Here is a 227108-nt window from a genome sequence, read left to right on the forward strand (position 1 = left end):
GAGTTTGCAATCGGCCAGAAAGCCTCGCCCCAGTTGCTGGAGCAGGCCCGTACGCGTGCCGGTGCGCAGAATGCACGCATTCTCAAGCCCAACGATATGATCACGCTGGAGTATCGCTCCGACCGCTTGAACCTGAACACCGATAACAACCTGGTGATCACTCGGGTCAATTGCGGCTGATTGCCCTGCGGCTTTTGCATCGCCCATAAAAAACCCCGTCACATGGACGGGGTTTTTTTAGCTCAGCGGGGAATTACTCGCCGCGAACCTGTGCAGCTTGCATACCCTTTTGGCCTTTCTCAGCCACGAAGGAAACGGTCTGGCCTTCTTTCAGGCTTTTGAAACCGTCGCTTTCGATAGCTTTGAAGTGTACGAACAGGTCGTCACCGCCACCTTGAGGAGTGATGAAGCCGAAGCCTTTTTCATCGTTGAACCATTTAACGGTGCCGGTTTGGCGATTAGACATGGTGTATCTCCAAGAAACATATATTTTCAGTAGTGCTGTGCTGCTCAGGCCAACTGGGCACACTGGGCTATCATAGTCGAAATGTTCGACTTGGGAGCCCCCCCAAGGCATTGTTTGCTAATCAATCGCGTTGCGTTTGATCCCTGGGCCGGCTGAAAGCCCCGATCTACGGGGCTTTGCGGTGAAATATCAGCTGTTAAAAAAAGCCGTAAAACCTGCATATTTTGTGCGAAATAGCAGTTTTGAGGCCGTTTTTTCAGTGAAATGGCCGTCTGATCAGTGGTCAATCTTACTTTTTCTTCACGACTTTGCAGGACGAAATAGCCGCGACTGCTTTGTTTTTAAGCTCCGGGCTGGCGTTCTGGTTGGTCATGAGTTCCTTGATCTCGGCAGAGCTCAATTCGGCATTGATCTTGTCGGCGCCACATTCGCAGTGGGCTTTGGCAGTCTTGACGTCTACGTTCTGACTGGCGGCGGCACTGCAGTCGCTCACGAAGCTGTCACGGGCACCAGCTGGCCAGTTGGACGGGGCTGCGGCCTGTGCACCGAGGGAAAGGAGGCTCAGGGTAGCGGCGACAGCGAGGGTAGAGGTGAAACGCATCATGGGATGCTCCTTTGGGTCGAGGACGAACGGCGATTCTCAGTGGGTTTGAGGCCCGGCGTACAGCTCAAGTTCACTTTTGCAGCTATAAAGCCTTGAAATGCTGTTTACACAAAGCTTCGCCGGCGCGACGACCGTTCATCTGTGCTAGCATCCTCGCCTGGCTATTTCCCGGCGCGCCATTTGCCGCCTTGCCAGGTCCATTTTGTTCACTCCAGTCACTCTGGTTCGATTATCGGTTGGCCGAAAGGCTCCTGCCGCTGTAAGGCAGGCGTTCTTCATTGAACGGCCTGGTGTTGGATCTTGTACTGGCTCATCCCAACCCACGTGACCTTTGGTAGGGGTCACCACTAGGAGAGGAGGCGCCATGCCAACTATTACTCTTCCCGATGGCAGTCAACGTTCATTCGATCATGCGGTTTCCGTCGCCGAGGTCGCCGCATCCATTGGTGCCGGCCTGGCTAAGGCCACCGTGGCCGGTAAGGTCGACGGCAAGCTGGTTGACGCCAGCGACCTGATCACCAGCGACGCCAGCCTGCAAATCATCACGCCCAAGGACCAAGAGGGGCTGGAGATCATTCGCCACTCTTGTGCACACCTGATTGGTCATGCGGTGAAGCAGCTGTATCCGACCGCCAAGATGGTGATTGGCCCGGTTATCGAAGAAGGCTTCTATTACGATATCGCCTACGAGCGTCCCTTCACCCCGGACGACCTGGCGGCCATTGAGCAGCGCATGCACGCGCTGATCGAAAAAGACTATGACGTCATCAAGAAGGTCACCCCGCGTGCCGAAGTGATCGACGTGTTCACCGCGCGTGGCGAGGACTACAAGCTGCGCCTGGTCGAAGACATGCCGGACGAGCAGGCCATGGGCCTGTACTACCACGAAGAATACGTCGACATGTGCCGCGGCCCGCACGTACCGAATACGCGCTTCCTGAAATCGTTCAAGCTGACCAAGTTGTCCGGTGCCTACTGGCGCGGCGATGCGAAGAACGAACAGCTGCAACGGATCTACGGCACGGCCTGGGCTGACAAGAAGCAGCTGGCCGCCTATATCCAGCGCATCGAAGAAGCTGAAAAGCGCGACCATCGCAAGATCGGCAAGCGCCTGAACCTGTTCCACCTCCAGGAAGAAGCGCCAGGCATGGTGTTCTGGCACCCGAACGGCTGGACCCTGTACCAGGTGCTCGAGCAGTACATGCGCAAGGTTCAGCGCGAAAACGGTTACCTGGAGATCAAGACCCCGCAGGTCGTTGATCGCAGCCTGTGGGAGAAATCCGGGCACTGGGCCAACTACGCCGACAACATGTTCACCACCCAGTCGGAAAACCGCGACTACGCCATCAAGCCAATGAACTGCCCATGCCACGTGCAGGTGTTCAACCAGGGCCTGAAGAGCTACCGCGAGTTGCCGATGCGCCTGGCCGAGTTCGGTGCCTGCCACCGTAACGAGCCATCGGGTGCACTGCACGGCATCATGCGCGTGCGTGGCTTCACCCAGGACGATGCCCACATCTTCTGCACCGAAGAGCAGATGCAGGCCGAATCCGCCGCGTTCATCAAGCTGACCATGGACGTCTACCGCGATTTCGGCTTTACCGAAGTCGAGATGAAACTGTCCACTCGTCCGGAAAAACGCGTCGGTTCCGACGAGCTGTGGGACCGCGCCGAAGCGGCACTGGCCGCAGCGCTGGACAGTGCGGGGCTTGCGTACGACCTGCAACCGGGCGAGGGCGCGTTCTACGGTCCGAAGATCGAGTTCTCGCTGAAAGATTGCCTTGGCCGCGTCTGGCAGTGTGGTACCCTGCAGCTCGATTTTAACCTGCCGATCCGTCTGGGAGCCGAATACGTCTCCGAAGACAACAGCCGTAAGCACCCGGTTATGCTGCACCGGGCGATCCTCGGCTCGTTCGAGCGGTTCGTCGGCATCCTGATCGAGCACTACGAGGGCGCGTTCCCTGCGTGGCTGGCTCCGACCCAGGCAGTGATCATGAATATCACTGATAAACAGGCAGATTTTGCCGCTGAAGTTGAAAAAACTCTCAATGAAAGCGGATTTCGTGCCAAGTCCGACTTGAGAAATGAAAAGATCGGCTTTAAAATCCGCGAGCATACTTTGCTCAAGGTTCCCTATCTTTTGGTTATCGGAGATCGGGAAGTCGAGATGCAGACTGTCGCTGTGCGTACTCGTGAAGGTGCTGACCTGGGCTCGATGCCCGTCGCCCAGTTCGCTGAGTTCCTCGCGCAAGCGGTTTCCCGGCGTGGTCGCCCAGATTCGGAGTAATTACTATTAAGCGTGAAATGAGACAAGATAAACGAGCTGCACCGAAAGCCCCGATCAACGAGAATATCTCGGCACGCGAGGTTCGGTTAATTGGGGCTGAGGGTGAGCAGCTTGGGATTGTGTCAATTGAAGACGCGCTTCTTAAGGCTGAAGAAGCCAAGCTCGATTTGGTGGAAATTTCCGCCGATGCTGTACCGCCTGTCTGCAAGCTGATGGACTACGGCAAATCGATCTTCGAGAAGAAGAAGCAGATTGCCGCAGCCAAGAAAAACCAGAAGCAGATCCAGGTTAAAGAAATCAAGTTTCGTCCAGGGACGGAGGAAGGGGATTACCAGGTAAAACTGCGCAACCTGGTACGTTTCCTGAGTGATGGGGACAGGGCCAAGGTATCCTTGCGATTCCGCGGCCGTGAGATGGCCCACCAGGAGCTGGGGATGGAACTCCTCAAGCGGGTTGAAGCTGACCTGCTCGAGTACGGTTCGGTCGAACAGCATCCTAAGATGGAAGGACGCCAGCTGATCATGGTCATCGCCCCGAAAAAGAAGAAGTAATCAACAGGGCACGGCAGGCCTTCTGATTATGTTTATCAACTGAATGCGGAGTATCCGAACATGCCAAAGATGAAGACTAAAAGTGGTGCTGCTAAGCGGTTTCTGAAAACTGCTAACGGTATCAAGCACAAGCACGCTTTCAAGAGCCACATTCTGACCAAAATGTCGACCAAGCGTAAGCGTCAACTGCGCGGTAGCAGCTTGCTGCATCCGTCTGACGTGGCAAAAGTCGAGCGCATGCTGCGCCTTCGTTAATTTTTGGATCAAGAATAGAGGAAGTAACTCATGGCTCGTGTAAAGCGTGGCGTCATTGCCCGTAAACGTCACAAAAAAATTCTGAAACTTGCTAAAGGCTACTATGGCGCACGCTCACGCGTATTCCGTGTTGCCAAGCAAGCGGTAATCAAGGCAGGCCAATACGCCTACCGTGACCGTCGTCAGAAAAAACGTCAGTTCCGCGCTCTGTGGATCGCTCGTATCAACGCTGGTGCACGTGTTAACGGTCTGTCCTACAGCCGTTTCATCGCTGGCCTGAAAAAAGCGTCCATCGAGATCGACCGTAAGGTTCTGGCTGATCTGGCAGTGAACGAAAAAGCGGCGTTTGCTGCGATTGTCGAGAAAGCTAAAGCCACCTTGGCTTAAGTACCCCCGACAGTCACCCTGGGCTGCTCCTGTAGCCCAAGGTGTTAAACGTCATAAATAGGGGAAGAGCCTTCAAGCTCTTCCCCTATTTTGTATCTGGAGTCTGTACATGGAAAACCTGGACGCGCTCGTCGCCCAAGCCCTCGAGGCTGTGCAAAGCGCTGAAGATGTAAACGCCCTGGAGCAAATCCGGGTTCACTACCTTGGCAAGAAGGGTGAATTGACTCAGGTGATGAAGACCCTGGGGAATTTGCCAGCTGAAGAGCGCCCGCAAGTCGGTGCGCTGATCAACGTCGCCAAGGAGCGTGTCACAGAGGTTCTCAATGCGCGCAAGGCGTCGCTCGAGGGGGCCGATCTTGCGGCCAAGCTCGCCGCCGAGTCCATTGATGTTACCTTGCCTGGCCGTGGCCAGGCCTCGGGCGGTCTGCATCCGATCACCCGGACTCTGGAACGTATCGAACAGTTCTTCACTCACATCGGCTACGGCATTGCCGAAGGCCCTGAGGTCGAAGACGACTATCACAACTTCGAGGCGCTCAACATCCCAGGCCATCACCCGGCCCGGTCGATGCACGACACCTTCTATTTCAACGCAAACATGTTGTTGCGCACCCATACCTCGCCGGTACAGGTCCGCACCATGGAAGCGAACAAGCCGCCGATCCGCATCGTCTGCCCAGGCCGTGTGTACCGCAGCGACTCGGATATCACCCACTCGCCGATGTTCCACCAGGTCGAAGGCCTGCTGGTGGATCGCGACATCAACTTCGCCGACCTCAAGGGCACCATCGAAGAATTCCTGCGGGTGTTCTTCGAGAAGGAGCTGGCGGTGCGTTTCCGTCCCTCGTTCTTCCCTTTCACCGAACCATCGGCTGAAGTCGACATGGAATGCGTGATGTGCAGCGGCAAAGGCTGCCGCGTCTGCAAGCAGACCGGTTGGCTGGAAGTTATGGGTTGCGGCATGGTCCACCCCAACGTGCTGCGCATGTCCGGGATTGATCCGGAAGAGTTTTCGGGCTTTGCCTTCGGCATGGGCGTTGAGCGTCTGGCCATGCTGCGTTACGGCGTGAACGACTTGCGTCTGTTCTTCGACAACGACTTGCGGTTCCTTGCGCAATTTCGCTAGTCGTAACGAATCTTTAGGAGAGCAGGATGAAATTCAGTGAACAATGGCTGCGTGGCTGGGTAAGCCCGCAGGTAAGTCGCGACGAGCTGGTTGCGCGTCTGTCGATGGCCGGTCTTGAGGTCGATAGCGTTACGCCGGCCGCCGGTGTTTTCAGCGGTGTAGTGGTGGGCGAGGTGTTGAGCACCGAGCAGCATCCCGATGCCGACAAGTTGCGTGTGTGCCAGGTCAGTAATGGCGCGGAAACCTTCCAGGTCGTGTGCGGAGCGCCTAACGTGCGTCCGGGCCTGAAGATCCCGTTCGCCATGATCGGTGCCCAACTGCCGGGCGACTTCAAGATCAAGAAGGCCAAGCTGCGTGGTGTTGAGTCCAACGGCATGCTGTGTTCCCAGGACGAGTTGCAGGTGGGAGAGGGCAACGATGGCCTGATGGAACTGCCGGCCGACGCGCCAGTGGGTCAGGACATTCGTGTCTATCTGGAACTGGAAGACGCCAGCATCGAGGTCGACCTGACCCCGAACCGCGGCGATTGCCTGTCCCTGGCGGGCCTGGCCCGTGAAGTGGGCGCGCTGTACAACACGCCTGTCGCCCGTCCAGTCGTCGCTGCCGTGCCGGCAGTGCACGACGAAGTACGCTCGATTGACGTGCTGGCGCCAAATGCCTGCCCGCGTTACCTGGGGCGTGTGATCCGTAACGTCGACCTGTCCAAGCCAACCCCGCTGTGGATGGTGGAACGTTTGCGTCGCGCAGACGTGCGCAGTATCGACGCCGTTGTCGACATCACCAACTACGTAATGTTGGAGCTGGGCCAGCCGCTGCACGCTTTTGATCTCGCCGAAATCAACGGCGGCATCCGCGTGCGCATGGCCGAAGAAGGCGAGAAGCTGGTGCTCCTGGATGGTCAGGAAGTCAGCCTGCGTGCCGATACCCTGGTCATCGCTGACCACTCCCGCGCCTTGGCGATTGCCGGCGTAATGGGTGGCGAGCACAGCGGCGTGTCCGCGACCACCCGTGACGTGTTCCTTGAAAGCGCATTCTTCGACCAGATCGCTATTGCTGGCAAGGCGCGTTCCTACGGCCTGCACACCGATGCGTCGCACCGCTACGAGCGTGGCGTGGACTGGAAGCTTGCCCGTGAAGCCATGGAGCGCGCCACTGGCCTGCTGCTGGACATCACTGGCGGCGAAGCCGGCCCGATCACCGAAACCGTCAACGAACAGTACCTGCCGTCGATTGCGCCGATCACCCTGCGCGCCAAAAGCGTCGAGCAAATGCTTGGCCTGGTGATCGAGCCGACTGAAATCGAGCAACTGCTGTCGGCCCTCGGCCTGGGCATTTCCTCGAGTGGGGAAGGGCAGTGGCAGGTTGAAGTACCAAGTCATCGCTTCGATATCAGCCTGGAAGTCGACCTGATCGAAGAGCTGGCGCGCCTGTACGGCTACAACCGCCTGCCGGTTCGTTACCCGCAAGCGCGCCTGGCGCCACAGCCGAAGGCCGAGGCGCGTGCGGCCCTGCCAGAGTTGCGTCGTCTGTTGGTAGCCCGCGGCTATCAGGAAGCTGTGACTTACAGCTTCATCGACCCAAAGCAGTTCGAGCTGTTTAACCCAGGTGTTGAGCCGCTGTTGCTGGCCAACCCGATCTCCAACGATATGGCCGCCATGCGTTCGTCGCTGTGGCCGGGTCTGGTGAAAGCGCTTTCCCACAACTTGAACCGCCAGCAAGACCGCGTGCGTCTGTTCGAAAGCGGCCTGCGTTTTGTGGGTCAGCTCGATGGTCTTAAACAGGAACCGATGCTGGCCGGCGTCGTCTGCGGTAGCCGCCTGCCGGAAGGCTGGGCGCAGGGCCGCGAGGTCGTAGACTTCTTCGACGTCAAGGCTGACGTGGAAGCGGTACTGGGCTTTGCCGGTGCGCTGGATGCCTTCACCTTTGTGCCGGGCAGCCACCCAGCATTGCATCCGGGCCAGACTGCGCGTATCGAGCGCGAAGGTCGTTTGGTGGGCTTTGTTGGTGCTATTCATCCGGAACTGTCGAAAACCCTGGGGCTGGATCGCCCAGTCTTCGTTTTTGAGCTGGTCCTGGCTGAAGTTGCCACGGGCAAGATGCCTAAATTCAGCGAGTTGTCGCGCTTCCCTGAAGTGCGCCGTGACCTGGCCCTGATCGCCGACCGTGACGTCGCCGCCACTGCCGTCCTGGACGTAATCCGTGAAAATGCAGGGGAATGGCTGACAGACCTCAGGCTATTTGACGTCTATCAGGGTAAAGGCATTGATCCGCATAGAAAAAGCCTTGCAGTTGGCTTGACCTGGCAGCATCCATCGCGCACTCTTAATGACGATGAGGTGAATACCACGACACAAAATATCCTCACCTCGCTCGAACAAAGGTTAAACGCCACGTTAAGGAAGTGACGTATGGGGGCTTTGACGAAAGCTGAGATGGCGGAACGTCTGTACGAAGAGCTGGGTCTGAACAAACGCGAGGCCAAGGAATTGGTCGAGCTGTTTTTTGAAGAGATCCGCCACGCTCTGGAAGACAACGAACAGGTCAAGTTGTCCGGTTTCGGCAATTTTGACCTGCGGGACAAACGCCAGCGGCCTGGCCGCAATCCAAAAACGGGAGAAGAAATCCCGATCACGGCTCGCCGTGTGGTCACCTTTCGTCCAGGGCAGAAGTTAAAGGCCCGAGTTGAGGCTTATGCTGGAACCAAGTCATAACGACGAGCTACCCGTCATCCCAGGCAAACGCTACTTCACCATTGGTGAAGTCAGCGAGCTATGTGCGGTAAAACCACACGTGCTGCGCTATTGGGAGCAGGAGTTTCCTCAACTCAACCCCGTCAAACGCACCGGGAACCGTCGGTATTATCAGCGCCAGGATGTGCTGATGATCCGACAGATCCGCGCGTTGCTGTACGACCAGGGGTTCACCATCAGCGGCGCACGCCAGCGTATGTCCGGTGATGAAGCCAAAGACGACACCACCCAGTACAAGCAACTGATCCGCCAGATGATCTCCGAACTGGAAGATGTGCTGGTGGTACTGAAGAAATGATTCAAGCTTTAAAAATACTTCCACATTTCAAAAGCTTGCGGTATATTCCGATTCGCTTCGTTAAGAAGCGAACCCAGTAACACGCCTAGTCGGGGCGTAGCGCAGTCCGGTAGCGCACTAGCATGGGGTGCTAGGGGTCGAGTGTTCGAATCACTCCGTCCCGACCATTATTCCTGAGTAAAATCAGACACTTAAGCCGATCAGATAGATCGGCTTTTTTGTGCCTGAGCAAAAACCGCGCAATACTTGCGTAAAACTACCCGGTCTTGAACGAGCAATACCATAATTAAGCTGAGCAGGGATTGCCCAGGCTTCATTGAGAAACTGAATAGCATTCATCCCCGGTTCGGAGGATACGTTGATGCTTGATTTAGACGAAAACGATCAATGAAATAGAGACGCCCAGCCCAGCGCTGGGCTTCTTGTATCTGGCGAATCAGTGCTCTCCTACAACGACACTCACACGCGATCTATCCGACAGGAGTAGCAACCTCGTTTTGCGTTATGAGCGTGGATATAGCTGACTTCCGGGTTAGCGAACAACCTAGCTATTCCCTCCTCAACAGTTGCCCCTTCGACCACATCAGCATCAATCATCATTCCGCTCTCACTGTAAGCGCGCAGTGACAGGAGGCGAATTCGAACGGATTCGGGCACATGATCGATGGCGCTGTATTGCTGACTGGCACCCTCACGTATGAATATAGCGTGTGAGGCACGGTAAGGCGTGTGGGCGGGCTGACAGAGATGGTTCAGCAAAAGTACGTTCTGGCCTATCTCGGCCTCCTTCATTTCGATGCGATCAGGGAATCCTGGCCTGGTGTCCACGCGGTAGCGCTTGATGTTAAGTGAGTCCAGCTCGGGGTCAGATAGCCCAAATAGCGCCTTGAATGGCTCTGGAGAAAGGCCGGAAATACGAAAAGTCATGTGCGGCTCCTGTCGTTTGTGTCTGCGCATAAGACAGGCACCCTCGCAGGCTCGCTATCCGTTTCTTGCCTTCAAATTCCCTAGGAGATAACCGCTGGATTGATTGTAGGAGTGCTTAAGCAAAGCAGCTACCAACCCTACGCCCCAACACAGCCTTCCGATCCTCCGTTCGTCCAATGCCCGGCACTCGCTGCTACAGGCCTACTCCAATGGTTTAAGTGCGTATTTGTCGTGCTTTTACAGCGGAGAGACAGCATGGAAATCAACGAGAACGCCCCAGGCAATATTTCACAGCAGGCAGTAACGCGTGGCACGGACAATGAGACCGGTCATGATCCAAAGCGCGATGAGGATCATATCCCGCTGCCACCGGATGACGAGGCACCCCTCGAGGAAGATATGTCGGACGTGGACGCTGCCGATTCAGTAGCCAGTGAGCATCCTGACAACTGAGCATTCAGATCAACGGACCCGGCCAAGCGCCGGGTTTGCATTTATATGCCAGCGCAAAATAATTACGCTATTGTCGGCATGAGGCTCTTTTCCGAAAGGCCGAAAAGTTAAAGCAACCCAACTGCGGAGACTGATATGCGTGCCGAAGATATTCTCGCCGACGACACAAACGAAGCAACATTTGAAGGAGTGACCGTACGTAAGGGGACGGTGGGTGCCTTTTTGGCAAACGTACGGGTTTGGAGTGATTCGGACGCGAGCATGGATGATCAACTGCTGGCTGAGCGAGAGATTATTCAATCTTTACCCGCTCTTAAGGCGATCGGGCTCCTCGATGTGTTTGAGCCTAAGGATTCCCGGTTGCGTGAGTTGATCGCCAAGGCGGGTGCGCCTGAATAGCAACGTCGCGCAACTTGCCTGGGTACAGATGAAAGGTTTGGCACCACTGGCTTTTGGAAGGGCAGGTTTGCGATGATCGACACATCTGAGTCGGGTGGCAGGAAAGTAGCTAATGGAGCTTCCACCAAAGCGTCGGACGGTCACTCGCACTACGGTGCGTAATGCATGGCTGCAGAATTTGCAGTGGGTAGATGACTATGGTTTTTGTGAATATGTCCGAGAGGCCATCGAGGACGATCATGAAGATTTGCGAATTTGCTGGTGCTGTGGCGTCACGGGTTACCAAGAAGTAGCGCACATAATTGCGCATTCCCTGGGCGGTACACATTTGCCGTTCAATTGCTTTCTCTTGTGCGCTGAGTGCCATCTCAACTCCCCCGATTGTAGTATCGCCAAATACTTTGTGGCATTTACCAATGAGAATGCGGGCAGATTCAGTCGTGCCTTGGCCGAAACATTCAAGAAAATTAACCTGAGGGTCATCGAGTTCTGCCAACAGGAACCTGAGCAGGCAAAGGGGTTAGTTGAATCTATGCAGGCAGCGAATCTCGACTTTAGTAGCCGGGCAACCACCCACGGCGCTAACTATTCGATCAGTACCAAGATGGCGCGTCTCGAGATGGTTCTGGACGAGGCCATTGATCGAGCACGTCTCGGTCCTGCTGAAACATAACTGACTTGAACCGCATGACCCGCTTAGGCGGCCTTTTAATGTTGCGCCAGGCATGCCGCATTGCGCGAAGCGCAACCAGCTTGGCTGTGGCTGCCATGCTAAAGCCCTCTAAACACCAGAAGTTGCTGGAAAAAAATTGCCGCATCACCTGGCATGACGCTGTGAGCGAACCGTTGCGCCTCTGATCACATCCGTGCGAATGGCCGACGGTTGCCCACCGTTGTTGCGTGCATAGCTGCATAACATGATCGGCAGCTCTGCTATGTCAATGAAAATGCCATCCATGGCCAGGGTGTAGCGATCGTCGTCAATATCGCCACAGATGGTGCTGATCGCTGCATTCACGCTGTAGTAGTAATGCTGGCTGAAACCGTTGTACTGGGTTTCCCAGGCGACGTGATAGCGGTGCTTGAGCTGCGGTGCCGGTGCCGGGTTGGTCAGGAATACCGAATGGGTGAACGCATTGCGCAGCAGCGCTTCGGTCAGCGGCTGCTCGGCCTTTTGCACCCCGAGTATGCACAGCACATGCGGCCCCAGCTCTGGGCCGATGGGCTGATTGATGTAGGCTTCATTAGAGGCGGCAGCCACTTGGTAACCGTGCGTGCGTGCGCAATCGCTGATGTCATTCACGGCTTTGAATCGGTAGAACGGTTCCTGGATTGAAAACCTCAGGTTCCAAGTCGGACGAATAATTTTGTCGGCGGCGTCACGTTGTAAATGCACATAGGGTTTCAGGTTCCACGGTTCGTCCAGCGTGATTTCAACGGCCTTGAGCTGGCAGGTCGGGGTGTCGTTACGGAAAACGCCGTCTACAAAGCAGTAGTACAAGTCGTTGGCGGGGTAGCTGTAGTTGAATTTGGCAGCTTCGCACGCCGAGTTGTTCTGGCAGCTATTGAGAATGTCCTTCTGAATGGCAGACGCGACTTTGCTGATGATGCTGGTGATTTCATTGGAGTTACGGTCCAGCATCGGACTGCCGGAGCTGCCTGGACGCAGGCCGTTGCAGCGGTTGCGCAAGGCGCTGGGGAACACGCCGGGGTGCTCGGCAAAACTGTTGAGGGTCGACTCTACGCAGGCACTCATGCGCAGGCCTTTTTTCAGGAATCCGGTCGGCGCTCCCACGTTGATCACGTCTCGATCCGACGTCTGCCGTTGGGAGGCCAGCTTGAGTGGCATGATCGCGCCGGCCACCAGCACGCCCAGTGATGTATCCAGTTCGAGCACGGCCAGGTCAGTGCCCGCCATGCTGCTCCAATGCGCTGTCTTGACGGCATAGGTGACACGCTGTTCTGGCGTGTCATGAAAGTAATTGAAGGTGACATCAGCGGTAAACGCCTGGCGCACGCGCGCTGTACCGTAGCTGTAGAACACACAATGCCCGGCGGTCAGCACATAAGCCGGGCCGACGGCCTTACCCTGGCGGTTGCGCGTGTCGAGCAGAACGGCATTGCAGGTCTGGCCTAAGGCGTTTTTCAGTGAGCCGATGCCGGTCCATTGCGGGTACCGTTGGTTTTTATTTTCAAGTGCCACGGAAGGCGACTGTTCAGTAAGTCCTTCGGCCAAATCTCTGGCGTGGCTGGGCCAGACAGTGCCGAGCAACAGGAGGTACAGGAGGACGCAGGCGGTGTGGGTAAGTGACATAAGGGCCTCGACAAGTAAGTCATTGATTGGCTGAAACTAACCAATCAGGCCTAGGCAGGAGGCATACAAGACTATTGCGTAACCTTTGGTGCGAGTGCGGATTGAAGTTGAAAGCCGATCACGTCGGGTCCATCAGCGACCGGGCGTTCGTCCTGGCGCCTTGGCAGCCATCATCACGGTGTCGATCAGTGCTGACGTAATGGCGTGGTATGTCGAAAATCCAGTAGAGCGGGCGCTGACCGTCACGACGCTGTTTCCGACCATGATCCTCGGTGGAACAACGGCATTTACAATGTATGGTCCCTCGTTGATGAAAAAAGCCAAGAACGATGCGCTCGCATTCATTGGCTCTGATGGTGAGGTCCGCGGCGCGCAGTTTGAGCAGGCTTCTCGCTACTATCGCTCGACCTACAACTCGCCGCTAATGTCTGACATGCAGTTGGCGCGAGCGATCGTCGTGGCGTACTGAGTACAACCTTTCACGTCCTCTTCACATTCATGTGTTTATGGTTACTCCAGCTCCTGGTGAAAACCTCTTAGCCCGTGCCCCATCGCGGGCTTTTCTTTGTCTGCGATTTCAGGGGCTGGGTACTACAGGCAAAAGGGGATGATTACGTTGCCACAGCCGACATCAGCAGCTTGCGAATTTCCCCGGTAATTGCACTTTTGGTGCCTTGCTCCAAGATCCCCACTCGGCGCACCGCCAGGTCTCCCGGCAATGGCAGTACACGCAGGCTTGGGTCTTTGTGCCAGTCGAAATTTTTCAGCAGCGGCACAATAGCAACTCCGACTTGCTGGCGTACCAGGTCTGCGATGCCGATGATCGAGTTCAGCTCAAGGATTTCCAGCGGTTCGACCGATTCACTCTTGATGATCGACTGCACCTTGCGGCCCACGGCGGTGGAACGGTCATAGCGAATGAACGGCTGGGTCCTGAGCAGTTCCACAGCGTCATTGATGCCTGCGGTTTGCGCAGTATTGGCGAGCATGACGATGGGCTCGTTGTAGAGTAGGGTCCAGCTCAATCCATCGAAGTTCTGCCGCGCGGTCTCGATCAGCAATGCCGCGTCGAGCTTGGCAGCGTGTACCAGGTTGACCACTTCGTCGGAGCGGGCGGTCATCAGGTTGACCGATATGCGCGGGTGCAGCTTTTTCAGTTGCACCAGGCAATTGGCGAGCAGGCCCATGCCGGAGGTAATGCCGCCGATGGACACTTCACCTTCCATGGCCATGCCATCGGGCGCCTCTGCAATCATTTGCTCGTAGTCCGCCAACAGGCGCTTGGCCTTGGGCAGCAACAACACGCCATCGCGGCTCAGCTTGATCTGCCGCTGACTACGGTCGAACAGCGGTCGGCGCATCTCTTCTTCGAGGGCGCGCATTTGCTGGCCGACGGCGGCGTTGGTGAGGGCCACACGGTCGGCGGCGGCGGCAAAACTGCCGTACTCGGCGACGGCGATAAACGTCTTGAAGAAACGAATGTTGCTCATGGGTAGGCCCGCGCTCATGGGTACGCCGGCATAGTAAAGCTTTTGTTTACTCTGGTTAAAGTTAAATTAGTTTTTCTTTTTATAGTGCTCGACCAATACTCAAGTCCGAACTGACTCGGCGAACTTTCCAAATGAGCAATCCAGATATCAGCCCTGAAAGCGCAGCATTACGTGCGGAAAAAAACGTGTATCACCTCGGCGCCACCACCGTGTACTCCCACTATGAGGACAGCCGGTTTGCCTACACCCTTTACGTGCCTGAAAGCATCGAGGACCGCACCCGGCCGGTAGACCTGGTGGTTTCGCTGCACGGCTCGACCCGCGCAATGGAGATTTATCGCAATGGTTTCGCGGAATTTGGCCGCTGGAACGATTGTGTGATCCTGTCGCCGCTGTTCCCGGTCGGCGTGTTGGGCGACGGCAATGGTGATGGCTACAAGCAGATGGTCGAAGGCGATATCCGTTACGACCAAGTGTTGCTCGACATGATCGCCAGCGTTGGCAAGCGCTACGGTCGCAGCTTCGATACCTTTGCACTGTTCGGCTATTCCGGTGGTGGGCAATTCACCCATCGCTTCTGCTACCTGCATCCCGAAAAACTCTGGGCGGCGTCCATCGGCGCACCGGGTTCGGTGACCCTGCTCGATGCCAATCAGGACTGGTGGGTCGGCGTGCGGGACTTTGCCACACGCTTTGGCAAACCGTTGAACCTGCCAGCTTTGCGGCGATTGCCCGTGCATATGGTGGTAGGGGATTCAGACCTCGAAACCTGGGAAATTACCCACCGTGAAGGCGGCAAGCACTACATGGCCGGTGCCAACGCTGCCGGGCGTACGCGACCGGAACGTCTGGCTACCTTGAAGGCCAGCTTCGAGGCCGCTGGTGTGCAGGTGCACTTTGACCTGCTGCCCAACGTCGCGCACCAGGGCATCAAGGCCATGCCGGCGGCCCAGGATTTTTTCGCCAAGGTGTTGCGCCACAAGCGCAGCCTGGGCTGATTCACCGCTGCACGCTGCACTCAGAACAGACCGTATAACAATAACCAAGGATTCACTCATTCTGATGCCGGTCCTGCCTTGGCCCACGCCAACGGCCGGAACATTCCTTCAAGGAGTCTTTCTCCCGTGAACAATTACGTAAAGACGGCACTGGCCGTCGCGCTATCGGCGTGCACGTTTTCCATGGCCGTCGCCCAAGACAAGGTCATCAGCGTTGGCCTCAACGGTGATATCCGCAGTACCGACCCGGGCGTCAACCGTGATGACAATACCGATGCGGTAATGATGCATATCGTCGAAGGCCTTGTGGCGTACCGCGAAGACACCAGCGTCGCGCCGATGCTCGCCAGTGCGGTCGCCGTGTCGCCGGATGGCCTGCGCTACACCTTTACCCTGCGCGACGGCGTGCACTTCCAGAATGGCCAGTTGCTGACCGCCAAGGACGTGCAATGGACTTGGCAGCGTTACCTCGACCCCAAGACCCAGTGGCGTTGCCTGGCGGAGTTCGATGGGCGCGGTGCGGCCAAGATCGTCGATGTCGCCGCCCCCGACGCAAACACCGTGGTGTTCACCCTGGACCAGGCCAACGGCTTGTTCCTCGCCGCCATGGCTCGCCCGGATTGTGCCGGCAGCGGCATCCTGCACCCGGACTCCCTGGCTGCCGATGGCAGTTGGCGCGCACCGATTGGCACCGGGCCGTTCACCCTGGGCAAATGGCAGAAGGGCCAGTACGTCGAGCTGGAGCGTTTCAAGGACTACAGCTCACGGGCCGAGGCCACGGCGGACGGCTACACCGGCAACAAGCAGGCGTTTGTCGACAAGGTGCGGTTTGAAGTGATCCCCGATTCCGCCTCGGCCAAGGCCGCGTTGCTGTCGGGTGGCGTGGACCTGCTGCCGGATGTCACGGCGATGGACGCTGCGCAACTCAAGCAGGTGAAGAATCTGCAGGTCCAGGTCAGCCCGATCATGACCATCAGCGGCCTGCTTTTCCAGACCCGCGACCCGTTGCTCAAGGATGTGCGCATCCGCCGTGCGGTGGCGTTATCCCTGGATTACTCGCAGATGGTCGCGGCGTTGTCCGACGGCTTGTCGATGGTCAACAACTCAATCATTCCCACTGCAAGTCCGTACTACGACAGCACCGCGCACCAGGGTTATACCTACAACCTCGACGAGGCCCGGCGCCTGTTGAAGGAGGCCGGCTACCGCGGTGAAAAAATCCGCATGCTGGTCAACAAACGCTACCCGCAGATGTTCGACATGGGTTTGCTCAGCCAGGCCATGACCCAGGCGGCAGGGCTGAACATCGAGATGGAAACCCTGGAGTGGGGCACACAGTTGGAGCGTTACCAGACCGGTAGCTACCAGATGATGTCGTTCTCCTATTCGGGACGTTTCGATGCGGCGCAAAGCTACGAATCGGTGATCGGCGACAAGGACAAGGAACCGCGCAAAGTCTGGGACAACCCCGAGGCCCTGGCGATCCTGCGTGAGGCCCAGCGCGAAGTGGATCCCGCCAAGCGCCGGCCCCTGTTCGACCAACTGCACACGCTGATGCTCAAGGATGTACCGATGGTGGTCATCTACAACGGCACTGCCATCGGCGCCATGGGTAAGCGTGTCGAGGGTTATCGTTCCTGGCCTGTTGCCAAGCCGCGCCTGTGGGGCGTGAAGCTGGCCGACACTTCCAAGTAAGGCGTAGCGCTATGTTTCGATTCATCTCACACAGGCTCGGCATGGCGGTGCCGACCCTGTTGCTGATCTCGGTGATTGTGTTTGCCTTGATCCGCCTGATTCCCGGCGACCCGGCCTTGCTGATGCTCGGCGACATGGCCGACCCGCAAAGCCTGGCCGATATGCGCAGCAGCCTGGGGCTGGACCACTCGGTGGTGACCCAGTACCTGATCTGGATAAAGTCGGTGCTCAGTGGCGACCTCGGGGTGTCCATCAGCAGCCGCCAGCCGGTTTTGGATTTGCTGGTGGAACGCTTCAGCGTCAGCGCCACGGTGGTGCTGGTGGCGGTGCTGTTGGCAACCCTGCTGGCGGTGCCGGTGGGTCTGCTCGCGGCCTGGAAGCAAAACAGCGCGATGGACCTGGGCCTGGTGGTGACGGCGACGCTGTTGCTGTCGGTGCCGAGCTTCTGGTTGGGCTTGTTGCTGCTCTACGTGTTCGGTATCCAGCTGGGCTGGCTGCCGGTGATCGGCTACGTCGGCTTTGGCAGCGACCCGATGAAAGCGCTGACTTATGTGGTACTGCCAATCGTGACCCTGACCCTGGTTGAGTTCGGCGCCATCGCCCGAATGGCACGGGCCAGCACCATTGAAGTGTTGCGCCTGGAATATATCGCCCATGCCCGGGCCAAGGGCTTGTCGGAGGGCGCGGTGCTGTGGAAACACGCCCTGCGCAATGCCTTCGCACCGACCTGGACCCTGATCGGCCTGATCCTCGGCAACCTGCTCGGCGGCATTGCGGTGCTGGAAACCGTGTTCACCTTGCCCGGTATCGGCCGGCTGATGGTCGACGCGATCTTCTCCCGCGACTACCCGGTGTTGCAGGGCTGTCTGTTGCTGATCACCTGCATCTATGTGTTGGTCAACCTGTTGGTGGATCTGCTGTATCCGCTGTTCGATCCAAGGGTGAAGCTATGAACTTGAATACGCCTGCCTTGCCCGGCGTAGCGGCGATCCCGCCGCGTCGACGCCGACGCTACCCGCCGCTGAATGCGCTGATTGGCGGCGGCTTGCTCGCAGCCCTGGTGTTATTGGCCTTGCTCGGCGTGGTGTGGACGCCATACGACCCGCTCAAGCTCGACCTGCTCTCGCGCCTGCACGCACCGAATGCCGTGCACTGGCTGGGCACCGATGAATTTGGCCGGGATGTGTTCAGCCGCTTGATCATCGGTGCGCGCACCAGCCTGTGGATCAGCCTGCTGTCGGTGAGTGTGGCGGTGGTCTGCGGCACGCTGATCGGCATGCTCGCCGGTTACCTGCGCGGCTGGACCGACCGCATCCTGATGATGCTCAACGATGCGCTGCTCGCGTTCCCCGGCATCCTCATGGCCCTGGGCATCATGGCGATTGTCGGGGCCAGCCAGTACGGCATCGTGCTCGCCCTGGGCATTGCCTACACGCCTTCGGTGGTGCGGGTGGTGCGCGGCAGTGTGCTGTCATTGCGTGAGCTGGAGTTTATCGAGGCCTCGCGGGTGATCGGCAACTCCGAGCTGTACACCATGTTCCGCCACATCACGCCCAACTGTCTCGCGCCGCTGTGTGTGCTGGCCACCAGCATGTTCGGCTGGGCGTTGCTCTCGGAGAGCGCGCTGAGCTTCCTCGGCCTTGGCGTGCCACCACCGGCCGCGACCTGGGGCAGCATGCTCTCGGCGAGCCGCACCTATATCTCGAACGCGCCGTGGCTGGGGATCTTCCCGGGCATCTTTATCAGCCTGACGTTGCTTGCTATCAATCTGTTCGGCGATGCCTTGCGTGATCGTCTCGACCCGCGCATGAGGAAATGAGCATGAGCGTACCCGCGCCTTTGTTGGCCGTTGAAAATCTACAGATTCGCGTCGGCGTGGACGGTCCGCTGGCCGTCGATGACTTCAGCTTCACCATGGCCCCCGGCGAGATCGTCGCACTGGTGGGCGAGTCGGGCAGCGGCAAGACCATGGCCGCGCGCGCTGCCATTGGCTTGCTGCCAGCACCGATGCAGGTGTGCGGTGGGCGCATCATCTTTCAGGGCCAGGCCCTGGACAGCAGCAATGCCAAGGCCATGCGTGAAGTGCGTGGCGCACGGATCGGCATGGTGTTCCAGGAGCCGATGGTCTCGCTCAACCCCGCGCTGACCATCGGCCGGCAGATGAGCGAGGCACTCAAACTGCATACCACGCTGGATGCGGCGACGATCCATGAGCGCTGCATCGCCATGCTGCAACGCATCGGCATCAAGGACGCCGAAAAGTGCCTGGCGTCCTACCCGCACCAATTCTCCGGTGGCATGCGCCAACGCATCATGCTGGCCTCGGTGATGCTGCTGCGCCCGGCGCTGCTGATTGCCGACGAACCCACCACGGCCCTGGATTGCCTGGCGCAACTGGATGTGATCGAGTTGATGCTGGAACTGACTCGCGAGCAGGGCACCGCGATTCTGTTTATCAGCCACGACCTGTCCCTGGTGGCGCGTTATGCCCACAAAGTGGTGGTGATGCGCTCGGGCAAGGCAGTAGAGCAGGGCCGTATCGAAGACATCCTCTTTGCGCCCAAGGCCGAATACACCCGGCAATTGCTCGAAGCGCTGCCCCGGCGCGGGGAGCTGGTGCCAGTGCCGGCGGCCGACAGCGCGTTGTTGCAGGTCCGGGATGTGTGTATCGAACACCCGGGGCCGCGCAGCTTCTGGGGGCGCAGCGTGCCCAAGCGCGTGGTGCACTCGGTGAGCCTGAGTATCGCGCCGGGCGAGACCCTGGCCCTGGTTGGTGGCAGCGGTTCGGGCAAGACCACCCTCGGGCGTGCGGTCGTCGGCTTGGTCAACCCCTGTGCCGGGGCGATCCTGTTCCAAGGCGTGGATATCCTCAAAGCCGCCAACCGGGTACATCGCCTGCAATGCCAGATGATCTTCCAGGACCCGTATTCGTCCCTCGACCCGCGCATGACTGTCGGCCAGATCCTCGCCGAACCGCTGCGCCATGAACCCGCCCTGACGGCCGCGCAAAAGCGCCAGCGGGTCACCGACACCCTGGTCGACGTGGGCCTGCCCGAACAGTATCGCGAGCGTTTTGCCCATCAACTCTCCGGTGGTCAGCGCCAGCGCGTGGCGATTGGCCGGGCGTTGGTGCGCCGGCCCAAGCTGGTAATTGCCGATGAGCCGATTTCGGCACTGGACATGACCATCCAGAAGCAGATCCTCGAACTGTTCGAGCGCTTGCAACGCCAATACGGCTTTGCCTGCCTGTTCATTTCCCACGATCTCTCAGCGGTGGAACGCATCGCCCACCGTGTGGCGGTGATGAACCAGGGCGAGGTGGTCGAAATGGGCGCGCGTGACGCGATTTTCGACGCCCCACAACACCCTTACACCCGTCGGCTACTCGCCGCGGCCAGCCCCTTGGAGAAACGTGCGGACGGCAGCTATCGCCTCCGTGCCAGTGTGATTTAGGTACTGCTGCACCCCAGGCCACGGCATTAAACCCAGCCCTTCGCAAATCGACGATTTGCGAAGCGGGCGAAGCCATGGCCGAAGAAAACAAAAACAACCCCACTCAACCTGTCTGCCAGGAACCTACACATGAATAACCGCATCAACAAAGTTGTCGCTAGTGCCAGCGTCATGAGCGCCGGTTTCATGCCCTTGTTTGCCCAGGCCGACTTCGTCGCCGACAGCAAAGCGGCGCTGGAGTTGAAGAACTACTACTTCAACCGCGACTACCGCGAGTCCAGCGGGCAGAACAAACGTGCCGAATGGGCGCAGGGTTTTATCCTCAAACTCGAGTCGGGCTTTACCGGCGGTACCGTGGGTTTTGGCCTGGACGCGGTGGGTATGTTGGGCATCAAGCTCGATTCGAGCCCGGACAACTCCGGCACCGGGCTGCTGGCACGCTCCAGCATGGCCGAGCCAGGCTCCCCCAGCTACGCCCGCCGCGCCCATGACAACTACTCAAAACTGGGCCTCACCGGCAAAGCGCGCCTGGCCAAAAGCGAGTTGCGCGTGGGTTACATGGTGCCTGACCTGCCGACGCTGCAGCCGAACCTGAGCCGCCTGTTCCCGCAGAGTTTCAGCGGTACCGCAGTGACCTCCAAGGACATCGACAAGCTGACCCTGACCGCTGGCCAACTGGACCAGGTCAAGCAGCGCGACTCAACCCACTACGAGGATATGGGGCTTACCAGCCAGTACGGCGCCTACAAAAGCAGCGCCAAGAGCGATGAGTTCCGCTACGCCGGCGGCGAGTACGCACTCACGCCGACGACCTTTGTGACCTACCAGTTCGCGCAACTGGAAAGCCTGTACCAACAGCATTACCTGGGCTTGAAAAACAGCTTTAAGTTGGGCCCGGGCACGTTCAAGACCGATATCCGCTATTTCAGCGCCAGTGAAGACGCTGCAGGCCTGGCCGGCAAGGTGGATAACCGGGCGTTGAGTACGCGCATCGGCTATGGCCTCTACGGCCACAACCTCAGCGGCGGTTACCAGGAACAGTACGGCTCGACGCCGTTCACCTATGTGGACGGCACCAACACCTACCTGTTCACCGAGTATCAACTGGCCAACTTCTCCCAAACCGGCGAGCGCGTGTGGCATGCCCGCTATGACTATGACTTCGCCTCGCTGGGCATTCCGGGCCTGCTGTTCTCGACGCGTTATGCCAAGGGCGACAACGCCAAGGTCATCGGCTTCAACGGCGAAGGACGCGAGTGGGAGAGGGACTTGAGCCTCGGCTATGTGGTGCAGAGCGGCACGTTCAAGGATGTCTCGCTGCGTTGGCAGAACGCCAGCGCGACGAGCAACTTCGCCCGTGACACCAACGAAAACAGAGTGATCCTGGGCTACACCGTGGCGCTCTGGTAGCGGTAATGGCGTGCAGCAGGAACAGCCTGTTGCACGCCCAAGCAGTGGAAAGAGGGGATAGATCAGATGACGAGTTTGCTGTTGCGGCGGGCACTGCCCAGTCAACAACGCGTATCGGCGCGTGGCGTAAGTGATTTCATCGAAGCGGTGAACGCTGCGGACCTGGAGTTGCACAGCTTCATGCTGTACCGCGATGGCGCGGTGGTAGCCGAAGCGTTTTGGGCGCCTTATTGCGCCGAACGCCTGCATGTCCAGCATTCGGCGACAAAAAGCTGGGTGTCCATGGCCGTCGGGCTGTTGGTGGATGACGGCGTGCTGTCGCTGGACGCCAAGGTGGTGGATTTTTTTGCCGCCGATTGCCCGGCATCCATCAGCGCCAACCTGGCGGCCATGACCGTGCGGGATTTGCTGACCATGCGCACCGGCCATCGCCAGGGCATTTCTGGTGGCGCCTGGCGCGGGCGCAGTGACAGTTGGGTGCGGTTATTCCTCAATGAGCCGGTCGAAGACCCGCCAGGGCACCGGTTTATCTATAGCAGTGCGTCGAGCTTCATGCTCTCGGCGATTGTCAGCGTAGTCAGTGGCCAGACGGCGTTCGAGCTGTGCAACGCACGTATCTTCCAACCCATGGGCATGGGCCCCATCGAGTGGGACCTGGCTCCTGGCGGTTTCAACACCGGTGGCAATGGCCTCAGTTGCCGCACCGAAGACTTGCTCAAATTCGGCGTGTTGCACTTGCAACACGGCAATTGGCAGGGGCAGCAATTGCTGTCCCGAGAATGGGTGGCCGAAGCGACCCGTGGGCACGTCGATGATGTATGGATGGGCGCCTTCGATGGCAAGCGCTACCTGAGTCGCGACGAGTCGAGCGGCGCGGCTGTCACGCGCCGCGAAGGCTACGGCTACCAGTGGTGGATGACCCTGCACGGTGGGTATTACGCCTCCGGCGTGTTTGGCCAGCAGTGCATTGTGCTACCGCGCCATAACGCGGTGATTGCGTTTACCGCGGGACTCGCCCTGGGCGAGCGGCGCTTGCACAGCCTGCTCTGGGAGCATCTTTTGCCGGCGCTGGACGTACCCAGTGAAGGCTCGGCGGATGCCGCGCTGGCGGCGCTGCTGGTCCATCAACAACGGCCAGTCATGTCTGGCGCCGCGAGCTCGCCGCGCCAGGCTGAATTCAGCACTACGTTTGCCATGCAGGCCAACGAAGACCAGGTCAGCGAAGTGCGCCTGGAGTTCGGGCCTGAGTATTGTGACTTTTACCTCACCGACCCCCGTGGCACCCATTGCATCCGTGCCGGGTTGAGCGCCGGCATCGAAACCCAGACCAGCATGACCGGCCACTATCTGCATCACCAATACCAGCCGGAACTCACCCCCGTGGTGGCGCAGGCGCGCTGGACCGAAGACCGGGTGTTGAGCATGACCTGGCAGTTTGTCGAGACGGCGTTTTGTGATCGGGTCACCTGCCGTATCGAACACGGCACCTTGTACGTGGACCGCAGCGTCAACGTAAACGCAGGCCCGTTGCAGCGCCCGACGCTGGCCGGCCATCCAATCATCGCTTTGCAGGAGTCGCCATGAACGATTTTTCCAACCCTTCTGTTTCCGCGCGCGGCGCGTTCTGGGCGCCATTTACCCCGATGCGCCAGTTCCAGCAACAACCGATGATGTTCGCCAGCGCCGACGGTATGCACTACACCACCACCGATGGGCGCCGCGTACTCGACGCAATGGCGGGGCTGTGGTGCGTGAACGCCGGGCATGGCCAGCCGAAAATAGTTGAAGCCATTCGCGAAGCGGCGGGGCGCCTGGACTTTGTCTCGTCGTTCAAGATGAGCCATCCCCAGGCCCTGGAAATGGCCGAGCGCCTGATCGACATCAGCCCCGCCGGTATGGAGCAGGTGTTCTTCACCAACTCCGGATCTGAAGCGGTGGATACTGCGTTGAAGATCGCGCGGGCGTATCACCAGGCGCGTGGTGATTGCCGTCGGACCAAATTTATCGGGCGTGCCAAAGGCTACCATGGCATGGGCTTCGGTGGGCTGTCGGTATCCGGTATCGGTCGCCAGAAACGTGACTTTGGCCCGCTGCTGGGGGAGGTCTCGCACCTGCCATTGCCCTATGACGCGAGCATGCGTTTCAGCGTTGGGCAGCCGCAGCAGGGCGCCAGTTACGCTGATGCGCTGACACAACTGCTGGATATCCAGGACCCGAGCACTGTGGCCGCGGTAATTGTCGAGCCGGTGACCGGCTCCGGCGGGGTTTATGCGCCGCCCCAAGGCTATTTGCAACGCTTGCGCGAGATTTGCACACGGCACGGCGTGCTGTTGATTTTCGACGAGGTAATCACCGGTTTTGGCCGCGTCGGCGCGCCCTTTGCCGCGCAAGCCTTCGGCGTGCTGCCGGACCTGATCACCACCGCCAAGGGCCTGACCAACGGCGCCGTGCCCATGGGCGGCGTGCTGGTCAGTGGCGCGGTGTATGAAGCGTTCATGGCCGGGCCGCAGAATGTCATCGAACTGATGCACGGCTACACCTATTCCGCGCATCCACTGGCGTGTGCGGCTGGGTTGGCGACCCTGGAGGTGCATCGTGAATTGGGCATCAACCAGCACGTCAACGCGGTGAGTGGGCTGTGGCAGTCGACCGCACTCGCGCTGCAAGGCATCGGCGCGGTGCTGGACGTACGCGCGATCGGTTTGCTCTGCGCGGTGGAGCTCGAGCCGCGCCCAGGTTTCCCCGGCGCGCGTGGCAGCGAGGTTGCGCAGTGGTGCTTCGACAACGGCGTGCTGGTGCGCGGCTCGGGTGACACCATTGTGATTTCGCCGCCGCTGGTCATCAGCCCGCAGGAGATCGCCCAGGTGTTTGAAACCCTGGCGAATGCCCTGAAACACGTCGCCTGAAGGGAGTCCAAGGTATGTCGGATCTGTTTGAGTTCTACATTGACGGTGCCTGGGTCAAGCCTCACGGCACGGCCATTGAGCCGGTGGTAAATCCGTCCACCGAGCAGGTGGTTGCGCGCATCACCCTTGGCGACAGCCACGATGTGGACCGCGCAGTCGGCGCGGCCAGGCAAGCGTTTGCCGGGTTCGCAGCAAGTACGCTTGAGGCGCGTGTCGACCTGCTGCAACGCATTATCCAGGCCTACAAACTCCACAGCGAAGCGCTGGTCGAAGCGGTTCACCTGGAAATGGGCGCGCCGCTGTCTTTGGCCCGCAGTGCACATGTGCCGGCAGGCCTGGGCCATCTGGTGCAGGCGCTGGAAGTGCTACGCGATTACCGCTTCGAACGCCGCATGGGCCAGACGCTAGTGGCGCGTGAGCCTATCGGCGTGTGCGCCCTGATTACCCCTTGGAACTGGCCACTCAATCAACTCACCTGCAAGCTCGCACCCGCCCTGGCGGTGGGCTGCACCGTCGTACTCAAGCCAAGTGAGTGTGCGCCGTTGTCGGCGCATATCGTCGCGCAAATCCTGCATGAGGCCGGGGTGCCGAAGGGGGTGTTCAACCTGGTCAACGGTAATGGGCCGGTGGTTGGCGCTGCGCTGGCCAGCCATGCCGAGGTGGATATGGTGTCGTTTACCGGCTCGACCCGCGCCGGCATCGCAGTGGCCAAGGCGGCGGCCGATACAGTCAAGCGTGTGTCCCAGGAGCTGGGCGGCAAATCCGCGAATATTCTGCTCGACGACGCCTATCTGCCTAGCGCGGTGCGTCACGGGTTACAGGCGTGCATCCGTAACAGCGGCCAGTCGTGCAATGCGCCGACGCGCTTGCTAGTACCGCGCGCGCAGCAACAGGCTGTGATTGATATCATCCGGGAAGTGCTGGCGCAGGTATGTTTCGACGACAGTCAGCCGACCTGCGCCATCGGCCCTGTGGCGAACGCCCTGCAATTTGAACGGGTTCAGGCCATGATCGTTCAGGCCATCGCCGAGGGTTCGCGATTGATCGCCGGAGGACTGGGACGACCACGGGGGATTGAGCGCGGGTACTACGTGCAACCTACGGTATTTGCCGACGTCACCCCGGACATGCTCGTGGCGCGGGAAGAAATCTTCGGCCCGGTCCTGGCGATCATACCGTACGACAGCGAAGCCGAGGCGATAGCCATCGCGAACGACAGCCCTTATGGCTTGTCAGGCTACGTCACCTCGGCCAGTCTTGAACGCAGCCGTAGGGTTGCGCGGCAATTGCGCACCGGCATGGTCCATCTCAACGGCGCCCGGGCCGACCAGGCAGCGCCGTTTGGAGGCTACAAGCAGTCGGGTAATGGGCGGGAGTGGGGCGAGTTGGGGTTTGAAGAATACCTGGAGAACAAGTCATTGTTTGGGTATTAACGGTTTCAGAGGTACGCGACGGTGCGGCAAATAGATTAACCGCCCCTTTGCTCGCTAGTTGGCGCTAACACGCGAACAAAGCCGACCGCTTCGGTTGGTCGTTAAAGATCCTCGGACCGGCGTATTTCGCTACCATCACTGGGCGGTCGGTTTGATCTTCAGCGCCTTCTTCGCCGACAACCTGGTGTTGTCCGTACTCTTCCTGAGCGTCGCCGCCTCCGGGATTCTCAGCCTGATGCCGATTTTCTGGACCCTGCCGGGGACCTTGTTGTCGGGCGTAGCGGCTGCAGCCGGTATCGGCATGATCAACGCCATCGGCAACCTGTCGGGGCAACATCAACAATGGCACCTATGTGTTGGCCCTGTGTCTGTTCGTCAGTGGCGGGCTGATCCTGGCCATTCCCGTGTCCATGCTCGGCAGGGCGCCGAAAGCGGCAACCACCTCAGTGGCGCTGGAAACCGCATAGACATGCGCCAAGGAAATTTCCCACATCCAACCCCGATACCCGGTTGTTAGGCTCCAACTCTTTGACCTACTTCAAGGAGTTTCCTGATGACAAAACGTCTCGCCGCCGAGTTCTTCGGCACATTCTGGTTGGTGCTGGGTGGTTGCGGCAGTGCCGTGTTGGCTGCCGCATTTCCTGAGTTGGGCATTGGTTTTGTAGGCGTGGCATTGGCATTTGGCTTGACGGTATTAACCATGGCCTACGCCGTCGGCCATATTTGCGGCGGGCATTTCAATCCGGCGGTCACCTTGGGTTTGCTCGCCGCTGGGCGTATTGATGGCAAGGATGTGGTGCCCTATATCCTCACTCAGGTTCTGGGCGCGATTGCTGCGGCCGGGGTGTTGTACCTGATTGCCAGCGGCAAGGCCGGGTTTGATGTAACGGCGGGGTTTGCCACCAATGGTTATGGCGAGCATTCACCCGGGGGCTTCTCGTTGCTGTCGGTAGCGGTCACCGAGTGTGTGCTCACGGCGTTTTTCCTGCTGATCATCCTGGGCGTCACCGATAAACAGGCGCCGGCGGGTTTTGCGCCGCTGGCCATCGGGTTTGCCCTGGTCTTGATTCACCTGATCAGTATTCCTGTAAGCAACACGTCGGTTAACCCGGCGCGCAGTACGGGTGTGGCGCTGTTCCAGGGCGATTGGGCGATGGCCCAGTTGTGGGTGTTCTGGGTGATGCCTTTGCTTGGCGCAGTGGCTGGTGGCCTCGTGCACCGTTTTGTCTTGGCGACAAAACAATAGTCGCTAACTCCAACATCCTGGTGGGCTGCCAGGCCGCCATCGGGAGCAAGTCGAATCGTCGCACCGCCCCTCCCACAGGGGCCTGCGATGCACCTGAAGTTGTGTAGATACCCATCCGCTGATGGGCCAAGCCAGCAGGCCCGACACGATCTTCTTGCATTGCCGGTTAATTGAACGGGAAAGTGCCTGAATTAATAAAAAGTATGGCTAATTGCAACTAGTGGCTATTGGCTTCTTACGCTCTATATCAGTGCATTTGGCAATGTTTTGTATTTAATTCCCCCGTAATCCGGAACTAGCGCTATAACTTCCAGTCGATACCCCCGGCTAACTCCCGTATGGGCTGTGGCGAACTAATGGCATTGTTCGGTAGTTCCAAATAGCCATACTTTTCGCAATCTTAGATATTCCCAGATGATGTCGTCAGCCCTCATTGATGCTTGCAAGCTGCCTATCCCGCACACCGACCAGGTGTGCGCGTGGCTGATGCAGCATGCCGGGCTCAAATCCCTCGACCTGGAGCGCGCCCAGCGCTTATCCACTGACCCCCGCGACCTGCTGGGGTTATTGACGCGCCTGGGCTTGGTCTCCGAGGTCGAGCTGGCGCGTGCCTGGGCCGATCTGCTGGATGCGCCCTTGCTGCTGGCCGACGCCGCGCCGCCGCTGCTTGACCCGCTGCCGGTCTTGACCGAGCGTTTTATGCGGCACTACCAAGTGGTGCCCATGGGCTGGAGCGAAGGTGGCCTGCGCGTACTGGCCGCTAACCCGGCGCAGCTGTATCCGTTCCAGGCCCTGGCCTATGCCTGTCAGGTGCCGGTGTGGCTGGCCGTCGGCCCGCGCAATGAAGTCGACACACTGATCGAGCGCTATTACGGCCAGGGCCGTTCCGCCATGGGCACCCTGATCGAGAACCTCGACGAGCAGGACGGCGCCCTTGAAGATATCGAGCACCTCAAGGACATGGCGTCCGAAGCGCCGGTGATTCGCCTGGTCAACCTGATCTTGCAACGTGCGGTGGAACAGCGCGCTTCGGACATCCATATCGAGCCCTTCGAAAACCAGTTCAAGGTGCGCTATCGCATCGACGGCGTGCTGCACGAGGCCGAAGCGCCGCCCGCCAGTTCATCGGCGGCGGTGATCTCGCGGGTGAAAATCATGGCGCGCCTGGACATTGCCGAACGGCGCCTGCCCCAGGACGGGCGCATCATGCTGCGCATCCAGGGCAAGGAACTGGACCTGCGCGTGTCCACGGTGCCTACCAGTTTTGGCGAGTCGGTGGTGATGCGCCTGTTGGATCGGCAAACCGTGCAGTTCGACTTCCCCAGCCTGGGCTTTGACGGCCAGCGCCTGGCGGCCTTCCTCGACCTGCTCGAACGGCCCCACGGCATCCTGCTGGTGACCGGGCCCACCGGTTCTGGCAAAACCACCACGCTCTACACCGCCTTGTCGCGGCTCAACACCAGCGAACGCAAGATCATCACCGTGGAAGACCCGGTGGAATACCAACTCGAAGGGATCAACCAGATCCAGGTCAAGCCGGCCATCGGCCTGGACTTTGCCGGAGTGCTGCGCGCCATCGTGCGCCAAGACCCGGATGTGATCATGATCGGCGAAATCCGCGACCTGGAAACCTGCCGCATCGCCGTGCAGTCCTCCCTCACTGGGCATCTGGTCCTTTCAACCCTGCACACCAACAGCGCTGCTGCGAGCATCACGCGTTTGCTCGACATGGGCGTAGAGAGTTACCTGATTGCCTCCACCGTCAGCGGCATCCTCGCCCAGCGCCTGGTGCGGCGCCTGGACCCGGCCACGCGGGTAGCCTTCGAAGCGCCGCCGGCATTGATCCAGGAACATGGCCTGGATCGATTGACCGAGCAGCGCCCGATCCTGCTCTACCGCGGCGATTACCACGGTCGTAGCGCGCTCACCGAATTGCTGGTGATGAACGACGAATTGCGCAGCCTGCTGATGCGCCACGCCGACGCCGCCACCCTTGAGCAGGCGGCGCGCCGCGGCGGTTTGCGCACCTTGTATGAAGACGGTTTGCGCCAGGCACTCGCCGGCGTCACGTCCCTGGAAGAAGTACTGCGCGTGACCCGTGGAGAGGGCGTGTGAGCCTGTTCAAATTCCGCGCCCTGGACAGCCAGGGCGTTGCCCAGAGTGGTACGCTGCACGCCGCTGACCAGGCCGCCGCCGTCGCCGCCCTGCACAAACGTGGCTGGTTGCTGCTGCACATCGAAACGGCGGGCAGCCCCTTGTTGCATAAAACACGTGGAACATTGAAGGGCGCTGCGCTGGTGAGTTTCACCCAGCAGCTGGCCACGTTGCTCGGCGCCGGCCAGCCCCTTGAGCGCTCGCTGGGCCTGCTGCTCAAGCAACCCGGCCAACCCCAGGTGCGTGCGCTGATCGAGCGCATTCGCGAGCAGGTCAAGGCCGGCAAGCCGCTGTCGGTCGCGTTGGAGGAAGAGGGCGGTACGTTTTCCCCGTTGTACCTGAGCATGGTGCGCGCCGGTGAAGCCGGTGGAGCGCTGGAAGCGACCCTGCGCCAGCTCAGCGATTATCTGGAACGCAGCCAGTTACTGCGTGGCGAGGTGATCAACGCACTGATCTACCCGGCGTTCCTGGTGGTCGGCGTACTGGGTTCGCTGGCGCTGTTGCTGGCGTATGTGGTGCCGCAATTCGTGCCGATCTTCCAGGATCTGGGCGTGCCGATTCCGCTGATTACCCAGGTGATCCTGGGGCTTGGCGAGTTTCTGGGCGCTCATGGCCTGGTGTTGCTGGCCGGCTTGTTGATTAGTGCATGGACCCTGGCAGCACGCCTGCGCGACCCCGGTCGGCGCGAACGTTTTGACCGTCGTCTGTTGGGCGTGCGCGTGATCGGCCCGCTGCTGCAACGGGTACAAGCTGCCCGCCTGACACGCACCCTCGGCACCTTGCTCAGCAATGGTGTGGCGTTGCTGCCGGCGTTGGTCATCGCCCGGCAGGTCTGCAGCAACCGTGCACTGCAGGCGCAAGTGGCGCTGGCGGCGCAACGGGTCAAAGGCGGCGGCACCCTGGCCGATGCATTTGGCAGCCAGCCTCTGCTGCCGGAGTTGGCCCTGCAAATGATTGAGGTCGGCGAACAAGCCGGTGAACTGCCCAGCATGCTGCTCAAGGTCGCCGACATCTTTGACATCGAAGCCAAACGCGCAATCGAGCGTCTGCTCGCGGCGCTGGTACCGACCCTGACCGTGGTCATGGCCGTGCTGGTGGCGGTGATCATGCTCGCGATCATGCTGCCGCTGATGAGCCTTACCAGCCATATATGAACCTTCATGGAGTTGAATCAATGAAAACCAGCCATCGCCAACGCGGCTTCACCCTATTGGAAATGCTCGCGGTGATCGTGCTGCTGGGTATCGTCGCGACCATTGTGGTGCGCCAGGTCGGCGGCAATGTGGACAAGGGCAAATACGGCGCGGGCAAGGCGCAACTGGCCAGCTTGAGCATGAAGATCGACAGTTACGCCCTGGACGTGGGTGCGCCACCCAACAGCCTGCAACAGCTGCTGGACAAACCGGCCAATGCGTCCAGCTGGGCTGGCCCCTATGCCAAGCCTTCGGAATTGAAAGACCCGTTCGGCCATGGCTTCGGCTATCGCTTCCCCGGTGAGCACGGCGCCTTCGACCTGGTCTTCTACGGCCAGGACGGCCAGCCCGGCGGTGAGGGCTACAGTGCCGACCTGGGCAACTGGGAATAACCCGCCCATGACCCAGCGCGGCTTTACCCTGCTGGAGATGCTGGTGGTGCTTGTATTGATCGGCGTCGCAGCCGGGTTGCTGGCGTTCGGAGTGCGCCAGGGGCTGCAGGTGGCCCAGGAGCGCCGGGTGGTCGGGCAGATGGTCGAGGCACTGCGCACCACGCGGGCGGGGGCGATTATCAGCGGCCAGGCGGCACGCACCGAGTTCGACCTCCAGGGCCTGACTTTCCAGGCCCCAGGGCGTGCGCCGCTACACTGGCCGGCCCAGTTGCAGGTGACGTTGCACAGTGCCGAGGCGGCGGGCGCCGCCGTGGTGTTCTACCCCGATGGCAGCTCCACCGGCGGCAACCTGTTGCTGGCCAACGGCACGCGGCGTTGGCGTATCGACATTGGCTGGCTCACGGGCAGCGTGCAGTCCAAGGCGCTGCCATGAAGCAGCAGGCCGGCTTTACCTTGCTGGAAATGCTCGCCGCCCTGACGTTAATGGCGGTGTGCAGCAGTGTGTTGCTGGTTGCCTTCGGCCAGAGTGCGCGCTCGTTGTCGCAAGTGGCCCACAGCGACCGCCTCACCCATGCCGCGCTCACGGTGCTCGACCAGGAAGCGGCCGGCCCGCTGACCGAGGGCACCCGCCAGGGCGAACTCGATGGCATCCATTGGCAGTTGACCAGCACGCGACAACAACCCCGTCTGTTTCGCCTCGACCTGAGCCTGCGCGAAGGCTCGCACCAGGCCCGTTTCAGCACCTTGAAGGCACGCCAGTGAAGCGCCGCGAGCAGGGCTTCACCTTGCTGGAGATCCTCGTGGTGCTCAGCCTGCTCTCGGTATTGGTGCTGCTGGTGGGCGGTGCGTTGCTAGGGGCCAACCGGGCGGTGGCCAAGGCCCAGGGCTACACCGCCAGCCTGGATGAAATGCGCGCCGCCCAACAGTTCTTGCGCACTGCCATCAGCGAGGCGCTGCCGTTGGATGTGACTGAGGACGACAGCCAGGCCGATGGGTTTTTTATCGCGACGCCAGAGCGCTTGCAGTTTGTGTCGACCTTGCCCGGTGTGCTCGGCGGTGGCATCCAGCGCTTTACCCTGCAGCGGGTCGAGCAGGATCTGCAGGTGGCGTTCTCGCAGCCGGAATCGCACAAACTTCCCCTGCGCGACGATGCCCAGGTGCTGCTGCATAACGTCGAGGCGCTGCGATTCAGTTTTCGTGGTGTCTCGCCATTGGGCCAGCCCACCGGCTGGTTGAGCACATGGCCCTGGCCCAAGCGGTTGCCCGCTGCGGTGCGCATCGACGCCAGCGTCAACGGGCCGGTGCCGTGGGTGACCCAGGTGATTGCCCTGCGCCTGAACCTGTCCAGCGCGAGTATTGAGGAATGAGGCGCCAACGCGGTGCGGCGCTGTTGCTGGTGCTGTGGGTGCTGGCCTTGCTCAGCGTGTTGCTTGGCGGTCTGGTGGGTTGGGTACAGCTGGAAAGTCGCCAGGCGCTGTGGCATCGCCAGCACACTCAGACGCTGCTGGCTGCCGAAGCCGGGATCGCCCAGGTCATGGCCGATGGGCATTGGGTGGCGGATGGTCGTGCTATCGCGCTGACCTTCGATGATGCCCGCCTACAGGTACGCCTGCGCAGTGAGCGCGGCAAGCTGTACCTGGTCAACGCCCATACTGATGACCTGCTGCGCTTGACCCTGGCCTGCGGTGCCACACCGGCCCAGGCCCAACAATTGGTCAAGGCCCTCGAGGCTCGTCGTAAACAGGGCCAGGCACCGTTTCGGGTGCTGGAAGAAGTACGTCAACTGCCCGGTATGACCCAGGCGCTCTACAGCCAACTGTTGCCGGAACTCACCTTGTGGAGCGACCTGGACCGACCCGATCCGGCATTCGCCAGCGCCTTGATGCGCAAGGCACTGAACCTGCCGCGCCAAAACGCCGAGGGCGTCGACCCTGGCCAGGTGCTGGAAATCGACAGCCGCGCCGAACGCCCCGGCGGCTATCAGGCGCGCCTGCAACTCACCGTCTTATTGAGCCCCGTGGAGGACAGCGCACAGCCCTATCGGGTCGTGCGGTGGCAAGAATGAATCGACTCGAACCTATCGCCAGGCAGTGGCGCGGCAGCCTGTTGCAACAAGGCTGGCGGCTGTGGCTCACAGAGTTGCGCGGCTGTGTGCCGAAGTGGCTGGCCCTGCAAGAGCCACCTGAGCAGGTCCATCATTGGCCGCTGACGACGCCGGTCGCGCCGGGCAATGCACGCCAGGTGCTGATGCTCGCCCACGACACGGTGTTGCAGCAACGCGTGCAACTGCCCCTGGCTGCCGCGCGCAACCTCACGGAGGTGGTCGGCTATGAACTGGACCGCTACACCCCGTTCGACGCCGAGCAGCTGTACTTCGTGGCTCGCCAGGAGCGGCGCACGTCCAGTCACCTTGAGGTAAAACTGGTGGCGATCCTGCGCGAGCGCCTGGACCAGATCCTTAGTGACTGCGCCGCCCTTGGCTTGCATCCGCACCGCGTGGACGTAGCGGGCCTGGGTATCGACCTGCTGCCCGCGCCGCTGCGCCCGCGCCAACGGCCAGCCGGAAAGCAGTTGCAGCGCAGCTTGCCGTGGTTATGCGGCGCCTTGCTGATCGCTGCGATGCTGCTGTGGCTCAACGACCGCCAGCGCGTACTCGACACCATGCACGCCACGGTACAGCAGCAAAAAGCCCAAGTCGCCCAGGTGCACGCGGTACGCCAGCAACTGCTCAATACCCGCGGCGCAGCACAGTACCTCTCCCAGCGCAAACTGGCACAACCGCCCCTGGCCGCGCTGCTGAATGACTTGACCACCTGCCTGCCCGCCGACACTTGGCTTGACCAGTTGGCCGTCAAGGAGGGTGAGGTCACGTTCTCCGGCCAGAGTGCCAAGGCCAGTGGCCTGATCACCCGCATCAAAGGCTGCCGGCGCCTGGAAAATGCCCAGTTCGAAGGGGTCATTCAACCCGATGCGCGCACCGGCAAGGACCAGTTTGCCTTGCGCGCCCACTTACGCCAGGAGGCCGCCGATGCGCCGACCCCTCACACCCCGTGAACGTCGCGGTGGGGCCTTGTTGATTCTCGCCGTGGTGCTCGGTGCGGCCTACTGGCTGTTGATCGACAGCTGGTTTGCCGGGCCGCTGCGGGCCATGGGCGAACAAGCCGAACAATTGCGTGAACAGCAGCAACGCTACGCCAGCGTATTGCGCCAGGGCGATGCGTTGCGCGAGCAGCTTGAGCGGGCGCGGCAAGACCCGGCCAGCAGCGCCAGCCTGTTGCCCGGCGATGATCCCGATGTGGTCGCTGCCGACCTGATGCAGCGCCTCGCCGACCTGATCAACAGCCACGCCAACCTTGGCGGCGGCTGCACCCTGACCCAACGCAAACCCATCACTGCCGAACAGGATGACAGCGAGCCTTACCGCCAGGTCAAGGTCAGCCTCACGCTCAACTGCGCCATCGAACCGCTGACCGCGATCCTGCATGCGCTGGAATATCAGCCGCCGTTTCTGTTTGTCGATGAGCTGCGCATTCGCCGCAGCAAACAGGCGCCGTCCACTGGCGGGGCGGGCAAGCTGGCGGTGCAGCTGCTGGTGCGTGGTTACCTGCAACCTGCGCGGGTGGTGCAATGATCGGCTCACTGCGCCCATTGGAATGGAGCTTGCTCGGCCTGGCCGGCTTATTAGGTCTGTTGATGGCGGTGATCCTCAGCAGCATCGGCGATGAACCGCGGTGGCTGCCTGCAGCGCCGGTGCCTGCGCAGCCCTCCGTCAGTGTGCAAGCCGCTCCTGCGCTGGCGTTGCAGGATCTGGCTGCCACCTGGCAAGCACCGCTGTTCAGCCCGGACCGCCGCCCGGACCGGGTGGTGGGCAAGGTGCGAGTGGCAAGCCTGGCCAACCTGACCCTCAGCGGCATCATGATCACCGGCAACCTGCAAATGGCCATGCTCAAGCAAGCCGATGGCCCGGCGCTGACGGTACGCCTGGGCCAGACCCTGCCCAACGGCTGGCGCCTGGAACACCTGACCCCGCAATACGCCCGTTTCGCCCTGGACGGGCGCACCCAAACCCTGAGCCTCTACGGCAAACGGTTACCCCTGATTTCCCATCCCCGCGAGCCCCTCCCTTGATCGATATGCGCACTTCGCTGTTTTGCCTGGCCACTGCCGTCTCCCTGGGCGGCTGTGGATCGTTGCCCGATACCCTCGACCCGGACGCCGACCTGCTGCACGAAGCACTGCAGGGCACCGGCTCGCAACGCCCGCCGCCCGAGTCGCCCGTGGCTGAAAACCCGCAGCCGGCCACCCCGGCACCGCCGCAACGCCAGTTGATTCGCGGCAATCAAGGCTTCGTGCGCCAGCCCACCGCGCCCGCGAAAGTACCGGAGCAGGGCGGCGACATCGTGTTCAACTTCGCCGACCAGCCCATCGAGGCGGTAATCAATAGCGTGATGGGCGACCTGCTGCACGAGAACTACAGCATCGCCGAGGGGGTGAAGGGCAATGTCAGCTTCTCCACCTCCAAACCGGTGGACAAGCAACAGGCGCTGTCGATTCTCGAGACGCTGCTGTCGTGGACCGACAACGCGATGATCAAGCAGGGCAACCGCTACGTGATCCTGCCGGCCAACCAGGCGGTGGCGGGCAAGCTGGTGCCGCAGATGCGCGTGGCGCAACCGTCCAGCGGCCTCTCGGCGCGGCTGTTCCCGCTGCGCTATATCTCCGCCACCGAGATGCAGAAACTGCTCAAGCCGTTTGCCCGAGAGAACGCCTTTCTGTTGGTCGACCCGGCACGCAATGTACTGAGCCTGGCCGGCACCCCGGAAGAGTTGGCCAACTACCAGGACACCATCGACACCTTCGACGTCGACTGGCTCAAGGGCATGTCGGTGGCGGTCTTCGGCCTGCAACGCGCCTCGGTGGCTGAACTGATGCCCGAGCTGCAAGCCATGTTCGGTGCCGACAGCGGCACGCCCCTGGCGGGCATGCTGCGCTTCCTGCCGGTCGAGCGCACCAATTCGGTGGTGGCGATCTCTTCCCAGCCCGAGTACCTCAGCGAAGTGGGCGACTGGATTCGCACCATCGACGAGGGCGGCGGCAACGAGCCGCAGATGTATGTGTACGACGTGCGCAATATGAAGGCCGCCGACCTGGCCAAGTACCTGCGGCAGATCTACGGCAACGGCGCGATTAAGGACGACACCCCCGCCAAGGTCGCCCCGGGCTTGCGTACGACTACATTGTCATCGTCCACCAGCGCCGGTTTGCAAGCCAACACTCCTGTGCCAGCCCCCGAAGAGCCCGAGCCGCAGAGCGGCGAGAACACCCCGGCGGCCCCCACCAGCGACCTCGAGGCCGGCACCCGCATCACCGCGCAAAAGAGCAGCAACCAGCTGCTGGTGCGCACCCGCCCGGCGCAGTGGAAAGAGATCGAAGCGGCGATCAAGCGCCTGGACAATCCGCCGCTGCAAGTGCAGATCGAGACCCGCATCCTCGAGGTCAAGCTCACCGGTGAACTGGACCTGGGCGTGCAGTGGTACCTCGGCCGCCTGGCCGGCAATTCCACCAGCACCACGGTGGCCAATGCCTCCGGCAGCCAGGGCGCACTGGGCGGTGGTGGGGCAGGGCTGGGGGCGGCGGACTCGTTGTTCTACTCTTTTGTCAGCTCCAATCTGCAAGTGGCCCTGCACGCCCTGGAAACCAACGGCCGTACCCAGGTGCTGTCGGCGCCGTCGCTGGTGGTGATGAACAACCAGCCGGCGCAGATCCAGGTGGGCGACAACATTCCCATCAGCCAGACCACCGTCAATACCGGTGACGCTGACACCACCCTGAGCAGTGTCGAATATGTGCAGACCGGGGTGATTCTGGACGTGGTGCCGCGCATTAACCCGGGCGGCCTGGTGTACATGGATATCCAGCAGCAGGTCAGCGATGCCGAGAATCAGGTGGGTAATAGCGACACACCGGTGAATCCGCGGATTTCCACACGCTCGGTGTCCACCCAGGTGGCGGTGCAGAGTGGGCAGACGGTGTTGCTCGGGGGGTTGATCAAGCAAGACAACGCTGAGAGTGTCAGTGCCGTGCCTTACCTGGGCAAGATCCCCGGGTTGCGCTGGTTGTTTGGCAATACCAGCAAGTCCAAGGACCGTACGGAGTTGATCGTGTTGATCACGCCTCGGGTGATTACCAGCAGCAGCCAGGCGCGGCAGGTGACGGATGACTATCGCCAGCAGATGCAGCTCTTGCGGCCCGCTCAATAATCCTGGCTGCACCGAGTACCAATGTGGGAGGGGGCTTGCCCCCGATGAGGGAGTGTTAGTGAGCACATCTGTGACTGACCCAACGCCATCGGAGGCAAGCCCCCTTCCACAAGGGTATGCGCACGTTCAAATTAAAAAATAATCATTTTTATGAATAAAGATATTTATAAATAATGAAATTAGAGAATATTAGCTTATACCAAAACAGCATTATATTTTTGAAATTCATTCCGTTATGTTTGAGTTCAACAGCCTACCCCTGACCTCGGATGGTACCCAGCGTGATTCAGATTCTGCGCGCCTGACCGGGTAATCCCGTCGCAGCAGAATCGTTGGACGGGAGCTCAACGTATGTTGCCACCTCACACCCCGCGCTTGCCCCACACCTAGCCCAAACCGCGCCAACCCCTGGAACGCCGGCCACGCCGCACCAAGCAGCGTGCCTGCCCGACTTCGCGATTTGGACAAGCTGGGAATGGATATGAAGCACGTTCTACAACCCACCACCGCCCTGGCGTTGACCCTGCTGGCCGCAGCGACACAGGCCCAGGACGACAGCACACTCTCCACCGTCGTGGTCACCGGTAACCGTGGCGCCGAGCAGCGCACGGTCACCAGCAGCCCGGTGCCCATTGATGTGGTCAGCGCCAAGCAATTGCAAAGCACCGGCAAGCCCGGGTTGATGGAAGCATTGAGCGCGGTGATCCCATCGCTGACCCTGCCGGAAAAAACCGGCTGGGACGCCAGTGGCATCGCCCGGGCGCCGAACCTGCGTGGTTTGAGCGCCGCCGAAGTGCTGGTGCTGGTCAACGGCAAGCGCCGCCATACCAGCGCCACCCTGAATATCAACGGTATCAACACCGGTGCGGCACCGGCCGACCTGGACCTGATTCCCATCAGCGCCATCGACCATGTGGAAGTGCTGCGCGATGGCGCCGCCGCCCAGTACGGTTCCGATGCCATCGCCGGGGTGATCAACGTGATCCTCAAGGCCGACGCCAGCGGCACCTCGGTAACGAACGCGGGGCTTGGCTATGACGGCAAGAAGCAGACCGTGCAACAAAGCCTCAACAAGGGCTTCGAGATCGGCAATGGCGGCATCGTGCAGCTGGCCCTGGATGCGCGCAGCCAGAACGACGATAACAAGGCCAGTGCCAACGGCTATAGCTATGAACAAGCCTATGACCTGGCAGGCAAGTCCACCTACGGTGGCTACGGTACGCCCAAGACCAACCTGCTGACCCTGGGCTACAACGCCGAGCTGCCGATCGATGACAGTTTCAGCCTGTACTCCTTCACCACCTACTCGCGACGCAAGGCCGAGCAGGGTCAGAACTTCCGCCTGCCGACCATCACCAACACCATCACCACTGGCCCCAACGGCTACCCGGCCGGGTACACCCCGACCTGGTACATCGACGAGGACGATTTCCAGGCGGCGTTCGGTGGCAAGGGCAGCGTGGGCGAGTGGGACTGGGACCTGTCCACCACCTACGGGCGTAACGAGGCGGAGCAGGGCACCACCCACAACCAGAACCCGTCCCTGGGCGAGGCCACGCCGAACAGCTTCACGTCCGGCACCTGGATTTCCACCGAGTTGACCACCAACCTGGACTTCAAGCGCGGCTTCGATATCGGCCTGCAGAAGCCCTTGGACCTGTCCTATGGCTTCGAGCATCGGCGCGACACCTATGAGGTGCAGGCCGGTGACTACGCCTCCTATGCCAACGGCGGCTACTGCGTGGCGCCGGGTAATTGTGCGTCCTCCGGAGCCCAGGTCACCAACGGCATTTCTCCGCAGGAACAAAGCAGCGCCTCGCGCAACAGCCTGGCCGGCTATGTGGACGTGGGCTTCAACCCGTTGCCGGACTGGTATGTCGGCACCGCCCTGCGCTATGAGCATTACAACCAAGGCGTGGGCGCTACCCGCAGCGGCAAGTTGACCACCCGTTACGAATTCACGCCGCAGTTCGCGGTGCGTGCCACGGTGAGTAATGGCTTTCGTGCGCCGTCCCTGGCCAACAGTTTGTTCAGTGCGCGCTCCACCACCTATGGCGTGGTGGACGGCGTGTACCAGTCGATCAACTACGGCGTGCTGCCAGTGGGTTCGGCGGCGGCCAAGGCGTTGGGCGCCGAAGAACTCAAGCCCGAGCGCTCGACCAATTTCAGCCTCGGCTTGACCCTGACTCCCACCGACCGCCTGAGCTTCACCGCCGATGCCTACGTGATCAACCTGCGCGACCGCATCACCCTCACCGGCACCTTGCTCGGCCCGCAAGTCACCCAGGTGCTGCAGAACAATGGCGTCAACTCCACCTCCGGCGGCCAGTACTTTATCAACGGCGCCGATACCCGCACCAAGGGCCTGGACCTGGTCAGCAGCTACAACCAGGACCTGGGCACGTTCGGCGCCCTGAAATGGACCGCCGCGTTCAACTGGAACCAGACCAGGATTCTCAATTACAAGCAATCCACCAACATCCTCGGCACCTCCTTTGATCTGATGGACCGCGAGGCCCGCAACCTGATCACCGGCGTGCAGCCCACTACCAAGCTGATCCTCGGCGGCGACTGGAGCATCGGGCGCTTGAACCTCAACCTGGCCCTGACCCGCTACGGTTCCTACAAGGAAGTCAATTCATCGGCCAACCGCGACCTGGACCGGGTCTACAGCGCCAAATGGATCACCGACCTCGACCTTGGCTACAACCTCACAAAAGACCTCAACGTAGCCATTGGTGCCAAGAACCTGTTCGACCAATACCCCAAGAAACAAGGGGTGCCGAGCAGCACCATGGTCGCCAGCTACGGCACCTATTCGCCCTACGGTTTTACCGGCGGGTACTACTACACCCGGCTGACTTACGCCTTCTAAGGCCTGCGAGGAATAGCACATGCCCATTGTCGCCAAACCCTACGACCTGCTCGATGAGGTCAGCGCCCAACCGCTGCGCCAGCGCCGTATCTCGACGCCGATCAAGGCTCTGCAAGTAGTACCCGCCCGACATCCCTGGCGCTGGGCCGGGTCGATCTTCGCCGCGCTGGTGCTGCTCGCCATCGTGCATTCCCTGGCCACCAACCCGCGCTGGGAGTGGGGCGTATTCAGCCAGTGGTTCTTCTCGCCGTCAGTGCTGCGCGGGCTGGGACAGACGCTGTTGCTGACCCTGCTGAGCACTGTGTTCAGCGTCATTCTTGGCACGGCGCTGGCCCTGGCGCGGCTGTCGGGTTCGCCGTTGCTGGCCGCATTGGCCTGGGGCTATATCTGGTTTTTCCGCTCGATGCCGGCGCTGCTGGTGCTGATCATTCTCTACAACTTTGCCTACCTGTATGACCACATCGTGCTCGGGGTGCCGTTCACCGACCTGGTGTTCGCCGAATGGTCGACGGTGGATGTGCTCAGCCAATTCACCGTAGCGGTGCTGGGCTTGAGCCTGATGCAGGCGGCCTACGCGGCGGAGATCATCCGCGGTGGCCTGATCGGTGTGGAAGCCGGCCAGCACGAAGCGGCGGCCGCCCTTGGGTTGCCGGCCTCGCGGCGTATCTTCCGCATCATCCTGCCCCAAGCACTGCGCTCGATCCTGCCGTCGGGGTTCAACGAAATCATCGGCCTGGTCAAGGGCACCTCCATCGTCTACGTGCTGGCCTTGCCCGAGCTGTTCTACACCGTGCAGGTCATCTACAACCGCACCCAGGCGGTAATTCCGCTGCTGATCGTCGCCACCGTCTGGTACCTGATCATTACTACCGTGCTCACCAGCGCCCAGTACTACGTCGAACGCCACTTTGCCCGCGGCACCGCCCGGGTGCTGCCGCCGACGCCGTTGCAGCGCCTGCGCCGCTGGTTCAAGGAGAAGGCCCATGGCTGAAGCACGCGCCGGGCGCATCCAGATCCAGGGCGTGGGCAAGCGCTTTGGCAATCAGCAGGTGCTCGATAACATCGACCTGACCATCGACCCCGGCAAGGTCACGGTGATCCTCGGGCCGTCCGGCTCGGGCAAGTCCACCCTGCTGCGCACCATCAACCACCTGGAGAAGATCGATAGTGGGCATATCACCATCGATGGTGAATACGTCGGCTATCGGCGCAAGGGTGACCTGCTGTTCGAACTCAAGGAACGCGAGATCCTCAAGCGCCGCATCGACGTGGGTTTTGTGTTCCAGAACTTCAACCTGTTCCCGCACCTGACCGCCTGGGAAAACATCGCCGAAGCGCCGTTGGCCCACAAGCGCTGGAGCAAGGCCCAAGCCCACTTCAAGGCTGCCGAGTTGCTGGCCAAGGTCGGCCTGGCGGACAAGGCCGACGCCTACCCGCGCCAGCTCTCCGGTGGGCAACAACAGCGCGTCGCCATTGCCCGCGCCCTGGCGCTGGACCCCAAGGTGCTGCTGTTCGACGAGCCCACCTCGGCCCTCGATCCTGAGCTGGTGGGCGAGGTGCTGGACGTGATCAAGGGCCTGACCCGGCTGGGCGTGACCCTGGTGATCGTCACCCACGAGATCGGCTTTGCCCGCGAAGTTGCCGACCACGTGGTGTTTCTCTGCGACGGCCAGTTGATCGAAGAAGGCCCGCCCGAACAGATCTTCCGCCGACCCCGCCATCCCCGTACCCAGGCCTTTCTCGGCAAGGTGCTTTAGTTCAAGGAGTGACTGTCATGTTCATCCATACCACCCGCGTGGCCTTGCTGGCGCTTGCCGCCAGCACCGCGCAATACGCCTTCGCCGTGCAACAGGTCGACCTCAGCCCCGACCGCCCGCGCATCCATGTGCCGCGCAATGGAGCGGCCATCGCGCAGATCCCGCCGGGGTTCAAGTTCGCCCAGCCGGGCAAGTTCACCGTGGCCGTGTCCGGCGTGGCCGGGCCGCCCCTGGCGCTGCTCGCCAGTGACGACAAGACCACCATCGGCAGCGAAGCCGATACCGCACAACTGATCGCCGATAGCCTCGGCCTGCAACTCAATGTGGTACAGACCAGTTGGGAGGATTGGCCCCTGGGCGTCAGCTCGGGCAAATACGACGTGGTGATCAGCAACGTCACCGTCACCGAGGCACGCAAAAAGCGCTTTGATTTCGCCACCTACCGCCAGGATGTGCTCGGCTTTTACGTCAAGAGCACCAGCAAGATCACTGAGATCAAGCAGGCAGCGGACATTGCCGGGCTGAAGATCATCGTCGGCTCCGGCACCAACCAGGAAAAGGTCCTGCTGGCCTGGAACGAGGCCAATGAAAAAGCCGGCCTCAAGCCTGCACTGTTGCAGTACTTCGATGACCAGGCCGCCGCGCAACTGGCGGTGCAGTCAGGGCGCAGTGATGCGCTGTTCGGGCCGAACTCGGTGTACGCCTATTCGGCGGCAATCACCGGCGGTATCAAGCGCGTCGGCACCGTCAACGGTGGCTGGCCGCTGCAGGCCGATATCGCCGTGACCACGCGCAAGGACAATGGCCTGGTCCAGCCGATCCACACCGCCTTGCAAGGCGCGATTGCCGGTGGCCAATACGAACAGGTCTTGCAGCGCTGGGGCCTGGATGTGGAGCGGGTCGACCAATCGCTGATCAACCCGCCCGGGCTGCCGGATTAAGGAGGATTGCACATGGGACTGACACGACGTGAAGCGTTGTCGAGCATTGCTGCGGTGGGCGGTGAAAAGGCCGTCAAGGACGCATTGGCGGTCTTGGGCCTGGGCCCATCCTCACACCGCCGGCCGCAACCGCTGAAACTCAAGGACGGCCTGGGGCAGGGCACCCGTGTGCTGGTGCTGGGCGCCGGGATTGCCGGGCTGGTCACGGCACTGGAACTGAGCCGCGCCGGCTTCAACGTACAAGTGCTCGAAGCCCGAGAGCGCGTTGGGGGCCGCACCTGGACCCTGCGCAACGGTGACCGCGTGGACTACAAGGATGGCCGCTCGCAGACCGTGGGGTTTGATCCGGGCCAGTATTTCAACGCCGGCCCTGCGCGCATTCCCAGCCAACACCGCACGATCCTCGACTATTGCAGCGAGCTGGGCGTGCCCCTGGAAGTGCTGGTCAACAGCAGCCATGGCGCCCAGGTGCGGCCGGACCTCAGCCAACCGGCGTTCAGCCTCGGCCAGGCGCTCAACGATACCCGTGGGCACCTGTCCGGGTTGTTGGCCAAGGCGGTGCAGCGTGACGCCCTTGATGATGTACTGAGTAGCGAAGAGCGCACGCGCTTGCTGGGTTTCCTTCAGGTGTATGGCGACCTGTCCCAGGAACTGGCCTTCGAGGGCACCCTGCGCTCGGGGCACCTGGAATCCGCTGCCCACCCTGGCGCCTTGCCCGCCCGTTGTCGCCCGCTGGGGCTCGAACGCCTGCTGCACCCGGAACTCTGGGGCGCCTTGCTGCACACTGAGTTTCCGGAATTCTCCGCCACCATGTTCCAGCCGGTGGGCGGTATGGACCGTATCACCGATGCCTTCTACCGGCGCGTGCATGAGCAGGTGCAACTGGGCGCCCGGGTGCGGCAGATCCGCCAATTGGAGGACGGCGTGGCGGTGACCTATCACGACCAGCACAGCGGCCGTGAACAGGTGGTGCGCGCCGATTACTTGATCTCGACCTTGCCGCTGCCATTGCTGGCCAAACTCGATACGGATTTCAGCGACCCGATCAAGGCCGCGTTGCGCAGCACCCGCAGCGATCAGGCGACCAAGGTGGCGTGGCAATCCCCGCGCTTCTGGGAAACCGATTACCGCACCTACGGCGGCCTGTCGTGGATCGAACACCCAGCGCGCCTGCTCTGGTATCCCAGCAACGACCTCAACACCCGCGATGGTGTGCTGGTGGCTGGATACGTGACGGGGGAGGGCGCCGACGCGTTTGGCGCACAGCCTCTCGATAAGCAGTACGCCACTTCGAGGGAGGCCGTGGAGCTCCTGCATCCGGGTTATTCCAAGCACCTGCGTAATCCGCTGGCGGTGTCCTGGGAACAGATCCCCTACAGCGAAGGCCCATGGCTGCAACGCGAGCACTTCCCGGCCGAGGCCAGCGCCTTGCTCGAACGCCCCCACGGCCGCGTGTACTTCGCAGGAGACGGCCTGGTGCAAAGCGGCGTGGGGATCTGGCAGGAGTCAGCCGCCAACTCAGCGCGCCATGTGGTCGCGCAACTGGCCGAGCGCGTCATCCAACAACGACAGACCGCGGCCGTGGCCGCTTCCTAAGGAGTAACACCATGAGCAACAGCATCCAACGCACCAGCGTCGGCGACTTCCCCATCTCGCAAACCGTCACCGTGCCGGCCTCCGCCAGCCTGGTGTTCGTCAGTGGCACCCTGCCGGACCTTGCCGACCCGAGCGTGCCTGGGGTTTTTGGCGATACCGAAGTGCAGACTGTTTCGGTGTTCAACAAATTGCGCCAGATCCTGAGCCAACACGACCTGGACCTGGGCGATATCGTGCAGTTGCGGGTGTTTCTGGTCGGTACCGAAGAAACCGACGGCAAGCTGGATTTTGCCGGGCTGCAGCGTGGGTATACGCAGTTCTTCGGCACGCCGGAGCAGCCGAACAAACCGGCGCGGACAGCGTTGCAAGTGGTGGCGTTGCCGTTGCCGGGGGCGTTGGTGGAGGTGGAGGCGATTGCTGCTCGGGCGTTGTGATCAAACCCGTTACTCGGCGGCGTGAAGCCTTTGCTCTGTCGCTCGATCGATCAATGCCCGCAATGCTTCGAACAAGGGGTCGGCATCCGTGTGTTTTTTGCCGTAGGCCAGGTTGAAGGCGTAGTCGAAATCGGGAGGGTTCAGCCCCTGGGTGTGCTGCAGCAGGGTCTCCAGTTTGTCCATGGCCTTGACCGCTTTTGCTTCCGGCGAAAGCGCGTTCTCGTAATCATCCCACAACGTCAGGATTTCGGTTTTCAGCGGGCTGTCCAGGGACTGGGCCAACAGCAGCAGGTCGAGTCGCTCCTGTTCGCCCTTGTTGGGAAAGGCCGCCTGGCTGACCGCCGGGATATCGCCGTGGATGGCTTCGCCCAAATCATGGATAACGCACATCTTGAGGATTTTCAGCAGGTCCAGGCCGGGCAGTTGATCGGCGAACACCATCGCCATCAGACACAGGCGCCAACTGTGTTCGGCCGTGCTTTCAGTGCGACCCGAAGCCGTGTGGGCACTTCTGAGCACATCCTTGAGTTTTTCCGCTTCGCGCAGGAAATCGAGACGGCCTTTGATTTTTTCCAGGTCCATGATGCTGCCCCCACAAGGTCGGTTATGCAGGTAAGCCTAGGTGCGCGAGCGTAGATCGTCCACGCATAAGATATGCGCGGTGTTCAGTCAGAGCGTCTCGACCAGGCGCGCGGCGCTGCCATCGCTCAGGGTCATGCGCGTCCACCGACACAGGCTTGGGCGTATCGGCACGAGGCTGGAATCGTTGCTTCCAGTGGTGAACTCAAGGGCTGGGGGGGCCTGGGTTTCGCGCCAGCCGGTGTGCTCCAGGCTGGCTTCGATCAGCTGGATTTCCTGGGTTGCGAAGCGCCACAGCGACTGGCCCATAAGGTCGGTGAGCGGGCTGGTGAATTGGAGTGCACGGGAGGGCGAGCATGCGAGCAGGCGGTGCGTCAGGTCGCATACCAGGTGCATCGCTTGCGAACTCTCACTGACCAGCCGGGCCAATGCCTGGTCGGCGGCTGCATCAAGCCGGGCTGCCAACAGTTGCTCAAGCTGTTGGTGCGCAGCCGGATCCATTGCTTGTATGCCACTTTCCCAGCGCGAAATAGTCGATTGCGTGACGTTGAATAGCTGCGCCGCATGGCTTTGCTTGACGCGGTGCAGCAAACGCCATCGCCGCAGCGCAATGCCGGGCAGCGCAGGCTTGAGCAAGGAGTGAGGCATTTGCGGTTCCTGAGCCGGCGGGTGGATGACGAGTGTGATGATATGAGGGCCGCAGTGCAAATGAGTGGGATGAACGGCCCTCGGTTTTCTAATGTGGGAGGGGGCTACTCTCTATTCCTGCAACAACAACGCCTGCTGCTTAAGCCTGCGCTTCTGCGCAAACGGCAACTTTTCATCATCCCCATACGGCGCGCTGTACCAATTGCCGTAGCTCGGGTTGGGCAGCAGGAACCAGCGTTGCCCCAGCCAGTTCACATAGGGTTCAACGGCCTTGCGCTGCGCAGCCAGGGTGTTGTGTTCGGCCTGCACGAAATCTCCCAGGGAGTCACCGGCCATCAACAGCACGCGTGCCTGGCTGGCGACCCATTGACGGCGGCAGTTCTTGCCGTAGCCGGCGCTTTCACAGTGGCCGGTAGGCGTGCTGGCCGCCAGGATCTGTTCATTACTCTCAATCGGAAAGCCGCGTAAACGCAGGTTGTTGGCCGTGGCCGCGACCTGGCTGTGTTCGCGGTTGGTGAGGTAATACACCTTGATCCCTTTTTGCCTGGCAGCCTGCAGGAATGCCACGGAACCTGGTAGTGCCTGGGCCTTGGCCTGCTCCACCCAGGTGTTCCAACGGTCATAGGAATACACCTGGTTATTGATGATGTCGCGGGCGTTGAGCGGCACGTTGTCCAACAGGGTCTCGTCGATATCCACCACCACCGCCGGTGGCAGGCCGGCCAGCTTGCGCGCCGGCAAGGGCAGGGCGTCCCAGGTTGGGTCGGCCAACGCTACATCGAGTTGGCGGGTGGCGTTGGCGAAGAGCTGGCGGTAGATCAGCTCGTGCTCGATGGACGTCTGGGTCCAGAGCACAGCGTCGAGTTGGTCGTTGGCCGGCGGGGTCTGTTGGCAGCCTGCCAGGGCGGTGGTCAACAGGCAGGCACTGGCGAAGAACAAGTTACGCATGGGCAAGTCTCGCAGAGGGTAGGCGCGTGGTCAGCACAGTAGCGCAATCACCCGCACAATCAAGGCGTGCACACCAGTGACTGGCGCTCATAATTCAGCGCCTTGTTCGGCGGTGGCAACGCATAGGTGGCACGACAATGCTGCTCACCCCACTTGATGATCAGCGTGCCCTGATCCTCTTCCACCAGTGCCAGGGCATTGCCATTCGGATCGGCAATCGCCAACTGCTTGCCATTGGCGTCTTCCAGTGAGGCACCAAACGACAGCGGCTGATGCTGTGCGTCGAACAACTCAAACAATACGCGCCGTCCGGTAGTACCACTGTAATGCGCCACCACGATGGCGCCACGGCGCGGCACCAGTTGCTGGGTGGCGTTGGTGATTTCCACGTCGCCACCCAGGTCGCGGGTGTCCAGGCTGATCCAGTTGACCCGGTAGGGTTGCGCAGTGGGCACCACCGCATAGCCGTTGTAACCGGTTTCCACCCCGCTGTAGCTGTTGATCTTGGCTCCAGCGACGCCAGGCACCTCGGCCAGGGCGAAGGTCTCGCTGACGGTTTGCCCCAGGTTGACGCCGCCAGCATGGGCCACCACAGAACCGGCAAGGTTGAAGTTTTGTGAGTTGTAGCCCTGGCCCTGGCTGTAACCGAGGCTGACGTCTGCCACGGCGGTGCGGCTGTTGATGTTCACCGAGCCTGAGTCGCCGCTGGTGTCACTGTGGCCGGCCTGCACCGAATAGAAAGTGTCGCTGGTATCGGCCACGTAGCCGTTGATGCCTGCCTGGGTGGTGGTATCGCCACGTTGGTGGCTGGTGGTGACAAACGCCCGTGGCGCACGGGCCTGGCTGCCCAGCGGGAAGGACACCGACAGGTTCAACTGTGTGTCGCTGCTCGGCTCGCCCCAGGTGACGATCTGCTTGGTGCGCGTCACGCCAAGGTTGTAGCTCAGGTCGCCCCAGTTGCCGGTGTAGCCCGCGGAAAAGCTCTGGGAACCGCCGCGATTCCAATAGCGCTGGTCGCTGGCGTTTACATACAGGCTGCCGAATTCGCTGTTGCGTCCGATGCTCTGGTTGATGGTCAGGTCGGTGCGGGTTTTCGAGTGGCCAGTGCGCACGCGCAGGTCTTCGCTGCTGTCTTCCACATGGTCTGTGAGGGTGCGATAGCCCTCGGTGGAGTAGCGATAAGCGGCCAGGGTGAAGTTGGTGTCGGTGCCGGCAAAGGTCTTGGCGTACAAGGCGCGTACGCTGCTGCCCTGGGAGGTTCGGCCCTGGGCCTTGCTGGACGAATGGGTGGTATCCAGGGAGAACGCACCGAATGCGGTGTTCCGGCCGGCACCGATCGACAGCGCGCTGTAGTCCTCACTGGCTTGCACACCGACAATCCCGCTGAGGTTGCTGGTCAAGCCGTAAGCCAGCGTACCGCTAAAAAAACGCGGGCTTGCCAGGCCATCGGCATTGCTTTTGAACGTGCCCGCCGAGACGCTGTATTTGACCTGGCCTTCGCGCACCATGATCGGCAGGCTGGAGAACGCCTGCATCGTCACCCGGCGCGTGCCGTCGGCTTCGATCACGGTGATTTGCAGGTCACCGTTGGAGCCGCTGGGGTAGATATCGTTGATCTCGAACGGCCCCGGCGCGACGTTGGCGGTGTAGAGGATGTAGTCGTTCTGGCGGATCTCAACCGTCGCGTTGGTCTGCGCCACGCCGCGGATCACCGGCGCGTAGCCGCGCTCGCTGTCGGCGCGCATGCCGTCGTCGGAAGCCAGCTTGACCCCGCGATAGCGCACGCTGTCGAACAAGTCGGTGTCGGAGAAAATTTCACCGGCGCTGAATTGGCCCTTGATCGCGGTGACGTCATGCTGCAAGTACGTGCGGTTGCTGGTGAAGGTATTCGAGCGATCGGTGCCGCCGCTCAGGTTCGACTCGTTGCGCAGGCGCCAGGCCCCCAGATTGATGCCGTTGCGCAGGCCCAGGTTATTGGCGATGCGGGTCTTGTAGTCGCCAGCGGTGCGGCTGCTGTTGAGCTGGTAATTGATGAAGGCGGCGGGCACACCGTCGTCCCACAACTGTGGGTCGACATACCCGCGCAGGCCGCGCTGCATCGCTACCTGCGGAATACTCGCGAGCAGGCGCAGACGGCTGCTGTCGTAGCGCACGCTGGCGTCTTCGATCATGTCGGCAAGGGCGTAGCATTCCTGCGGCTGCTGCGGGTCGAGCTTGCCCTCGGCCTGCAAACGGTGCAGGTCGATACCCAGTTGCTTGAGCAGGTCGAGGGTCAGGCAGGCTTCGACGCGGTCGTTCTTGGGGTTGCGCTTGAAGTCGATGTCGCGTCGGCCCACCAGCACTTCGTTGCTGTACAGGTCGACGCGGTAGTTGCCCGGCAGCACGCTGTTGGCCGAGAGCAATTGCTGCAGGTCCACTGGTGACTGCGAGCCTTGCAGGAAGGTGGTGTTGAAGGTTTCCGCAGCGTCATCGGCCATGGCCAGGCTGGGCAAGCTGGCAGCGATCGCCAGCGACAGCGTCTTCAACTTCAGTACGCCACGTGCGGGCCTGTTGCTGGAAAGAAAAGACATGCGAAGACCTATGACATCCCTGATTGACGGACAGCCGGGCACGCAAACACGCACGCGAAGTGAGCCTGTGGGTTAACGAAAGTGCTTAGGGGTTGAGGCGCGATTCAGTCGCGTGCGCCGGCAGCGTCGCGCCGCTGAACAAAGGCGCGCTGTAGTGATTCTGCGCGCCGTAGTCATTGATGCTGGAAAACGACAACTGCACCGGTCCGCTGGCAACTGGAGCATTGAGCGCAAACTGTTTTTGCTCGCCAGGCGCGATCATGGTGGAGTCGCTGGCCAGTACCGCCTGCACTTTGATGTCGGCCATGGACACGTGGTACAGCGTCGGGTTTTTCACCTGCAACAGGGTTTGGCTGCCATGTCTGGCCAGCGTCCATTCAAGCTGCGCAGGGGCTTGCAGCGCACTGCCGGTGAGGCCTGCAGGGCGGTAAAAAATCTTGATGCGTTGGCGTATAGCCAACTGCAAGGTGTTCTCGGCTTCGCTGGCCTTGGGGATTTCCTGCACGTTGAGCCACACCACCGACTCGCGGTCCGTGGGCATGCCGGTGCCTTCGTACAGGATTCGCAGCAGTTGTTGTTCCTTGGCAAATACCCGCGCCAGGGGCGGGGTGACGGCAAACGGCGCGCGGCTGGCGCTGGCATCGTTCATGTCGACCCAGGATTGAATCAATACATCCTGGTTACCGTTACGCACGGTAATGTTGGCTTCCTTGTGGTCACCGTCAAACACGATACGGGTGGCATTCAATGAAATGCTGGCGGCGGCCTGGGTAGCCATGAGCAAGCCCAGCAGCCCCAGACATGCGGCAATAGAACGAGGCGGCATGAGGGTTATCCGGTGTAATCAGAAGACAATGGCGAGGCCGCAAGGCCTCGCGCGTTTGGTGCCCGGGGCGCCGAATTATTCGTATTGCAGGATGAACGGCAGGGTGGCGTCACCGCGACCGGCGGTGGACGAACCCGCGGCTGCGGTAGTGACGTAGGCGGCCGCGAAGCTCAGGGTGGCGTCGCCGCCTTCAGTACCGGCACCGTGCATGGTGCTTTCAATGCGTGCGGTGCTTGGCGAGCTGAGGTCGATCAGACCGCCTTTGCTGTCGAGCAGGGCAATACCGACGTTTTGTGCAGTGGCCGAACCCGGGTTCAGGGCCAGTACTTTTTTGCCGGTGACCAGGCCCGAACCGCCGTTGTTGGCGTCAAAGATCATGGCGACCTTGGTGCCCTGGTTGCAGTTGACGTTCAGGTTGAAGTCTTTGGCGGTCACGCGGCCTGCGGTCGGGTTTTCCGCGGTGCCCATGTCCTTGATCGATACGTTGCCCATGTCCACCGAAATGGTGCGGTCGGAGTTGGCGCCGTCCACCGAGCAGGCATCGTTATTAATGACGCCGGTGAAGGTGATTTTACCGCTGCCGCCCAGAGTTGGCGTCGGAGCAGGGTCCGCGGCAAATGCACTGCCGGAAGCGGCGATAATGGCCGAGGCGATCACAGCCAGGGAAAACTTCTTCATGATGATGTCCGTAAGTGTTAGTTGAAAAAAGTGCTGTTGTTGAACTGCGAGCAAAGAGTAGGCGACGAGGCGGAGGGAGCGAATAAGACGATTCTTATAAGCTCTGGGGCGGGCAGGTTATTTGTGCTGTTGCTACGGTGGAAGGCTCGAAAACAAAGGGCAAAGCCATTGTCCAGGAATGGCTTGCAAGTTATGCGTTAGTTGAAGATGTTTCGTTCCAGGCAATAAGCAAGTAGATCCTGGTCGCTGCTCACTTCAAGTTTGCGCATGGCCGATATCTTTTGCGCGCTGATGGTCTTTGAACTTCGGTTCTGACGGCGGGCAATATCACTCACGCTCATGCCGGAAATGAACAAGCGCAGGATCTCGAACTCTTTGGGCGATAAACTGGTGAAGCGTTCGTCTATGGCGGTGAGGGTCTCGATCACTGAGGTTTTGGGCGGCTCCAGGCTTCGATAGGCGCTGCGCTGGGCGATCGCCTTGAGTGCCAGTTGAATTTCGGTGTGCAACTGGCTTTTCTGAATGATGCCGACCACGCCCAGTTCCTGCAGGCGGGTGAGGATCAGGTAGTTGGAGATCATGGTCAGGATCAGGATCTGTACCTGCGGGAAATGCCGTTTCAGGTACTCCACCAGCTTCAGGCCATCGCCGTAGGGCGAGTCGCCTGGCATGTTGTAGTCGGTGATCACGATATCGACGCCTTGATGCTGCAACAACTCGATCAGGCCGGCCGAACACACGGCCTCGCCGACGACTTGAAAGCGTATGTCCCGCTCTACAAGTTCGCGAACGCCCAGCAACACGATCGGGTGATCGTCGGCGATTACCACGTTGAATTTTTTCATAAAGGGCCGTCCGTAGTGCCAGTTCAAGTGAGTGAAGAATGCCCGGGCTGGAGAGTCTCCAGAACGGCCGACAGACGCCGCATCACAGTCTTCACCTTGAGCTCAAGCGTTGTGTCGAGGCTGCCGCGGTCAAGGGCGCTTTCCAGTTCGATGCACGCCTGGGCCAGGCTGAGGGCCTGAACAGCACCCAGGGCGCCGGCGATCGAATGCAGCAATTGGCCGAGGTTGCGGGTATCACGCTGTGCCAGAGCCACACCGATGCGCTGTATGTCCTGCTGCACGCTGCTGATGAACAGCGGGCGCATCTTGTCCGACAGTTGCACGCTGTCGTCGAATACCGACGCGGCAGGCTCAACCGGGGGCTGGACCTTGCACAGCTTGATCAACTGGCCACGCAGGGTTTGCAGGCTCAAGGGCTTGACGATCCAGGCGTTCATGCCCACCGCCAGGCAGCGCACGCCTTCCTCGCGCATCGCATTGGCGGTCACGCCGATAATCGGCAACTGAGGGTCATGTTCGCGCAGGATTCTGGCCAGCTCGTACCCATTCATCAACGGCATATTCACGTCGGTCAGTACCAGGTCGAAAGCCTGGGGTTGCCACAATTGCAACGCCTGCTCGCCGTTGGCGGCCAGGCTCACTGAGCAACCGAGTGCCTCCAGCTGCTCCTTGATGATCGCCTGGTTGACCGGGTTGTCCTCGGCCACCAGGATGCGCAGCCCCAACCGCCCCGCGCTTTGTGGTCGGGTCGGCGTCGGCTGCTCATGCTTGCCATGCTGCGCCAGTGACACGGTGGCGGCGAGGGCGCGTACGTCGTGCAGATCCACCACCCAGCCTTGCGCCGTGTGCAGCGGCGGGCTGTGCGCACCCGGCAGGCACAGCACGCGCTGGCCGACCCATGGCCTGGCGGGCTCCCTGGGCAACAGGTCCACCAGCACTGCATGGTGGTTGTCTTTGTCTTGGGCGGTCGCCGCCAGGGCGGCGGTAATGCCCAGGCGGTTGAGCCAGTCACTCATCGCCTGCGCCAGTTCGCGTACCGGTGCCTGTACGTATACCGGGGTCGGGCTGGGTTCGATCAGCGGCAGGTTGGTGAGTGTGCCGCCACACAGCGGCAGGCGCATTTTCAACGTAAAGCTGCTGCCCAGCCCAGGCTCGCTGACCACACGGATCTCGCCGTCCATCATCTGCGCCAGCCACCGGCAGATCGGTAGGCCAAGCCCGGCGCCACCTTCGCTGGCGGTGTCCGGCGCCTGGTAGAACACATCGAAGAGCTTGGCCTGCTGCGCCTCGGGGATGCCTACGCCCGAGTCGGTGACTTGCCATTGCAGGTCGACATGATTGGCGTCGCGCCCCGTCACCCTGGCACGAATCACCACGCGCCCGAAATCGGTGAATTTGATCGCGTTGCTGACCAGGTTATTGAGAATCTGGCGGATGCGCATCGGGTCGCCCATCACGCAGTCCGGCAACTGCGGGTCAATGCAGCTGTAGAGCTGCAGCCCCTTGCGCTGGGCGAAAGCGGCGTAGGTGTGCAGGGTGTCTTCGAGCATGTCCAGCGGGCAGAACTCCACAGCTTCTATCGCCATTTGCCCGGACTCGATCTTCGAGACATCCAGCACATCGCTGATCAGTTGGAACAGCGTGGCGGACGAGCGCTGGATGGTGTGAAGGTAGGCCTTCTGGTGTGGGTCAAGATTCGTCAGACCGAGTAATTCGAGGGTGCCAAGCACGCCATAGAGCGGCGTACGGATTTCATGGCTCATCGTTGCCAGGAACAACGTCTTGGCCTCGCTGGCCGCATCGGCGGCGTGACGCGCTTCTTCCAGGGACTGGGCATCTTCGATATGCCGGGTAATATCGTTGAAAGCGTACAGGCGCACGTTTTCAGCCTGATAGCGGGTTGACACAAAGCCGATCTGCAGGTGCCGGCCCTCGATCTCCAGATGCGTTTCTCCGCTCTCAGCCATGTCGTGCTTACCGGCCATGGCCGCCACCAAACGTGCGGTACCCGGCCATTGCTGGGCCCGCTGGTTTTCGATCAACACCTTGCCATCGCTGCGTCGCACCACGCATAACCCGGTGGGGGCGGTGTCGATGATCACGCGGCTGAATGCCACGCTTTCGGCAATGCGTTCGTGGGCCAGTTGCGCCGGCGTAATCACCTGGCGTCGATACCAGCGACTGCCGGCCCAACCCAGGGTGATCAGGCTGAGCAGCAGCAACGCCAAGGTGCTCAACGGCCACAATGCGGAGTGAAAGAAGTGCGAGTAGTTCAGACCATAGACCGCGCTCCAGGGCTGGTCGCCGGCCTGGGTGATCTTGAATTCAATGCCGTTGGCCGTGAAATGCACACCGTCGCTGAGCTGCGCCTGGATGGTAGGCCCGATCAACCGGCTGCCGTCAGGGCCAATCAGGGTGAAGCGATCAAACGCCGAGTGATTCAATGCGCGCTGTACATCGTCGACCTGCGACACATCGAGCAGGGTGCCGATCACTGCCTGGCCCTGTGCGTCGAGTGGCAGGCCGATGTAGGCCAGCAAATATTCGGGTTCGGGTCCGGCCTGCCAATACACCCGATTCTGCTCAAGCGGCTGCGGTGTCTGTGCGAGGATTTGCTGCACAGCGTTGACTCGCGCCACGGGGTTGTCGGTATCCTCGGGGCTTTCCCGGTGCTGATAGCCCACGGACGGAACAGTGATGGTGTAGTTCGCCTGACGATTGAGCAGAAAGGTTTGCGGCGCCTCGTACGGCGACGAGGACCAGAAGGCGCTGTAGTAACTGGTCAGGTGCGCGCCCAGGGCAAAAATCGGCGGTCTGGCGGCGGCGCCGATCTGCTGTTCATCGAACTTGATGCTGAACGGTACCGAAAACGAATACTTCTGGCCTTCGTACAACGTGCGGCGGTTGTCGACCATGCGGCTCTTGAGGCTGATCTGCACGTGGGTGGCGTGCAGCAGTTCGGCCTGGATGCCGGGATGCGTCAGGCTCTTGAGGTAGGTTTGCTGATCTGAGAGATTTTCCATCAGTCGCGCAAAGTGAAAGCGCATGGCGCCGTACCGGATTTCGACGCCCCTTTGCAGAGACCAGTAATTGGTCAGTACCAGTAGCAAAGCAATTCCCATCAGGACCATCAAGCCCTTGTTCAGGCGCAATGAGCTGCGGGTAAAGGCTTCGAGGATCGCGTTGTTGTGCTTCATCAGGGGGTCCGCAGGCGCAGGAAAAATCGGCACTGGATGCTGCTTACTCCTTTAAAGGGCAAGTAATCCGGGGCCGCCAGCTAGTGAGATGTCGCGGGGCCATCATTGTTCAGTAGTTGCTGAAATTGGTCTGAAGACACCGCATGGGAGATCAGGAAGCCCTGCACCTGATTGCAGTCGATTTTGCGCAGCAGCGCCAATTGCTGGGGGGTTTCCACGCCCTCGGCGACCACCGTCAGGCCCAACTTGCGGCCCAGCGCGATAATGCTCGCCAACGCCTGGGCGATGCCTTCGTTGTCGTGGCTGCCCTGCACCAGTGCCTGGTCGATCTTCAATTCGGTAAACGGCGTGGACACCAGGTTGAGGTAGGAGCTGTAGCCCTTGCCGAAATCATCCTGGGACAAACCGAATCCCTTGATCCGCAATCGACAGGCGCCGGCGTAGAAGTTGCTGATGTCTTGCGGCACCGAGCATTCCATCAGCTCAAAGCAGATCATTGCGGGGATGCCGTTGTGGTGCAGCACGAACTCCAGCAAGCGGTCGGCCAGGTCATGGCTGTTGAGCAGGTGTGTGGGCAGGTTGATCGACACCGGGATTTCATAGCCACGCTGGCGCCAGTGTTCCTGGGCGTGGATCGCCTGCTTGAGCACCAGCCACAACAGGCGTTCCTCCAGTTCGAATGCCTTGATCGCCGGCAGGAACGCGGCGGGCAGCATCACGCCTTGCTCGGGGTGCATCCAGCGCACCAAGGCTTCGGCGGCTACGATACGGCCGTTGGCAAGGGATTTCTTCGGCTGGAACCAGGCCTGGAACTGGCCACCGCTCATGGCCTGTACCAGCGTTTGACGGTCGATGTCCATGTGCTCGGGCAATTCCGGAGAGGGCTTGTGCACCTTGTTCCTGAGTTGATCGACCAGTGTGCGCAAGGCCTCGGCGGTCACTGGTTTGGAGATCAGCCCGATCACTTCGACATCGAGGTTTTTTGCAACCAGGCTGGCCGCCATCAGCATGCGCCGTGACGCCGCGCTCATGATCGCCAGCGCCGGCTTGCAGCGTAGGCTGGCCAGGCACTGGATAAATTGCACGCCGTCCATGCCGGGCATCAGCAGGTCGGTCAGCACCAGGTCGAAGTCCCGCTGGCGCAGACGCTCCAGCGCCTGGTTGCCATCCTCGGCGGTTTCGAGCAGGAAATCTCCCAACTCGCTGAGCAGGTTCTGCAGGTAGATATGCTGCAGGGGATGGTCCTCGACAATCAGAATACTAAGGGGCTTCATGGGGGATCCGTGCATAAGGCGCCAGGGAGTTGAATAGAGCCCGCAACGCAAAAGGTTTGACCAGGCAATGGTTCATGCCGGCGGCCAGGCACAGGTCGGCCTCGCCGCGCATGGCGTTGGCGGTGGCCCCGATAATCGGCAACGGGCAGCCCTGTCGACGCAGTTCACGCGCCAGTTCATAGCCGTTGATATGGGGCATGTTCACATCCGTCAACACCACATCGAAGTTGCCGGCGCTGTACAGCTGCAACGCTTCTTGACCGTCGGCCGCCAGTTCCACGGTGCAGCCGAGTTCTTCGAGTTGGTCACGCAAAATCAGCTGGTTGATGATGTTGTCCTCGGCCACCAGCAGATGCAGGTTGAGTTTGTTCAGGTCCCGCTGGTGCGTTTGCTCATCGGCGCGGGCCACCCATAGCCCTTGCGCCTGGCTCACGGCCTGATGAATGGCTCCCAGGTGGTTGAGGTTGACGTGCCAGGCGCCAGCGTCGGCTTCTACGCAGGGGCAGGCATTGCTGCTCACGTGAATCACCGGCCCTGGCCACTCGGGCACCAGTAACGGGTCAACGCTGCCGGGGTGCACTTGCAGCAGCAGGTGCTTGTCCGCCAACGTCGGCAAGCCCGCCTGGGCCCTGGCGCCCCAACGGCGCAACCAGCCGGCGATCGCGTTTGCCAGTTCCGGGATCGGCGAGGCCACGTAAATGGTCTCGGCCAGCAACGGTGTCATCGGTGCAACAGATGCTTCCTCCAACGGCAGGATCAGGCTGAAACTGCTACCCAGGCCGAGTTCGCTGACCATGCGGATATTGCCGTTCATCAACTCCGTCAGACGCTGGCAAATCGGCAGGCCCAGGCCGGTGCCGGCAACCACATTGGTATTGCCCTCACTCTGGTAAAACGGCTCGAAGATCATCGCCTGGTCTTCCTGGGCGATACCTTTGCCGGTGTCTGAGACTTGCCACAACAGGCTGGAGCGTTCGCCGTCGCGGCCCAGCACTTTGACCCGCAGCACCACGCGCCCATAGTCGGTGAATTTCACCGCGTTGTTGAGCAGGTTATTGAGAATCTGGCGGATGCGCGTCACGTCACCGATCAGCCGTTCCGGCAACTTGGGATCGAAGCAGGCGTACAGCTGCAGGCCCTTGGCGTGGGCGGCCGCGGCGTAGCCCTGGATGATTTCATGCACCAGGTCCAGCGGCGAGAACTCGCTCATCTCCAGTGCCAGCTGCCCGGCTTCGATCTTTGATACGTCCAGCACATCGCAGATCAGTTGCAGCAAGGTCGACGATGAGCCTTCGATCGCCTGCAGATAGTCCTTTTGTTGCGCATCCAGTTGCGTGCGCGCCAACAGTTCCAGGGTGCCTAGCACGCCATACAGCGGTGTACGGATTTCATGGCTCATGGTCGCCAGAAACAGGGTTTTCGCGGCATTAGCTGCGTCCGCCGATTGCCGCGCCTCCTCCAGCGCCGCCTCGACCTGCTTGCGCGCACTGATATCACTGAATGCGCAAAACAGGACGTCTTCGCCTTTGTAGCGGGTCGGTGCACTGCTCAGGTATAAGTGACGGCCGTCGATGGTTTCAAAGTAGTCACTGCGCTCGGAAGGGCCGTTGGCAAAGGCTTGCTCGATCCAGCCGGCGCGCAGCGCCTCGCGCTCCGGCCCATTACCCAGCCATTGCTGGGCCAGGGTGTTTTCCAGTACCACCTGGCCGTCGGTGCGGCGCAGCACGCAGAGGGCCACGGGGGCGGTCTGGATCACATCGCGGCCGAAGGCTTCGCTTTCGATCAACGCCTGGATGCGATGGATAGACGGAAGGATGAAACGCTGATCGACGCGGCGCATCACCAACCAGATCAGCGTCAGGCTGAACAGGCAGAACAGCAGCGAACCGAGCAGCTGTTTCCACAAACCGGTGACCACCGCACGCAGGTCGATGGAGTACATCAACTGCCATTCAGAGGACTTCAGGTGTTTGCGAATCACCAGGTGGTCGGGCAGCCAGCCGTTGCCGACAAAACCGAAAAAACTGTCTTCGCCGGGCCTCAGGTGTTGCTGGCTCAACTGTGTATCGGTGCTGTTGGTGAACACCAGCATGCCCTGGGAATTGAGCATCATGAACTCGCCGGCGCTCTGGTCGCTGAGTGTCGAGGAGACTTCACGGCTATCCATCTCCAGGCCGAGCCAGCCGGAGTCGCGATCACGCTCGTCCAGGCGGATGAAGATATACAGGTGCGAGTGCTGTTCAGTCCTGTCGCTCAGCCAGAGTTCGTTGAGCGTGGCCGGGTCGGTGTGTTGTAGGGCCTTGAGGCGGTTGAGCATGCACTTGGAAATCGGCAATACCTGCGTGGTCGCATCGAACAGCCGCGTCACGTGCGGGTTGGAGCCGGTGTTGACGTAGAGCAGGTTGAGCTGTTTGGCCTTGAGGTAGTCGCGCATGCGCGCGGTCAGCCAGATGCTCCATTGACTGCCTGGCGTGTCCCCCAGCTCCAGGTGTTGTTCTTCCGCCGAAGAGGGATAGACCCTGGTCTGCTTGCGCACTGCCGACAGACTCAGGCTTTCGAGCAAGGCTTGGCGATTGGTGAAAAACGTATGGGCTTCGGCTATAGCGCTGCTCATATAGCCGCGGCGCTGGGAAATGTCGTTGTTGAAGGTTGACAGCAGAAAGGTATAGACCCCGCCCAGGATGCCCACCAGCAGCACGCTCGCAAAAATACGAAGCAGCCTTCTGGCTGCTTCGGGTCGGGAAAGGACGGGGTTGATCTGGAGCAGATAACTTTTCAATCGCATCGGCAAACTTTATGTCTGGGCCTTTGCCGGTGGCATAAGACGATCCTTAAAAATCACCTACTTGTAGTACATATCCACTACCACGGCAGCGTCGAACGCACCTGGAATCGGCAAGGTGCGCCATTTGAGGTCGGCGCGGAATTCATCGTGGCTCTGGCCCAGGCCCATCAGTTCCTGCAGCGTGAACCAGTTGTTGAAGGGCAGTTGCTGCTGGCTCTCGGCGCGAGACAGCGAGATGCCGACTGAGCTGTTGTTGTCCGGCACCAGCAGGCCATTGTTCACACTGCCGCCGCCCGGCGTGGTGGCGAAGCGTGCGCTGACGGTATAGGGCGTGTCGCAGCCCTTGCGCAGGTTCAGGCTGAAGTTCGCGCTGCTGGCGACTTCACCGATCGCGGCCTTGCGCGAAGGTGTGGGGAAGTTGACCACGCTGGGGCTGATGGTCAGTTCCGGAGTGCAAGGCACGAAGCGGATATCGTTCATGCCGGTGACCACATAATTGAAGTTGCTGTTGGGTCGTGAGTTGAGCCCGCGCACGCCATCCAGTTGGAACACGCGGTAAGAGGTCAAGGTGCTGGCCTGGCCACTCGGTGGGGTGGGGTCGTACTTCTCGATGAATACGCTGAAATTGAGCGTAAAGCGCGCCTTGTCCCAACCCACGCAATTGGACAAATTGCAGCCTCGGTCGGAGAAGAAACCGGTGCCCACCTTGCCGGTGCTTTGGGTAATCGGCTGGTTGTTGTAGCGAATGCCCACGCGGATCCCGGTGCCGATGCTCACGTTGGCCGGGTTGACGTAGAAATACACTTCCTCACGGCCGTGGAGGTAGTCGTCCTTGCAGATCACGTTGGTCGAGCGAGGGCCGGACTCCCAGATAATCGTGCCGTTGGGGGCATCGGCTGCCACCGCCAGCGCCGTGCCCAGCGCTTCCTGGGTGATGATCGAGTTGGTGCCGTCCTCGCGGCAGGCCAGTGCGTAGCTGGTGGCGGGCAAGACCGCGCAGGTCAACACCAGAAGCGGTAAACAGCGTTTGGTCAGTGACATCGGTTCAAATACCCCGTGATTTATCAGTTGAGCGCCGTGCTATGACGGGCTTGCAAACCGATATCGGTGATTTCGGTGAAGTGGAGGGTGGCGCCCTTGGGCACAGCGTCGAGCGCGGTCAGGGTTTTGCGTTCATGGGGCTTGAGCAGCAGGTAATCGCTGAGCGTCTGGCTGTCGGTTCGCAGGTTGACCAGTGACAAGTGAAAGGCGCTGGGGTTGTTGACGGTTACCGTGCGCCCGTCGCTGCTCCATACCAATTGCTGCACCGCCTCGGCCGAGCCGCCCTGGAGTGCGGGGGGCCGATAGAACAGCTTGAGCCGCTGGCGGATCGCGAATTGCACGCTGTTGGGGTCTTCGGGCTTGAGCGGGATCTCCATGATATTGAGCCAGAACAGCGATTCGCGATCGCTGGGCAAGCCTTCACCGGCATACAGGATGCGCAGCTTGTGATGCTCCCCGGCGCCCAGCTGTACCAATGGCTCGGTGGCGGCAAAGGGCACGGTACGGCCGGTGGATTCGTCCTCGCCTGTGATCCAGGTTTGCACCACGACTTCCTGCGAGGCCTGGTTGACCACGCTGATACCGGCGGCTTTGTCCTGGCCGAAGTAGATCAGGCGCGTGCCTTCGATCTTCAGCGCCGCATTGGCAGGTGGGGACGCAAGCACCAGCAGCCCGCAGGCCACCAGTACCATTCTGAGTAGAAACATGAACACGGCAATTCCATGGTCGGGTAAGGGAACGCAGCTCATGGTAGGTGGCGAGTGGCGCGAAGGCTTTGAGGCGATTCTTAAAAGTACGGTGTGCCCCGGATTGCCGTTTCAGAATCGCCTTAAAGTCAGCGTTCACCCCTGACGGTTACTTTGCTCAGCGTTGAATGATCGACGCGGATGCCCAACTGTCAGGTTTACCCTATGTCCAATAAAGCGTTACGCCTTCTGATTGCCGATGCAGAGCTTTTGCAACGGATCAAGATCGAGAAAATGCTCAACCAGCTGGGCTATCACCGCATCGTGCCGTTGAGTTCGTTCGACGAGTTGCAGGCACTGACACGCTCGGGCGTTGTGGCGTTTGACCTGCTGATCATCAACACTGCGCTAGTGCACTCACGGCAGGTCAACCTGCTCAAGTACTGCCATGACAACCCGTTGATCCGCCATACGCTGATCTATGACGGGCAATGTGCGCAGCGCTCTGTGGTGTCGGTCTCGGTTAGCCAGACCCTGCACCTGTCGTTGTCACAATCGCCCGACTTCAACTCCCTGCGTCGCTGCATGGAAATTGTCGATCCGGCGCACAGTTCCCCGACCGTTGAGCGCCCGATACTGCGCACCGTGGACGGCCGGTCGCCCCAGCCTTCGATGAGCCCGCGGGCGGTCTACCAGGGCGACCCGACTGTGGTGGCATGTGCCGTGGGGTTGTTTCCCAAGCGCTGATCGTATCGCGCAGCATCAGTCACGCCAGACGGGCTGATCAGCAAGGCCCAGTGCCCAATAAGGTTGCCGTGGCCGCAGGCACACACCGCCGACCCAACGCTCATGGCTGGCGTGGTCCAGCCAGCAGGCATTGCCATCCAGCACCTGCTGCGCCAGTGGCGTCAGCGCCAATACGCGGCGCGGCCACTCCACGTCCGTTTCGGACTCGATCAGCAGCGGCGCCGCCCCATCAATCAATGGGCGCAGCAGCGCATGGAACATCATGTCGCCCAGGAAAGGCAGTGGCTCGCGCTTGGCCATCAACTCGGCAAACACCCGGCCGAAAGGCACAGGCCCGGCCTCGGCGATATACCTCAGGGACAAACGTTCAGTCAGCGACAAACCGTCCTCGATACCCGGCAACTCCTGTAACTGGCGTCGTAACGCCGGTGCCAGAAAAGGCAGGGCAGGGTAATTGCCATGGGCCAGTTCCGCGAGCTTGAGCGGTGAGCTGTCGCAATAAGCCGACCAGGCCCGTTTGGCCAATTGCACTGCGTTGTCGTCGATCAAGCGCCGCTGCGGCCAGAGCCAGGCCAGCACATCGGGGGCCAATTGGCCTATGCCGATAAATCGCTCGACCCCGGGAATGCGGTCTGCCTCAATCAGCTCCAACTTGCGCGGCGCCCGCTCCAGGCCGGCCAGGGCGCGCACCAGAAACAGTTGGTCGTAGGCGTCCGCCTCGCACCACAGCACACTGTGATCGGCGTTGGCCAAGGTTTGTAGTTGGTCGTATTCATCGTTGACGCGATGCGCGACTTCAGTGGAGTCAAGGGCAAAGGCCTGACTGATAAAGGTACTGCGCATCGCGCGGAACGCTTGGCTGGGCAGTTCACGCACTGGCCCCATGCACAACGGGTCCGTGAGCATCCGGAACTGGCCCTTGAACCCGGCCAGTTGCAGGCTGTGGGCAATATCGTTGCCACACCGCCAATGGGTGGTGCGCGATTCATCGCTGGCCTCGAAACCAGGGTGGCGGGCGGCAAAGTCGAGGGCGTCGACATGGGCCTTGAGCTTGGGCCAACTGGCGAAGCCCAGCTGTTTGGCAAGCTGCCACTGAGCCTGGGACAAGGTTGCGCTGGGGTCTTGGCTTTTCAGGCGCGACAACAGTTCCTTGGCGCGCTTGCGCTGCTGCTCAAGGTTAAGGCGGCCGTCGGTGTTTGAGGCGAAAGGGCGTTGCGACATACGAGCTCCTTGTTCGAACCTTTTCCGCTTTAAGGTTGGGAGTCGTAGAAATGAGGTAGAGCTGTGATGTCCTGGGCGCAGCCCTTTCCGCGGAAGGTGGCGTGGAGAGCGCCAGGCCGCAAATATAGGCAGCGCGACGCACGATTGCAAATCAACCTTGCCCATCACCCTTGCGATCGACCCAATGGGTCTTGATGCCCTTGGCCCAGGCCACTGTATAAAAACAGCTGAGCAAGACGATGCCCCACTGCTCGGCATTGATCGACGACCAGAACCAGAACGGCTGGCCGGCCATGCCAAACAGGCAGGCGTAGCGGCGTACCTTCAAGCGTTTGCTCTGGCTGAACCAGATAGCGACGACGCCGAGGGCGGCGATCATGATTTGCGCGATCAAAGCCAGACTCCTTTGCTGGGGGCACTTCAAAGGTGGGAAGGGTGTGTTCCCACCTTTGAACCGCACTGTTATTTGTCTTTGCGCGCATCCATGGTCTTTTGATGCTCGGCCAGGAACGGCTGTTCTGCAGGATCAAAACGATCGATCCCGGCCGTAAAACGATGCCAGTAGGGGTACAGCGGCTGGCGACGGGTGACCGCCTCGATGCGTGACGATTGTGCTTCGGTCAGCTTCAGCTCAGTGGCGGCGAGGTTGTCGCGCAGGTGCTCTTCGGTACGCGCTCCGACGATCAGCGAGGTGATCCCTGGACGATCCTTGAGCCAGGCCAGGCAGGTACGGGCGACCGATACGCCATGCTCATCCCCGACGGCGGCGAGGGTCTCGATAATGTCCAGGGCACGCTCCTGGTCATGCACATAGGGTTCCGGCCAGTCGCTGCCCTGGCGGGTATTGGGTGGCGGCTTGTGCCCGCGGCGGGTCGTGCCGGTCAGCAAGCCTTCGCCCATCGGCCCCCACACCAACGTGCCGACTTGTTGGTCCAGGGCCAACGGCAGCAATTCGTACTCGGCTTCACGGGATTCCGGGGTGTAGTAGATCTGCTGGGTGATGGGTTTGAGCATGCCGTGCAGCTCGGCCTTGCCCAGGGTTTTCATCATCTGCCAGGCCGTGAAGTTGCTGGTGCCGAAGTAGCGGATCTTGCCCGAACCGACCAACAGGCGCAGGGCTTCGAGAGTCTCTTCGATCGGCGTCATGCCGTCCCAGTTATGCAGTTGGTAAAGGTCGATATGGTCGGTGCCCAAGCGCTTCAAGCTGGCTTCGCAGGCGCGGATCAGGTGATAGCGCGATGAGCCGGAATTGTTAGGGTTGCTGTCCACCGGGCTGCGGCCCTTGGTAGCCAGCAGGATATCGTTGCGCTTGTCACCCAGGGCCTTGCCGACCACCTCTTCGGCCAGGCCGTGGGAGTAGAGGTCAGCGGTATCGACCATATTCACCCCGGCATCGAACGCGATATCGAACATACGCTTGGCCAGGGGCACGTCCACCGCGCCGCATTTTTCGAACTCCGCACGACCGCCAAAGGGCACGGTGCCCAGGATGATTTCCGATACCAGCAGGCCGGAATGACCCAGTTGTCGGTATTGCATGTCGCCTCCTACTTAACGTTGCACGTGAAGGTGTGAACGATAGGGAGGACGATAGTTTGAATTTTTTTCATGAAATTGCGACGCCGGCGCCGAGAATTTCGGACAGGTGATTGTTTCGCCCAATGAAATGCTGGATTGTAAATCCTGGTCATTCCGCCGACTGAGGCGGCAGTGGAATATGCCTGGCGTCGATACCCATTCTTTTGGAGCCTTTCATGACCCAGCCTGCGATCAAACTTTATGGTTTTCCATTGTCCGGCCACTCCCATCGGGTCGAGCTGATGTTGTCCCTGCTGGGCTTGCCCAATGAATTTATCCTGGTGGACCTCAAGCAAGGTGCGCATAAAACGCCCGAATTCATTGCTAATCTCAACTGCTTCGGCCAGGTACCGGTGATCGATGATGGCGGTACTGTCTTGGCCGACTCCAATGCGATTTTGGTCTACCTTGCCAGTACCTATGGCAAAGGGCAGTGGTTGCCGTGCGAGCCCATCGGGCAAGCGCGGGTCCAACGCTGGCTGTCGGCCGCCGCCGGTCAACTCCATGCGGGGCCCGCCACGGCGCGCTTGGCCACAGTGTTTGGCGCCGAGGTGGACACTGTCAGCGCAATCAACCGAGCCTATGCCCTGCTGAACGTGATGGAGCAGCAGCTGGGCGAGAGCCGTTTTCTGGCTGGTGATCAGCCAAGCATTGCCGATATTGCGTTCTATACCTACGTGGCCCATGCGCCGGAAGGCAACGTGTCGCTGGCCGACTACCCTGAGGTGCGTGCCTGGCTTGCCAGCATCGAAGCCTTGCCAGGGTTTGTCGCTATGCCGCGCACGGCGGTGGGGCTGCAATCACAGTAACGATCAAGGGATGGCGATGGACCGATTTCATGAGATGCAGGTATTCCTGGCGGTGGCCGAGGAGGAGGGTTTTGCGGCTGCTGCACGCCGCCTGAAGACCTCGCCACCCAGCGTGACCCGCGCCATTGCCGCTATGGAACAGCGCATCGGTACGCAACTGCTGGCACGCACCACGCGCAGCCTGCACCTGACCGATGCCGGCCAGCGTTACCTGGAAGATTGCCGGCGCATCCTCGCCGAACTGGAAGAGGCCGAGGAAGCGGCAGCGGGCAGTTACTCCATCCCCGGCGGTCACCTGACAGTGACCGCACCGGTGCTGTTTGGCGAGCTGTATGTGGCGCCTGTGCTGGGGGAGTACCTGGACCAGTTCCCCCTGGTGAACATCAGTGCCTTGCTGGTCGACCGTGTAGTCAATATGGCTGACGAAGGCGTCGATGTAGCGGTGCGTATCGGCCATCTGCACGAACCCGGGCAGCAGGCGATCAAGGTCGGCGAAGTGCGCCGGGTGGTGTGCGCATCGCCGGCTTATCTGGACCAACATGGGCGCCCGCAGCGGCCTGAGCAATTGCGAGAAGCCAAGATCGTCACCTCATCGTCCAGCCAACTGGTCAGTGAATGGACGTTCGTCGACGCCGGGCGGCCACTCAAGGTACCCATTGAGCCACGCCTGATCGTCACGGCCAATAATGCCGCGATCAACCTGGCGCGGCTGGGCTGGGGCATGACGCGGGTGCTGTCCTATCAGGTGGCGGCAGCGGTGGCGGCGGGTGAGCTGGAGCTGGTGCTGGAGGCTTTCGAACCGGCGCCGCTGCCGATTCACGTGGTGTTCCAGCACAATGGTCGCGTACCGGCCAAGATCAACACCTTTGTGGACTTCTTAAGCCATCGCCTCGGGCAGGACCCGGCCCTGAACCCGGCGACGAAGCGGCGCGCCTGATGGAGCGCTTTCGCGATATGCAGCTGTTTGCGGCGCTGGCCGGGCAACCCAGCCTGGCCTCGGCGGCACGCCGTGCCCAGGTCTCCGGCCCGACCCTGGTACGTGCGGTTGCGCGCCTGGAGGCACGCCTGCGGGTGGTGTTGCTGCAGCGCAGCACACGTGGGGTCAACCTCACCGATGCAGGCCAGGCTTATCTTGCCGACTGTGTACGCCTGCTGGCAGCGGTGGACGCGGCCGAAGCCTCGGCCAACGGCGCCCATGTGCACGCCCAGGGCAACCTGCGGATATGCCTGCCGTTGCTGTTCAGCCGCTATGTGATGGCGCCACTGCTGGCTGGCTATATGGATCACTATCCGGCGGTGCGTGTCATCGCTAACTACCACGACTATTACCCCAACCTGCACGAAGAGGGCTTTGACGTGGCGGTGTGGGTGGGTGAGCTGCCCAACTCGTCGCTGATCGCACGGCAGGTCGGCCAGGTGCGCACCCTGCTGTGCGCCAGCCCCACGTATTTGGCGGCCAAAGGCGAGCCCCGGCATCCGGCCGACCTCAAGCAACATCATCTGATTGCCAGCGCCGAAGCGCTGCGATGGGATTTCCTGCATTACACCCTCAACGCCCGCGCCCGCCTCAGTTGCGCCACGGTGCAAGGCGCGATCAATGCGGCGGTGCAGGGCGCGGGGGTGATTCGTTGCCTCAGTTATCCGGTTCATGATCACCTCATAAATGGCCAACTGCGTCGTGTCTTGCCGGCCTTTGAAATGCCGCCGCTGCCGGTGCATGTGATCTACCGCGAAGGCCGCCATGCGCCCATGCGCGTGCGCAGTTTTGTCGACTACTGCGTCACCGCGTTGCGCGAACATCCGGCATTTCAGTTGGCGTAATAGTGGATTGCCCAGGGTGGGCATTCTCTGCATGGCTGGGCAGGCGCAGCATTCGGTTATCCAACCAGAGGTGATCGCCATGAACTCGATCGAACAATCCCCTTGGCATACCGGCGAACGGCAACTGCAGGAAAGCGCCGGCGTTGCCGAACGCATGGCCATGATCGGGCCGAAGGTCATTCGTGATCATTTGCCCGAGCAGCATCGTGATTTTTATCCGTTGTTGCCTTATCTCGTTCTGGGCGTGGTGGACGAACAGGGTATCCCCTGGGCGACCATGCTGGAGGGTGCGCCAGGGTTTGCCCATTCACCGGATCCACAGGCGCTGCAAATCGACAGCCTGCCCACCAGAAGCGATCCGGCCTCGGCTGGCATCACTCGTGGCGCGTCCGTTGGCCTGCTGGGCATCGATCTCGGCACCCGGCGTCGCAACCGCATGAACGGTCGGATCGGAGCGCTGGATCATGACGGCTTTGCGGTTGATGTGGTGCACACTTTCGGCAACTGCCCCAAGTACATCCAACTGCGGCCCGTCGCTGGGGTTGCGCGCAAACCTGGCGATACAGCCGAGCGCAGCACCAGCCTGGACGCCGCCGCCCAAACGCTGATCCGCAACGCTGACACCTTCTTCGTCGCCAGCTATGTGGACCAGCACGGCGAACGCTCGGTGGACGTTTCCCATCGCGGCGGCAACACGGGGTTTGTGCGGGTAGAAGGCAACGTGCTGACCATCCCTGATTTTGCCGGCAACCTGTTCTTCAACACCCTCGGTAACCTGCACGCCAACCCGGTAGCGGGGTTGCTGTTTGTCGATTTTGAAACCGGCGACGTGCTGCACGTGGCGGGGCGTACATCATTGATTCTCAGCGGGCCGCCAGTGGCCGAGTTCGAGGGCGCGCAGCGCTTGTGGACGGTGACGGTGGAGCACGTGGTCCGCCGTCCGGCAGCATTGGCATTGCGGTGGCAGTTCGCAGAGTTTTCACCGCACAGCCTGGCAATGGGCACCTGGTAGCCTGGCACGCTCTCCCTGGCACAGCTACCTCACTGATGCAGTGAGATCAAATGTGGGAGGGGCGGTGCGACGATTCGACTTGCTCCCGATGAGGTGGTGCCAGTCAGCACATCTGTGACTGACCCAAAGCCATCGGGAGCAAGCCCCCTCCCACAGAGAACGTCATTGCCTGTTGGGTTTGCGTTTGTTCATCAGGCCGCCGGGCATTCCCGGTTCAGCGCTTCATCGACCAGCAACTGCGCAATCTCAATCATCTGCACCACCGCCAGCACATGCTTGCGGCTCTGGCCGTCAAGCTGTTCGGCACAGTCGTAGGCACAGACAGTCGCTGACTCCAGCATTTCGCTGGCATTGCTCAAGGCGGCTTCAGTGCTGAGTCCGGGGCGGACGGTGAAAATGACATCGGGAGGTAGTTGTGGGTTGTCATCCGAGGGGGATGGCGGGGGATTGGGTGTGACTTTCTTCATGGCGAAGCTCCTATGAATGAGCACCTCCATTTCGCTACCACACGAAGTAAGGAGGCGACTGTACACGGGGTGGTAGACCGGTCATAGAAACCCGGCAGGCCGAAGCCTCCCATGCACAGCCGCCACAAAGCAGCCCGCACAAAAAAACGCCCTTGAGCGTTTTGGGGTCTATGAAAGAACTGGGCTACCACACCCATTCGCTGATTTTGCAGCGACCCGCGAAGGTTAGCGGCGAGACTCATCGGACGCAACCCGAAGTTTGTGTAAGAGCGGTCTGATGAACTCACTCTTTGGATCAACGTCAGCGGGTGGTCGTTGCCGCAAGGTTGATCGAGATGGAGGCGCAGGCGCTGGGCGCTGAAAACGACAGCTATCTCACTGACGCAATGCGACCCAAATGTGGGAGGGGGCTTGCTCCCGATGAGGCCGTGTCAGTCAATACATCTGTGACTGACCCACCGCCATCGGGAGCAAGTCGAATCGTCGCATCGCCCCTCCCACATGGGGTCGGTGTACACCAAACCAGATGTGCGCTACCCCATTCAATACCGAATCATCACCGACTTAAGCTCGGTGTAATCCTCAATAAACGCACTGCCAAACTCCCGCCCAACCCCCGAAGACCGGCTGCCGCCAAACGGCACTGCCGGGTCGAGCAAGGTGTGCATGTTTACCCACAAGGTGCCCGCATTGATGGCCGGGATCATGCGCAGGGCCTTGCGCAAATCGTTGGTCCACAGGCTGGCGCTCAGCCCATAGGGCCCGTGGTTCATCAGCGCCAGCAGTTCGTCTTCGTCATCGTAGGGCAGGAAGGTGGCGATGGGGCCGAAGGTTTCTTCGTTGAGCAGGGTGTCGTGCAGGTGGTTGGCGAGGATCACCGTGGGTTCGACGTAGCAACCAGGCCGGTCGATAAGGTGGCCGCCGTGGATGATCGTGTTGTTTTCGGCGCGGGCCTGGTTGAAGTAGCCGAGCAGTTTGTGCTGGTGCTGCTGGTGTGTGACTGGGCCGAATTCGGTGTGTTCGTCCAGGGGCGAGCCGATATTCAGGCGGCTCAGGCGCGTCTTGAGTTTTTCCAGCACGGCGTCGATTTGCGAGCGGTGCACGAAAAAGCGTTCGGCCGCCGCGCAGATTTGCCCCGAGTGCAAGAAGCCCGCTTCGATGATGCCGTCCACTGCCTTGTCCACGTCCATATCGGGTAGGAAGCCGGCGGCATTCTTGCCGCCCAGTTCCAGGGTCGCACGGGTGAGGCCGGCGCCCATGGCGCTGCGGCCGACGGCGATGCCGGTGGGCACTGAGCCGGTGAATGAAACCTTGTGCGTGCCGGGGTGTTCCACCAGCCCCTTGCCGACATGGCCGCCGCCGGTCAGCACATTCAACACACCCGCCGGCAGCCCGGCGTCGATGGCCAGTTCAGCGATGCGCAGCAGGGTCAGCGGCGTGAATTCGCTGGGCTTGATGATGATGCTGCAGCCGGTCACCAGCGCCGAGGCGAGTTTCCAGATGGCGATCATGGTCGAGAAATTCCACGGCACGATGCCAACCACCACGCCCACCGGCTCGCGCAGGGTAAAGGCGGTGTAGCGCTCGCCATTGAATGACGGCAGCGATGGAGTCAGCGTCTGGCCGCTGAGCTTGGTGGCCCAGCCAGCGTAGTAGCGCAGGAAGTGCGCGGCCTGGTCGACCTCGAAAGCGCGGGAAATCTGGATGATCTTGCCCGACTGGCAGGTTTCGATCTGCGCCAGTTCTTCACGGTGCTGTTCCAGCAGGTCGGCCAGTTTCAGCAGCACGTTGCCACGGGTGGCGGGGGCGGCCTGGGACCACAGTTGGAAACCGCGGTTGGCGGACGCGACCGCTGCGTCGATATCGGCCAGGTCAGCATCGGCGACTTCGGCGATCACCTGGCCGTTGGCGGGGTTGGTCACGCTCAGGCTTTCAGTGGCGTGGCTGCGCACGTTGACACCGTCGATAAACACCCCATGGCGGCGACGCAGAAAGGCTTCGACTTGGGGCAGCAGCGGGATATCGCTCATGGCAGGTTCCTGGCAGTTCATAAAGAAAACCCGAGGGTAACCAACGCACCGATAAGCGGCTTGACTGTGCCTGCCAGGTTTTATGCCTGTGCCTGCCGCACCTGTGAAAAGTACAAGTTTGCCTGCCGAATGTGCATTCTCCGCCTGCGTGAGCCGTTTGATACTGGCCCTGCATCCCGCGCCGTTCCGCGATCTGGAGCGCCTGCCGGACTTCCAATAATAAGCAGGGCTGTCCATGAAAAAGCCAAACCCGCTCCTCGAAGACCTCAAGCCCCTCCTGCCGGCCATCGCCGCCAATGCCAGCCGCGCCGAACAGCTGCGCCAAGTGCCGGATGAGAATATCGCCTTGCTCAAAAGCATCGGCCTGCACCGCGCCTTTCAGCCCAAGGCGTACGGCGGACTCGAGCTGTCATTGCCCGAATTCGCCGACTGCATCGCCTTGCTTGCCGGCAGTTGTGCCAGCACCGCCTGGGCCATGAGTTTGTTGTGCACCCATAGCCATCAGTTGGCGCTGTTCTCGGCTCGGTTGCAGGAGGAAATCTGGGGTGCCAACCCGGATGCCACGGCCAGCAGCAGTATTGCGCCGTTTGGTCGGGTCACCGAGGGCGAAGGCGGCGTGTACTTCAGCGGCGAGATGGGCTGGAGCAGCGGCTGCGACCATGGTGAGTGGGCAATTGTCGGCTGCCGCCGCCAGAATGCCGAAGGCACCCAGGATTACTGCTTTGCCGTGCTGCCGCGCAGTGACTATCAGATTCGCGACGACTGGTTCGCTGCCGGCATGAAAGGCAGCGGCACCAAAACCTTGATTATCGACAACGCCTGGGTGCCCGAGCACCGTATCCAGAAGGCCAAGGACATGATGGAGGGCAAGTCCGCAGGCTTTGGCCTCTACCCGGACAGCCAGATTTTCTACGCGCCTTATCGACCGTATTTCGCCAGTGGCTTTTCCACCGTCAGCCTTGGTGTGGCCGAGCGCATGCTCGACGTGTTCCGCGAAAAAACCAAGACCCGGGTGCGCGCCTACACCGGTGCCGCTGTGGGCGCCGCCACCCCGGCGTTGATGCGCCTGGCCGAGTCCACCCATCAGGTGGCCGCCGCCCGGGCGTTCCTAGAGAAGACCTGGCAGGAACACGCCGAGCACAGCGCCGCCCAACGTTACCCGACGCGCCAGACCCTGGCGTTCTGGCGCACCAATCAGGCCTATGCCACCAAAATGTGCATCGAAGCGGTGGATCGCCTGTTCGCCGCCGCGGGTGGCAATGCCTGGTTCGAACATAACGAGATGCAGCGCCTGTTCCGCGATTCCCATATGACCGGCGCCCATGCCTACACCGACTACGACGTCTGCGCGCAGATCCTCGGCCGTGAGCTGATGGGCCTGGAGCCCGACCCGAGCATGGTGTAGTCGCGTATTCCTCCATAACCATCAGGGCGGCCAATAGACGCCACCCGGGAGTCTTGCATGTCTGACATTTTCGACCCACGTGCCTTTCGCCGCGCCCTGGGCAACTTCGCCACCGGCGTGACCGTGGTCACCGCCGCCACCGCTTCCGGGCGCAAGGTGGGCGTGACCGCCAACAGTTTCAACTCGGTGTCCCTCGACCCGCCGCTGGTGCTGTGGAGCATCGACAAACGCTCCAATAGCCATGAGGTGTTCGAGGAGGCCAGCCACTTTGCCGTGAATGTGTTGGCGGCCGACCAGGTGCACCTGTCCAACAACTTTGCGCGCCCCCGTGAAGATCGCTTCGCCCTGATCGAATACGAGCCGGGGGAGGGCGGCTCGCCAGTGTTCGCCGATTGCTCGGCGCGCTTTCACTGCGAGAAATACCAGCAGATCGATGGCGGCGACCACTGGATCATGATCGGCAAGGTGGTGGCCTTCGACGACTTTGGCCGTGCGCCGCTGCTCTATCATCAAGGCGCCTATGCCGAGGTGCGGGCGCTGCCTCCGTGCGCGCCCGAGACGGTTCAGAACGGTACGGCCACCACCAGCTGACTGTAGACATTGGTACCGCTGCCGCCGACTTGGTTACCGCCGGTGTCGGCATCTTTGTCGGGTTTGTACAGGCCCAGCAACGGCGTGATGATCAGGTGCTCGTTCACCGCCCATTCGGCGTACAGGTCCAGTTCGCGGCCATCGAGGTTCAACTGGCCGCGAGTGCTGACGGTGTTGTAGTCGAAGAACAATGCGCCGAGGGTGAGGTTCTCCAGCGGCTTGACCTTGAGCGCCACGTGTTGCACCGCTGTGTTGCTGTTGTAGGGGCCGGAATAGTTGCCCGCCACTTCGCCCTGTACCCAGGTGCCATAGCCGCGGTTGAAGCCTGCGAACATGCCGTCCCAGTTTTTTGAATAACGGGCGTAGCGGTAGGTCAGGTCCGGCGACCAGGGCAGGTCGGCGAAGGTGTAGCCGGCTTCGGCGTACCCAGCGTTCTGCTGGCTGTCGCGTCGGTCCTGGCGGGCCAGTTCGAAGGCGAAGTGGGCGTTGTCGATGCCGGCACTGCCGGCACCGCGCAGGCTGTAGAGGTTCATGCCTTTGCGCTGGCGTTGCAGGTCGGTAGCGAAACGCTCATCCACGTCGATCCCGTGTATATAGGTGAGCCCCAGGGTGCCCGGGGCGGCGCTGTATTCCAGGGTGCCCGCAGCCATTTCGGTTCTGGCTTGGGCGCGGTTGTCGGACTTGATCCACATCAGGCTGCCATGCACGCCATCCTTGCCGCCCAGGCGAATGACCGCGGTTTTGTCGAAGGCATGGCGCGCAGCGATGTAGTAGGCGCCGCCGCGATTGAACTCCCCATCGCCCACGCCATTGCCGAGGTTGGGGCCGTCGTCGTTGATGATAAAACCGTCGCCCAGCATGATGATCTGGCGGCCGAACGACAGGTCTACACCATCTTTGCCCAGTGCCGGGAACAGCTCGCCGGAGCGCCAGCCGGCGAAGGCTTCGTCAAACTTGGTGGTGCGCTCGGTGCCATTGGTGACCCCGGACGCATCGCCATCCCCCCAGGTACCGGAACTCACCAGGTTAGCCGTGCCATACACGCCGCCCAGGCTACCCAGGTTTTGCTCGACGCTCAGGCCGTACTTGATAAACGCCTCGCGCCAGGTGGAGCCGCCGCGGCGGCCGTCGTAATTTTTCGGACTGTTGAACATCCCATACACAGCGAGGAAGTTTCCCGTGACCTGGGTGTCGGCATCGGCGTACAACTCGACGGCATGAGCTTGCCCGGCCAACAGCGCGACGCCTATGACGACCGCTCGGCGTAGACGGCGGTTTTTCAGTGTGTGCTCCATTGTTATTGTCCCCATCTTGGTTAAGAGTGAGGGCGCATTAGGGCGAGGGGCGTCAAGCCAAGTCTTTGCCATGCGTGCCAGGGAATTGACCCTGGCCGCCAGGTGCTACGCCGTGGCAGGCAGCTACAAAACCAGCGGCAGACAGGGGCAAGACGATCAACGCGGGTGGGGCGCAGAGTGCCGACACACTAAAAAAACCGCTTTCGAGGACCCCACCATGTCGATCAACGACCGACTCACCGCGCACCTCAACCGAGGCACGGTAGGTTTCCCCACCGCGTTGGCCAGCACCATTGGCCTGATCATGGCCAGCCCGGTGATTCTTACCGCCACCATGGGCTTCGGCATCGGCGGCAGTGCGTTTGCCCTGGCAATGCTGATCGCCGTGGTGATGATGCTGGCCCAGGCGACCACCTTCGCCGAGGCCGCATCGATGCTGCCCACCACCGGTTCGGTGTACGACTACATCAATTGCGGCATGGGCCGGTTCTTCGCGATCACCGGCACCCTGTCGGCGTATCTGATCGTGCATGTGTTCGCCGGCACCGCCGAAACCATCCTCGCCGGGGTGATGGCGCTGGTGAACTTCGAACACCTCAATACCCTGGCAGAATCGGCCGGCGGCTCGTGGTTGCTGGGCGTGGGGTTCGTGCTGGTGTTCGGGGTGCTGAACGCCTTCGGGGTCAGCGCCTTTGGCCGCGCAGAGATCATCCTTACGTTCGGCATGTGGACCACCCTGATGGTGTTCGGCGTGCTGGGCTTGATCGCCGCGCCAGCGGTGCAACTGGACGGCTGGTTCGGGGAATCGCTGGTGGGCACTGATCTGGTCACCGTGTTGTCGCTGGTGGGCATGGCGATGTTCATGTTCGTCGGCTGCGAGTTCGTCACCCCGCTGGCGCCGGACCTGCGCCAATCGGCCAAGGTGATGCCACGGGCGATGATGCTCGGGCTGATGGGCGTGGCGACGTGCATGTTTATCTATGGCGCCGCGATGAAGCGCCAGGTGGAAAACGTGGTGCTCGACGCCGCCTCCGGCGTGCACCTGTTGGACACACCCATGGCTATCCCACGGTTCGCTGAACAGGTGATGGGGCAGATCGGCCCGTTGTGGCTGGGCATTGGCTTCCTGTTCGCCGGCGCTGCAACCATCAATACCCTGATGGCTGGCGTACCGCGCATCCTCTATGGCATGGCGGTGGATGGCGCGTTACCGAAGGTGTTCACCTACCTGCACCCGCGCTTCAAGACACCGCTGTTGTGCATCCTGGTGGCCATGCTGATCCCGTGCCTGCATGCGCTGTACCTGGGCGGCAACACCGACAACATCATGCATCTGGTGCTGGCGGCGGTGTGCGCGTGGAGTTTTGCCTACCTGCTGGTGACGCTGTCTGTGGTGATCCTGCGCATTCGCCGTCCGGATTTGCCCCGGGCGTACCGATCGCCGTGGTTCCCGCTGCCGCAGGTCGTGTCGAGCATCGGCATCCTGCTGGGCATGTGGTTTATCACCCCGCCCGGCATGAACCCGGCCGACATTTATGTGCCGTTTGGGGTGATGCTCGGCGTGACCGCCACCTATGCGTTGTTCTGGACCCTGGTGGTGCAGAAGGTCAACCCCTTCAAGCCAGCCTGCGTCGAGGAGGTGTTGGCCAAGGAATTCAGTCATGAACCGGGACATGCCCATGAGCCTTATAGCGACTTTGCGGCAAAAACTGTTTGAACTGTTCAGCGCTGATCGCGCACCGAGCGGCTATCGACCCGGGGTGACCCTGGCGCGCTTGCGGCGTGATCTTGGCCTGGCGAAACTCGACGTGGGTGGGGCGGTATTTGAGCTGGTTGAGCGCACCGAATCGCAGTTGTTGATGCATCTGGTCATGACGGAGTTCGTGTTGCACGTACCCACGCCTACCCCAGGGGCGGGCAGCTTGGAGGTGCACCATGGCGGGGCTATTCGGCGCAACGGCATCCGCGTGCGGCAACGTTCTGGCAACCAGGCCCTGGGGCCTGAGTTGCAGGCGCGTTTGCTGGCGGACAAAGGGTTATTCGAAGCGCTGATGCCCCTGGATTTCAAGCGTCTGCGTATCGACCTCAAGGACCGGCAATGGTGCGTGCGCCTGGAGCATATGGGCGGGAGCGAAGTGGTCAACCGCATGCCGGCGTTTCGGCGTTATATCGCTGTAAGCCCGGAGCAACGCAACCATTTACTGGCGGCGTTGGCTGGCATGAAGCGGGTACTGTCGAATCTCTGATTGGCATCATTAGTGCTTCTGCAAAGGCCAAACGAGTTGTTGTTGCGCGCATATAGATAACATGTTAACTATTGCACCAGAACAACAAAAAGAACGCCACTGCGGAGACACCCCATGAGCATCCCACAGCATGCACCCGACGGGCTCGACAGCTGGAACCGCGAACTGCGCGCCGCGTGCGGCCACTTCGACACCGAACTGGCCTTCAACCGTTCGCTGTTTATCGGCGAGATTCACAACCTGCCCCGTGGCCTGGCCATCCTGCGCACCAATGCCGGGCTGATCAAGCGCCTCACGCACCATGCCGACCACGACAACGACCAGGAATGTTTCCTGGTCAGCCAGCGCAGCGGCTATGCGCAGATCACCCAGAACGACCAGACCGTGCAACTGGCCCCTGGCGAGATGCTGCTGATGGACTCGGTAGGCTCTATCGAAATCACTCCCTTCGGCTTGATCGAACACGCCTCGTTGTCCCTCTCGCGCACTGAGGTGTGCAAGCACCTGCGCGGCCAGGGGCGGGCCTTTGGCAAGATTTCATCGACCAAGGCCTGTGGGCGCATGTTGCATGTGCTGATGGATCAATTGTGCAAGGACGATACCGAAGACAACGCCACGGAAGTGGAAGCACTGCAAGCGGCCTTCGTCTCACTGTTGGGGTCGGCGCTGGAGCAGGGCGATGAGTGCCACGAAGGTGTGGCCTCGTTGCAGGGCAATAACCTGCGCAGCTATGTGCAAAAAGTCATTGACGAGTCACTGGGCCAACCTGGCCTGAGCCCGATTGGCCTGGCCAACCGCCTGAATATCTCGGTGCGGCACCTCTACCGTTTGTTCGAGGAGCAGGACGACAGCGTCTGCCGCTATATCCAGCGGGCGCGGCTCAAGCGCAGTGCGGACGACTTGACCAACCCGTTCCTGCGCAGTGAATCGATCACCTCGATTGCCTACAAATGGGGCTTCACCGACTCGGCGCATTTCAGCCGATCATTCAAGAAACAGTTCGAAGTGTCGCCCAAGGATTTTCGCTCCAGCCGGTTGCAGGCGGTGGGGGCATAAACAGCTTCTTCAATGTGCATGAGATCCAATGTGGGAGGGGGCTTGCTCCCGATAGCAGTGTGTCAGCCAGCACATGTGTAGCTGAAACAGCGCTATCGGGAGCAAGCCCCCTCCCACATTGGACCGAGTTAAGATTCAGATTTCGGGCAGGGTGGAGCCACCGTCTACCACCAAGGTCTGCCCGGTGATATAGCCAGCCAGGTCAGAAGCCAGAAACAACATCGCGCCGGCAATATCCGCAGCCGCGCCCATACGCCCCAGTGGCACGCGGTTGGCGATGCTGTCGTTCAACGCGGTATCGCCCAGGTTGCTCATCGCCGGCGTGGCGATCATGCCCGGTTCCACGCCATTGACCCGCACATTCAACGGCGCCAACTCCAACGCCGCGTTGCGGATAAACCCATTCACCCCCGCCTTTGACGCCGCATAGTGGCTCAGTCCCGGATAACCCACCCGATTGCCGGTGACCGAAGACGTCACCAGCACGCAACCCCGGCCTTGCTCACGAAACATCGGTAACGCCGCCTGGGTCAGCCAGAACAGCGCCGAGAGGTTCACCGCCAAGGTGCGTTGCAGGATCTGCGGGGTGATGTCAGCGAACGCGGTCAGCGGGAAATAGCCAGCGTTGTGCACCAGAATATCCAGTTGCGCCAACCCTTGAACGCAGGCGAACACCGCCTCGGCTTGCGCCAGGTCAACGCCCACGGCCTCGACCTGATAGCCCTGCGCGCACAACCCAGCGGCCACCCTTTCAGCTTGTTCAAGCAGGCGATCAGCAATCACCACCCGCGCACCGCGTTGGGCAAAGGCTTCGACGATGCCCAGGCCAATCCCCTGGGCGCCGCCGGTGACCAGCACGACTTGGCCGCTGAAATCCAGATCATTGGGCATGGGCAGGCTCCAGGCGCGTAAACGCCAGCGTCGGCACGTCGACGATGCTGGACCCACCGTCCGCCACCAAGGTCGCCCCGGTAATGATCGATGCGTCGTCGCCGGCCAGGAAGCGGCATACCTTGGCGATCTCTTCGGCCCGGGCGGCACGGCGCAGGGGTACATCGGCACACACGCGCTCGTACGCCTGCTGCAAGGTGTCGCCGTACGCCTCCATCAACGGCTGCATCTCGGCATCGGCCATCGGCGTGTGCACCCAGCCCGGGCACACCGCGTTCACGCGCACGCCGTGGGGGCCGTAGTCCCGTGCCAGCGAGCGATTAAGCCCGAGCAACGCATGTTTGGCCGTGGTGTAGCCGCACACCTCGGGCCCTGCTGCGAGGGAGGCAATGGAGCCGATCAGCACGATACTGCCGGCGCTTTCCCGCAACAGCGGCAGGCAGGCGCGGGCACTGTAGAACGCGCTGTCCAGGTTACTGCGCAGCGCCGCTTCCCACGTAGACGGGCTGGTCTGGGTCGCGCTGCCCAGGCCATGACCGCCGGCACACGCCAGCAGCACGTCGATACGCCCGTAGTGGGCGTGAATCTCGCGGATAAAACCATCCCAGGTGTCGGGGCAGGCGGCATCGCCCACCAGGATCAGGCCGCCGCTGGCCTGCGCCACCTGTTCCAGTGGCTCGCGGCGCCGGCCGATCAGTACCAGCCGTGCGCCTTCCTGCGCGTACAGCCGGGCACAGGCGGCGCCGATGCCGGTGCCGGCCCCGGTGATCACTACCGTGCGCGCCTCAGTCACGGGGGTACTCCGTGCGGTTGAGCACCTGGCAATAGGAACTGATCGGGAAGTTCGACAGCGCGTCGAAGGATGCCCCCGCATAGCCGAAGATCTTGCCGTCGCTGCGGTGTTGTTGCAGGTCGATCAGCACCAGGCCGAGGGTGGGCACGATCTTCTCCTGCCAGGCGAACAGGTACAGCTGCTCGGCGATCTTGTAGTAATGGCAGCGGTCGGTGTCGCACAAGCCTTTCTCCACACCCTCAAGGCATTGCCAGGCGTAGAACTGCGGGTTGAGGTAGATGTGCTCGTAGACCTCGCTGGGGCTGTAGCGGTAGTGGTTGCGCAGGCCCACCAGTTCCTCGGTGGGGGCGTGCAGGCAATGGCCCTCTTGCCACGGCCGGTCGAGGCTGCCGTGGAGGAACTCGGCGTGCACCGAGGTCAGCGGTTTGCCGGCCAGGGCGCGGTGGTAAAGACCTTCGTGGGTCTCTGCCGGCTCCGGCATACGGCCAATCACCGCGGTAAAGGATGCAGTCGGCGTGTCCAGCACCAGGCTGATCGACCAGCTTTGCCCGGCCTCATGCTTGATGAAGTCCACCAGGTACAGGCCCGGGCGAATCGAGCTGGCGCGGTAGGCTGCACTACCGCTGGAGTGTCCGTCGGCGGCGCGCCAGGCCAGGCGCTCCTGTTCGAAGCGATGCTCGATCTGCCAGCCATTGGCAAAGTGCAGAGTGAAGGTCTGGCCAGCCAGGTCGGCGAGGTTCGGCAGGATGAACGCTTCGGGTGCAAAACCGTCGGCCAGGGCGCCCACGGTGATCCAGTCAGAAGAAGTGCTCATGGCAAGGCTCCTTAAACAACGGCGAAGTAGTGTTTGACGAAACTCTCGCTGACCACTTCCCACAGCACCGGCGTGCCCTTGGTCACAAACCAGCTGTCACCGGCCTTGTAGCGGGTGGACTGGCCGGTGGACTCATCGGTGAGTACCACCTCGCCGGTGACCACGGTAGCTTGTTCGGCGAAGGGGTAGACCATGCGGAACTTGCCCTGGGTGGTGCCGAAGTAGGCGCTGCTGACCGCATCGGTGGGGGCGCCGAAGGTCATCTTGCCGAAGGCGCGCACCTCACCTTCAAGGATCTGCGAGCCGAGGTCGGCCACGGTGCCCCAGGCATCGAGTTCCGATAGCTGGACGTTATGTTTGATAGCAGTAAGGGTCATGGCAATTGCTCCTGATAAATACAACATTATTTTTTGTAGGAGCGAGCTTGCTCGCGAAAAACGTCATGACACCGCAATTAACCTGAGTGCCCGCATTATCGTTGACGTTCTTCGCGGGCAAGCCCGCTCCTACAGGGGTTAGCGACGCCCGTTCCAGTAGCCGGACAATTGGTGCCAGGATTTACCCGCCGTCAGCAGCAGAGGGCGGATCGCGTCCTTGCCGATAATGGTCGGGCGGTGGATCGAGCTGACCAGGTCATAGCGCGCCGAGCCTTCGCTCATACCTTCGGCCAGGACCTTGCAGATGATGTGGCTGGGGGTGACGCCAAAGCCCGAATAGCCCTGCACAAAAAACGCATTGCTGCGCCCCGGCAAGGTGCCGATCTGTGGGAACAGGTTGGGGCTGCATGCCATCGGACCGCCCCAGGCCAGGTCAATCTTCACGTCCTTGAGGTAGGGGAAGATCTTCAGCATCAGGTGGCGGTTCCAGGCTTTCAGGTCGCCGGGAATGTGTTCCACCAGCGGCGTCGCGGCGCCGAACAGCAGGCGGTTTTCATTGGTGACGCGGTAGTAGTCGATCACTGGGCGGATGTCGCTGTAGGCGCCACGGATCGGGCTGATGCGCTGGATCAATTCTTCGGACAACGGCTCGGTCATCATCTGGAACGCGTAGGTGTTGATGGTCGAGCGGTGCAGTTCTGGTTCGAGCTTGTTGAGAAAGCTGTCACAGGCCCACAGTAACTTGCCGGCGCGTACCGAACCGCGCCCGGTGCGCACGGTGATGCGTTCGCCGTAGCTGACCTCCAGGGCCGGGCTGTTCTCAAAGATCTTTACCCCATGGCCGGCCAGCGCGGTGGCCTCGCCCAGCAGCAGGTTCAGCGAATGCACATGCCCGCCGCCCATGTGCAGCAGCGCACTGGTGTAGGCGTTGGAACCGATGATCTGCTGCACATCCGAGCCGCCGAGAAAGCGGATTTCATGCTGGCTGTTGACCGACTTGAAGTCCTTCTCCCAGGCGCGCAGAGTTTTTTCCTGGCGGGCGTTGAAGCCCATATAGCCGTAGCCGTGGCAGAAATCGGCATCGATGTTGTATTTGGCGATGCGGTTCTTGATGATATCGGCGCCCAGGTCGCTGATCTCGAACACGTGGCGCAGGCCGTCTTCGCCCACGTCCTTCTTGATCTTCTCGAGGTCATGGCCGATGCCCGCCATGATCTGCCCGCCGTTGCGTCCGGTGCCACCAAAGCCCAGGTAGCGCGCTTCAAGCACCACGATATTGGTGATGCCTTTTTCCGCCAGTTCCAGCGCGGTGTTGATCCCTGAAAAGCCGCCACCGATCACCACGACGTCCGCGTCGATGTCTTGCTCCAGGGTGGGGAAACTGAGGTTGTATTTCTTGGTGGCGGTGTAATAGGTGGGGGTTTCGATATTGATCATGGCGCAGCCTGAAAAAGTGAAGGAAGGCGCTGAAGCGGATGCCTCCATTAGGGCCCCTGACGGGCTGGAAGTCTTGATCCTGCGTGCCCGGGTTTTTGATTCAGCGCGCCACGGGCGAGGGCACACACAAGTTATAGCGCGCTCGCTGGCGGGGAATGTTAGAGTTTCGTTAAATTATTAACTAAATACTTCGTGACCCTGATCCTATGTCCAAACCTCGACAATCCCTGACCCTGGCCTTGCTGCAAGCGCGTGAGGCCGCGATGAGTTTTTTCCGCCCGTCCCTGAATGAACACGGCCTGACCGAACAGCAATGGCGCATCATCCGCATCCTCGAACAGCACGGTGAGCTGGAGATTTACCAACTGGCGGAACTGGCGTGCATCCTAAAGCCGAGCATGACCGGCGTGCTGGTGCGCATGGAAGCCGCCGGCATGGTGCACCGACGCAAGGCCGAACAGGACCAGCGCCGGGTGCTCATTACTTTGGCGGACAAGGGCAAGGCGAGTTTCGAGTCCATGAGCCAGTGCATGGAGGCCAACTACCAGCGCTTGCAGGATCAGCTTGGCGAAGAGAAATTCCAGACCTTGCTGGGGTTGCTGGATGACTTGAAGAACATCAAGCGCTGAATCAATCTCCTGATCAAAACAGGTCAACATGTGGGAGGGGGCTCAGTAGACTCCGCCTGTGTGCACGGCCGCTGGAATGTCTTTGAACTTCCCGGCCAGGCTTTGCAGCCCGCGCATCAACACCGTGGTATCCACTCCCACCGCCACGAACGTCGCCCCCAGTTCGATATAGCGCCGCGCCAGGCGTTCATCCGCACTGAGAATCCCTGCCGCCTTGCCCGCTCGAACAATGCGCACGATGGCGTCCTCTATCGCCGCCTGCACTTCAGGATGCCCTGGGTTACCGCGATGCCCCATGGCCGCACTCAAGTCCGCCGGGCCGATGAACACACCGTCCACGCCTTCGACGGCGGTGATAGCGTCCAGATTGGCCAGGCCCTCGCGATTTTCAATCTGCACCAGCAGGCACATCTGCGCGTCGGCCTGGTCGAGGTAGTCGGTGATGCCGTTCCAGCGCGAAGCACGGGCCAGTGCACTGCCGACGCCGCGAGTACCCTGGGGTGGGTAGCGCAGGGCTCGCACCAGTTCTTGGGCCTGGGCAGCGCTTTCGACCATGGGCACCAGCAGCGTCTGCGCGCCGATATCCAGCAGTTGCTTGATCAATGCCGTGTCGCCGACCACCGGGCGAATCAGCGCCTGGCTGGGGTAGGGCGCGATGGCCTGCAATTGCGCAAGCATCCCCGGCAGGTGGTTGGGCGCGTGTTCGCCATCGATCAGCAGCCAGTCGAAACCGGCGTTGGCGGCCAGCTCCGCGCTATAGGCATTGGCGAGGCCGAGCCACAGGCCGATCTGCACCTCGCCCTGGTGAAGGCGTTGTTTGAAGCGGTTGACAGGCATGTCCATGACAATCCTCCAGTGTTCAGACGAAGCGACAGGCGATCGAGCCGAGCAGGTCGTAGTCGACGTGGAAGGTATCCCCAGGGCGGGCCGCCACCGGGCGGGTAAACGAACCGCCTAGAATCACTTGGCCGGGCAGCAGGGTGACGTCATGCGCCGCCAGCTTGTTGGCCAGCCAGGCCACGCCCTTGGCCGGGTGGTTGAGCACTGCCGCCGAGACGCCGGACTCTTCGATCACGCCATTGCGATACAGCACCGCCGGCACTTTGCGCAGGTCGATCTCGGTCGGCCGCACAGCCCTTCCACCGAGTACCACGCCGGCATTGGCGGCGTTGTCGGAGATGGTGTCGAACACCTTGCGGGTGGCGTTGGTCTGTGGGTCGACCTGCTGGATGCGTGCGTCGATGATCTCCAGCGCGGGGATCACCCATTCGGTCGCATCGAGCACATCGAACACCGTGCAGTTGGGGCCCTTGAGCGGCTTGCCAAGGATGAACGCCAGTTCCACTTCCACACGCGGCACGATGAAGCGTTCGAAGGGAATATCACTGCCTTCGTCGAAAAACATGTCATCGAGCAGGGCGCCGTAATCGGGCTCGGTGATGTTTGAAGAGACCTGCATGGCCCGTGAAGTGAGGCCGATCTTGTGGCCCTTGAGCGTGCGTCCATCGTTGATTTTTTGTGCCACCCAGGCGCGTTGGATGGCGTAGGCATCCTCGATGGTGATGCCGGGGTAGTCGAGGGAAAACTGGCGCACCTGTTCGCGGCTGCGTTCGGCGCGGTCCAGGTGCGCGGCGGCCGCGAGGATTTGCTGGGAGTCGAGCATGGCAACGGTCTCTAGTGGGGGTTGACGATGGCGGCCTGAGTGCGCAGCACCAGCAGGCCACCGAGGGCGATAAACAGGGCGAGTATGTACAGGGCTAGGCTGGCGCTCTGGGTGGCGTCGCGCATCCAGCCGATCAGGTAGGGCGCCAGGAACGCGGCAATGCTGCCGAACGAGCTGATCATGGCGATGCCCGCCGCCTGGGTGGTGTTGGAAAGAAACGCCGGCGGCAGTTGCCAGAACATCGGCAGCGCCGCGCTGGCGCCCATGCCGGCAACCACCAACCCGCTCATCACCAGCAGCGCGTTGCCAGGCGCCAGGCCCGCCACGGCGATGCCGGCTGCGGCCATCAGCAGCGGCACGCACAGGTGCCAGCGGCGTTCGCGGTGACGGTCGGAGGAGCGCCCGCAGCCGAGCATGAAGAAGCAGCCGGCCAGGTAGGGCACGGCGCTGAGCAAGCCGACCTGACTGTCGCGGCCGATGCCGGCGCCGTGGATCAGGGTCGGCATCCAGAACGCCAGGGTGTTGACCGCCAGCATCACCGCAAAGTAGACGGCCACCAGCAGCCACACTTGCGGGTCCCGCAGGATGCCGCTGAACGAGGTGATGGTCTTGCGTTGTTCCTCGTTGCTCAACTGGGTGCGCAGTTGCTGTTTTTGCTCGGTGCTCAACCAGCCTACCGACTCGAAACTGTCCGGCAGATACTTGAGCACCACCAGCCCCAGCAGCACCACGGGCGCACCTTCGATCAGGAACATCCACTGCCAGCCGCGCAGGCTGCCGACGTCGTGGAAGTTCTCCAGGATCGCCCCGGAAATCGGCCCGCCCAGCACCCCGGCCATGGGCACGGCAATGGCAAACAAGGCGGTGACCTGGGCACGCCGACGCGCCGGGTACCAGCGGTTGAGGAACACCAGGATGCCCGGGAAAAAACCGGCTTCGGCCACCCCCAGTAAAAAGCGCAGCAGGTAGAAACCGCGGGCGCTCTCCACCCACAGCATGCCGGTGGAGAGCAGGCCCCACACCACCATCAGGCAGGCGATCCAGCGCCGTGGTCCGACGCGGTCCAGGGCCATGTTGCTGGGCACGCCGAACAGCGCGTAGGCGATAAAAAACAGCCCGGCGCCGAAGCCGTACACCGTGTCGCTGAACTGCAGGTCGTGGCTCATCTGCATCTTGGCGAAGCCGATGTTGATGCGGTCCAGATGGGCGAACAAGTAACACACCAGCAACAAGGGCATCAGGCGCCAGGTCACCAAACGATGGGTGCGGTCGTGCTCGGCAAGCCGCAGGCTTGCAGTGGAGTGGGCTGTGCTCATGATGTTGTACTTTTTGTTGTAGGAGCGAGCTTGCTCGCGAAAAACGTCAACGAAAACGCAGCGCTGCTGGATCCGCGGTGCCTGGAGGTTTCTCGCGAGCAAGCTCGCTCCTACAGGGGGGCGGGGCCCTTTTCAGTTCGCCGCGTTATTCAGAAACGCATGCACATTGTTCTGCTTGAAGTTGAGCTGTGGGTGCAGTTCGACCATCTCGAACGACAGCGCCAATAACCGTTGCGCCTGCAGCTCGGCGAAGTGCGCGGTGATCACCCCGAATAAGGCTTCGGCCACCGCCTGGCGCGTGGCCAGGTCGCGGCCGTGGCCGACCTTGAGGGTCATGTGCACGAAGGCATAGTCGTGCTTGCCGTCGGCCATGCGCCAGGTATCCAGGCGCACGCCGCGGCTGCGGATACCGCCGAGGGGGAACACGCCGCTGTCTCCCAGCACGCGGTGGACTTTTTCAAACAGGCCGGGCAGGTCGGCCTGTTGCTCGAGGTTGTCGGTGTATTCGGCAATAAAGTGCGGCATGGTGTTCTCCCTGGTCTACAGCGGGAAAATCGCATTGATCTGGCCGGTGCCCGAACTGCCAAACGCCGGCGTGATGATCTCGGCCGGCTGGGCATAGTCCGGCCCACCCAGCAGGCCCAGGAGCATGGCGGTGTCGTGCATCTTGCCTTCGCCAAAGCAGTGTTCGGCGTAGTCCGGCAGCATGGCGCAGAACTCCTTGAAGCGGCCTTGCTGCCACATCTCGACCACGTGCAGGTCCACCTGCTTGTCGAATTCGCGGGTCCAGTTATGGATATTCGCTTCGGCCTGGCGGTCGTCGGAAAAACGATGGGACAGCGACCCGGACGCCAGCACCAGCACCTTGCGCTCGCTCTTTTCGATGGCGCGGCGTACGGCGGCGCCGAAGGCGAAGCTGTCTTCCAGGCGATGCCAGGCACACCAGGCAGCGATGGAAATGACCTTGAGTTTTTCATCCTCGGGTACGCCCATGTGCATGTAGCGCATGGGCACCAAGGTGCCGTATTCCAGCTCCAGGCTCGGGATGTTGTGGGCCATGCTGCGCACGCCGGCCAGGTTGGCTTCGGCGGCGATCAGCTCACCCAGCTCGGGGCAGCCCGGGTAGGCGTAGTCCATGTTCTTGATGAAGTGCGGCAGCTCGTTGCTGGTGTAGGTGCCTTGGAACCGTTCGCCACAGTTGATGTGATAACCGCTGTTGACCAGCCAGTGCACGTCGAACACCACGGCGGTGTCGGCCCCCAGTTCGCGGGCGCGGCGCCCGATTTCCTTGTGCCCGGCAATCGCCGCTTCGCGACAGCCGTGATGCTTGCCGGGCAGTTCCGACAGGTACATCGACGGTACGTGGCAGATCTTCGCTGCCAAAACCACTTCGCCCATGATGATTCTCCTGAATATTTATTCTTGTAGGAGCGAGCTTGCTCGCGAAAAAGGTCAACGATAACGCAGTGCTTCAGGTAGCCAGCGGTGCCTGTGGGTGCTTCGCGAGCAAGCTCGCTCCTACAGGTAATGCATGCTTCAGATGCCCCAGCGCGGAATGTGATGACTGCCCATGGAAATGCACACGTTCTTGATCTCGGCAAATACTTCAAAGCTGTACTGGCCACCCTCACGGCCGGTGCCGGAGCCCTTCACTCCGCCGAACGGCTGGCGCAAGTCGCGCACGTTCTGGCTGTTGATAAATACCATGCCTGCTTCAATGCCGCGGGCCAGTCGATGGGCCTTGCCGATGTCCTGGGTCCAGATATAGGAGGCCAGGCCGTATTCGGTGTCGTTGGCCAATTGCAGCGCCTCGGCTTCGTCCTTGAACGGGATCAGGCACACCACCGGGCCGAAGATTTCTTCCTGGGCGATGCGCATCTTGTTATTCACATCGGCGAACACCGTCGGCTGGATAAACTGCCCGCGGCTCAAGTGCGCAGGCAAGTTGGCCGGCCGCTCCAGCCCGCCGGCCAGCAGCGTAGCGCCTTCCTCCAGGCCGATCTTGATATAGCCGGTGACCTTGTCGTAATGGGCCTGGGTGATCATCGAACCGACCTGGGTCTTGGGGTCCTGGGGGTCGCCCACGATCAAGCGCTTGGCCCGCGCGGCGAACTCGGCGACAAACTGCGGGTAGACACTTTCCTGGATAAAGATCCGGCTGCCGGCGGTGCAACGCTCGCCGTTCAGGGAAAAGATCGTGAACAGCGCGGCGTCGAGGGCACGCTCAAGGTCGGCGTCTTCAAAAATCAGCACCGGTGATTTGCCGCCCAGTTCCATGGAGTACTTTTTAAGGCCGGCGGTCTGCATGATTTTCCTGCCGGTGGCGGTGCCGCCGGTAAAGGAAATCGCCCGCACATCCGGGTGGCGTACCAGTGCATCACCAGCGGTGGCGCCGTAGCCCTGGATCACATTGAGCACACCATTGGGGATCCCGGCTTCCACTGCCAGGCGTCCCAGTTCATTGGCAGTCAGGGGCGACAGCTCCGACATCTTCAACACCGCCGTGTTACCCAGGGCCAGGCACGGTGCGGTCTTCCAGGTGGCGGTCATGAACGGCACGTTCCATGGCGACACCAACGCGCACACGCCCACCGGCTGGTACAGGGTGTAGTTGAGCATCTGGTCGTCCACCGGGTAGCTGTGGCCGTCCATGCGCGTGCAGACTTCAGCGAAGAAATCGAAGTTGTGCGACGCGCGTGGGATCAACACGTTTTTGGTCTGGTGGATCGGCAGGCCGGTGTCGAGCGTCTCCAGCTCGGCCAGGCGTGGTACGTTCTGTTCGATCAGTTCACCCAGCTTGCGCATCAGGCGTGCGCGCTCCTTGGCCGGGGTGTTGGCCCACTTGGGGAACGCCGCCTTGGCCGCCGCCACGGCTTGGGCGACTTCTTCGACGCCGCCGCTGGCCACTTCACCAATGGCCTCGCCGGTGGCCGGGTTGTAGTTGACGAACACGTCTTTGCTCTCGACCTCACGGCCATCGATCCAATGTTTGATCATGTTGCTCAAGCCTCTTTGCGCACGGAGAAAAACTCCGTCTCACTGACAATACGGTTGACCAGGCGGCCCACGCCTTCGACTTCCACCACCACTTCATCCCCCGGCACCACATCGGCCAGGCCCTCGGGCGTGCCGGTGGCGATCATGTCGCCAGGTTGCAGGGTCATGAAGCTGGACAGGTATTCGATGAGGTAGGGAATATCGAAAATCATTTCTTTAGTGTTGCCTTCCTGGCGTAACTCACCGTTGATCCAGGTGCGCAATTTCAGGTTGCCCGGGTCGGGCACATCGGCCACGTCGACGATCCACGGACCGACTGGGGTGGCGGCGTCGCGGTTTTTAACCTGCAGGTTGGGACGGTAGTAGTTTTCCAGGTAGTCGCGGATCGCGTAGTCGTTGCACACCGTGTAGCCGGCCAGGTAGTCCAGGGCGTCGGCGCGCTTGACGTTGCGCGCGGTCTTGCCAATCACCGCCACCAGTTCGCACTCGTAGTGCATGTAGGCGACGTTGTCCGGGCGCCAGGTGACTTGGCGGTGGCCGGTGTAGGTGCCGACCGACTTGATAAAGGCCAGCGGTTCGGTCGGCGGTGTGAAGGCCAGTTCGGCGGCGTGATCGGCGTAGTTCAAGCCCAGGGCGAACATGTTGCCGGTGGCGGGTGGCAGCCATTGCACCTGCTCTTGCGCGAGCCGGCGGCCATCGCTGAGGCGCACGCTGCAGTCGCCGTCGACCTGCACGGAATGGATTTGATCTTCAAAGCGGATACGTGCGCGCTTCATGCCAATACCTCTGCCTCAATGGTGTTGAGCAAACGGCCCACACCGGTGATTTCAACTTCGACCCGGTCGCCGGGCTGCACATCGACGCGGCCTTCCGGTGTGCCGGTGATCAGCACGTCACCGGGATGCAGGGTCATGAACTCGCTGATCTCGACGATCAATTGCGGGATATCGCGCACCCAATTAGCGGTGGAGTTTTCCTGGCGCAACTGGCCATTGACGAAGAGCTTGAGGTCCAGGCTGTTGGGGTTAGCCACTTGGTCGCGGGCAACCACCTCAGGCCCCAGGGCGCAGAACCCATCGCGGCATTTGGCTTTGACGGCGGGGCGGTAGTAGCTGTCTTCCGGCAGGCTGAACTCGTTGACCACCACATACCCGGCGACATGGGCCATGGCATTGTCCAGGCTGACGCGGCTGGCGCGCTGGCCGATCACCACGCCCAACGCCGGGCCCGGTTGCAGGCGCTCGCCCGCAGGCTGCAGCACCACACCGCCATGGGCATTGCGGGTGTTGGGGGTCTTGATAAACAACACCGGCTTGGTCGGCGGCTTCTGGTAGGGCGCCTGCTCGAAGGCGGCGAGATGTTGCTCCAGCAGGCCCTGGTAGTTCAGCGCAACGCCGAACAGGGTGCCGCTGGCAACATCATGCAGGGTACGGCTCATGCGTTTCTCCTGGCGGTGACGAAGGCTGCGTTGGCAGTTCGTTAAGTTGTTAACGTTATAATTAATATGTTAACTACCGTCAAGCATGGCAAACTCCAACGGCATCAGAACAACAAGAGGAGGGCCGCGTGAAGCCGATTCCCAATATCAACATCGGGCAGGTCTACGACCAGCGTTACAGCGATGCCGAGGTGCATTACGACAAGCTCGGCAACCTGGCGGGGTTTTTCGGGCGCAACATGGCCGTGCATCGGCATGACCGGTTTTTCCAGGTGCATTACGTCAAGAGTGGCGCCGTGCGGGTTTATCTGGATGACCGTCAATACGTCGAGTCGGGGCCGATGTTTTTTCTCACGCCGCCCACGGTGGCGCATGCCTTCGTTACCGAAGCCGATGCCGACGGGCATGTGTTGACGGTGCGCCAGCAACTGGTGTGGGGATTGATCGACGCCGACCCAAGCCTCGCCTCAGGTGCGGCCTGTGTCGCGCTGGGCGATGCCGCCGAAGGGCTGGATCAGCTCTTCGAAGCGCTGTGCAGCGAGATCAACGCCGAACGGGCAGGGCGCGCTGCCGCCCTCGACAGTTTGACGCGCCTGATCATGATCCGCCTGCTGCGCCTGTGCGCCCACGCGTTGCCGGCACGCCCGATGGCCCATGAAGACTTGCGCATTTTTCATCGTTTCAACGAACTGGTCGAAGCCCATTACCTGGAACATTGGCCGTTGGCGCGCTATGCCGAGGGAATCGGCGTGACACCGGCGCGGCTCAATGAGGTATGCCGACGCATCGCCGACTTACCTTCCAAGCGTTTGATTCTTGAACGGCTGATGCAGGAAGCCAAGCGCCTGCTGCTGTTTACCGGTAGTTCGGCAAATGAAATCTGCTACCAGCTGGGGTTCAAGGACCCGGCGTATTTCAGTCGGTTTTTCCTGCGTTATGCGCAGATGACGCCGGGGGAGTATCGGCTGCGGCAGTCGGGGTGATCGCCGGGAACAGGTCTGCGCGCTGGATGCGTTACTGTGCCTGGAACGCCTGTACATTCAGGGCCGCCACTCGCAGGTTGCGGTGTCAGTTTGTTCATCAGGCGCCCACCATCCATTTGGCCAGGCCGTGCCGGCCACTCACGCCGAGCTTGGCGGCGGCACGCTTGAGGTAGGTCTCGATGGAACTGTTTTTGACACTGAGTTTTTCCGCGATCTGCGGCACGGTGCCGCCGGTCAACAGGCCAAGGCACACCTCCTGCTCCCGTGCCGACAAGGTGATATCGCTGAGGGTCAGGCGTTTGTAGAATTCGCGCTGCCATTGCGATTGCTCCAGCAGGGTATGTGCCGGGTCGGTCTCGGCCTGCGGTGCCTGGCGCAGAAGCTGCGCGTGCCGCTCCATCAGCGGCAACAGGGTGTCCGACAAGCATTTGAGGAACGATAACTGCGCCAGGGAAAACCCACGCTGGGTCGCAGGCCGATAGAACGAAATCACGCAGCGTCGATTGCCTTGGCGCGATACTAGGTTGCACTGGTGCGAACTGCCCCGTGGGTGTGCGCTGTCGGCCTTGGCTTTCATCTGGATCAACAACGGGTCTTGCATGCGCAGCATCTGGCGCAGCAACGGGTGGTCGCTCACCGGGCGCAGGGTCTGGGCTACAGACAAATCCTTGTTCAGCCCGGCGCTGCCCAGCAACTTGATGTCCAGCACGCAGTCGCGCAGTTCGTCCAGGGTCCATTCGCTGAGGCCTACCAAATGGATTGGCACCCACTTGTCCACCAGATGCAGCATGTTGGCAGCGAAGTGTTCATTGCCACTGCTTGAAATCAACTCGCCCATTTCGGCAAAAAAATGCGGGCCCTGTGTGTCGCCAATATTACGGGTCAGACTCATAGCCATCTCGTCCTTGATGTCGAAAACCGTCAACCGACGCGCTAGGCCTGGGCGGGACGGTCCGTACTGCTTGAACGTAACTCGGCGTTCGAGATTTTATTAAGCCATAGGGATTTATCCTACGTATGTAGCGGAAACGCGGGACAAAGGCTGCCATAAAAGTCGTGTCAGTAATTAGACGTTTCTGGCGAGTAAAAACGGCAACGAAGGCAGGTGGGTTGTTTTTACAGACAGCTAAGTAAATGATATTAAAGATAAAAATATTAATTTAGATGAATGGTCGACTGCCAGCATCGGCTACATATAGCCAATCTCCTACAGGGCTTTAATCGTTTCAGCAATGAACCGCTCGCCAACCCCCGTTCTATCCAGTTGAATGCCCCGGGTTCGGCTGACAGACAGGTCCTCTCCAACATTTTAAGGTGTTGCTTTCAAGGGCTTCATACACTCGATGGAACGTTCCACTCTTCGCCTGCTGAAGCCTAATCCAAGCATTGGAATACGCACAGTGTGGGAGGGGGCTTGCCCCCGATGAGGGAGTGTCAGCAGTGGATATATCAGCTGACCCACCGCCATCGGGAGCAAGCCCCCTCCCACATTTTAAGGTGTTGTCTTCAAGGGTTTCATACACTCGATAGAGCGATCCACTGTGGTCCTGGCAATCTCCAGCAAATGCCACACCGCGAGGATCTTCGCCCGCCCCGGGCTATCCAGCAATTCACCACAATCGAGCGCCGTCGCCGAAGCACTGTCGAGCAGGCTGGCGGTGTACAGCAACGCATCTTCAAAACTCAGGTCGTCGTTGACGCTGTGGAAACCCTGGCTGGGCAGGTAGTGGTCGATGGCGCGGTTGAACGCGGCGCGGGTTTTGGCAGGGTCGAAGGGTGGATCGGGTAAGATTTTATTCATGGTGTAACTCCAACTGGTAGGTCAGGAGCCGAACCCTTCGCGACTAAACGTTGGGTGGCGGCTGTACGCAGGTTAGTCGACCGGCCAGTTGGATCCGGCGCACCCGAAGGTGCCCTGCGCACAGCCACCATGAAAAGGTGACAGCTTGCGCACAACTGGAATCCGGGCGACTAAACCCGATCACTGATGAGCAGTGACGGATCGCAGACTAGCCACCGATTCCAACCGGCACAAGGCGGCGGGGATTGTCTCGGAAACGTCCTGCAATTTAAAGGGATACGACTTGCTGGCCCTTTACAAACCATGACGAAAGGCCAGTAGCGACACAGGCTCACCGCGGCGCAGGCACAAACGCCACGCTCCCATCCTCGCGCGGCTGAAACAACCGCTCGCCATTATCCGGCTGCGTCCTGACGACCTGATGATCCATCCCCAGGAACGCCAGCGGCGTCGGCTCTTGCTTGGAATACTGCACGACGATAATCGTGCGCTGCGGGTCGAAGCGTTGGCCGCTGGTTTTGTCCAGCCAGGCCATGAATGCGGCGCTGTCGCCCTGGCGGGGGAAGTTCTGGGTTTCGCTGACGTAGTAGAAAGGCTTGCCATGGTTTTGCAGGTACATCGGCAGCTTGTTGTCGACCTCCACCAGCACCATTTGCCACTGGCTCCAAGGGGCGCTTTTCACCGCTTGGGCCTGTAGGTCTGCGGCGAAACGGGTCACGCCACCGTTGCCGTTGGTCCAGGGGTAGATCACGCCCAGCACCAGCACCATCAAGCCTGCGCTGAGTCCAAAACCTTTCTGCCAACGCGGCCAACTCGCCGGTTTTGTTTGCAGGCGTTCACTCAGCCACCAGGCGGCGAGCAATTGGGCAAAGGGCACCAGCGGCAGTACGTAGTAGCTGCGACGGCTGCCGCTGGCGGTGAAGAACACAAACAACAGGCCCAGGCCCCACACCAGCCAGCGCACGTTGGGCGGGGTGTGGCGCCACTGCCGCACGGCCAGCCACAGGCCGAGCAGCCAGCAGGGCGCCCAGGGCAGGGTGTAGACCGGCAGGTAGATCAGATAGGTGTAGATCGGCCCCATATGGTCGAAGGGGTCGAAGAAGCGCACCACGTTTTCCCGCAATACCAGTTCCAGGCCGCTCTGGCCGTAAGTGGGCGCGCCGTAGTGATGGGACAGTACGAAAGGGATCGCGTAGAACGCTGCGGCGATGAGCACGGCCAGCAGCATGCGCAGATTGAGGTGACGTTTGTAGCGTTGCTCGTTGAGCAGGTGCGGCAATAGCAGCAGCCCCGGCAGCACGAAACCGATCAAGCCTTTGAACAGTGAGGTGGCTGCCAGCAGCAGGAAAAATACCGTGTAGCGCCCCAGTCGTGTGTCGTCCGGCCCACGCCAATACCACCACACCGCCGCCAGCACGCCGCAAACAGTCAGCACATCAGCGGTGGCTACTCGCCCCCAGAACAGGAAGTAGAAGGTGGTAGCGAGCATCCAGCCGGCAATCAACCCGGTGCCCTTGCGGAACAGGCGTTCGCCAATCAGGTAAATCAGCCAGATACTCAGCCATGCGGCAATTACCGATGACAGGCGCAGCGACCACGGCCCCAGGCCGCCTATCAGGTGGGCGAAGCCTGCAATCAGCCAGTAGGAGGGCAGGGGTTTGTCGTAGTAGGGCGTGCCTTTGAGATAGGGATCGAAGTAGTCACCGCTTTGCAGCATCTGCAAGGCGATGTTCGCCCAGCGGGTTTCCGGCCCCCACAGGTCGCGGCTGCCTAGGCCCAGCAGCAATAGCAAGGCCGAGGTGCCCAGCAATAAAGCCAAGGCGCCGCGTTCGGTTCTCCAGAAGCCCATGGGTTTTCCCTGTGGCAGGCGCTGCATTAAGGTTGTCGTGGGTAAATCGTCAGCACCAGGTTGCCTTTGCGATAACGCTTGCCGCCGAGAGGCAGTTGCCCTTCTTCGCGATGTTCGCTGGTGCTCCTGACCCGCATCAGCACGCCGACCGAACCCTGCTGGCGAGCCTCGGCCAACCAGGCCTGGACGTTATCCAGCGTGATCTTGCGGTGTGCCGAGTCTTGGTAATGCAGGCCGTAGCGCAGCTCGCCCACGGTGCTGTAGAAGGCCACTTGCGGCCGCCGCAAGCGCCATGACAAGGCCGACGCAGCCCCCAGTTCGTTGCTCAGCAAAGCCTGGGTTTGCTGCAGTTCGTCCAGGTGCTCAAGCACGAACTGGTCGGGCATTTCGTTATCCGCGATCAGCGCCGGCATGCCCGCCGGCAACAATGCCACCAGCAGGCCGATGCCCAGGGCCGGCATCGCCCATAACGTCATTGGCCGTACTGCTTGCAACAGGTTGGCGAGGATCCAGCCCAGCAGCACGATAAACACCAGGGACAGGCTGAACATCTCGGCATGGCTGTTGCCGTACAGCGGGTCGGTGATTTGCAGGTAAATCAGCAGCACCATGGCGGTCATGCCGAGGGTGAAATTGACCGCACCGTTGATCACGATCGTGCGCGCCTTGCCTTGCTTGATCAGGTCGATCAACCCGTGGCCCATCAGCAATGCCAGGGGCAACAGGCACGGCATGATGTAGGTGGGCAGCTTGCCTTTGCTCAGGCTGAAAAAGCCCAGGGGCAGCAGCAGCCACAGGGCGAGAAAGGCAATCGCCGGCTGGCGCTTTTCCTGCCAGGTCTTGAGCAATGTGGTGGGTAACAAGGCGGCCCACGGCAGGCACGCCACCACCATGATCGGCAGGAAGAACCACATCGGTCGCGCATGTTGTGCGTTGTCGGCAGCAAAGCGGCGGATGTGTTCATGCCAGAAGAAAAAATGCCAGTAATCCGGTTCCCGCACATGGATCGCCAGGGCCCACGGCAGGCACACCAGCATGGCGACCAGCACTGCCAGTGGCCCGTAACGCATCAGCTCGCCCACGCGGCGCTGCCAGAGCAGGTAAGGCACAGCGATCAGTACCGGCAGCAGCCAGGCCAGGAAACCCTTGGTCATAAACCCCATGGCGCAGGCCAGCCCCAACACTGCCCAGGCCCCCAGGCGCTCGCGGGGCGTGCGGCTATCCAGGGCAAACCATAGCGCTACCAGGCTCAGGTTCACCCACAAGGTGAATTGCGGGTCGAGGTTGGAATACCCCGCTTGCCCGGCCACCAGGCCAAAGCTCATGTACAGCAGGGCGCAGGCGAAGCTCTTGCGCGGATCGTTCCACAAGCGCCGGGCGAGCAGGTAGGCCAGCAGCACACTCAGGCCGGTGCTCAGGGCCGAGGCGATGCGCACCCCAAACAGGTTTTCACCGAACACGGCCTGGCCGAGGGCGATCAGCCAATAGCCGGCGGCAGGTTTCTCGAAATAACGCACCCCCATGAAGTGCGGCGCCACCCAATTGCCGCTCATCAGCATTTCCTGGCTGACCTGGGCATAGCGGGTTTCATCCGGGGTCCACAAACCATGCAAACCCAAGGGCAGCAGGAAGAAGACGGCGAAGCCGAGTAATAACCAGGGCAGGGGATTCAAGCGGGTCATGAGTGCGTCGCTCCATGACGTTCAATAAGACACAATGAGGCAATTAAATGAGTAGGGCGAAGAGTCACGATGTTCACTGAACCATTGAGGAGGTGCTAACTAACAGGTGTAAGCGAACATGCCATAACAGGGCTGTCGTTTTGCTGAACGTAATAGCCGTGGTATATGTAAAAAAGTGTGTTTAAAGTTGTTTTAGTGCGACCGTCCATTGCCGCATGTTCATAGTGCCCAATGCCTCGAATTCGCCGTTGGGTAATACCTTGACGAACAGCGCGCTGCCATATTCGGCGGCGGCAGCGTGGGGGAAGCCAAGCGACTTTTGGAAGTCGCTCATGCAGGCACTGTGGGTGATCAGCATCAGGTTGCGACCGCTGCGTTTGTGGCCGAGGATTTCCTCGCCCATGGCGTCACCGCAGATGGCGAGGGGCCCCGGCGACAGCTCGGCCTTGCCGAACATGAACAGTGAGGTCTGGGCGGTGCGCGTGGTGGGGCTGCTGAGCACGTCGGTAAGCTCCATGCCCAAGGAATCAAAGGCTTTGCCCAGTTGCGCGGCGCGTTGGCTGCCTTGGACCGTGAGGCCGCCGGCGGGGCCGAAGCAGGGGTTGGTGGAGCGGTCGCATCGCTCTTCATGGCGCACCAGCACTACCACGTCACCATTGCGCCAACTGGCGAGCACCCCCGAGGTTACCAGTCGGTTGCCCACGCCCAGGTCCAGCGGCGAGACCGGCCATAACAGGAAGCCCGTCAGAAGAGCTGCGGTAACAGTTATACCCAGCAAATGCAGGCGGTATTTTTTCAGGCGCTTTAACCGTGCCCATTTGAGTTTAGGGTCGGCCAGGGTCATATCTGCCACGCTGTTCACCTTTGGCACTATTGTTGTGTTTATAAACACGCACAGTGAATGGGCAGTTGCCCGTTGTGGAACAGGAGCCTGTCATAGCGCTGCTGTCTTTTTGCTGAACACCTGCCTATTAAAAGTACTCTGTGCGCTAACTAATAAGTTGCGGCTTATCGCCACTTGACGCGCAATCTAAAGTGTCGAGGATGGGCAGGCAGTGAAATCCATGTGAAAAATTTGCATGGGCTGCACAATCAGCCGTTATTCTCGTTGGCAGTCCTTCCTACGAGCGTTTTTATGTTGCAGGTGCAAGGTGTTGTAAAAAACTACGCCACCCCCCAAGGCCCGCTGGCCGTCCTGGCGGGTGTCGACCTCTACCTGGGGGAACGCAGCAGCCTGGCGCTGATGGGCGAATCGGGCAGCGGCAAAAGTACGCTTTTGCACCTGGTGGCTGGGCTGGACCGTGTGGATGGCGGCAGCATTCAAATCGGCGCGCAGCGCCTCGACCAATTGACGGAGGCGCAACTGGCCCATTGGCGCCGCACTGAAATCGGCCTGGTGTTCCAGCAGTTCAACCTGATCGGCAGCTTGCGCGTGGAGGACAACCTGGCATTCCAGGCGCGGTTGGCCGGGCGTTTCGATGCGCAGTGGCAGGCGCAGTTGGTGGAGCGCCTGGGACTGGGCGATTTGCTCAAGCGATATCCTGAGCAACTGTCTGGCGGCCAGCAGCAACGGGTGGCGGTAGGGCGAGCACTGGCCTCGCGCCCGGGCTTGCTGTTGGCTGATGAGCCTACCGGTAACCTCGACGAAACCACCAGCGATGAAGTGCTGCAACTGCTGTTGGACCTGCTGCGCGACAGCCCTACGAGCCTGTTGATGGTCACCCACAGCCCACGCCTGGCCGCACGCCTGGACCGCCAGGTGGTGCTGCATCATGGCCGTGTCGTGCCGATGGATGCGCGCTGAGATGGCACTGTTCTACTGGACGTTGCGTGCGTTGGTAAGCCATTGGCGACGTCACCCAGTTCAATTTTTCAGCGTGCTCACAGGTCTGTGGCTGGCCACGGCGTTATTGACCGGCGTGCAGGCCCTCAACAGTCAGGCACGGGACAGCTATGCGCGCGCCAGCCAGTTGATCGGTGGTGAGCCCCAAGCCAGCCTGAGTGCGCCGGACGCCGGCAGTTTCCCGCAAGCGCTGTTTGCCCAACTGCGCCGCGCCGGGTGGCCGGTGTCCCCGGTGGTGCAGGGACGGTTGGTGCTCAAGGGGCATGAGCAACAGCGCCTGCAACTGATGGGCATCGACCCGGTGTCGTTGCCCGGCAGTGGCAGTGTGGCGGGGCAACGGCTGAGCCAGGCGCAGATGCTGGCGTTTTTCACCCCGCCAGGGCGTACCTGGGTGGCTGCGCAAACCTTGCAGGCGCTCGGGTTGCACGAGGGCGATCAGCCGCAGACAGTCAACGCGCACACCCTGCCGCCATTGCAGGTACAGGCGGACATGGCGCCGGGTTTGCTGTTGACCGATATCGCGTTTGCCCAACCCTTGCTCGACATGCAGGGGCAACTGTCACGCTTGTTGCTGGACAACACCTTCGCCGCCCGCCACCCCACGCCACCCGCCGCGCTGCAACTCAAGCAGGGCGAGGACAACAACCTCGCGCGCCTCACCGAGAGCTTTCACCTGAACCTTGATGCGTTGGGCTTTCTGTCCTTTGTGGTGGGGCTGTTTATCGTGCATGCGGCCATCGGCCTGGCCCTGGAACAACGCCGTGGCCTGCTGCGCACCTTGCGTGCCTGTGGAGTCAGCGCGCGGATGCTGATCCTCAGCCTGGGGGTTGAGCTGGGATTTCTGTCCTTGTTGGGCGGCTTGCTCGGCATCGCCAGCGGATATGTATTGGCCAGCCTGTTGCTGCCGGATGTGGCCGCCAGTTTGCGCGGCCTGTACGGCGCAGAGGTTCCGGGCCAATTGAGCTTGAGTCCCTGGTGGTGGCTCGCCGGCCTGGGCTTGAGCCTGCTTGGCGCACTGCTCGCAGGGGCCAGCAGCCTGTGGCGTGCCGCGCGCCTGCCCTTATTGGCATTGGCCAACGCCCAAGCATGGCATGAGGCCCATGGGCGCTGGTTGCGGCGCCAGGGTTGGGTGGCGTCTGCGGCGTTGCTGATCGCGCTGTTGGCGCTGTGGCTGGGCGACAGCCTGGCCGCCGGGTTTGTACTGATGGCGGCCTTGCTGCTGGGCGCCGCACTGGGGTTACCGGTGCTGCTCAACGGGTTGTTGAAAGGCATGCTGGGTCGCAGTCGCTCGGTGCTCGGCCAGTGGTTCCTCGCCGATTGTCGCCAGCAACTGCCGGCCTTGAGCCTGGCGTTGATGGCGCTGCTGTTGGCCCTGGCGGCAAATATCGGGGCCGGTTCCATGACCTCGGGTTTCCGCCAGACCTTCAACCATTGGTTGGAGCAGCGCCTCACCGCCGAGCTGTACCTCAACCCGCAGAACCCGGCTCAGGCCGAGCAGCTCAATACCTGGCTGGCCCGCCAGCCGCTGGTGCAGGCAGTGTTGCCTACCTGGCAGGTGGCGGTGCAGCTGCAAGGCTGGCCGGCAGAAGTGTTCGGCGTGGTCGACGACCCCACCTATCGCCGGCACTGGCCGTTGCTTGAGGCTGCAAACGCACCCTGGGACCGCTTGCTGCAGGACGACAGTGTGATGCTCAGCGAGCAACTGGCGCGACGCTTGAACGTTCAGTTGGGCGATACGCTCTCGATCCCTACGCCACAAGGAAGCTGGGCACCGCAGGTCGTCGGGATCTACGCCGACTACGGCAACCCCAAGGGCCATCTGCTGGTCAATGCCCGGCACTTGCTGGCGCACTGGCCGACACTGTCACCGGCGCGATTCAACCTGCGGGTGGCGCCCCAGAACGTGCCGGCGCTGGTGGGTGAAGTGCAGCGTCAATTTGCCCTCGAAGACAGCCGCATCGTCGATCAACAGCAACTCAAGGGCTGGTCCAGCCAGGTCTTCGAACGCACCTTCGCCGCTACTGCCGCGTTGAACAGCCTTACGCTGGGCGTGGCTGGCGTGGCGTTGTTTATCAGCCTGCTGACCCAGAGCCAGAGCCGCCTCGGCCAACTCGCGCCGCTGTGGGCATTGGGTGTGACACGGCGCCAACTGATGCTGCTCAACCTGGGCCAGACCTGGCTGCTGGCGCTGCTCACGCTGATGCTGGCGTTGCCGCTGGGGCTGCTGCTGGCGTGGTGCCTGGATGCGGTGATCAACGTCCAGGCCTTCGGTTGGCACCTGCCGTTGCAGGTATTCCCCTGGCAGCTTGCGCAATTGCTGGGGCTGGCGATGGTTGCCACGTTGCTGGCGTCTGCCTGGCCCTTGTGGCAGTTGTACCGCAGCCGCCCGGCGGATTTGTTGAGGACCTTTGCCCATGAAGATTAAGGCGTTGTGCTGCGCCGCCTTGTTACTGCTGAGCGCATGCGACAAGACGCCTGCGCCTGAGACCAGCTTCGCCGGCCTGGGCAGTGAGGCGGCGGACTTTACTCAGGTGGTGCCCGGCAAAGTCTTCAGCTTTCCCGAGGACCATGGCCCGCACCCAGGCTTTCGTATCGAATGGTGGTACGTCACCGCCAACCTCAAGGATGCCCAGGGCAATCTCTTCGGCGTGCAATGGACGCTGTTTCGCAATGCGCTGAAGGCCGGCCCCACGCAACCGGGCTGGCACGATTCAACGGTGTGGCTCGGCCATGCTGCCGTCACTTCGGCCACCCGCCACTACGCCGCCGAACGCCTGGCCCGCGGCGGCGTCGGCCAGGCCGGGGCCCAGGCGGTGCCGTTCAACGCCTGGATTGACGACTGGAACTTTGCCACCCAACCTGGCGCCGCCACCCCCCTGGCTGACATGCAGCTCAAGGCCAGCGGTGCCCAATTCGCCTACGACCTACGCCTGACCTCCAACCGCCCACTGGTGCTGCAAGGTGACAAGGGCTATAGCCGCAAATCCGACCAGGGCCAGGCGTCGTACTACTACAGCCAGCCTTTCTTCACCGCCAATGGCAGCGTCAGTCTCGACGGCCAGGTCTACCAGGTCAGCGGCCCGGCCTGGCTCGACCGCGAATGGAGCAGCCAACCCCTGGCCGCCAGCCAGACCGGTTGGGACTGGTTCTCCCTGCACCTGGACCGGGGCGAGCAACTGATGCTGTTTCGCGTGCGGCAAAAAGACGGTGGCGGTTACCTCACCGGCACTTGGATCGACGCCCAAGGCCATACCGAGACGTTGCACAACGCCGATATCCAACTGACACCGCTGACCAGAACCAAGATTGACGGGCGCAGCATTCCCACGCGCTGGTCGCTGAAGATCCCCGGCAAACACCTGGATATCACCACCGAGGCGGTCAATCAAAAGGCGTGGATGAACTTGGGGATTCCCTACTGGGAAGGGCCAGTGAAGTTCGAGGGTGGGGTGGGGTATTTGGAGATGACGGGCTATTAGGGACGCTTTCCGTAGGTTCGTATCTTTTGCTGTGTAGGCAACTTCCCAAACGTATTTTTTGACCCCTCCTGCTTGTGTCCAGGCTGTAGGCGCTTGCTTATCTTTCGATGCCATCCCTCTCGATATCGGAATCCAGGACATGGCGTACGGCTATATCAATCAACAGGCTTTACCGTACGCATTTTTGAAATCACAGCTGTGGCATGCAGGCTTGTTGCAGGGCCGAGATCATTTCGATGTGCTGAATCAACACCTGAGCCGCGGATTGGTGAGGCCGGGTGAGTTGGTGATCGTTCCAGAAGCGCCCGGTGCCCATTGCACAATCGAAGAAGCCTGGTTGATGCGCCACGCTGAAGAGATTAGTCGCCGGCTGAACCAGGATATGCCGCTCGATGGAACTGGAAATAAAAATTATGACCTGGCGCAGAGCATTCTGGGGTATGGCTCGATTGGGATAGGCAGTGCGACATCGGCTTGGAGCCGGCACCTGAAGGAGGTCGCACACACTTTGGAGGACATCGAGCAACTGCATCGGCGATTGAAGGACGGTGGTTTAGACAGAGAGACGTTTATACGCCAACGCCAACAAATGTTTGGCGTTTTGGATTCGCAACTGCAAGGGGCCGCACGATTTGGCTCAGGGTTGCGTGGCAATCAACCGCTGAAGGGAACGCTTGGGATCTCGACCAAAAGCTATCTGCATCAAGGTGAGATTGCGGGGTATGCGCAGCGGGTTCGGGCGATTACGCAGATGTCGCAGCGGTTGAAGCAAGGAACGTATCTTGGGATGGCGTTGGATGTGGGCGTGGCAGGTTTGGAAATCAAGGAGGCGTGCGTGGCGGGAAGGGAGGCGCAGTGCCGGCGGGCGAAGTATGTGGAGACGGGGAGGTTGGTGGGTGGAGTATTCGGGGCTGCTGTTGTGGGCAAGCGTGCCGCGAATATTGCTCGCAGTGCATGCCGGGTTGCATTGGGTGTTTCACTGAAAGGCAATGGTGAACTGGCTTGTGGAGTTATCGGAGGGGCTGTAGGCGGGGCGGCGGGAGGCTCTTTTTTGGGTGAGCTTGGTGGGTTTTTGGGGGGAAGAATATTGGAAGTCGACGGCGATCTGATATTCCAACCCGAGGGGACATAACGATGCCCCTTTTTCTTGTATATAGCATTGTGATGTTCGCTTGGGTGTTTGTCGTCTTCGGACTGATGGTGTTTGCTGAATACGCAAAGCTGGATGAACTGGAAAGTTACTTCAGTGAGAACGAGAAGGTTCTTAGGCATAAGCGCTTCAGGGAAGGGAATGATCCGATCGACAGATATCATCGCATGAGCCTGATGGTCGACATCCTATCAGGGCCGAAAGCTTACCTAAAGGCAGGCCTTGTGACCGAAGCTGAGCTGGCATCTGTTCCCTTGACGCTTAAGCGCTGGGCTTTGTGGCCGTATCGCCTCGCGGATGTTTGTGTCCTCGAAATGGTTGTATGGGAGATTTGGCGCAGGTGGTGCGATATCCCAATTCCATAGCAGGAGGGCTCACAGCGAAAAAACCGGGAGCACATATTTTGAAAAATACTGTACATAAATACAGTATTGTCCTACAGTCCATCCCAGGTGACCGGATGTCACCGGTTACCTGAGCTTCAATTTTTTAACTATGGATGGATAAAAAATGAAATCGAAAAAAGCCTTTATGCTGGGCGCGGCCATGGCGGCCTCCTGCTTCGTTTCGGCCTTCGCCCTGGCCGAGCAAGCCCCGCTGAAACTCAGTGCGCAGACGGTCAAACAGGCCGTGGATAAAGCGTTGAAACCCGGCGGTACGTTGGAAAAAAACAGCCTGTCGGATGCACTCAAGCAAAAGCTCAATGCGGCCAAGGCGGGGCAGACCAAGGTCGTCAAGAGCAAACCAGTGGCCAGCAATGTGGCGGTTGACACCAAGCTCAGCGAGCTGCAAAAACCTGACCCGGCGCAAATGAAACAGGCTGCGATCGCTGAATTCACGCCGCTGTTTCCGACCCTGGATATCAATACCCTCTACACCCTCACCGGGGTAGAGACCGGCGCGCAAATCGCTTACCACTTCAACCTGCCGAAAAACTCGCGAATCCAGGTGCAACTGCTGAACCAGAGCGCCGGTACGGACATGTCGTTGACGCTGTTCCACGACGACGGCCAGGGTAACCTGACGCCACTGGGCACTTCTGATAACCCTGGCAGTGCCGATGAATACCTCAACGGCGTGTTGCCGGCCGGTGACTACTACTGGTTCATGGTGGCCAATACCGCGAGTAACGCGCAGTTCAGTTTCGGCGTGGCGGTGGACAGCAACATTGATGCCTACGAGCCCAACGACACCGAGCAAACCGCGTTCGCGCTGCCGGATGCCTTGAACCAGGTGACTGGTAACCTCGACAGCGTCAATGACGTGGATTACTTCTCCTTCGTCTCGTTGCGTGGCCAAGGTGTGGGCATGTTCCTGGGCGATGACGGTGCGGGCACGCGTAACCAGTGGATCTTCGAACGGTTCGATGGCACCAAGTGGGTGGAAGTCCCGCAGGGCTCCACCTCCACCTATCCCAACCTGACGCCGGGCTACACGGTCAAGGTGCGTGTACGGGCCAATCCAGCGGTGGCACTGAACCCTCAGGCTCAATACAAGCTGACCCTCGGTTCGGCGCCACGCCTGAACCAGCACAATGTGAACGGCGATAACGTGGTACGCATCCCCAGCTCGATCTTCCAACTGGCCACCCAGGCGGCCCGCAATCTGAGCTGGAGCACCCAGTGGTCAGACAGCACTGGCGAGCCCCTGCGCGGCGTCACCCCTGTACTGCGTGTCGACAAGCATTTTGGCGCCACTTACAACTGGGTCGACTATGAGGCCAAGACCGGCATCACCGGTGCAGCCTCGGGGAATGTCGCGCTGGGCACCTGCTCTGGCGACTACAAAGTGCGGTACCCGGACAGCGCCTCGGGCCAGACCTACAACTGGGAAACCTGGTTCAACGAGGGCGGCTGGCGCATCGAGCTCAGGGAGTTCCCTGGTGTGGGCGTGGGTGGCAATAACGTCCAATACGTCAGCCTCGGCCACATCTGCAGCCAGACCATCGTGCACTGATTGATCTATGTGTGTGAAGCGGGGGGCAGTCCAGTTGGACTGCCCCTTTTTTTTACCGTGGGTTCCCAATGCAAAGTGCCAAACAGATAGTCCATCAACGGCAGCACGATATTGAAATTACGCCCCTGCATCAGCTCGCGACGGTGGTGCAGAGCGTGCAGGCGGTGCATCTGGCGAATCCATGGCAGACGCGCCACCGCGTGTTCAGCGGGCAAGTGTTCACAGGCGTGGAACACTTCGTAGAGCAGGTAGCCGAGGATCATGCACCCGGCAAACAGCCCGGCGACGTTGGGGCTCAATTGCTTGAGCAGCCACCAGGCGGGGAGGGTGATGACCAGGCTGTGCAGTACGATCAGCCAGGCGGGAAACAGGATGACGCGCCAGTCCCGGGGGCTGTCGTAGGTCATGTGCCCAGGGGTGAAGAAGCTGTGGTGGTCGCCGGTGTGGCGTGCGTAGAACAGCCGGGCGAACCCATGTTTGTGATGGCCGAGGTGGCGGTGTACGAGGTAGATGCACAGGTTGAAGAACACCAGGGTCAAGGGCACGGTCAGCCACTCTAGCGCGGTGATGTCGGCGGTGGCGGACCAGGCCAGGGTCATGCAGGCGATGCCGTAGCCGAGGACGAACGTGGCGTGCAGCCAGGGGTTGTAGTGGCGGTGCACGTTGGCGCGGTAGTGGGCGCGGAAGGTTTCGGTGGGGTGGGGCATGGTGGGCTGCTCGGTCTTTTTGTCAGGGACTGAGCTTAGTGGATGGGGCGCAATGTGCGAGTTTTTGCTGGAGACTTGCGCCAGTGACGGCGAGCCAATGTGGGGGGGGGGCTTGCCCCCGATGGCGGAATCTGAGTGATACATCAGTGACTGACCCACAGCTATCGGGGGCAAGCCCCCTCCCACATTTTGATCGAGACCGACCAGTGGAGGCTTGCGCAGGTCCGATTTACTTGTTAGTTTCTGGCGAAATGTTAACGATAACATTTGCTCTAAAAATAAAAACAAAACAGAGACCCACGCCATGAAAATGCTCCCGAAGACCCTGTGTTTACTGGCTGCCGGCATCACCCTCGGCACTCAGGCATTTGCCGCCACGTCACCTGCGCCCATCCGCATCGGTGCGTCGTTCCAGGAAATCAATAACCCCTATTTCGTCACCATGAAAAACGCCCTGGAAGAAGCCGGCGCGACCATCGGTGCAAAGCTCATCATTACCGACGCCCGCCACGACGTGTCCAAGCAGGTCAGTGATGTCGAAGACATGCTGCAAAAAGGCATCGATATTCTGCTGATCAACCCTACCGATTCGGTCGGTGTGCAATCGGCCGTGAAGTCGGCCCATGCCGCGGGCGTCGTGGTGGTGGCGGTGGACGCCCAGGCGGACGGCCCGCTGGATTCGTTCGTCGGCTCGAAGAACTTCGACGCCGGCTTCCAGGCGTGTGAATACCTGGCGAAAAACATCGGTGACAAAGGCAATATCGCCATCCTCGACGGCATTGCCGTGGTGCCGATCCTCGAACGTGTGCGCGGTTGCAAAGAGGCGGTGGCCAAGCACCCGGACATCAAGATCGTGAGCATCCAGAATGGCAAGCAGGAACGTGACCAGGCGCTGACCGTCACCGAAAACATGTTGCAGGCCCAGCCCACCCTCAAGGGCATTTTCAGCGTCAATGACAACGGCTCCCTCGGTGCACTCTCGGCCATCGAAGCCAGCGGCATGGATGTGAAACTGGTCAGCGTCGATGGCGCGCCGGAAGCGATCAAGGCGATCCAGAAGCCCGGCAGTCATTTCATCGCCACCTCGGCCCAATACCCCCGTGACCAGATCCGCCTGGCACTGGGCATTGCCCTGGCCAAGAAGTGGGGCTCGCAAGTACCCGCCACCATTCCAGTGGACATCACCCTGATCGACCAGGCCAAGGCCAAGGATTTCAGCTGGTAAACCCCTCAAGTCCCACGCTCGCCGTGGGGCCCAGGCAAACCTTCTGAACGCGAGGTCGGCGGTATGAGCAGTCTTCTGAAGCTGGAAAACATCTGTAAGCGGTACCCGGGCGTGCAGGCCCTCAAGTCGATCAACCTGCAAGTGGAGCGCGGCGAAATCCACGCCTTGCTTGGGGAAAACGGCGCGGGTAAATCCACCCTGATGAAGATCCTCGGCGGTGTCGAGCATCAGGACGAAGGGCAGATCCTCATCGATGGCCAGGCCCGGCAATTTGCGACTTACCGTGACGCGATTGCCGCCGGTATCGGCATCGTGTTCCAGGAATTCAGCCTGATTCCCTACCTCACAGCCGTAGAAAACATCTTCCTCGGCCATGAGTTGAGCAACCGTTTCGGTCTGTTGCGCAAGCGCGAAATGGCCGTGGCGGCGCAGGCGTTGTTCCAGCGCCTTGGGGTGAGCATCGACCTGCACTGCGCGGTCAAGCACCTGAGCGTAGCCGAGCAGCAGTTCGTCGAAATTGCCAAGGCCCTGGCCCTGGATGCGCGCTTGCTGGTACTCGACGAACCCACCGCAACCCTGACCCCCAGCGAAGCCGAGCTGCTGTTCGAGATCATGCGCGAACTCAAGCGCCAGGGCGTGGCGGTGATTTTTATCTCGCACCATCTGGAAGAGATTTTCCGGGTGTGCGACCGCATCAGCGTGTTGCGCGACGGCGGCAATGTGGGCGTTACCGATGTGGCCGACAGCGATATCGACCGCCTGGTGGAAATGATGGTGGGGCGGCGCCTGGCATGCAGTTTCCCACCCAAGCCCACCGGCGAGCGCGGCCCGCTGTTACTGGAGGTCAAGGACATCCAGTTGGTACGCAACGGCCCGCATAACAGCTTCCAACTGCACAAGGGCGAGATCCTCGGCTTCGCCGGGCTGGTGGGCTCGGGCCGCACTGAACTGGCCCTGGGCATGATGGGCGCGTTGCCGTCGGTGAGCAAAGAGGTGTGGCTGCGCGGCGAAAAGGTCAGCCTCGATGACCCGGCCGAGGCACTCGCCCATGGCATCGGCCTGCTGCCGGAAAGCCGCAAGAGCGAAGGGCTGATCACCGATTTCAGCATTCGCGAAAACATCTCCCTGAACAACCTGCCCAAGTACCAGAACGCCAGCGGGCTGATCGACACGGCCAAGGAATGCGCCAGCGTCGAAGCGCTGATGCGCCAGCTGTCGATCAAGGCGCCCAGCGGCGAAAGCCGGGTGCTTAACCTCAGCGGCGGCAACCAGCAAAAAGTCGTGATCGCCCGCTGGATCAACCACCACTGCGATGTGCTGGTGTTCGACGAACCCACACGCGGTATCGACGTCGGCGCCAAGGCGCAGATCTACGCCTTGATGCGCAGCCTCACCGAACAGGGCTACGCCATCATCATGATTTCCTCCGAACTGCCCGAAGTCATCGGCATGTGCGACCGCGTCGCGGTGTTCCACAAGGGCGCGATCGTCAAGGTGCTGGAAGGGTCCGCCGTCAATCCTCAAGAGGTCATGCGCCATGCAACAGGGGGCTCAAGTGAATACGTCCATTAACACCGCAGGCACCAGCCGCTTGCGCCTGAACCTGGCGCGGCTGCTGCGCTCGCCAGCGTTTTATCCGTTTGTCGGGCTGGTGGTGGTGACCCTGGTGATGATCCTTGCCAGCGACACGTTTCTTACCACCAGCAACCTGTCCAACATCGCCCGCCAGGTGTCGATCAACGCGATTATCGCGGTGGGCATGACCTGCGTGATTCTTACCGGTGGCATCGATTTGTCGGTGGGGCCGGTGATGGCGCTGTCCGGCACCTTGACTGCCGGGCTGATGGTCGCGGGTGTGCCTCCCGGCCTGGCGATTGGCGCCGGGTTGCTGGTGGGCGTGGCGTTCGGCATCGGCAACGGCTTGTTCGTGGCTTACCTGCACATGCCGCCGATCATTGTCACCCTGGCGACCATGGGCATCGCCCGTGGGTTCGGGCTGATGTACACCGACGGCTACCCGATTTCCGGGTTGCCGGAGTGGTTCGCCTTTTTCGGTCGCGCCAGTGTGTTCGGCATGCAGGTGCCGATCCTGATCATGCTGCTCACTTATCTGGCGGCCTATGTGCTGCTGCAACACACGCGCATCGGCCGCTATATCTACGCCATCGGCGGCAATGAAGAAGCAGTGCGTTTGTCCGGGGTGCGCGCAGCGCGCTTCAAGCTGCTGGTGTATGGCATCAGCGGCTTCACCGCGGCGATTGCCGGGCTGGTGCTCACCTCGCGCCTGATGAGCGGCCAGCCGAATGCCGGCGTGTCGTTTGAGCTGGATGCGATTGCCGCCGTGGTGCTTGGCGGCGCGTCGATTGCCGGCGGACGCGGGGTGATCGTCGGTACCTTGCTCGGCGCCATGCTGCTGGGCGTGTTGAACAACGGCTTGAACATGCTTGGCGTATCGCCTTACGTGCAGAGCGTGATCAAGGGCGGGATCATTTTGCTGGCGATCTTTATCAGCCGTCAGCGCCATCGATAAATACCTCATCACACAGGACTGAACACCATGGACAAGCACACCCACATGCAAGCCGTCGTCTGCCACGGCCCGAAAGACTACCGCCTGGAACGCATCGGCAAGCCCCAGGCCCGCGCCAATGAGCTGGTGATCCGCATCGCCGCCTGTGGCATCTGCGCCAGCGACTGCAAGTGCCACTCGGGCGCGGCGATGTTCTGGGGGGGCGACAACCCCTGGGTCAAGGCGCCGGTGGTGCCGGGCCACGAATTTTTCGGCTACGTGGTGGAAGCGGGCGAGGGCGCCGAGGAGCACTTTGAGGTCAAGGTCGGTGACAAGGTCATCGCCGAACAGATCGTGCCCTGTGCCAAGTGCCGCTTCTGCAAATCGGGCAAATACTGGATGTGCGAAGTGCACAACATCTTCGGCTTCCAGCGCGAAGTGGCCGAAGGCGGCATGGCCCAGTACATGCGCATCCCCAAGACTGCCATCGTGCACAGGATTCCCGAGGCAGTGTCCCTGGAGGATTCGGCGCTGGTGGAGCCGATGGCCTGCTCGATCCATACCGTCAACCGTGGCGATATCCAGCTCGACGACGTGGTGGTGATTGCCGGCGCGGGCACCCTCGGCCTGTGCATGGTCCAGGTGGCGGCGCTGAAGACCCCGAAAAAACTGGTGGTGATCGACATGGTCGACGAGCGCCTGGAACTGGCGAAAAAATTCGGCGCCGATGTGGTGATCAACCCGGCCCGTGACAATGCTCGCGAGATCATCAACGGCCTCACTGACAACTACGGCTGTGACGTCTACATCGAAACCACCGGCGTACCGGCGGGCGTCACTCAAGGCCTGGACCTGATCCGCAAGCTCGGGCGCTTCGTCGAGTTCAGTGTATTTGGCGCCGAGACCAGCGTCGACTGGTCGATCATCGGCGACCGCAAGGAACTCGACGTGCGTGGTGCGCACCTTGGGCCGTATTGCTACCCGATCGCCATCGATCTGTTCGAACGCGGCCTGGTCACCTCCAAAGGCATTGTCACCCATGATTTCCCGCTGGACGACTTCGCCGAAGCCTTCGAGCTGGCCAACTCCACCAAGTCGATCAAGGTGCTGTTGAAGCCGGTGCTGCCCGCCCATGAGTAACGGCATGCACTACGTCATGGGTGTCGACATCGGCACCCAGAGCACCAAGGCGCTGTTGGTGGATGCCCAGGGCACGATCATCGCCCAGCACAGCCAGGGCTATCGCGTGGATACCCCGAAAGTGCGCTGGGCCGAGCAATGGCCGCAGGTGTGGCTGGATGCAGTCGAGGCGTGCGTGGCCCAGTGCATGACCAAGGCCGACGTGCCGGCGCAGCAGGTCAAGGCGCTGTGCATCAGCAGCCTGTACGGCGGCTCGGGGATTGCCGTGGATGCACAGATGACGCCGCTGCACCCGTGCCTGATCTGGATGGATCGCCGCGCCGGCGAGCAGGTCGAGTGGGTGCGTGAGCACGTGGACCTGGACCGGCTGTTTGCGGTGACCGGCAACTCGGTGGACAGCTACTACGGCTTCACCAAGATGCTCTGGCTCAAGCAGCATCAGCCGCAGGCGTGGGCGAACACCCGCTACCTGCTGCCGCCCAACAGCTATATCAACTGGTGCCTGACCGGTGAGCTGGCGGTGGACCACAGCAGCGCCGGCAATATCGGCGGGGTGTATGACGTGGCCCAACGCGGCTGGTCCGAAGAGATGCTCGCGGCGCTGGAAATCCCCCTGGCCATGATGCCCGAGCGCCTGTTGTATTCCGGCGAGGTGGTGGGTGGGCTGTTGCCGGACTGGGCGGCGCGCCTGGGTTTGCAGGCGGGCATGCCGATCCTTGCCGGCGGTGTGGACGCGGCCATGGCCACCCTGGCCGCAGGCGTCACCCAGCCGGGCAATCATGTGGCAATGATCGGCACCAGCATGTGCTGGGGTTACCTCAACCAGCAGGTGGATGCCCGCCATGGCTTGGTCAGCATGCCCCATGTCTACAACGGTCACCGCGACCTGTACATCTTCGGCGGTGCGATCACCGCCGGGGCCTCGGTCAGCTGGTTTCGCGAGCAGTTCTGCCAGGCCGAAGAGCAACAGGCCCAGGCGACGGGGCAAGACAGCCTGGTGCTGCTGGAGCAGAGCGCGACGAAGATTCCGGCGGGCAGTGAAGGCCTGTTGTTCCTGCCGTACCTGATGGGTGAGCGCAGCCCGGTATGGGACGACCGCGCCAGCGGCAGTTTTGTCGGGCTCAACCTGTATCACAGCCGCATCCACCTGTATCGCGCAGTGCTGGAAGGGGTGAGTTTTGCCCTGCGCCACAATGTCGAAGCGGGCACCCAGGGCGCGCACTCCCTGGATCCGCGCTTGATTGTAGTGGGCGGGGCGAGCCATTCGGACCTGTGGATGCAGATTATCGCGGATGTCACTCGCTACCCCGTCTACACCATTGTCCAGGAGGTTGAAGCGGCCCTGGGCGCGGCGTTATTGGCGGCGCATACGGTGGGGTTGGTGAGTGATGAAGCCATGGACACGGGCTGGGTGAAACTGGAGCAACGGGCGCAGCCCAAGCGCGAGAATGTCCTGGCCTATGATCAAGCGTTTGCTGAGTACCTGAAGCTATACCCGGCGCTGAAACCGATCATGCACAACCTGCAAGTTACCTGATTCAACACAGAAAAAATGTGGGAGGGGACAAGCCCCCTCCCACAGTGGATCTTCATTGTTCTTGAGATTTTTATCTATGAACGCAGTCTTCAACTTCACCCACCACCGCATCCTCGTCACCGGCGCCAGCAGCGGTATCGGCCGGGAAATCGCCCGGCAGTTGATTGCCAGCGGCGCCGAAGTCTTTGCCCTCGGCCGCGACGCCCAAGCCTTGGCCGAACTGGGCTGCCACTCCCTCTGTGTGGACATTGCGGACAGCGCGGCCCTCGATAAAGTGCTGCAAGACCTGCCGCCCCTGCACGGCCTGGTCAATTGCGCCGGCATCTCGCGCCTGGAGCCCGCCGCTGCCATCAGCGCAGACGCCTTCGACCAGGTGATGCACGTCAACGCTCGTGCTGCCGCCCAGGTGGCCAGCCGTGTCGCGGCCAAGATGATCGCGGCGGACATCGCCGGCCGTATCGTCAATGTGTCCAGCCAGGCGTCGTTGGTGGCGTTGGATGACCATCTCGGCTACTGCGCCTCCAAGGCGGCCCTGGATGCAATCACCCGTGTGCAATGCGCCGAATGGGGGCGGTTTGGCCTGCGCGTCAACAGCGTCAACCCCACCGTGACGCTGACGCCGATGGCAAGCATGGCCTGGTCCGACCCGGCCAAGCGCGACCCGGCGTTGGCGGCGATCCCCCTGGGGCGTTTTGCGCAACCGGCGGAAGTGGCGTTGCCGGTGCTGTTCCTGCTGAGCGATGCGGCGAGCATGATCAGCGGCGTGAGTTTGCCTATCGACGGTGGCTACACCAGCCGCTAGCCGTTTTCCAATTGCCCGGCGATCACAACCTTGTCCCGTGGCTTGTAGGGATCTTCCAGCCGGTCGAGCAGCAGGCGTACCGCGCTGCTGCCGGCCAGGGAGGCATCGTGGGCCACGCAGGCGATGGGCACGCCAAAGATATCGGCGAAGGGCAGGCGGTCGATACCGCAGATGGTCAGGCTGTCGTGGGGGATGTCGTGCATGCGCAATGCGCGCAAGGCTCCCAGGGTAATCAACTGGTTGAAACCCATGATCGCGTCCGGCGCCGAGTGGGTGGCCAGGTAGTCGAGGGTGTGCAAATACGCCGGCATCAAGGTGTAGTCGCCGGCCTGCACCTCGACCTGAATGTGCGGGTGTTCGGCCAGCACTTCGCGCAGGCCCTTGAGGCGCTCCACCGTGATACGCGAATGCTCGGGGCCGGTCAGCACCAGCAGGCGCCTGAAGTTCGGGGTCTGGCGCAGCAGGTAGTGTGCTGCTTGCAGGCCACTGTGGTAGTTGTCCAGCACTACGCGGCTGAACGGGCTGTCGTGGATCGTGCGATCAAGCAGCACCACCGGGGTCTTGCCATTGCCCAGGCGTTCCAGGTAATCGGGCTGGTAGCTCGGTTCATCGGAGACCGGCGACAGGATGATCCCCGCCACGCGGTAGCCCAGCAGGGTATCCACCGCTTTGCTCTCGAGTTCCTCCAGCTCATCGGTGTCCACCAGCATGATGGTGTAGCCGTGCTTTTTCGCCTCGCGGGAAATCGCCTTGATCATCTCGCTGTAGAACGGGTTGTCCACCGACGCGGTAATCACCCCGATGATCAGGCTCTCACTGCGCTTGAGCCCACGGGCGAAGGCGTTGGGCACATAGTCCAGCTCCCGCGCTACCTCTAGGATGCGCGCCAGGGTGGCGGGTTTGACCAGGTCGGGTTTGCTCAGCGCCCGGGACACCGTGATGGTGGTCATGCCGACGCGTTTGGCGATGTCGCTGATGGTGACGGACTTTTTCTTGTTCATCGGTAAGGCTGCAAAAGGACACACCCGCAGGCTAGCATGCGCGGCGGCATCCGGTGCTTCAAATCAGCGGATCCCAGCGTTGCGACCAGTCACTTTCAGCCTTGACCACTTCGCGCAGCAGCGCCAATGCCTGTTGCAGCACCGCCGAGTCCCGCGCCCGTGAATACACAAGATAGGTAGGGAAACTGAATTCCGGGGCCTTGGCCACCCGCTGTATCACGCCGCTGTCCAGGTAGCTTTGCACCACCCGCGTACGGAAGTAGCCGGCACCGCCATTTTCCAGGATGTACTGCAACGCCAACGGCCCGAGGTTGAAGCTCAGCGCGGCGCGGGCCTTGTCGGGCAGGGCGGCGTCATGTTGCTGGCGAAAACCCTGGCCCCAGTCGATATATACGTAGGGCTCGGGTTTGCTCGCCAGTTGCACCAGGATCAGTTTTTCTTCCAGCACTTGCTCCACTTGCAAGCCCGGCCAGTATTGCGGCTGGAACACCAGCGCTGCGTCGAGCACACCCAGTTCCAATTGGCGCAGAAGGTGTTCACCCTCGCGGATTTCGGTGCGCAGGGCATGCCCGGGGATATGTTCGCGCAGCGCCTGAGCCCAGCCGAGCATCAACGGGTTGCACAGGCTCACCTCACCGCCGATATGCAGCACATTGCGATAGCCATCGGGCAACGGCAGATCACGGCGTGCAGCCTCCCAGGTTTGCAGCAGCTGGTTGGCGTACACCACAAAGGCTTCGCCATCGGCGGTCAGGCGCGCACCGGCACGGTTGCGGATAAACAGCGTGCTACCCAGCTGGCTCTCCAGGTTCTTCACCCGGGCGGTGATGGCGGTCTGGGTGACGTGCAGTTTCTCGGCCGCTGCGGCCAGGCTGCCGCAGCGCGTGATTTCCAGGAAGGTGCGTGCCAGTTCGATGTCCATGAAGCCCCCCGGAAGATGAATGGAGGGCATTGTAGTGGAATGCGGTAAAACTGTGGGAGGGGGCTTGCTCCCGATGAGGGAGTTTCAGCAAATGCAGCGGTGACTGACTCGCCGCCATCGGGAGCAAGCCCCCTCCCACCGGTTCAACTGAATTTCAGCTCAGGGTTTCAGGTGCTGCCAAATGCTCGGTAGGGAATGCCTTTGCATACGCGTGGCAAACCCTCAACACCTGCTCATCGGCAAACCGTGCGCCCACCACATGCAGCCCCACCGGCAGCCCATTCGCCGCCAATCCACAGGGCACCGACGCCGCTGGTTGCTGGGTCAGGTTGAAGGGGTAGGTAAACGGCGTCCATTCCATCCATTCGTTCATCCCCGAACCCGGCGGTACGTTGTGCCCGGCTTCGAACGCGGTAATCGGCATCATCGGCGACACCAGCACGTCGTAGTGCTCATGGAACGCCGCCATGCGCGCAACCAGTGCGGCGCGCGCTTCCAAGGCGACGTTGAAGTCATCCAGGCTCAGATGCTCGCCCCGTTGCGCAATACGCAGCAGCCCCGGGTCCAACAGTTGCTTTTGCGCGTCGCTCATGGAACTGGTCAGGCGTGCGGCGCCGGCGGCCCAAAGGGTGCTGAACACCTCAAGCGGGTCGCTGAAACCCGGGTCGATCTGCTCGACATGGGCGCCCAATTGCACCAGGCCCTCCACCGCCTGGGCAACGACCTTGGCGACTTGCGGGTCGACATCCACATAGCCGAACGAGGGGCTATAAGCCACACGCAAGCCCTTCAGATCCGCCCCTGGGGTGAGCCAGGGCGTGGTCCTTGGCGCCCCGATCAGGCCATCGCGCACATCCATTTGTGCCACGGTCTGCAACATCAGCACGCTGTCTTCCACCGTGCGGGTCATGGGCCCCAGGTGCGACAGGATGGTCATGGAGCTGGCCGGCCACTGCGGCACATAACCGAAGGTCGGCTTGATCCCGAAAGTGCCGGTGAAGGCACAGGGGATGCGGATCGAGCCGCCGGCATCGCTGCCCTGGTGCAGCACACCCAGGTTCAGCGCCGCTGCCGCACCGGCGCCACCGGAGGAACCGCCCGCCGTGGTGCGGGTGTCCCACGGGTTGCGGGTGATGCCGTACAGCGGGTTGTCGGTGACGCCTTTCCAACCGAACTCGGGGGTGGTGGTCTTGCCCAGCAGCACCGCGCCGGCCTTGCGCATGAAGTGCGAGAAGGGCGCGTCCACATCCCACGGTCCCTCGGCGGATGAGGTGCGCGAGCCCTTGCGCGTAGGCATGCCGAGGGTCAGGGTCAGGTCTTTGATCGACGCCGGCACGCCGTCCAGGGCGCCGCAAGGGGCACCTTTTAACCAGCGTTGTTCCGAGGCACGCGCCGCGTCCAATGCGCCTTGCGGGTCCACATGGCAGTAAGCGTTCACCACCGGGTTGTAGCGCTCGATGCGCAGCAACGCATCTTCGGTGACCTCCACCGGTGACAAGCTTTTGTCGCGAAAATGCTGCAGCAGTTGCACCGCTGTCAGTTGGCCAATCTCACTCATGCCAGATCCCCCTGTGCCGCATTGACCATGGCCCGCAGCAACACTGCGCAACCTGCCGCCAGGTCATCCGGTGTGGCGTTTTCGATTTCGTTATGGCTGATGCCACCTTCGCACGGCACAAAGATCATCCCGGCCGGGCCCAGTTCGGCGACGAAAATCGCGTCATGCCCAGCGCCGCTGACGATGTCCATATGGCTCAAGCCCAAGGTGCTCGCAGCCTCGCGCACGGCATTGACGCAGGTCGGGTGGAAGTCCAGCGGCGGGAAGTCGGCGGTGGGCGTCAGTTCAAAGGTCAAGCCGTGGCGGGCGGCCGTGGTTTCGATCACGCCGCGCACTTCATCGACCATGGCTTGCAATTTGTCGGCATGCAGGTGGCGCAAGTCGATGGTCATCTGCACCTGGCCGGGAATCACATTGCGCGAACCGGGGTGCAGGCTCAGGCAACCAACGGTGCCGCAGGCATGGGGTTGTTGCTGATGGGCGATACGGTTGACTGCGCTGACCACCTCGGCGGCGCCGACCAGGGCGTCCTTGCGCAGGTGCATCGGGGTGGGGCCGGCGTGGGCTTCGACGCCGGTGAGGGTCAGGTCGAACCACTTCTGGCCCAGGCAGCCCATAACCACGCCGATAGTGGTGGCCTGGTCTTCCAGTACCGGGCCCTGCTCGATATGCGCTTCGAAGTACGCACCCACCGGGTGGCCCAGCACTGCGCGCGAACCGGCATAGCCGATGCGCTGTAATTCGGCGCCCACCGAAAGGCCCTGGTCGTCGAGTTTGTCGAGGGTGTCCTGCAAGTCGAACTTCCCGGCAAATACCCCGGAACCCATCATGCACGGCGGGAAGCGCGAGCCTTCTTCGTTGGTCCACACCACCACTTCAATTGGTGCTTGGGTCTCGATCTGCAAGTCATTCAAGGTACGGATCACTTCCAGTCCGGCCATCACCCCGTAGCAACCGTCGAACTTGCCGCCGGTGGGTTGAGTGTCGATGTGGCTGCCGGTCATCACCGGGGGCAGGGCGGGGTTGCGTCCGGCACGACGCGCAAAGATATTGCCGATGGCGTCGACAGTGACGCTGCACCCGGCCGCTTCGCACCACTGCACAAACAGGTCACGGGCCTGGCGGTCCAGATCGGTGAGGGCCAGGCGGCACACGCCACCCTTGGCGGTGGCGCCGAGTCGGGCCAGGTCCATCAGCGATTGCCACAGGCGTTCGCGGTTGATCAGCGGGGCGTTGCTCTGGAGCGGTTGCGCAAAACTATTCATGGGCATTCTCCGGTCAGGCACTCAGGGCCAGATAGCGGTTCTTGATCGACGGGTCGGCACGGAAGTCAGCGGCGCTGCCTTCGTACACCACGCGGCCCTGTTCGAGTACGTAATGGCGGTCGGCGAGCTTGTCGCAGACCATCAGGTTCTGTTCCACCAGCAGCACCGGCAGGCCGTCGTCCTTGACCTTGCGCAGGATCTTCACCAGCTCGTCGACAATCACCGGGGCCAGGCCCTCGGTGGGTTCGTCGAGGATCAGCAGCTTGGGATCGTTCAGCAGCGCACGGGCGATGGCGAGCATCTGTTGTTCGCCACCGGACAACGCATGGCCGGCGTTTTGGCGCCGCTCCTTGAGGCGCGGGAACATGGCGTAGACGTCTTCCAACTGCCAGCGGCTGTTCTTGCGGGCGGCGATGCGCAGGTTTTCCTCAACGGTCAGCAGACGGAAAATCCCACGGTTCTCCGGCACCAGCGCCAAGCCCTGGCGTGCGATTTCAAAGATCTTCTGCCCCACCAGCGCCTGGCCGTTGAAGTGAATCTGGCCCTGGCGCGGGCAGATGATGCCCAGGATGCTGCGCAAAGTGGTGGTCTTGCCGGCACCATTGCGACCCAGCAGGGTCACCAGTTCGCCAGGGTTGACGGTCAATGACACGCCCTCCAGCACATGGCTCTTGTCGTAGTAGGAATGGATATTCTCGACGATCAGCATCAGGCGGCCTCCCCAAGGTACGCAGTACGCACACGCTCATCGGCTCGCACGAAATCCGGCGTGCCTTCCACCAGGATCTGGCCGTGGCTCATCACCGTGATGCGTTGGCTGATGGACATGACGATGCTCATGTTGTGTTCGATCAGCAGCACCGTGTGGTCGCGGCCCAGGTCGCTGATCAGTTGGGTCATGATCGGGATGTCGTCGATGCCCATTCCCGATGTGGGCTCGTCGAGCATCAGCAGTTTCGGTTTGGAACAGATCGACATGCCCACTTCCAGTACCCGCTGCTGGCCGTGGGACAACTCGCCGGCCAGGGTGTCGGCACGGGCGGTGAGTTGCAGGCGTTCCAGCACCTGGTCGGCCATCTCCAGGTGTTCGCGCTTGCTGTCCATACGGCGCCAGAAATTCAGGGCGCGCGCACCGTCACGGCCCTGGGCGGCCAGGCGCAGGTTTTCGCGCACGCTGAGGTTCTGGAACAGGCTGGTGAGTTGGAACGAGCGCGCCATGCCCAGGCCGACACGGGCGTGGGCCGGTTTGCGCATCAGGTTCTTGCCGTCGAAATGCATTGCTCCGGCGGTGGCCTGGCGTTCGCCGGTCAGGCAGTGGAACAGGCTGGTCTTGCCGGCGCCGTTGGGGCCGATGATGGTGTGGATGGTGCCGGCCTCGACCTTGAGGTTGACGCCATTGACTGCATGGAACGCGCCGTAGGCCAGTTCCAGGTTCCGGGTTTCCAGCAGGATGCTCATAGCTCTTGCTCCTTGGTGACGACGGCGGGTTTGCGGCTGCCGCGCACCTTCTCGAACAGCGACGCCAGGCCGCCCCACAAACCACCGCGCATGAAGATCACCACCAGGATCAGGATCACCCCAAGCAGCATCAGCCAGCGCGGCCACAGGTCGGAGAGAAAATCCCCCAGCAGCACGATGGAGCCGGCGCCGAGCAGGGAGCCGAACAGCGAGCCCGTGCCGCCGACAATGGTCATGATCAGGATGTTTTCGGACATCGCCAGGTCGATGTTCGACAGCGGCACAAAATGCAGCAACATGGCGTACAGCGCTCCGGCAATCCCGGTGACCGCGCCGGACAGCACGAACACCAGGATCTTGAAGTGTCGCGTGTCGTAGCCGATGGCCGAGGCGCGGGTTTCGTTTTCGCGGATCGCCATCAGCGTGCTGCCGAACGGCGAAGCGATCACCCGGCGTGCGCCGATAAAGATCAGCAGGAACAGCACCGCGACAAAACCATAGAAGGCCCGAGCGTCGGCCAGCGATAACAGCACGGTGTCACCGATACGGATTTCCGGGCGCGGCACGCTGAGCAGGCCGTTGTCGCCGCCGGTCCAATCGCTCAAGGTGTAGGCGACGAAGTAGGCCATCTGGCTGAACGCCAAGGTCAGCATCACGAAGTAGATGCCGGTGCGACGAATCGCCAGGGCGCCCACCAGCAACGCCAGGAAACCGCCGGCGATGGCGGCACCCAGCAGTGCGGTGAACAACCCCAGTTGCAGGTGAATCATCAGCAGTGCTGCGCAATAGGCACCGGCGCCAAAGAAGATGCCTTGGCCGAACGACAACAGCCCGGTGTAGCCCAGCAGCAGGTTGCACGCCAGGGCAGCCATGGCAAAGATCAGGATCTCGGTGGCCAGGGTCGCCGAGGGCAATAGCAACGGCAGGCCGACCAGCACCGCCAATACCCACAGCAGCATGGCTTTGGATTGCGTCTTGGCAAACGGCAGGGGATTTTTCTCGCTCATGTCAGGCTCTCCCGAACAGGCCGTAAGGGCGCACCAGAATCACCACGGCCATCGCGCCGTAGATCATCAAGCTCGCACCCTGGGGCCAGAGTGTGGTCATCAGGCTTTGCACCACGCCCACCAGCAAACCGCCGACCAGCGCACCGCTGAAGGAACCCATGCCGCCGATCACCACCACCACGAACGCCACCCCGAGAATCTCCGGGCCGACAAAGGGCTGGGCGCCGCGCAACGGTGCGAACAGCACGCCGGCGACGCCGGCCAGGGCCACGCCGAGGGCAAAGGTCATGGAGAACAGGCGGAAGATGTTGGTGCCCAACAGCGACACGGTTTCGGTGCTCTCACTGCCGGCGCGCACCAAGGCGCCGAAGCGCGTGCGTTCCAGCAGCAGCCACAGGCCCAGGCCAACCAGTCCGGAAAACACGATGAGGAACAGGCGGTAGTAGGGGTAGACGAAATCCCCCACCACCAGCACGCCGCGCAGCAGTTCCGGTACGGCGACGCTCTTGCCCACCGGGCCCCAGATCATCACGCTGGCTTCCTGGATGATCAGTGCGATGCCCAGGGTCACCAGGATCTGGAACATGTGCGGCAAGTGGTAGATCCGTTGGATCAGCAAGCGCTCGATCACCCAGGCCAGCGCGGCGACCACCAGCGGCGCGATCAGCAGCGCCAGCCAGAAGCTGCCGGTGAGGCTCACGGCGGTGTAACAGATGTAGGCCCCCAGCAGGAAGAACGCGCCGTGGGCAAAGTTGACGAAGTTGAGCAGGCCGAAAATGATCGTCAGCCCGACCGCAATCAGGAAATAGATCATCCCCAGCCCAAGGCCGTTGAGGATCTGGAACAGGTAAAGATTAAGCATGCAGGAACCCTCGGCAGGACGCCGCTTACGCGGCCCTGCGCTACATATTCAGGGGATCAGCCGAGCGAGCAGCCCGTCGCCTCGACCGCAGGGAACGACTGGCCGGCACTGAGCACTTTGGCCAGGTCGTCCTTGTCGGCCATGTCGCCGCTGGCCTTGCCGACCAGCAGGTAGTAATCCTTGATCACCTGATGGTCGCCGGCACGGATCGACTCTTTGCCGGTCGGGCCTTCGTAGCTCAAGCCCTGCATGGCCTTGGCCACGGTTGCACCGTCGAAGCTGCCGGTGGCAATGATGGTATCGAGCATGACCTTGGTACTGATGTAGTCGGCGGCCAGCGGGTAGGTGGGGTTGATCCCGTATTTGGCCTGGGTCAGCTTGACCAGTTCACGGTTGAGCGGGGTGTCGACCTGGTGCCAGTACTGCGCGCCGAGGTACACGCCTTCGAGCACATCGCTGCCCAGTTCCTGGAACTGATCGAGGCCGGCCGACCACACCAGCAGTACCTTCATGCGCTCCTTGATGCCGAAGTTCACCGCCTGGCGCAGGGTGTTGGACGACTGGCTGCCGAAGTTGAGCAGCACCAGCACATCGGGCCGGGTGGAAATGGCGTTGGTCAGGTAGCCGGAGAACTCCTGCTCCTGCAGCGAGTGATAGCTGTTGCCGACGTGTTCCAGGCCGTGCTCCTTGAGCACGTTTCTGGCGCCTTCGAGCAAGGCTTCGCCGAATACATATTGCGGGGTGATGGTGTACCAGCGCTTGGCGTCCGGCAGCAGTTTGATCAGCGGCACCATGGTTTCGCGGATCGCGCCGTAGGTGGGCACCGACCAGCGGAAGGTCGCCTTGTTGCAGTCTTTACCGGTGACTTCATCGGCGCCCACCGGGGTCATGAACACGCCGCCGACCTTGTCGACTTCCTTGGCCACCGCCAGGGCGGAGGATGACAAGGTGCAACCCTGGAAGAACCGCGCGCCGTCTTGCTGAATCGCCTCCTGCACCTTGCGCACCGCCTTGCCGGCGTTGCCTTCGGTGTCGATGACCTTGTAGTTCAGCGGGCGCCCGAGCAGCTCGGGGTGCTGGTCCACTGCCAGGCGCGAACCCATGTCGGCAAATTTGCCATAGCTGGCAAAGGCACCAGACATGGACTTGAGGCCGTAAAAGGTAAAGGGCTGGGCGGCGAATGCCGAACGCACGCTCAGCGGCAAACTGAGGGCGGCGGCCGCGGTGAGGCTGGCTTTCAATAACGTACGACGCTGCATGGGGTGACTCCCTGGTTTAGTTATTGGCAGGAGCGGCAAGGGCGATACGGTGGTGCAAGGGCCTGTGGGCAGGCTTTTTATGGGATAACTCGATTCAGCGGGTGAACTCGGTAAAGTGTGGGAGGGGGCAAGCCCCCTCCCACATTGGATTGTCGGTGTGCTTAAGAGTGATCGAACTCCAGAAGGAAGTGTGGGCTGACCTGGCCTTCAAGGGCGGTCATGTGGTGTTCGGCGTCGCACATATGCTCATGCATCAAGCTGCGCACCGCGCCCTCATCACCTGCACGAAAGGCAATCAACAATTGCTTGTGATAGTCCAGGTTGGCCGCGTCGAACTGCTTGCGCTTGGGCTTGTAGGCTTTTTTCAGCACCACCAGGTCGCGCAGCAGGTCGTTGAGAAACTGCGCCATAAAGCTCAGCAGCGGGTTGGGGCAGGCCCTGGCCAGCAGGTTGTGGAATTCCAGTTCCGCCAGGCGCTGTTCGCGCTGGCCGGCTTCGCTGTCTTCGGGGGCGCTGCAGAAATCCACGTTGGCTTGCAGGGCTTGATAGTCGTCTTCGCCCAAGCGCCCGAGTACTGACACCGCCAGTTCCACTTCGATGACCTTGCGCAATTGATAGACCTGCTCGCCATCCAGATGCTGGAAGTGCAGGTAGTTGCGCAAGGCACGGCTGGCCGGCTCGGTGCCGGCCTGGTTCAGATAGGCGCCTCCACTGGGGCCGGTGCGCGTACTCACCAGGCCCTCGACCTCCAGCGCCTTGAGCGCTTCACGGGCCGAGCCCTTGGAGCACTGGAAACTCTCCATCAGCTCGCGCTCGGTGGGCAGGCGGTCGCCGGGCTTCAAGGCATCGGTGACGATGGAGCGCTTGACCGATTCGACAATCACATCGGAAAGCTTCTGGCGTTTGCGGCGCAGCGGACGAGTCAGCATGGGTGCGATTTATCGTATTAATGCGGATAAATAGCACTTAATAACGATTGGGCTTGAGCGTCAACGCAGGGTGTCGTTTTCGGTGGCAACAGGTCGTAAATGTGCTGATCAACGCCAGGTGCCGAGGTCGAGGCAACGGGCGGACGGCGGTGGTTGTTTGCCGAAGGCAAGGAAATCCCCCAGCCAGCGGCTGACACAGCCGTCGGCGTTCGACTCCTTGAGCAGGAGTTGCTCGACGCCCATGGCGATAGGTTCGCCAGGCTCGGCATTGATCAGCACCATGCGCGCCACGCGCTCGGGATACAGCGCGCCGTAGCGGCTGCCGAGGCGGGCGGCGGTGGCGTTGCCCAGGTAGTTGAGGCGTGCCTCGCCGAGTTGCACGCGTACGAACTCCATGTCCCGTGCGGCTTGCTCGACCGCATTCATCTGCCGCAGGTCGCGGGCGCTCAGTTCGATGACGTCATAACGGTCAACCAATGTGCGATAGGCGTGGGTGGCCAGGGATTCCCAGCGGCTGGCCAGATGCAGGGCGAAAGGCGCTTCCCTGGCCGGAGAGGGCTCGCCGGCCTGGATGAACACCACACCTTCGCGGTCGAGCGGTTGCCGTGCGCCGACGCGGGTAACGCTCAGGCGTATACGGCCGCGCTCGGGGGCGGCATGGTCGCGGGGTACGCTGACCAGGCCGCATTGGGTGCGTTCTACGACCTCGGGGTCCAGGCGCGCCGTCGTGGGCAGGGGGCAGTCCAGCAGCCAATCGATCGCAGTAGGGGCAATCAAGGGCTCGGCCAGCGCCACGCTGGGTATCAGCCAGCAGCAGATGCAGGCCAGGCTTTTTACGAAAACGCTGGGTTTCATCAAAGAGGTCCCGGGCAGCCGTGTGATAACGGCTTTTTTACCAAGGACCTTGGGTTGGAAAATGTAAGGTGAAGAAACAGCTCGTGTATGAAATGAGAGTTTGTTTATCAGCTTTCGGTGTTCCAACCCCCCCCTAATGCCTTGTACAGGGCGATGCTGGCTTGCATGCGCGACAGGCGCAATTGCACGTTCAAGTCTTGTGCGGCGTAGAGGGTGCGTTGGGTCTCCAGCACTGTGAGCAAGTCTTCGGCCCCGGCCTCATAGCGGCTTTGCGCAATCTGGAAGGCCGTCTGCGCCTGTTGCAACTCTTGGGTCTGCCATTGGCGTTGCTGGTCCAGGCGGGTGATGCTGCTGAGGCCTTTCTCTACATCGGCAAAGCCGTTGATGATCGCTCCTCGGTAGGTTTGCAGCAGCTCATCCTGGCGCGCCCGGGCCTTGTCGCGCTCGGCGCTTAAACGGCCGTTGTTGAAAATGGGTGCGACCAGGCCGGCGGTCAGGGTGTAGTAGGGGCTACGCAGGATTTGCCCAGCCTTGTAGGCGTCGGAGCCGAGCGTGGCACCGAGGGTCACGGCGGGCAGCATGGCGGCGCGGGCCACGCTGACATCCGCCTGGGCAGCGGCCAGCTCGGCTTCGGCCTTGGCCAGGTCGGGGCGCCGGCTCAGCAGTTGGCTGGGCACACCCGGGCCGATCGCCGGCCAGGTAAGTGTCTGGAAGGCTTCATGGCCCAGGTCGAGGGCCTGGCCCGGCTGGCCGAGGAGGGCGGCGAGGGTGATCCGCGCCTCTTCGGCCACCTGTTGGATCAGCGGCAATTGCCGTTGCTGGCTGGCCACCAGGCTCCTCTGCTGGGCCAGCTCCAGGGCGGTGGCAGAGCCTGCGTCGTAGCGGGTCTGCACCAGGCCGAGAACGTTGCGCGCATTGGCCAGGTTGAGTTCGGCAATGTGTTGGCGTTGCTGCGCGGCCAGGGTTTGCGCATAGCGGTCGGCCACGTTGCTGAGCAAGGTCAGCTCCACCGTGGCCTGGTCCGACTCACTGGCGCGCAGGCTGTACAGCGCGCTGTCGCGGGCGGCAGCGCGGCCGCCCCAGAAGTCCACTTCATAGCTGGCGCTGAAGTTGGCGCCGAAATTATTCACCGTTTCATCGCTTTGCGAGGCGTCCAGGTCCGGCCCGCCCTGGCCGCGCAGCAGCCTCTGGTGACTGCTGGAGAGGTTGAATTTCACCTCCGGCAACAATGGCGCGCCAGCGATCACTGCCGTGGCCTGGGCCTGCCGCACCCGGGCCATGGCGGCAGCCACGTCGAAACTGTCGCGCCGGGCCTGGTCGATCAGGCGGTTCAACGCCGGGCTGCCAAACTGCGTCCACCAGCGCTGGTTGGTGGCCTGGGTCGCCTCGCGTTCGGCGTATTGCCAGGCGGCGGGCGGGGCGATGCCGCTGTCGAGTATCGGCCGGTTGCCGTTACAGGCACTGAGCAGCAGGCATAGGCTGAGCGCTGACAGCTGCGCGGGAATGGATCGATTATTCACTGGTCAACGCCTTTACCGGATCGAGCCGGGCAGCTTTACGGGCCGGCATAAAGCCGAATACGACGCCGGTGACCAGTGCACAGCCAAACGCACCGAACACTGCCACCAGGGAAAACTGTACTGCCACCTCGGCCAGCACCAGCACGCCGCCCACCAGCAACGCCAGGGCGATACCGAATAGGCCGCCGACCACCGAGAGCAGCACTGCCTCGGTGAGAAATTGGCGCAGGATGTCGCGCTGGCGAGCCCCGGTGGCCATGCGAATTCCGATTTCACGGGTGCGCTCACGCACGGTCATCAACATGATGTTCATCACGCCGATACCGCCTACCAGCAGGGAAATCGCGGCAATCGAGCCGAGCATCAACGACAGTGAGTTCTGGGTCCGCGCTTCGGCCTGGATCATTGCGGCGTTGTTGGTCAGCTCGTAGTCGCGCTTGCCGTTGTGCAGCTTCAACATCAGTTGGTCGATCGCCACTTCGGCTTCATGCACCTTGCGTGCATCGGTGGTGGCAATCGCCACGTATTCGGGGTTGTAGCTGCCGAACAGACGGACACTGGCGGCGCTGTAGGGAATGGCGACACGATCGTCACTGTCCTTGTTGCCGGAGCTGGAGCCTTTTTCCGCGAACACGCCCACCACTTGGAACGGCACATTCTCGATCAGAATGTATTGGCCGATAGGGTTGGACACGTCCTTGAACAGTTTTTGACGCACACGCGCGCCGATTACTGCGACCGTTGCGGCAGCCCGTTCATCGGCCTCGGTAAAGTAGCTACCCTCGACCACCGGCCAGTTGAAGATGTGCGGGAAGTTGGTGTCGTTGCCACCCACGTAGGCCATGTAGTCGACATTGGCGAAGCGCACGCCGGCTTCGGCGCCGTTGACCGGCATGATGCGCTTGACCTGGGGCAACGCCGCCAGGGCCTCGACATCCTTGAGGGTCACGATACCCAGTGGCGTACGCGGGTTGGGCGAAGAGCCGCTGAGGTAGATGATATTGGAGCCGAACGCGCCCATCTGCGCCATGACCTGGCGTTTGCTGCCTTCACCCACTGCCAGCATCACCACCACCGACGCCACGCCGATGATGATCCCCAGCAAGGTCAGGGCGGTGCGGAAGCGGTTGATCCACATCACTCGCCAGGCGGCCTGCACCGCGTCCAGCAACTCGGCCTTCCATGCGCCGTTGTGCTCGGCGCCGTCGGCCAGGCGCTGGCGCAGGTCCACGGCATGCAGGGCGCCGGCCGCCAGGGCTGGCTTGACCGTGCAGGTGTCGGCCGAGTCGCTGATGATCTGGCCGTCGCGAATCTCGATGATACGGTTGGCCCGCGCCGCCACTTCGCGGTCGTGGGTGATCAGGATGACCACATGGCCCTGGCCCGCCAGTTCGTCGAGCAGGGTCATGACCTCGGCGCCGCTGTGGCTATCGAGGGCGCCGGTGGGTTCGTCGGCGAGGATGATATGGCCGCCGTTCATCAGGGCGCGGGCGATGGATACCCGTTGCTGTTGCCCGCCGGAAAGCTGGTGCGGGCGATTGCCGGTGCGTTCAGCCAGCCCCAGGCGGGTGAGCAGGGCGTTGGCGCGGGCATGCCGTTGAGCAGCGCTGATGCCGGCATAGATCGCCGGCATCTCGACGTTTTCCTGGGCCGAGCCTGAGGGAATCAAATGGTAGCCCTGGAACACAAACCCGAAGGCTTCACGGCGCAGCCAGGCCAGTTCGTCGCTGCCCAGGTGGGCGACGTTTTCCCCGGCGAACAGGTAGTCGCCTTCGGTCGGGCGGTCGAGGCAGCCAAGGATATTCATCAGCGTCGACTTGCCGGAACCGGAGGCACCGACAATGGCGACGAATTCCCCGGCATGGATCGACAGGTCGATGCCGCGCAACACGTCGACCTGCGGGCTGTCGCCGCCGCCGTAGGATTTGCAGATGTGCTTGAGTTCGATCAGCGGCGTGGCCACGTCAACTCCCACTGCTGTCGGACGGGCCGATCAACAGGTGATCGCCCTCATTGAGACCCTCGAGCACCTCGACGCGCAGACGGTCGCTGATACCCAGGCGCACTTTGCGCTCTTCGATGGCGCCGTTTTGCGCCACGACCCGGGCGATCTGTGTGTCTGCGCCGGGTGTGCCCTGCAGGGCGGCGACGGGCACGGTCAGGGTGTCCTTGACTTGGCCTGAGACGAAAAATACCTGGGTGGTCATTTCCGCCATCAGCGCGTTATCGGCGTTGTCCACGTCCAGCAGCACGGTGTACAGCACCACTCGGCCGGTCCCGCTCTTGCTGGAGCTGCTCGGGCTGCCACTGCCCTGGGTTTCGTTCAGGGGCTTGGGCGGGATCGGCAGGATCTGGCGCACGGTGCTGGCCCAGCGCCGGCTGCCGCCGCTCAACGTGGTGAAATACGCACGCATGCCGGGTTTGACGTGGCCGATGTCGGCTTCGGAGACTTCGGCCCATACGGTCATCGGCGACAGCTTGGCGATGCGCAGGATCAGCGGGGTTTGCTGTTGTGCGTTGAGGGTCTGGCCGACCCGCGCATCCACGGCCACCACGGTGCCGGTCATCGGTGCATAGATGCGCGTGTAACCCAATTCGGCCTCATCGCTGCGCAGGCTGGCCCGGGCCTGGCGGATCTGGGCCTGGAACATGTCGACCCGGGCCTGGGTCGCGCTCAGTTCGGCCTGGGCGGTCTGCACGTCTTCTTCACGGGTGGCGTTGCCGGCACTCAGGCGCTGCTGGCGCTGATACTTCTGGCGGGCCAGCGCATGCTGGGCCTTTTGCTCCTGCAATTGGGCCTCGAGGTTTTCGATGGCGTAGCGGCTGGCATCGAGCTTGGCTTGTTGTGTCGAAGGATCGATCTCCACCAGCAACTGGCCTTCCTTGACCTGGTCACCGGCTTCGACATGGATCTTGCGGATCTGCCCGGAGGCCTGGGCGCCGACGTCCACATACCGTCGCGGTTGCAGGGTGCCCAGGGCGGTGACGCTGTTTTCGATATCGCCGCGGGTCACGGTGACGGTCGCCAGGGCGTCACGGCCCGGCGCCAGGCCCTGCCAGGTGGCGAACGCAACGATGGGAATCAGGCACGCTACCGCTAGCAGGGCGCGTCGGGCAGGTCGAGGGCGTTTCATGGGTAGGTTCCAGCCAGGAAAGATCGGGGCGCAGTTGCGCAAAGCTGACAGTTAAACGAGAAAAAGCCCCAGGGATTTAGGCTGTTACACACGCAGAAACAGGTCTGCGGAGAAAAAAAACCGACGTTGATGCAAGACTTCTTTAAAAGTAGATGAGAATTACTATAAATTGCACACACTCAAACTGCCATCATCGATGGCCTCGTTCCTGCTCGGGCGGGCATCGTCAGCACCACGGCCATGGGGTCAGGAGTCATGTTGGAAAACTACTATCGCGAGCTGGTGTGTTTCCTCAACGCCAAGCTGGGCAACCGTCAGGTGGCCGAAGATGTGGTGCATGACGCTTATGTGCGGGTGCTGGAGCGCGCCAGCGATACGCCGATCGAGCAGCCCCGCGCGTTTCTTTATCGCACGGCCTTGAACCTGGTGATTGACGGCCATCGACGCAATGCCTTGCGTCAGTCCGAACCCCTTGAGGTGCTGGACAGCGAAGAACGTTTCGCCCCTTGTTCACCCCACACCAGCCACGACCAGCGCCAACGCCTGGAGATGCTCGAGCGCGCCCTGGCCGAGTTGCCAGCCGCCTGTCGCGACAGCTTTCTGCTGCGTAAACTCGAAGGCCTGTCCCACCTGCAGATCGCTGCGCGCCTGGGCATTTCCCGCAGCCTGGTGGAAAAACACATTGTCAACGCGATGAAGCATTGCCGGGTGCGCATGCGCGAGTGGGAAGCGCACTGATCAGCTGTTGGTTAAATTTTATTTCACTGTCCTCGTTTCCTATCAACACACGGCCGGTTGTTCAGGCCATGAAAGGTATTCCCGCCCCCACCGCCAAGGGGCTTATCCAGAGGACACTGGAATGACACAGGCAATTGCTTCGCCCGCGGTTCATGACTTGATCGGGATCGGCTTCGGCCCCTCGAACCTGGCGCTGGCCATCGCCCTGCAGGAACGTGAAAAGGCCCAGGGCAAGCTGGACGTGCTGTTTCTCGACAAGCAAGCCGACTACCGCTGGCACGGCAACACCCTGGTGACCCAGAGTGAACTGCAGATTTCCTTCCTCAAGGACCTGGTGACCCTGCGCAACCCCACCAGCCCATATTCCTTCGTCAATTACCTCAAGGCCCATGACCGCCTGGTGGACTTCATTAACATGGGCACCTTCTACCCCTGCCGCATGGAGTACAACGATTACCTGCGCTGGGTCGCGGGGCAGTTCCAGGCCCAGGCGAGCTACGGTGAGGAAGTGCTGGCCATCGAGCCGATCCTGCATCAGCAGCAGGTCGAGGCGTTGCGGGTGATCTCCCGTGATGCCCAGGGTGAGCAGCATGTGCGCACCACTCGCTCGGTGGTGGTCAGCGCCGGTGGCACGCCGCGTATTCCCGAGGCGTTCCAGGCGCTTAAGGACGATACCCGCGTGTTCCACCACTCCCACTACCTGGAGCGCATGGCCAGCCAGCCCTGCGTGAGCGGCAAGGCCATGCGCATTGCGGTGATCGGCGGCGGCCAGAGCGCGGCTGAAGCGTTTATTGACCTCAATGACAGCTTCCCGTCGGTGCAGGTCGATATGATCCTGCGCGGCTCGGCGCTCAAGCCGGCCGATGACAGCCCGTTCGTCAACGAAGTGTTTTCGCCGGCCTTCACCGACCTGGTATTCCAGCAAGTCGGTGCCGAGCGCGAGCGTCTGGTCGCCGAGTACCGCAACACCAACTATTCGGTGGTGGACCTGGACCTCATCGAGCGCATCTACGGGATTTTCTACCGCCAGAAAGTCTCCGGCATCGCGCGCCAGGCGTTCCGCACCATGACCGTGGTGGAGAAAGCCACCGCCGGCCCGCTGGGTATCGAACTGGTGCTGCGCAACAACGCCACTAACGAAACCAGCCTCAACCATTACGACGCAGTGATCCTGGCCACCGGCTACGAGCGCCAGATGCACCGCGAACTGTTGGCGCCGCTGCAGGCCTATATGGGCGATTTCGAAGTGGCCCGCGACTACCGCATCGTCACCGACGAGCGCTGCAAGGCCGGCATCTACATCCAGGGCTTCAGCCAGGCCAGCCATGGCTTGAGCGATACCTTGCTGTCGGTGCTGCCGATTCGCGCCGATGAGATTGCGGCGTCGTTGTATGAGAACGATCGAAATCGTGACAAGGGTCGTTCGGTGCAGGACCTGCTGCTGGCCACCGCCAGCTGAGCGGCCCCTCTGTAGGAGCGAGCTTGCTCGCGAAGAACCCAAGAGCAACGCGTTAATCCAGACAGGACGCGTAATCGTTGACGTTCTTCGCGAGCAAGCTCGTTCCTACAGACGGCACTTGTGACAAGGTGTGGCTATTGGTACTGTACAAAAAACCAGTATCGGTAGCCCGCCATGCAGTTGATCGAAAAACTCAGCATCCTCGCCGATGCCGCCAAGTACGACGCGTCCTGCGCCAGCAGTGGCGCGCCCAAGCGCAGTTCCGAGGGCAAGGCGGGGCTGGGGTCCACCGATGGCATGGGCATTTGCCACAGCTACACACCTGACGGGCGCTGCGTGTCGTTGCTCAAGGTGTTGCTCACCAACTTCTGCCTGTACGACTGCCAATACTGCGTCAATCGCCGTTCCAGCGACGTGCCCCGTGCGCGTTTCAGCCCGGAAGAGGTGGTGACCCTGACCCTGGATTTCTACAAGCGCAACTGCGTCAGCGGGCTGTTCCTCAGTTCCGGCATCATCCGTTCGGCCGACTACACCATGGAACAACTGGTGCGGGTGGCCAAGCTGCTGCGCGAAGAGCATGACTTTCGTGGCTATATCCACCTCAAGACCATCCCCGAGGCCGACCCCGCGCTGATCGCCGAGGCCGGGCGCTACGCCGACCGGCTCAGCGTGAATATTGAACTACCCACCGACGCCAGCCTGCAAACCCTGGCGCCGGAGAAGCAGATCGTCTCGATCAAGCAGGCCATGCAGACCATCTACACCGGCGAGCAGACGGTGCTGAACGAACCCCGTGCCCCGCGTTTCGCCCCGGCCGGGCAGAGCACGCAAATGATCGTTGGCGCCGACGACACCGATGACAGCACCATCCTCCACGGTGCCGAGGCGTTGTATGGCAATTTCAAGCTGCGCCGCGTGTATTACTCGGCGTTCAGCCCCATCCCCAACAGCCCGAAAAGCGTACCCCTGGCCGCGCCGCCGCTGATGCGCGAACACCGCTTGTACCAGGCCGATTTCCTCCTGCGCAGCTACGGTTTCAGCGCCAACGAACTGTTTAAAGGCCCCGGCCACCTGGCCCTGGATATCGACCCCAAGCTGGCCTGGGCCCTTGAGCACCGCGAGGTGTTCCCGCTGGACCTGAACCGCGCCGAGCCGACCCTGATAGCACGTATTCCCGGCATCGGCCTGCGCACCACCCAGCGCCTGGTGGACCTGCGCCGCGAACGCAAGATCCGCTTCGAAGACCTTGCACGCATGCGCTGCGTGCTGGCCAAGGCCAAGCCGTTCTTCATCACCAGCGACTACCACCCGCAACAGGCCGACAGCACCAGCGTGTTGTTGCGCGAGCAATTGCGCGACCGCCCGCAGCCACAACAGATGGGGTTATGGGGATGATCAGCCTGGAATGCGACAACCTGTTCAGCACCTGGCGCGAACAGGCGCGCTGGCTGCTCAGCCATCAGGTCGACCCCAGCCAGGTGAGTTGGGGCCAGACGCAGGCGGCGGATCTGTTCGCCACCGATGAGCCGATCCCGCCAGGGCTGGGGCCGTTCCAGGCACGGATCCCCAAGGCGCTGTTGGAATTGCTGGAGTCGGCCGCCTGTTACCACGGCGATCAGCGTTGGAGTTTGTTGTACGAGGTGCTGTGGCGGGTCAGCCATGGTGATCGCACCGCGATGTTGGCGGGGGACAAGCTGGGCAGTGAGTTGCAACGGCGCATCAAGCAGGTCAGCCGTGAAGCCCATCACCTGCATGCGTTTGTGCGCTTTATTGCCCTGCCGGCCGAGGCGGGACCAGAACTGCCGGAGTACGTGGCCTGGCATGAGCCGGCCCACGACATTCTCAAAAGCGCCAGCCAGCATTTTGTCGGGCGCATGGGCCGCCATCGCTGGATGATCGCGACGCCCCTGGACGGGGTGTATTACGACGGCGAACAGTTGATTCATCAACGCCGGTGCCCCGAGGCCTGGCAGCAACTGGCGCAGAATGTCGAGGACCCCCACAGTGCGATGTGGTTGACCTACTACAGCCACATCTTCAACCCGGCACGGTTGAACCCCAAGGTGATGGAAGGGCACTTGCCGAGTCGGTTCTGGAAGAATCTGCCGGAGGGCAAGTTGATACCGGGGTTGATCAGCGAGGCGCGCACGGGCAAGCAGAAGGATGGGCAGGCGAAGCTGGTTGGGGCAAGGCCTGGTAAGAAAATCTTAAGTGGGCATGGCTAAAAATGAGGGAGGGGGCTTGCTCTCGATAGCGGTGGGTCAGTGATAGATGAGCTGACTGACACGCTGCTATCGGGAGCAAGTCGAATCGTCGCACCGCCCCTCCCACATTTGTTCTTCTGTGACTGGGGTAAGGGGCTCAGGCCAGTTCGGTAGCAGTGTTCTTGACCACCGCCAACTCCGGATGCGCCACCAACTTATCAATGTGCAACTCATCATTGTTCAACCAGGTCTCGGTCAGCACCCGGTAATGCTCCATGTCCCGGCAGCGCATGCGCAGGCTGTAGTCGAACGGCCCGCTGATCAGTTGGCATTCGAACACCTGCGGGCAGGCCTTCACACAGGCTTCGAAGGCCTTTTGTGCCGAACGCCCGCTCTGGTTGGACAAGGCCACCAGCACCAGCAGCGACAGCCCCGGTGAGACCATTTGCACGTCGATGATCGCCCCATACCCACGGATCACCCCGCGTCGCTCCAGCTTGCGCACCCGTTCCAGGCAGGGCCTGGGGGTGAGGTGCACCAGCGATGAGAGCCTTTCGTAGGTGATACGCCCCTGGTGCCGCAGCACGTCGATGATCGCTTCGTCGATGCGATCCAGCGCAGGGGAAGAATGGGGTCCGTTGGCCTTGGTATCCATGGGTTCACTTCAAACGGTTGGAAAGAAATTGCTGCAAGCGTTCGCTGTTGGGATGGTCGAGGATCTCGGCGCCGCCGTGTTCCTCGACCCGGCCCTGATGCAAGAACAGCACCTGGCTGGACACCTGGCGGGCAAAGCCCATTTCGTGGGTGACCATCAGCATGGTACGACCTTCCTCGGCCAACGTCTGTATGACTTTGAGGACTTCTCCTACAAGTTCTGGGTCGAGGGCAGAAGTCGGTTCATCGAACAGGATAATCTCCGGCTCCATTGCCAGCGCCCGGGCAATCGCCACGCGCTGCTGCTGGCCACCGGACAGGAACGCCGGGTATTGGTCCGCCACGCGGCTTGGCAGGCCAACCTTGTCCAAGTACAGGCGTGCGCGTTTTTCCGCTTCGGCGGCGCTCACGTCCAGCACCCGGCGCGGGGCCATGGTGATGTTTTCCAGCACGGTCATGTGGCTCCACAGGTTGAAGTGCTGGAACACCATGGCCAGTCGCGTGCGCAGGTTTTGCAGTTGCGCCTGATGCGGTGCGCGGCTGCCGGCGCGGCCTTGCTGCATCTGGATGCTGATGCCATCCAGGGTGATAACCCCGGCGTCGGGTTGTTCGAGAAAATTGATACAACGCAACATGGTGCTCTTGCCCGAACCGCTGGCGCCGATCAGGCTGATCACATCGCCCTGGCGCGCATTGAGGGACACGCCCTTGAGCACTTCATGTTCGCCGTAGCGTTTATGGATGCCTTCGACTTGCAGCTTGATCGCGGCAGTTGCAGCGTTGGTCACGGGTACATCCACCGGATAAGCGGCCAGGGCCTGCGCGGACTGATTCATGGGTTAGCCTCGGGTAGGAACAAGAAAACGCATCCAGCGACGTTCGGCCAGTCGAAATAGGCCCACCAGTGCAAAGGACAGCAGCATGTAGAGCAGGGCGGCGATGCCGAAGGCCTGGAAGGTCAGGAATGTCTCGGCATTTGCGTCGCGGGCGACCTTGAGGATGTCGGCAACCGTGGCGGTGAACGCCAGCGAAGTGGCGTGCAGCATCAGGATCATTTCATTGCTGTAGGCCGGCAGCGCGCGGCGCAAGGCGGCGGGCACCACCACATACAGGTTCAGCCGCCAGCCGTGGAGGCCATAGGCGCGTGCCGCTTCGATTTCGCCGTGGGGAATATTGCGGATCGCCCCGGCGAAGATTTCCACGGTGTAGGCGCAGGTGTTGAGCACAAACGCCAACAGAGTGCAGTTCAGCGCATTGCGGAAAAACTGGTTGAGCAGGGCGTTGTCCTGCACCACCTCCAGGCTGTACAGCCCGGTGTAGCAAATCAGCAATTGGATATACAGCGGTGTGCCACGGAACAGGTAGGTGTAGACCTCCACCGGCCAGCGCAGCCAAAAGTGCTGCGAAACCCGCGCCAGTGCCAGCGGGATCGACAGGCAAAAGCCGAGCACCACCGAGATGATGAACAGCCACAAGGTCATGGCCACGCCGGACAACCCCGTACCATCGCTGAACAGATAGGCCAGGCCGTATTGCTGGAACAGTTCGATCATCGCGCCATCCCCTTGATGCCCAGGTTGTAGCGCCGTTCGAGGCGCTTGAAGATGCGGTTGGAGAGGGTGGTGATCACCAGGTACACCAGCCCCGCAAGGATCAGGAAGTAAAGCGGCTCGCTGGTGGACTTGCCGGCGTTCTGCGCGGCCTTGACCAAGTCCGACAGGCCGATGATCGACACCAGCGCCGTGGACTTGAGCAGCACCAGCCAGTTATTGCCGAGGCCCGGCAGGGCAAAGCGCATCAGTTGCGGGAACAGCACCAGGTGAAAGCGCTGCCAGCGGCTCAGGCCATAGGCGGTAGCGGCTTCCAATTGGCCTACCGGCACACTGAGGATCGCGCCCCGGAAGTTCTCGGTGAAATACGCTCCATAGATAAACCCCAGGGTGACCACCCCGGCGGTAAACGGGTCGATTTCGAAATACTCCCAGCCGAACACTTCGGTCAGGTCATTGAGCCACAGTTGCAGGCTGTAGAAGATCAGCAGGATCAGCACCAGGTCCGGCACGCTGCGGATCAGCGTGGTGTACAGCGTGGCCGGTACGCGCAGCCATTTGGCGCTGGAAAGCTTGGCGCCGGCGGCGACCAGGCCCAAGGTGAGGCTCAGGGCCAGGGCCAGGAAGGCCAGCTTGAGCGTCATCCAGGCACCCTGGGCCAGCATCGGGCCGTAGCCTTGCAGGTTGAAGAGTTCGTTCATGGGGAAGATCTCTAAAAGGCACACACTCAATCTCTGTGGGAACCGACTTGTGTGGGAGGGGGCTTGCTCCCGATAGCGGTGGTTCAGTCAATATTTTCAATGACTGACACACTGCTATCGGGAGCAAGCCCCCTCCCACACAAGCGTGTTCCACAGGGCAGGCGATGGCTTAGTTATTCGTTGTAGATGTCTTGATCGCCGAAGTATTTCTTCTGGATCTTGGCGTAGGTGCCATCGGCCTGGACGGCGGCGATGCCCTTGTTGATCAGCTCACGCAGTGCCTGGTCGTTCTTGCGCAGGCCCATGGCGATGTCCAGGGGCAAGGTCGGGTCCTTGAAGGCCGGGCCGGTCTTGAAGTCGGCGCCTTCGGGCTTGGACAGGAAGTTGAGCTGGGCTTCGAGCTTGTCGGTCAAGGTAGCGTCGAGGCGACCGTTCTGCAGGTCGGCGTAGTTCTGCTCCTGGGATTGGTACGCCTTGATCTGCGCGCCAAGCTTGGCCAGGTGTGCCCGCGCGTAGGCTTCCTGCAGCGAGCCTTGCAATACGCCGACTTGCTTGCCATTGAGCGATTCGGGCGTGTCGCCGAAATCCGCGCCTTTGCGAGTGATCACCGACGTCGGACTGAGGAACAGCCGATCGGTGAAATCGATGACTTTTTCCCGCGCCGGGGTCACCGCCATGGAGGACATGATCGCATCGAACTTGCGCGCCCGCAGGGCCGGGATCATGCCGTCGAACTCGTTGTGCACCCAGGTGCATTTGACCTCGAGCTTGGCGCAGATGGCGTTGCCCAATTCGATATCGAAGCCTTGCAGGCTGCCGTCGGCGGCTACGGATTCGAAGGGTGGGTATTCGGGGAACACGCCGAAGCGGATTTCTTTCCACTCCTGAGCGTGGGCAGCAGTAGCGCACAGTGGCAACAGCAAAGCAGCGAAAAGTGATCGCAGTGGAGTCATGTGGAGGTCCCTTTATTTTGTAATTGATGTCAGGGCAGTGAATAACTGGGAGCAGAGAATGCTTCATGATGGTGCGTTTTTTGTGTCGTTTACCCGGTGCACAAAGCGCAAATTGCGCTGTTAAAACGAGCAATGCAGCTGAATCGGCTGTGACACCCGCTGAATCGGCTTTTCATCGGTAAAAATCCGGCCTGCCCTTGGCGCAAAGCGGCAGGCCAGAGCGGTCTCAGGCGCGCTTTTTCTGCTGTGCGGCCGGCTGCTGGGCCAGGCGGGCAAACAGGTCTTTCGGGTCGGCCAGGTCGGGTACCAGTTCCAATTCGCTGCCTACATCGAGGGCCTTGGCCACGTCCAGCACATAGCGCAAGGCCGAATAGTCTTCGATGGCAAAACCCACCGAGTCGAACAGGGTGACTTGGCGCTCATTCTCGCGGCCGGGTTTCTGGCCGTTGATCACCTGCCATAGCTCGGTGACTGGCGAGTCTTCCGGCATGTGCTGGATCTCGCCCTCGATACGGCTTTGCGGTTCGTACTCGACGATCACGCGGGCGCGCTCGACGATGCGTCGGTCCAGTTCGGTCTTGCCTGGGCAATCGCCGCCCACGGCGTTGAGGTGCATGCCGGGCTCGATCATCTCGTCCGTCAGGATGGTGGCGTAGGCCTTGTCGGCGGTGACGGTGGTGACGATATCCGCGCCTTTGACCGCTTCGGCGACGCTGCCGGCCAGGACCACCTTGATCGCCGGAAACGCCTTGAGGTTGGCGGCGAGCTTGGCGGTGGCCTTGGGGTCGATATCGAACAAGCGGATTTCAGTGATGCCGAGCATGGCGTGGAAGGCCAGGGCCTGGAATTCGCTCTGGCAGCCGTTGCCGATCAGCGCCATGCTGCGGCTGTCGGCACGGGCCAGGTAGCGGGCAACCAGGGCCGAGGTGGCGGCGGTGCGGATCGCGGTGGTCAGGGTCATTTCCGCCAGCAGCACCGGTTTACCGGTGTCCACATCGCCCAGGGCGCCGAAAGCCATCACCGTGAGCATGCCAGCCAGGGTGTTTTTCGGATGGCCGTTGACGTATTTGAAGGCGTATAGCGAAGCGTCGGACACCGGCATCAGCTCGATCACACCATCTGGTGAATGGTTGGCCAGGCGCGCGCATTTCTCGAAATCCTGCCAGCGCAGGTAGTCGGCGCGGATATAGTCGGCCATCTCGGTGATGCAGGTTTGCAGACCTTTCTGCGAGACCAGGTAGCTGAGGTCGTTGACGTCGATGTAACGGGTCATGGCAAGACTCCTTATTGAAATGAGGGACGGGCCGGCAGATGCACTTCGGCCAGCATGCAGCGGGCACTGCCGCCGCCGATGCGTTCGATGTTGTGGATATTCACCACCACCGGCCGCGTGTGGCGCTCCACATGCTGGCGTTGGGCAGGTTGCAGCGCGCCCCAGGCGCTGGCGGACATCACCAGCAGCGGCTGACCGTCACGGTCGTGGACTTCGAGCATGTTGCCGGCGAAGGCTTCCAACTGGTCGAAGTCGAGGGCGAGGATATCTTTGCCGGTGTCGCGCAGGGAGCGCTCCAACGTCAGGCGCTCGCCCTCATCAGGCAGCGCTTGCAGGCACACCACCGCGAGGTCACGGCCGACGCTCATCATTACGTTGCTGTGGTAGATCGGCGCGTGGTGGCGGTCGAGGGCGTGGAACACGCAGAGCTGGTAGTCGAGGCGTTCGGCGAACTGGCGCAGGGCGGCGTGGTGGGTGCGCCCGGAGTGGCAGGCGTAGCTGATGCGGTGCTGGCGGTCGAGCACCATGCTGCCGGTGCCTTCGAGGAAGATGTTCTGTTGTTCAAGGTGACTCAGGTCGATGGTGTCTTTTATCGCAAAGCGTTGCTCCAGTACTTGCAGTACGCCTTTGTTGCGCTCCAGGCGGCGGTTCTGGCCCTCCATGGGGTAGAGCACCAGGCTGCCGTCGGCGTGGCTGCTCCACCAGTTGTTGGGGAAGATCGAGTCCGGAGTGTGGGGTGCCGGGGTGTCCTGCACCACCAGTACTTCCACGCCGTGATTGCGCAGGGTTTCGACATAACCGTCGAACTCTTCCAGCGCTTTGTGCTGTGCACTGAGTGGGTCCAGCGGCGGGCGTTGAAAACGGTTGTTGATCGCGGTGTCCGGGTTGAAGGCAAAGCGCGCCGGGCGGATCATCAGGACGGTGTTGGTGGTTTGCATGGGGGCACGGGTCCATGGGGTGATCTTGTAGCGCTATTTTGTGCGTTGTCGGGGAAGTATCTCGGCTGAAACAGCAGGGCGGCCCAGCCGGGAAAGCTGAAAAGGGCAGTGATGCAGCCGAATCGGCTGTCAGATTGAAATGCAGTCATATGTGGGAGGGGGCCGTCGAATCGTCGCACCGCCCCTCCCGCATTGGTACAGTAGCGATTGTGATAGCTTTGTCAGCCAGGAGGAGTCATGTCTACCGCCGTTCGCCTCGCCCAGCCAGCCGATGCCGAGGGCATCAGCCAGGTCATCCTGGCCGCCTTGCACAGCAGTAATGCGCGGGATTATCCGGCGGATGTGATAGCGCGAGTCGCCAGCAGTTTCACCCCTGACGCGGTGCTGGAACTGCTCAAGCGCCGTGTCGTGTTGGTGGCCACCCAGGACCAGGTAATCGTCGCCACCGCCGCGCTCGATGCCAACGTAGTGCGTTCGGTGTTCGTCAATCCGGCGTTGCAAGGGCAGGGCATTGGCCGGTTGTTGATGATCGAGATCGAACTGCGTGCCCGGGAGGCGGGCGTAACGGTATTGAGCGTGCCATCTTCGCTGACTGCGGAGCCCTTCTATACCAGGCTGGGTTTTCATACCGTGCGCGACGTCTACCATGGCAACGAGCGCACGCTGGTGATGGAAAAGGCGCTGCTGTCACGACATCCCATCGGCCCTTATCGAGACCGTCAGCACCGTACCCAAGTGATCGAGTTATGGCAGGAGGCGTTTGGCTATGACACCGCACATAACCTGCCGAGCCTGGCGATTGACAAGAAGCTGGCGGTCAACGATGGGTTGTTCTTCGTCGCCACCGACAAGAAAGCTGTGATCGGCACGATACTCGCCGGCTATGACGGTCACCGTGGCTGGCTGTACTCCGTGGCTGTGCATGCCGACTATCGTCGCCATGGTTTGGGATCGTCGCTGGTGCGCCATGCCGAGCAGGCGTTGACGGCCTTGGGCTGCATGAAGATCAACCTGCAGATCACCGGCGGCAATGACGCGGTGGTGGGGTTCTACGAAGCGTTGGGGTATGGGGTGGAGCCGAGGATCAGTATGGGCAAGAAGATTGTCGGGAATATCCCTCAATCCTGAAAATACTGGAGATCCAATGTGGGAGGGGGCTTGCTCCCGATAGTGGAGTGTCAGTCGATGAAGATGTTGACTGACCTGCCGCTATCGGGAGCAAGCCCCCTCCCACAGGGTATTGCGGTGTCGCTGGCTTATACCTTGACGATCCAACCCGCCGGCGCTTCAACATCACCGGTCTGCACACCCGTCAGCTCCTTGTAGAGCTTCTGGGTGATCGGGCCGACTTCGGTCTCGCTATGGAACACGTGCAGCTTGCCGTTGTACTGGATGCCGCCGATCGGCGAAATCACTGCCGCGGTACCGCAGGCGCCGGCTTCCTTGAACTGGTCCAGCTTGTCGATGAACACTTCGCCCTCGACCACTTCCAGGCCCAGGCGGGTCTGGGCCAGTTCGATCAGCGACAGGCGGGTGATGCCTGGCAGTACCGAAGGCGACTTCGGCGTGATGAACTGGTTGTCGTGGGTGATCCCGAAGAAGTTGGCCGAACCGACTTCTTCGATTTTCGAGTGGGTCATCGGGTCCAGGTAGATCGCGTCAGCGAAGCCGGATTTCTTCGCTTCCGAGCCCGGCATCAGGCTGGCGGCGTAGTTGCCACCGACCTTGGCGGCGCCGGTGCCTTGCGGCGCGGCGCGGTCGTAGCCGGAGATCTGGAAGTTGTGCGGCACCAGGCCGCCCTTGAAATAGGCACCGACCGGGATGCAGAACACCGAGAAGATGAACTCCGGCGCAGTGCGCACGCCGATGTTGTCACCGGTGCCGATCACGAACGGACGCAGGTACAGCGCACCGCCGCTGCCGTACGGCGGGATGAAGCGCTCGTTGGCCTTGACCACTTGTCTACAGGCGTCGATGAAGGCTTCGGTCGGTACTTGCGGCATCAGCAGGCGACCGCAGCTGCGCTGCATGCGCGCAGCGTTCTGGTCCGGGCGGAACAGGTTGATCGAACCGTCCTTGCAACGATAGGCCTTCAGGCCCTCGAAACACTGCTGCCCATAGTGCAGGGCGGTGGAGCCCTCGCTGATGTGCAGCACGTTGTCGTCGGTCAGGGTGCCTTCCTGCCATTCGCCGTTTTTCCAGACCTGGAGAAACCGCTTGTCGGTCTTGATGTAGTCAAAACCCAGCTTGTCCCAATTGATGCTTTCGTTACCCATGACACCCTCTATCTCTGGTCAAGTCGGATTTTTTTCTGGATGGGCTCAACAATACTTCATTCGTTGGTCTGTTCGCATCCCCTGTAGGAGCGAGCTTGCTCGCGAAGAACATAAGGGCGCCGCGTTTAATCAGGTTGCACGCGTAATCGTTGACGATTTTCGCGAGCAAGCTCGCTCCTACAGGTTTTGTGTCATTTATAGGTGCAGCGCGTGGCCCAAGGCCCGCAGCGCGGCTTCCTGCACCGCTTCACCCAGGGTCGGGTGGGCGTGGATGGTGCCGGCCACATCCTCCAGGCGTGCACCCATTTCCAGGCTCAGGCCAAAGGCGGTGGACAGTTCGGACACGCCAGCCCCCACGGCCTGCCAGCCGACAATCAGGTGATTGTCACGCCGCGCCACTACCCGCACAAAGCCGGCTTTGGACTCCAGGGTCATGGCCCGGCCATTGGCGGCAAACGGGAAGCTCGACACGATGCAGTCCAGGCCGGCGGCCTTGGCGTCGTCCGGGGTCTTGCCGACTACCACCAGCTCCGGGTCGGTAAAGCACACTGCTGGAATCGCCGCCGGGTTGAATTCGCGGGCTTTACCGCTGATCAGCTCGGCAACCATCTCGCCCTGGGCCATGGCCCGGTGCGCCAGCATCGGTTCGCCACTGAGGTCGCCGATGGCGTACACATTGCGCATGCTGGTCTGGCAGCGGCTGTCGATCTTGATCGCTGCGCCGTTCATGTCCAGGTTCAGCGCTTCGAGATTCCAGCCCTGGGTGTTGGGCTTGCGGCCCACGGCCACCAGCACCTGGTCGGTGTCCAGCGCGAGAGAGTCGCCGTCGGGTGCGCGCACTTGCAGTTTGTTGTCGGCAAAGCCGGTGACACTGTGCCCGAGGTACAGCTTCACCCCGAGTTTCTTCAGGGACTCGGCCACCGGTAAGGTCAGCTCGGCATCGTAGGCGGGCAGGATATGTTCCTGGGCCTCGACCACACTCACTTCGGCACCGAGCTTGCGATAGGCAATGCCCAGTTCCAGGCCGATATAACCGCCGCCGACCACGATCAGGCGCTTGGGCACGCGGGTTGGCGCCAGGGCTTCGGTGGAGGAGATGATCGGCCCGCCAATCGGCAGCATCGGCAGGTTGACGCTTTTCGAACCGGTAGCCAGCAGCAGGTGCTCGCACTGGATGCGCTGGTCGCCCACCTCGACGGTCTTGCCGTCGACCACCTTGGCCCAACCGTGGATCACCTGCACCTTGTGTTTTTTCAGCAGTGCGGCGACGCCGGTGGTCAGGCGGTCGACGATACCGTCTTTCCATTCCACGCTTTTGCGGATGTCCAGGGTCGGCACATCCACTTCGATACCCAGTTGCGAGCCCTGGCTGTGGTGTACGGTTTGCTGGAACTGTTCGGCCACATGAATAAGGGCCTTGGACGGAATGCAGCCGATGTTCAGGCAGGTGCCGCCCAGTGCCTGGCCTTCCACCAGGATGGTGGGGATACCCAACTGACCGGCGCGAATCGCCGCCACATAACCGCCGGGGCCGCCGCCGATAATCAGCAGCGTGGTGTGCAATATCTGAGTCATGCCTTTACTCCAGGAACAGGCTGGCGGGTTGTTCGAGCAGGCCGCGGATGGCCTGGATGAATTGCGCCGCGTCCATGCCATCGACCACGCGGTGATCGAAGGAGCTGGAGAGGTTCATCATCTTGCGCACCACGATCTGGCCCTTGATCACCATCGGCCGTTCGACGATGCGGTTGACGCCGACGATGGCCACTTCCGGCAGGTTCAGCACCGGCGTGCTGACAATGCCGCCCAAGGCGCCAAGGCTGGTCAGGGTGATGGTCGAACCGGACAACTCTTCACGGCTGGCCTTGCCGGTGCGCGCTGCGTTGGCCAGGCGTGCGATTTCTTCGGCATTGCCCCACAGGCTGCGGGCTTCGGCGTGACGCACCACCGGCACCATCAGGCCCACGTCGCTTTGGGTGGCAACGCCCACATGCACCGCGCCGAGACGGGTGATGACCTGGGCTTCGTCGTCATAGCGGGCGTTGATCTGTGGGAACTCGCGCAGCGCCACCACCATGGCGCGCACGATGAACGGCAGCAGGGTCAGCTTGCCGCGTGTCGCCCCGTGCTTCTCATTGAGGTGCACGCGCAACTCGTCGAGGGCGGTGACGTCGATTTCTTCCACGTAGCTGAAGTGTGCGGCGCGGCGTGTGGCGTCCTGCATGCGCTGGGCGATCTTGCGACGCATGCCGATCACCGGGATCTGGTGTTCGTCATTGCGCTCGGTGTAAGGGTTGGCTGCATTCGCACCGGCGGCCGGCCCCTGCTGCAGGTACGCCTCCAGATCTTCATGCAGGATTCGGCCCGCTGGGCCCGAGCCCTGGACCAGGCGCAGTTGAATCCCCGCGTCCAGCGCGTGCTTGCGCACGGCGGGGGAAGCCAGAGGGCGTTCACTGGCTTCACGGGCCACGGGTGCTTGCGGCGCTTTCACGGCAGGCGCGGGTTTGCTTTCTACAGGTGCCGGTGCCGGTGCCGGTTTGGCTTCGGCTACAGGCGCAGCCTTCGCCGGCTCGGCAACTATCGGTGCATCCTTGGTATTGCCCGCGCCTTCCACTTCAATGCTGATCAAAATACTGCCCACCGCCATGACTTCACCCGGCTCGCCGCCGAGAGAAATCACCTTGCCGTGGACCGGCGAGGGAATATCCACCATCGCCTTGTCGGTCATTACATCCGCCAGCACCTGGTCTTCAACCACCAGATCGCCGACCTTCACATGCCATTGCGACAATTCAACTTCCGCGATGCCTTCGCCGATGTCTGGCATCTTGATAACGTGCGTGCCCATTCAGACCTCCATGACCCGTTTCAACGCCGCGCCCACTCGGGACGGGCCTGGGAAATACGCCCATTCCTGCGCGTGCGGGTAGGGGGTGTCCCAACCGGTGACGCGCTCGATTGGCGCTTCCAGGTGGTGGAAGCAATGCTCTTGCACCAGCGACACTAGCTCGGCACCAAAGCCGCAGGTGCGGGTGGCTTCATGCACTACCACGCAACGGCCGGTCTTTTTCACCGACTTGACGATGGTTTCCAGGTCCAGCGGCCACAGGCTGCGCAGGTCGATGACTTCGGCGTCAATGCCGGTTTCTTCGGCGGCGACTTGGGAGACGTACACGGTGGTGCCGTAGGTCAGCACGGTCACGGCCGAACCTGGGCGCACGATGGCGGCCACGTCCAGCGGCACGGTGTAGTAACCGTCCGGAACCTGTGCTTGTGGATGTTTCGACCAAGGCGTTACCGGGCGGTCGTGGTGCCCGTCGAATGGGCCGTTGTACAGGCGCTTGGGCTCAAGGAAGATCACCGGGTCATCGTTTTCGATGGAGGCGATCAGCAGGCCCTTGGCGTCATAGGGGTTGGACGGCATCACCGTGCGCAGGCCGCAGACCTGGGTGAACACCGCTTCGATACTCTGGCTGTGGGTCTGGCCGCCGTAGATGCCGCCGCCGCAGGGCATGCGCATGGTCAGGGGCGCAGTGAACTGGCCGGCCGAACGATAACGCAGGCGTGCCGCTTCGGAGATGATCTGGTCGGTGGCCGGGTAGACGTAGTCGGCGAACTGGATTTCAGCTACCGGGCGCAAGCCGTAGGCACCCATGCCCACGGCCACGCCGACAATGCCGCTTTCCGAGATCGGTGCGTCGAATACCCGCGAGCTGCCGTACTTGGTTTGCAAGCCTTCGGTGCAACGGAACACGCCGCCAAAGTAGCCGACGTCCTGGCCGAACACCACCACATTGTCGTCACGTTCAAGCATCACATCCATGGCCGAGCGCAGGGCCTGGATCATGGTCATGGTGGTGGTGGTCATGGCGGTTTCCAGTTCGATGCTGTTGTTGTGGTCGTTCATGTCACACCCCCAACTCTTGACGCTGGCGCTTCAAGTGCTCCGGCATCTCTTTATAGACGTCCTCGAACATGGTCGCGGCGCTTGGAATCTGGCCGCCGGCCAGGGTGCCGTACTGCTCGGCTTCCTTCTGCGCCTTGACCACTTCGGCTTCAAGCTCGGCACTGACCGCCGCGTGTTCCTCTTCAGACCACTGGCCAATCTTGATCAGGTGCTGCTTGAGGCGGGCAATCGGGTCGCCCAACGGGAAGTGGCTCCAGTCGTCGGCGGGGCGGTATTTGGATGGGTCATCGGAGGTGGAATGCGGACCGGCGCGGTAGGTGACCCATTCGATCAGGGTTGGCCCAAGGTTACGGCGCGCACGCTCGGCAGCCCAGGCCGAGGCGGCGTACACCGCGATAAAGTCGTTGCCGTCTACCCGCAGGGAGGCGATACCGCAGCCTACGCCGCGTCCGGCGAAGGTGGTGGCTTCACCGCCGGCGATGGCCTGGAAAGTGGAGATGGCCCATTGGTTGTTGACCACGTTGAGTATCACCGGCGCACGGTAGACGTGGGCGAAGGTGAGGGCGGTGTGGAAGTCTGATTCAGCCGTGGCGCCGTCGCCGATCCAGGCCGAGGCGATCTTGGTATCGCCCTTGATTGCCGAAGCCATCCCCCAACCCACGCCCTGGACGAATTGGGTGGCGAGGTTGCCGGAAATGGTGAAGAAACCCGCCTCTTTGACCGAGTACATGATCGGCAACTGGCGACCCTTAAGCGGGTCGCGCTCGTTGGACAGCAGTTGGCAGATCAGGTCTACCAGCGGCACGTCGCGGGCCATCAGAATGCTTTGCTGGCGATAGGTGGGGAAGCACATGTCGTCGATGTTCAAGGCCAGGGCCTGGGCGCTGCCGATGGCTTCTTCGCCAAGGCTTTGCATATAGAACGACATTTTTTTCTGACGTTGGGCGACCACCATGCGGTTGTCGAAGATGCGCGTCTTGAGCATGGCGCGCATACCGCGGCGCATGATCTCGACAGGCACGCCTTCAGCCCACGGGCCAAGGGCCTGGCCCTGGTCGTCGAGCACGCGGATCAGGCCCTTGGCCAGGTCGGCGGTGTCGGCGGGTTCTACGTCGATGGCGGGTTTGCGTACCAGGCCGGCGTCGGTCAGGCGCAGGTAGGTAAAATCGGTCTTGCAGCCCGGGCGGCCCGAGGGTTCGGGAACGTGCAGGCGCAGCGGTGCATACGGCTGGGTCATGGCTTTCTACGCTCTATCTTGTGAATTTCTTGTAGTGGGCGCGCTAGCTGACAGTCAGTCTTCGGGTAGAAGAAATCCTGTCCTACAACAATCATAGGCGTGGCGTAGAAGAATATTTATCTGTGTTTCATTGCGCCCGGGACCATTTGCGGATAAAAAAACTGCATAAACATAATAAACAGGTGATTTTGTCTCATGCGCAAACTGGACCGTACCGATATCGGCATTCTCAACGCCCTGCAGGAGAATGCACGGATCACCAACGCCGACCTGGCCCGCTCGGTCAACTTGTCGCCGACGCCGTGTTTCAACCGGGTCAAGGCCATGGAAGAACTGGGCCTGATTCGTGAGCAGGTCACGCTGCTGGATGCCGACCTGTTGGGGCTGCACGTGAATGTGTTCATCCATGTGAGCCTGGAAAAGCAGAATGAGCTGGCATTGCAGCAATTCGAAGGGGCGATCTCCGACCGGCCGGAAGTGATGGAGTGCTACCTGATGGCCGGCGACCCGGATTACCTGATCCGCGTGCTGGTGCCGACGATCCAGTCGCTGGAGCGCTTTATGATGGACTTTTTGACCAAGGTGCCGGGGGTGGCGAACATTCGCTCCAGCTTTGCGTTAAAGCAAGTGCGCTACAAAACCGCGCTGCCGCTGCCGGCCAATGGCATCAGCCTCGGTTCCTGATTCAACACAGAACAAAATGTGGGAGGGGCGGTGCGACGATTCGACTTGCCCCCGATAGCAGTGGATCAGCTACACATAAGTTGACTGACACGCCGCTATCGGGAGCAAGCCCCCTCCCACATTTTTTTACCGCATTTCAAAGTTGGTTGAGGGGGATCTTCAGGTAGGTCACGCCATTCTCTTCCGCTGGCGGCATGTTTCCCGCCCGCACATTCACCTGGATTGCCGGCAACAACAGCGTCGGCATGCCCAGCCCGGCATCACGGGTGGTGCGCATCTCTACAAACGTCGCTTCATCCACCCCGTCATGCACGTGGATATTCCCCGCCCGTTGTTCCGCCACCGTCGTCAGGCACTTGGCCTCACGCCCCTCAGGCGGATAGTCATGGCACACGTACAGCTTGGTATCCGAGGGGAACGCCAGCAGCTTGCGCATCGACGCGTACAACTGCCGCGCATCGCCGCCGGGGAAATCGCAGCGGGCGGTGCCGACGTCGGGCATGAACAGCGTGTCGCCCACCAGGATCAAGCGGCCGTCGATCAAGTAGGCCATGTCGGCCGGGGTGTGTCCCGGCACATGCAGGGCTTGGGCTTTCAAACCGCCGATATGAAAGATTTCATCCGGTGCGAACAGGTGATCGAACTGTGAACCGTCGACGCGAAATTCCGGCTCCAGGTTGAACAGGTGCTTGAATACGCCCTGCACCTTGCTGATCGACTCGCCGATCGCGATCTTGCCGCCCAACGTGCGACGAAGGTAGGGCGCGGCGGACAGGTGGTCGGCATGGGCGTGGGTTTCGAGCAACCACTGCACCTGCAAGCCGTGCTCGCGCACAAAGGCAATGACCTTGTCAGCCTGGGCGGTGTCGGTACGCCCGGACGCCGGGTCGTAATTGAGCACCGAGTCGACGATGGCGCAGGGGCCGCCATCCGCTTCATAGACGATATAGGTGTAGGTCGACGATGCGTCATCCAGAAAAGCTTGAATCAACGCTGGCATGGCGGCTGTCCCCGATGAAGAAAAAAGTGGTTACAATCAGTTTATGTTTAAACATAATGTCTTGAGCTTAAGTGACATAAAGGACCCGAAGCAAATGGAATCTACCTTGAGTGAGGGCGAAGTCGCCCAGTTGCGTGCGTCGGCGTCCAAGGCCTGTTGCCTGCTCAAGGCCCTGGCCAACGAAGACCGGCTGTTGATCCTGTGCCAGTTGACCCAGGGCGAGCGTAACGTCGGTGAGCTGGAAGCCTTGACCGGCGTGCGCCAGCCCACCCTGTCCCAACAGTTGGGCATCCTGCGCGATGAAGGGCTGGTCGCAACCCGTCGTGAAGGTAAATACATTTTCTACGGCCTGGCCAGCCACGAAGTGATTCAAGTAATGAAGACCCTGTCCGGCCTGTATTGCGGCGCGGTCATAAAAAGCTGGGCGTGACGCCATCCGGCAGCGACCCTTGTGTGCATTGACTCAAAAAGGCAGTAGACAATGACCGAACAACACTGGGGACCCACCATCAGTGGCGATATCGTCGTTATCGGCGCCGGTTCGGCAGGCATCGGCCTGGTGGCCAGCCTGCTCAAGCGCGACCCGCACCTGAATATCACCCTGATCGAACCCAACGACTACCACTGTTACCAGCCGGCCTGGACCCTGGTGGGCGGTGGCGCCTACGACCTGGCAAAGACCCGCCGCCCGCTGGCCGACGTGTTGCCCAACGGCGTCAGTTGGGTACAGGCCGCCGTCAGCGAGCTGCTGCCCGACGAACAAACCCTGGTGCTCGACAGCGGCCAGCGCGTGACCTGGAACAACCTGATCGTCTGCCCCGGCCTGCGCCTGGCCTGGGAGAAAATCGAGGGCCTGCAGGACACCCTCGGCCGCCACGGCGTGACCTCCAACTACAGCTATGAGCATGCCGCCTACACCTGGCAACTGGTGCAGCAACTCAAGGGCGGCAAGGCGCTGTTCACCCAGCCGGCCATGCCGATCAAATGCGCTGGCGCGCCGCAGAAAGCCATGTATCTGTCGTGCGACCACTGGCTCAAGCAGGGCAATCTCAACAACATCGATGTCGAATTCAACCTGGCCGGCGCCGCGCTGTTCGGCGTGCCGACCTTTGTGCCGCCGTTGATGAAATACGTCGAGAAATACAAGGCGCGCCTGGCGTTCAATTCCAACCTGATGAAAGTCGATGGCCCGGCGCGCAAGGCCTGGTTCGAAGTCAAAGACGCCGAAGGCAAGGTGAACGTCGAAGAGAAAACCTTCGATATGTTGCACGTCGTGCCGCCGCAGCTGGCCCCGGACTTTATCCGCCAGAGCCCGCTGGCCGATGCCGCCGGCTGGTGCGAAGTGAACCCCCACAGTTTGCAACACCTGCGCTACCCGCACATCTTCGGCCTGGGCGATGTGTGCGGCACCAGCAACGCCAAGACCGCGGCGGCGGTGCGCAAGCAGATCGTGGTGGTGGCCGAGAACCTGCTGGCCCTGCGCAAACAGGCGCCGCTGCCGCTCAAGTACGACGGCTATGGCTCCTGCCCGCTGACGGTGGAGAAGGGCAAGGTGGTACTCGCCGAGTTCGGCTACGGCGGCAAGCTGCTGCCGACCTTTCCCCTCGACCCGACCCGGGCGCGCCGCTCTATGTGGTTTCTCAAGGCCACGCTGCTGCCGTGGTTCTACTGGAACGGCATGCTCAAGGGCCGCGAGTGGCTGACCCGCCTGAGCAAGGTGGACTGAATGCTGCTGGCCAGTGTGTTGGGTGTATTGATGGGCCTGGTCATGGGCCTGACCGGCGCCGGTGGCGGCATCCTCGGGGTGCCGGCACTGGTGCTGGGGCTGGGCTTGAGCATGACCCAGGCCGCCCCGGTGTCGCTGCTCGCAGTAGGCGCGGCGGCGGCAGTGGGCGCCATTGATGGCTTGCGCCATGGGCTGGTGCGTTATCGCGCTGCGCTGTTGATCGCATTGCTGGGCGCATTGTTTTCGCCGTTGGGCGTGTTCGTCGCCCACCAATTGTCGGAGCAACTGCTGATGGGTTTGTTCAGTGCCTTGATGGTGCTGGTGGCTTGGCGCATGTTGCGGCGCGAGAAAGTCGAAGCCGGGCCAAGCGACCATGGCTCGGCTTCGTGGGGCCAGAAGAACTGCATGCTCAACCAGCAGACCGGGCGCCTGGCCTGGACGGCCAAATGCACGGCCACCCTGGCCGCATTGGGCGCGGTGACCGGCGCGGTCTCGGGGTTGCTTGGCGTGGGCGGCGGCTTCCTGATCGTGCCGGCGTTCAAGCAACTGACCGACGTGCAGATGCGTGGGATCGTCGCGACTTCGTTGATGGTGGTCAGCCTGCTTTCCCTGATCGGCGTGGTAGGGGCGTTTCATGCCGGGGTTAGCATCGAGCCTGTAGGCTGGGTGTTTATCGGCGCAAGCATCGTCGGCATGCTGGCCGGGCGACGCCTGTGTTCGGTGATCCCTGCACGCAGCTTGCAGGTGGGTTTTGCCAGCCTGTGTGTGGTGGTCGCGGTTGGAATGCTGGCTAACGCATTGCGCTGAACCTCTTCGGGTGGTGCGGCGGCGTGGTGCGTTGATGCCCGTCAACACCTGCTGCGGCGAATGGGTCCATGGTGTCTGCCTGATTAACAGGCCGACGGAGACCCCCCCATGAGCGCCCCGGCAATAACCACGGCATCCTTCAAATTACCCCTGGGCCTGGTGGTCGGCGTGCTGGTGATGGTCGGCGTCCTGCTGTTGCCGCTGCCCGCCGACCTGCCGGTGGCCGGGCATCGCATGCTGGCGATCCTCGCGTTTGCCGTGGTGGTGTGGATCACCGAGGCGGTGTCTTATGAAGCCAGCGCGATCATGATCACCTCGCTCATGGCGTTTCTGCTGGGCACCGCGCCGTCGCTGCAAGATCCCACGCACCTGATCGGCTCCAGCCCGGCCATCAGCATGGCGCTCACCGGCTTCTCCAACCCGGCGCTGGCGTTGGTGGCGGGGGCGTTGTTCATAGCTGCGGCCATGACCCACACGGGCCTGGACCGACGCATCGCCCTGGTGACCCTGACCCGGGTCGGCACCAGTACGCGCGGTATTTTGCTGGGGGCGATTGCGGTGACTATCCTGCTCAGCCTCGTTGTACCCAGCGCCACGGCGCGCAGTGCCTGCGTGGTGCCGATCATGATGGGGGTGGTTGCCGCGTTTGGCGTCGACAAACGCTCGAACATCGCCGCTGGGCTGATGATCGTGGTGGCCCAGGGCACCAGCATCTGGAACGTCGGTATCCAGACCGCCGCTGCACAGAACCTGTTGACCGTGGGCTTTATGGACAAGATGCTCGGCCAGCGCGTGTCGTGGATCGACTGGCTGATCGCCGGCGCGCCGTGGGCAGTGATCATGTCGGCGGTATTGCTGTTGCTGGTGATCAAGTTGCTGCCGCCGGAAACCGACAGCATTCCTGGCGGCAAGGAAGCGGTGGCCCAATCGTTGGTGGACATCGGCCCGATGACCGGACCGCAGAAGCGCCTGTTGGCGGTCTCGGTGCTGCTGTTGCTGGCCTGGGCCACCGAAGGCCGCCTGCACGCGTTTGACACTACTTCGACGACCTATGCAGGTCTGGTCTTTTTGCTGCTGCCGGGCATCGGTGTGATGACTTGGAAGGATGTGCAGTCGCGCATCCCCTGGGGCACTGTGATTGTGTTCGGCGTGGGTATCAGCCTGGGTACCGCACTGCTGACCACCCAGGCTGGGCAATGGCTGGGCTCGCAGGTGGTGACGCATACCGGGTTGGGCCTTGTCGGGCCGTTAGGAGTGTTTGCAATCCTGGCGGCGTTTTTGATCGTGATCCACCTGGGGTTCGCCAGTGCGACGGCGCTGACCTCGGCGTTGCTGCCGATATTGATCGCGGTGTTGCAGACCTTGCCGGCGGAGTTCAATCGGTTGGGGATGACGATGCTGCTGGGGTTTGTGATGAGCTACGGGTTTATCCTGCCGATCAATGCGCCGCAGAATATGGTGTGTTTGGGCACCGGGACGTTTACGGCGCGGCAGTTTGCCAAGGTGGGGATCCTGGTGACGTTGATTGGTTACGGGTTGATGTTGGTGTTTGCGGCCACTTATTGGAGTTGGCTCGGTTGGGTCTGATTTGGAATGCGCATGCTGAATGCGCACAACCGCACGTCTAGTGATTCAAACCGGCAGGCGAAATTGCTTGCGCAAGGCCGTGTCGAAGAACCCGGCAGGGGCAAAGCGGCGCAGCAGGCTGATTTGTCGCGCTGCCTTGCCAGCCGTGTAGCGATGCTGAGGGCGGGCATCGGTCGCGGCTTTCACTACGACTGCCGCCACGACGTCTGGGAGGTCGGCCTTGGGCATTACCTCGCCCAGCAGTGCCCGGAACCCGGACCGAGGCTGATCGTACTCCGTCAACGGCGAGTCCGGCTCGATGCCGTTTTGATCGAAGACGGTTCGCACGAATGCGGGCTCGATGACCGAAACGCGAATAGCGAATGCGCGTACCTCGTGATCAAGAGATTCCGAATAGCCCTCCAGCGCGTGCTTGACCGCCGAATAATGAGCGGAGTAGGGCGCGGGCACTACGCCTAGGATCGATCCGATATTGATGATGCGCCCCTGTCCACCTTGGCGCATCAGCGGCAATACCGCGTTGGTCATGCGAATCACCCCGAACAGATTGACATCGAACAATGCCTTGACCTGCGGGATCGAGAACTCTTCAGCGCCACCGAGCATACCGATGCCGGCATTGTTGACCAACAGATCGATCCGCCCGGTCTGTTCGAGTACGGTGCGCACGAGCGCACTGACAGAGTCGTCGTCTGTCACGTCGCAGGTGAGCATGGATACCTGCGTTGCGCTGGCACCCGCCTTGCGACTTGTGCCGAATACCCTATAGCCGGCACGCACCAGCGCCTGCGCAGCCGCTTGACCAATACCGGACGATGCTCCAGTCACTATCGCGGTTCTTTGCGAAGATGTTTTCATTTGATATTCAGCCTGTTATTGAGTGCTTGCTCATATGATCCTGATGAGCACTTTGCCCTTCGCTCTGCCCCGCTGGCATGCACCTTGATCACGGTTTATTCAATGCCGGTTCATGAGTTTGAGTCAGGTCAGCTTCCAGGCTGTTCAGCCCTGTGCGGAGCTGGTTTCGCCAAGCGCCGGATAGTCGATATAGCCCGCTGCACCGCCGCCATACAGCGTCGTCGGATCGATTGCGGATAAGGGGACATTGTTTTTGAGCCGATCGACCAAATCCGGGTTGCCAATGAACGGGCGTCCAAAGGCGATCAAGTCAGCCTTGTCGTCGTTGAGTCGGGAGGTCGCCAGATCCAGGTCATAGCCGTTGTTGGCGATGTAGGTATTTTTGAAGCGCTGGCGTAGCGCGCCAAAGTCAAAAGGGCAGACGTCGCGCGGCCCGCCGGTGGCCCCTTCAACCACATGCAGGTAAACCAGGCCCAAGGCATCGAGCTGTTCGACGACGTAGTCCAATTGCAGCTGCGGATCACTGCTTGAAACCCCATTGGCTGGTGACACCGGCGAAATACGGATGCCGGTTCGATCAGCACCGATCTCATCCACTACTGCAGCCGTGACTTCGAGCAGCAAGCGCGCACGGTTTTCAACCGAGCCACCGTAGGCATCGGTGCGAATGTTGGCGCCGTCCTTGAGGAACTGATCGAGTAGATAACCGTTAGCGCCGTGGATTTCTACGCCATCGAACCCCGCGGCGATGGCGTTTATCGCCGCTTGGCGAAAGTCATTAACGATCCCCGGCAACTCCTCTATATCAAGCGCCCTGGGGGCCGAGGCATCTTCGAAGCGGTTGTTGACGAAGACTTTTGTCGCGGCTTGCAGGGCGGAAGGCGCCACCGGCGCAGCACCGTTTGCCTGAAGGTCGACGTGGGATACGCGCCCGACATGCCACAGCTGCAAGAAAATGCGCCCGCCTTTGGCATGAACGGCGTCGGTGACTGGGCGCCAGCCTTCAATCTGCGCCTTGGTATAGATACCGGGCGTATCCTGATAGCCCTGACCTTGCTGCGAGATCTGGGTCGCCTCAGAAATCAGCAGGCCTGCCGACGCTCTCTGGCTGTAATAGGTTGCAGCGTACTCACTCGGAACAAAGCCCGCCCCTGCGCGGTTCCGCGTCAGTGGTGCCATTACCACTCTGTTGGAAAGCGTCAGTGGGCCCAGTGTGTAGGGTTCAAACAAAGGATTGGCGTTCATTTCGATTCCATACACGTTGATCGGAGACGGCGATCTGCGCCGAACAGCCACAGAGACATGCGCTGGTGAATTTATGATGTCGATCATAATCAAAGCTGTCAACTGTTTTGATTATGATCGACATCATAGTGTCTTGTCGCACCGAGATCATGGCGGCACTGTCTTCGAGCAAAGAAAGCAGCGTGTGACTGGCTGGATGGGCGCTTACCGATACGTCCGAGATGGCAAGATGAACGCCGCTCAGGTTTACTGTGCCTGAGTAATGGTTTTACCGACTTAACCCGTCGGGTCATCAAGGTCACCGAATGGATAAATACACCCCCCACACCTGGCAGCCCCACGAGCGCCCGAGCCTGCCCGGTTCGCCGTCGACGCCGCTGCACCCCACCCACAAACGCTGGCTGTACGCGATGGTCGGAGTGCTGGTGGCGATCACTGGTGGCCTGGGCAATGCCCTGGTCATCGCCAACCTGCAATACCTGCAAGGCGCCCTGGGCGCGACTACTGCTGAAATGGCCTGGCTGCCGGCCGCCTATGTAATGACCAACGTGTGCATGAACCTGCTGCTGGTGAAGTTTCGCCAGCAGTTCGGCCTGCGCGCGTTTACCGAGGTGTTCCTGGTGCTCTATGCGCTGGTGACCTTCGGGCATTTGTTTGTCAACGACCTCAACTCGGCCATCGCCGTGCGCGCCGCTCACGGCATGGTCGGCGCGGCACTGAGTTCACTGGGCCTGTACTACATGATCCAGGCGTTCCCGGCGAAGTGGCGTCTGAAAGCCCTGGTGCTCGGCTTGGGCACCGCGCAGCTTGCGTTACCGTTGGCGCGGTTGTTTTCCGAAGACTTGCTGCAGATCGCCGAATGGCGCGGGCTATACCTGTTCGAATTGGGCCTGGCCTTGATCTGCCTGGGCTGTGTGTTCCTGCTCAAGCTGCCACCCGGCGACCGCTTCAAGACCTTTGAAAAACTCGATTTTCTCACCTTCGCCATCCTCGCCAGCGGCGTGGCCTTGCTCTGCGCGGTGCTGTCGTTGGGGCGTATCGACTGGTGGCTGGAAGCACCCTGGATCGGCGTGGCCTCGGCCTGTTCCCTGGTGCTGATCATGACGGGGCTAGCCATCGAGCATAACCGCAGCAACCCGATGCTGATGACGCGCTGGCTGGGCAGCGGCGCGATGATTCGCCTGGCCTTGGCGGTGGTGCTGATCCGTATGGTGCTGTCCGAGCAATCCACCGGTGCGGTGGGGTTCATGCAGATGCTCAACATGAGCTACCAGCAGATGCATACCCTGTATGTGGTGATGCTGGCCGGCGCGATCGCCGGGCTGGTGGTCAGCGCATTGACGATCAACCCGGCGCACCTGCTGATGCCCCTGGTGATTTCCCTGGCGCTGATGGCCACAGGCTCGGTCATGGACAGTTTCTCCAGCAACCTGACCCGCCCGCAAAACCTCTACATCAGCCAGTTCCTGCTAGGCTTTGGCGGCACGTTCTTCCTCGGGCCGACCATGGTGCTGGGCACGAAAAACGTGCTGACCAACCCACGCAACCTGGTGAGCTTCTCGGTGATGTTCGGGATTTGCCAGAATCTCGGCGGCCTGATCGGCGCGGCCTTGCTCGGCACCTTCCAGATCGTGCGCGAGAAATATCACTCGAGCATGATCGTCGAGCACCTGACCCTGATCGATCCACGTGTAGCGGCGCGGGTGCAGAGCGGCGGTTCGGCCTATGGCGGGATCGTCGCCGACCCGGAGTTGCGCAACCTCATGGGTATTCGCAGCCTGGCCACGGCGGCCACCCGTGAGGCGAACGTAATGGCCTACAACGATGTCTTCATGCTGATCGCGATTATCGCGATGCTGACCATGCTCTGGATCTTTACCCGCAGCTTGTGGCTGATGAGCACCACCAAGGCAGCAACCCCTCCCGTTCAACCCAGCGGCGCTTCTTCATGACCGAACCGACTTCTACCACCACGACCACCAACGCCATCGCCGCGACCCCGGAAGGCACCACGCCCCCCGGCGCCAAGGTGACTGAGCCGCGTTCCCTGCGGGTGCGTATTGTCTCGTCCCTGGGCTTCGCCGCGATTGCCATCATTGGTGTGTTGATCGTGCTGTATGCCTGGCAGTTGCCACCGTTCAGCAGCGCGGTAGAGACCACTGAGAACGCCCTGGTGCGCGGACAGGTGACGATTATCGGCCCGCAGCTCAGCGGCTATGTGTTTGAAGTGCCGGTGCAGGATTTCCAGTATGTGAAAGCCGGCGACCTGCTGGTGCGGCTGGACGACCGCATCTATAAGCAGCGCCTTGACCAGGCGCTGGCACAATTGGCGGTGCAGAAGGCATCGCTGGCCAATGTGGTTCAGCAACGCAACAGCGCTGAAGCGACCATCAAGCTGCGTCAGGCCGCATTGGTGGACAGCCAGGCCCAGGCGCGCAAGAGCACGGCGGATCTGCGCCGCAATGAAGAGCTGATCAGCGACGGCTCGGTGTCCAAGCGCGAGCTGGACGTGACCCGCGCCGCCAATGCCCAGACCATCGCCGCCGTGGCCCAGGCCCAGGCCAGCCTGGAAATTGCCCGGCAGGACCTGCAGACCGTCATCGTCAACCGCGGCTCCCTGGAAGCGGCGGTGGCGAGTGCCGAGGCGGCGGTGGAACTGGCGCGCATCGATTTGTCCAACACCCGCATCACCGCCCCCCGCGACGGCCAGCTCGGGCAGATCGGCGTGCGCCTGGGCGCCTACGTCAACTCCGGCGCGCAATTGATGGCCTTGGTGCCCAAGCAGCTGTGGGTGATCGCCAATATGAAGGAAACCCAGATGGATAATGTGCAGGTGGGCCAGCCGGTGACCTTCACCGTGGACGCGCTGAACCACCGCAAATTCCATGGCACGGTGCAGCACATCTCACCGGCAACCGGGTCCGAGTTCAGCCTGTTGCAGGCCGACAACGCTACCGGCAACTTCGTCAAGATCGCCCAGCGCGTGCCGGTGAGGATTACCGTAGACCCGGATCAGGCCGAGAGTGAGCGGTTGCGGCCGGGGTTGTCGGTGGTGGTGAGTATCGATACTGCGGGGCGCCTGAAAAATTCACCACCCTGACCTGACACAATGCGGAACAAAATGTGGGAGGGGGCTTGCCCCCTCCCACATTTGCTCACCTCTGTTCTGACGATTGGGTTACAGCACCACGCTCGGCAACCACAACGACAACGCTGGGATGTAGGTGACGGCCATCAGCACCAGAAACAACACCGCATAGAACGGCAGCAGCGCGGTCACGGTTTTCTCGATGCTGACCTTGCCCACCGCCGCGCCGACGAACAACACCGCGCCCACCGGAGGCGTGATCAAGCCGATGCCGAGGTTGACCAGCATGATCATGCCGAAGTGCACCGGGTCGACGCCGATGCCGAGGATCACCGGCATCAGGATCGGCGTGAGGATCAGGATCAGCGGCGCCATGTCCATTACCGTGCCAAGCAACAGCAGCATGACGTTGATGCACATCAGGATCACGTAGCGGTTGTCCGACAGGGTCAGGAACAGCGTGGTGATCTTCGCCGGGATCTGCATCAGGGTCATGATGTAGCCGAAGCTGGCGGCGAAGGCGATGAGGATCATCACGATGGAAATGGTGCGCACCGTGCGGTGCATCAGCTTGGGCAGCTCGCTCCACTTGTAGTCGCGGTAGATGAACATGGTGACGAAGAACGCCCACAGCACCGCGATGGCCGCGGACTCGGTGGCGGTGAAGATGCCCGACAAGATGCCGCCAAGGATGATCACCATGGCCATCAGGCCCCAGAGCGCATCAGCGCAGATTTTCAGCGCCTGCTTGAGCGGGATGACTTCGCCTTTGGGGTAGTTGCGCTTTTTTGCGAAGATCAGGCACAGCACCATCAGGCACGCGCTCATTAAAAGGCCCGGCACCACGCCGGCCATGAACAATGAGGCGATCGACACCGTGCCGCCGGCAGCCAGGGAGTAGAGCACCGAGTTGTGACTGGGCGGCGTCAGCAGCGCCTGTACCGAGCCACTCACGGTTACCGCCGTGGCGAACTCTCGCGGGTAGCCACGGCGTTCCATTTCCGGGATCAGCACCGAACCGACCGAGGCGGTATCGGCCACCGACGAGCCGGAAATCGCGCCGAAAAACGTCGAGGCCATGATGTTGACCAGGGACAGGCCGCCACGCACAAAGCCCACCAGCACCCCGGCAAACGCCACCAGGCGCCGCGACATGCCGCCCTCGGCCATGATTGCGCCGGCCAACACGAAGAACGGAATCGCCATCAGCGAAAACTTGTTCACCCCGCCCGCCACCTGGATCATCAAGGCCTGGAAGGGAATGTCGATCCACCACGCGCCGATCAGCGCCGACAGCCCGAGGGCGTAGGCCACCGGCATGCCAATCAGGATCAAGGCGATAAAGCTGCCCAACAGAATCAATGCGTCCATAGTCAGGCAGCCCCTTCGCTTTCTTCCACCAGGTCGAAGCGCACAACGCGCCGGTTGCTCTGGTCCCCGAGCAGGAGTTTTTCCACCACAAAGATCAGGGTCAGCAGGCCGCCAATGGGGATCGGCATGTAGGTGATGCCCACGCGCAGGGTGGGGATCGCGCTCATGAACTGGTTCCAGGTCGACAGGCACAGCTTGGTGCCCCAGAGGGTCATGAACAGGCAGATGGTGCCCATCAACAGTTGCGAGAAGATGCCGACGATGCGGCGTTGGGCGGGGGGCAGGCGGTCGGTGACCATCGCCACCGACATATGCGCGCCGGCTCGGTAACTGGCGGCGGCGCCGATAAAGGTGAACACCAGCATCAGCAGGATCGCAGTGGGCTCCGGCCAGCTGGAACCGGTGCCGAGGACGTAGCGGGCGAAGATGCCCCAGGGAATGATCAGCGCCACCCCCAGGACCGAGAGGCCGGCGACCCAGATGCAGGTCATGTAGATACGGTCATTGATGCGCAGCAGTAGATTCTTCATGGCGTTCACCGTGACCGGGCGCGTCGATGCCGACCGCGCCGGGCCTTATGCAGGGAGCAGGGAGGTTATTGAACGGCGTCGATGCGCTTGATCATGTCTGCATACGGTGCGCCGTACTTGGCGCGCACCTGGGCGGTGGCGTCGTAGAAGGGCTTTTTGTCGACCGTGATGAACTCGACACCGGCAGCCTTGAGTTTTTCCTCGCTGCTGGCGGATTTCTTGTCCCACAGCACGCGCTCGTCGGCCTGGGCGGCCTTGGCGGCTTGCTTGACCATGTCCTGCTGCGCGGGGCTGAGCTTGTTCCAGGTGATCTTCGACATCACGATGGGTTCCGGCAGGATCAGATGCTCGGTGAGGGTGTAGTACTTGGCGTTCTGGTAGTGGTTATGTTCCAGCAAGGTCGGCGGGTTGTTTTCCGCACCGTCGATGACCCCGGTCTGCAAGGCGCTGAAGATTTCGCCGGTGTCCATTGCGATGCCGTTGGCGCCCATGGCGTTGAAGGCGTCGATAAACAGCGGGTTGCCTTGCACACGGATCTTCATGCCCTTGAGGTCTTCGATCTTACGCACCGGCTTCTTGGTGTAGAGGTTGCGCGTGCCGCCATCCATCCAGGCCAGGGCCACCAGGCCGAACTCGGAGTTGGTGATCTTGGCGAGGATTTCGTCGCCGATCTCGCCATCGATGACCTTGCGCATATGCGCCTGGTCACGGAACACGAACGGCAGGTTGAACACGTTCACATCCGGCACCACCGGGCCGACGATGCCGAGGCTGACGCGGGTCATCTGGACTGCGCCGACCTGGGCCTGTTCGACCACTTCTTTCTCGGAGCCGAGCACACCGCCGGGAAAGTACTTGAAGGTCAGTTCGCCGTTGCTCGCTTTGGTAAGGGCCTTGCCCATGTTTTCTTCGGCGACCACGGTGGGGTAGCCGGCGGGGTGGATGTCGGCGAATTTGATTTCCAGCGCGTGGGCGGCGCTGCTGAGGGTGATGAGTGCGGCGGCGAGCAAGGTGCGTTTGAAGTCCATGGGGTGTCACTCCTGTCTTGTTATTGTTGTATTCAAGGCACAGCAGTACAGCTAGAGGATGAAGTGCGGTTCGGCCAGACCCTTGACGCCTGGGTTGAGCGCGAATACGCCGCCGGACAGCGACTGTTCGCTCGCATCGTCACGGATCGAGGTGACGTACAGGGTGTCCAGGCGGCTGCCGCCAAAGGCGCACATGGTGGGTTTTTTCACCGGTACGCTGAGGGAACGATCCAGGCGGCCCTCAGGGGTGAAACGGTGGATCAGCCCGGCGTCATTGGCACAGATCCAATAGCAGCCGTCGGCGTCCACGGCAGCGCCGTCGGGGCGGCCGGGGAAGTGGTTCATATCGATAAACAGGCGGCGATTGGACGGCGTGCCTGTGTTGGTGTCGTAGTCGAAGGCCCACACCTGCTGCACCTGCGGATGCGAATCCGAGGCGTACATCGTGCGGCCATCGGGACTGAAGGCCAGGCCGTTGAGGGTGATGAAGCCATCCAGTTGCGCATGGGGCGCGCGCCCGGACGCATAGCGGTAAAGAATGCCCTCGGCCGCGTTCAAGCCCATGTCCAGCACCATGCTTCCTGCCCAGAAACGGCCCTGGCGATCACAGCGACCATCGTTCAAGCGCATGTCCGGACGCGGGTGTTCGACACCAGCCAGGAGCGTAGTGTCGAGGCTACCGTCATTGTGGGTGGTCAGTTCAAAGAAGCCGGTTTCCATGCCTGCCACCCAGTTGCCCGCTTGAGTGCGTGCGATGCAGGCGAGCATCTGTGGTGCCTTCCACGCGCTGAGGTAGCCGGTGGCGGCGTCCCAGCGTTGCAGGCTGCCGTTGGGGATATCCACCCAATACAAGGCGTTTTCTTCGGGCACCCACACCGGGCATTCGCCCACGGCGTTGCGGACGTCGACAATCAATTCAGCGCTCATGGCCACTCATTCCCTTGGGTTGCTGTGCACTCAGTCACCGAACGGCCCTGCTGCGCAAAAAGCCCCGCCCTGGTAGACCGCGGCCGGGTCATCGGCGGCGACCGGTGGCTGGGCTTCAACCTGGGCGCGGAACACTTCGGAGCTGTCCTTGGGAGCAAAGTCCAGGTGCGCGGCGTAGCGGTTGTCCCACCAGGTGTCGAGGTTCGCCGACATGCCGTAGACCACGGTGTGGCCGACGTTGGGCGTATACAGCGCGCGCTCGAGCAACTGGGTCAGGTCATCGAAGCTCAGCCAGGTGTGCATCATCCGGCGGTTCTGCGGTTGCGGGAACGAGGAGCCGATGCGGATGCTCACGGTCTGGATGCCGTAGCGATCGAAGTAGAAACTGGCCATGTCCTCGCCGTAGGACTTGGACAGGCCGTAGTAGCTGTCAGGACGGCGAGGGGAGTGGGCGTCGAGTTGTTCGCCCTGCTTGTAGAAGCCGATCACATGGTTGGAGCTGGCGAAGATCACACGCTTGACCCCATGGCGACGGGCGGCTTCGTATATATGGAAAATGCCGCTGATATTGGCGCCGAGGACTTCTTCGAAGGAACGCTCCACCGATACGCCGCCAAAGTGCAGGATGGCGTCGACGCCTTCCACCAACTGGTGCACAGCTTGTTTATCGGCAAGGTCGCAAGGCTGTACTTCTTCGTGAGCGCCGACAGCGGGGGCCATGTCGGCGATGTCCGACAGGCGCAGGACCTTGGCGTAAGGGCGCATGCGTTCGCGCAGGACTTTGCCGAGGCCGCCGGCGGCACCGGTGAGTAGCAGGCGGTTGAAGGGGGCGGGCGTGGTGGTGGTCATGAGCATTCCAATTTTTGTTGTAGGTTGTCGTATGACTATGAGGAAATAGTGTTAGGGATTCCCTGTGTTGTCAACGCCCTTCCAGTAGGAGCGAGCTTGCTCGCGAAAAACGTTAACGATAACGCGTGGTTACTGAATAAACGCGGTGCCCATAGGTTTCTCGCGAGCAAGCTCGCTCCTACAAAAGCTCTGGCACATTTAAAGCAGTGATATCGGGTAGCTGACAAATACCCGGTTCTCATCAAACTCGTTATTGCTGAAATCCCGGCGCATGGTGGAGTTGCGCCACCGCACGTTTAGGTTTTTCAACGCACCACTTTGCACCGTGTAGGCCAGCTCCGATTCGCGTCCCCATTCCTTGCCATCGGTGATCGCCCCGGTGTGCACGTTACTGCCACTGATATAGCGGTTCATCAGGGTCAGCCCGGGGACGCCGAGCACCACGAAGTTGAAGTCATGGCGCAACTGCCAGGATTTTTCCTTGGCGTTGTCGTAGCTGGCGTTGTAGCTGTCGTTGGCCAAGGTGCCGCCACTGGTGCCGTTGACGCGCATCCACACGCTGTCGCCGGTGAGCTTCTGCAGGCCGACGTAGAAGGTGTGGCCGTTGTATCTGGCTGAGAGCAGGGCGGACACGGTCTTGTTATCCAGGTCGCCGGCCAGGGCGCTGCCGTCTTCCTTGCCGTTGAAGAAGCCGAGGTTGGCGCCCAGGGTCCAGTCGCCCACAGGTTGGCTGTGGGTGAGGTTGAGGTATTGCTGCTGGTAGATATCGGTGAGTTCGGCGTACCACAGGCCAACCTGGGTGCGTTTGTCATTGAAGGTGTATTCGCCGCCACCGAAGTTGAAACGGTCCGAGGTGAAGGCGGCTTTGCCGTTCATGAACATGTCTTCCATGCTCGCGTCGTTGCGCGGGCTGTTGCCGCGAAACTGGCCGCCGTAAAGGGTCAGGCCGGCAATCTCATTGGACGTGACCTGGCCGCCCCGGAAGGTCTGGGGCAGGGAACGGCCATCATCGGAACGCAGGATCGGCAGCACCGGCATCCATTCGCCCACCTTCAATTCGGTCTTCGACAGCTTGGTCTTCAGCGCCACGCCCAGGCGGCCGAAGTTATCGGCGGGGCGGCCATCGTCATGCACCGGCAGCAACTGGGTACCGGCGGTGCCTTTGCCGCCATCGAGTTTTTGCGAATACAGGCCCAGCACATCGATCCCGAAGCCCACGGTGCCTTGGGTAAAGCCGGACTTGGCGTCGAGAATGAAGTTCTGCGTCCACTCTTCGGCCTTGCCCTGGGGGTTGGTCGGGTTGGTGAAGTTGCGGTTGAAGTAGGCGTTGCGCAGGTTGAGCGTGGCCTTGGCATCTTCGATGAAGCCTTCGGCATTGGTAGCGAGGGGCAGGGTCAGCGCCAGGCCGCCGAGACCGATAAGGCCGAGGCACGAGCAGGAATTGCGGGCGAATTGACTCACAGTGAGGCTCCCTTTCTTTTGTTATTTTTATTATTTGTTATACGTCGTCGTACAACATTTGGCGGGATATTTACGGGGTTTTCTGGGTGTGTCAAGCAGAAGTTATACGATGACCTGCCGAGCCTTGATATAAAGCGGGCACGGTTCAACTTTAAAAAATTGCCGTGGATTTATCCCGCCAGGACCATCGGAGGCAGGGTGCCAAGGAGTGAAACGGCGGCTACTGCGCAGACCCCCAGCAGCCACTCCACCATCACACTGGCCTTCAAGCTGCCCAGCCGCTGTTCGCAGCGATCAAGGCGCAACCGGTTCAGCAGCGCCAGCGCCAACATGCCCAGCACCAGCATCACCTTGATCAACAGAATCAGGGCAAACCCATTGAACAACGGCGTGGGCCACAGTTGCCCGGTGAGCACGCGCACGTTGATCAAGCCGGTTACCAGCAAGCCTGCGACCAGGCCGTAACCCACGCCGCTGAAGCGCCGCAAAATCGGCTCCATCCGCTGGTCTTGCGCGTGTCTGAGGATCAGCACCAGTAGCAGCAACCCACCCAGCCAAGCCCCTACGCACAGCAGATGCACCACTTGGTTGAGGATCAGCAATTGTCCACTCAGCCCGTCGAGCATGGCGCCATGGCCCACCGGTGCCAGAGTCGCCAGCAGTAGGGTGATCAACGGCAAACGCAAGGCCGGCCAGGGTTTGATCAGCACGATCACCAGCAGAACATTCAGCAGCAGATGCCAGGTCCATACCTGGCCGAAAAAGGTCTTGCCCAGCACCAATCGCACGGTGGCCGGTTGCAGCGCTGCGTCCCAACTGCCCGCCATGCTGGCGGTGATCAGCAGCAACCACGCCAGGCCGGAGCCAAGCCCCAGCCAGGCCAGGCCACGGGTGATGCATAGCAGTTGCCGGTCCAGAGCCGGTTGTACCTGAGCGCCGAGCAGCCAGGGCCGGAGCACGCAAGCCCCGAACATCAGCAGCACGACGATAAAATGCAGGAAACGGCACAGCACCAGCAGGGTTGCCATGGGTTACTGGCCGACTTTGAAGCTGTATTCACCGCTGCTCTTGTGGGTGTCGACCGACACCGCATTCCACACCACTTTGTAATTGCCGCTCGCGAGCGGGGCAGCAGGGGTCACGACCAGGACTTTCTTGTCCGCGTCCGGGGTTTCCAGGTCCTTGATGGCGATTTCAGTGCCGTCCTTGCTCAGGGACACCTTGGTGAAGGTGGCTTCGACGCCTTCGGTGAAGGTCAGGCGCAAGTCTTTCGGTGCGGCGACATTGCTGTTGGCCGCAGGTTTTGCGCTCTCGAGGTGGGCATGGGCAAATGCCGCCGAGGCGCCCAGCAGAGAGGTGAGCAGGGCGACGGTGGTCAGGGCTTTCTTGATCAACATTGTTCAATACCAATCAATGGGTAGGAGCGGGCAGTGTACGAAGTTTCGGCTTGGCCTGTCGCCCCGATCTAGAGCCGGTGGTAGTCTTTAGGCCGTGTTGTTGTCAGGGAGCCCTTATGGGCAATCACAAGAGTGGAATTCGTCGAGTCAACGTTGAGAAAATCCTGTTGGCCGCAGAAAAAGTCTTCGCCGAAAAAGGCTATGGCAGCACCGCCATGGCCGACATCGCCGAAGAGGTGCAACTGCCACGCTCTAACCTGCATTACTACTTCACCACCAAGAGCGAGCTGTACAGCGCGGTGCTGTTCGACCTGCTCGAGCTGTGGAAGCAGGACGCCCTGAGCTTCGAGACCTTCGACGACCCGCGGGTGGTGCTCAGCAGTTATATCCGAGCCAAGATGCAGCGCTCGCGGACGCGACCCTATGGCTCCAAGGTCTGGGCCAATGAAATCATCCACGGCGCGCCGACCCTCGGCGAGGCATTGGATGAAAGCCTGTACGACTGGGCCAAGATGAAGGAGGCGAAGATTCGCCAGTGGGTGGAAGACAAACGCATCCTGCCGGTGGAGCCTTCGAGCCTGCTGTATATGATCTGGGCCTCGACCCAGCACTATGCCGACTTTGATCACCAGGTGAAGATCCTGAACGACCACCAGCCGTTGTCGGACATGCAGTTCGAGAAGGCGATCCAGACCGTGACCAGTGTGATTTTGCGGGGGATTGGGTTGGAGCCTTGAGTCTTGTCCTGAGGCTGGGGGCCTCATCGGGGGCAAGCCCCCTCCCACATTTGATCAGGTTCACATAGATCCACTGTGGGAGGGGGCTTGCCCCCGATAGCGGTCTAAAAGGCCTACACAGCCTCGCGATAAGGATTACGTGGATCGTGCGTCCAATTCAAAAACGGCTTGCCGGTGTCCATCGGCACCATCTCAATACAGTCCGCCACCGGGCAGGTGATCTGGCACAGGTTGCAGCCCACGCATTCATCATCGATCACCTCATACTTATGCGTGCCGTCCGCCTGCTTCAAACTGGCGATCGCCTGGTGCGAAGTATCCTCACAAGCAATGTGGCAACGCCCACAGCCGATACACGCCGCCTGGTCGATCCTGGCGATCACCTGGTAGTTGATATCCAGGTACTTCCAGTCTGTAGTGTTACCCACAGCCCGCCCCGAAAATGCCTGCAGGCTGGTGTAACCCTGGCTGTCCATCCAACGCGACAGCCCGTCCTTCATCTCGTCCACAATCCTGAAGCCATGCAGCATCGCCGCAGTGCACACCTGTACCGCGCCGCAGCCCAGGGCGACGAATTCCGCGGCATCGCGCCAGTTGCCGATACCGCCGATGCCGCAAATCGGCAGGCCCTGGGTCTGCGGGTCGCGGGCGATTTCGGCGACCATGTTCAGTGCTATCGGCTTGACCGCCGAACCGCAGTAACCGCCGTGGGTGCTCTGAGTGCCGACCACCGGCAGGGCGACCATGCGCTCCAGGTCTACGCTGGTGATGGAATTGATGGTGTTGATCAACGACACCGCGTCCGCACCGCCGCGATACGCTGCTCTTGCTGCCACGCGGATATCGGTGATGTTCGGCGTGAGCTTGACGATCACCGGCAGCGAGCAATACGTCTTGCACCAGCGTGTCACCTGTTCCACATACTCCGGTACCTGGCCGACCGCTGCGCCCATGCCACGTTCGGGCATGCCGTGGGGGCAGCCGAAGTTCAGTTCGATGCCGTCGCAACCGGTGGCCTCCACCAGGGGCAGAATATTTTTCCAGGATTCTTCAACGCACGGCACCATCAGCGACACGATCAGCGCACGGTCGGGCCAGTCTTTTTTGACCTGGGTGATTTCCCGCAGGTTGATCTCCAGGGAACGGTCGGTGATCAGTTCGATATTGTTGATGCCCAGCACTTCGCGATTGGCCCCGTAATGCGCTGAGTAACGCGACGACACGTTGACCGCCGCGGGGTCTTCCCCAAGGGTTTTCCACACCACGCCGCCCCAGCCGGCTTCGAAAGCGCGGACCACGTTATAGGCTTTGTCGGTGGGCGGCGCGGAGGCCAGCCAGAATGGATTGGGTGCCTTGATACCGGCGAATACAATCGAGAGATCGGCCATTACGCAGCCTCCACATTCAGCATGAGTTGAGCGTGCATGGCCTCGGCGGCCAGCTTGCCATGTTGCACGGCCTGGACGGTGAGGTCCTGGCCGAGGCTGACGCAATCACCGCCGGCATACACGCCAGGGATGCTGGTGCGCAGCTGTTCGTCGACAAAGATGCGCTCGCCCACGCGGTGCAGTTGCTGGGCCAGCGGGTCGTGCAGCGCGTCGCCGTCAAACCCTTGGCCGATCGCCTTGAAGATCGCATCGGCGGCCAGCTCGAAGGTTTCGCCAGTGGGCAGCAGGCGACCGTTATCCAGGTGAGTACGGGCGAAGCGCATGCCGCGGACTCGTCCCTGATCGTCGAGTAACACTTCTTCGGGTTGGGCCCAGGTCAACAACCGCACCTGATTGGCCTTGGCAATGTCCTGTTCGTGGTGGGTCGCGCCCATGTCCGCGAGGCCGCGGCGGTACACGAGGTTCACATCCCGTGCACCGAGGCGGGCCATCTGCACGGCCATGTCGATGGCGGTATTGCCGGCGCCGAGTACGATGCAGCGGTCGGCCAGGGGCAATTGGCTGAGGTCATCGGCCTGGCGCAGTTCGCGGATGTAGTCGGTGGCGGCGAGTAGGCCCGGGGCCTCTTCGTGGGGTAAGCCGAGCTGTTTGCTGGCGGCCAGGCCTAGGCCAAGGAACACCGAATCGAACTGCTGGTGCAGCTCGCTCAAGCTCAGGTTGTCGCCCAGGCGCTGGCCGTGGCGGATTTCGATGCCGCCGATCTGCAGGAGGAAATCCAGTTCCTTCTGGGCAAAGTCATCCACCAGTTTGTATTTGGCGATCCCGTACTCGTTCAGGCCACCGGCTTTTTCCCGGGCTTCGAAAATCACCACGTCATGGCCGTGCAATGCAGCGCGGTGGGCGCAGGCCAGGCCCGCCGGCCCGGCGCCGACCACGGCGATGCGTTTGCCGGTGGGCGCGGCGCGTTGGAAAGGGTGTTCGTTGAAGTGCGCGTTATCGATGGCGTAGCGTTGCAACAGGCCGATCAGCACCGGGGCGCATTCTTCGGCGTTGTTACGTACACAGGCTTGCTGGCAGAGGATCTCCGTGGGGCAGACCCGGGCGCAGCTGCCGCCGAGGATGTTGGCCGAGAGGATTTTCTGCGCAGCACCCTGGACGTTGTCGGTGTGGATATTGCGGATGAACGACGGGATATCGATCTCGCTGGGGCACGCATTCACGCATGGCGCATCGTAGCAGTACAGGCAGCGCGAGGCTTCCAGTTGGGCTTGGCGGGCGTTGAGGGGCGGTGCCAGGTCGGTGAATTGGCTGGCGAGGGTGGCCCCGTCTTCTCGGGGGTGGGGGAGGTGGGTCAGGGTCTGGATCACGGTGGTGGCCTCACGGTTTTTTTTGGATTGCCTCTATGTGGGCATTTTTGTTGGCTGTACTGGCCTCATCGGGGGCAAGCCCCCTCCCACACTGGATCTATGTGAACCCGATCAAATGTGGGAGGGGCGGTGCGACGATTCGACTTGCCCCCGATGGCGGTTTCAGCGCTTCACAGCAACCGGCCTGGAATGCTCCGCCCGCTTGCTCAACTGCTCAAACACCGACGGGTACGCGGGCCGCTCCACATAGCGCCCGGCGCCACGTTCGGCGCGCAGGTCGCCATCGGCCCAGACCAGCTTGCCCTGGCTGATGGTGTGGCTCGGCACGCCGCGTACGGTCTTGCCTTCGAAGATGTTGAAGTCGACCTGCTGATGGTGAGTCTTGGCCGAAATGGTTCGCGTGACTTGCGGATCCCACAGCACCAGGTCGGCGTCGGCACCTACGCGCACTGCGCCTTTGCGTGGGTAGAGGTTGAAGATCTTCGCGGTGTTGGTGGAGGTCAGCGCAACGAACTCCTGCATCGACAAGCGCCCTGTGTTGACGCCTTCGTGCCACAGCAGCGCCATGCGGTCTTCGATGCCGGCGGTGCCGTTGGGGATCTTGCTGAAGTCGTCACGCCCAGCGGCTTTTTGTTCGGCGCAAAAGCAGCAGTGGTCGGTGGCGGTGGTGTGCAGGTTGCCCGATTGCAGGCCGTGCCATAGAGCCTCCTGGTGCCCGCGCGGGCGGAAAGGCGGGCTCATCACATAGCCGGCGGCTGTCTGCCAGTCGGGGTGCTGGTAGACGCTGTCATCCAGCAACAAGTGGCCGGCGAGCACCTCGCCGTAGACCGCCTGGCCCTTGCCCCGGGCGTAGGTGATCTCATCCAGCGCTTCCTTGGTCGACACATGCACCAGGTATAGTGGCGTGCCGATGGTCTCGGCAATACGAATCGCCCGGCTGGCCGCTTCGCCTTCCACCTGGGACGGGCGCGACAGCGGATGCGCTTCCGGCCCGGTGATGCCCTGGGCCATCAGCTTGCGTTGCAGGTGGTACACCAGCTCGCCGTTTTCGGCATGTACGGTGGGCACCGCGCCCAGTTCCAGGCAGCGCTCGAAGCTGGCCACCAGGGTGTCGTCGGCAGCCATGATCGCGTTCTTGTAGGCCATGAAATGCTTGAAGCTGTTGATGCCGTGATGGCTGACCAGCTCGGCCATTTCTTCGCGTACCTGTTCGCTCCACCAGGTGATTGCCACATGAAAGCCGTAGTCGGAGGCGGACTTCTCTGCCCAGCCGCGCCACTGGTGAAACGCTTCCATCAGCGATTGCTGCGGGTTGGGAATCACGAAGTCGATGATCGATGTGGTGCCACCGGCCAGACCCGCCGCCGTACCACTGAAAAAGTCTTCACTGGCCACGGTGCCCATGAAGGGTAGCTGCATATGGGTATGGGGGTCGATGCCGCCCGGCATCAGGTATTGGCCGCTGCCATCGAGTATTTCAGTGCCGGCGGGTATATCCAGATCCGTGCCAACGGCGCGAATTAGACCGCCTGCGCATAAAACATCGGCGCGGTAACTTTCATCATGGGTAATAACGGTGGCGCCACGGATCAACAGCGACATGTCGAGTTCCTCACAGGCTTGACCGGCTTGTGCCAGTTCTAAGTGTTGTAATGCTGCACGCCGATGGTCGGTTAATTCCTGTCATCGGTGACAGGAATAGAAACTAGCCCGAGTTTTTAGATTGAGCAAGAAGATTTTTCTTCAGCTTTTTCTGACATTAAGCTACTGATTTATAGAGTAAAAATTACTGAGTCACCAAAATGTAGCAACACCTCACCGTTTTGACGCACTTGACAGGTTCTGCTTTTGAGCAACATTTCTTATTGCAAATCAGACGCTTGAGATATGCCTCTTGACGGCGTCGGCAAATAAAAATAATTGTGTTGCACCAGATTGAGTCCGGACGGTTCGGATAACGTTCGCGTTATGTAGTCTGCATAACGTCGACGGACGCCGGAATACAATCTGAAAGTTGAATAACATCAGCACGTTATATAAGCGGTGCGGGTTCAAGTTGGGTTGTCGGCACGGTAATTGAGTGCAGTGGCGGCTGGCAGGAGCCCGTGATGTCATGTTGTTTACGCGGTACTCCGGCCACCTGGACACAACGTGCAGGTGAGCAACAATAATTTTAAAAAAACCGTGGAGCGGCCATGCAACAGAACAGATCGCAAGTCATCGAGCGCAACGGCCTGTATGAACTCGACGCCGGCCCCGACGTCCTCGACAGCCCTCGCTACAACCACGACATGGCACCCACCAAGGTGCACGAGCGCACCTGGAACAAATGGCACATCACCGCGTTGTGGGTCGGCATGTCGATCTGCGTGCCCACCTACACCCTGGGCGGTGTGCTCACCGCGTATTTCGGGCTGTCGGTGGGCGAGGCGCTGATGGCGATCCTGCTGGCCAATATCGTGGTGCTGATCCCGCTGACCCTCAACGCTTTTCCAGGCACCAAGTACGGCATTCCGTTTCCAGTGCTGCTGCGCTCGTCATTCGGCATTCTCGGTTCCAACGTGCCGTGCCTGATTCGCGCGTTGGTGGCCTGTGGCTGGTTTGGTATCCAGACGATGTTTGGCGGGTTGGCGATTCACCTGTTCCTGGGTTCGATTTTCGACGGCTGGAAGGCCCTTGGTGGTACCGGTGAGGTGATCGGTTTCATGATCTTCTGGTGCCTGAACCTGTGGGTGGTGCTGCGTGGCGCAGAGTCGATCAAGCGCCTGGAAACCTTGTCGGCACCGCTGCTGGTGGCGGTGGGGGTTGGCCTGCTGGTGTGGGCGATGCCGAATGTGTCCCTCAGCGAATTGATGGCGATCCCACCCAAGCGCCCCGAAGGCGCGAGCCTCACCGGTTATTTCATGGCGGGGCTGACGGCGATGGTGGGGTTCTGGGCTACCTTGTCGCTGAACATTCCCGACTTCAGCCGCTACGCCAAGAGCCAGAAAGACCAGATCCTCGGGCAGATTTTCGGCTTGCCGCTGACCATGTTCCTGTTCGCCGCCCTCGGCGTGATCATGACCGCCGCCTCGGTAAAACTGGTGGGCGTCAGTGTCTCCGACCCGGTGACCCTGATAGGCCATATCCAGAGCCCGGTATGGGTGGCCGTGGCGATGGCGCTGATCATTGTCGCCACTTTGTCCACCAACACAGCGGCGAACATTGTCTCGCCCACCAACGACTTCCAAAACATTGCGCCCAAGCTGATCAACCGCACCACGGCGGTGATCCTGACCGGTCTGGTCGGGCTGGCACTGATGGCCCATGAGCTGCTGAAAAAACTCGGCTTGATCGTTTCCGATGTGAGCCTGGAGACGGTGTATTCCAACTGGCTGCTGGGCTATTCGAGCCTGCTGGGGCCGATTGCCGGGATCATGGTGGTGGACTACTTCATCACCCGCAGACAGCAGCTGGACCTGGCGGGCTTGTACCGCGATGACGTGTACCCCGCCTGGAACTTGAGCGGTTTTATCGCCTTTGGTGTGCCGGTGGTGCTGACGCTGCTGTCCCTGGGCAGTGATGCGTTCAGCTGGTTCTACAGCTATGGCTGGTTTACCGGCTCGGCCTTGGGTGGAGTGTTGTATTACGGTTTGAATGCCAAGCGTGCGACCAACCCAGTGGCTGCCAAATCACCGTTGTAGTGAATATGAAATGCAATCATAAGAAATACAGCCTGAGGAGATCCCCATGAACGCTGCCCTCGACGTTCTGCAATCGACCCATCAGCACATCAACCGCGACCGCCTGTGGCAGTCGCTGATGGACCTGGCCAAACTCGGCGCCACCCCCAAGGGCGGGGTGTGTCGCCTGGCCCTTACCGACCTCGACCGCAAGGCCCGCGACCTCTTCGTGCAGTGGTGCGAAGCGGCCGGTTGCACAGTGACCGTCGACGGCATCGGCAATATCTTCGCCCGTCGCCCGGGCCGCAACCCAGACCTGCCCCCGGTGATGACCGGCAGCCACATCGACACCCAGCCCACCGGCGGCAAGTTCGACGGATGCTTTGGTGTGTTGGCCGGCGTGGAAGTGTTGCGCACGCTCAACGATTTAAAGATCGAAACCGAGGCGCCGCTGGAAGTGGTGGTGTGGACCAACGAAGAAGGCTCGCGCTTCCCGCCGTGCATGATGGGCTCCGGGGTGTTCGCCAAGAAATTCAGCCTGGCCGATACCTTGGCCAAGGTCGATGTAGATGGCGTCAGTGTCGGCGAGGCATTGAACGCGATTGGCTACGCGGGCACACGCCCTGAGAGCGGGCATAAGGTCGGCGCGTATTTTGAAGCCCATATCGAACAGGGGCCGATCCTGGAAGATGAAAAGAAAACCATCGGCGTGGTGCTCGGCGCCCTGGGGCAAAAGTGGTTCGACCTGAAACTGCGTGGCGTGGAAGCCCATGCGGGGCCGACGCCCATGCACCTGCGCAAGGATGCCCTGGTGGGTGCGGCAGCGGTGGTGGCAGCGGTGAATGCGGCCGCGCTTGGGCACCAGCCTCATGCATGCGGCACCGTGGGTTGCCTGCAGGCGTATCCGGGCTCGCGCAACGTGATTCCCGGTGAAGTGCGCATGACCCTCGACTTCCGTCACCTGGAACCTGCGCGGTTGGATTCGATGATTGCCCAGGTACGCCAGGTGATCGATGACACCTGTGCCAAACATGGGCTGACTTACGAGATGGAACCCACCGCCGATTTCCCGCCGCTGTACTTTGACAAAGGCTGTGTCGATGCCGTGCGCGATGCGGCCAATAGCCTGGGCCTGTCGAACATGGATATCGTCAGCGGGGCAGGGCACGACGCGATCTTCGTCGCCGAGCTGGGCCCGGCGGGGATGATCTTCGTGCCGTGTGAAGGTGGCATCAGCCATAACGAAATCGAGAACGCCGCGCCGGATGATTTGGCGGCGGGATGTGCGGTGTTGTTAAGGGCGATGGTGGCGGCCTCGGCGGCAATCGCCAGCGGCAAGTTAGCCGCTTGAAATGCAAAAAAATGTGGGAGGGGGCTTGCTCCCGATAGCGGTGTGTCAGGTACATGTGTATTAACTGACCCACCGCTATCGGGAGCAAGCCCCCTCCCACATTTGAATTGCGGCGCTACAACCAGATGGCATCCCACAGTGGGTAGTCGCCAATCCGCTCGACCAACCCCGCTCGCAATGGATTGGCCACCACATACCGTGCCATTTTCACCAGGTCATCTTCCTTGCGCAGGGCACTGTCATGGAAGCTCTCCTGCCACAACCGCCCCTTACGGCCGCTTGCACCATTCACGGTGCGCGTGCTTTTCGATTTCACCTGACATATCAAATCCGCCAGCGAGCCTTTTCGCAGCTCGACGATCCAATGAAAGTGGTCGGGCATGATCACCCATGCCAGAGAGTTCGCCAGCCCTTGGTACTGGGCTATTCGAAACTGCCAGACAACCAGGCGACCGAGATGGAAGTTGTCGAATATCGGTAGGCGTTTATGGGTGTTGGTGGTGATGAGGTAGATGCGATTCGGCTCGCTGAGTCGACCGATGCGCAGGCGGTGTGAAGCGGGTAAATCTGCCATTCCCTGGCCCTCTCAGATGTGTCTAGGGAGGCTAGACCGCAGAGCAAGAAGCTGGCGGGTAGGCTTTTGGCAGGATGTGTCTGGAAGGGCGCTATCGGGAGCAAGCCCCCTCCCACATGAGTTGCGCAGTGTTCATACATTGTGTGTCTGGCGCAGAACCAGTGTGGGAGGGGGCTTGCTCCCGATTGCAGTATTTGAATCACAGCATCATTGACTGACTCACCGCCATCGGGTGTAGGGTGATGTCAGGCCCCAGGCTGCCAGCCGCCGCCGAGTGCGGTCACGAGTCCCACACTCGCCTGCAACCGCCGCGTCTGCACCGCCTGCAATGTCCGCTGCGCCTGCAACGCCGCTGTCTGGGCGGTGACCACATCCAGGTAACTCACGGCCCCGGCCTGATAGCTGTTCATCGCCAGGGCTTGGGTATGCCGTGCCGCATCCGCCGCTGCCTGTTCATCCTGCGCTTGCTGCTGCAAATCCCTTAGCTGCCCCAGGTTATCTTCGACCTCTCTCACGGCTTTCAACACCTGACTACGGTACTGCGCCGATGCCTCTTCAAACTCGGCCTTGGCCTGGCGTTCGTTGGCACTCAACCGCCCTCCATCAAAGATTGGCAGATTCACCAGCGGCCCCAGCGCCCAATAGCGATTGCCTGCAGACAGCAGGTTACCCACGCCTTGGGTTTGCCCGCCAATCAACCCGGTCAGGCTGAAATCCGGATACCACGCGGCCTTGGCCACGCCGATATTCGCGTTGGCCGCAAACACCCGTCGTTCCGCCGCGGCGATGTCCGGGCGGCGTTGCAGCAGGTGGCTCGGCAACTGCGACGGAACCCCCGGCAACGCAAGCAACTGGGGGCTGGGTGGCAATGAAAAATCGCTGGCCGCCACCCCCACCAATTCACCAATGGCATGCTCGGTCAGGTTGCGTTGCCCACGCACTTCATCGCGTTCGGCCTTGGCTTGCGCCAGTTGGTTTTGTGCGCGGGTCAGGTCCAGCTCCGAAGCAATCTGGCCTTCATAACGGTTGCGGGTCAGCTGTAGCGCCTGGCGGAAATCCTCCAGTGAGCTGTCGAGTATCCGGCCCTGTGCATCCAACCCATTGAGCTGCACATACAAGCTCGCCAATTGGTGTTGAAGGCTCAATCGCGCCACCGCCAGGTCATCCGCGGACGCTTGCGCCTGGGCATTCCCGGCAGCCACTTGGTTGCGGATTTTGCCCCACAGGTCGAGGTCATAGCTCAGGGAAAAGCCGGCGGTGTTGCTGTTGTACACCGACGGCTGCGTGCTCCCCCGCAACGGTCGCGAATCCGATTGTCGCTGGCGCAGCGGTTGTGCACTGGCGGTGAGTTGCGGGAACAGGCCGGCATGCAACTGGCTGGCATACGCTTGGGACGCATCGAAATGCGCCAGCGCTGCCGCCAGGTCGGGGTTGGCCTGGAGTAGGCGCTGTTGCAGGTTATCCAGCGTTGGGTCGTTGTAGAGCTTCCACCATTCGGGCGCCAATTGGTCGGACGGTTGTGCGCTGTGCCACGGTCCGTCGCTGGTCTGTTCGCGGTAATGAGTCGGCAGGTCCACCCTCGGCATTGTGTAGGTGGGCGCCATCGAGCACCCCTGCAATGCCAGCAGCATCAGTGCGGCGAGGGGTTTAAGCCTTGGGCGCATGGGCACCTCCGGAGGCGTCAGCCAGTTGCACCGAGTCGCCTTCGCGCAGGGCGTCAGGCGGGTTGTCGATGATGCGGTCGGCGGGCTTCAGGCCTTGGTCGATCACCAGGCGTTCGCCCAGGTCGAGGCCGATATGAATGGCTTGCAAGTGCACATGATTGTGCTTGTCCAGCACCGCAACCTGGGTGCCCTGGGCGCGGAAGATCAAGGCGCTGGCCGGGATGCTCACGCCATGGGTATCGGCCGGGATCGGCACGGTGGCTTCGGCGTAATCGCCGGGCAGCAGTTCGCCGTTGGGGTTGTCGGCGACGAACTGGGCAAGCAGGGTGCCGGAGCGGCGGTCGATGGCGGTGGAGTCACCGATCAGGCGCGCCTTGAAGTGCTCGCCAGGGTGTTCGGGCACGGTCAGCTCGGCTTCCAGGCCAGGATGGATCACCGCTGCATAGTTCTGCGGCACCGGCACATACAGGCGCAACTGGTGAGTGTCGGCAATGTTGAACAGCTCAGGGTCGCTGTCGGTATCGGCCTTGATCAACTGGCCGATATCAGTGTTGCGCGCAGTAATGGTGCCGGCGAATGGCGCCCGAATGGTCTTGTAGCTTTCCAGCGCCGACAGTCGCGCATAGTCGGCAGCGGCGGCCTGGGCGTTGGCCTTGGCCGCCGCGGCGTTGGAGGTTTTTTCATCGGCCTCCTGGCGCGATACCGAGTGGCTGGCCAGCAGGTTTTGCCAACGGGTCGCGCTGGTGGCGGCCAGGCGCGCATTCGCTTGTTGTTGGATCAGCCGCGCATGGGCCTGGGCCAGTTGTTGATCAAGGTCGGGGCTGTCGATTTCGGCGAGGATCTGCCCGGCCTGGACCTGGCTGCCGATGTCGACTTTCCAGTCCTTCAAGTAGCCGCTGACCCGCGCATGGATCGGTGCCTTGCTCCAGGCCTCGAGGTGCGCGGGCAGGCGCAGGGTATCGCCGGCGGCGTTCTGCTTGGGTTGAAACACCATCACTTGGGGGATGGCGGCGGCCTCGGTCCAGGCAGTGACCGATTGTTCGTGCAGCGTGCGAGCGTGCAGGCCGCTGGCGACCAACAGGGCGGCCAACGTCAGGCCGCCGGCACCCATGAGCATCAGACGCTTGCGCGAGGGTTTTTGATCAGACGACATGTGCGGTTTCTCCAGCTGCAGCGCGAGTAGGGTGACGACCGTGGACCAGGCTGAAGACCACGGGAACAAACAACAGGGTGGCGAGGGTGGCGAAGATCAGTCCGCCGATGACCGCACGGCCGAGCGGGGCGTTTTGCTCCTCGGAAATCGCCAGGGGCAGCATGCCGATGATCATCGCCAGGGCGGTCATGCACACCGGGCGGAAGCGTGTGTAGCCCGCCTCAAGCGCCGCCTTCAATGCATCGCCATGTTCGGCCAGGCGTTCACGGCAGAAGCTCACCACCAGGATCGAGTTGGCGGTGGCCACGCCCATGCATAAGATGGCTCCGGTAAGGGCCGGCACCGACAATGAGGTGCCACTGAGGAACAGCATCCACACGATGCCCGCCAGTGCAGCCGGCAAGGCCGTGATGATCACAAAGGGGTCGGCCCAGGATTGGAAATTGACCACGATCAGCAGATAGATCAGCACCACCGCGCCGAGCAAACCGAAACTCAAGCCACTGAACGCCTCATGCAGCGCATCGATCTGCCCATGCAGGCTGATCGTCGCGCCCTTGGGGCGCATGGCGGCGGTGTCATCCAGGACTTTTTGCACGTCGCGGGCGACGCCGCCGAGGTCGCGGCCTTGTACGTTGGCATACAGGTCCAGGGTGGGTTCGATGTTGTAGTGGGTGACCACCGCCGGGCTTTGCACACGGGAAATGGTGGCCACGCCGCCAAGGATCTGCGACTGGCCATCGGCGCCGGTCACGGGTAGCGCTTCCAGGGACGGCAAGCTGTCGAGGCGGTATTGCGGGGTGGCAGCAACGATGGAATAGGACACGCCATTGGCCGGGTTAAGCCAGAAGGTCGGTGCGGTTTGCGAGCTGCCAGCGAGGGAGGCGACCATGCTGTTGGTGACGTCGCGCTCGGTGATGCCCAGGCCATTGGCACGCATGCGGTCGACATTCACCTGCAATGATGGATAGCCGGTGGACTGCTGGATACGCAGGTCGGCGATGCCCGGCACATGTTGCAGGCGTCGCTCCAGTTCCACGGCGTAGGCGCGGTTTTCTTCATCGCTGCGTCCGGAGATTTTTACATCCAGCGGGGCTGGCGCGCCGAAGTTGAGGATCTGGCTGCTGATGTCGGCCGGCAGGAAGGCAAAGTGGCTGCCGGGGAAACTCTGCGGCAGGGCTTCACGCAGTTTTTTCACGTAGTCGGCAGTGGGCGCATGGTCTTTTTTCAGGGTGACCTGGATGTCGCCATCCTGCGGGCCAATGGTGCCGCTGCTGCTGTAGGCCATGTCGATGCCGCTTAGCGGGATGCCGATATTGTCGACGATGGTGTCCAGTTCTTCGGCGGGAATCACTTCACGGATCCGCGCTTCGATGCGGTCGAAGGCCGCGGCGCTTTCCTCGATGCGCGTGCCCAGCGGCAAACGCACGTGCAGCGCCAGGGCTCCTGCATCGGTGGCCGGGAAAAAGTCCTGGCCCAGGCTTGGCAGCAGCAGGAATGACGCGAGTACACAGGCCAGAAAACCCACGATAAAGCGCTTGCGATGACCCAGGGCCAACGTCAGCAAGCCATAGTAGGTGTCGCGGATATTCGAGAAGTGGCGCTCGAAACCTTGCTGGAAATTCAATACGGCTTGCAGCGCGGCATTGCGCGGCTGCTTGTGCTGCTCGCCTTCATGGTGGTTGATGAACGCGTCTTCAGGATGATGCCCAACGCCTGGCTCCGGTGTGTGCGGCTTGAGCAGAAACATCGCCAGTGTCGGCACCAGGGTGCGCGACAGGATGAACGAACTGGCCATGGCAAAGATCACCGCCAGGGCCATCGGCCGGAACAGATAACCGGCGATGCCTTGCAGCAAGAACATCGGCACGAACACGATGCAGATGCACAGCAGCGAGACGAATGCCGGGCCGACGATTTGTGCGGCACCGTCGAGGATCGCAGTCTTCACCGCCTTGCCTTGTTCCAGGTGCCAGTTGATGTTTTCGATGGTCACCGTGGCGTCGTCTACCAGGATCCCCACCGCCAACGCCAGCCCGCCGAGGGTCATCACGTTGAGGGTTTGCCCGCTGACCGCCAGCAGCGCAATGGCCGACAGTACCGCCAGGGGAATCGACGCGGCAATGATCAGGGTCGAGCGCCAGCTGCCGAGGAACAGCAGGATCATCGCGCTGGTCAGCAACGCGGCGATGATGCCTTCCTGGGCCACACTGCCCACCGATTGCTTGACGAACACCGAAGCGTCACCCAGCAGCGAGGTTTTCAGTGAAGGCGGCAGGGTTTCATTGATGCGCGGCAGCATCTGGCGGATGCCGTCGATGATCGACAGGGTCGAGATGCTGCCGTTTTTCAACGCCGGCATCAGTACGGCGCGATGACCGTCGACGCGCACGATGTTGGTCTGTGGTGGCGAGCCGTCGCGCACGTGGGCCACTTGGCCGATGGTGATCAGCGCACCATCGACGGTCTTGATCGGCAGGTCGTTGAGCTCATCGATCGCCTTGGGGCTGTTGTTGAGCAAAATCGTGTATTCGTTGGGGCCGAGCTTGGCGGTGCCCACCGGGATGATCTGGTTCTGCAACGCCAGGGCATTGCCCACGTCCTGGGCCGACAAGCCTTTGGCGGCCAGGGCCTGCGGGTCAAGGTCGAGGGTGATCTGCCGTTGCTTGCCGCCCATCGGCGTAGGCATAGCCAAGCCGGGCAGGGCGCTCAGGGGCAGGCGGATATTGTTCTGCACCAGGTCGCGGATCCTGGCTTCCGAGAGGCTGGGGCTGGAGAACGCCATTTGCAGGATCGGCACCGTGGAGGCGCTGTAGTTGAGGATCAGCGGTGGGGTAATGCCCGGTGGCATCTGCTTGAGCACGGTTTGTGACACCGCCGTGACCTGGGCGTTGGCGGTGCGGATATCGACCCCCGGCTGGAAGAAGATCTTGACGATGCCCATGCCGGGCAGCGATTGCGATTCGATATGTTCGATGTCGTTGACGGTGGTGCTCAAGGAGCGTTCGTAGGTGTAGATCACCCGCCCGGCCATGGCGTCCGGGGACAGGCCGTTGTATTGCCAGACCACGGCGACCACCGGGATACCGATATCGGGGAACACGTCAGTAGGCGTGCGCAGGGCCGCCATGGGCCCGATGATGCAGATGAATATGGCCAACACGATGAACGTGTACGGCTTTTGCAGTGCGGTCTTTACCAGCCCGAGCATGCGTGAGTCTCCGAGAAAAGCAGGGTTGCAAACCCCGGCAGTCTTGCCCGACCCACCTAACACGCACCTTTCAGCCAGGTGAAGGAAGATTTAGTTAACGGCTGAAGATCGTTTCATATGTATTCATTTGTTCTACAAAGACGGGCTGATCAAGCTTGTCAGCCATCGGATACCCCCTTTTTTTGATGCCTTTGGAGCCCTGCCATGTCACATAGACCACTGTTGTTGATTCCCGCACTTGGCGTTGTATTGTTGCTCTCGGCCTGCGCCGGCCCTATCCCCAAGGCTGACCCCAGCGAAGCCTGGATCGGCTTGAAGGAAGAAGCACCGAACGACCTGATGGCTGAGCGCGTTGACGGCCAGCGCGTGAATGACGGCCGCTATTTTGAAGTGACCCCGGGGGACCATCGCCTGGACGTAACGTTATTTGAAGAGGAGCCAGGCGACGACAACCAGCAGGATTGCCAGGGCCGGATCGAGTACAAGCATTTCAAGGCGGGCGAACACTACACCCTGGTGGAGTCGAGCCTGGGTACCACCGTGCGTGCAACCCTCGAGGATGGGCACGGCAAGGAAATCGCGGCGACTCAGGACTTCAATTGCATGCCTGGCTAGGCATGATGCGCCGTCGCCTTGGGCGGCTTGGCGGGGGCTGCGGGTTTGACGTGGGGGTGATGATGCCGGCGGGTCACGCGCATGACGCCCCACAGCATGGCGGCGGCGACCGCCAGCCAACCGCAGATCAACAGGAAAATCGTCGTAGCAAGGCTCATTCGGGCCTCCTTTCGCCCCTTGGGGCACACACAGTCTTCTCAATGGACAGTCTAGCTACACGGCGGTTGCCTGCTATTGACCAATGGTCGAGTCTGTCCAACTTCTTTGCTCTATCAGCAAGGCTTTACTAGCTCAGTGGGCTATACCCACGTCGCAGAGCGCCCTATGATCGGGGCCTTCACCGGCAGTTGATCAAGAGAGTCAAAAAATTGTGTACACGGTCGAACATTAGAACCTCACTGCTGCTGGCCGTTACCCTGGGGCTCGTGGCCTGTTCCAGCCAGCCCTCGAAACTGCCTGGCCTGCCAGAGCGCGTCGAACTCAACGGCGTGCCGACCTTCCGCAGCGAGGCTTATCAGAGCGGTCCTACGGCATTGGCCAGCATGCTGTCGCAACAAGGCATTGTCATGACACCCGGGCTTTTGGATAAGCCGCTGCGTCTTCCGGGCGCTGAGGCGGATCTTGAACGCAACATGCAGGTACTGGCCCGTGAATACGGGCTGATGGTCTACCCGCTGGATGCCAAGCTGACTGCGCTGCTTGCGCAGGTGGCGGCAGGTTACCCGGTAATGGCGCGAATCAACTCCAGCTTCTGGTCCGGGGCGCGCTATGTCGTGGTGGTGGGGTTCAACCAGCAGAAGAGTACGGTGTTGTTGCGTTCCGGGAACGAGCGCCGATTGACCATGGGGTTCAGCGACTTCGAATCGGCGTGGAAGAGCGCGGGGCACTGGGCCATCCTGACTCAGCGGCCGAGCCAGCTGCCGGCGAATGTAGATGCGCAGCGCTGGCGTAATGCGGCGAATGCATCGGGCCAGGCGGGGCAGGAGCAAGCGGCAGCGCAGGCGCTCAAGGTTCTGGCAGAGCGCAAATAAAAATGTGGGAGGGGGCTTGCTCCCGATAGCGGTCTATCAGGATAAGTTTTATAGCCTGGCACACTGCTATCGGGGGCAAGCCCCCTCCCACATTGGTTTGCGGTGCTTCAGTAATGCTGGTGAGGTTAGCGGCGAACTTCTACCGCATTCCCCCGGTTCTTCAGATTCTTGTCAGCCTTGTAGCGCAACGCCACGTCCGGCACTGCGCCGCCTTTGCCGGTCTCGACCCAGCTGCGAATCCGGCTGGCGTCGGCAAAATGGGTGAATTTGCCAAAGGCATCCAGAATCACCAGCGACACCGGGCGGTTACCCATGCTGGTCACCAATACCAGGCAATGACCAGCCTGGTTGGTAAAGCCTGTCTTGGTCAGCTTGATGTCCCAGTTGGCGCGGTTGATCAGGTGATCAGTATTGGAGAAACCCAGGGTGTAGTTGGGCTTGCGGAACGCAACGGTTTTTTCCTTGGTGGTGCTCAGTTGGCTCAGCATCGGAAATTTGCGCGCATAAGCCAGTAGCTTGCTCAGGTCGCGGGCAGTCGACACGTTATGAATCGACAGGCCAGTGGGCTCAACATAGTGGGTGCTGGTCATGCCCAGGGCCTTGGCCTTGGCGTTCATCGCCGCAATGAAGGCTGCATAACCACCCGGATAGTGATGGGCCAGGCTCGCCGCGGCGCGGTTTTCCGAGGACATCAGCGCGATCAGCAGCATTTCCTTGCGCGGCATCTGGCTGCCGATCTTTACCCGCGAGAACACACCTTTCATTTCCGGCGTGTCGGTGATGTTGATGTCGATGTATTCGTCCATGTTCTGCTTGGCTTCCAGCACAATCAGGCCGGTCATCAACTTGCTCACCGAAGCGATGGGTACTACCACGTCAGGATTGCTGGAATAAATGACTTTATTGGTTTGCAAGTCCACCAGCATGGCACTGCCGGAAGCAATCTGCAGTTTGGACGCATCACGCGGGGCCAGAGTGGATTCGGCAGCGTGGGCGAAGGTGCCTGTGAAAGCGAAAAACAGGCTGATAATTGAAAGACGAATTTTCACGCGGATGAACTCGCTAAAAAGTAAAGAAATACCGTCCGGGAACGGGTTTTATGACAAATGACGTTACATTCTAGGAGTATGGATCATAAAGTGGTAGAGAGCCTTTAAATAAAGGCTCTAAGCCGATGATTGGTTAGGGTTGTACCGATTTTGAACCAATCATGGATTGCTCCAGCTTCCCAGCTTCCGACCAGTCGGTCGTGGACGACACAGGTGAACACCTGGGCCTTGGCCGGGTCGGTTACGTACCCGGAACCCTCGAGGCCTCAGAACGACAACCCGTCGCCGACATAGGCGTGACTGCGGCCGTCTTGAAGGTAGAACTGTTCGTCCATGGATTATCTCCAGTCAGGCGCCGCCCTCCGGTGGCCGGTGGTGGCAATTTGTTTTGGGGTGGGGTATTACGGGAAGGCTTGGATTTAGAGAATTAAAACTGTCGCAGGAGCCGGCCAGGTCTGTTCTACCGCCTCCTGCCTCTCGCAACTGGCTCTGCTCCTACCCTTGACCCTACAACGGATCGCTCAGGCACGGAAGGCGAGGCGCCGTCCTTTGGGGAGTCCTCGCGTCTGATGGGCGAATACTGAGCACAAGGCGCAATTATAGGTGGAAGTCGCCCGCAGCCTCCGGCTGGTAAAGCACTCTCTTGATCTCAATCCGGCGGGTCCGATCAGAAATTCGCCAGTCGATGGCGTCTCCCTCCTGATAGCCAAGGATGGCGGCGCCTATGTCGGAATACACGGAATGCTTCCCTGCGTTGCTGTCCGCGTCTTCAGGGTAGACCAAGGCCACTTCGAACTCTTCGTCGCCCAGTTGCAGCAATGCCCTAGAGTTCATCGTGATGACATTGCACGCCACCTGCTGCGGTTTAACGACAATGGCTCGCTCAAGCTCATGTTCGAGTTCAACAACCGCCGGGCCTTGCTCGAGCGCGATTAGATTCTCGAGCCTGGCCTTGTCGATTTCAGTGATGTAGATCCTGGTGGAGTCGCCACCAGCTCCTTCGCGCAAGAACTGGAAATAGCGCGCCGCCGTCATGGAAAACGACTTCAATGTCGGCGTTTCGCTCTCAAGCATAAAGCCGCTGCGCAGAAAGGCTTTCAGCGAGCGCGAGTTGTCCGGGTGAATCTTGGCGATGAGCTTCTCGGCCCGCATGTCGAGGAAGGCCAGTTTCATGCCTTCGCGGATCGTGCGGGCGCCTAGGTTTCGGCCCCATTTGTCGCTGTCTCCGATGACTAGGACTATCTCGCAATTTGAGTCGGTCTTGACCAGACGGACAAAGCCCACCGGGGCGTCATGCCGGTCATAGGCCATAAAGAATCTGCCGCCCCGGTTGAATAGATGGGTCAGGATCGGCAACTGAGTCCGATCAATGGCTTGCTCAATGGCGCGGGAGACATGGCGCGAATCGCTCAGATAGCAGGTGACGCGCTCATCCTCTAACCAATTCATTAATGTCAGCGCATGCGCCCGAGTAATTTCAGGGCACAGCGAAATGAAAGGCTTGTTCATCTTAACCACACTTATTTGTAAAGGATTGAAGCCCTTCATGGATATGGTCATGGCGGTTCTTCGGCAACCGGATATTTTAAGACATACCGCGAGTAATGGCGAACATCCCAGAGAGTTCCAAGAGACCACCGCTCGCTTGCTCGCCAATCCAGCTCAGCTTTTTTCATGACCCGCCGACATTCCGATGCAGCCTCCTGAGGGCGCTCGTGTTGTTTGAAATAAGTGGCAACATTTACGAGGCTGTGCCAGCATCCGGCCACAAACTTTGGCAAGGAAGCTGAACAATGTTCGATGCTCTGGAAGGCACGCCACTGTGGGTTTACGGCGCATTTCTCTTAGTCTGCTACTACGGTTTTAGTGCCAGGAAAACCAGTCGTGAGAGTCAGCGGTCGCTGATCATCACACCGGTTGTTTTGGTGGCCTGGTCACTCCTTTCTCTCAGCTACGCGGACCGCGTTGAATTGACCGTGGGCAGCTGGGCCACGGGAATGCTTTTAGGTGGCCTAGTCGCATTTGCACTATTTCCTCGACGCGGACTGACTTTGGACGAGGAGGGCAAGCACCTGATCGTTCCTGGGACATGGAAAGTTCTTGGTATCTCGCTTCTCTTTTTTGCCGTGAAATACTTCATCGGTTATCAAGCTGCCGTATATCCAGAATTCTCGGCCACTGTGGAAATGCTCGTCCTTGCTGGTGCCGCATCAGGGTTTACGGTCGGCCTGTTCTGCGGACGCACGGGTGTCTTCTACTTGGCATGGCTCGCACTTCGAGATATCCACCAAAGCAAACGCACTGTCTGAACTCGCTCGTTTATAGCTCGACGCGCGCTCATAGATAAGTGCCACCAGTTCGAGCAGAAGACGCTGGTTTTCCACGCGCAAATGCTCGTTCTGGTATGAAATCTTCTTCAGGCCCATGATCTCTTTGCCTCTTTCCGAGTATTCGACGTTTTTGAGGCTGAGCTCGGCCTCAACAGATCGAAGCTTTTCTTCTGCTGCCATCTTGCCGGTAACCGGCAGGTCGTTCATCTGCATCAGGCCGGCGATATTCGCTCGAGCCCTGCGCAACATGCGCTCGGTCTCCACCAGCTCGTCTACGAGAAGTGCGCACTGGTGCTGGTACATTTCCAATGTTCTTCTAGAGACAGACGAAAGTGCTTAAAACTAACAAAAACAGTTTTTTCGGGTAATAAAAAGCCCTGCGCTAAGGCAGGGCTTTTTCATTACGCCTGGTTATTAACCGTGCAGGGTTTCCGCTGCGTACAAGGTATTTTCCAGCAGGCAAGCACGGGTCATTGGGCCGACGCCGCCTGGCACTGGAGTGATCCAGCCTGCGCGGGGCAGGGCGGTTTCGTAGACTACATCGCCGACCAACTTGCCGTCGTCCTGGCGGTTGATGCCCACATCAATGACGATGGCGCCTTCTTTGATCCATTCGCCTTTCACCAAGCCCGGCTTGCCGGCGGCGACCACCACCAGGTCAGCACGGCCGACGTGGCCGGCCAGGTCCTTGGTGAAGCGGTGGGTGACGGTCACGGTGCAACCGGCCAGCAGCAGCTCCATGGCCATTGGGCGACCGACGATATTGGATGCGCCGACGATAACGGCATCGAGGCCGTACAGGTCGACACCGGTGCTTTCCAGCAGGGTCATGATGCCTTTGGGTGTGCACGGGCGCAGCAGCGGGATGCGCTGTGCCAGTCGGCCGACGTTATAAGGGTGGAAACCGTCGACGTCTTTGTCCGGACGGATACGCTCCAGCAGCTTGGAAGCGTCCAGATGCTCGGGTAACGGCAGTTGGAGCAGGATGCCATCGATCGCCGGGTCTTCGTTGAGGCCGTCGATCAGGTCGGTAAGGGCCTGCTGGGTGGTCTCGGAAGGCAAGTCATAGGCCTTGGAAATAAAGCCGACCTCTTCACAGTCTTTACGCTTGTGCGAGACATAAACCTGAGAGGCAGGATCGCTGCCGACCAGGATCACCGCGAGCCCCGGCGTACGCAGGCCTTGCTGGCTGCGCTCGGTGACTCGTTTGGCGATCTGCTGGCGCAGGCTGGCGGCGATTGATTTGCCATCGATAAGTTGTGCAGTCATTACGCGTGATTAACCATCAAGAGGGGGAAGAAAAGTGCGCGCATTCTCGCACGCCAAGGCGCGAGGGCAAAGGCGCTTGGTCTGCAAATTGCCCTAACCCCTTAAATAAAATCAGTTTTTTTCAAAAAAGATTTGACGGGTTTCCGGGGCATCTATACTATTCGTCGCACTTGTCGGGCACAGCCTAGCACTGGTTAAGAAGGTCGAGCAGAATAGTTGTCCTGCAAGGCTGGAAGCACTTAGTTTGTAATCCTCCAAGAGTACAGATTAATAAGGCGCCCGTAGCTCAGCTGGATAGAGCATCCGCCTTCTAAGCGGATGGTCGCAGGTTCGAGTCCTGCCGGGTGCGCCATTAGGCAGCTTTGGCACAAGTAGCGCTATATGGTGGGCGTAGCTCAGTTGGTAGAGCACGGGATTGTGACTCCCGTTGTCGAGGGTTCGATCCCCTTCGTCCACCCCATATTTTGAAAGGCGCCAGATTAATCATCTGGCGCCTTTGCTTTAAGAGCTTCAAGCGCGGATGTGGTGGAATTGGTAGACACACTGGATTTAGGTTCCAGCGCCGCGAGGCGTAAGAGTTCGAGTCTCTTCATCCGCACCAATTAAGCTTTGCTCGGCCGTCAGGCCAGTAGGGCTGGACAAAGAAGAAGTGGTTTGGTTTCTTTGTTAACGCAATATGGTGGGCGTAGCTCAGTTGGTAGAGCACGGGATTGTGACTCCCGTTGTCGAGGGTTCGATCCCCTTCGTCCACCCCATATTCGAAAGGCGCCAGATTTAACAGTCTGGCGCCTTTTTTGGTTTCAGGGGTTTGAATATTCGGCGGTTGCAGATACTGGGCCGCATCGGCAGGGCGTTTCATCGTATTTGTGTATCTCGATGATGCCGCGCTGCCTGCCCACTCTGTTCGCAGGGCGGGCCGTCAGGGAGATGAACGGCTTCGCCTTCTATATATAGAGGCGGCGCAGGGCCCTGGCGCAATTGGCTGTATTTGTCACCGGGGCGAGGTACATCAGTGCTTTCGTACCGATAAATTGCCGGCGGTTTTCCGGTGTATTTTCAGTAGGGTGACTTCTTGAGTTTGACCCACTAGAATGCATGCCCTTGATTGGGGTCGGAAATGGCCGGCTAACGTCTGTGCAACGAGGAATATCCATGCAAGTTTCTGTTGAAAATACTACTGCTCTCGAGCGCCGCCTGAGCATCACCGTGCCGGCAGAGCGTATCGAGACTGCGGTCAACAAGCGTCTGCAGCAGACTGCCCAGAAGGCCAAGATCGCTGGTTTCCGTCCAGGCAAAGTGCCGATGAGCGAAATCAAGCGTCGTTTTGGTGCCGATGCGCGCCAGGAAGCTGTAGGTGACGTGATCCAGGCTTCCTTCTACGAAGCCGTTGTCGAGCAGAAGCTGAACCCGGCTGGCTCGCCTTCGATCGAGCCCAAGTCCCTGGAAGCGGGCAAGGACCTGGAATACGTTGCCGTATTCGAAGTGTTCCCAGAGTTCGAAGTGGCCGGTTTCGACGGTATCGCCATCGAGCGCCTGAGCGCCGAAGTGGCTGATTCGGACCTGGACAACATGCTGGAAATCCTGCGCAAGCAGAACACCCGTTTTGAAGTGGCCGACCGTGCTGCCCAGAACGAAGACCAGTTGAACATCGATTTCGTTGGCAAGGTTGACGGCGAAGTCTTCGCTGGCGGCTCCGCCAAGGGCACCCAGCTGGTGCTGGGTTCCAACCGCATGATCCCGGGTTTCGAAGACGGCCTGGTTGGCGCCAAGGCCGGCGAAGAGCGCGTGCTGAACCTGACTTTCCCTGCTGACTACCAGAACCTGGACCTGGCCGGCAAAGCCGCCGAGTTCACCGTGACCGTCAACAGCGTTTCCGAGCCTAAGCTGCCAGAACTGAACGAAGAATTCTTCGCTCAGTTCGGTATCAAGGAAACCGGCATCGAAGGCTTCCGCACCGAGGTTCGCAAGAACATGGAGCGTGAGCTGCGCCAGGCGATCAAATCCAAGGTCAAGAACCAGGTCATGGACGGTCTGCTGGCCGCCAACCCGATCGAAGTGCCTAAGGCCCTGTTGTCCAACGAAGTGGATCGCCTGCGCGTACAAGCTGTGCAGCAGTTTGGTGGCAACATCAAGCCTGACCAACTGCCGGCCGAGCTGTTCGAAGAGCAAGCCAAGCGCCGCGTTGTGCTGGGCCTGATCGTGGCTGAAGTGGTCAAGCAGTTTGACCTCAAGCCAGATGAAGACCGTGTTCGCGAAATGATCCAGGAAATGGCTTCGGCCTACCAGGAGCCTGAGCAGGTCGTGGCGTGGTACTACAAGAATGACCAGCAGCTGAACGAGGTACGTTCGGTTGTGCTGGAAGAACAAGTTGTGGATACTGTTCTGCAGAAGGCTAAGGTGACCGATAAAGCGGTCTCTTACGAAGAAGCAGTCAAACCGGCGGAAGCAGCACAAGCCGACTGATTGTCCAACTCGTTGGAAATTCAACCATAAGCCAGCCTCGCGCTGGCTTATGCGTTTTCAAGACATGACTATTTGGGAGTAACTGCAGAGCATGTTCCGTAATTCCTATATTCAGCAGAACTCTGATATCCAGGCCGCAGGCGGCCTGGTCCCGATGGTTGTCGAGCAGTCCGCTCGTGGCGAACGCGCCTACGACATCTACTCGCGCCTGCTCAAGGAGCGAGTGATCTTTCTGGTGGGCCCGGTAGAGGACTACATGGCCAACCTGATCTGTGCGCAACTGCTGTTCCTTGAAGCGGAAAACCCGGACAAGGACATCCATCTCTACATCAACTCGCCGGGCGGTTCGGTGACAGCGGGCATGTCGATTTACGACACCATGCAGTTCATCAAGCCAAACGTGTCGACCACCTGTATCGGCCAGGCCTGCAGCATGGGCGCGTTCCTGCTGACCGCGGGTGCCGAGGGCAAGCGTTACTGCCTGCCTAACTCGCGTGTGATGATTCACCAGCCACTGGGCGGTTTCCAGGGCCAGGCGTCGGATATCGAAATCCATGCCAAGGAAATCCTCTTCATCCGCGAGCGCCTCAATAAACTGATGGCCCACCACAGCGGGCGCACCCTGGAAGAAATCGAGCGTGATACCAACCGTGATAATTTCATGAGCGCTGAAGCCGCGAAAGAATACGGGTTGATCGACGCAGTGATCGACAAGCGCCCCGCTTAATATAAGCCGCTCAAAATAGGGCTGGTCGGCATGTCCGACCACTGGCGGGCTTGAAAAAGCCCGCATAAGCCTTCATCTTGTGTTGCAAGCCTATCGGATTTGGATCGAACGAATGACTGACACCCGCAACGGCGAGGACAACGGCAAGCTGCTCTATTGCTCCTTCTGTGGCAAAAGCCAGCATGAAGTGCGCAAATTGATTGCCGGCCCCTCGGTGTTTATCTGCGACGAATGCGTCGACCTGTGCAATGACATCATCCGCGAGGAGGTGCAGGAAGCCCAGGCCGAGAGCAGTGCGCATAAATTACCTTCGCCGAAAGAAATCAGCGGCATCCTTGACCAGTATGTGATTGGTCAAGAGCGTGCAAAGAAGGTTCTGGCCGTAGCGGTGTACAACCACTACAAGCGCTTGAACCAGCGTGACAAGAAAGGCGACGAAGTCGAACTCGGCAAGAGCAACATCTTGCTGATCGGTCCTACAGGCTCGGGTAAAACCCTGCTTGCTGAAACCCTTGCTCGCCTGTTGAACGTTCCGTTCACCATTGCCGACGCCACCACCCTCACCGAGGCTGGCTACGTGGGTGAAGATGTCGAGAACATCATTCAGAAACTGCTGCAGAAGTGTGACTACGACGTAGAAAAGGCCCAAATGGGTATTGTCTATATCGACGAAATCGACAAGATTTCGCGCAAGTCCGATAACCCGTCGATTACCCGGGATGTTTCCGGTGAAGGCGTGCAGCAGGCCCTGTTGAAACTGATCGAAGGCACGGTTGCTTCCGTACCGCCCCAGGGTGGCCGCAAGCACCCGCAGCAGGAATTCCTTCAGGTTGACACGCGTAACATCCTGTTCATCTGTGGCGGTGCGTTCTCTGGCCTGGAGAAGGTTATCCAGCAGCGCTCCACCCGTGGCGGCATTGGTTTCGGCGCGGAAGTGCGCAGCAAGGAAGAAGGCAAGAAGGTGGGCGAGTCCCTGCGTGAAGTCGAACCTGACGATCTGGTCAAGTTCGGTCTGATCCCGGAATTCGTTGGCCGTCTGCCGGTCCTGGCCACGTTGGACGAGCTGGATGAGGCTGCTCTGATTCAGATCCTCACCGAGCCGAAAAACGCATTGACCAAGCAATACGCCAAGCTGTTCGAGATGGAAGGTGTAGACCTCGAGTTCCGTACCGACGCACTCAAATCGGTGGCCAAGCGGGCACTGGAGCGCAAGACCGGTGCACGTGGCCTGCGTTCGATTCTTGAAGGTGTGCTGCTCGACACCATGTACGAAATCCCCTCGCAGTCCGAGGTGAGTAAAGTGGTGATCGACGAAAGCGTTATAGAAGGCAAGTCCAAGCCACTGTATATCTACGAAAACAGTGAGCCGGCTGCCAAGGCAGCGCCAGACGCGTAAGCGTCCAGCGGTAGCGGTACAAGCAAGGGGCCTTCAGGGGCCCCTTGTTTTTTGGGGTGGTTTCTCAGGGCAGTGGTTAAATTCGCGGTTATTCATGCGTTTAACTGCTGGCATTGAGCTTGTTTTTTTTGCATCGAACCCCCATCTTGGTTTCAAGCTTACTTTTCAACTGTCATAGAGGCGAAATCATGAAGACAACCATCGAATTGCCTCTCCTGCCGTTGCGTGATGTCGTCGTCTATCCGCACATGGTTATCCCGCTGTTCGTGGGGCGCGAGAAGTCTATCGAAGCCCTCGAGGCCGCGATGACGGGCGACAAGCAAATCCTGCTGTTGGCCCAGAAGAATCCAGCTGATGATGATCCAGGCGAAGACGCCCTGTATCGCGTCGGCACCGTTGCGACTGTATTGCAATTGCTCAAGTTGCCCGATGGTACCGTCAAGGTACTGGTAGAAGGCGAGCAGCGCGGCGCGGTAGAGCGTTTCATGGAGGTGGACGGCCACCTGCGCGCCGAAGTGGCGCTGATCGAAGAAATCGAGGCCCCGGAGCGTGAGTCCGAGGTGTTTGTACGCAGCCTGCTCTCGCAGTTCGAGCAGTATGTGCAGTTGGGCAAGAAAGTCCCGGCTGAAGTCCTGTCTTCCCTCAACAGCATTGATGAGCCAAGCCGTCTGGTCGACACCATGGCGGCGCACATGGCGCTGAAAATCGAACAGAAGCAAGACATCCTCGAAATCATCGACCTGCCGGCACGTGTCGAACACGTGCTGGCGCTGCTCGATGGCGAAATCGACCTGTTGCAGGTCGAGAAGCGCATCCGCGGCCGCGTGAAGAAACAAATGGAGCGCAGCCAGCGCGAGTACTACCTGAATGAGCAGATGAAGGCCATTCAGAAAGAGCTCGGTGACGGTGAGGAAGGCCACAACGAAATCGAAGAGCTGAAAAAGCGTATCGACGCCGCTGGCCTGCCGAAAGACGCCTTGACCAAGGCCACTGCTGAGCTGAACAAGCTCAAGCAGATGTCGCCGATGTCGGCCGAAGCCACCGTGGTGCGCTCCTACATCGATTGGCTGGTACAGGTGCCGTGGAAGGCTCAGACCAAGGTACGCCTGGACCTGGCCCGTGCCGAAGAGATCCTCGATGCCGACCACTACGGTCTCGAAGAGGTCAAGGAACGCATCCTCGAGTACCTCGCCGTACAAAAGCGCGTGAAGAAAATCCGCGGCCCGGTGTTGTGCCTGGTCGGCCCTCCAGGTGTAGGTAAAACCTCCCTGGCGGAGTCGATTGCCAGCGCCACCAACCGCAAGTTTGTGCGCATGGCCCTGGGCGGCGTGCGTGACGAGGCGGAAATCCGTGGTCATCGCCGTACCTACATCGGTTCGATGCCCGGAAGATTGATTCAAAAGATGACAAAAGTGGGTGTGCGCAACCCGCTGTTCCTGCTCGATGAAATCGACAAAATGGGCAGCGACATGCGTGGCGATCCTGCGTCGGCGCTGCTTGAAGTCCTCGATCCAGAGCAGAATCACAATTTCAACGACCATTACCTGGAAGTCGACTACGACCTGTCCGACGTAATGTTCCTGTGCACCTCCAACTCCATGAACATTCCACCAGCTTTGCTGGACCGGATGGAGGTGATTCGTCTGCCGGGCTACACCGAAGACGAAAAGATCAACATCGCCGTCAAATACCTCGCGCCCAAGCAGATTTCGGCCAACGGCCTGAAGAAAGGCGAGATCGAATTTGACGTCGAGGCGATCCGCGACATCGTGCGTTACTACACCCGCGAGGCCGGTGTACGGGGCCTTGAGCGCCAGATTGCGAAGATCTGCCGTAAGGCGGTCAAGGAACACGCCCTGGAAAAACGCTTCTCCGTGAAGGTGGTTGCCGACTCCCTGGAACACTTCCTCGGCGTGAAGAAATTCCGCTACGGCCTGGCCGAACAACAGGATCAGGTCGGGCAGGTAACTGGCCTGGCGTGGACCCAGGTGGGTGGCGAATTGCTGACCATCGAAGCCGCGGTAATTCCGGGCAAAGGCCAATTGATCAAGACCGGCTCCCTGGGTGACGTGATGGTCGAATCCATTACGGCCGCGCAGACCGTGGTGCGCAGCCGCGCCCGCAGCCTGGGCATCCCCCTGGACTTCCACGAGAAGCACGACACCCATATCCACATGCCGGAAGGGGCGACCCCGAAGGACGGCCCCAGCGCGGGCGTAGGCATGTGCACGGCCCTGGTGTCGGCATTGACCGGGATTCCTGTGCGCGCCGATGTGGCAATGACCGGGGAAATTACCCTGCGTGGCCAAGTATTGGCTATCGGTGGTCTGAAAGAGAAATTGCTTGCTGCACACCGGGGTGGAATCAAGACGGTGATCATTCCTGAAGAGAATGTTCGCGATTTGAAGGAAATTCCTGACAATATCAAGCAGGATCTTCAGATTAAACCGGTTAAATGGATTGACGAGGTCCTGCAAATTGCGCTGCAATACGCGCCGGAGCCCTTGCCGGATGTGGCTCCGGAGATAGTCGCGAAGGACGAAAAACGCGAGTCCGATTCCAAGGAAAGAATTAGCACGCATTAATGTGTTAAAGCCTGGGGGCTTCCTTGACAGCTTTTTAGAGCCCTTGTTATAAAGCGGCTCTTAAGTGTCTGTAGGCCATTCAGCACTGGTTTTTGCTTTTACCAAAAAACTTAGAATCATACTCAATAGATATATAAGGGGACTTAGAGTGAACAAGTCGGAACTGATTGATGCTATCGCCGCATCCGCTGATATCCCGAAAGCTGCTGCTGGCCGTGCGCTGGACGCAGTAATCGAATCCGTCACTGGCGCTCTGAAGGCCGGCGACTCCGTGGTACTGGTAGGCTTCGGTACTTTCTCTGTGACCGATCGCCCAGCTCGCACTGGCCGTAACCCACAGACCGGTAAAGCACTGCAAATCGCTGCTGCCAAGAAACCAGGTTTCAAAGCCGGTAAAGCCCTGAAAGAAGCGGTTAACTAAGCTTCGTTCTTGCCTTACCTACCCGGGTTAGACGCAGGTCTGGCCTGGCAGCGGAGCGGCAGCTGACCCACATATCCATTGGGTCGCCATGCCGGGGGTGTGGGTTCTAACCCCCGTCCGCTCCGCCAGTTACGAGAAGGCGCATCCTCGGATGCGCCTTTCTTCTATCCGGACTCTACCCACGCTCCACGGTTGCCTAAATTTGAAGTTCAACCGTTTCTGGGGGACGCATGCTGCAAAATATCAGGGACAATTCACAAGGCTGGATTGCCAAGACCATTATCGGGATCATCGTCGCATTGATGGCGTTCACCGGTATCGAGGCTATTTTCCAGGCTTCGGGTAACAACAAGCAGGACGTGGCCAAGGTCAACGGTGAGGAAATCACCCAGACCGAATTGAGCCAGGCCGTCGACATGCAACGGCGCCAGCTGATGCAACAGCTGGGTAAGGATTTCGACGCTTCCCTGCTGGACGAAAAACTGCTGCGCGACGCGGCCCTCAAGGGCCTGATCGATCGCAAGCTGCTGTTGCAAGGCGCTGCTGATTCCAAGTTCGGCTTCTCGGAAGCGGCACTGGACCAGGTGATCCTGCAGACGCCGGAATTCCAGGTGGACGGCAAGTTCAGCGCCGAACGCTTTGACCAGGTGATTCGTCAGCTGGGCTATAGCCGTATGCAATTCCGTCAGATGCTGACCCAGGAAATGCTGATCGGCCAGGTTCGCGCAGGTATCGCCGGCAGCGGTTTCGTGACCGACGCCGAGGTGCTGGCATTTGCCCGTCTGGAAAAGCAGACCCGCGATTTCGCCACCGTCAATATCAAGGCTGACCCTGCGGCGGTGAAACTCACCGATGACGAGGTCAAGGCCTACTACGACCAGCACGCCAAGGAATTCATGACCCCGGACCAGGTGGTCATCGACTACCTGGAACTGAAGAAGTCGTCTTTCTTCGACCAGGTCACCGTCAAGGACGATGAATTGCAGGCTGCCTACGAGAAGGAAACCGCCAACCTCGCTGAACAGCGTCGTGCCGCGCACATCCTGATCGAAGTCAACGACAAGGTCACCGAGGCACAAGCCAAGGCCAAGATCGAAGAGATCCAGGCGCGCCTGGCCAAGGGTGAGAAGTTCGAGGCCCTGGCCAAGGAATTCTCCCAGGATCCAGGTTCGGCCAACAATGGTGGCGACCTGGGCTTTGCCGGTCCGGGCGTCTACGATCCGGACTTCGAAACTGCCTTGTACGGCTTGAAGCAAGACCAGGTATCGGCGCCTGTGCGCAGTGCTTTCGGTTGGCACTTGATCAAGTTGCTGGGCGTTGAAGCACCTGAGGTACCATCGTTCGCCAGCCTGAAAGACAAGCTGACCCGCGAGCTCAAGACCCAGCAAGTGGAACAGCGGTTTGTCGAAGCGACCAAGCAATTGGAAGATGCGGCATTTGAAGCGTCCGACCTGGCCCAGCCGGCATCTGACCTGAAACTGACCGTCCATACCTCCGCGCCATTTGGCCGCGAAGGTGGCGAAGGCGTCGCGGCCAACCGTGCCGTGGTCACCGCCGCGTTCAGCCCGGAAGTGCTGGATGAAGGTGCCAACAGCAGCGCCATCGAGCTGGACCCGGAAACCATCATCGTGCTGCGTGCCAAGGAGCATCTCAAGCCGGCTCAACTGCCGCTCGAGAAGGTCGAGGCGGCCATTCGCACACAGATGACCAAGGAGCGCGCGAGCGCTGCTGCCAAGGCTCATGCCGACGAGTTGATCGCCAGCCTGCGCGATGGCAAGACCGCGTTGGACCAGCCGATTGACGGCCAAGCCTGGAAGGTCACTGAAGCGGCGACCCGTGGTCAGGAATCCATCGACCCGGCCGTGCTGCAAGCCCTGTTCCGCATGCCCAAGCCTGCGGCCAAGGACAAGCCGACCTTCACCACCGTGACCCTGCGCGATGGCAGCCTGGTGATCGTGCGTTTGAACGGCGTCAACGAAGCGGCAGCGCCTACGGACGAAGAAAAGGCGCAATACCGTCGCTTCCTCGCTTCCCGTATCGGCCAGCAGGACTTCGCGGCGTACCGCAAGCAGCTGGAAACCCAGGCAGACATCAAGAAATACTGATGCCGGCCTGAATAAAAAGACCCCGTCCTGAAAAGGCCGGGGTCTTTTTTTGCCCTCGATAAAGCGCTGCTGAACTCGCCTTAAGTAGGCTTGCCGGCGAACTTGAGCTTGCCCCAGGTCAGGCCGATCAGCGCCGCCAGGGTCGAAGCGGCCAATACACTCAGCTTGGCAGCCGACAGCAGGGCCGGGTCGGAGAAGGCCAGGGAAGAGATAAAGATCGACATGGTGAAACCGATCCCCGCCAACAGGCCGACCAGGCCCACCCCCGTCCAGGTCACCCCATCGGGCAGCTTGCAGATATTGAGCTTGACCAGCGCCAGGCTCGCCAGCATCACGCCCAACGGCTTGCCGAGTACCAGGGCGAAGATGACGCCCATGAACACACCGTGGGCCAACGGATCATCCAGGTTGAAACCGTCCAGGCTCACTCCGGCATTGGCCAGCGCGAACAGCGGCATCACGCCGAACGCTACCCACGGGTGCAGTGCCGATTGCACCCGTTGTACCGGCGGCAACATTTCCCGCTGGGCTTCGCGCAGTTGCTTGAGGGGCTGGGCGACCTGCTGGGGGCCTTGCGCCGATTGCGAGAAGCGCTCCATCAGCTCGTTGAATGTGCGTTCGATGGTCTCCAGCGGGCGCTCAGTGGTGGGCTTGGAATGGACCGGCGTCATCAAGCCAAGGATGACCCCGGCGAGGGTAGGGTGCACGCCGGTCTTGAGCAGGCCAAACCAGACAATCGCGCCTGGCAGCAGATAGATCGCGGCCTTGCCGATGCCCATGCGCTGAAACACCAGCACCAGGGCCAGGCCGCCTGCGGCAATCACCAAACCCATGTAGTCGAGGCTGGCGGTGAAGAAGATAGCGATGATCAGGATCGCCACGATGTCGTCAATGATCGCCAGGGCCAGCAACAGGATACGCACCCCGCTGGGGATCGATTTGCCCAGCAACGCCAGCACGCCCACGGCAAAGGCGATGTCGGTCGCGGTGGGCACGGCCCAGCCACTCGCGGCGGCAGTGCCGTGGTTGAGCAGGGTGTAGATGAGCGCTGGCATCAGCACGCCACCCAACGCCGCGCCCAGCGGCAGCGTGGCGAGCTTGAGGTTGGCGAGGGCACCGTCCTTGATTTCCTGGCGGATCTCGGCACCGACCACCAGGAAGAAGATGGTCATCAGCCCGTCATTGACCAGAAAGTGCAGGGAGCGTGACACGCTGTAGTCGCCCAGCCCCAGAGTGATGGGCGTGTTCCAGAAATGCTCGTAGGTCGCCGCGGCGGGGCTGTTGGCCCAGATCAGCGCCGCAATGGCCGCCAGCAGCAGGACGATACCGCTGACGGCTTCGATACGGGAAAAGCGCTCAAGGGCAGACAGCGCGCCCTCAGCCAGACGTTGAGGGCGAGGGATCGCAGGGTGTTTATCAGGCACGACAAATCTCCATTGGCGGCCCGACCAATGCTTGGCTTTTAACCTGCGCCGTACTTTATGCAGCGACGCACCCAGGGGGATGATAGGAAGCTGATGAATAAGTTGTAAACAAACTTGTCATCGTGCGTGCTTTGTCTTACCCAGTATTGCGCCCACCGCCAGCGCCATCAGGCCTAAAACCGCCCATGGGAATACCTCGACACCGAAGCTTTGCAGCAATAAGCCACCTGCCAATCCTCCCCCGGCTATGCCCAGGTTCCACACCGTGACCAGCATTGATTGCGCGGCATCGGCCGAGTGGCCCGCCGACTTGGCCAGGGCGGTTTGCAACAGGGCCGCGAGGCCACCGAACGCCAGGCCCCACAACGCCACGCTGATGTAGAGGCTGATTGGCGAGCTGATCCAGAGGCCAAGCAGCAAGGCGGCCACGGCGAACATCGCACAACTGATGAGGGTCAGTAGCCGTAGATGCCGGTCAATCCAGATGCCTACCAGCCAGATGCTCAACAGGGCCATCAAGCCGAACACGAGCAATACCCTGTCGATGTCGCCGCCAATCCCGGCCGGTACCAGGAGCGGCGCGATGTAGGTGTAGAGGATGTTGTGGGCCAACACGTAGGTAAGGGTCACCCACAGCACCGGACGTATGCCCGGTAAGGTCAGTACCTTATGCAAGCCCAGGCGCTTGCTTGCCGGTTCACCGGCGAAGTCCGGCAGTTGCCAGCGCGCCCATACCAGCAGTAACAGGGTCAGGCCGGTCATGATGGCGAAGCTGGTACGCCAACCGACCAGCGTACCCAGCAACGTGCCGGCAGGTACGCCGAGGGACAAGGCCAGCGGCGCGCCCAACATGGCCACGGCAATCGCCCGGCCCTGCAGGTGAGGCGCAACCATGCGGCTGGCATAACCCGCCAGCAGTGCCCACAGCAGCCCAGCGAACACACCCGCGAAAAAGCGTGCGATCAAGGTCAGGCCATAGTGGCTGGAAAACGCGGTAACACTGTTGACCAAGGCAAAGCCGCCAATGGCAATCAATAGCAGGGGACGTCTGCGCCAGCCTCGGGTCAGTAGCGTCAGGGGGATGGCCGCGAGTAACGAGCCGAGGGCGTAGAGCGTCACCAACTGCCCGACCAGGGCCTGGGACACGCCCAGCCCTGCACTCATTTGCGGCAGCAATCCGGCGGGCATCGCCTCGGTGAGAATGGTGATAAAGCCAGCCGAGGCCAGGGCCAGCAAGCCTGCCAGGGGTAGGGCCTCATGTTGGGGGGCAGTACCGGCCAATAAAGGGCTGTCGTTCATGGGGTTCTCCTTGAGGGGCAAGGAGACAGGGTAGGGGGCTGCGGTGTGCGGAAAAACAGGCTAAGGTTCCGAACTTATCGGACGTTGTTGTCCGCAATCATCCAAGGCATCACCATGGACAACCTTGGCAGTCTCTCAGTATTCGTACAGGTCGCGGACACCCGCAGCTTTACCGCGGCGGGTCGGATATTGGGTGTGTCATCTTCGGCGGTAGGCAAAAGCATCGCGCGGATGGAAGAGCGCTTGGGTGTCAGGCTGTTTCATCGCAGCACCCGCAGTATCACCCTGACCAGTGAGGGCGCGCTGTTCCTGGAGCGCTCGCGACGCATCCTGGCGGAAGTGGAGGCGGCCGAACAGGAGTTGACCCAGGCCAGTGCCGCGCCTCGGGGTAAGTTGCGTATCAGCGTGCCCCAGGTGCGTGGTTTGTTGATGCCGGTGATCAGCGACTTTATGCGTGCCTACCCGGAAATCGAGTTGGACGTGGATTTTTCCGACCGCATGGTGGACGTGATCGAAGAGGGCTTCGATGCGGTGATTCGCACCGGCAAGCCGGAAGATTCGCGCTTGATGGCGCGCCATCTGGGGCACTACCAATTGGTCCTCGTCGGCACGCCCGGCTACTTTGAGCAGCACGGCATTCCAAGTCAGCCGCAACACCTGAATCACCACGCCTGCCTGCGGCATAAATTCTGCGCCACCGGCAAGCTGGAGCCCTGGCCCCTGCGTCATGTTCCGGGCTCAACGGAGCCGAGCCTGCGCACGCCATTGGTCAGTACCACCATCGAGTCGCTCTATCATGTGGTGCAGGAAGGTCTCGGTATTGCATGCCTGCCGGACTACATGGTCAACCAGGCGGTAAGCAAAGGGCAATTGCAGCGAGTACTGGACGAGCACCTCGAGCACCGCGGCAGTTTCTGGTTGTTGTGGCCGGCCAGTCGCCATGCCTCGGCCAAACTACGGGTATTCATCGACCATATGTGTGCCGGGCTTTTTCCTACCGGTGCGGTTCCCTGAGCCTGTGACGTTTTACCGACAGGAATGCGCGCCTCCAGGCCCTGTTCTGTTGCACAATACCGTCCGGACCGTTTTCCTCAGGATTTTCAATGTCGACATCATTTCACTTGCGCAGCCTCGGGTTGGCGCTGGTGCTGGCGGGCGCTGCGGGTTGCTCGTCACCCAAGACCGCTATCTATGAGCACGAGAATTTCGATGACTCCGGTACGTTTTCCCGTGATTACCCGGTCAGCGACGTGGCCGCCTGTGAGGCGGCGCGCCGTGCGTTGCTGAGCCAGGGCTACATCATCACCAGCAGCGATCCCAAGTTGGTGGCCGGCAACAAGAGCTTCCAGCAGACTGGCGAGACCCACCTGCAGATCAGCTTCAATGTGGTGTGTGCCGCAGATGGCAAGGGCAGCAATCACTCGACGATGTTTGCCAATGCCTTGCAGGATCGCTATGCGTTGAAGAAGGTCAACAACTCCGCCAGCCTGGGCGTGGGTGTACTGGGTTCGGTGTCGATGCCGATTGGCTCCACCGATGACTCGATGGTAAAGGTGGCGAGCGAGACCGTCTCGGCGCCGAAGTTCTACGAGCGCTACTTCGCCCTGGTGGATGTGTTCCTGCCCCAGGAGGTGAAGCAGGCCGAGCATATTCCCGAAAAGCCCAAGGCTGACCTGGGCATGCCCGAACCCAAGGCTGCGCCGGCTGCCGAGAAGGTCGAGGCGCCGCAGGACACACCGCAGCCTGCCGCCGCGCAACCTCTTGCGCCGCCACCTGAGGCCGCGCCGATCGCGCCGACACCAGAGCCGAACCCGGAACCTGCGCCGGCCCCAACACCGGTAACCGAGCCTGCGCCGGCGCCGACCAACCCCAGCCTGCCGGCACCGACAGAGGCGATTCCGCCCCTGCCAGCGCCTGCGCAGTGACTCAGACGGCTACGGGATCTACCTTGTCGACGTTGATCCCGTAGCGGCTGATGGCCAGGGCGATTTTGTCCCGGCCAATCACACCGTCATCCGCCAACGCTTTCAAGGCCGCCAGAACAATGAAGTGGCGGTCGACCTCGAAAAACTCGCGCAATGCCTCGCGGGTATCCGACTGCCCGAACCCGTCGGTGCCCAGTGCGACGAAACGGCGACCGTGCACAAAGGGGCGAATCTGGTCGGCGAATAACTTCATGTAGTCGGTCGCTACCACCACTGCTCCGGTTTTCCCGTCGAGGCAGGTTTCGACATAACTCTGGCGCGGCTCGCTTTGCGGGTGCAGCAGGTTCCAGCGCTCGGCGGCGTGTCCGTCACGGCGCAGCTCGGTCAGGCTGGTGACGCTCCAGACATCGCTGTGCACGGCGAAATCCTTGGCGAGCAGCTCGGCTGCGGCGATCACTTCCCGCAAGATCGAGCCGCTGCCCATCAGCTGCACCTGCGCTTGCGGGTGGGTGCTCAGCGGATACATGCCCTTGAGGATTCCTTCTTCAACGCCTTCGGGCATCGCTGGGTGCGGGTAATTTTCGTTGAGCAGGGTGATGTAGTAATAGATGTCCTCTTGCTCGACATACATGCGCCGCATGCCCTCGCGAATAATCACCGCCAGCTCGTAGGCAAACGTTGGGTCATAGGCCACGCAGCACGGAATCACCGACGCCAGGATATGACTGTGCCCGTCGTCGTGCTGCAAGCCTTCGCCCATCAGCGTGGTGCGCCCGGCCGTGGCACCCAGCAGGAAGCCGCGCGCACGTGCATCACCCGCGGCCCAGGCCAGGTCGCCAACGCGCTGGAAGCCGAACATCGAATAGAAAATGTAGAACGGCACAGTCATCAGGCCATGATTGCTGTAGGACGTACTCGCCGCGATCCACGAAGAAATGGCGCCGGATTCATTCAGCCCTTCCTGCATGATCTGTCCGTCCTTGCTCTCCTTGTAGTAGCTCAATTGCCCTGCGTCCTGTGGCGTATAAAGCTGTCCGACGGCGGAGTGGATGCCGATCTGGCGAAACAGGCTTTCCATACCGAAGGTACGCGATTCATCCGGCACGATGGGCACGATCAGCTTGCCCAGGTGCGGGTCCTTGAGCAGGGTGCCGAGGATGCGCACAAAGGCCATGGTGGTGGAGATGGCGCGTTCGCCGGTGTCTTTGAGTTGGGTGGCAAACGCGCTCAGCTCGGGGATCTGCAAAGGGGCGACAGCCGTGTGGCGCGCCGGTACATAGCCGCCCAGGGCTTGGCGTCTTGCGGCGAAGTAGCGAGCTTCTTCGCTGTCGGCGGCGGGTTTGAGGTAAGGGATTTCGTCGAGCCGGTCATCGGCGACTTCCAGGCCGAAGCGGTCGCGAAAGGCTTTTACCGCGTCGGCACCCATCTTCTTGAGCTGATGGTTGATGTTCTGGCCTTCGCCGGCTTCACCCATGCCAAAACCCTTCACGGTCTTGGCCAGGATCACCGTGGGCTGGCCCTTGTGGCGCACGGCGGCGGCGTAGGCATTGTAAACCTTGTCCGGGTCATGCCCGCCCCGTGAGAGTTTCCAGATATCGTCGTCGGACATGTCCGCAACCAGCGCCAGCAACTCCGGGTATTTGCCAAAGAAGTGTTCACGCACATAAGCGCCATTCTGGGATTTGTAGTTCTGATAGTCGCCGTCCACGCACTCCATCATGCGTTGGCGCAGCAGGCCGCTCTGGTCCTTCTCCAGCAGTGCGTCCCAACCGCCTCCCCAGATCACCTTGATCACATTCCAACCGGCGGCGCGATACAGGCTCTCGAACTCCTGGATCACCTTGGCATTGCCGCGCACCGGGCCGTCCAGGCGTTGCAGGTTGCAGTTGACGACGAAGATCAGGTTGTCGAGTTTTTCGCGGCCTGCCAGGGAGATGGCAGCCAGGGATTCCGGCTGGTCCATTTCGCCATCGCCGAGGAATGCCCAGACCTTGCGGCCCTGGTGTTGCTTGAGGGCGCGAAACTCCAGGTAACGCATGAACCGCGCCTGGTAGGCGGCGGTAATCGGGCCAAGGCCCATGGACACGGTGGGAAATTGCCAGAAATCGGGCATCAGCCGTGGGTGAGGGTAGGACGACAGTCCCTCGCCGCCGGCCTCGCGGCGGAAGTTGTCGAGCTGGGCTTCACTGATGCGGCCTTCCAGGTAGGCGCGGCCGTAGATGCCTGGGGAAGAGTGGCCCTGGATGTATACCAGGTCACCGTCGAAGGTGTCGGTTCGGCCACGGAAAAAATGATCGAAGCCGACGTCATACAACACCGCTGCTGATGCGTAGGTGGCGATATGCCCACCTACACCTGAGTGTTTGCCTGCGCGCAGGACCATCGCCATGGCGTTCCAGCGGATAAACGCATTGGTGCGACGCTCGATGTCCAGATTGCCGGGGTAGGGCAGTTGGCGTTCGACCGGGATGCTGTTGACGTAGGGGGTGGTGACCCGCCCGTAGAAGTCGCCATGGCGCGCGACGTCGAAATCCAGCAACTGGTCGATCAGGTAATGGGCGCGGGGGCGGCCTTCGGTGGACAACACCGATTCGATGGACTCCAGCCATTCGCGGGTTTCCTGTGGATCATCGTCGAGTCTTGCTGTGTTATTCGAGGTCATGTGAGGCTCCAGGGTAGGCGATTCAAGCGGCGAGCTCCTTGTGGGAGTGACGCAAATGTAGTTGCAATTGCAACGACATGGCGGAATCTAGCGCGGGATGAGCTACTATTGCAACCTTCTTGAAATCCCCCGGATGGTGTTGCATGTCGTCGAAAGAACCGGATGTCTGGTTCCGTTTTGTCAGGGCCCACAGGACGGTCATCCGTGAAATCGAGCGGCGGCTGGCCGCGGCGGATCTGCCGCCGTACGCCTGGTATGACGCCTTGTGGGGCCTGGAGAGCGGGCCCGATGGTACCCGTCGCATGCACGAATTGGCCGATGTGCTGGCCATCGAGCGCTACAACCTCACGCGTCTGGTAGACCGCCTGGAAAAGGACGGCCTGGTGGTGCGCTCGCGTTCCGACGGCGACGGTCGTGCGGCGTTTGCCTCGATCACGGACGCCGGCCGGGTGTTGCGCAAAAAAATGTGGAAGATCTACGAAAGCACCGTGGACGAGCTGTTCCTGTCGCAGATCGAACCTGGGCAACGCCAGGCGTTTGCCGATGCCCTGCAGCGCACTGCGGGGCTGGCGATGGCGGCGGGCGTGCCGACCCGCAGCCGCGGCAAGCGCTGAGCAACAATGAAAAGCCAATGCAAGCCCGAACATTCCAGCTCATCCAAGGGGGTAGCGGGCCATTGCCTTCTTCACGTCTAATGCATCGATCCGTCCTTGTTCCGCCAACGCCCTGAGCGCCGATACCACCACCCAATACCGACTCGGTGCCGTCGCCTGCACCGACCCCGCGCCCAACGCTATAAACCGCGTATCCACGTGCGCCCTCAACTGATCGACAATCGCCTGCGGATAGCCGGTCACTGCAATCACCGGCGCTGTATTTCCCGCCAGGCACTCACGCAAATGGCAACTGCGCCTGGGGGCCAGGGGGTGCAAGCGATTCCAGCGCTCGGCGGCCGCCGCCTCACGGGCCAGCCGTGTGTAGCTGGGGCAGCTCCATACCTGCGCCGTGATATTCCAGTCCTGTGCCAGCAACCGAGCCGCGAGCATGACTTCTTCAAGCGCCCGGCCAGCGCCGAGCAGGCGCACATCTCCCACTTGGCCACGTTGGATCGGATACATGCCTTTGTGGGCGTCTGCACGGTCCTGACTATCCAGCGTGGTGCTAGCGTCCTGATCATGCAGCGCCAGGTAATAAAAGCCCGGCTGCCCGTCGACGTACAGCGTGCGCAGCCCTGCCAGCACAATCGCCCTGGCTTCGTCACCCGAGGCGGGATCGTAAGGGGTGCAGCGCGGATGGGTCGCCAGCCACAACGGCAGCGATGGGTGCGCGCCCTTGGGCCATGGGGAGGGCTGGTTTTCGATGTCATTGCACAAGATACCGCGCTGGGCGGTCTGGTCCGACAGTGCACACAGCTGTGCCGACGATGTCGCGCTGTGCAGGTAGAGCAAAGGTTTTTCGCCGCGATTGCGTGCAAACCATGTGGGCCAGTTGCCCACGCGGCGGCTGCGTGACTGGCCGCGGATCACCCAGGCTTGTCGGCTGGATTCCAGGGTATTGGCCATGGTCATGACCGTATACAACGGCGAGCTGCCCGGGCTGGCGGCGGTGTCGAGTGCGTCGATGCAGCGCAGCGCAGAATGCGCGGTGGAGGCAGGCATGGGGCGAAGCTCCTTTCAACGGATGCTCGTACCCTAATGGAAATGTGGTTGCATTTGCAATGATTGCAATTGCACTTGAAAAGCCTCGCGGTTAAATCATCCCGACCCTGGCGCGTTTAATCTTGAAATACCGGAATGTCATCACGTCGACATTTTTTCGTCATGACGGCACTTTAGGCTGGGTTCGCAGGTCATTTATCTGCAACCGCTTTCAATTCAAGAAGGAGTTCACCATGGACGAATACCAGGAAGAATTGCTGGAGTACCAGGCATTCGAGCTGGATCCACTGGATCCCGCCGACGATGCCACCGAGCTGTAAAACCGACTTCAGGTGGAATGCCGCTGACTGCGGCGAAATTCCCCTGGGGTCTGGTTGTTCCAGCGCCTGAAGGCCCGCTGGAAGGCTTGGGCCGAAGCAAAACCGAGCAAGTAGGCGATTTCGCCGAATGCCAGCTCGGTATCGCGAATGTAGGTCATGGCCAGGTCGCGGCGGGTGTCGTTAAGAATGGCGCGAAACTGCGTGCCTTCCTCGGCCAGTTTGCGCCGCAGCGTCCAGGTCGGCAGCTTCAAGCGTGCCGCCACTTCTTCCAGATCGGGCTCCCGGCCCCCATTGAGCATTGGCCCGAGCAACCGGGTAATGCGTTCGCGCAGGCTGCGGGTGCGGGTCAACTGCTCCAACTCTCTCTCACACAACTGCAACAACAGGTGCCAGGTGCTGGGGCAATGCTGTGGGTTGCGCAGGGCCAGGGTCGGTTGGCTGAGGCGCAGTTGATTGGCGTCGGCGCCGAAGTGCACCAGGCCGTCTCCCAGCACGCTGTATTGTTCGTGGTAGTCCGGCGCTTGGAATTCGATTTCGATCCGTTGCGCCTGCACCGGCTGTTGCGCCAGGCCAGACAGTTGCTGCAGCCAACCGGCGATGATCGAATCGACGACAAAGCGGTTATAGGCGTTGTAGGGACTGATGGAATAGAACCGCAGCCAAGCGCCCTTGGCATCCTCGCTAAAACTGGATTGCCCGCGATAGTTGGAGCCGTACAGCGCTTCAAAGCGTATCAGTGCGCGCGCTGCTTCGCGCACATTGGGCGCCTGGGCGGCGGTGACGCCGGCAAGGCCAGCCTGGCTCAAGCGACTGAGCTGGCCCATGCGCAGGCCCAGGCCCGGGTCGCCGGTCAGTTGGATGGCCGCGTGACCCAGGCGCATGTAGCGCGGGATTGATAAGCGTGCGCCGGCCTCGGCCAGGCGCGCCGGATCGAGGCCGTATTGCAGCAGCAGCGGTTGCGGGTCCAGGCCGTGGCTGTGGATGGCGTCGGCCAGGGTGTGCACGAAGCCCACCGACAGATCCCCCAGGCGCACCGGCTTCAAGGGCTACAACCAGATGTTCAGCAGGCGCGCACCGCGGGCGTCGCTGTCGGCGAACACTTGCCCGTTGCTGCTGAGAAAGCTCTGGCCGGCGCTGCCCAGGTCCCAGAACTGCCCACGTAAAAATACGCTCATGCCCGCCGTGGCTTGGCTGACGGGTTGCTGGCTGATCAGGGTCAGGCGGCGCCAGGCGGCGCCCTCGCTGGTTTCTTCGGGCTTGAGGCTGACTTCAGCAGGCGTCGACACGCTCTTGAAGCCACGCCATGGGCGGTCCCAGGTGTCGCGCCCGGTAACAAAGGCTGGCACCGCGACCAGTTGCGCACCCTGTTCGTTGAGCTTGCGGTAGTTGTCCGGGTACCAGCTGTCGCTGCCTACCAGAATGCCCAGGCGCCCGGCGGGCGTGTCGACCACGCTGAGGGTGTTTTCATCTCCTGGCGCGATAAACCCGCGTTCATCGTAGATCGGGTAGAGCTGGCGCTGCGGCTGGCCCAATGGCAAGCCATCGGCGGCAAACACCAGGCTGGCGTTGTACAGCGCGCCGTGGCCTACCTGCAGTACCCCCTGGCTGACAGTCGGGTTGGGCAAGGCGATGGAACCGGCTACCAGGGTCACGCCGAACTCCTTGGCCAGGCCGCCGAACAGCACTTGGTAGTCTTGCGCCATGGCCGGGGCTTTCATGCGCAAATACGCGTCGTCCATGCGGTTGTCACCGGTGGCGCTGATCCAGGCGCGCATGAAGGGCAGCGGGTTGCTGATCGACAGCCAGTGCATGGCGTCCTTCAGATGCGCGGCCTGGTACAGCTCGTTTTTTTCGCCACTGAGCATCAGCCAGGTGCCGATATGTTCGGGCAGCACCACGATGGTCTTGGGGTTGATCAGGCCCAGGTCACGCGCGTTTTGCAGGTAGGCCGCCAGTTTCAGGTGCAGGCGTTCCAGGCTCTGGTAGTCGGCGGGGAACAGCTCCGGCTGGATGCCCAGCAGGTTGCCACGCTCGGCCGGCTGGCCCTCATTGACGGCGAGGGTGATGCGCAGGTCCGACAGGTAATGCGCCACGGGGCGCTCCTGGGTCCAGACCAGATACGCGGCGAGAGAGGCAACCAGGGCCATGATGACGGTGAACGCTAGAAGTTTACGCATGGGGCAACAGACAACAGACCGGGTGCAGGGTTCGCGACTAGGGTAGGGCCCATGGCACCGCTTGCCAAGGGGCGCTGTGCATTTGGATCAATAACTTGTCAGTTTCAGTCATTGAGCCGTGGTCCGCTGCCTCTTAGTCTGTGGGACATAAACCGATGGCACGCCGTTCGAGTGCGCCACGTCCCGTGATGATCCGTTGTGGAGCTGTACCATGACCGCTGCTGCCTACCCGCACCTGCTGGCCCCGTTGGACCTGGGTTTCACCACCTTGCGCAACCGTACCCTGATGGGCTCGATGCACACTGGCCTGGAAGAAAAACCCGGTGGTTTCGAGCGCATGGCGGCCTACTTTGCCGAGCGCGCCCGTGGCGGGGTGGGCCTGATGGTCACTGGTGGCATTGGTCCGAATGATGAGGGCGGTGTGTATGCCGGTGCCGCCAAGCTGACCACTGACGAAGAAGCGCAGAAACACAAGATTGTCACCCAGGCCGTGCACGAGGCGGGTGGCAAGATCTGCATGCAGATCCTCCATGCCGGGCGCTACGCCTACAGCCCCAAGCAGGTAGCACCCAGCGCGATCCAGGCGCCGATCAACCCGTTCAAGCCCAGGGAGCTGGATGAAGAGGGCATCGAGAAGCAGATCCAGGATTTCGTCACCTGCTCGTTGCTGGCTCAGGTCGCCGAATACGACGGCGTGGAAATCATGGGCTCGGAGGGTTATTTCATTAACCAGTTCCTCGCTGCCCACACCAACCACCGCACCGACCGCTGGGGCGGCAGCTTTGAAAATCGCATGCGCCTGGCGGTGGAAATCGTGCGCCGTGTGCGCGAAGCGGTAGGCCCCAACTTCATTATTATCTTCCGCCTGTCGATGCTCGACCTGGTGGAAGGTGGCAGCGTCTGGGAAGAAGTCGTGCAGTTGGCCAAGGCCATCGAGCAGGCCGGCGCGACCATTATCAACACCGGTATCGGTTGGCACGAAGCCCGTATCCCGACGATCGCCACCAAGGTGCCCCGTGGCGCGTTCAGCAAAGTCACGGCCAAATTGCGCGGCGCGGTGCAGATACCCCTGATCACCACCAACCGCATCAATACCCCGGAAGTCGCCGAGCGGATCCTGGCCGAAGGCGATGCCGACATGGTCTCGATGGCGCGACCGTTTCTCGCCGACCCGGAGTTCGTCAACAAGGCCGCAGCCGGGCGCGCCGATGAAATCAATACCTGCATCGGCTGCAACCAGGCATGCCTGGACCACACCTTCGGCGGCAAGCTGACCACCTGTCTGGTCAACCCGCGGGCCTGCTATGAAACCGAGCTCAATTATTTACCGGTCCAGCAAATCAAGAAAATCGCGGTCGTCGGTGCTGGCCCTGCGGGCCTGGCCGCTGCCACCGTGGCCGCCGAGCGCGGGCACCAAGTGACCTTGTTCGATTCCGCCAGCGAGATCGGCGGCCAGTTCAATATCGCCAAGCGCGTGCCGGGCAAGGAAGAGTTCTTCGAAACCCTGCGTTACTTCAAGCGCAAATTGCAGACCACCCACGTCGAGCTGTGCCTGAATACTCGGGTGGATGTCGAGCAACTGGTGGCGGGTGGTTATGACGAGGTGATCCTGGCCACCGGTATCGCGCCACGCACCCCGGCGATCCCGGGCGTCGAAAACGCCAAGGTCTTGAGTTACCTGGACGTGATCCTTGAGCGCAAGCCGGTGGGCAAGCGCGTAGCGGTGATTGGCGCAGGCGGGATCGGCTTTGACGTGTCGGAATTCCTCGTACACCAAGGCGTGTCCACCAGCCTGGATCGCGAGGCGTTCTGGAAAGAATGGGGTATCGACACCCAGTTGCAAGCGCGTGGCGGTGTGGCAGGGATCAAGCCCGAGCGCCATGCACCGGCCCGTGAAGTGTTCCTGCTGCAACGCAAGGCCTCCAAGGTCGGCGACGGCCTGGGCAAGACCACCGGCTGGATCCACCGTACCGGCTTGAAGAACAAGCAGGTGCAGATGCTCAACAGTGTCGAGTACTTGAAGATCGATGACGCAGGCTTGCATATCCGCATCGGCGCCGAGGGTGAACCGCAGGTGCTGGCGGTGGATAATATCGTCATCTGCGCCGGCCAGGACCCGCTGCGCGAGTTGCGCGACGGCCTGGTCGCCGCCGGCCAGAACGTGCACCTGATCGGCGGTGCCGATGTGGCCGCCGAGCTGGACGCCAAGCGCGCCATCAACCAGGGCTCGCGCCTGGCTGCCGAGTTGTAAGGCGACAACAGGGGCGGTGTTAGACTTGCCGCCCCTTTCTCATTCAGATACCTGCCGATGGGCCCTTTCGATTGGCTGCCTTATGCGCCCCTTGAACCTGTGCAGCTTGTTTGGCTGAACGGCATCGAGCTGGCTGTGCTGCGCCTGGACCGTATCGATCCGCTGATCAGCGGCAACAAATGGTTCAAGCTTACTGAGCACCTGGCTCAGGCTCGCGCTATCGGCGCCAAAGGGGTTATCAGCCTCGGCGGGGCCTACTCCAACCATCTGCACGCATTGGCGGCGGCGGGCAAGCGCTTTGATTTTCCCACGGTCGGCCTGTTGCGCGGCCATCCCCAAGACACTCCCACGGTGCTCGACCTCAAGACCTTCGGGATGCAACTGCATTGGTTGGGCTACGGCGGTTATCGGGTGCGGCATGAGCCGGGTTTCTGGCTGCCCTGGCGCGAGCAGTATCCCGACCTTTATCCGATACCCGAAGGCGGTGGCGGTCTGGACGGTGCGCTGGGCTGTGGGGTGTTGGTGGAGCAGGCGCGGGCGCAGTTGAGCCACCTCGGCTGGACGGATTACGACGCATGGTGGCTGGCGGCGGGCACCGGTACTACTCTGGCCGGGTTGGTGCTGGCGGAGGCCGGCGCGCATCCGGTGTACGGCGCAATGGCTGTGCCGGATGATCATGGCGTGGCGCAGAATGTGAGTGCGATTGTGCAGACCGGTTATGAGTTGCTGGACGCCTGCCGTGGCGCCTTTGCCAAGGTCGATCCGCTGCTGCTCGACTTTATCGAGCGCACCGAACGGGCCTGCGGTGTGCCACTGGAGCCGCTCTACACCGGCAAGGCGCTGCTGGCATTGAAGCAACAGATCGAGGCCGGACGCTTTGCCCCCGGCACGCGCCTGATCTTCATCCACACTGGCGGCCTGCAAGGCCGCCGAGGTTTCCTGTAGGTGTCAACGGGTGGGATTGTGCCCGCCCGGCATCATTCGCAAGGCAGTGTTATCGCGCATCACATAATGGTGAAAGATCCCCGCCAGCGCATGCAGACCGATCAGCCAGTAACCGATCTGGGCGAACAGCACGTGCCAGCCTTCAATCTCCTCGGCCAACGCCTTGTTTTCTGCAATCAGCGGCGGTAACTCCATCCCATAGAACATCACCGAATGCCCCTTGGCACTGACGATCAACCAACCGGCAATCGGCAACCCGATCATCAACGCATACAGCGCCCCATGCATCAGCTTCGCCAGCAGGCTCTGCCATGGCGGCGGTGCCGGCACGATCTTCGGCGCCACCCCCAGGCTGCGTGCGAACAGGCGCAGCCACACCAGCACAAACACGGTAAGTCCGAACATAAAGTGCATTTCCACAATCAGCGTGCGCGCACCGCTGCCTTTGGGGAACTGGCCGCGTAACTCAATGCAGGCGTAGACCACCGCCAGCAGCACCACCATCAACCAGTGCAACGCAATCGACATGGTGCTGTAGCGCGTATCGGAGTTTTTCCACGGCATCGCTTTTTTCCTCACTCATCAGGGCATACCTCCGCTCTTTAGCGACGGAGTACGTTAACTGTATGCCCGTTTTGAGCGCTTCGCTCGTTGCCAATGCCGTTGCCTTGATCCTGGTCAGTAACTTTGCGGCATTTCCCCGCGTGCCAGGCGTGCGTTGATGTCGGCGATGACATTCGGCAGGTCGTTGATAGTGTCGATCAGGTAGTGCGGGCGCGAGCCTTCGAACATCGTTTCGATGCGCTGACGCTCGCTGGCCAGTGTGGCGCTGTCCAGAGCGCGAAATTGCTCGTAGGTCAGGCCCAGGGCATTGCCCGAACAGGTCAGCGCTACGGTCCACATCCCGGCACGACGGCCTTCGAGAATACCCGGCACGGTGTCGTCGACCTTCACGCATGCGGCCACGTCATCAATGCCCAGGGCGATCACATTGGCCAGGGCCTGGGCCGGCCACGGGCGACCGTTGGGGACTTCGTCGGTGGCGACCACATGGTCGGCGACATAGCCGTTGGTGGCGGCCAGGGCCACGACCTTGTCCATCACTTGCTTGGGGTAGCCGGAGCAGGAGCCGATCTTGATGCCTTGCGCCCGCAGCGCTGCAATGGTGTCGAGGGCGCCGGGGATCAGCGCCGAGTGCTCGGCGATCTTCTCGATCTGCAGCGGCATGAAGCGCTGGTAGATGGCGGTCACATCATCATCGGTCGGCGTGCGGCCGAACGCCTTGCGGTAGCGCTCGGCAACTTGCGGCTGGTCGCAGAGGGTGCGGATATGGTCCCACTTGCCCATGCCCATCGGGCCACGGGCTTCCTCGATAGAGACTTGCACGTCGAACTCGGCAAAGGCCTCGACAAAGATCTGCGTGGGCGCGAAGGAGCCGAAGTCGACCACGGTGCCGGCCCAGTCGAGGATAACGGCCTGGAGGGTGTTGGGGGTTTGATAGTTCATGGTTCAGATCCTGTGGGTAATGAAACTCATGTAGGAGCGAGCGTGCTCGCGAAAAACTCCCGGGCATCGCGTTGAGTCAGAATGCCCGCGTCATCGTTAACGGTCATCGCGAGCAAGCTCGCTCCTACACATTTCTTGCAGCACCTCGGCGATGGCCTTGACCGCTGCGCGCATGCCGGCCGCGTCGACATGGCCGATGCAGCCCACGCGAAAGGTTTCCACCTGGGTCAGCTTGCCCGGGTACAGGATGAAGCCCTTGGCCTTGACCCGTTCGTAGAAGTCCTTGAACTGGTAGCGCGGGTCTGTTGGTGCATGGAAGGTGACGATGATCGGCGCCTGGATCGCCGCCGGCAGAAAGCTGCGCAGGCCCAGCGCGGCCATGCCATCCAGCAATGCCTGGCAGTTGTCCGCGTAGCGTTGATGGCGGGCGGGCAGGCCGCCTTCCTCAGCGTATTGCAGCAAGGCTTCATGCAGGGCGGCGACCACGTGGGTCGGCGGGGTGAAGCGCCATTGGCCGGTCTTGACCATGTAGCTGTGCTGGTCGAACAGGTCCATCGCCAGGGAATGACAGTTGCCCTGGGCGGCGGCCAGCGCATGTTTTTCCGCAAAGACAAACCCCATGCCCGGCACGCCTTCCAGGCATTTGCCGGAGGCGGCGATCAACGCTTCGAACGGGACTTCGCGGGCATCGATCGGCAGCGCGCCGAATGAACTCATGGCGTCGATGATCAGGCGCTTGCCGTGGTGTTTGACCACCTGGGCGATCTCCGGCAGCGGGTTGAGAATGCCGGTGCTGGTTTCACAATGAATCAGCGCGACGTGGGTGATGGCGCTGTCAGCGCGCAGCAGGCGATCCACATCGGCAGCGGTGGTGGGCTCGTCTTCGGCGGTTTCAAAGGTGCTGAACGCGCGGCCAAGCACCTCGCAGATCTTCGCCAGGCGCTTGCCATAGGCGCCGTTGATCAGCACCAGCACCTTGCCCTCGCGGGGCACCAGGGTGCCGATGGCGGCTTCGACGGCGAAGGTGCCGCTGCCTTGCAACGGCACGCAATGATGGCTGTCAGCACCGTTGAGGATCGCCAGCAGCTGCGTGCAAACGCTGGCGGTGAGCTGGTTGAAGCGGTCATCCCATGAGCCCCAATCCACCATCATCGCCTGGCGGGTGCGGTTCGATGTGGTCAGGGGACCAGGGGTCAACAGGATCGGCGCGGCAGTGGTCATCTCAAATCCTCGCAAGGTGTCGGGGTTGAAGCTACGGCGCCTAAATTGCAGTTTGGCTTGTTATCAATCAAATTGTTTGTTGTTATGCGAGCTATCAGTGAGGCCGATAACTATGAACCTGTTCCAACTGCGTGCATTCGATGCGGTGGCCCGCGAGGGCAGTTTTACCCGGGCAGCGGCTCGGCTGTTTATCAGCCAGCCGGCTGTCACCGGGCATATCAAGGCGTTGGAGGAGCACTACCAGATCCCGTTGTTGCGCCGTACCGCCCGGCGCGTGGAGTTGACCGAGGAGGGCGCGCGCCTTGCAGCCATTACCCGGGCAATCTTCGGTTTGGTGGACGAGGCGCAGACCATGCTGGAGGCCAACCGCCAGTTGCTCACTGGACGTCTGGAAGTGGCCGCCGATGGCCCGCACTTGGTGATGCCGATGATCGCCAGCCTGCGCTCGCGCTACCCGGGCATTACCGTGAACCTGCGCTTGGGCAATGCCCAAGAAGCCCTGGCGGCGCTGCTGTCCGAACATGCGGACGTGGCGGTGCTCACCGAGGTGGAGCCACGCAATGGCCTGCACTTGCAGCCTTTGGACGAGTCACGGATTTGCGCGCTGGTGCCGGCTGCGCATCCGTGGGCAAACCAGCCCGAAGGCATTCAACTGACGCAATTGCACGAGGTGATCATGGTGCTGCGCGAGCCCAGCTCCATCACCCGGCGTACCTTTGATGACGCCTGCCTGGCGGCGCATGTGCAGCCCAAGGTGCTGCTGGAGTTGGACAGCCGTGAAGCCGTGACCGAGGCCGTTGCGGCTGAGCTGGGCGTGGGAGTTGTGTCGTCGATGGAGGTCAGCCCGGACCCGCGTGTGCAAGCGGTACCGATCCTGGGCGATGGGCTGCTCAACCGGCATATGCTCGGCTGCATGGAGCGGCGCCGCTCGCTGCGCTTGATTCAGGCATTTTTCGAATTGGCGTGAAGGCTCTCACGCACTATTTCCAAAAAGCTCGCCACCACCCGGCGTGAGCTCTGTTCCTTCAGGCACACCAGGGTTTCCTTCATGCGCTGGGTGCAATCGCGGATCGGCATGGCGTACACCCGTGCGTCGGCGCCGAACTCGGCTGCCGACACCACGCCCACGCCAATGCCCACCACCACCGCCTCGCGGGCGGCTTCGCGGCCTTCCACCTGTATCGCCGGGCGAATGCGCAGGCCGGCCTGGCTCATTTCCTGCTCCAGGGTCTGACGGGTGACCGAGCCGATTTCGCGCAATACCAAGGGTGTGTCGTCGAGGTCGGCCAGGCAGATCGACTCGCGTCCGGCCCAAGGGTGGTTGCGTGCGACAAACGCCAGGAGCTGGTCGTCGGGCAAGGGCAGCGACAACAGGCGCGCATCGTCGACATCGCGCCCCAGCAACGCCAGGTCAGCCTGATAGTTGTACAGGCGAAACAATGATTCATCGGTGTTGCCGGTTTCGATCTTCACGCTGATTCCGGGGTACAGCTGGCAGAAGCGCGCAATCTGCGGCAGTACGTGCACCGGGGCATCCACCGCCAGGGTGAGGGTGCCGGTAAGCAGGGCGCGGGAGTCCTGCAGCAATTCCTCGGCTTCGGCCTCGATCACAAACAGCCGTTGAGTAATGCCCAGCAGGCGTTCACCGAGGTCGGTCAGGCGTACCGAGCGCTTGTTGCGGTGAAACAGCAATACGCCGAAGCGCTCTTCGAGTTTGCGTACCTGGTCGGAAATCGCCGGCTGGGTCAGGAACAGCCGCTCGGCAGCCCCGGTAAAACTGCCATGGACGGCCACCGCGTGGAAGGCCTTGAGCTGGGCATGGGAAACCGACATGGCAGGTCCTCTTACAAGCTGGGCTTATATTTGAAATACGATAAATCGATTTTACCTATTAGTCAGCCATTGCTTTGATGCACCTCAGTCGCCGTAGGTTGAGTCCTACAACCTCGGTGGCCATGGGCGCAGGCATACCGCACCCATCTGACCAATGTTTCGGCCCTACGGCCCGGCATTGCAGTGCTCAACCATAAAAACAACAGGCGTTTTCTTTCGATTCTGCCGGCACACTCACACCTGAGGTCAGAACCACCATGAATATCCCTATGGGTAGCATCAAGCGTTGGCGCGTGCAGATTTTCGCCATCACCTGGCTGGCGTACGCCGCTTTCTATTTCACCCGCAAAGCATTTTCCGTGGCGAAGCTGGGGATCGGTGACGACCCAGGTTTCCCCCTCGACAAAATGATGATGGCCAACCTGGATGGCCTCTACCTCGCCGCATACGCCGTGGGCCAATTCACCTGGGGCATGCTCGCCGACCGCTTCGGGCCACGGGTGGTGGTGCTTGGCGGCTTGCTGATTTCCGCTGCCGCGGCGCTGGTGATGGGCACGTTCGCCACCTTGCCGGTCTTCGTCACCTGCATGTTGATCCAGGGCTTGGCGCAATCCACCGGTTGGTCGGGGTTGTGCAAGAACCTTGGCAGTTTCTTCCCGGCCCAGCAGCGCGGGCGGGTGTTGGGGCTGTGGAGTTCGTGCTATGCCTTTGGTGGCTTGGTCGCCTCGCCGTTTGCCGGCTGGTGGGCGTATACACTGATCGGCAGTTGGCACGCGGCGTTTATCTCCAGCGCCGCAGTGGTGGCGGTGGTGGCCGTGCTGTTCTTTATGTTCCAGCGCAATACCCCGCAGGACGTAGGCTTGCCGGCGGTGGAGCCCGAGCCGGTCTTGAGCGCCGAAGAGGCTGCTGCTGAAAAGCACATCAGCGTGCTCGAACCATTGCGCGCAATCCTGCGCAACCGCACGGTGTTGACCCTGGGGCTGGCGTACTTCCTGCTCAAACCGGCGCGCTACGCGATCCTGTTGTGGGGCCCGGTGATCGTCTACGAGCAGATGCCATCGGTGGGCAAGGTTGGCGCCGCCATCGTGCCTACCGCGTTTGAACTGGCCGGCTTGATCGGGCCGGTGCTGATCGGCTTGGCCTCCGACAAACTGTTCGGCGCCCGGCGCATGCCCGCCTGTGTGCTTAGCCTGCTGGCGCTGACCGTAGCCTTGGCGTTATTCATGGGCGCGCTGCACACCGGCAGCGTGGTGCTGGTGATGGCCCTGTTGTTTGTGATGGGCCTGACTCTGTACGGCCCTGATTCGATGATCAGCAGCACGGCGGCCATCGACTTCGGCACCGCCAAGGCCGGCGCCACGGCGGCAGGTTTTGTCAATGGTTGTGGTTCGGTGGGGGCGATCCTTGGCGGCTTGCTGCCGGGCTACTTCGATACCGTCACGGTATTTATCGTCTTTGCCGGCGCGGCGCTGTTTTCGTCGCTGGTGCTGATGCCCTACTGGAACGCCAGGCCTGCGGTACTGGCCCAGGTCGGGGACTTCGTCCCTGATCGCAACGTCACAGGCAAACCCCTGCGCACCTGAGGCACCTGGCCGGTTTTTTGGTGGATTAGAGTGTTTTTGCCCTATAAACTCTGCCCCCAAAGCGCCGGCCAGTAGACGTTTCGGCGCCATGGATAGTAGAGAGTGAGTCATGGGCGCACAGTGGAAAGTCAAACATAAAGAAGCGGCAGCCAATGCCAAGGGCAAGATCTTCGGCAAGCTGGTGAAAGAAATCACCATCGCCGCCCGTAACGGTGCCGATACCGCGACCAACGCGCACCTGCGCCTGGTGGTGGAGCAAGCCAAGAAAGCCTCGATGCCCAAGGAAACCCTGGACCGCGCGATCAAGAAGGGCGCCGGTCTGCTCGGTGAAACCGTGCAGTACCACCGCGTGACCTACGAAGGGTTTGCCCCGCACCAGGTGCCGTTGATTGTCGAGTGCGTGACCGACAACATCAATCGCACCGTGGCGGAAATCCGCGTGGCATTCCGCAAGGGCCAACTGGGCGCTTCTGGCTCGGTGGCCTGGGACTTCAACCATGTCGGCCTGATCGAAGCTTCGCCGGATACCCCGGACGCGGATCCGGAAATGGCCGCCATTGAAGCCGGCGCCCAGGACTTCGAAGACGGTGAAGAAGAGGGCACTACCCTGTTCATCACTGAAACCACCGACCTGGATGCCGTGCAAAAGGCCTTGCCGGAGCAGGGTTTCACCGTGCTGTCGGCCAAATTGGGCTACCTCTCGAAGAACCCGGTCAGTGGCTTGACGGATGAGCAGATGGCTGAAGTCGAGGCGTTCCTGGAAGGCCTGGACAACCATGATGATGTGCAGGATATGTTTGTCGGCCTGGCTGGCTAGTCACTGGACAAATGCGGTCAAAAATGTGGGAGGGGGCTTGCTCCCGATTGCAGTGGTTCAGACACAGATACTGTGGCTGATACACCGCTATCGGGAGCAAGCCCCCTCCCACATTGTTCCAGCGGTGTTAGATAGAGCTCAGTACGCCTTCAATTTCTTCAAAGCTCGGCCGCGCCAACACATCGGGTTGGCAGCAGCTTTTTTGCAGTTCAATCAGATCTTCACTTACTGCCCCTTCACCCCGCTCCAACAACTCCCCCAGCAACACCCCGAATGCGCGCACTTCAATACGCTGCAACGCCCTGGATTCCAAGGTGTCGGCCGTGGCATGGAATGACGCCGCGCCGAAGTCTGCGAGCAAACAATCACCCGTCGCATTCCACAGAATGTTGTGGCCATACAGGTCACCGTGGGTAATCCCCTGAAGGTGCAAGTGCGCCGCCGCCGAAGCGATGCCTCGTGCCATGCGCAGCACCACATCGAGGCTGAAACGGGTATCGGGTTCGTAGATGTCCCGGGTGCAAGACGCCAGGCTAGGCAGGGCCGCGAGGTTGCGGTAGCTCGGGTCAATCAGGCTCATGACCAATGCCGCCTGACCCTGCGGGTGCTCGATGACACGACCTTGCACCTTGATCAGGTTGGGATGCAGCCCGGCGGCAATGCAGGCTTGCATTTCATGCAGCGGTGACCCGTCGCTGGTGATAGTGCCTTTGTATAGCTTGACCGCGACCGGCAGCGCCTGGGGTTTCCAGATTGCTTTGTGAATGATCCCGGAAGCGCCTTCGCCCAATACTTCTCCCAGTTCCAGTTCAGACCAGGGAATGTTCGGCGTCCCATCATCGCCCGTCACGGTCACCGCCATTTCCACCGGGTTACCGGCGTAGGCCAGCCACGTCAGGCTGGGCAGCGTCAGCAGCCAATCCGGCAGGTGTGTAAGGCGATTGGAGGCAATGCGGATCAGCTCCAGGTTGGCGCAATTGGCCAGACTTGGCGGTAACTGCGTCAGTTGGTTACCGGCCAGCATCAACTTTTGCAGCAACGGGCGCTGGCCCAATTCGTCGGGCAATTGGCTGATGCTGTTATCGGTGAGGATCAGCCAGCGCAGCTGGGGCGGCAGGGCGGCGGCGGGCACGTGGCTGATCTGGTTGGCCTTGAAGCCGATCATGCTCAGCTTCGCGCATTGGCCCAGGCACTGCGGTAACTCGGTAAAGGCGTTGTCCGAGCAGAACAGCACGCGCAAGTGCGTCAGGCGATGCAGGTCGTCGGGCAAGCTGGTCAGGGCGTTGCCCGTGAGATTGAGGATTTCCAGGGAGTCGGCCAGTTCGAAGATTTCCCGGGGGAACTCGGTCAGCCCGCAGGCGAGGTCCAGGCGCGTGGCGCCGGCCAATTGGCCGGCCTTGAGTTGGGCGAGGGTAGTCATGAACAGCGCGGCACTCGGATGGGGGGCGTAAAAGGCGCTCATGATACCGGGTCGGGGGCGGTTTGCGCGCAGGGTGTTTGCAACTGGCGCAGGCGGCTGGCAGTGCGGGCGAGGTCGATGGCCTGACCTTCCAGGCATTTATCCAGCGGCTGGTGGCCGATGAGCGTCAGACGTTTGTCCTGGTCGTAGAGCACGTCCACCAGGTTGATGAACCGCTGCTGCACGGCAATTGGGCATTCGGCCAGGTGCGGCAGGCCGTCGATGATCCAGTGGTCGAAATCCTCGCACAGCAGCAGGTAGTCCATGACCGCCGTGAACTGTTCGCATAGGTCGTTGAAGGTGAACACGATGGTGCGCTCCTGATGGCCACGGCACAGCAGCTGCCGACTGCCGACCGTCAGGTGCTGCGCCGGGCAATCCGTGGTGGGCAGCTTAAGGCTTTCACGCTGGGTCGGTGTACCGGGCCACACATACTGGCCGCTGGTGAAACGCTGTTGTGCGTGGGCCTGGGGCAGGCTGCGAAAGTCCTGGGGCGAACTGACTTCCAGCACATCCATGCGCGCGGCGATCAGGTCGATCACCGGCTTGAATCGTTCGTGGTACAGCGGGTTGGGCAGCAACCCCTCGGGCGGATAGTTGGAGGTCACTATCATCAGCACGTCGCGTTGGAAAAGCGCCCTGAACAAACGGCTGATGAGCATCGCATCGCCGATATCGTGGACGTGGAATTCGTCGAAGCACAGCACGCGGCAGCCGGCCAGCAACTGATCGAGGGTGATGGTCAGGGCATCGTCATGCCCGCGGTGCAGGAACATGCCTTGGTGCAGGCGGGCGAAGAAATCGTGAAAGTGCACGCGTTGCTTTTCGGCGATGGGCAGGGCCTTGAAGAACCCGTCCAGCAGCCAGCTTTTGCCGCGCCCCACCGGGCCGTGCAAGTACAGGCCGCGGGTGGCTTGGCCATTGAGCAGACGCTGTGCCTGGCGATTCAGGGCGGTAATCGCCCGCATTTGCCCATCACTGAGGGTGTAGCCCTGTTGCTCGGCCTTTCTTTGGAAATACGCCGGGATAGTCGAGGCGTCCGAAACGCTGGATTGTTTCGCGAACAGGCGCTGGAGCAGGGAAAACACGGCCAATGGAGTCACTCTGTGCTGCGGTGGTCGCTTACTTTAGAGCGCCCACCGCGATTTGACCAATAGGGTAGGGGGCGGCCAATTGGCTCGAAAACCTAATGCTGGACATGGCTTCTAGAACTTCATCAACCCCGTGGTCGGCTGGTCCACCGGGCTAACCATTGCGTAGTTATAGCCGCCGCCTGACCAGTATTCGGCCTGCAAGCCATCGGCGCTGCGGCTGCCCCGGGGCAGGAAACCGTTGTTCGGGCCCGGCGGGCGGATATAGAAGCTGATACGCCGGCCTTGCGGGTCTTCGTACAGCACCATGGCTGCCGCGCCCTGGTCGGTGGTGAGCAGGCGCCCGCTGACCGGCTTGAACCCCGCCTGGCTCAGGTCGGGCAGGCGGTGGGCCTGATTGAAATAGCGGTCGAGCCAGGCCTGCATAGTGCCGCTGCCCTCGGCACTGAAGTCGGCGGGCATGATGCCGTCCTGGGCAAACAGGCGGTAGGCCTGCATGGCATCGGCCATTGGCAATAGCGGCGGCTGGGTGGCTACGCGGGCTTGCCAGCCGCCTATTCCGCCAAGGCTCACGGCAATCAGCAGCAGCGCCGCGGTGGCGAAGTGGCGGCGGGACTGACGCTTGATACGCTGGCGAACCAGTGCCGGGTCCAGTGCCGGGTTGTTCGGCTGTTGCAGGGCGCCGCTTAAAGATGCACGCAATAATTGCGCATCCTGTTGCCAGGCATGCACCTGCGCGGCCACCTCGGGGTGGCTGGCCAGCCAGGTTTCAAGCACACGGCGATCACTCTCCAGTAATTGGTGATCGACGTAGGCATGCAAGTCGCGTTCGCTGGGGGGCAGGCTGATCATTTGAGTCTCCGCAGGGCAGGGCCGGCAATTTCGCCATCGCTGAGTTGACGCAACGCTTGGCGCGCACGGGACAGGCGTGACATCACCGTGCCGATGGGCACGTCGAGGATGTCGGCCACGGCCTTGTAGCTCAAGCCTTCGACGGATACCCACAGCAGCAGGGCACGCTGTTCGGCGGTGAGCTGGTCGAAGGCTTGCAGGGTGGATTGGGCCATCACCGTGCGCTCCACCGAAGGGTGCGCGTCATCACGGCCGGTGAAGAATTCGAGCATGCGCGCATAGCGTCGGTTGCGGCGGTGGGCGTCGAGGAACTGCCGGTAGAGGATCGAGAACAGCCATGCGCGCAGGTCACCTTCGATCCGTTTATCGGCCCAGGCGATGATCGCGCGTTCCAGGGTTGCCTGCACCAGGTCGTCGGCGCTGCTGGTGTTGCGCGTCAGCGACACCGCAAAACGCCGCAACCTGGGGATGAGTTCACGTAACTGTTCGTCGAGTTCATGCATGGGTGTCTGGCTGGTCACTTCGCTGGGACTAGAAAGACGTCCGGCGTTAAAGATTATTCCACGGCCCGCAAAATAATTCGAAGGTCAGGGAATAGAGCAAATCGGCGTTCGTCTTAATGCTCCGACCTTATGTTTCACCCTAAGGCCACTGGCCCTGGAGTTCCTGCATGGTAGATCACTCATCACCCCCCCGTCCTCCACTGAGCACTACGAGCCTGATCGCACGTCTAGTGGGCATCGGTGCCGTGGTTGCCGTTGTCGCCGGGGCGTTTGCCTACGTCAACGGCACCCTCGACCCACAACGCCTGCGGCCAAAAACCTTGGTCAATGCCCTGGAAACCAATAACGGCGTGCACCCCGGCTTTCGCCGTAACCACGCCAAGGGCGTGTGCGTGGCCGGTTACTTCGAGAGCAGTGCCGAGGCGCGTGCGTATTCCAGTGCCCAAGTGTTCAGCGCGGCCAAGACCCCGGTCATCGGCCGGTTTGCCTTGCCCAGCGGCAACCCTTATGCACCGGACAGCAGTGTGCCGATCCGCAGTTTTGCCGTGCAGTTCAGCCAAGCCAACGGCCAGCAGTGGCGCACCGGGATGAACAGCATGCCGGTGTTCCCGGTGGGCACCCCCGAGGCGTTCTACCAGTTGCTCAAGGCGGGCGCGCCGGATCCGGCCACTGGCAAGCCGAACCCGGCCAATATGCCGGCATTTTTTGCCGCGCACCCGGAGACAGCGCCGTTCCTGGCGTGGGTCAAAACCGCCAAGCCATCGGCCAGTTATGCGACTGAAACCTATAACGGCATCAATGCGTTTTACCTGGTGAGCGCCGATGGCAAACGCCAGGCCGTGCGGTGGAGCGTGGTGCCGCTCAGCCAGGACGCACCGGGCGATACTGCGGCGGATGGCGCCGATTTCCTCGAGAAAGATCTGGTGCAACGCCTCGTCGCCGGGCCGTTGCGTTGGCAATTGAACATGACCCTGGCCAACCCCGGCGACCCGCTGGATGACGCGAGCAAGACCTGGGCCGGCGAGCACAGGGTGCTGAACGCCGGCACCCTGGTGCTGCAAAGCAGCCAGCCACAGGCAGACGGTGATTGCCGCGATATCAACTTTGACCCGCTGATTTTGCCCAGCGGCATCGAGGCCACCAATGACCCGTTGCTGGCTGCCCGCTCCGCCGCGTATGCCAGTTCATACCTGCGCCGCGCTGGCGAAGTCAGCCCGTTGCACAGCGCCCCTCAGGAGTTGCAGCCATGAATGCCCAGCCCCGCTTTTTTGCCCCCCTGGCACGTCTGCTGCACTGGCTGATGGCGCTGATGATCATTGCCATGCTGTTTGTCGGCGCTGGGTTGGCCGCGTCGGTGTCTGAGCGCCATGAGTGGTTGATCCACCTGCACAAGCCGCTGGGGATCGCGATCCTGGCCCTGGTGATCGTGCGGTTGGTGGTGCGCTTTTGCACACGACAGCCGCCGTTGCCAGCGGATTTGCCCGCGTGGCAAGTGTTGGCGGCCAAGGCTTCCCATGTGCTGCTGTATGCGTTGATGCTGGTATTGCCGCTGCTGGGCTGGGCGATGATTTCGGCGGCCGGTGATCCGGTGATGCTCAGCAGTAACGTGCAACTGCCCGCGCTGGTCGGGGCGAATGCGCCGTTGTTTGCGCTGTTGCGCAAGGCTCACGGCTATCTCGCCTACCTGTTGTTTCTCACGGTACTGGTGCACTTGGCGGCGGCGTTGTTCCACGGTTTGATCCGCCGCGATGGTGTCTTGCAAAGCATGACCGGCACCAAGGACTGATGGTTTTTTGTGGCGAGCGGAACGGCCCGCTCGCCACAGGTAATCAGCGCAAAAGGCCGACGATATCAGCGACGCTGCTCAAGACGTCCTTGCCCAGCTGTTTCGAGCGATCGCCTGACCAGCCGGTGCGCAGGTTGGGGGCGTCGTCGTTGTCCTTGAAGGGCATCTCCAGGGTCAGGGACAGGCAGTCATACTTTTCACCAACCGCGTTGCAGGCCAAGGTCATGTTGGCTTCTCCCGGCAGGTCGCGGGTGTAGCCGTGGGTGGTCTGGAAGTCCCGGGTCAGGTGGCTCAGATGGCGGCGGAAGTGTTTTTCCAGGGCTTCGATGCGCGGTGTGTAGCCGGGGTTGCCTTCGCAGCCGGCGGTGAAGACGTAGGGGATCTCTTCGTCGCCGTGGATATCGAGGAACAGGTCCACGCCGTATTTTTCCATCTGTTCCTGAACGAACAGGACTTCCGGGCTGAGTTCCTGGCTGGCGCTTTGCCAGGCGCGATTGAGGTCCTGGCCCATGGCATTGGTGCGCAGGTGGCCATGGAAGGCGCCATCGGGGTTCATGTTCGGGACCAGGTAAAGGTCAGCCGTGGCCAGCAGCTTTTTCAGCTCGTCGTCGCCGTCCTGTTGCAGGCGTTCGATCACGCCTTCCATAAACCATTCGGCCATGTGCTCGCCAGGGTGCTGCTGGGCGATGATCCACACGTTGCGGCGACCTTCGCCCCCTTTGCCCCGTCGTAGCAGTTGGATATCGCGGCCTTCGGCGCTCTTGCCGGTAGCGAGCAGGGTGACTCCGGCGTACTTAAGGGCTTGGTCGATCAGCCAGTCGTGGCGTTCACGGCTGTAGGGTTCGAAATAGGCAAACCAGACGTGTTTTTCCCGGGTCTGGAGGGTGATATGCAGGATCTCGCCATCGAAACGCGTCGGTACCCGGAACCAGTTGATATGGTCGTAGGACGCCACGGCGTTGTACCCGCTCCAGGCATGCCTATAGGACGAGCGACCCGCGTTGCTCAGGCGAAAGGTGTGGGTATGCCCCACGTGCATGCCTTCGGCCTTGAAGTGGAACCATTGGAAGTGATCGCTGCGGGTATCGGGTTTGATTGCCAGCAACAACTGATAGGCATCGCTGGCATCCAGGACCTGGATGTTGCCGCTGTCGAAGTCGGTGCTGATCTTGATGGAGGTCAAGGCCACGGTCATAGTCTGGTTGCCTGAATATGAGTGATGTCGCGGCTATATTACACAGGCGTCAGGCAAAACCTGGATGCAAAATTGTTGCACGGGGGAGGGGGCGTCATCCCTGACGCCGCCGCAGCTTAGAGTCTATGAGATTGATTCTCAAGCGCTAAATCGCAAAGATCCGGGCTAGAGCAGTCGAGTGGCTTTCTTTAGGCGATAGTCTTTTGCTACCATGCGCGCCATCAAGCAACACACAGTCTTCATTAGCCTGAAGCCACGCCAGGGAAACTGGCAAAAAAAAGACCCGGCCAAAGAGCCGGGTCAAAAACCGTGATTAGCCTGATGAGGAGATATTCCAAGAGTCCGACCTAAGGTCTCTTGGTCTATCGACTGATCTCGCGATCAGCTGGGTCCAATAATAATCATTATCATTTGCAAGTCAAATGTTTTTATCCGTGGGATAGAAATATTTTTCCTTGCCGCCTGTTACGCGTTTGCCCGAGCCGCTGGCCCTTGCAACGACCGCTCCACCATCGCCTTGGCCATATCAATCAAATACACCACGGAAAACGCCAGGTCGCGTTGATTGCCTTGATGGCTGCACGCTGATTCATAGGCGGTGGCCGCTGCACTGCGCAACAGGTCCGAGGCATGCACCAGCGCTTCCTCCTGGCTGATGCCCGGTTTGATCACGAACATGGCGTCACCCTGGGTCGGCGCCGACATTTCTTCTTTCAAGTAATAATCCAGCGCGCGCTGGGCCGCACCGCTGTTGTGCATGTCGTGTAATTCAACGTGTTCAGGTGTTTCGGGCAATGGATACGGGCTGTTCGTCATAAGCGGCAGTACTCCGGTGGGTGTCGAAATCCTTAGGCTTGATGATAGTACGTATCGTATTTATGTCGTTTTATGGATTACTACAAACTGTTTATTGCCCTGAAAAATACACGTCGTATCGTCAGGCGCCATGGACAAATGGATAGCGTTGGTCAAAGCCAACATGAAAGACCGCAAGGTCACGCAAGGCGAATTGGCGGAGCGCCTGGGCATGTCCCAGGGCGGTGTCGGCCACTGGCTCAACAAGCGCCGTGTACCGAGCCTGGCGGACATGAACCGGGTGCTCGCGGAGCTGGGGTTGGGGGACCTGGAAGTGGCGCTCGAGATTCGCGAGCGGGCCGCAACAGAGGCGGCGTTGGAACGCCGCTACAACCCGTATTTTCGCTACCCGGTCAGCGACTGGAAGCAGGCGTGCGAGTTGCGCGAGGAGCGTGCGGCCTATGGAACGAGTCGCTACGAATTGACCGATTACCACGCTCAAGGCAAGGCGTTCTGGCTACCGGTGACGAGCGACGCCATGACCGCGCCCACGGGCCTGAGCATCGGTGCCGGGATGATGATCCTGGTGGACCCGGCCATCGAGCCCGACCCCGGCAAACTGGTGGTTGCCCAATGGGCTGGCAGCCCCCAGGCGACCTTTCGCAAATTGCAGGAAGAAAGCGGCCAGCGTTATCTGGTGCCGCTCAATCCCACTTACCCCAAGGCGCTGCTCACCGAGGATTGCCGCATCCTGGGCGTGGTGGTGCAAGCCACGGCGAAGTTCTAGCCGGCCGTTTCAAGCTCCACCAGCGCGCTGCCTTCAGCCACCATTTCACCTTCCTGGCAGAACAGCGCCTTGACCACCCCGGCCTGAGGCGCACGGATGCTGTGTTCCATCTTCATGGCTTCCAGCACCACCAGTTGAGTGCCAGCCTCGACGGTTTGGCCTACCTCTACCAATACGCGCACGATGCTGCCGTTCATCGGAGCGCTAAGGCCGCCCTGATGGGATTGCCCTGCCTCCACAGCCGCAATCGGATCGAACAGGCTGACCGCATGCATCTCACCGTCCCAACGCAGGTACAGGCTGCTTGCACTGCGGACCGCCAGGTGAGCACGGCACACCCCTTGATGCTCGATCAGCAACTGCTCGCCGCACAGCTGTGGCGTGTGCCCCGATAATGTCACCAGCCGATCCTGCCCATTGCAGCTCAGGTGCAGCGAAACCTCGGCCGGCAGGCCCGCACGAAAGCCCTGGTTATTGGCCCACGGGCCATCGCCCATCGGCAGGCTCTGCATAAACGCCGAGCCCGCCGCCTGCCAGAACGCATCGCTTAATGCACCGGGCGCCGGTAACAGCTCATCCTGATAACGAGGGATAAAGCCGGTATCCAGTTCGGCGGCCGCAAACGCGGGATGACCGATTATGCGTCGCAGAAAGCCCAGGTTGGTCTTGAGCCCGCCGACTGCAAACTCGTCGAGCATGCTCAGTAACCGCAAACGCGCCTGTTCACGGTCTTCGCCCCAGGCAATCAACTTGCCCAGCATCGGGTCGTAGAAGGGCGACACGTCGTCGCCTTGCTCGACGCCGCTGTCCACTCGGCGGCCAGGGCCTGGGCGGGACTCGCGGTACAGCGCCAGGTGCCCGGTGGCCGGCAGGAAGTCATTGGCCGGGTCTTCGGCATACAGCCGTACTTCAATCGCATGGCCGATCAACGGCACTTGGTCTTGAGTGATGGGCAGCGCCTCGCCCTGGGCCACCCGGATCTGCCAGGCCACCAGGTCCAGACCGGTGATTGCCTCGGTCACCGGGTGTTCCACTTGCAGTCGCGTGTTCATCTCCATGAAGAAAAACTCGCCACGGGCATCCAGCAGAAATTCCACCGTACCTGCGCCGACATAACCGATGGCCTGGGCCGCACGCACGGCTGCTTCGCCCATGGCCTTGCGTTGCTCGACACTTAAGCCCGGCGCCGGGGCTTCTTCGACGACTTTTTGATGGCGACGCTGGATCGAGCAGTCGCGCTCATTGAGGTACAGGCAGTGGCCATGCTGGTCGGCAAACAC

General features: G+C 61.1%; 207 protein-coding genes, 5 tRNA genes and 2 pseudogenes (2 of these 214 running past the window's edge). 106 read left to right on the forward strand and 108 right to left on the reverse strand.

What is annotated here, in order from left to right:
* A protein-coding gene (locus tag QZR30_RS12610) for an I78 family peptidase inhibitor (protein WP_056846707.1) crosses the window boundary here: on the forward strand, positions 1–180 show its 3' portion. It extends 141 nt beyond the left edge of the window; the window shows 180 of its 321 coding nt (coding positions 142–321); its start codon lies off the left edge, out of view; the stop codon is at positions 178–180.
* A 73-nt stretch (positions 181–253) separates the two neighbouring features.
* On the opposite strand, the gene QZR30_RS12615 is transcribed toward QZR30_RS12610, so the two are convergent.
* Complete coding sequence (locus QZR30_RS12615) at positions 254–466, reverse strand: cold-shock protein (protein ID WP_003234260.1); 213 nt, start codon at positions 464–466, stop codon at positions 254–256.
* Positions 467–755: 289 nt separating this feature from the next.
* On the reverse strand, positions 756–1070 hold the full coding sequence (locus QZR30_RS12620) for a hypothetical protein (protein ID WP_080889086.1): 315 nt from the start codon (positions 1068–1070) through the stop codon (positions 756–758).
* 364 nt (positions 1071–1434) lie between these two features.
* Between QZR30_RS12620 and thrS the strand changes: the two genes are divergently transcribed.
* From thrS to QZR30_RS12665, 9 genes are all read left to right on the forward strand, one after another.
* Positions 1435–3357 (forward strand): threonine--tRNA ligase, encoded by a 1923-nt coding sequence (gene thrS / locus QZR30_RS12625; RefSeq protein WP_046068907.1) that lies wholly within the window; start codon positions 1435–1437, stop codon positions 3355–3357.
* Positions 3357–3908 (forward strand): translation initiation factor IF-3, encoded by a 552-nt coding sequence (gene infC / locus QZR30_RS12630; RefSeq protein ID WP_169960276.1) that lies wholly within the window; start codon positions 3357–3359, stop codon positions 3906–3908. Before thrS ends, infC begins: the two co-directional genes overlap by 1 nt.
* Before the next feature lie 60 nt (positions 3909–3968).
* On the forward strand, positions 3969–4163 hold the full coding sequence (rpmI, locus tag QZR30_RS12635; RefSeq protein ID WP_002553160.1) for a 50S ribosomal protein L35: 195 nt from the start codon (positions 3969–3971) through the stop codon (positions 4161–4163).
* Positions 4164–4193: 30 nt separating this feature from the next.
* Complete coding sequence (rplT, locus tag QZR30_RS12640; protein ID WP_002553161.1) at positions 4194–4550, forward strand: 50S ribosomal protein L20; 357 nt, start codon at positions 4194–4196, stop codon at positions 4548–4550.
* A gap of 109 nt (positions 4551–4659) precedes the next feature.
* Positions 4660–5676 carry a phenylalanine--tRNA ligase subunit alpha gene (pheS, locus tag QZR30_RS12645; protein WP_059397210.1) on the forward strand — a complete coding sequence of 339 codons (1017 nt, stop codon included), beginning with the start codon at positions 4660–4662 and terminating at the stop codon, positions 5674–5676.
* A gap of 26 nt (positions 5677–5702) precedes the next feature.
* Positions 5703–8081: a phenylalanine--tRNA ligase subunit beta gene (pheT, locus tag QZR30_RS12650; RefSeq protein ID WP_311903365.1), complete on the forward strand. Its 2379-nt coding sequence runs from the start codon at positions 5703–5705 to the stop codon at positions 8079–8081.
* A 3-nt stretch (positions 8082–8084) separates the two neighbouring features.
* A complete protein-coding gene (gene ihfA, locus QZR30_RS12655) occupies positions 8085–8387 on the forward strand; it encodes an integration host factor subunit alpha (RefSeq protein WP_002553164.1) in 303 nt (100 codons plus the stop codon).
* Positions 8368–8724 (forward strand): MerR family transcriptional regulator, encoded by a 357-nt coding sequence (locus tag QZR30_RS12660; RefSeq protein WP_003174972.1) that lies wholly within the window; start codon positions 8368–8370, stop codon positions 8722–8724. Before ihfA ends, QZR30_RS12660 begins: the two co-directional genes overlap by 20 nt.
* 90 nt (positions 8725–8814) lie before the next feature.
* Positions 8815–8891 (forward strand) — tRNA-Pro (locus QZR30_RS12665).
* A 292-nt stretch (positions 8892–9183) separates the two neighbouring features.
* Here the strand turns inward: QZR30_RS12665 and QZR30_RS12670 are convergent.
* Positions 9184–9651 (reverse strand): DUF1203 domain-containing protein, encoded by a 468-nt coding sequence (locus tag QZR30_RS12670; protein ID WP_059397212.1) that lies wholly within the window; start codon positions 9649–9651, stop codon positions 9184–9186.
* Between the two features lie 255 nt (positions 9652–9906).
* On the opposite strand from QZR30_RS12670, the gene QZR30_RS12675 reads away from it, so the two are divergent.
* The 3 genes from QZR30_RS12675 to QZR30_RS12685 all read left to right on the forward strand — a co-directional run bounded on the left by QZR30_RS12675 (position 9907) and on the right by QZR30_RS12685 (position 11176).
* Positions 9907–10104: a hypothetical protein gene (locus QZR30_RS12675; RefSeq protein ID WP_043049592.1), complete on the forward strand. Its 198-nt coding sequence runs from the start codon at positions 9907–9909 to the stop codon at positions 10102–10104.
* A 135-nt stretch (positions 10105–10239) separates the two neighbouring features.
* Positions 10240–10503 carry a hypothetical protein gene (locus QZR30_RS12680; RefSeq protein ID WP_046068851.1) on the forward strand — a complete coding sequence of 88 codons (264 nt, stop codon included), beginning with the start codon at positions 10240–10242 and terminating at the stop codon, positions 10501–10503.
* A 112-nt stretch (positions 10504–10615) separates the two neighbouring features.
* On the forward strand, positions 10616–11176 hold the full coding sequence (locus QZR30_RS12685) for an HNH endonuclease (protein ID WP_068967471.1): 561 nt from the start codon (positions 10616–10618) through the stop codon (positions 11174–11176).
* 144 nt (positions 11177–11320) lie between these two features.
* Here the strand turns inward: QZR30_RS12685 and QZR30_RS12690 are convergent, their stop codons facing one another.
* Positions 11321–12817 (reverse strand): trypsin-like serine peptidase, encoded by a 1497-nt coding sequence (locus QZR30_RS12690; protein WP_046068849.1) that lies wholly within the window; start codon positions 12815–12817, stop codon positions 11321–11323.
* A 160-nt stretch (positions 12818–12977) separates the two neighbouring features.
* Between QZR30_RS12690 and QZR30_RS12695 the strand changes: the two genes are divergently transcribed.
* On the forward strand, positions 12978–13286 hold the full coding sequence (locus QZR30_RS12695; RefSeq protein WP_442967539.1) for a DUF2388 domain-containing protein: 309 nt from the start codon (positions 12978–12980) through the stop codon (positions 13284–13286).
* Between the two features lie 142 nt (positions 13287–13428).
* On the opposite strand, the gene QZR30_RS12700 is transcribed toward QZR30_RS12695, so the two are convergent.
* A complete protein-coding gene (locus QZR30_RS12700; RefSeq protein ID WP_043049434.1) occupies positions 13429–14307 on the reverse strand; it encodes a LysR family transcriptional regulator in 879 nt (292 codons plus the stop codon).
* A 131-nt stretch (positions 14308–14438) separates the two neighbouring features.
* Between QZR30_RS12700 and QZR30_RS12705 the strand changes: the two genes are divergently transcribed.
* From QZR30_RS12705 to QZR30_RS12840, 28 genes and pseudogenes are all read left to right on the forward strand, one after another.
* Positions 14439–15305 carry an alpha/beta hydrolase gene (locus QZR30_RS12705; protein WP_311903366.1) on the forward strand — a complete coding sequence of 289 codons (867 nt, stop codon included), beginning with the start codon at positions 14439–14441 and terminating at the stop codon, positions 15303–15305.
* Between the two features lie 126 nt (positions 15306–15431).
* Positions 15432–17000 carry an ABC transporter substrate-binding protein gene (locus QZR30_RS12710; protein ID WP_311903367.1) on the forward strand — a complete coding sequence of 523 codons (1569 nt, stop codon included), beginning with the start codon at positions 15432–15434 and terminating at the stop codon, positions 16998–17000.
* Positions 17001–17011: 11 nt separating this feature from the next.
* Positions 17012–17953: an ABC transporter permease gene (locus tag QZR30_RS12715; protein ID WP_046068847.1), complete on the forward strand. Its 942-nt coding sequence runs from the start codon at positions 17012–17014 to the stop codon at positions 17951–17953.
* A complete protein-coding gene (locus QZR30_RS12720; RefSeq protein ID WP_311903368.1) occupies positions 17950–18819 on the forward strand; it encodes an ABC transporter permease in 870 nt (289 codons plus the stop codon). The genes QZR30_RS12715 and QZR30_RS12720 overlap by 4 nt, the downstream gene beginning before the upstream one ends.
* Positions 18820–18821: 2 nt before the next feature.
* Entirely contained in the window at positions 18822–20453 is a 1632-nt protein-coding gene (locus QZR30_RS12725) for an ABC transporter ATP-binding protein (protein ID WP_311903369.1), read from the forward strand.
* Between the two features lie 129 nt (positions 20454–20582).
* Positions 20583–21863, forward strand: coding sequence for an OprD family porin (locus tag QZR30_RS12730; RefSeq protein WP_068967466.1), 1281 nt, complete (start codon positions 20583–20585; stop codon positions 21861–21863).
* 66 nt (positions 21864–21929) lie between these two features.
* Positions 21930–23447, forward strand: coding sequence for a serine hydrolase domain-containing protein (locus QZR30_RS12735; RefSeq protein ID WP_274354958.1), 1518 nt, complete (start codon positions 21930–21932; stop codon positions 23445–23447).
* Positions 23444–24769 carry an aminotransferase class III-fold pyridoxal phosphate-dependent enzyme gene (locus tag QZR30_RS12740; RefSeq protein ID WP_311903370.1) on the forward strand — a complete coding sequence of 442 codons (1326 nt, stop codon included), beginning with the start codon at positions 23444–23446 and terminating at the stop codon, positions 24767–24769. The genes QZR30_RS12735 and QZR30_RS12740 overlap by 4 nt, the downstream gene beginning before the upstream one ends.
* 14 nt (positions 24770–24783) lie before the next feature.
* Positions 24784–26202, forward strand: coding sequence for an aldehyde dehydrogenase family protein (locus tag QZR30_RS12745; protein WP_311903371.1), 1419 nt, complete (start codon positions 24784–24786; stop codon positions 26200–26202).
* Positions 26203–26314: 112 nt separating this feature from the next.
* Positions 26315–26669, forward strand: a pseudogene (locus QZR30_RS12750) (MFS transporter); the annotation flags it as partial.
* Positions 26670–26755: 86 nt separating this feature from the next.
* Positions 26756–27448: an aquaporin Z gene (gene aqpZ, locus QZR30_RS12755; RefSeq protein WP_046068840.1), complete on the forward strand. Its 693-nt coding sequence runs from the start codon at positions 26756–26758 to the stop codon at positions 27446–27448.
* A gap of 417 nt (positions 27449–27865) precedes the next feature.
* Positions 27866–29563, forward strand: coding sequence for a type II secretion system ATPase GspE (gene gspE, locus QZR30_RS12760; RefSeq protein ID WP_311903372.1), 1698 nt, complete (start codon positions 27866–27868; stop codon positions 29561–29563).
* Positions 29560–30756, forward strand: coding sequence for a type II secretion system inner membrane protein GspF (gspF, locus tag QZR30_RS12765; protein ID WP_311903373.1), 1197 nt, complete (start codon positions 29560–29562; stop codon positions 30754–30756). The genes gspE and gspF overlap by 4 nt, the downstream gene beginning before the upstream one ends.
* Before the next feature lie 20 nt (positions 30757–30776).
* Positions 30777–31187: a type II secretion system major pseudopilin GspG gene (gspG, locus tag QZR30_RS12770; RefSeq protein ID WP_311903374.1), complete on the forward strand. Its 411-nt coding sequence runs from the start codon at positions 30777–30779 to the stop codon at positions 31185–31187.
* 7 nt (positions 31188–31194) lie between these two features.
* Entirely contained in the window at positions 31195–31620 is a 426-nt protein-coding gene (locus QZR30_RS12775) for a GspH/FimT family pseudopilin (protein ID WP_046068837.1), read from the forward strand.
* A complete protein-coding gene (locus tag QZR30_RS12780; RefSeq protein ID WP_046068836.1) occupies positions 31617–31949 on the forward strand; it encodes a prepilin-type N-terminal cleavage/methylation domain-containing protein in 333 nt (110 codons plus the stop codon). Before QZR30_RS12775 ends, QZR30_RS12780 begins: the two co-directional genes overlap by 4 nt.
* Complete coding sequence (locus QZR30_RS12785; protein ID WP_311903375.1) at positions 31946–32554, forward strand: prepilin-type N-terminal cleavage/methylation domain-containing protein; 609 nt, start codon at positions 31946–31948, stop codon at positions 32552–32554. The genes QZR30_RS12780 and QZR30_RS12785 overlap by 4 nt, the downstream gene beginning before the upstream one ends.
* Positions 32551–33252 (forward strand): type II secretion system minor pseudopilin GspK, encoded by a 702-nt coding sequence (locus QZR30_RS12790; RefSeq protein ID WP_311903376.1) that lies wholly within the window; start codon positions 32551–32553, stop codon positions 33250–33252. Before QZR30_RS12785 ends, QZR30_RS12790 begins: the two co-directional genes overlap by 4 nt.
* A complete protein-coding gene (locus QZR30_RS12795) occupies positions 33249–34241 on the forward strand; it encodes a PilN domain-containing protein (protein ID WP_311903377.1) in 993 nt (330 codons plus the stop codon). Before QZR30_RS12790 ends, QZR30_RS12795 begins: the two co-directional genes overlap by 4 nt.
* A complete protein-coding gene (gene gspM, locus QZR30_RS12800; RefSeq protein WP_046068832.1) occupies positions 34216–34818 on the forward strand; it encodes a type II secretion system protein GspM in 603 nt (200 codons plus the stop codon). Before QZR30_RS12795 ends, gspM begins: the two co-directional genes overlap by 26 nt.
* Positions 34815–35315, forward strand: coding sequence for a general secretion pathway protein GspN (locus QZR30_RS12805; RefSeq protein WP_068967463.1), 501 nt, complete (start codon positions 34815–34817; stop codon positions 35313–35315). The genes gspM and QZR30_RS12805 overlap by 4 nt, the downstream gene beginning before the upstream one ends.
* A gap of 5 nt (positions 35316–35320) precedes the next feature.
* Positions 35321–37447: a type II secretion system secretin GspD gene (gspD, locus tag QZR30_RS12810; protein WP_046068830.1), complete on the forward strand. Its 2127-nt coding sequence runs from the start codon at positions 35321–35323 to the stop codon at positions 37445–37447.
* Between the two features lie 481 nt (positions 37448–37928).
* The gene (locus QZR30_RS12815) at positions 37929–40322 is read left to right on the forward strand and encodes a TonB-dependent receptor plug domain-containing protein (protein WP_311903378.1); all 2394 of its coding nucleotides are present in this window, start codon (positions 37929–37931) and stop codon (positions 40320–40322) included.
* Between the two features lie 19 nt (positions 40323–40341).
* A complete protein-coding gene (locus tag QZR30_RS12820; RefSeq protein WP_046068829.1) occupies positions 40342–41313 on the forward strand; it encodes an amino acid ABC transporter permease in 972 nt (323 codons plus the stop codon).
* Positions 41306–42079: an amino acid ABC transporter ATP-binding protein gene (locus tag QZR30_RS12825; protein WP_056846688.1), complete on the forward strand. Its 774-nt coding sequence runs from the start codon at positions 41306–41308 to the stop codon at positions 42077–42079. Before QZR30_RS12820 ends, QZR30_RS12825 begins: the two co-directional genes overlap by 8 nt.
* Before the next feature lie 17 nt (positions 42080–42096).
* A complete protein-coding gene (locus QZR30_RS12830; RefSeq protein ID WP_311903379.1) occupies positions 42097–43020 on the forward strand; it encodes an ABC transporter substrate-binding protein in 924 nt (307 codons plus the stop codon).
* Positions 43021–43032: 12 nt separating this feature from the next.
* Entirely contained in the window at positions 43033–44616 is a 1584-nt protein-coding gene (locus QZR30_RS12835) for a flavin monoamine oxidase family protein (RefSeq protein ID WP_046068826.1), read from the forward strand.
* 11 nt (positions 44617–44627) lie between these two features.
* Positions 44628–45050: a RidA family protein gene (locus tag QZR30_RS12840; protein WP_046068825.1), complete on the forward strand. Its 423-nt coding sequence runs from the start codon at positions 44628–44630 to the stop codon at positions 45048–45050.
* A 9-nt stretch (positions 45051–45059) separates the two neighbouring features.
* On the opposite strand, the gene QZR30_RS12845 is transcribed toward QZR30_RS12840, so the two are convergent.
* The 12 genes from QZR30_RS12845 to QZR30_RS12900 form a co-directional block, all read right to left on the reverse strand.
* Positions 45060–45632 carry an HD domain-containing protein gene (locus QZR30_RS12845; protein ID WP_046068824.1) on the reverse strand — a complete coding sequence of 191 codons (573 nt, stop codon included), beginning with the start codon at positions 45630–45632 and terminating at the stop codon, positions 45060–45062.
* 87 nt (positions 45633–45719) lie between these two features.
* A complete protein-coding gene (locus QZR30_RS12850) occupies positions 45720–46277 on the reverse strand; it encodes a helix-turn-helix domain-containing protein (protein WP_046068823.1) in 558 nt (185 codons plus the stop codon).
* Positions 46278–46388: 111 nt separating this feature from the next.
* Positions 46389–47225: a 5'-nucleotidase, lipoprotein e(P4) family gene (locus QZR30_RS12855; protein WP_274354951.1), complete on the reverse strand. Its 837-nt coding sequence runs from the start codon at positions 47223–47225 to the stop codon at positions 46389–46391.
* 59 nt (positions 47226–47284) lie between these two features.
* Entirely contained in the window at positions 47285–49795 is a 2511-nt protein-coding gene (locus tag QZR30_RS12860; protein ID WP_311903380.1) for a fimbria/pilus outer membrane usher protein, read from the reverse strand.
* Between the two features lie 85 nt (positions 49796–49880).
* Complete coding sequence (locus QZR30_RS12865) at positions 49881–50621, reverse strand: fimbrial biogenesis chaperone (protein WP_056846683.1); 741 nt, start codon at positions 50619–50621, stop codon at positions 49881–49883.
* 75 nt (positions 50622–50696) lie between these two features.
* Positions 50697–51299 (reverse strand): fimbrial protein, encoded by a 603-nt coding sequence (locus QZR30_RS12870; RefSeq protein ID WP_059397238.1) that lies wholly within the window; start codon positions 51297–51299, stop codon positions 50697–50699.
* Between the two features lie 197 nt (positions 51300–51496).
* Complete coding sequence (locus QZR30_RS12875) at positions 51497–52144, reverse strand: response regulator (protein WP_046068819.1); 648 nt, start codon at positions 52142–52144, stop codon at positions 51497–51499.
* A 23-nt stretch (positions 52145–52167) separates the two neighbouring features.
* The gene (locus QZR30_RS12880; protein WP_059397280.1) at positions 52168–55341 is read right to left on the reverse strand and encodes a hybrid sensor histidine kinase/response regulator; all 3174 of its coding nucleotides are present in this window, start codon (positions 55339–55341) and stop codon (positions 52168–52170) included.
* 80 nt (positions 55342–55421) lie between these two features.
* On the reverse strand, positions 55422–56615 hold the full coding sequence (locus QZR30_RS12885) for an EAL domain-containing response regulator (RefSeq protein ID WP_046068818.1): 1194 nt from the start codon (positions 56613–56615) through the stop codon (positions 55422–55424).
* Positions 56602–59400: an ATP-binding protein gene (locus QZR30_RS12890; RefSeq protein ID WP_046068817.1), complete on the reverse strand. Its 2799-nt coding sequence runs from the start codon at positions 59398–59400 to the stop codon at positions 56602–56604. The genes QZR30_RS12885 and QZR30_RS12890 overlap by 14 nt, the downstream gene beginning before the upstream one ends.
* 57 nt (positions 59401–59457) lie before the next feature.
* Positions 59458–60441, reverse strand: coding sequence for a fimbrial protein (locus tag QZR30_RS12895; RefSeq protein WP_311903381.1), 984 nt, complete (start codon positions 60439–60441; stop codon positions 59458–59460).
* A 23-nt stretch (positions 60442–60464) separates the two neighbouring features.
* Positions 60465–61154, reverse strand: a complete 690-nt coding sequence (locus QZR30_RS12900) for a fimbrial biogenesis chaperone (protein WP_081214451.1) — start codon at positions 61152–61154, stop codon at positions 60465–60467.
* Positions 61155–61352: 198 nt separating this feature from the next.
* On the opposite strand from QZR30_RS12900, the gene QZR30_RS12905 reads away from it, so the two are divergent.
* Complete coding sequence (locus tag QZR30_RS12905; RefSeq protein ID WP_046068814.1) at positions 61353–61874, forward strand: hypothetical protein; 522 nt, start codon at positions 61353–61355, stop codon at positions 61872–61874.
* A gap of 15 nt (positions 61875–61889) precedes the next feature.
* Here the strand turns inward: QZR30_RS12905 and QZR30_RS12910 are convergent, their stop codons facing one another.
* From QZR30_RS12910 to QZR30_RS12920, 3 genes are all read right to left on the reverse strand, one after another.
* Positions 61890–63095, reverse strand: a complete 1206-nt coding sequence (locus QZR30_RS12910) for a DUF1835 domain-containing protein (RefSeq protein ID WP_056846677.1) — start codon at positions 63093–63095, stop codon at positions 61890–61892.
* 151 nt (positions 63096–63246) lie between these two features.
* Positions 63247–63489, reverse strand: a complete 243-nt coding sequence (locus QZR30_RS12915) for a hypothetical protein (protein WP_311903382.1) — start codon at positions 63487–63489, stop codon at positions 63247–63249.
* 68 nt (positions 63490–63557) lie between these two features.
* Positions 63558–64634 (reverse strand): aldo/keto reductase, encoded by a 1077-nt coding sequence (locus tag QZR30_RS12920; protein WP_311903383.1) that lies wholly within the window; start codon positions 64632–64634, stop codon positions 63558–63560.
* Between the two features lie 215 nt (positions 64635–64849).
* On the opposite strand from QZR30_RS12920, the gene QZR30_RS12925 reads away from it, so the two are divergent.
* The 4 genes from QZR30_RS12925 to QZR30_RS12940 all read left to right on the forward strand — a co-directional run bounded on the left by QZR30_RS12925 (position 64850) and on the right by QZR30_RS12940 (position 68315).
* Positions 64850–65482, forward strand: a complete 633-nt coding sequence (locus tag QZR30_RS12925) for a glutathione S-transferase family protein (protein WP_311903384.1) — start codon at positions 64850–64852, stop codon at positions 65480–65482.
* A 16-nt stretch (positions 65483–65498) separates the two neighbouring features.
* A complete protein-coding gene (locus tag QZR30_RS12930; protein ID WP_311903385.1) occupies positions 65499–66419 on the forward strand; it encodes a LysR family transcriptional regulator in 921 nt (306 codons plus the stop codon).
* Positions 66419–67303: a LysR family transcriptional regulator gene (locus QZR30_RS12935; RefSeq protein ID WP_056846674.1), complete on the forward strand. Its 885-nt coding sequence runs from the start codon at positions 66419–66421 to the stop codon at positions 67301–67303. The genes QZR30_RS12930 and QZR30_RS12935 overlap by 1 nt, the downstream gene beginning before the upstream one ends.
* A gap of 79 nt (positions 67304–67382) precedes the next feature.
* Complete coding sequence (locus QZR30_RS12940) at positions 67383–68315, forward strand: pyridoxamine 5'-phosphate oxidase family protein (RefSeq protein WP_311903386.1); 933 nt, start codon at positions 67383–67385, stop codon at positions 68313–68315.
* Positions 68316–68506: 191 nt separating this feature from the next.
* Here QZR30_RS12940 and QZR30_RS12945 read toward each other — a convergent pair whose 3' ends face one another.
* Both QZR30_RS12945 and QZR30_RS12950 read right to left on the reverse strand, forming a co-directional pair.
* The gene (locus QZR30_RS12945) at positions 68507–68782 is read right to left on the reverse strand and encodes a DUF6124 family protein (RefSeq protein ID WP_032880349.1); all 276 of its coding nucleotides are present in this window, start codon (positions 68780–68782) and stop codon (positions 68507–68509) included.
* 542 nt (positions 68783–69324) lie between these two features.
* Entirely contained in the window at positions 69325–70812 is a 1488-nt protein-coding gene (locus tag QZR30_RS12950) for an aldehyde dehydrogenase family protein (protein ID WP_046068808.1), read from the reverse strand.
* Positions 70813–71047: 235 nt separating this feature from the next.
* Here QZR30_RS12950 and QZR30_RS12955 point away from each other — a divergent pair, with 235 nt between their 5' ends.
* On the forward strand, positions 71048–72217 hold the full coding sequence (locus tag QZR30_RS12955) for a p-hydroxyphenylacetate 3-hydroxylase oxygenase component (protein WP_056846671.1): 1170 nt from the start codon (positions 71048–71050) through the stop codon (positions 72215–72217).
* A gap of 57 nt (positions 72218–72274) precedes the next feature.
* Positions 72275–72748, forward strand: a pseudogene (locus QZR30_RS12960) (flavin reductase family protein); the annotation flags it as partial.
* A gap of 32 nt (positions 72749–72780) precedes the next feature.
* On the opposite strand, the gene QZR30_RS12965 reads toward QZR30_RS12960, so the two are convergent.
* Entirely contained in the window at positions 72781–74103 is a 1323-nt protein-coding gene (locus QZR30_RS12965) for a hypothetical protein (RefSeq protein ID WP_046068805.1), read from the reverse strand.
* Positions 74104–74320: 217 nt separating this feature from the next.
* Here QZR30_RS12965 and QZR30_RS12970 point away from each other — a divergent pair, with 217 nt between their 5' ends.
* The 3 genes from QZR30_RS12970 to feaR all read left to right on the forward strand — a co-directional run bounded on the left by QZR30_RS12970 (position 74321) and on the right by feaR (position 77405).
* Positions 74321–75820: an APC family permease gene (locus QZR30_RS12970; protein ID WP_046068804.1), complete on the forward strand. Its 1500-nt coding sequence runs from the start codon at positions 74321–74323 to the stop codon at positions 75818–75820.
* Positions 75783–76349, forward strand: a complete 567-nt coding sequence (locus tag QZR30_RS12975) for a DUF3156 family protein (protein WP_046068803.1) — start codon at positions 75783–75785, stop codon at positions 76347–76349. Before QZR30_RS12970 ends, QZR30_RS12975 begins: the two co-directional genes overlap by 38 nt.
* Positions 76350–76463: 114 nt before the next feature.
* Complete coding sequence (gene feaR / locus QZR30_RS12980; RefSeq protein ID WP_046068802.1) at positions 76464–77405, forward strand: transcriptional regulator FeaR; 942 nt, start codon at positions 76464–76466, stop codon at positions 77403–77405.
* 135 nt (positions 77406–77540) lie between these two features.
* Here the strand turns inward: feaR and QZR30_RS12985 are convergent, their stop codons facing one another.
* The 5 genes from QZR30_RS12985 to QZR30_RS13005 form a co-directional block, all read right to left on the reverse strand.
* The gene (locus tag QZR30_RS12985; RefSeq protein WP_311903387.1) at positions 77541–78296 is read right to left on the reverse strand and encodes an SDR family oxidoreductase; all 756 of its coding nucleotides are present in this window, start codon (positions 78294–78296) and stop codon (positions 77541–77543) included.
* Positions 78286–79089, reverse strand: a complete 804-nt coding sequence (locus QZR30_RS12990) for an SDR family NAD(P)-dependent oxidoreductase (protein ID WP_311903388.1) — start codon at positions 79087–79089, stop codon at positions 78286–78288. Before QZR30_RS12990 ends, QZR30_RS12985 begins: the two co-directional genes overlap by 11 nt.
* The gene (locus QZR30_RS12995; protein ID WP_311903389.1) at positions 79082–79903 is read right to left on the reverse strand and encodes a molybdenum cofactor biosynthesis F family protein; all 822 of its coding nucleotides are present in this window, start codon (positions 79901–79903) and stop codon (positions 79082–79084) included. Before QZR30_RS12995 ends, QZR30_RS12990 begins: the two co-directional genes overlap by 8 nt.
* Positions 79904–79914: 11 nt before the next feature.
* Complete coding sequence (locus QZR30_RS13000) at positions 79915–80280, reverse strand: cupin domain-containing protein (RefSeq protein ID WP_046068798.1); 366 nt, start codon at positions 80278–80280, stop codon at positions 79915–79917.
* Between the two features lie 138 nt (positions 80281–80418).
* Positions 80419–81717: an NAD(P)/FAD-dependent oxidoreductase gene (locus QZR30_RS13005; RefSeq protein ID WP_311903390.1), complete on the reverse strand. Its 1299-nt coding sequence runs from the start codon at positions 81715–81717 to the stop codon at positions 80419–80421.
* A gap of 206 nt (positions 81718–81923) precedes the next feature.
* Here QZR30_RS13005 and hpaR point away from each other — a divergent pair, with 206 nt between their 5' ends.
* Positions 81924–82346 (forward strand): homoprotocatechuate degradation operon regulator HpaR, encoded by a 423-nt coding sequence (hpaR, locus tag QZR30_RS13010; protein ID WP_005789546.1) that lies wholly within the window; start codon positions 81924–81926, stop codon positions 82344–82346.
* Between the two features lie 42 nt (positions 82347–82388).
* Here hpaR and hpaI read toward each other — a convergent pair whose 3' ends face one another.
* From hpaI to QZR30_RS13050, 8 genes are all read right to left on the reverse strand, one after another.
* The gene (gene hpaI, locus QZR30_RS13015) at positions 82389–83189 is read right to left on the reverse strand and encodes a 4-hydroxy-2-oxoheptanedioate aldolase (protein ID WP_274354937.1); all 801 of its coding nucleotides are present in this window, start codon (positions 83187–83189) and stop codon (positions 82389–82391) included.
* A 16-nt stretch (positions 83190–83205) separates the two neighbouring features.
* The gene (gene hpaH / locus QZR30_RS13020; protein ID WP_046068795.1) at positions 83206–84009 is read right to left on the reverse strand and encodes a 2-oxo-hept-4-ene-1,7-dioate hydratase; all 804 of its coding nucleotides are present in this window, start codon (positions 84007–84009) and stop codon (positions 83206–83208) included.
* Between the two features lie 11 nt (positions 84010–84020).
* Positions 84021–85325 (reverse strand): MFS transporter, encoded by a 1305-nt coding sequence (locus QZR30_RS13025; RefSeq protein ID WP_068967781.1) that lies wholly within the window; start codon positions 85323–85325, stop codon positions 84021–84023.
* A gap of 132 nt (positions 85326–85457) precedes the next feature.
* Positions 85458–85850, reverse strand: coding sequence for a 5-carboxymethyl-2-hydroxymuconate Delta-isomerase (locus QZR30_RS13030; protein WP_046068794.1), 393 nt, complete (start codon positions 85848–85850; stop codon positions 85458–85460).
* 15 nt (positions 85851–85865) lie between these two features.
* On the reverse strand, positions 85866–86723 hold the full coding sequence (hpaD, locus tag QZR30_RS13035; RefSeq protein WP_046068793.1) for a 3,4-dihydroxyphenylacetate 2,3-dioxygenase: 858 nt from the start codon (positions 86721–86723) through the stop codon (positions 85866–85868).
* A gap of 138 nt (positions 86724–86861) precedes the next feature.
* A complete protein-coding gene (hpaE, locus tag QZR30_RS13040) occupies positions 86862–88322 on the reverse strand; it encodes a 5-carboxymethyl-2-hydroxymuconate semialdehyde dehydrogenase (RefSeq protein ID WP_046068792.1) in 1461 nt (486 codons plus the stop codon).
* A 5-nt stretch (positions 88323–88327) separates the two neighbouring features.
* On the reverse strand, positions 88328–89098 hold the full coding sequence (locus QZR30_RS13045; protein ID WP_068967445.1) for a fumarylacetoacetate hydrolase family protein: 771 nt from the start codon (positions 89096–89098) through the stop codon (positions 88328–88330).
* Positions 89095–89760, reverse strand: coding sequence for a fumarylacetoacetate hydrolase family protein (locus tag QZR30_RS13050; protein WP_046068790.1), 666 nt, complete (start codon positions 89758–89760; stop codon positions 89095–89097). The genes QZR30_RS13045 and QZR30_RS13050 overlap by 4 nt, the downstream gene beginning before the upstream one ends.
* 128 nt (positions 89761–89888) lie before the next feature.
* Here QZR30_RS13050 and hpaA point away from each other — a divergent pair, with 128 nt between their 5' ends.
* Positions 89889–90743: a 4-hydroxyphenylacetate catabolism regulatory protein HpaA gene (gene hpaA / locus QZR30_RS13055; RefSeq protein WP_046068789.1), complete on the forward strand. Its 855-nt coding sequence runs from the start codon at positions 89889–89891 to the stop codon at positions 90741–90743.
* 97 nt (positions 90744–90840) lie between these two features.
* Here hpaA and QZR30_RS13060 read toward each other — a convergent pair whose 3' ends face one another.
* The 5 genes from QZR30_RS13060 to QZR30_RS13080 all read right to left on the reverse strand — a co-directional run bounded on the left by QZR30_RS13060 (position 90841) and on the right by QZR30_RS13080 (position 96937).
* Positions 90841–91635 carry a helix-turn-helix transcriptional regulator gene (locus tag QZR30_RS13060; protein WP_056846656.1) on the reverse strand — a complete coding sequence of 265 codons (795 nt, stop codon included), beginning with the start codon at positions 91633–91635 and terminating at the stop codon, positions 90841–90843.
* A 600-nt stretch (positions 91636–92235) separates the two neighbouring features.
* A complete protein-coding gene (locus QZR30_RS13065) occupies positions 92236–92544 on the reverse strand; it encodes a DUF6124 family protein (RefSeq protein ID WP_046068787.1) in 309 nt (102 codons plus the stop codon).
* 331 nt (positions 92545–92875) lie between these two features.
* Complete coding sequence (locus tag QZR30_RS13070) at positions 92876–94393, reverse strand: ArnT family glycosyltransferase (protein WP_311903395.1); 1518 nt, start codon at positions 94391–94393, stop codon at positions 92876–92878.
* Between the two features lie 26 nt (positions 94394–94419).
* Positions 94420–96075 carry a lipid IV(A) 4-amino-4-deoxy-L-arabinosyltransferase gene (arnT, locus tag QZR30_RS13075; protein WP_059397251.1) on the reverse strand — a complete coding sequence of 552 codons (1656 nt, stop codon included), beginning with the start codon at positions 96073–96075 and terminating at the stop codon, positions 94420–94422.
* 181 nt (positions 96076–96256) lie between these two features.
* Positions 96257–96937 carry an Ais protein gene (locus QZR30_RS13080; RefSeq protein WP_056846653.1) on the reverse strand — a complete coding sequence of 227 codons (681 nt, stop codon included), beginning with the start codon at positions 96935–96937 and terminating at the stop codon, positions 96257–96259.
* Positions 96938–97210: 273 nt separating this feature from the next.
* Here QZR30_RS13080 and QZR30_RS13085 point away from each other — a divergent pair, with 273 nt between their 5' ends.
* The 6 genes from QZR30_RS13085 (at position 97211) to QZR30_RS13110 (ending at position 104503) form a co-directional block, all read left to right on the forward strand.
* Positions 97211–97879 carry an ABC transporter ATP-binding protein gene (locus QZR30_RS13085; protein ID WP_043051335.1) on the forward strand — a complete coding sequence of 223 codons (669 nt, stop codon included), beginning with the start codon at positions 97211–97213 and terminating at the stop codon, positions 97877–97879.
* Between the two features lies 1 nt (position 97880).
* The gene (locus tag QZR30_RS13090; RefSeq protein ID WP_046068783.1) at positions 97881–100343 is read left to right on the forward strand and encodes an ABC transporter permease; all 2463 of its coding nucleotides are present in this window, start codon (positions 97881–97883) and stop codon (positions 100341–100343) included.
* Entirely contained in the window at positions 100333–101397 is a 1065-nt protein-coding gene (locus QZR30_RS13095; protein ID WP_046068782.1) for a lipocalin-like domain-containing protein, read from the forward strand. Before QZR30_RS13090 ends, QZR30_RS13095 begins: the two co-directional genes overlap by 11 nt.
* A gap of 139 nt (positions 101398–101536) precedes the next feature.
* Positions 101537–102529: a hypothetical protein gene (locus QZR30_RS13100; RefSeq protein WP_059397254.1), complete on the forward strand. Its 993-nt coding sequence runs from the start codon at positions 101537–101539 to the stop codon at positions 102527–102529.
* Positions 102530–102531: 2 nt separating this feature from the next.
* A complete protein-coding gene (locus tag QZR30_RS13105; RefSeq protein ID WP_059397255.1) occupies positions 102532–102912 on the forward strand; it encodes a hypothetical protein in 381 nt (126 codons plus the stop codon).
* A gap of 145 nt (positions 102913–103057) precedes the next feature.
* The gene (locus QZR30_RS13110) at positions 103058–104503 is read left to right on the forward strand and encodes a hypothetical protein (RefSeq protein ID WP_311903396.1); all 1446 of its coding nucleotides are present in this window, start codon (positions 103058–103060) and stop codon (positions 104501–104503) included.
* A gap of 5 nt (positions 104504–104508) precedes the next feature.
* Here QZR30_RS13110 and QZR30_RS13115 read toward each other — a convergent pair whose 3' ends face one another.
* The gene (locus QZR30_RS13115; RefSeq protein WP_046068778.1) at positions 104509–105210 is read right to left on the reverse strand and encodes a sterol desaturase family protein; all 702 of its coding nucleotides are present in this window, start codon (positions 105208–105210) and stop codon (positions 104509–104511) included.
* A 304-nt stretch (positions 105211–105514) separates the two neighbouring features.
* On the opposite strand from QZR30_RS13115, the gene QZR30_RS13120 reads away from it, so the two are divergent.
* From QZR30_RS13120 to QZR30_RS13145, 6 genes are all read left to right on the forward strand, one after another.
* Positions 105515–106435: a substrate-binding domain-containing protein gene (locus QZR30_RS13120; RefSeq protein WP_046068777.1), complete on the forward strand. Its 921-nt coding sequence runs from the start codon at positions 105515–105517 to the stop codon at positions 106433–106435.
* 63 nt (positions 106436–106498) lie between these two features.
* Positions 106499–108007, forward strand: a complete 1509-nt coding sequence (locus QZR30_RS13125) for a sugar ABC transporter ATP-binding protein (protein ID WP_274354928.1) — start codon at positions 106499–106501, stop codon at positions 108005–108007.
* Positions 107973–108965: an ABC transporter permease gene (locus tag QZR30_RS13130; protein ID WP_046068775.1), complete on the forward strand. Its 993-nt coding sequence runs from the start codon at positions 107973–107975 to the stop codon at positions 108963–108965. Before QZR30_RS13125 ends, QZR30_RS13130 begins: the two co-directional genes overlap by 35 nt.
* 27 nt (positions 108966–108992) lie before the next feature.
* Complete coding sequence (locus tag QZR30_RS13135) at positions 108993–110084, forward strand: alcohol dehydrogenase catalytic domain-containing protein (protein WP_046068774.1); 1092 nt, start codon at positions 108993–108995, stop codon at positions 110082–110084.
* A 4-nt stretch (positions 110085–110088) separates the two neighbouring features.
* On the forward strand, positions 110089–111621 hold the full coding sequence (locus QZR30_RS13140) for an FGGY-family carbohydrate kinase (protein WP_046068773.1): 1533 nt from the start codon (positions 110089–110091) through the stop codon (positions 111619–111621).
* Between the two features lie 76 nt (positions 111622–111697).
* On the forward strand, positions 111698–112423 hold the full coding sequence (locus QZR30_RS13145; protein WP_046068772.1) for an SDR family oxidoreductase: 726 nt from the start codon (positions 111698–111700) through the stop codon (positions 112421–112423).
* Here the strand turns inward: QZR30_RS13145 and QZR30_RS13150 are convergent.
* The 14 genes from QZR30_RS13150 to QZR30_RS13215 form a co-directional block, all read right to left on the reverse strand.
* Entirely contained in the window at positions 112420–113424 is a 1005-nt protein-coding gene (locus tag QZR30_RS13150) for a LacI family DNA-binding transcriptional regulator (RefSeq protein WP_046068771.1), read from the reverse strand. The two genes, QZR30_RS13145 and QZR30_RS13150, sit on opposite strands and share 4 nt — an antisense overlap.
* A 58-nt stretch (positions 113425–113482) precedes the next feature.
* The gene (locus QZR30_RS13155) at positions 113483–114346 is read right to left on the reverse strand and encodes a LysR family transcriptional regulator (protein WP_059397259.1); all 864 of its coding nucleotides are present in this window, start codon (positions 114344–114346) and stop codon (positions 113483–113485) included.
* Between the two features lie 154 nt (positions 114347–114500).
* Positions 114501–115904, reverse strand: coding sequence for an amidase (locus QZR30_RS13160; protein ID WP_311903400.1), 1404 nt, complete (start codon positions 115902–115904; stop codon positions 114501–114503).
* Positions 115901–117169, reverse strand: a complete 1269-nt coding sequence (locus QZR30_RS13165) for a Zn-dependent hydrolase (RefSeq protein ID WP_046068768.1) — start codon at positions 117167–117169, stop codon at positions 115901–115903. The genes QZR30_RS13160 and QZR30_RS13165 overlap by 4 nt, the downstream gene beginning before the upstream one ends.
* Before the next feature lie 13 nt (positions 117170–117182).
* Positions 117183–117878, reverse strand: a complete 696-nt coding sequence (locus QZR30_RS13170) for an ABC transporter ATP-binding protein (protein ID WP_046068767.1) — start codon at positions 117876–117878, stop codon at positions 117183–117185.
* A complete protein-coding gene (locus QZR30_RS13175; RefSeq protein ID WP_059397262.1) occupies positions 117878–118627 on the reverse strand; it encodes an ABC transporter ATP-binding protein in 750 nt (249 codons plus the stop codon). Before QZR30_RS13175 ends, QZR30_RS13170 begins: the two co-directional genes overlap by 1 nt.
* Positions 118624–119634 (reverse strand): branched-chain amino acid ABC transporter permease, encoded by a 1011-nt coding sequence (locus QZR30_RS13180; RefSeq protein ID WP_046068765.1) that lies wholly within the window; start codon positions 119632–119634, stop codon positions 118624–118626. The genes QZR30_RS13175 and QZR30_RS13180 overlap by 4 nt, the downstream gene beginning before the upstream one ends.
* Before the next feature lies 1 nt (position 119635).
* Complete coding sequence (locus QZR30_RS13185) at positions 119636–120496, reverse strand: branched-chain amino acid ABC transporter permease (protein ID WP_003215751.1); 861 nt, start codon at positions 120494–120496, stop codon at positions 119636–119638.
* Between the two features lie 56 nt (positions 120497–120552).
* Positions 120553–121755, reverse strand: a complete 1203-nt coding sequence (locus tag QZR30_RS13190; RefSeq protein WP_046068764.1) for an ABC transporter substrate-binding protein — start codon at positions 121753–121755, stop codon at positions 120553–120555.
* Between the two features lie 161 nt (positions 121756–121916).
* The gene (locus QZR30_RS13195) at positions 121917–122684 is read right to left on the reverse strand and encodes a FadR/GntR family transcriptional regulator (RefSeq protein ID WP_057024909.1); all 768 of its coding nucleotides are present in this window, start codon (positions 122682–122684) and stop codon (positions 121917–121919) included.
* Positions 122685–122792: 108 nt separating this feature from the next.
* Positions 122793–123539, reverse strand: coding sequence for an alpha/beta fold hydrolase (locus QZR30_RS13200; RefSeq protein WP_046068762.1), 747 nt, complete (start codon positions 123537–123539; stop codon positions 122793–122795).
* Positions 123540–123646: 107 nt separating this feature from the next.
* Complete coding sequence (locus tag QZR30_RS13205; protein WP_311903402.1) at positions 123647–125059, reverse strand: efflux transporter outer membrane subunit; 1413 nt, start codon at positions 125057–125059, stop codon at positions 123647–123649.
* Entirely contained in the window at positions 125052–127022 is a 1971-nt protein-coding gene (locus QZR30_RS13210; protein WP_046068760.1) for a MacB family efflux pump subunit, read from the reverse strand. The genes QZR30_RS13205 and QZR30_RS13210 overlap by 8 nt, the downstream gene beginning before the upstream one ends.
* Position 127023: 1 nt before the next feature.
* Complete coding sequence (locus QZR30_RS13215; RefSeq protein ID WP_056846637.1) at positions 127024–128193, reverse strand: efflux RND transporter periplasmic adaptor subunit; 1170 nt, start codon at positions 128191–128193, stop codon at positions 127024–127026.
* A gap of 255 nt (positions 128194–128448) precedes the next feature.
* Between QZR30_RS13215 and QZR30_RS13220 the strand changes: the two genes are divergently transcribed.
* The 4 genes from QZR30_RS13220 to QZR30_RS13235 all read left to right on the forward strand — a co-directional run bounded on the left by QZR30_RS13220 (position 128449) and on the right by QZR30_RS13235 (position 132615).
* Positions 128449–128931 carry a sigma-70 family RNA polymerase sigma factor gene (locus tag QZR30_RS13220; RefSeq protein WP_046068758.1) on the forward strand — a complete coding sequence of 161 codons (483 nt, stop codon included), beginning with the start codon at positions 128449–128451 and terminating at the stop codon, positions 128929–128931.
* 121 nt (positions 128932–129052) lie between these two features.
* The gene (locus tag QZR30_RS13225; RefSeq protein ID WP_059397263.1) at positions 129053–130390 is read left to right on the forward strand and encodes a lysine N(6)-hydroxylase/L-ornithine N(5)-oxygenase family protein; all 1338 of its coding nucleotides are present in this window, start codon (positions 129053–129055) and stop codon (positions 130388–130390) included.
* 174 nt (positions 130391–130564) lie between these two features.
* The gene (locus QZR30_RS13230) at positions 130565–131785 is read left to right on the forward strand and encodes a putative DNA modification/repair radical SAM protein (RefSeq protein ID WP_056846636.1); all 1221 of its coding nucleotides are present in this window, start codon (positions 130565–130567) and stop codon (positions 131783–131785) included.
* Complete coding sequence (locus QZR30_RS13235) at positions 131782–132615, forward strand: TIGR03915 family putative DNA repair protein (RefSeq protein ID WP_046068755.1); 834 nt, start codon at positions 131782–131784, stop codon at positions 132613–132615. Before QZR30_RS13230 ends, QZR30_RS13235 begins: the two co-directional genes overlap by 4 nt.
* 136 nt (positions 132616–132751) lie before the next feature.
* Here QZR30_RS13235 and QZR30_RS13240 read toward each other — a convergent pair whose 3' ends face one another.
* From QZR30_RS13240 to ctlX, 7 genes are all read right to left on the reverse strand, one after another.
* Entirely contained in the window at positions 132752–133249 is a 498-nt protein-coding gene (locus QZR30_RS13240) for an Lrp/AsnC family transcriptional regulator (RefSeq protein ID WP_043048767.1), read from the reverse strand.
* A gap of 4 nt (positions 133250–133253) precedes the next feature.
* Complete coding sequence (locus QZR30_RS13245; protein WP_056846635.1) at positions 133254–134084, reverse strand: ABC transporter ATP-binding protein; 831 nt, start codon at positions 134082–134084, stop codon at positions 133254–133256.
* A gap of 3 nt (positions 134085–134087) precedes the next feature.
* On the reverse strand, positions 134088–134801 hold the full coding sequence (locus tag QZR30_RS13250) for an ABC transporter permease (RefSeq protein ID WP_046068753.1): 714 nt from the start codon (positions 134799–134801) through the stop codon (positions 134088–134090).
* A complete protein-coding gene (locus QZR30_RS13255) occupies positions 134798–135499 on the reverse strand; it encodes an ABC transporter permease (protein ID WP_046068752.1) in 702 nt (233 codons plus the stop codon). The genes QZR30_RS13250 and QZR30_RS13255 overlap by 4 nt, the downstream gene beginning before the upstream one ends.
* A gap of 173 nt (positions 135500–135672) precedes the next feature.
* A complete protein-coding gene (locus QZR30_RS13260) occupies positions 135673–136452 on the reverse strand; it encodes an ABC transporter substrate-binding protein (RefSeq protein WP_056846633.1) in 780 nt (259 codons plus the stop codon).
* Between the two features lie 226 nt (positions 136453–136678).
* Positions 136679–137725 carry an ornithine cyclodeaminase gene (locus QZR30_RS13265; RefSeq protein WP_046068750.1) on the reverse strand — a complete coding sequence of 349 codons (1047 nt, stop codon included), beginning with the start codon at positions 137723–137725 and terminating at the stop codon, positions 136679–136681.
* 11 nt (positions 137726–137736) lie between these two features.
* Positions 137737–138663 (reverse strand): citrulline utilization hydrolase CtlX, encoded by a 927-nt coding sequence (ctlX, locus tag QZR30_RS13270; protein ID WP_311903404.1) that lies wholly within the window; start codon positions 138661–138663, stop codon positions 137737–137739.
* Positions 138664–138900: 237 nt separating this feature from the next.
* On the opposite strand from ctlX, the gene QZR30_RS13275 reads away from it, so the two are divergent.
* Positions 138901–139791, forward strand: a complete 891-nt coding sequence (locus tag QZR30_RS13275; RefSeq protein WP_081214450.1) for a GNAT family acetyltransferase — start codon at positions 138901–138903, stop codon at positions 139789–139791.
* A 128-nt stretch (positions 139792–139919) separates the two neighbouring features.
* On the opposite strand, the gene QZR30_RS13280 is transcribed toward QZR30_RS13275, so the two are convergent.
* From QZR30_RS13280 to QZR30_RS13300, 5 genes are all read right to left on the reverse strand, one after another.
* Entirely contained in the window at positions 139920–140939 is a 1020-nt protein-coding gene (locus QZR30_RS13280; protein WP_046068748.1) for a branched-chain amino acid aminotransferase, read from the reverse strand.
* A 195-nt stretch (positions 140940–141134) separates the two neighbouring features.
* Positions 141135–142514, reverse strand: a complete 1380-nt coding sequence (lpdA, locus tag QZR30_RS13285; protein ID WP_311903405.1) for a dihydrolipoyl dehydrogenase — start codon at positions 142512–142514, stop codon at positions 141135–141137.
* A gap of 4 nt (positions 142515–142518) precedes the next feature.
* Positions 142519–143787 carry a dihydrolipoamide acetyltransferase family protein gene (locus QZR30_RS13290; protein WP_311903406.1) on the reverse strand — a complete coding sequence of 423 codons (1269 nt, stop codon included), beginning with the start codon at positions 143785–143787 and terminating at the stop codon, positions 142519–142521.
* On the reverse strand, positions 143788–144846 hold the full coding sequence (locus QZR30_RS13295) for an alpha-ketoacid dehydrogenase subunit beta (RefSeq protein WP_005789444.1): 1059 nt from the start codon (positions 144844–144846) through the stop codon (positions 143788–143790).
* 1 nt (position 144847) lies between these two features.
* Positions 144848–146083, reverse strand: coding sequence for a 3-methyl-2-oxobutanoate dehydrogenase (2-methylpropanoyl-transferring) subunit alpha (locus QZR30_RS13300; protein ID WP_056846629.1), 1236 nt, complete (start codon positions 146081–146083; stop codon positions 144848–144850).
* A 195-nt stretch (positions 146084–146278) separates the two neighbouring features.
* Here QZR30_RS13300 and bkdR point away from each other — a divergent pair, with 195 nt between their 5' ends.
* Complete coding sequence (gene bkdR / locus QZR30_RS13305) at positions 146279–146767, forward strand: Bkd operon transcriptional regulator BkdR (RefSeq protein WP_003174877.1); 489 nt, start codon at positions 146279–146281, stop codon at positions 146765–146767.
* 136 nt (positions 146768–146903) lie between these two features.
* Here the strand turns inward: bkdR and QZR30_RS13310 are convergent, their stop codons facing one another.
* The gene (locus QZR30_RS13310; RefSeq protein ID WP_043048745.1) at positions 146904–147767 is read right to left on the reverse strand and encodes an MBL fold metallo-hydrolase; all 864 of its coding nucleotides are present in this window, start codon (positions 147765–147767) and stop codon (positions 146904–146906) included.
* Between the two features lie 94 nt (positions 147768–147861).
* Between QZR30_RS13310 and QZR30_RS13315 the strand changes: the two genes are divergently transcribed.
* The 4 genes from QZR30_RS13315 (at position 147862) to QZR30_RS13330 (ending at position 151887) form a co-directional block, all read left to right on the forward strand.
* Complete coding sequence (locus QZR30_RS13315; protein WP_043048744.1) at positions 147862–148197, forward strand: ArsR/SmtB family transcription factor; 336 nt, start codon at positions 147862–147864, stop codon at positions 148195–148197.
* 51 nt (positions 148198–148248) lie between these two features.
* On the forward strand, positions 148249–149493 hold the full coding sequence (locus tag QZR30_RS13320) for an NAD(P)/FAD-dependent oxidoreductase (RefSeq protein WP_046068744.1): 1245 nt from the start codon (positions 148249–148251) through the stop codon (positions 149491–149493).
* Positions 149494–150300, forward strand: a complete 807-nt coding sequence (locus tag QZR30_RS13325) for a sulfite exporter TauE/SafE family protein (protein WP_056846626.1) — start codon at positions 149494–149496, stop codon at positions 150298–150300.
* 108 nt (positions 150301–150408) lie between these two features.
* Positions 150409–151887, forward strand: coding sequence for a DASS family sodium-coupled anion symporter (locus QZR30_RS13330; protein ID WP_046068742.1), 1479 nt, complete (start codon positions 150409–150411; stop codon positions 151885–151887).
* A gap of 45 nt (positions 151888–151932) precedes the next feature.
* On the opposite strand, the gene QZR30_RS13335 is transcribed toward QZR30_RS13330, so the two are convergent.
* Positions 151933–152745, reverse strand: coding sequence for an oxidoreductase (locus QZR30_RS13335; protein ID WP_311903408.1), 813 nt, complete (start codon positions 152743–152745; stop codon positions 151933–151935).
* 144 nt (positions 152746–152889) lie between these two features.
* Positions 152890–153990, reverse strand: coding sequence for an alkene reductase (locus QZR30_RS13340; protein ID WP_311903409.1), 1101 nt, complete (start codon positions 153988–153990; stop codon positions 152890–152892).
* A 305-nt stretch (positions 153991–154295) separates the two neighbouring features.
* Between QZR30_RS13340 and QZR30_RS13345 the strand changes: the two genes are divergently transcribed.
* Both QZR30_RS13345 and QZR30_RS13350 read left to right on the forward strand, forming a co-directional pair.
* On the forward strand, positions 154296–155942 hold the full coding sequence (locus tag QZR30_RS13345; RefSeq protein WP_046068739.1) for an MFS transporter: 1647 nt from the start codon (positions 154296–154298) through the stop codon (positions 155940–155942).
* Positions 155939–157090, forward strand: coding sequence for an HlyD family secretion protein (locus QZR30_RS13350; protein WP_274354919.1), 1152 nt, complete (start codon positions 155939–155941; stop codon positions 157088–157090). The genes QZR30_RS13345 and QZR30_RS13350 overlap by 4 nt, the downstream gene beginning before the upstream one ends.
* Before the next feature lie 78 nt (positions 157091–157168).
* Here the strand turns inward: QZR30_RS13350 and QZR30_RS13355 are convergent, their stop codons facing one another.
* From QZR30_RS13355 to copC, 8 genes are all read right to left on the reverse strand, one after another.
* Positions 157169–158449, reverse strand: a complete 1281-nt coding sequence (locus QZR30_RS13355) for a TRAP transporter large permease (RefSeq protein ID WP_046068738.1) — start codon at positions 158447–158449, stop codon at positions 157169–157171.
* 2 nt (positions 158450–158451) lie between these two features.
* A complete protein-coding gene (locus tag QZR30_RS13360; RefSeq protein ID WP_046068737.1) occupies positions 158452–158979 on the reverse strand; it encodes a TRAP transporter small permease in 528 nt (175 codons plus the stop codon).
* 65 nt (positions 158980–159044) lie between these two features.
* Entirely contained in the window at positions 159045–160007 is a 963-nt protein-coding gene (locus QZR30_RS13365) for a TRAP transporter substrate-binding protein (RefSeq protein WP_046068736.1), read from the reverse strand.
* Between the two features lie 51 nt (positions 160008–160058).
* Positions 160059–160934 (reverse strand): SMP-30/gluconolactonase/LRE family protein, encoded by an 876-nt coding sequence (locus QZR30_RS13370; protein ID WP_046068735.1) that lies wholly within the window; start codon positions 160932–160934, stop codon positions 160059–160061.
* Positions 160935–160964: 30 nt separating this feature from the next.
* Complete coding sequence (locus QZR30_RS13375; RefSeq protein WP_311903410.1) at positions 160965–161783, reverse strand: NAD-dependent epimerase/dehydratase family protein; 819 nt, start codon at positions 161781–161783, stop codon at positions 160965–160967.
* A 198-nt stretch (positions 161784–161981) separates the two neighbouring features.
* A complete protein-coding gene (locus tag QZR30_RS13380) occupies positions 161982–163244 on the reverse strand; it encodes an OprD family porin (RefSeq protein ID WP_311903411.1) in 1263 nt (420 codons plus the stop codon).
* Between the two features lie 170 nt (positions 163245–163414).
* Positions 163415–164272: a copper homeostasis membrane protein CopD gene (gene copD / locus QZR30_RS13385; protein ID WP_046068732.1), complete on the reverse strand. Its 858-nt coding sequence runs from the start codon at positions 164270–164272 to the stop codon at positions 163415–163417.
* Positions 164273–164275: 3 nt separating this feature from the next.
* Positions 164276–164641 (reverse strand): copper homeostasis periplasmic binding protein CopC, encoded by a 366-nt coding sequence (copC, locus tag QZR30_RS13390; protein WP_046068731.1) that lies wholly within the window; start codon positions 164639–164641, stop codon positions 164276–164278.
* Positions 164642–164757: 116 nt separating this feature from the next.
* Here copC and QZR30_RS13395 point away from each other — a divergent pair, with 116 nt between their 5' ends.
* The gene (locus tag QZR30_RS13395) at positions 164758–165378 is read left to right on the forward strand and encodes a TetR/AcrR family transcriptional regulator (protein ID WP_043048725.1); all 621 of its coding nucleotides are present in this window, start codon (positions 164758–164760) and stop codon (positions 165376–165378) included.
* Positions 165379–165491: 113 nt separating this feature from the next.
* Here the strand turns inward: QZR30_RS13395 and preA are convergent, their stop codons facing one another.
* From preA to hydA, 3 genes are all read right to left on the reverse strand, one after another.
* Positions 165492–166766, reverse strand: coding sequence for an NAD-dependent dihydropyrimidine dehydrogenase subunit PreA (gene preA / locus QZR30_RS13400; protein WP_046068730.1), 1275 nt, complete (start codon positions 166764–166766; stop codon positions 165492–165494).
* Complete coding sequence (locus tag QZR30_RS13405; RefSeq protein ID WP_046068729.1) at positions 166766–168133, reverse strand: NAD(P)-dependent oxidoreductase; 1368 nt, start codon at positions 168131–168133, stop codon at positions 166766–166768. The genes preA and QZR30_RS13405 overlap by 1 nt, the downstream gene beginning before the upstream one ends.
* A gap of 162 nt (positions 168134–168295) precedes the next feature.
* A complete protein-coding gene (gene hydA, locus QZR30_RS13410) occupies positions 168296–169735 on the reverse strand; it encodes a dihydropyrimidinase (protein WP_311903414.1) in 1440 nt (479 codons plus the stop codon).
* A gap of 593 nt (positions 169736–170328) precedes the next feature.
* Here hydA and QZR30_RS13415 point away from each other — a divergent pair.
* Together QZR30_RS13415 and QZR30_RS13420 are read left to right on the forward strand one after the other, a co-directional pair.
* On the forward strand, positions 170329–171816 hold the full coding sequence (locus QZR30_RS13415) for an NCS1 family nucleobase:cation symporter-1 (protein ID WP_046068727.1): 1488 nt from the start codon (positions 170329–170331) through the stop codon (positions 171814–171816).
* A gap of 46 nt (positions 171817–171862) precedes the next feature.
* Positions 171863–173146: a Zn-dependent hydrolase gene (locus tag QZR30_RS13420; RefSeq protein ID WP_046068726.1), complete on the forward strand. Its 1284-nt coding sequence runs from the start codon at positions 171863–171865 to the stop codon at positions 173144–173146.
* Between the two features lie 115 nt (positions 173147–173261).
* Here QZR30_RS13420 and QZR30_RS13425 read toward each other — a convergent pair whose 3' ends face one another.
* From QZR30_RS13425 to QZR30_RS13440, 4 genes are all read right to left on the reverse strand, one after another.
* Positions 173262–173720 carry an REP-associated tyrosine transposase gene (locus QZR30_RS13425; RefSeq protein WP_311903416.1) on the reverse strand — a complete coding sequence of 153 codons (459 nt, stop codon included), beginning with the start codon at positions 173718–173720 and terminating at the stop codon, positions 173262–173264.
* 245 nt (positions 173721–173965) lie between these two features.
* The gene (locus tag QZR30_RS13430; RefSeq protein ID WP_311903417.1) at positions 173966–175384 is read right to left on the reverse strand and encodes an efflux transporter outer membrane subunit; all 1419 of its coding nucleotides are present in this window, start codon (positions 175382–175384) and stop codon (positions 173966–173968) included.
* The gene (locus QZR30_RS13435) at positions 175368–176537 is read right to left on the reverse strand and encodes an efflux RND transporter periplasmic adaptor subunit (RefSeq protein WP_311903418.1); all 1170 of its coding nucleotides are present in this window, start codon (positions 176535–176537) and stop codon (positions 175368–175370) included. The genes QZR30_RS13430 and QZR30_RS13435 overlap by 17 nt, the downstream gene beginning before the upstream one ends.
* On the reverse strand, positions 176527–179748 hold the full coding sequence (locus QZR30_RS13440; RefSeq protein ID WP_059397903.1) for an efflux RND transporter permease subunit: 3222 nt from the start codon (positions 179746–179748) through the stop codon (positions 176527–176529). Before QZR30_RS13440 ends, QZR30_RS13435 begins: the two co-directional genes overlap by 11 nt.
* 204 nt (positions 179749–179952) lie before the next feature.
* Here QZR30_RS13440 and QZR30_RS13445 point away from each other — a divergent pair, with 204 nt between their 5' ends.
* A complete protein-coding gene (locus QZR30_RS13445) occupies positions 179953–180363 on the forward strand; it encodes a PA0061/PA0062 family lipoprotein (protein ID WP_046068721.1) in 411 nt (136 codons plus the stop codon).
* On the opposite strand, the gene QZR30_RS13450 is transcribed toward QZR30_RS13445, so the two are convergent.
* Positions 180360–180521 carry a hypothetical protein gene (locus QZR30_RS13450; protein ID WP_005789305.1) on the reverse strand — a complete coding sequence of 54 codons (162 nt, stop codon included), beginning with the start codon at positions 180519–180521 and terminating at the stop codon, positions 180360–180362. The two genes, QZR30_RS13445 and QZR30_RS13450, sit on opposite strands and share 4 nt — an antisense overlap.
* Positions 180522–180731: 210 nt before the next feature.
* Here QZR30_RS13450 and QZR30_RS13455 point away from each other — a divergent pair, with 210 nt between their 5' ends.
* Complete coding sequence (locus QZR30_RS13455) at positions 180732–181394, forward strand: peptidase C39 family protein (protein WP_311903420.1); 663 nt, start codon at positions 180732–180734, stop codon at positions 181392–181394.
* A 125-nt stretch (positions 181395–181519) separates the two neighbouring features.
* On the opposite strand, the gene pbpG is transcribed toward QZR30_RS13455, so the two are convergent.
* Both pbpG and QZR30_RS13465 read right to left on the reverse strand, forming a co-directional pair.
* Positions 181520–182443, reverse strand: a complete 924-nt coding sequence (gene pbpG / locus QZR30_RS13460; protein WP_046068719.1) for a D-alanyl-D-alanine endopeptidase — start codon at positions 182441–182443, stop codon at positions 181520–181522.
* A gap of 597 nt (positions 182444–183040) precedes the next feature.
* Positions 183041–184003: a bifunctional GNAT family N-acetyltransferase/nucleoside diphosphate kinase regulator gene (locus QZR30_RS13465; RefSeq protein WP_173664491.1), complete on the reverse strand. Its 963-nt coding sequence runs from the start codon at positions 184001–184003 to the stop codon at positions 183041–183043.
* Between the two features lie 233 nt (positions 184004–184236).
* Here QZR30_RS13465 and QZR30_RS13470 point away from each other — a divergent pair, with 233 nt between their 5' ends.
* Positions 184237–184752 carry a hypothetical protein gene (locus QZR30_RS13470; RefSeq protein WP_274354912.1) on the forward strand — a complete coding sequence of 172 codons (516 nt, stop codon included), beginning with the start codon at positions 184237–184239 and terminating at the stop codon, positions 184750–184752.
* On the opposite strand, the gene QZR30_RS13475 is transcribed toward QZR30_RS13470, so the two are convergent.
* Both QZR30_RS13475 and folD read right to left on the reverse strand, forming a co-directional pair.
* Complete coding sequence (locus QZR30_RS13475; protein ID WP_068967425.1) at positions 184654–185076, reverse strand: hypothetical protein; 423 nt, start codon at positions 185074–185076, stop codon at positions 184654–184656. The two genes, QZR30_RS13470 and QZR30_RS13475, sit on opposite strands and share 99 nt — an antisense overlap.
* Positions 185077–185187: 111 nt before the next feature.
* On the reverse strand, positions 185188–186042 hold the full coding sequence (gene folD, locus QZR30_RS13480; RefSeq protein WP_046068717.1) for a bifunctional methylenetetrahydrofolate dehydrogenase/methenyltetrahydrofolate cyclohydrolase FolD: 855 nt from the start codon (positions 186040–186042) through the stop codon (positions 185188–185190).
* A gap of 275 nt (positions 186043–186317) precedes the next feature.
* Between folD and QZR30_RS13485 the strand changes: the two genes are divergently transcribed.
* The 10 genes from QZR30_RS13485 to QZR30_RS13530 all read left to right on the forward strand — a co-directional run bounded on the left by QZR30_RS13485 (position 186318) and on the right by QZR30_RS13530 (position 195739).
* A tRNA-Arg gene (locus tag QZR30_RS13485) sits at positions 186318–186394 on the forward strand.
* A gap of 32 nt (positions 186395–186426) precedes the next feature.
* Positions 186427–186502, forward strand: a tRNA-His gene (locus QZR30_RS13490).
* Positions 186503–186558: 56 nt separating this feature from the next.
* A tRNA-Leu gene (locus QZR30_RS13495) sits at positions 186559–186643 on the forward strand.
* 78 nt (positions 186644–186721) lie between these two features.
* Positions 186722–186797: transfer RNA gene (locus tag QZR30_RS13500), tRNA-His, on the forward strand.
* Positions 186798–187194: 397 nt separating this feature from the next.
* A complete protein-coding gene (tig, locus tag QZR30_RS13505) occupies positions 187195–188505 on the forward strand; it encodes a trigger factor (RefSeq protein ID WP_034120380.1) in 1311 nt (436 codons plus the stop codon).
* Between the two features lie 91 nt (positions 188506–188596).
* Positions 188597–189232, forward strand: a complete 636-nt coding sequence (clpP, locus tag QZR30_RS13510; RefSeq protein ID WP_043048706.1) for an ATP-dependent Clp endopeptidase proteolytic subunit ClpP — start codon at positions 188597–188599, stop codon at positions 189230–189232.
* Positions 189233–189344: 112 nt separating this feature from the next.
* The gene (clpX, locus tag QZR30_RS13515; protein WP_017136464.1) at positions 189345–190628 is read left to right on the forward strand and encodes an ATP-dependent Clp protease ATP-binding subunit ClpX; all 1284 of its coding nucleotides are present in this window, start codon (positions 189345–189347) and stop codon (positions 190626–190628) included.
* 188 nt (positions 190629–190816) lie between these two features.
* Positions 190817–193213: an endopeptidase La gene (lon, locus tag QZR30_RS13520; protein WP_046068716.1), complete on the forward strand. Its 2397-nt coding sequence runs from the start codon at positions 190817–190819 to the stop codon at positions 193211–193213.
* 148 nt (positions 193214–193361) lie between these two features.
* Positions 193362–193634, forward strand: coding sequence for an HU family DNA-binding protein (locus tag QZR30_RS13525; protein ID WP_003174819.1), 273 nt, complete (start codon positions 193362–193364; stop codon positions 193632–193634).
* Between the two features lie 230 nt (positions 193635–193864).
* Entirely contained in the window at positions 193865–195739 is a 1875-nt protein-coding gene (locus QZR30_RS13530) for a SurA N-terminal domain-containing protein (protein WP_057013457.1), read from the forward strand.
* An 80-nt stretch (positions 195740–195819) separates the two neighbouring features.
* Here the strand turns inward: QZR30_RS13530 and nhaA are convergent, their stop codons facing one another.
* Both nhaA and QZR30_RS13540 read right to left on the reverse strand, forming a co-directional pair.
* Positions 195820–197163, reverse strand: coding sequence for a Na+/H+ antiporter NhaA (gene nhaA / locus QZR30_RS13535; protein ID WP_046068714.1), 1344 nt, complete (start codon positions 197161–197163; stop codon positions 195820–195822).
* 117 nt (positions 197164–197280) lie between these two features.
* The gene (locus QZR30_RS13540) at positions 197281–198462 is read right to left on the reverse strand and encodes an MFS transporter (RefSeq protein ID WP_046068713.1); all 1182 of its coding nucleotides are present in this window, start codon (positions 198460–198462) and stop codon (positions 197281–197283) included.
* A 114-nt stretch (positions 198463–198576) separates the two neighbouring features.
* On the opposite strand from QZR30_RS13540, the gene QZR30_RS13545 reads away from it, so the two are divergent.
* Together QZR30_RS13545 and QZR30_RS13550 are read left to right on the forward strand one after the other, a co-directional pair.
* Entirely contained in the window at positions 198577–199476 is a 900-nt protein-coding gene (locus QZR30_RS13545; protein WP_046068712.1) for a LysR family transcriptional regulator, read from the forward strand.
* Positions 199477–199565: 89 nt separating this feature from the next.
* Positions 199566–200387, forward strand: a complete 822-nt coding sequence (locus QZR30_RS13550) for a DUF2242 domain-containing protein (protein ID WP_046068711.1) — start codon at positions 199566–199568, stop codon at positions 200385–200387.
* Position 200388: 1 nt separating this feature from the next.
* Here the strand turns inward: QZR30_RS13550 and aceE are convergent, their stop codons facing one another.
* Positions 200389–203049, reverse strand: coding sequence for a pyruvate dehydrogenase (acetyl-transferring), homodimeric type (aceE, locus tag QZR30_RS13555; protein ID WP_124401133.1), 2661 nt, complete (start codon positions 203047–203049; stop codon positions 200389–200391).
* 143 nt (positions 203050–203192) lie between these two features.
* Here aceE and QZR30_RS13560 point away from each other — a divergent pair, with 143 nt between their 5' ends.
* On the forward strand, positions 203193–203663 hold the full coding sequence (locus QZR30_RS13560) for a MarR family winged helix-turn-helix transcriptional regulator (RefSeq protein ID WP_311903423.1): 471 nt from the start codon (positions 203193–203195) through the stop codon (positions 203661–203663).
* Positions 203664–203702: 39 nt separating this feature from the next.
* Here the strand turns inward: QZR30_RS13560 and QZR30_RS13565 are convergent, their stop codons facing one another.
* The gene (locus tag QZR30_RS13565; RefSeq protein ID WP_056846605.1) at positions 203703–204707 is read right to left on the reverse strand and encodes a transketolase-like TK C-terminal-containing protein; all 1005 of its coding nucleotides are present in this window, start codon (positions 204705–204707) and stop codon (positions 203703–203705) included.
* A gap of 122 nt (positions 204708–204829) precedes the next feature.
* Here QZR30_RS13565 and QZR30_RS13570 point away from each other — a divergent pair, with 122 nt between their 5' ends.
* Positions 204830–205027 carry a hypothetical protein gene (locus QZR30_RS13570; RefSeq protein ID WP_145916477.1) on the forward strand — a complete coding sequence of 66 codons (198 nt, stop codon included), beginning with the start codon at positions 204830–204832 and terminating at the stop codon, positions 205025–205027.
* Positions 205028–205035: 8 nt separating this feature from the next.
* On the opposite strand, the gene QZR30_RS13575 is transcribed toward QZR30_RS13570, so the two are convergent.
* Together QZR30_RS13575 and QZR30_RS13580 are read right to left on the reverse strand one after the other, a co-directional pair.
* Positions 205036–206070, reverse strand: coding sequence for an AraC family transcriptional regulator (locus QZR30_RS13575; RefSeq protein WP_311903424.1), 1035 nt, complete (start codon positions 206068–206070; stop codon positions 205036–205038).
* Positions 206071–206073: 3 nt separating this feature from the next.
* Positions 206074–207204 (reverse strand): carbon-nitrogen hydrolase family protein, encoded by a 1131-nt coding sequence (locus tag QZR30_RS13580; protein WP_046068706.1) that lies wholly within the window; start codon positions 207202–207204, stop codon positions 206074–206076.
* A 211-nt stretch (positions 207205–207415) separates the two neighbouring features.
* Between QZR30_RS13580 and QZR30_RS13585 the strand changes: the two genes are divergently transcribed.
* Complete coding sequence (locus QZR30_RS13585) at positions 207416–209455, forward strand: NADPH-dependent 2,4-dienoyl-CoA reductase (RefSeq protein ID WP_046068705.1); 2040 nt, start codon at positions 207416–207418, stop codon at positions 209453–209455.
* A gap of 57 nt (positions 209456–209512) precedes the next feature.
* Entirely contained in the window at positions 209513–210400 is an 888-nt protein-coding gene (locus tag QZR30_RS13590) for a 1-aminocyclopropane-1-carboxylate deaminase/D-cysteine desulfhydrase (protein WP_046068704.1), read from the forward strand.
* Between the two features lie 3 nt (positions 210401–210403).
* Here QZR30_RS13590 and QZR30_RS13595 read toward each other — a convergent pair whose 3' ends face one another.
* The 3 genes from QZR30_RS13595 to QZR30_RS13605 form a co-directional block, all read right to left on the reverse strand.
* Entirely contained in the window at positions 210404–210964 is a 561-nt protein-coding gene (locus QZR30_RS13595) for a cytochrome b (protein WP_046068703.1), read from the reverse strand.
* Positions 210965–211078: 114 nt separating this feature from the next.
* Complete coding sequence (gene phnX, locus QZR30_RS13600) at positions 211079–211906, reverse strand: phosphonoacetaldehyde hydrolase (protein ID WP_059397913.1); 828 nt, start codon at positions 211904–211906, stop codon at positions 211079–211081.
* Between the two features lie 96 nt (positions 211907–212002).
* A complete protein-coding gene (locus tag QZR30_RS13605; protein WP_311903425.1) occupies positions 212003–213127 on the reverse strand; it encodes a 2-aminoethylphosphonate--pyruvate transaminase in 1125 nt (374 codons plus the stop codon).
* Positions 213128–213239: 112 nt separating this feature from the next.
* Here QZR30_RS13605 and QZR30_RS13610 point away from each other — a divergent pair, with 112 nt between their 5' ends.
* Positions 213240–214094 carry a LysR substrate-binding domain-containing protein gene (locus tag QZR30_RS13610; RefSeq protein ID WP_046068700.1) on the forward strand — a complete coding sequence of 285 codons (855 nt, stop codon included), beginning with the start codon at positions 213240–213242 and terminating at the stop codon, positions 214092–214094.
* Here QZR30_RS13610 and QZR30_RS13615 read toward each other — a convergent pair.
* Entirely contained in the window at positions 214070–214960 is an 891-nt protein-coding gene (locus QZR30_RS13615) for a LysR substrate-binding domain-containing protein (protein ID WP_046068699.1), read from the reverse strand. The two genes, QZR30_RS13610 and QZR30_RS13615, sit on opposite strands and share 25 nt — an antisense overlap.
* Positions 214961–215217: 257 nt before the next feature.
* Here QZR30_RS13615 and QZR30_RS13620 point away from each other — a divergent pair, with 257 nt between their 5' ends.
* On the forward strand, positions 215218–216543 hold the full coding sequence (locus QZR30_RS13620; RefSeq protein ID WP_311903426.1) for an MFS transporter: 1326 nt from the start codon (positions 215218–215220) through the stop codon (positions 216541–216543).
* A gap of 109 nt (positions 216544–216652) precedes the next feature.
* A complete protein-coding gene (locus tag QZR30_RS13625; RefSeq protein ID WP_005789254.1) occupies positions 216653–217360 on the forward strand; it encodes a YebC/PmpR family DNA-binding transcriptional regulator in 708 nt (235 codons plus the stop codon).
* 127 nt (positions 217361–217487) lie between these two features.
* Here QZR30_RS13625 and QZR30_RS13630 read toward each other — a convergent pair whose 3' ends face one another.
* From QZR30_RS13630 to QZR30_RS13645, 4 genes are all read right to left on the reverse strand, one after another.
* On the reverse strand, positions 217488–218780 hold the full coding sequence (locus QZR30_RS13630; protein ID WP_311903574.1) for a protein kinase: 1293 nt from the start codon (positions 218778–218780) through the stop codon (positions 217488–217490).
* Positions 218781–218818: 38 nt separating this feature from the next.
* Positions 218819–219913 (reverse strand): cell division protein ZapE, encoded by a 1095-nt coding sequence (gene zapE / locus QZR30_RS13635; RefSeq protein WP_311903575.1) that lies wholly within the window; start codon positions 219911–219913, stop codon positions 218819–218821.
* Positions 219914–220024: 111 nt separating this feature from the next.
* Positions 220025–220762, reverse strand: coding sequence for an anti-sigma factor family protein (locus QZR30_RS13640; RefSeq protein WP_046068696.1), 738 nt, complete (start codon positions 220760–220762; stop codon positions 220025–220027).
* Positions 220759–221265: a sigma-70 family RNA polymerase sigma factor gene (locus QZR30_RS13645; RefSeq protein WP_311903427.1), complete on the reverse strand. Its 507-nt coding sequence runs from the start codon at positions 221263–221265 to the stop codon at positions 220759–220761. The genes QZR30_RS13640 and QZR30_RS13645 overlap by 4 nt, the downstream gene beginning before the upstream one ends.
* A gap of 167 nt (positions 221266–221432) precedes the next feature.
* Here QZR30_RS13645 and QZR30_RS13650 point away from each other — a divergent pair, with 167 nt between their 5' ends.
* Together QZR30_RS13650 and QZR30_RS13655 are read left to right on the forward strand one after the other, a co-directional pair.
* On the forward strand, positions 221433–222515 hold the full coding sequence (locus QZR30_RS13650; RefSeq protein WP_059397915.1) for a catalase family peroxidase: 1083 nt from the start codon (positions 221433–221435) through the stop codon (positions 222513–222515).
* Positions 222512–223051 (forward strand): cytochrome b, encoded by a 540-nt coding sequence (locus QZR30_RS13655; RefSeq protein WP_046068693.1) that lies wholly within the window; start codon positions 222512–222514, stop codon positions 223049–223051. Before QZR30_RS13650 ends, QZR30_RS13655 begins: the two co-directional genes overlap by 4 nt.
* Before the next feature lie 43 nt (positions 223052–223094).
* On the opposite strand, the gene QZR30_RS13660 is transcribed toward QZR30_RS13655, so the two are convergent.
* Together QZR30_RS13660 and QZR30_RS13665 are read right to left on the reverse strand one after the other, a co-directional pair.
* Entirely contained in the window at positions 223095–224246 is a 1152-nt protein-coding gene (locus QZR30_RS13660) for a M14 family metallopeptidase (RefSeq protein ID WP_046068692.1), read from the reverse strand.
* A 465-nt stretch (positions 224247–224711) separates the two neighbouring features.
* Positions 224712–225062, reverse strand: coding sequence for a DUF6124 family protein (locus QZR30_RS13665; protein ID WP_080944633.1), 351 nt, complete (start codon positions 225060–225062; stop codon positions 224712–224714).
* A 130-nt stretch (positions 225063–225192) separates the two neighbouring features.
* Between QZR30_RS13665 and QZR30_RS13670 the strand changes: the two genes are divergently transcribed.
* On the forward strand, positions 225193–225828 hold the full coding sequence (locus QZR30_RS13670; RefSeq protein ID WP_046068690.1) for a LexA family protein: 636 nt from the start codon (positions 225193–225195) through the stop codon (positions 225826–225828).
* Here the strand turns inward: QZR30_RS13670 and QZR30_RS13675 are convergent.
* Positions 225825–227108, reverse strand: partial view of an acetyl/propionyl/methylcrotonyl-CoA carboxylase subunit alpha gene (locus QZR30_RS13675; RefSeq protein ID WP_059397918.1) — the 3' portion only. 642 nt of this gene lie beyond the right edge of the window; the window shows 1284 of its 1926 coding nt (coding positions 643–1926); its start codon lies beyond the right edge, outside the window; it ends in the stop codon at positions 225825–225827. The genes QZR30_RS13670 and QZR30_RS13675 overlap by 4 nt on opposite strands.

The organism is Pseudomonas sp. rhizo25, from assembly GCF_031931935.1.
GTDB classification, from domain to species: Bacteria; Pseudomonadota; Gammaproteobacteria; order Pseudomonadales; family Pseudomonadaceae; genus Aquipseudomonas; species Aquipseudomonas synxantha.

Excerpts from the sequence above, each read along its gene's own strand:
- QZR30_RS12615 (WP_003234260.1), bottom strand. The coding sequence starts at position 466 with ATGTCTAATCGCCAAACCGGCACCGTTAAATGGTTCAACGATGAAAAA.
- QZR30_RS12620 (WP_080889086.1), bottom strand. The coding sequence starts at position 1,070 with ATGATGCGTTTCACCTCTACCCTCGCTGTCGCCGCTACCCTGAGCCTC.
- thrS (WP_046068907.1), top strand. The coding sequence starts at position 1,435 with ATGCCAACTATTACTCTTCCCGATGGCAGTCAACGTTCATTCGATCAT.
- rpmI (WP_002553160.1), top strand. The coding sequence starts at position 3,969 with ATGCCAAAGATGAAGACTAAAAGTGGTGCTGCTAAGCGGTTTCTGAAA.
- rplT (WP_002553161.1), top strand. The coding sequence starts at position 4,194 with ATGGCTCGTGTAAAGCGTGGCGTCATTGCCCGTAAACGTCACAAAAAA.
- pheS (WP_059397210.1), top strand. The coding sequence starts at position 4,660 with ATGGAAAACCTGGACGCGCTCGTCGCCCAAGCCCTCGAGGCTGTGCAA.
- pheT (WP_311903365.1), top strand. The coding sequence starts at position 5,703 with ATGAAATTCAGTGAACAATGGCTGCGTGGCTGGGTAAGCCCGCAGGTA.
- ihfA (WP_002553164.1), top strand. The coding sequence starts at position 8,085 with ATGGGGGCTTTGACGAAAGCTGAGATGGCGGAACGTCTGTACGAAGAG.
- QZR30_RS12660 (WP_003174972.1), top strand. The coding sequence starts at position 8,368 with ATGCTGGAACCAAGTCATAACGACGAGCTACCCGTCATCCCAGGCAAA.
- QZR30_RS12670 (WP_059397212.1), bottom strand. The coding sequence starts at position 9,651 with ATGACTTTTCGTATTTCCGGCCTTTCTCCAGAGCCATTCAAGGCGCTA.
- QZR30_RS12675 (WP_043049592.1), top strand. The coding sequence starts at position 9,907 with ATGGAAATCAACGAGAACGCCCCAGGCAATATTTCACAGCAGGCAGTA.
- QZR30_RS12680 (WP_046068851.1), top strand. The coding sequence starts at position 10,240 with ATGCGTGCCGAAGATATTCTCGCCGACGACACAAACGAAGCAACATTT.
- QZR30_RS12685 (WP_068967471.1), top strand. The coding sequence starts at position 10,616 with ATGGAGCTTCCACCAAAGCGTCGGACGGTCACTCGCACTACGGTGCGT.
- QZR30_RS12690 (WP_046068849.1), bottom strand. The coding sequence starts at position 12,817 with ATGTCACTTACCCACACCGCCTGCGTCCTCCTGTACCTCCTGTTGCTC.
- QZR30_RS12700 (WP_043049434.1), bottom strand. The coding sequence starts at position 14,307 with ATGAGCAACATTCGTTTCTTCAAGACGTTTATCGCCGTCGCCGAGTAC.
- QZR30_RS12705 (WP_311903366.1), top strand. The coding sequence starts at position 14,439 with ATGAGCAATCCAGATATCAGCCCTGAAAGCGCAGCATTACGTGCGGAA.
- QZR30_RS12715 (WP_046068847.1), top strand. The coding sequence starts at position 17,012 with ATGTTTCGATTCATCTCACACAGGCTCGGCATGGCGGTGCCGACCCTG.
- QZR30_RS12720 (WP_311903368.1), top strand. The coding sequence starts at position 17,950 with ATGAACTTGAATACGCCTGCCTTGCCCGGCGTAGCGGCGATCCCGCCG.
- QZR30_RS12725 (WP_311903369.1), top strand. The coding sequence starts at position 18,822 with ATGAGCGTACCCGCGCCTTTGTTGGCCGTTGAAAATCTACAGATTCGC.
- QZR30_RS12730 (WP_068967466.1), top strand. The coding sequence starts at position 20,583 with ATGAATAACCGCATCAACAAAGTTGTCGCTAGTGCCAGCGTCATGAGC.
- QZR30_RS12735 (WP_274354958.1), top strand. The coding sequence starts at position 21,930 with ATGACGAGTTTGCTGTTGCGGCGGGCACTGCCCAGTCAACAACGCGTA.
- QZR30_RS12740 (WP_311903370.1), top strand. The coding sequence starts at position 23,444 with ATGAACGATTTTTCCAACCCTTCTGTTTCCGCGCGCGGCGCGTTCTGG.
- QZR30_RS12745 (WP_311903371.1), top strand. The coding sequence starts at position 24,784 with ATGTCGGATCTGTTTGAGTTCTACATTGACGGTGCCTGGGTCAAGCCT.
- aqpZ (WP_046068840.1), top strand. The coding sequence starts at position 26,756 with ATGACAAAACGTCTCGCCGCCGAGTTCTTCGGCACATTCTGGTTGGTG.
- gspE (WP_311903372.1), top strand. The coding sequence starts at position 27,866 with ATGTCGTCAGCCCTCATTGATGCTTGCAAGCTGCCTATCCCGCACACC.
- gspG (WP_311903374.1), top strand. The coding sequence starts at position 30,777 with ATGAAAACCAGCCATCGCCAACGCGGCTTCACCCTATTGGAAATGCTC.
- QZR30_RS12775 (WP_046068837.1), top strand. The coding sequence starts at position 31,195 with ATGACCCAGCGCGGCTTTACCCTGCTGGAGATGCTGGTGGTGCTTGTA.
- QZR30_RS12780 (WP_046068836.1), top strand. The coding sequence starts at position 31,617 with ATGAAGCAGCAGGCCGGCTTTACCTTGCTGGAAATGCTCGCCGCCCTG.
- QZR30_RS12790 (WP_311903376.1), top strand. The coding sequence starts at position 32,551 with ATGAGGCGCCAACGCGGTGCGGCGCTGTTGCTGGTGCTGTGGGTGCTG.
- QZR30_RS12795 (WP_311903377.1), top strand. The coding sequence starts at position 33,249 with ATGAATCGACTCGAACCTATCGCCAGGCAGTGGCGCGGCAGCCTGTTG.
- gspM (WP_046068832.1), top strand. The coding sequence starts at position 34,216 with ATGCGCCGACCCCTCACACCCCGTGAACGTCGCGGTGGGGCCTTGTTG.
- QZR30_RS12805 (WP_068967463.1), top strand. The coding sequence starts at position 34,815 with ATGATCGGCTCACTGCGCCCATTGGAATGGAGCTTGCTCGGCCTGGCC.
- gspD (WP_046068830.1), top strand. The coding sequence starts at position 35,321 with ATGCGCACTTCGCTGTTTTGCCTGGCCACTGCCGTCTCCCTGGGCGGC.
- QZR30_RS12815 (WP_311903378.1), top strand. The coding sequence starts at position 37,929 with ATGAAGCACGTTCTACAACCCACCACCGCCCTGGCGTTGACCCTGCTG.
- QZR30_RS12820 (WP_046068829.1), top strand. The coding sequence starts at position 40,342 with ATGCCCATTGTCGCCAAACCCTACGACCTGCTCGATGAGGTCAGCGCC.
- QZR30_RS12825 (WP_056846688.1), top strand. The coding sequence starts at position 41,306 with ATGGCTGAAGCACGCGCCGGGCGCATCCAGATCCAGGGCGTGGGCAAG.
- QZR30_RS12830 (WP_311903379.1), top strand. The coding sequence starts at position 42,097 with ATGTTCATCCATACCACCCGCGTGGCCTTGCTGGCGCTTGCCGCCAGC.
- QZR30_RS12835 (WP_046068826.1), top strand. The coding sequence starts at position 43,033 with ATGGGACTGACACGACGTGAAGCGTTGTCGAGCATTGCTGCGGTGGGC.
- QZR30_RS12840 (WP_046068825.1), top strand. The coding sequence starts at position 44,628 with ATGAGCAACAGCATCCAACGCACCAGCGTCGGCGACTTCCCCATCTCG.
- QZR30_RS12845 (WP_046068824.1), bottom strand. The coding sequence starts at position 45,632 with ATGGACCTGGAAAAAATCAAAGGCCGTCTCGATTTCCTGCGCGAAGCG.
- QZR30_RS12850 (WP_046068823.1), bottom strand. The coding sequence starts at position 46,277 with ATGCCTCACTCCTTGCTCAAGCCTGCGCTGCCCGGCATTGCGCTGCGG.
- QZR30_RS12855 (WP_274354951.1), bottom strand. The coding sequence starts at position 47,225 with ATGCGTAACTTGTTCTTCGCCAGTGCCTGCCTGTTGACCACCGCCCTG.
- QZR30_RS12860 (WP_311903380.1), bottom strand. The coding sequence starts at position 49,795 with ATGTCTTTTCTTTCCAGCAACAGGCCCGCACGTGGCGTACTGAAGTTG.
- QZR30_RS12865 (WP_056846683.1), bottom strand. The coding sequence starts at position 50,621 with ATGCCGCCTCGTTCTATTGCCGCATGTCTGGGGCTGCTGGGCTTGCTC.
- QZR30_RS12870 (WP_059397238.1), bottom strand. The coding sequence starts at position 51,299 with ATGAAGAAGTTTTCCCTGGCTGTGATCGCCTCGGCCATTATCGCCGCT.
- QZR30_RS12875 (WP_046068819.1), bottom strand. The coding sequence starts at position 52,144 with ATGAAAAAATTCAACGTGGTAATCGCCGACGATCACCCGATCGTGTTG.
- QZR30_RS12880 (WP_059397280.1), bottom strand. The coding sequence starts at position 55,341 with ATGAAGCACAACAACGCGATCCTCGAAGCCTTTACCCGCAGCTCATTG.
- QZR30_RS12885 (WP_046068818.1), bottom strand. The coding sequence starts at position 56,615 with ATGAAGCCCCTTAGTATTCTGATTGTCGAGGACCATCCCCTGCAGCAT.
- QZR30_RS12890 (WP_046068817.1), bottom strand. The coding sequence starts at position 59,400 with ATGCGATTGAAAAGTTATCTGCTCCAGATCAACCCCGTCCTTTCCCGA.
- QZR30_RS12895 (WP_311903381.1), bottom strand. The coding sequence starts at position 60,441 with ATGTCACTGACCAAACGCTGTTTACCGCTTCTGGTGTTGACCTGCGCG.
- QZR30_RS12905 (WP_046068814.1), top strand. The coding sequence starts at position 61,353 with ATGTCCAATAAAGCGTTACGCCTTCTGATTGCCGATGCAGAGCTTTTG.
- QZR30_RS12910 (WP_056846677.1), bottom strand. The coding sequence starts at position 63,095 with ATGTCGCAACGCCCTTTCGCCTCAAACACCGACGGCCGCCTTAACCTT.
- QZR30_RS12920 (WP_311903383.1), bottom strand. The coding sequence starts at position 64,634 with ATGCAATACCGACAACTGGGTCATTCCGGCCTGCTGGTATCGGAAATC.
- QZR30_RS12925 (WP_311903384.1), top strand. The coding sequence starts at position 64,850 with ATGACCCAGCCTGCGATCAAACTTTATGGTTTTCCATTGTCCGGCCAC.
- QZR30_RS12930 (WP_311903385.1), top strand. The coding sequence starts at position 65,499 with ATGGACCGATTTCATGAGATGCAGGTATTCCTGGCGGTGGCCGAGGAG.
- QZR30_RS12935 (WP_056846674.1), top strand. The coding sequence starts at position 66,419 with ATGGAGCGCTTTCGCGATATGCAGCTGTTTGCGGCGCTGGCCGGGCAA.
- QZR30_RS12940 (WP_311903386.1), top strand. The coding sequence starts at position 67,383 with ATGAACTCGATCGAACAATCCCCTTGGCATACCGGCGAACGGCAACTG.
- QZR30_RS12945 (WP_032880349.1), bottom strand. The coding sequence starts at position 68,782 with ATGAAGAAAGTCACACCCAATCCCCCGCCATCCCCCTCGGATGACAAC.
- QZR30_RS12950 (WP_046068808.1), bottom strand. The coding sequence starts at position 70,812 with ATGAGCGATATCCCGCTGCTGCCCCAAGTCGAAGCCTTTCTGCGTCGC.
- QZR30_RS12955 (WP_056846671.1), top strand. The coding sequence starts at position 71,048 with ATGAAAAAGCCAAACCCGCTCCTCGAAGACCTCAAGCCCCTCCTGCCG.
- QZR30_RS12965 (WP_046068805.1), bottom strand. The coding sequence starts at position 74,103 with ATGGAGCACACACTGAAAAACCGCCGTCTACGCCGAGCGGTCGTCATA.
- QZR30_RS12970 (WP_046068804.1), top strand. The coding sequence starts at position 74,321 with ATGTCGATCAACGACCGACTCACCGCGCACCTCAACCGAGGCACGGTA.
- QZR30_RS12975 (WP_046068803.1), top strand. The coding sequence starts at position 75,783 with ATGAGCCTTATAGCGACTTTGCGGCAAAAACTGTTTGAACTGTTCAGC.
- feaR (WP_046068802.1), top strand. The coding sequence starts at position 76,464 with ATGAGCATCCCACAGCATGCACCCGACGGGCTCGACAGCTGGAACCGC.
- QZR30_RS12985 (WP_311903387.1), bottom strand. The coding sequence starts at position 78,296 with ATGCCCAATGATCTGGATTTCAGCGGCCAAGTCGTGCTGGTCACCGGC.
- QZR30_RS12995 (WP_311903389.1), bottom strand. The coding sequence starts at position 79,903 with ATGAGCACTTCTTCTGACTGGATCACCGTGGGCGCCCTGGCCGACGGT.
- QZR30_RS13000 (WP_046068798.1), bottom strand. The coding sequence starts at position 80,280 with ATGACCCTTACTGCTATCAAACATAACGTCCAGCTATCGGAACTCGAT.
- QZR30_RS13005 (WP_311903390.1), bottom strand. The coding sequence starts at position 81,717 with ATGATCAATATCGAAACCCCCACCTATTACACCGCCACCAAGAAATAC.
- hpaR (WP_005789546.1), top strand. The coding sequence starts at position 81,924 with ATGTCCAAACCTCGACAATCCCTGACCCTGGCCTTGCTGCAAGCGCGT.
- hpaI (WP_274354937.1), bottom strand. The coding sequence starts at position 83,189 with ATGGACATGCCTGTCAACCGCTTCAAACAACGCCTTCACCAGGGCGAG.
- hpaH (WP_046068795.1), bottom strand. The coding sequence starts at position 84,009 with ATGCTCGACTCCCAGCAAATCCTCGCGGCCGCCGCGCACCTGGACCGC.
- QZR30_RS13025 (WP_068967781.1), bottom strand. The coding sequence starts at position 85,325 with ATGAGCACAGCCCACTCCACTGCAAGCCTGCGGCTTGCCGAGCACGAC.
- QZR30_RS13030 (WP_046068794.1), bottom strand. The coding sequence starts at position 85,850 with ATGCCGCACTTTATTGCCGAATACACCGACAACCTCGAGCAACAGGCC.
- hpaD (WP_046068793.1), bottom strand. The coding sequence starts at position 86,723 with ATGGGCGAAGTGGTTTTGGCAGCGAAGATCTGCCACGTACCGTCGATG.
- hpaE (WP_046068792.1), bottom strand. The coding sequence starts at position 88,322 with ATGATCAAACATTGGATCGATGGCCGTGAGGTCGAGAGCAAAGACGTG.
- QZR30_RS13045 (WP_068967445.1), bottom strand. The coding sequence starts at position 89,098 with ATGAAGCGCGCACGTATCCGCTTTGAAGATCAAATCCATTCCGTGCAG.
- QZR30_RS13050 (WP_046068790.1), bottom strand. The coding sequence starts at position 89,760 with ATGAGCCGTACCCTGCATGATGTTGCCAGCGGCACCCTGTTCGGCGTT.
- QZR30_RS13060 (WP_056846656.1), bottom strand. The coding sequence starts at position 91,635 with ATGAGTCTGACCCGTAATATTGGCGACACACAGGGCCCGCATTTTTTT.
- QZR30_RS13065 (WP_046068787.1), bottom strand. The coding sequence starts at position 92,544 with ATGAATAAAATCTTACCCGATCCACCCTTCGACCCTGCCAAAACCCGC.
- QZR30_RS13070 (WP_311903395.1), bottom strand. The coding sequence starts at position 94,393 with ATGGGCTTCTGGAGAACCGAACGCGGCGCCTTGGCTTTATTGCTGGGC.
- arnT (WP_059397251.1), bottom strand. The coding sequence starts at position 96,075 with ATGACCCGCTTGAATCCCCTGCCCTGGTTATTACTCGGCTTCGCCGTC.
- QZR30_RS13085 (WP_043051335.1), top strand. The coding sequence starts at position 97,211 with ATGTTGCAGGTGCAAGGTGTTGTAAAAAACTACGCCACCCCCCAAGGC.
- QZR30_RS13090 (WP_046068783.1), top strand. The coding sequence starts at position 97,881 with ATGGCACTGTTCTACTGGACGTTGCGTGCGTTGGTAAGCCATTGGCGA.
- QZR30_RS13095 (WP_046068782.1), top strand. The coding sequence starts at position 100,333 with ATGAAGATTAAGGCGTTGTGCTGCGCCGCCTTGTTACTGCTGAGCGCA.
- QZR30_RS13100 (WP_059397254.1), top strand. The coding sequence starts at position 101,537 with ATGGCGTACGGCTATATCAATCAACAGGCTTTACCGTACGCATTTTTG.
- QZR30_RS13105 (WP_059397255.1), top strand. The coding sequence starts at position 102,532 with ATGCCCCTTTTTCTTGTATATAGCATTGTGATGTTCGCTTGGGTGTTT.
- QZR30_RS13110 (WP_311903396.1), top strand. The coding sequence starts at position 103,058 with ATGAAATCGAAAAAAGCCTTTATGCTGGGCGCGGCCATGGCGGCCTCC.
- QZR30_RS13115 (WP_046068778.1), bottom strand. The coding sequence starts at position 105,210 with ATGCCCCACCCCACCGAAACCTTCCGCGCCCACTACCGCGCCAACGTG.
- QZR30_RS13120 (WP_046068777.1), top strand. The coding sequence starts at position 105,515 with ATGAAAATGCTCCCGAAGACCCTGTGTTTACTGGCTGCCGGCATCACC.
- QZR30_RS13125 (WP_274354928.1), top strand. The coding sequence starts at position 106,499 with ATGAGCAGTCTTCTGAAGCTGGAAAACATCTGTAAGCGGTACCCGGGC.
- QZR30_RS13130 (WP_046068775.1), top strand. The coding sequence starts at position 107,973 with ATGCAACAGGGGGCTCAAGTGAATACGTCCATTAACACCGCAGGCACC.
- QZR30_RS13135 (WP_046068774.1), top strand. The coding sequence starts at position 108,993 with ATGGACAAGCACACCCACATGCAAGCCGTCGTCTGCCACGGCCCGAAA.
- QZR30_RS13140 (WP_046068773.1), top strand. The coding sequence starts at position 110,089 with ATGCACTACGTCATGGGTGTCGACATCGGCACCCAGAGCACCAAGGCG.
- QZR30_RS13145 (WP_046068772.1), top strand. The coding sequence starts at position 111,698 with ATGAACGCAGTCTTCAACTTCACCCACCACCGCATCCTCGTCACCGGC.
- QZR30_RS13150 (WP_046068771.1), bottom strand. The coding sequence starts at position 113,424 with ATGAACAAGAAAAAGTCCGTCACCATCAGCGACATCGCCAAACGCGTC.
- QZR30_RS13155 (WP_059397259.1), bottom strand. The coding sequence starts at position 114,346 with ATGGACATCGAACTGGCACGCACCTTCCTGGAAATCACGCGCTGCGGC.
- QZR30_RS13160 (WP_311903400.1), bottom strand. The coding sequence starts at position 115,904 with ATGAGTGAGATTGGCCAACTGACAGCGGTGCAACTGCTGCAGCATTTT.
- QZR30_RS13165 (WP_046068768.1), bottom strand. The coding sequence starts at position 117,169 with ATGAATAGTTTTGCGCAACCGCTCCAGAGCAACGCCCCGCTGATCAAC.
- QZR30_RS13170 (WP_046068767.1), bottom strand. The coding sequence starts at position 117,878 with ATGCTGATCGTCGAGAATATCCATTCCTACTACGACAAGAGCCATGTG.
- QZR30_RS13175 (WP_059397262.1), bottom strand. The coding sequence starts at position 118,627 with ATGAGCATCCTGCTGGAAACCCGGAACCTGGAACTGGCCTACGGCGCG.
- QZR30_RS13180 (WP_046068765.1), bottom strand. The coding sequence starts at position 119,634 with ATGAGCGAGAAAAATCCCCTGCCGTTTGCCAAGACGCAATCCAAAGCC.
- QZR30_RS13185 (WP_003215751.1), bottom strand. The coding sequence starts at position 120,496 with ATGCTTAATCTTTACCTGTTCCAGATCCTCAACGGCCTTGGGCTGGGG.
- QZR30_RS13190 (WP_046068764.1), bottom strand. The coding sequence starts at position 121,755 with ATGCAGCGTCGTACGTTATTGAAAGCCAGCCTCACCGCGGCCGCCGCC.
- QZR30_RS13195 (WP_057024909.1), bottom strand. The coding sequence starts at position 122,684 with ATGCTGACTCGTCCGCTGCGCCGCAAACGCCAGAAGCTTTCCGATGTG.
- QZR30_RS13200 (WP_046068762.1), bottom strand. The coding sequence starts at position 123,539 with ATGAAACCCAGCGTTTTCGTAAAAAGCCTGGCCTGCATCTGCTGCTGG.
- QZR30_RS13215 (WP_056846637.1), bottom strand. The coding sequence starts at position 128,193 with ATGAAACGCCCTCGACCTGCCCGACGCGCCCTGCTAGCGGTAGCGTGC.
- QZR30_RS13220 (WP_046068758.1), top strand. The coding sequence starts at position 128,449 with ATGTTGGAAAACTACTATCGCGAGCTGGTGTGTTTCCTCAACGCCAAG.
- QZR30_RS13225 (WP_059397263.1), top strand. The coding sequence starts at position 129,053 with ATGACACAGGCAATTGCTTCGCCCGCGGTTCATGACTTGATCGGGATC.
- QZR30_RS13230 (WP_056846636.1), top strand. The coding sequence starts at position 130,565 with ATGCAGTTGATCGAAAAACTCAGCATCCTCGCCGATGCCGCCAAGTAC.
- QZR30_RS13235 (WP_046068755.1), top strand. The coding sequence starts at position 131,782 with ATGATCAGCCTGGAATGCGACAACCTGTTCAGCACCTGGCGCGAACAG.
- QZR30_RS13240 (WP_043048767.1), bottom strand. The coding sequence starts at position 133,249 with ATGGATACCAAGGCCAACGGACCCCATTCTTCCCCTGCGCTGGATCGC.
- QZR30_RS13245 (WP_056846635.1), bottom strand. The coding sequence starts at position 134,084 with ATGAATCAGTCCGCGCAGGCCCTGGCCGCTTATCCGGTGGATGTACCC.
- QZR30_RS13250 (WP_046068753.1), bottom strand. The coding sequence starts at position 134,801 with ATGATCGAACTGTTCCAGCAATACGGCCTGGCCTATCTGTTCAGCGAT.
- QZR30_RS13255 (WP_046068752.1), bottom strand. The coding sequence starts at position 135,499 with ATGAACGAACTCTTCAACCTGCAAGGCTACGGCCCGATGCTGGCCCAG.
- QZR30_RS13260 (WP_056846633.1), bottom strand. The coding sequence starts at position 136,452 with ATGACTCCACTGCGATCACTTTTCGCTGCTTTGCTGTTGCCACTGTGC.
- QZR30_RS13265 (WP_046068750.1), bottom strand. The coding sequence starts at position 137,725 with ATGACCCGTTACATCGACGTCAACGACCTCAGCTACCTGGTCTCGCAG.
- ctlX (WP_311903404.1), bottom strand. The coding sequence starts at position 138,663 with ATGCAAACCACCAACACCGTCCTGATGATCCGCCCGGCGCGCTTTGCC.
- QZR30_RS13275 (WP_081214450.1), top strand. The coding sequence starts at position 138,901 with ATGTCTACCGCCGTTCGCCTCGCCCAGCCAGCCGATGCCGAGGGCATC.
- QZR30_RS13280 (WP_046068748.1), bottom strand. The coding sequence starts at position 140,939 with ATGGGTAACGAAAGCATCAATTGGGACAAGCTGGGTTTTGACTACATC.
- lpdA (WP_311903405.1), bottom strand. The coding sequence starts at position 142,514 with ATGACTCAGATATTGCACACCACGCTGCTGATTATCGGCGGCGGCCCC.
- QZR30_RS13290 (WP_311903406.1), bottom strand. The coding sequence starts at position 143,787 with ATGGGCACGCACGTTATCAAGATGCCAGACATCGGCGAAGGCATCGCG.
- QZR30_RS13295 (WP_005789444.1), bottom strand. The coding sequence starts at position 144,846 with ATGAACGACCACAACAACAGCATCGAACTGGAAACCGCCATGACCACC.
- QZR30_RS13300 (WP_056846629.1), bottom strand. The coding sequence starts at position 146,083 with ATGACCCAGCCGTATGCACCGCTGCGCCTGCACGTTCCCGAACCCTCG.
- bkdR (WP_003174877.1), top strand. The coding sequence starts at position 146,279 with ATGCGCAAACTGGACCGTACCGATATCGGCATTCTCAACGCCCTGCAG.
- QZR30_RS13310 (WP_043048745.1), bottom strand. The coding sequence starts at position 147,767 with ATGCCAGCGTTGATTCAAGCTTTTCTGGATGACGCATCGTCGACCTAC.
- QZR30_RS13315 (WP_043048744.1), top strand. The coding sequence starts at position 147,862 with ATGGAATCTACCTTGAGTGAGGGCGAAGTCGCCCAGTTGCGTGCGTCG.
- QZR30_RS13320 (WP_046068744.1), top strand. The coding sequence starts at position 148,249 with ATGACCGAACAACACTGGGGACCCACCATCAGTGGCGATATCGTCGTT.
- QZR30_RS13325 (WP_056846626.1), top strand. The coding sequence starts at position 149,494 with ATGCTGCTGGCCAGTGTGTTGGGTGTATTGATGGGCCTGGTCATGGGC.
- QZR30_RS13330 (WP_046068742.1), top strand. The coding sequence starts at position 150,409 with ATGAGCGCCCCGGCAATAACCACGGCATCCTTCAAATTACCCCTGGGC.
- QZR30_RS13335 (WP_311903408.1), bottom strand. The coding sequence starts at position 152,745 with ATGAAAACATCTTCGCAAAGAACCGCGATAGTGACTGGAGCATCGTCC.
- QZR30_RS13340 (WP_311903409.1), bottom strand. The coding sequence starts at position 153,990 with ATGAACGCCAATCCTTTGTTTGAACCCTACACACTGGGCCCACTGACG.
- QZR30_RS13345 (WP_046068739.1), top strand. The coding sequence starts at position 154,296 with ATGGATAAATACACCCCCCACACCTGGCAGCCCCACGAGCGCCCGAGC.
- QZR30_RS13350 (WP_274354919.1), top strand. The coding sequence starts at position 155,939 with ATGACCGAACCGACTTCTACCACCACGACCACCAACGCCATCGCCGCG.
- QZR30_RS13355 (WP_046068738.1), bottom strand. The coding sequence starts at position 158,449 with ATGGACGCATTGATTCTGTTGGGCAGCTTTATCGCCTTGATCCTGATT.
- QZR30_RS13360 (WP_046068737.1), bottom strand. The coding sequence starts at position 158,979 with ATGAAGAATCTACTGCTGCGCATCAATGACCGTATCTACATGACCTGC.
- QZR30_RS13365 (WP_046068736.1), bottom strand. The coding sequence starts at position 160,007 with ATGGACTTCAAACGCACCTTGCTCGCCGCCGCACTCATCACCCTCAGC.
- QZR30_RS13370 (WP_046068735.1), bottom strand. The coding sequence starts at position 160,934 with ATGAGCGCTGAATTGATTGTCGACGTCCGCAACGCCGTGGGCGAATGC.
- QZR30_RS13375 (WP_311903410.1), bottom strand. The coding sequence starts at position 161,783 with ATGACCACCACCACGCCCGCCCCCTTCAACCGCCTGCTACTCACCGGT.
- copD (WP_046068732.1), bottom strand. The coding sequence starts at position 164,272 with ATGGCAACCCTGCTGGTGCTGTGCCGTTTCCTGCATTTTATCGTCGTG.
- copC (WP_046068731.1), bottom strand. The coding sequence starts at position 164,641 with ATGTTGATCAAGAAAGCCCTGACCACCGTCGCCCTGCTCACCTCTCTG.
- QZR30_RS13395 (WP_043048725.1), top strand. The coding sequence starts at position 164,758 with ATGGGCAATCACAAGAGTGGAATTCGTCGAGTCAACGTTGAGAAAATC.
- preA (WP_046068730.1), bottom strand. The coding sequence starts at position 166,766 with ATGGCCGATCTCTCGATTGTATTCGCCGGTATCAAGGCACCCAATCCA.
- hydA (WP_311903414.1), bottom strand. The coding sequence starts at position 169,735 with ATGTCGCTGTTGATCCGTGGCGCCACCGTTATTACCCATGATGAAAGT.
- QZR30_RS13415 (WP_046068727.1), top strand. The coding sequence starts at position 170,329 with ATGCAACAGAACAGATCGCAAGTCATCGAGCGCAACGGCCTGTATGAA.
- QZR30_RS13420 (WP_046068726.1), top strand. The coding sequence starts at position 171,863 with ATGAACGCTGCCCTCGACGTTCTGCAATCGACCCATCAGCACATCAAC.
- QZR30_RS13425 (WP_311903416.1), bottom strand. The coding sequence starts at position 173,720 with ATGGCAGATTTACCCGCTTCACACCGCCTGCGCATCGGTCGACTCAGC.
- QZR30_RS13430 (WP_311903417.1), bottom strand. The coding sequence starts at position 175,384 with ATGCGCCCAAGGCTTAAACCCCTCGCCGCACTGATGCTGCTGGCATTG.
- QZR30_RS13435 (WP_311903418.1), bottom strand. The coding sequence starts at position 176,537 with ATGTCGTCTGATCAAAAACCCTCGCGCAAGCGTCTGATGCTCATGGGT.
- QZR30_RS13440 (WP_059397903.1), bottom strand. The coding sequence starts at position 179,748 with ATGCTCGGGCTGGTAAAGACCGCACTGCAAAAGCCGTACACGTTCATC.
- QZR30_RS13445 (WP_046068721.1), top strand. The coding sequence starts at position 179,953 with ATGTCACATAGACCACTGTTGTTGATTCCCGCACTTGGCGTTGTATTG.
- QZR30_RS13450 (WP_005789305.1), bottom strand. The coding sequence starts at position 180,521 with ATGAGCCTTGCTACGACGATTTTCCTGTTGATCTGCGGTTGGCTGGCG.
- QZR30_RS13465 (WP_173664491.1), bottom strand. The coding sequence starts at position 184,003 with ATGACCATATCCATGAAGGGCTTCAATCCTTTACAAATAAGTGTGGTT.
- QZR30_RS13470 (WP_274354912.1), top strand. The coding sequence starts at position 184,237 with ATGTTCGATGCTCTGGAAGGCACGCCACTGTGGGTTTACGGCGCATTT.
- QZR30_RS13475 (WP_068967425.1), bottom strand. The coding sequence starts at position 185,076 with ATGTACCAGCACCAGTGCGCACTTCTCGTAGACGAGCTGGTGGAGACC.
- folD (WP_046068717.1), bottom strand. The coding sequence starts at position 186,042 with ATGACTGCACAACTTATCGATGGCAAATCAATCGCCGCCAGCCTGCGC.
- tig (WP_034120380.1), top strand. The coding sequence starts at position 187,195 with ATGCAAGTTTCTGTTGAAAATACTACTGCTCTCGAGCGCCGCCTGAGC.
- clpP (WP_043048706.1), top strand. The coding sequence starts at position 188,597 with ATGTTCCGTAATTCCTATATTCAGCAGAACTCTGATATCCAGGCCGCA.
- clpX (WP_017136464.1), top strand. The coding sequence starts at position 189,345 with ATGACTGACACCCGCAACGGCGAGGACAACGGCAAGCTGCTCTATTGC.
- lon (WP_046068716.1), top strand. The coding sequence starts at position 190,817 with ATGAAGACAACCATCGAATTGCCTCTCCTGCCGTTGCGTGATGTCGTC.
- QZR30_RS13530 (WP_057013457.1), top strand. The coding sequence starts at position 193,865 with ATGCTGCAAAATATCAGGGACAATTCACAAGGCTGGATTGCCAAGACC.
- QZR30_RS13540 (WP_046068713.1), bottom strand. The coding sequence starts at position 198,462 with ATGAACGACAGCCCTTTATTGGCCGGTACTGCCCCCCAACATGAGGCC.
- QZR30_RS13545 (WP_046068712.1), top strand. The coding sequence starts at position 198,577 with ATGGACAACCTTGGCAGTCTCTCAGTATTCGTACAGGTCGCGGACACC.
- QZR30_RS13550 (WP_046068711.1), top strand. The coding sequence starts at position 199,566 with ATGTCGACATCATTTCACTTGCGCAGCCTCGGGTTGGCGCTGGTGCTG.
- aceE (WP_124401133.1), bottom strand. The coding sequence starts at position 203,049 with ATGACCTCGAATAACACAGCAAGACTCGACGATGATCCACAGGAAACC.
- QZR30_RS13560 (WP_311903423.1), top strand. The coding sequence starts at position 203,193 with ATGTCGTCGAAAGAACCGGATGTCTGGTTCCGTTTTGTCAGGGCCCAC.
- QZR30_RS13565 (WP_056846605.1), bottom strand. The coding sequence starts at position 204,707 with ATGCCTGCCTCCACCGCGCATTCTGCGCTGCGCTGCATCGACGCACTC.
- QZR30_RS13580 (WP_046068706.1), bottom strand. The coding sequence starts at position 207,204 with ATGCGTAAACTTCTAGCGTTCACCGTCATCATGGCCCTGGTTGCCTCT.
- QZR30_RS13585 (WP_046068705.1), top strand. The coding sequence starts at position 207,416 with ATGACCGCTGCTGCCTACCCGCACCTGCTGGCCCCGTTGGACCTGGGT.
- QZR30_RS13590 (WP_046068704.1), top strand. The coding sequence starts at position 209,513 with ATGGGCCCTTTCGATTGGCTGCCTTATGCGCCCCTTGAACCTGTGCAG.
- QZR30_RS13595 (WP_046068703.1), bottom strand. The coding sequence starts at position 210,964 with ATGCCGTGGAAAAACTCCGATACGCGCTACAGCACCATGTCGATTGCG.
- phnX (WP_059397913.1), bottom strand. The coding sequence starts at position 211,906 with ATGAACTATCAAACCCCCAACACCCTCCAGGCCGTTATCCTCGACTGG.
- QZR30_RS13605 (WP_311903425.1), bottom strand. The coding sequence starts at position 213,127 with ATGACCACTGCCGCGCCGATCCTGTTGACCCCTGGTCCCCTGACCACA.
- QZR30_RS13610 (WP_046068700.1), top strand. The coding sequence starts at position 213,240 with ATGAACCTGTTCCAACTGCGTGCATTCGATGCGGTGGCCCGCGAGGGC.
- QZR30_RS13615 (WP_046068699.1), bottom strand. The coding sequence starts at position 214,960 with ATGTCGGTTTCCCATGCCCAGCTCAAGGCCTTCCACGCGGTGGCCGTC.
- QZR30_RS13620 (WP_311903426.1), top strand. The coding sequence starts at position 215,218 with ATGAATATCCCTATGGGTAGCATCAAGCGTTGGCGCGTGCAGATTTTC.
- QZR30_RS13625 (WP_005789254.1), top strand. The coding sequence starts at position 216,653 with ATGGGCGCACAGTGGAAAGTCAAACATAAAGAAGCGGCAGCCAATGCC.
- QZR30_RS13630 (WP_311903574.1), bottom strand. The coding sequence starts at position 218,780 with ATGACTACCCTCGCCCAACTCAAGGCCGGCCAATTGGCCGGCGCCACG.
- QZR30_RS13640 (WP_046068696.1), bottom strand. The coding sequence starts at position 220,762 with ATGATCAGCCTGCCCCCCAGCGAACGCGACTTGCATGCCTACGTCGAT.
- QZR30_RS13645 (WP_311903427.1), bottom strand. The coding sequence starts at position 221,265 with ATGCATGAACTCGACGAACAGTTACGTGAACTCATCCCCAGGTTGCGG.
- QZR30_RS13650 (WP_059397915.1), top strand. The coding sequence starts at position 221,433 with ATGGTAGATCACTCATCACCCCCCCGTCCTCCACTGAGCACTACGAGC.
- QZR30_RS13655 (WP_046068693.1), top strand. The coding sequence starts at position 222,512 with ATGAATGCCCAGCCCCGCTTTTTTGCCCCCCTGGCACGTCTGCTGCAC.
- QZR30_RS13660 (WP_046068692.1), bottom strand. The coding sequence starts at position 224,246 with ATGACCGTGGCCTTGACCTCCATCAAGATCAGCACCGACTTCGACAGC.
- QZR30_RS13665 (WP_080944633.1), bottom strand. The coding sequence starts at position 225,062 with ATGACGAACAGCCCGTATCCATTGCCCGAAACACCTGAACACGTTGAA.
- QZR30_RS13670 (WP_046068690.1), top strand. The coding sequence starts at position 225,193 with ATGGACAAATGGATAGCGTTGGTCAAAGCCAACATGAAAGACCGCAAG.